The 230,686-nt window shown below is 60.5% G+C and carries 186 protein-coding genes, 3 pseudogenes and 1 riboswitch (1 of these 190 cut by a window edge); of the genes and pseudogenes, 111 read left to right on the top strand and 78 right to left on the bottom strand.

The features are described from left to right. Nucleotides 1-174: 174 nt before the first annotated feature. Nucleotides 175-1,581 (bottom strand): type I glutamate--ammonia ligase, encoded by a 1,407-nt coding sequence (glnA, locus tag F8N96_RS04995; protein ID WP_064675454.1) that lies wholly within the window; start codon nt 1,579-1,581, stop codon nt 175-177. A gap of 332 nt (nt 1,582-1,913) precedes the next feature. Here glnA and thiI point away from each other — a divergent pair, with 332 nt between their 5' ends. Together thiI and typA are read left to right on the top strand one after the other, a co-directional pair. Continuing rightward, nucleotides 1,914-3,368, top strand: a complete 1,455-nt coding sequence (gene thiI / locus F8N96_RS05005) for a tRNA uracil 4-sulfurtransferase ThiI (protein ID WP_150796877.1) — start codon at nt 1,914-1,916, stop codon at nt 3,366-3,368. Between the two features lie 140 nt (nt 3,369-3,508). Continuing rightward, on the top strand, nt 3,509-5,329 hold the full coding sequence (gene typA / locus F8N96_RS05010; RefSeq protein WP_150744900.1) for a translational GTPase TypA: 1,821 nt from the start codon (nt 3,509-3,511) through the stop codon (nt 5,327-5,329). A 92-nt stretch (nt 5,330-5,421) separates the two neighbouring features. On the opposite strand, the gene F8N96_RS05015 is transcribed toward typA, so the two are convergent. The 4 genes from F8N96_RS05015 to F8N96_RS05030 form a co-directional block, all read right to left on the bottom strand. Beyond that, nucleotides 5,422-8,508 carry an efflux RND transporter permease subunit gene (locus F8N96_RS05015; protein ID WP_150796878.1) on the bottom strand — a complete coding sequence of 1,029 codons (3,087 nt, stop codon included), beginning with the start codon at nt 8,506-8,508 and terminating at the stop codon, nt 5,422-5,424. Next, complete coding sequence (locus tag F8N96_RS05020) at nt 8,508-9,686, bottom strand: efflux RND transporter periplasmic adaptor subunit (protein ID WP_224789554.1); 1,179 nt, start codon at nt 9,684-9,686, stop codon at nt 8,508-8,510. The genes F8N96_RS05015 and F8N96_RS05020 overlap by 1 nt, the downstream gene beginning before the upstream one ends. A 392-nt stretch (nt 9,687-10,078) precedes the next feature. Further along, nucleotides 10,079-10,606 carry a hypothetical protein gene (locus tag F8N96_RS05025; RefSeq protein ID WP_150796879.1) on the bottom strand — a complete coding sequence of 176 codons (528 nt, stop codon included), beginning with the start codon at nt 10,604-10,606 and terminating at the stop codon, nt 10,079-10,081. Nucleotides 10,607-10,812: 206 nt separating this feature from the next. Further along, a complete protein-coding gene (locus tag F8N96_RS05030; protein WP_150797270.1) occupies nt 10,813-11,253 on the bottom strand; it encodes a YkgJ family cysteine cluster protein in 441 nt (146 codons plus the stop codon). Nucleotides 11,254-11,512: 259 nt separating this feature from the next. Between F8N96_RS05030 and F8N96_RS05035 the strand changes: the two genes are divergently transcribed. The 4 genes from F8N96_RS05035 to F8N96_RS05050 all read left to right on the top strand — a co-directional run bounded on the left by F8N96_RS05035 (nt 11,513) and on the right by F8N96_RS05050 (nt 19,167). Next, nucleotides 11,513-13,963, top strand: a complete 2,451-nt coding sequence (locus tag F8N96_RS05035) for a glycogen/starch/alpha-glucan phosphorylase (RefSeq protein WP_150796880.1) — start codon at nt 11,513-11,515, stop codon at nt 13,961-13,963. A gap of 185 nt (nt 13,964-14,148) precedes the next feature. Further along, the gene (locus F8N96_RS05040) at nt 14,149-17,370 is read left to right on the top strand and encodes a DUF2339 domain-containing protein (protein ID WP_150796881.1); all 3,222 of its coding nucleotides are present in this window, start codon (nt 14,149-14,151) and stop codon (nt 17,368-17,370) included. 180 nt (nt 17,371-17,550) lie between these two features. Next, nucleotides 17,551-18,561, top strand: coding sequence for a class 1 fructose-bisphosphatase (locus tag F8N96_RS05045; protein WP_150796882.1), 1,011 nt, complete (start codon nt 17,551-17,553; stop codon nt 18,559-18,561). A 3-nt stretch (nt 18,562-18,564) separates the two neighbouring features. Next, complete coding sequence (locus F8N96_RS05050) at nt 18,565-19,167, top strand: DUF924 family protein (protein WP_150796883.1); 603 nt, start codon at nt 18,565-18,567, stop codon at nt 19,165-19,167. Nucleotides 19,168-19,290: 123 nt separating this feature from the next. On the opposite strand, the gene F8N96_RS35845 is transcribed toward F8N96_RS05050, so the two are convergent. Both F8N96_RS35845 and F8N96_RS35850 read right to left on the bottom strand, forming a co-directional pair. Then, a complete protein-coding gene (locus F8N96_RS35845) occupies nt 19,291-20,055 on the bottom strand; it encodes a methyl-accepting chemotaxis protein (protein WP_412071803.1) in 765 nt (254 codons plus the stop codon). Between the two features lie 93 nt (nt 20,056-20,148). Then, nucleotides 20,149-21,519 (bottom strand): annotated as a pseudogene (locus F8N96_RS35850) (cache domain-containing protein); the annotation flags it as partial. On the opposite strand from F8N96_RS35850, the gene F8N96_RS05060 reads away from it, so the two are divergent. Both F8N96_RS05060 and F8N96_RS05065 read left to right on the top strand, forming a co-directional pair. Beyond that, nucleotides 21,518-21,772 (top strand): outer membrane protein assembly factor BamE, encoded by a 255-nt coding sequence (locus F8N96_RS05060; RefSeq protein WP_150763355.1) that lies wholly within the window; start codon nt 21,518-21,520, stop codon nt 21,770-21,772. The pseudogene F8N96_RS35850 and the gene F8N96_RS05060 overlap by 2 nt on opposite strands. Before the next feature lie 31 nt (nt 21,773-21,803). Further along, nucleotides 21,804-22,376: a lipocalin family protein gene (locus F8N96_RS05065; RefSeq protein ID WP_150796885.1), complete on the top strand. Its 573-nt coding sequence runs from the start codon at nt 21,804-21,806 to the stop codon at nt 22,374-22,376. Between the two features lie 137 nt (nt 22,377-22,513). Here F8N96_RS05065 and F8N96_RS05070 read toward each other — a convergent pair whose 3' ends face one another. Next, the gene (locus F8N96_RS05070; protein WP_150796886.1) at nt 22,514-23,878 is read right to left on the bottom strand and encodes a formimidoylglutamate deiminase; all 1,365 of its coding nucleotides are present in this window, start codon (nt 23,876-23,878) and stop codon (nt 22,514-22,516) included. A 200-nt stretch (nt 23,879-24,078) separates the two neighbouring features. Here F8N96_RS05070 and hutC point away from each other — a divergent pair, with 200 nt between their 5' ends. The 18 genes from hutC (at nt 24,079) to F8N96_RS05165 (ending at nt 46,766) form a co-directional block, all read left to right on the top strand. Next, on the top strand, nt 24,079-24,747 hold the full coding sequence (gene hutC, locus F8N96_RS05075; protein WP_263596451.1) for a histidine utilization repressor: 669 nt from the start codon (nt 24,079-24,081) through the stop codon (nt 24,745-24,747). A 9-nt stretch (nt 24,748-24,756) separates the two neighbouring features. Further along, nucleotides 24,757-25,326: a HutD family protein gene (locus F8N96_RS05080; protein WP_150796888.1), complete on the top strand. Its 570-nt coding sequence runs from the start codon at nt 24,757-24,759 to the stop codon at nt 25,324-25,326. Between the two features lie 522 nt (nt 25,327-25,848). Beyond that, the gene (hutU, locus tag F8N96_RS05090; protein WP_150796890.1) at nt 25,849-27,531 is read left to right on the top strand and encodes a urocanate hydratase; all 1,683 of its coding nucleotides are present in this window, start codon (nt 25,849-25,851) and stop codon (nt 27,529-27,531) included. Nucleotides 27,532-27,672: 141 nt separating this feature from the next. Further along, the gene (locus F8N96_RS05095; protein ID WP_150796891.1) at nt 27,673-29,145 is read left to right on the top strand and encodes a purine-cytosine permease family protein; all 1,473 of its coding nucleotides are present in this window, start codon (nt 27,673-27,675) and stop codon (nt 29,143-29,145) included. Nucleotides 29,146-29,213: 68 nt separating this feature from the next. After that, nucleotides 29,214-30,182 (top strand): ABC transporter substrate-binding protein, encoded by a 969-nt coding sequence (locus F8N96_RS05100; protein WP_150796892.1) that lies wholly within the window; start codon nt 29,214-29,216, stop codon nt 30,180-30,182. 70 nt (nt 30,183-30,252) lie between these two features. Continuing rightward, nucleotides 30,253-31,104, top strand: coding sequence for an ABC transporter permease (locus F8N96_RS05105; protein WP_150763363.1), 852 nt, complete (start codon nt 30,253-30,255; stop codon nt 31,102-31,104). Continuing rightward, nucleotides 31,101-31,931 (top strand): quaternary amine ABC transporter ATP-binding protein, encoded by an 831-nt coding sequence (locus tag F8N96_RS05110; protein ID WP_150796893.1) that lies wholly within the window; start codon nt 31,101-31,103, stop codon nt 31,929-31,931. The genes F8N96_RS05105 and F8N96_RS05110 overlap by 4 nt, the downstream gene beginning before the upstream one ends. A 155-nt stretch (nt 31,932-32,086) precedes the next feature. Beyond that, nucleotides 32,087-33,610, top strand: coding sequence for a histidine ammonia-lyase (gene hutH, locus F8N96_RS05115; RefSeq protein ID WP_150796894.1), 1,524 nt, complete (start codon nt 32,087-32,089; stop codon nt 33,608-33,610). Nucleotides 33,611-33,727: 117 nt separating this feature from the next. Further along, nucleotides 33,728-35,260, top strand: a complete 1,533-nt coding sequence (gene hutH, locus F8N96_RS05120; RefSeq protein WP_150796895.1) for a histidine ammonia-lyase — start codon at nt 33,728-33,730, stop codon at nt 35,258-35,260. Nucleotides 35,261-35,392: 132 nt separating this feature from the next. Further along, a complete protein-coding gene (hutI, locus tag F8N96_RS05125; protein WP_150796896.1) occupies nt 35,393-36,616 on the top strand; it encodes an imidazolonepropionase in 1,224 nt (407 codons plus the stop codon). After that, complete coding sequence (gene hutG / locus F8N96_RS05130) at nt 36,609-37,424, top strand: N-formylglutamate deformylase (protein WP_150796897.1); 816 nt, start codon at nt 36,609-36,611, stop codon at nt 37,422-37,424. Before hutI ends, hutG begins: the two co-directional genes overlap by 8 nt. A 255-nt stretch (nt 37,425-37,679) precedes the next feature. Then, nucleotides 37,680-38,651: a prolyl aminopeptidase gene (pip, locus tag F8N96_RS05135; RefSeq protein WP_150796898.1), complete on the top strand. Its 972-nt coding sequence runs from the start codon at nt 37,680-37,682 to the stop codon at nt 38,649-38,651. Then, nucleotides 38,648-39,085, top strand: coding sequence for a D-aminoacyl-tRNA deacylase (gene dtd / locus F8N96_RS05140; protein WP_064675477.1), 438 nt, complete (start codon nt 38,648-38,650; stop codon nt 39,083-39,085). The genes pip and dtd overlap by 4 nt, the downstream gene beginning before the upstream one ends. A gap of 321 nt (nt 39,086-39,406) precedes the next feature. Then, nucleotides 39,407-41,227, top strand: a complete 1,821-nt coding sequence (locus F8N96_RS05145) for a glucan biosynthesis protein (protein WP_150796899.1) — start codon at nt 39,407-39,409, stop codon at nt 41,225-41,227. Next, a complete protein-coding gene (mdoH, locus tag F8N96_RS05150; protein ID WP_150796900.1) occupies nt 41,220-43,790 on the top strand; it encodes a glucans biosynthesis glucosyltransferase MdoH in 2,571 nt (856 codons plus the stop codon). The genes F8N96_RS05145 and mdoH overlap by 8 nt, the downstream gene beginning before the upstream one ends. A gap of 328 nt (nt 43,791-44,118) precedes the next feature. Then, nucleotides 44,119-44,916 (top strand): transporter substrate-binding domain-containing protein, encoded by a 798-nt coding sequence (locus tag F8N96_RS05155; RefSeq protein WP_150796901.1) that lies wholly within the window; start codon nt 44,119-44,121, stop codon nt 44,914-44,916. A 163-nt stretch (nt 44,917-45,079) separates the two neighbouring features. Beyond that, on the top strand, nt 45,080-46,039 hold the full coding sequence (locus F8N96_RS05160; RefSeq protein WP_150796902.1) for an amino acid ABC transporter permease: 960 nt from the start codon (nt 45,080-45,082) through the stop codon (nt 46,037-46,039). Beyond that, nucleotides 46,032-46,766, top strand: coding sequence for an amino acid ABC transporter ATP-binding protein (locus tag F8N96_RS05165; protein WP_150796903.1), 735 nt, complete (start codon nt 46,032-46,034; stop codon nt 46,764-46,766). The genes F8N96_RS05160 and F8N96_RS05165 overlap by 8 nt, the downstream gene beginning before the upstream one ends. A gap of 110 nt (nt 46,767-46,876) precedes the next feature. On the opposite strand, the gene F8N96_RS05170 is transcribed toward F8N96_RS05165, so the two are convergent. The 11 genes from F8N96_RS05170 to ubiE form a co-directional block, all read right to left on the bottom strand. Beyond that, nucleotides 46,877-50,269 carry a fibronectin type III domain-containing protein gene (locus tag F8N96_RS05170; RefSeq protein WP_150796904.1) on the bottom strand — a complete coding sequence of 1,131 codons (3,393 nt, stop codon included), beginning with the start codon at nt 50,267-50,269 and terminating at the stop codon, nt 46,877-46,879. Nucleotides 50,270-50,501: 232 nt separating this feature from the next. Beyond that, nucleotides 50,502-52,418: a methyl-accepting chemotaxis protein gene (locus tag F8N96_RS05175; protein ID WP_150796905.1), complete on the bottom strand. Its 1,917-nt coding sequence runs from the start codon at nt 52,416-52,418 to the stop codon at nt 50,502-50,504. 192 nt (nt 52,419-52,610) lie between these two features. Beyond that, nucleotides 52,611-53,318, bottom strand: coding sequence for a 16S rRNA (uracil(1498)-N(3))-methyltransferase (locus tag F8N96_RS05180; RefSeq protein ID WP_150796906.1), 708 nt, complete (start codon nt 53,316-53,318; stop codon nt 52,611-52,613). Further along, nucleotides 53,315-54,109 (bottom strand): twin-arginine translocase subunit TatC, encoded by a 795-nt coding sequence (gene tatC, locus F8N96_RS05185; RefSeq protein WP_150796907.1) that lies wholly within the window; start codon nt 54,107-54,109, stop codon nt 53,315-53,317. The genes F8N96_RS05180 and tatC overlap by 4 nt, the downstream gene beginning before the upstream one ends. Then, a complete protein-coding gene (gene tatB, locus F8N96_RS05190; protein ID WP_150796908.1) occupies nt 54,106-54,567 on the bottom strand; it encodes a Sec-independent protein translocase protein TatB in 462 nt (153 codons plus the stop codon). The genes tatC and tatB overlap by 4 nt, the downstream gene beginning before the upstream one ends. A 10-nt stretch (nt 54,568-54,577) precedes the next feature. Then, on the bottom strand, nt 54,578-54,856 hold the full coding sequence (locus tag F8N96_RS05195; protein WP_150796909.1) for a twin-arginine translocase TatA/TatE family subunit: 279 nt from the start codon (nt 54,854-54,856) through the stop codon (nt 54,578-54,580). Between the two features lie 25 nt (nt 54,857-54,881). Then, nucleotides 54,882-55,214 (bottom strand): phosphoribosyl-ATP diphosphatase, encoded by a 333-nt coding sequence (locus tag F8N96_RS05200; protein WP_007899279.1) that lies wholly within the window; start codon nt 55,212-55,214, stop codon nt 54,882-54,884. After that, nucleotides 55,207-55,608: a phosphoribosyl-AMP cyclohydrolase gene (hisI, locus tag F8N96_RS05205; protein WP_150796910.1), complete on the bottom strand. Its 402-nt coding sequence runs from the start codon at nt 55,606-55,608 to the stop codon at nt 55,207-55,209. Before hisI ends, F8N96_RS05200 begins: the two co-directional genes overlap by 8 nt. Nucleotides 55,609-55,689: 81 nt before the next feature. Then, nucleotides 55,690-57,294 (bottom strand): ubiquinone biosynthesis regulatory protein kinase UbiB, encoded by a 1,605-nt coding sequence (ubiB, locus tag F8N96_RS05210; RefSeq protein WP_150796911.1) that lies wholly within the window; start codon nt 57,292-57,294, stop codon nt 55,690-55,692. After that, nucleotides 57,291-57,914, bottom strand: coding sequence for an SCP2 domain-containing protein (locus F8N96_RS05215; protein WP_150763382.1), 624 nt, complete (start codon nt 57,912-57,914; stop codon nt 57,291-57,293). Before F8N96_RS05215 ends, ubiB begins: the two co-directional genes overlap by 4 nt. Beyond that, nucleotides 57,914-58,684: a bifunctional demethylmenaquinone methyltransferase/2-methoxy-6-polyprenyl-1,4-benzoquinol methylase UbiE gene (ubiE, locus tag F8N96_RS05220; RefSeq protein ID WP_007989286.1), complete on the bottom strand. Its 771-nt coding sequence runs from the start codon at nt 58,682-58,684 to the stop codon at nt 57,914-57,916. The genes F8N96_RS05215 and ubiE overlap by 1 nt, the downstream gene beginning before the upstream one ends. 155 nt (nt 58,685-58,839) lie before the next feature. Here ubiE and F8N96_RS05225 point away from each other — a divergent pair, with 155 nt between their 5' ends. From F8N96_RS05225 to F8N96_RS05235, 3 genes are all read left to right on the top strand, one after another. After that, nucleotides 58,840-59,115 carry a polyhydroxyalkanoic acid system family protein gene (locus tag F8N96_RS05225; RefSeq protein ID WP_150796912.1) on the top strand — a complete coding sequence of 92 codons (276 nt, stop codon included), beginning with the start codon at nt 58,840-58,842 and terminating at the stop codon, nt 59,113-59,115. A gap of 128 nt (nt 59,116-59,243) precedes the next feature. Then, nucleotides 59,244-59,666 (top strand): phasin family protein, encoded by a 423-nt coding sequence (locus tag F8N96_RS05230; protein WP_150796913.1) that lies wholly within the window; start codon nt 59,244-59,246, stop codon nt 59,664-59,666. Between the two features lie 10 nt (nt 59,667-59,676). Further along, the gene (locus tag F8N96_RS05235) at nt 59,677-60,519 is read left to right on the top strand and encodes a phasin family protein (RefSeq protein WP_150796914.1); all 843 of its coding nucleotides are present in this window, start codon (nt 59,677-59,679) and stop codon (nt 60,517-60,519) included. A 182-nt stretch (nt 60,520-60,701) separates the two neighbouring features. On the opposite strand, the gene F8N96_RS05240 is transcribed toward F8N96_RS05235, so the two are convergent. The 10 genes from F8N96_RS05240 to F8N96_RS05290 all read right to left on the bottom strand — a co-directional run bounded on the left by F8N96_RS05240 (nt 60,702) and on the right by F8N96_RS05290 (nt 73,814). After that, a complete protein-coding gene (locus F8N96_RS05240; RefSeq protein ID WP_150796915.1) occupies nt 60,702-61,322 on the bottom strand; it encodes a TetR/AcrR family transcriptional regulator in 621 nt (206 codons plus the stop codon). 178 nt (nt 61,323-61,500) lie between these two features. Beyond that, complete coding sequence (gene phaC, locus F8N96_RS05250) at nt 61,501-63,183, bottom strand: class II poly(R)-hydroxyalkanoic acid synthase (RefSeq protein ID WP_150796917.1); 1,683 nt, start codon at nt 63,181-63,183, stop codon at nt 61,501-61,503. Nucleotides 63,184-63,297: 114 nt separating this feature from the next. Beyond that, nucleotides 63,298-64,152 carry a poly(3-hydroxyalkanoate) depolymerase gene (phaZ, locus tag F8N96_RS05255; protein ID WP_150796918.1) on the bottom strand — a complete coding sequence of 285 codons (855 nt, stop codon included), beginning with the start codon at nt 64,150-64,152 and terminating at the stop codon, nt 63,298-63,300. A gap of 148 nt (nt 64,153-64,300) precedes the next feature. Next, nucleotides 64,301-65,980, bottom strand: coding sequence for a class II poly(R)-hydroxyalkanoic acid synthase (gene phaC / locus F8N96_RS05260; protein WP_150796919.1), 1,680 nt, complete (start codon nt 65,978-65,980; stop codon nt 64,301-64,303). Between the two features lie 255 nt (nt 65,981-66,235). Then, nucleotides 66,236-66,613: a gamma-butyrobetaine hydroxylase-like domain-containing protein gene (locus tag F8N96_RS05265; protein ID WP_150796920.1), complete on the bottom strand. Its 378-nt coding sequence runs from the start codon at nt 66,611-66,613 to the stop codon at nt 66,236-66,238. A gap of 142 nt (nt 66,614-66,755) precedes the next feature. Beyond that, nucleotides 66,756-68,093, bottom strand: a complete 1,338-nt coding sequence (hslU, locus tag F8N96_RS05270; RefSeq protein ID WP_150796921.1) for an ATP-dependent protease ATPase subunit HslU — start codon at nt 68,091-68,093, stop codon at nt 66,756-66,758. A gap of 55 nt (nt 68,094-68,148) precedes the next feature. Beyond that, nucleotides 68,149-68,679: an ATP-dependent protease subunit HslV gene (gene hslV, locus F8N96_RS05275; protein WP_007948954.1), complete on the bottom strand. Its 531-nt coding sequence runs from the start codon at nt 68,677-68,679 to the stop codon at nt 68,149-68,151. Between the two features lie 232 nt (nt 68,680-68,911). Continuing rightward, the gene (locus F8N96_RS05280) at nt 68,912-69,619 is read right to left on the bottom strand and encodes an SPOR domain-containing protein (protein WP_128872197.1); all 708 of its coding nucleotides are present in this window, start codon (nt 69,617-69,619) and stop codon (nt 68,912-68,914) included. Nucleotide 69,620: 1 nt separating this feature from the next. After that, on the bottom strand, nt 69,621-71,357 hold the full coding sequence (gene argS / locus F8N96_RS05285) for an arginine--tRNA ligase (protein ID WP_150797271.1): 1,737 nt from the start codon (nt 71,355-71,357) through the stop codon (nt 69,621-69,623). 237 nt (nt 71,358-71,594) lie between these two features. Next, nucleotides 71,595-73,814 carry a primosomal protein N' gene (locus F8N96_RS05290; RefSeq protein WP_150796922.1) on the bottom strand — a complete coding sequence of 740 codons (2,220 nt, stop codon included), beginning with the start codon at nt 73,812-73,814 and terminating at the stop codon, nt 71,595-71,597. 287 nt (nt 73,815-74,101) lie between these two features. Here F8N96_RS05290 and rpmE point away from each other — a divergent pair, with 287 nt between their 5' ends. From rpmE to F8N96_RS05305, 3 genes are all read left to right on the top strand, one after another. Continuing rightward, nucleotides 74,102-74,332 carry a 50S ribosomal protein L31 gene (gene rpmE, locus F8N96_RS05295; protein WP_007899231.1) on the top strand — a complete coding sequence of 77 codons (231 nt, stop codon included), beginning with the start codon at nt 74,102-74,104 and terminating at the stop codon, nt 74,330-74,332. A 14-nt stretch (nt 74,333-74,346) separates the two neighbouring features. Further along, nucleotides 74,347-75,147: a thermonuclease family protein gene (locus F8N96_RS05300; protein ID WP_150796923.1), complete on the top strand. Its 801-nt coding sequence runs from the start codon at nt 74,347-74,349 to the stop codon at nt 75,145-75,147. Between the two features lie 182 nt (nt 75,148-75,329). Beyond that, a complete protein-coding gene (locus tag F8N96_RS05305) occupies nt 75,330-76,598 on the top strand; it encodes a malic enzyme-like NAD(P)-binding protein (RefSeq protein ID WP_150763393.1) in 1,269 nt (422 codons plus the stop codon). Between the two features lie 270 nt (nt 76,599-76,868). Here F8N96_RS05305 and F8N96_RS05310 read toward each other — a convergent pair whose 3' ends face one another. Next, nucleotides 76,869-79,313 (bottom strand): penicillin-binding protein 1A, encoded by a 2,445-nt coding sequence (locus F8N96_RS05310; RefSeq protein ID WP_412071804.1) that lies wholly within the window; start codon nt 79,311-79,313, stop codon nt 76,869-76,871. Nucleotides 79,314-79,527: 214 nt separating this feature from the next. Here F8N96_RS05310 and F8N96_RS05315 point away from each other — a divergent pair, with 214 nt between their 5' ends. The 23 genes from F8N96_RS05315 to gspM all read left to right on the top strand — a co-directional run bounded on the left by F8N96_RS05315 (nt 79,528) and on the right by gspM (nt 106,170). Beyond that, nucleotides 79,528-80,592 carry a pilus assembly protein PilM gene (locus tag F8N96_RS05315; RefSeq protein ID WP_150796925.1) on the top strand — a complete coding sequence of 355 codons (1,065 nt, stop codon included), beginning with the start codon at nt 79,528-79,530 and terminating at the stop codon, nt 80,590-80,592. Next, entirely contained in the window at nt 80,592-81,155 is a 564-nt protein-coding gene (locus tag F8N96_RS05320; RefSeq protein WP_150796926.1) for a PilN domain-containing protein, read from the top strand. The genes F8N96_RS05315 and F8N96_RS05320 overlap by 1 nt, the downstream gene beginning before the upstream one ends. Continuing rightward, entirely contained in the window at nt 81,152-81,775 is a 624-nt protein-coding gene (pilO, locus tag F8N96_RS05325; protein ID WP_150796927.1) for a type 4a pilus biogenesis protein PilO, read from the top strand. The genes F8N96_RS05320 and pilO overlap by 4 nt, the downstream gene beginning before the upstream one ends. Further along, nucleotides 81,772-82,299, top strand: a complete 528-nt coding sequence (locus tag F8N96_RS05330) for a pilus assembly protein PilP (RefSeq protein WP_150796928.1) — start codon at nt 81,772-81,774, stop codon at nt 82,297-82,299. Before pilO ends, F8N96_RS05330 begins: the two co-directional genes overlap by 4 nt. Nucleotides 82,300-82,312: 13 nt before the next feature. Continuing rightward, nucleotides 82,313-84,397 (top strand): type IV pilus secretin PilQ, encoded by a 2,085-nt coding sequence (gene pilQ, locus F8N96_RS05335; RefSeq protein WP_150797272.1) that lies wholly within the window; start codon nt 82,313-82,315, stop codon nt 84,395-84,397. A 4-nt stretch (nt 84,398-84,401) separates the two neighbouring features. Next, entirely contained in the window at nt 84,402-84,920 is a 519-nt protein-coding gene (gene aroK / locus F8N96_RS05340; RefSeq protein WP_010464421.1) for a shikimate kinase AroK, read from the top strand. A gap of 151 nt (nt 84,921-85,071) precedes the next feature. After that, on the top strand, nt 85,072-86,172 hold the full coding sequence (aroB, locus tag F8N96_RS05345) for a 3-dehydroquinate synthase (RefSeq protein ID WP_150796929.1): 1,101 nt from the start codon (nt 85,072-85,074) through the stop codon (nt 86,170-86,172). Nucleotides 86,173-86,182: 10 nt separating this feature from the next. Further along, the gene (locus F8N96_RS05350; RefSeq protein ID WP_150796930.1) at nt 86,183-87,772 is read left to right on the top strand and encodes an AAA family ATPase; all 1,590 of its coding nucleotides are present in this window, start codon (nt 86,183-86,185) and stop codon (nt 87,770-87,772) included. 350 nt (nt 87,773-88,122) lie between these two features. After that, nucleotides 88,123-92,568 carry a glutamate synthase large subunit gene (gene gltB, locus F8N96_RS05360; protein WP_150796931.1) on the top strand — a complete coding sequence of 1,482 codons (4,446 nt, stop codon included), beginning with the start codon at nt 88,123-88,125 and terminating at the stop codon, nt 92,566-92,568. 33 nt (nt 92,569-92,601) lie between these two features. Beyond that, nucleotides 92,602-94,020 carry an FAD-dependent oxidoreductase gene (locus F8N96_RS05365; RefSeq protein WP_008149580.1) on the top strand — a complete coding sequence of 473 codons (1,419 nt, stop codon included), beginning with the start codon at nt 92,602-92,604 and terminating at the stop codon, nt 94,018-94,020. 226 nt (nt 94,021-94,246) lie between these two features. Further along, nucleotides 94,247-95,314 (top strand): uroporphyrinogen decarboxylase, encoded by a 1,068-nt coding sequence (gene hemE, locus F8N96_RS05370; protein ID WP_150796932.1) that lies wholly within the window; start codon nt 94,247-94,249, stop codon nt 95,312-95,314. A gap of 295 nt (nt 95,315-95,609) precedes the next feature. After that, the gene (gene gbpA, locus F8N96_RS05375) at nt 95,610-97,079 is read left to right on the top strand and encodes an N-acetylglucosamine-binding protein GbpA (protein ID WP_150796933.1); all 1,470 of its coding nucleotides are present in this window, start codon (nt 95,610-95,612) and stop codon (nt 97,077-97,079) included. A gap of 28 nt (nt 97,080-97,107) precedes the next feature. Then, complete coding sequence (locus F8N96_RS05380; RefSeq protein ID WP_318187367.1) at nt 97,108-97,782, top strand: type II secretion system protein N; 675 nt, start codon at nt 97,108-97,110, stop codon at nt 97,780-97,782. A gap of 8 nt (nt 97,783-97,790) precedes the next feature. Beyond that, on the top strand, nt 97,791-99,719 hold the full coding sequence (gspD, locus tag F8N96_RS05385) for a type II secretion system secretin GspD (protein WP_150796934.1): 1,929 nt from the start codon (nt 97,791-97,793) through the stop codon (nt 99,717-99,719). Then, nucleotides 99,716-100,738, top strand: a complete 1,023-nt coding sequence (locus F8N96_RS05390) for a GspE/PulE family protein (RefSeq protein WP_150796935.1) — start codon at nt 99,716-99,718, stop codon at nt 100,736-100,738. Before gspD ends, F8N96_RS05390 begins: the two co-directional genes overlap by 4 nt. A gap of 3 nt (nt 100,739-100,741) precedes the next feature. Continuing rightward, the gene (gene gspF / locus F8N96_RS05395; protein WP_150796936.1) at nt 100,742-101,950 is read left to right on the top strand and encodes a type II secretion system inner membrane protein GspF; all 1,209 of its coding nucleotides are present in this window, start codon (nt 100,742-100,744) and stop codon (nt 101,948-101,950) included. A 3-nt stretch (nt 101,951-101,953) separates the two neighbouring features. Beyond that, nucleotides 101,954-102,409 (top strand): type II secretion system major pseudopilin GspG, encoded by a 456-nt coding sequence (gspG, locus tag F8N96_RS05400; protein ID WP_150796937.1) that lies wholly within the window; start codon nt 101,954-101,956, stop codon nt 102,407-102,409. Between the two features lie 3 nt (nt 102,410-102,412). Next, nucleotides 102,413-102,880 (top strand): type II secretion system minor pseudopilin GspH, encoded by a 468-nt coding sequence (gene gspH, locus F8N96_RS05405; RefSeq protein WP_150796938.1) that lies wholly within the window; start codon nt 102,413-102,415, stop codon nt 102,878-102,880. Further along, on the top strand, nt 102,873-103,256 hold the full coding sequence (gene gspI, locus F8N96_RS05410; RefSeq protein ID WP_150796939.1) for a type II secretion system minor pseudopilin GspI: 384 nt from the start codon (nt 102,873-102,875) through the stop codon (nt 103,254-103,256). The genes gspH and gspI overlap by 8 nt, the downstream gene beginning before the upstream one ends. Beyond that, the gene (locus F8N96_RS05415; protein WP_150796940.1) at nt 103,249-103,791 is read left to right on the top strand and encodes a type II secretion system protein GspJ; all 543 of its coding nucleotides are present in this window, start codon (nt 103,249-103,251) and stop codon (nt 103,789-103,791) included. The genes gspI and F8N96_RS05415 overlap by 8 nt, the downstream gene beginning before the upstream one ends. Further along, complete coding sequence (locus F8N96_RS05420) at nt 103,788-104,639, top strand: type II secretion system protein GspK (RefSeq protein ID WP_150796941.1); 852 nt, start codon at nt 103,788-103,790, stop codon at nt 104,637-104,639. Before F8N96_RS05415 ends, F8N96_RS05420 begins: the two co-directional genes overlap by 4 nt. After that, a complete protein-coding gene (gspL, locus tag F8N96_RS05425) occupies nt 104,636-105,742 on the top strand; it encodes a type II secretion system protein GspL (protein WP_150796942.1) in 1,107 nt (368 codons plus the stop codon). Before F8N96_RS05420 ends, gspL begins: the two co-directional genes overlap by 4 nt. Beyond that, on the top strand, nt 105,739-106,170 hold the full coding sequence (gene gspM / locus F8N96_RS05430) for a type II secretion system protein GspM (protein ID WP_150796943.1): 432 nt from the start codon (nt 105,739-105,741) through the stop codon (nt 106,168-106,170). Before gspL ends, gspM begins: the two co-directional genes overlap by 4 nt. A gap of 96 nt (nt 106,171-106,266) precedes the next feature. Here the strand turns inward: gspM and F8N96_RS05435 are convergent, their stop codons facing one another. From F8N96_RS05435 to F8N96_RS05445, 3 genes are all read right to left on the bottom strand, one after another. After that, nucleotides 106,267-106,911, bottom strand: a complete 645-nt coding sequence (locus F8N96_RS05435; RefSeq protein ID WP_150796944.1) for a retron system putative HNH endonuclease — start codon at nt 106,909-106,911, stop codon at nt 106,267-106,269. Continuing rightward, on the bottom strand, nt 106,908-108,179 hold the full coding sequence (locus F8N96_RS05440) for an AAA family ATPase (protein ID WP_150796945.1): 1,272 nt from the start codon (nt 108,177-108,179) through the stop codon (nt 106,908-106,910). The genes F8N96_RS05435 and F8N96_RS05440 overlap by 4 nt, the downstream gene beginning before the upstream one ends. A gap of 78 nt (nt 108,180-108,257) precedes the next feature. Beyond that, nucleotides 108,258-109,502 (bottom strand): MFS transporter, encoded by a 1,245-nt coding sequence (locus F8N96_RS05445; RefSeq protein ID WP_412071805.1) that lies wholly within the window; start codon nt 109,500-109,502, stop codon nt 108,258-108,260. A gap of 151 nt (nt 109,503-109,653) precedes the next feature. On the opposite strand from F8N96_RS05445, the gene F8N96_RS05450 reads away from it, so the two are divergent. Together F8N96_RS05450 and F8N96_RS05455 are read left to right on the top strand one after the other, a co-directional pair. Further along, entirely contained in the window at nt 109,654-110,556 is a 903-nt protein-coding gene (locus tag F8N96_RS05450; protein ID WP_150796947.1) for a LysR family transcriptional regulator, read from the top strand. A 449-nt stretch (nt 110,557-111,005) separates the two neighbouring features. Further along, nucleotides 111,006-111,341, top strand: coding sequence for a DUF6124 family protein (locus F8N96_RS05455; RefSeq protein WP_191635337.1), 336 nt, complete (start codon nt 111,006-111,008; stop codon nt 111,339-111,341). Between the two features lie 200 nt (nt 111,342-111,541). On the opposite strand, the gene F8N96_RS05460 is transcribed toward F8N96_RS05455, so the two are convergent. The 19 genes from F8N96_RS05460 to F8N96_RS05550 all read right to left on the bottom strand — a co-directional run bounded on the left by F8N96_RS05460 (nt 111,542) and on the right by F8N96_RS05550 (nt 129,041). Further along, nucleotides 111,542-112,768, bottom strand: a complete 1,227-nt coding sequence (locus F8N96_RS05460; protein WP_150796948.1) for a beta-ketoacyl-ACP synthase — start codon at nt 112,766-112,768, stop codon at nt 111,542-111,544. Beyond that, complete coding sequence (gene fabG, locus F8N96_RS05465; RefSeq protein ID WP_150796949.1) at nt 112,768-113,496, bottom strand: 3-oxoacyl-ACP reductase FabG; 729 nt, start codon at nt 113,494-113,496, stop codon at nt 112,768-112,770. The genes F8N96_RS05460 and fabG overlap by 1 nt, the downstream gene beginning before the upstream one ends. Then, on the bottom strand, nt 113,493-113,954 hold the full coding sequence (locus F8N96_RS05470; protein ID WP_150763431.1) for a hotdog family protein: 462 nt from the start codon (nt 113,952-113,954) through the stop codon (nt 113,493-113,495). The genes fabG and F8N96_RS05470 overlap by 4 nt, the downstream gene beginning before the upstream one ends. Further along, complete coding sequence (locus tag F8N96_RS05475; protein ID WP_150796950.1) at nt 113,951-115,147, bottom strand: beta-ketoacyl-[acyl-carrier-protein] synthase family protein; 1,197 nt, start codon at nt 115,145-115,147, stop codon at nt 113,951-113,953. Before F8N96_RS05475 ends, F8N96_RS05470 begins: the two co-directional genes overlap by 4 nt. After that, nucleotides 115,144-115,626, bottom strand: coding sequence for a hypothetical protein (locus F8N96_RS05480; RefSeq protein WP_150797275.1), 483 nt, complete (start codon nt 115,624-115,626; stop codon nt 115,144-115,146). Before F8N96_RS05480 ends, F8N96_RS05475 begins: the two co-directional genes overlap by 4 nt. 143 nt (nt 115,627-115,769) lie before the next feature. Then, nucleotides 115,770-117,017: an NAD(P)/FAD-dependent oxidoreductase gene (locus F8N96_RS05485; RefSeq protein ID WP_150796951.1), complete on the bottom strand. Its 1,248-nt coding sequence runs from the start codon at nt 117,015-117,017 to the stop codon at nt 115,770-115,772. Then, a complete protein-coding gene (locus F8N96_RS05490) occupies nt 117,004-118,164 on the bottom strand; it encodes a sodium:proton antiporter (RefSeq protein WP_150796952.1) in 1,161 nt (386 codons plus the stop codon). Before F8N96_RS05490 ends, F8N96_RS05485 begins: the two co-directional genes overlap by 14 nt. Next, nucleotides 118,161-120,500 (bottom strand): MMPL family transporter, encoded by a 2,340-nt coding sequence (locus F8N96_RS05495; RefSeq protein ID WP_150796953.1) that lies wholly within the window; start codon nt 120,498-120,500, stop codon nt 118,161-118,163. Before F8N96_RS05495 ends, F8N96_RS05490 begins: the two co-directional genes overlap by 4 nt. After that, nucleotides 120,484-121,203: an outer membrane lipoprotein carrier protein LolA gene (locus F8N96_RS05500; RefSeq protein ID WP_150796954.1), complete on the bottom strand. Its 720-nt coding sequence runs from the start codon at nt 121,201-121,203 to the stop codon at nt 120,484-120,486. The genes F8N96_RS05495 and F8N96_RS05500 overlap by 17 nt, the downstream gene beginning before the upstream one ends. Next, nucleotides 121,200-121,625, bottom strand: coding sequence for an acyl-CoA thioesterase (locus tag F8N96_RS05505; RefSeq protein WP_150796955.1), 426 nt, complete (start codon nt 121,623-121,625; stop codon nt 121,200-121,202). Before F8N96_RS05505 ends, F8N96_RS05500 begins: the two co-directional genes overlap by 4 nt. Continuing rightward, nucleotides 121,618-123,162 (bottom strand): HAL/PAL/TAL family ammonia-lyase, encoded by a 1,545-nt coding sequence (locus F8N96_RS05510; protein WP_150796956.1) that lies wholly within the window; start codon nt 123,160-123,162, stop codon nt 121,618-121,620. Before F8N96_RS05510 ends, F8N96_RS05505 begins: the two co-directional genes overlap by 8 nt. Continuing rightward, nucleotides 123,143-124,084 carry a glycosyl transferase gene (locus F8N96_RS05515; protein ID WP_150796957.1) on the bottom strand — a complete coding sequence of 314 codons (942 nt, stop codon included), beginning with the start codon at nt 124,082-124,084 and terminating at the stop codon, nt 123,143-123,145. Before F8N96_RS05515 ends, F8N96_RS05510 begins: the two co-directional genes overlap by 20 nt. Continuing rightward, nucleotides 124,081-124,815 carry a glycosyltransferase family 2 protein gene (locus tag F8N96_RS05520; RefSeq protein WP_150796958.1) on the bottom strand — a complete coding sequence of 245 codons (735 nt, stop codon included), beginning with the start codon at nt 124,813-124,815 and terminating at the stop codon, nt 124,081-124,083. Before F8N96_RS05520 ends, F8N96_RS05515 begins: the two co-directional genes overlap by 4 nt. Next, the gene (locus tag F8N96_RS05525; protein ID WP_150796959.1) at nt 124,808-126,487 is read right to left on the bottom strand and encodes an acyl-CoA synthetase family protein; all 1,680 of its coding nucleotides are present in this window, start codon (nt 126,485-126,487) and stop codon (nt 124,808-124,810) included. Before F8N96_RS05525 ends, F8N96_RS05520 begins: the two co-directional genes overlap by 8 nt. After that, nucleotides 126,484-127,029: a hypothetical protein gene (locus F8N96_RS05530; protein ID WP_150796960.1), complete on the bottom strand. Its 546-nt coding sequence runs from the start codon at nt 127,027-127,029 to the stop codon at nt 126,484-126,486. The genes F8N96_RS05525 and F8N96_RS05530 overlap by 4 nt, the downstream gene beginning before the upstream one ends. Further along, nucleotides 127,026-127,280: an acyl carrier protein gene (locus tag F8N96_RS05535; RefSeq protein WP_150763444.1), complete on the bottom strand. Its 255-nt coding sequence runs from the start codon at nt 127,278-127,280 to the stop codon at nt 127,026-127,028. The genes F8N96_RS05530 and F8N96_RS05535 overlap by 4 nt, the downstream gene beginning before the upstream one ends. Before the next feature lie 9 nt (nt 127,281-127,289). After that, nucleotides 127,290-127,550, bottom strand: a complete 261-nt coding sequence (locus F8N96_RS05540) for a phosphopantetheine-binding protein (RefSeq protein WP_150796961.1) — start codon at nt 127,548-127,550, stop codon at nt 127,290-127,292. Beyond that, a complete protein-coding gene (locus F8N96_RS05545; protein WP_150796962.1) occupies nt 127,531-128,340 on the bottom strand; it encodes a lysophospholipid acyltransferase family protein in 810 nt (269 codons plus the stop codon). Before F8N96_RS05545 ends, F8N96_RS05540 begins: the two co-directional genes overlap by 20 nt. After that, on the bottom strand, nt 128,316-129,041 hold the full coding sequence (locus tag F8N96_RS05550; protein WP_150796963.1) for a beta-ketoacyl synthase chain length factor: 726 nt from the start codon (nt 129,039-129,041) through the stop codon (nt 128,316-128,318). The genes F8N96_RS05545 and F8N96_RS05550 overlap by 25 nt, the downstream gene beginning before the upstream one ends. Nucleotides 129,042-129,395: 354 nt before the next feature. On the opposite strand from F8N96_RS05550, the gene F8N96_RS05555 reads away from it, so the two are divergent. After that, entirely contained in the window at nt 129,396-130,166 is a 771-nt protein-coding gene (locus tag F8N96_RS05555) for a ParA family protein (RefSeq protein WP_150796964.1), read from the top strand. Between the two features lie 127 nt (nt 130,167-130,293). Here F8N96_RS05555 and trxC read toward each other — a convergent pair whose 3' ends face one another. The 4 genes from trxC to F8N96_RS05580 form a co-directional block, all read right to left on the bottom strand. Then, nucleotides 130,294-130,728 carry a thioredoxin TrxC gene (gene trxC / locus F8N96_RS05565; RefSeq protein WP_150796966.1) on the bottom strand — a complete coding sequence of 145 codons (435 nt, stop codon included), beginning with the start codon at nt 130,726-130,728 and terminating at the stop codon, nt 130,294-130,296. Between the two features lie 99 nt (nt 130,729-130,827). Then, the gene (selO, locus tag F8N96_RS05570; RefSeq protein ID WP_150796967.1) at nt 130,828-132,291 is read right to left on the bottom strand and encodes a protein adenylyltransferase SelO; all 1,464 of its coding nucleotides are present in this window, start codon (nt 132,289-132,291) and stop codon (nt 130,828-130,830) included. Nucleotides 132,292-132,339: 48 nt separating this feature from the next. Continuing rightward, on the bottom strand, nt 132,340-135,690 hold the full coding sequence (mscK, locus tag F8N96_RS05575; RefSeq protein WP_150796968.1) for a mechanosensitive channel MscK: 3,351 nt from the start codon (nt 135,688-135,690) through the stop codon (nt 132,340-132,342). 34 nt (nt 135,691-135,724) lie between these two features. After that, on the bottom strand, nt 135,725-137,467 hold the full coding sequence (locus tag F8N96_RS05580) for a potassium/proton antiporter (protein ID WP_150796969.1): 1,743 nt from the start codon (nt 137,465-137,467) through the stop codon (nt 135,725-135,727). Between the two features lie 314 nt (nt 137,468-137,781). On the opposite strand from F8N96_RS05580, the gene F8N96_RS05585 reads away from it, so the two are divergent. Next, the gene (locus F8N96_RS05585; protein WP_150796970.1) at nt 137,782-138,012 is read left to right on the top strand and encodes a hypothetical protein; all 231 of its coding nucleotides are present in this window, start codon (nt 137,782-137,784) and stop codon (nt 138,010-138,012) included. Beyond that, nucleotides 138,009-138,311, top strand: coding sequence for a cell division protein ZapA (locus F8N96_RS05590; RefSeq protein ID WP_150796971.1), 303 nt, complete (start codon nt 138,009-138,011; stop codon nt 138,309-138,311). Before F8N96_RS05585 ends, F8N96_RS05590 begins: the two co-directional genes overlap by 4 nt. A 143-nt stretch (nt 138,312-138,454) precedes the next feature. Here F8N96_RS05590 and F8N96_RS05595 read toward each other — a convergent pair whose 3' ends face one another. Beyond that, a complete protein-coding gene (locus tag F8N96_RS05595; protein ID WP_150796972.1) occupies nt 138,455-138,652 on the bottom strand; it encodes a hypothetical protein in 198 nt (65 codons plus the stop codon). A gap of 187 nt (nt 138,653-138,839) precedes the next feature. On the opposite strand from F8N96_RS05595, the pseudogene F8N96_RS05600 reads away from it, so the two are divergent. Continuing rightward, nucleotides 138,840-139,073, top strand: a pseudogene (locus F8N96_RS05600) (chemotaxis protein); the annotation flags it as partial. 121 nt (nt 139,074-139,194) lie between these two features. On the opposite strand, the gene F8N96_RS05605 reads toward F8N96_RS05600, so the two are convergent. Together F8N96_RS05605 and putA are read right to left on the bottom strand one after the other, a co-directional pair. After that, a complete protein-coding gene (locus F8N96_RS05605; protein ID WP_150796973.1) occupies nt 139,195-140,997 on the bottom strand; it encodes an acyl-CoA dehydrogenase in 1,803 nt (600 codons plus the stop codon). 246 nt (nt 140,998-141,243) lie between these two features. Next, complete coding sequence (gene putA, locus F8N96_RS05615; RefSeq protein WP_150796974.1) at nt 141,244-145,194, bottom strand: trifunctional transcriptional regulator/proline dehydrogenase/L-glutamate gamma-semialdehyde dehydrogenase; 3,951 nt, start codon at nt 145,192-145,194, stop codon at nt 141,244-141,246. Nucleotides 145,195-145,656: 462 nt separating this feature from the next. Between putA and putP the strand changes: the two genes are divergently transcribed. From putP to F8N96_RS05635, 4 genes and pseudogenes are all read left to right on the top strand, one after another. After that, nucleotides 145,657-147,141: a sodium/proline symporter PutP gene (putP, locus tag F8N96_RS05620; RefSeq protein ID WP_150796975.1), complete on the top strand. Its 1,485-nt coding sequence runs from the start codon at nt 145,657-145,659 to the stop codon at nt 147,139-147,141. A gap of 883 nt (nt 147,142-148,024) precedes the next feature. After that, nucleotides 148,025-148,354 (top strand): hypothetical protein, encoded by a 330-nt coding sequence (locus F8N96_RS05625; protein ID WP_150796976.1) that lies wholly within the window; start codon nt 148,025-148,027, stop codon nt 148,352-148,354. A 324-nt stretch (nt 148,355-148,678) separates the two neighbouring features. After that, a pseudogene (locus F8N96_RS05630) lies at nt 148,679-150,709 on the top strand (RHS repeat-associated core domain-containing protein); the annotation flags it as partial. 48 nt (nt 150,710-150,757) lie between these two features. Next, nucleotides 150,758-151,597 carry a 23S rRNA (adenine(2030)-N(6))-methyltransferase RlmJ gene (locus tag F8N96_RS05635; RefSeq protein WP_150796978.1) on the top strand — a complete coding sequence of 280 codons (840 nt, stop codon included), beginning with the start codon at nt 150,758-150,760 and terminating at the stop codon, nt 151,595-151,597. 130 nt (nt 151,598-151,727) lie between these two features. On the opposite strand, the gene msrA is transcribed toward F8N96_RS05635, so the two are convergent. The 5 genes from msrA to aceE form a co-directional block, all read right to left on the bottom strand. Next, nucleotides 151,728-152,375, bottom strand: coding sequence for a peptide-methionine (S)-S-oxide reductase MsrA (gene msrA, locus F8N96_RS05640; RefSeq protein WP_150796979.1), 648 nt, complete (start codon nt 152,373-152,375; stop codon nt 151,728-151,730). 99 nt (nt 152,376-152,474) lie between these two features. After that, nucleotides 152,475-154,574 carry a putative bifunctional diguanylate cyclase/phosphodiesterase gene (locus F8N96_RS05645; RefSeq protein ID WP_150796980.1) on the bottom strand — a complete coding sequence of 700 codons (2,100 nt, stop codon included), beginning with the start codon at nt 154,572-154,574 and terminating at the stop codon, nt 152,475-152,477. Between the two features lie 222 nt (nt 154,575-154,796). Further along, nucleotides 154,797-156,191: an alkaline phosphatase D family protein gene (locus F8N96_RS05650; RefSeq protein ID WP_150796981.1), complete on the bottom strand. Its 1,395-nt coding sequence runs from the start codon at nt 156,189-156,191 to the stop codon at nt 154,797-154,799. 270 nt (nt 156,192-156,461) lie between these two features. Further along, nucleotides 156,462-158,426: a dihydrolipoyllysine-residue acetyltransferase gene (gene aceF, locus F8N96_RS05655; protein WP_150796982.1), complete on the bottom strand. Its 1,965-nt coding sequence runs from the start codon at nt 158,424-158,426 to the stop codon at nt 156,462-156,464. An 11-nt stretch (nt 158,427-158,437) separates the two neighbouring features. After that, on the bottom strand, nt 158,438-161,083 hold the full coding sequence (aceE, locus tag F8N96_RS05660; protein WP_150796983.1) for a pyruvate dehydrogenase (acetyl-transferring), homodimeric type: 2,646 nt from the start codon (nt 161,081-161,083) through the stop codon (nt 158,438-158,440). A gap of 383 nt (nt 161,084-161,466) precedes the next feature. On the opposite strand from aceE, the gene glnE reads away from it, so the two are divergent. The 16 genes from glnE to F8N96_RS05740 all read left to right on the top strand — a co-directional run bounded on the left by glnE (nt 161,467) and on the right by F8N96_RS05740 (nt 180,314). Next, nucleotides 161,467-164,403: a bifunctional [glutamate--ammonia ligase]-adenylyl-L-tyrosine phosphorylase/[glutamate--ammonia-ligase] adenylyltransferase gene (glnE, locus tag F8N96_RS05665; protein WP_150796984.1), complete on the top strand. Its 2,937-nt coding sequence runs from the start codon at nt 161,467-161,469 to the stop codon at nt 164,401-164,403. A 169-nt stretch (nt 164,404-164,572) separates the two neighbouring features. After that, a complete protein-coding gene (gene waaF, locus F8N96_RS05670; protein ID WP_150796985.1) occupies nt 164,573-165,607 on the top strand; it encodes a lipopolysaccharide heptosyltransferase II in 1,035 nt (344 codons plus the stop codon). Between the two features lies 1 nt (nt 165,608). Then, on the top strand, nt 165,609-166,670 hold the full coding sequence (gene waaC / locus F8N96_RS05675) for a lipopolysaccharide heptosyltransferase I (protein WP_150796986.1): 1,062 nt from the start codon (nt 165,609-165,611) through the stop codon (nt 166,668-166,670). Beyond that, entirely contained in the window at nt 166,670-167,794 is a 1,125-nt protein-coding gene (locus F8N96_RS05680; RefSeq protein WP_150796987.1) for a glycosyltransferase family 4 protein, read from the top strand. Before waaC ends, F8N96_RS05680 begins: the two co-directional genes overlap by 1 nt. After that, nucleotides 167,791-168,597, top strand: a complete 807-nt coding sequence (gene rfaP, locus F8N96_RS05685; RefSeq protein WP_150796988.1) for a lipopolysaccharide core heptose(I) kinase RfaP — start codon at nt 167,791-167,793, stop codon at nt 168,595-168,597. The genes F8N96_RS05680 and rfaP overlap by 4 nt, the downstream gene beginning before the upstream one ends. Further along, nucleotides 168,597-169,331 (top strand): lipopolysaccharide kinase InaA family protein, encoded by a 735-nt coding sequence (locus F8N96_RS05690; protein WP_150796989.1) that lies wholly within the window; start codon nt 168,597-168,599, stop codon nt 169,329-169,331. Before rfaP ends, F8N96_RS05690 begins: the two co-directional genes overlap by 1 nt. After that, nucleotides 169,328-170,080, top strand: coding sequence for a lipopolysaccharide kinase InaA family protein (locus tag F8N96_RS05695; RefSeq protein WP_150796990.1), 753 nt, complete (start codon nt 169,328-169,330; stop codon nt 170,078-170,080). The genes F8N96_RS05690 and F8N96_RS05695 overlap by 4 nt, the downstream gene beginning before the upstream one ends. Further along, on the top strand, nt 170,080-171,531 hold the full coding sequence (locus F8N96_RS05700; RefSeq protein WP_150796991.1) for a lipopolysaccharide kinase InaA family protein: 1,452 nt from the start codon (nt 170,080-170,082) through the stop codon (nt 171,529-171,531). Before F8N96_RS05695 ends, F8N96_RS05700 begins: the two co-directional genes overlap by 1 nt. A 150-nt stretch (nt 171,532-171,681) precedes the next feature. Beyond that, complete coding sequence (locus tag F8N96_RS05705) at nt 171,682-172,014, top strand: YceK/YidQ family lipoprotein (protein WP_150796992.1); 333 nt, start codon at nt 171,682-171,684, stop codon at nt 172,012-172,014. A gap of 177 nt (nt 172,015-172,191) precedes the next feature. Beyond that, complete coding sequence (locus F8N96_RS05710) at nt 172,192-173,949, top strand: carbamoyltransferase (protein WP_150763473.1); 1,758 nt, start codon at nt 172,192-172,194, stop codon at nt 173,947-173,949. Next, nucleotides 173,933-175,063 (top strand): glycosyltransferase, encoded by a 1,131-nt coding sequence (locus F8N96_RS05715; RefSeq protein WP_150796993.1) that lies wholly within the window; start codon nt 173,933-173,935, stop codon nt 175,061-175,063. The genes F8N96_RS05710 and F8N96_RS05715 overlap by 17 nt, the downstream gene beginning before the upstream one ends. After that, complete coding sequence (locus tag F8N96_RS05720) at nt 175,063-175,959, top strand: antimicrobial resistance protein Mig-14 (protein ID WP_150796994.1); 897 nt, start codon at nt 175,063-175,065, stop codon at nt 175,957-175,959. The genes F8N96_RS05715 and F8N96_RS05720 overlap by 1 nt, the downstream gene beginning before the upstream one ends. An 8-nt stretch (nt 175,960-175,967) precedes the next feature. Further along, on the top strand, nt 175,968-177,398 hold the full coding sequence (locus tag F8N96_RS05725) for a PIG-L deacetylase family protein (RefSeq protein ID WP_150796995.1): 1,431 nt from the start codon (nt 175,968-175,970) through the stop codon (nt 177,396-177,398). Further along, nucleotides 177,395-178,351 carry a glycosyltransferase gene (locus tag F8N96_RS05730; protein WP_150796996.1) on the top strand — a complete coding sequence of 319 codons (957 nt, stop codon included), beginning with the start codon at nt 177,395-177,397 and terminating at the stop codon, nt 178,349-178,351. The genes F8N96_RS05725 and F8N96_RS05730 overlap by 4 nt, the downstream gene beginning before the upstream one ends. A gap of 55 nt (nt 178,352-178,406) precedes the next feature. Then, nucleotides 178,407-179,168, top strand: coding sequence for a glycosyltransferase family 2 protein (locus tag F8N96_RS05735; RefSeq protein WP_150796997.1), 762 nt, complete (start codon nt 178,407-178,409; stop codon nt 179,166-179,168). Nucleotides 179,169-179,216: 48 nt separating this feature from the next. Continuing rightward, nucleotides 179,217-180,314, top strand: coding sequence for a glycosyltransferase (locus tag F8N96_RS05740; RefSeq protein ID WP_150796998.1), 1,098 nt, complete (start codon nt 179,217-179,219; stop codon nt 180,312-180,314). On the opposite strand, the gene F8N96_RS05745 is transcribed toward F8N96_RS05740, so the two are convergent. Further along, nucleotides 180,309-180,875, bottom strand: a complete 567-nt coding sequence (locus tag F8N96_RS05745) for a toluene tolerance protein (protein ID WP_224789551.1) — start codon at nt 180,873-180,875, stop codon at nt 180,309-180,311. The two genes, F8N96_RS05740 and F8N96_RS05745, sit on opposite strands and share 6 nt — an antisense overlap. 150 nt (nt 180,876-181,025) lie before the next feature. On the opposite strand from F8N96_RS05745, the gene F8N96_RS05750 reads away from it, so the two are divergent. From F8N96_RS05750 to hldE, 3 genes are all read left to right on the top strand, one after another. Continuing rightward, nucleotides 181,026-182,198: an O-antigen ligase family protein gene (locus F8N96_RS05750; RefSeq protein WP_150797000.1), complete on the top strand. Its 1,173-nt coding sequence runs from the start codon at nt 181,026-181,028 to the stop codon at nt 182,196-182,198. A gap of 15 nt (nt 182,199-182,213) precedes the next feature. Continuing rightward, nucleotides 182,214-184,022, top strand: coding sequence for a lipid A export permease/ATP-binding protein MsbA (gene msbA / locus F8N96_RS05755; RefSeq protein ID WP_150797001.1), 1,809 nt, complete (start codon nt 182,214-182,216; stop codon nt 184,020-184,022). A 181-nt stretch (nt 184,023-184,203) separates the two neighbouring features. Then, the gene (hldE, locus tag F8N96_RS05760; RefSeq protein WP_150797002.1) at nt 184,204-185,628 is read left to right on the top strand and encodes a bifunctional D-glycero-beta-D-manno-heptose-7-phosphate kinase/D-glycero-beta-D-manno-heptose 1-phosphate adenylyltransferase HldE; all 1,425 of its coding nucleotides are present in this window, start codon (nt 184,204-184,206) and stop codon (nt 185,626-185,628) included. Between the two features lie 132 nt (nt 185,629-185,760). On the opposite strand, the gene F8N96_RS05765 is transcribed toward hldE, so the two are convergent. From F8N96_RS05765 to F8N96_RS05780, 4 genes are all read right to left on the bottom strand, one after another. Next, on the bottom strand, nt 185,761-186,729 hold the full coding sequence (locus F8N96_RS05765; RefSeq protein ID WP_150797003.1) for a metal ABC transporter ATPase: 969 nt from the start codon (nt 186,727-186,729) through the stop codon (nt 185,761-185,763). Nucleotides 186,730-186,761: 32 nt separating this feature from the next. Then, entirely contained in the window at nt 186,762-187,574 is an 813-nt protein-coding gene (locus tag F8N96_RS05770; protein WP_150797004.1) for an aldo/keto reductase, read from the bottom strand. Further along, on the bottom strand, nt 187,571-188,746 hold the full coding sequence (locus F8N96_RS05775) for an NAD(P)/FAD-dependent oxidoreductase (RefSeq protein WP_150797005.1): 1,176 nt from the start codon (nt 188,744-188,746) through the stop codon (nt 187,571-187,573). Before F8N96_RS05775 ends, F8N96_RS05770 begins: the two co-directional genes overlap by 4 nt. Nucleotides 188,747-188,922: 176 nt before the next feature. After that, on the bottom strand, nt 188,923-189,255 hold the full coding sequence (locus tag F8N96_RS05780; protein ID WP_150797006.1) for a DMT family transporter: 333 nt from the start codon (nt 189,253-189,255) through the stop codon (nt 188,923-188,925). Nucleotides 189,256-189,358: 103 nt separating this feature from the next. Between F8N96_RS05780 and F8N96_RS05785 the strand changes: the two genes are divergently transcribed. Next, complete coding sequence (locus F8N96_RS05785) at nt 189,359-190,273, top strand: LysR family transcriptional regulator (protein ID WP_150797007.1); 915 nt, start codon at nt 189,359-189,361, stop codon at nt 190,271-190,273. Then, complete coding sequence (waaA, locus tag F8N96_RS05790) at nt 190,266-191,543, top strand: lipid IV(A) 3-deoxy-D-manno-octulosonic acid transferase (RefSeq protein ID WP_150797008.1); 1,278 nt, start codon at nt 190,266-190,268, stop codon at nt 191,541-191,543. The genes F8N96_RS05785 and waaA overlap by 8 nt, the downstream gene beginning before the upstream one ends. 177 nt (nt 191,544-191,720) lie before the next feature. Here waaA and F8N96_RS05795 read toward each other — a convergent pair whose 3' ends face one another. Beyond that, nucleotides 191,721-193,154 carry a TolC family outer membrane protein gene (locus F8N96_RS05795; protein WP_150797009.1) on the bottom strand — a complete coding sequence of 478 codons (1,434 nt, stop codon included), beginning with the start codon at nt 193,152-193,154 and terminating at the stop codon, nt 191,721-191,723. 206 nt (nt 193,155-193,360) lie between these two features. After that, a riboswitch (TPP riboswitch) is annotated at nt 193,361-193,466 on the top strand. Between the two features lie 163 nt (nt 193,467-193,629). On the opposite strand from F8N96_RS05795, the gene thiC reads away from it, so the two are divergent. Together thiC and cytX are read left to right on the top strand one after the other, a co-directional pair. Continuing rightward, nucleotides 193,630-195,519 carry a phosphomethylpyrimidine synthase ThiC gene (gene thiC, locus F8N96_RS05800; protein ID WP_150797010.1) on the top strand — a complete coding sequence of 630 codons (1,890 nt, stop codon included), beginning with the start codon at nt 193,630-193,632 and terminating at the stop codon, nt 195,517-195,519. 159 nt (nt 195,520-195,678) lie between these two features. After that, nucleotides 195,679-196,971 carry a putative hydroxymethylpyrimidine transporter CytX gene (gene cytX / locus F8N96_RS05805; RefSeq protein WP_150797011.1) on the top strand — a complete coding sequence of 431 codons (1,293 nt, stop codon included), beginning with the start codon at nt 195,679-195,681 and terminating at the stop codon, nt 196,969-196,971. Here the strand turns inward: cytX and F8N96_RS05810 are convergent. After that, nucleotides 196,940-197,686, bottom strand: coding sequence for an RsiV family protein (locus F8N96_RS05810; protein WP_150797012.1), 747 nt, complete (start codon nt 197,684-197,686; stop codon nt 196,940-196,942). The genes cytX and F8N96_RS05810 overlap by 32 nt on opposite strands. 207 nt (nt 197,687-197,893) lie before the next feature. Between F8N96_RS05810 and F8N96_RS05815 the strand changes: the two genes are divergently transcribed. From F8N96_RS05815 to F8N96_RS05855, 9 genes are all read left to right on the top strand, one after another. Continuing rightward, nucleotides 197,894-198,511, top strand: coding sequence for an NUDIX domain-containing protein (locus F8N96_RS05815; RefSeq protein WP_064675586.1), 618 nt, complete (start codon nt 197,894-197,896; stop codon nt 198,509-198,511). After that, entirely contained in the window at nt 198,502-198,954 is a 453-nt protein-coding gene (locus F8N96_RS05820) for a DUF1249 domain-containing protein (RefSeq protein WP_064675587.1), read from the top strand. The genes F8N96_RS05815 and F8N96_RS05820 overlap by 10 nt, the downstream gene beginning before the upstream one ends. Before the next feature lie 97 nt (nt 198,955-199,051). Further along, nucleotides 199,052-199,867 carry a 3',5'-cyclic-AMP phosphodiesterase gene (cpdA, locus tag F8N96_RS05825; protein WP_150797013.1) on the top strand — a complete coding sequence of 272 codons (816 nt, stop codon included), beginning with the start codon at nt 199,052-199,054 and terminating at the stop codon, nt 199,865-199,867. A 206-nt stretch (nt 199,868-200,073) separates the two neighbouring features. Continuing rightward, nucleotides 200,074-200,682, top strand: a complete 609-nt coding sequence (locus tag F8N96_RS05830) for a YqiA/YcfP family alpha/beta fold hydrolase (RefSeq protein ID WP_150763495.1) — start codon at nt 200,074-200,076, stop codon at nt 200,680-200,682. Nucleotides 200,683-200,724: 42 nt separating this feature from the next. Next, on the top strand, nt 200,725-202,629 hold the full coding sequence (gene parE / locus F8N96_RS05835) for a DNA topoisomerase IV subunit B (protein WP_150797014.1): 1,905 nt from the start codon (nt 200,725-200,727) through the stop codon (nt 202,627-202,629). Next, entirely contained in the window at nt 202,629-203,618 is a 990-nt protein-coding gene (locus F8N96_RS05840) for an esterase-like activity of phytase family protein (RefSeq protein ID WP_150797015.1), read from the top strand. The genes parE and F8N96_RS05840 overlap by 1 nt, the downstream gene beginning before the upstream one ends. Further along, nucleotides 203,615-204,139: a TIGR02281 family clan AA aspartic protease gene (locus F8N96_RS05845; protein WP_150797016.1), complete on the top strand. Its 525-nt coding sequence runs from the start codon at nt 203,615-203,617 to the stop codon at nt 204,137-204,139. Before F8N96_RS05840 ends, F8N96_RS05845 begins: the two co-directional genes overlap by 4 nt. A gap of 7 nt (nt 204,140-204,146) precedes the next feature. Next, nucleotides 204,147-206,414, top strand: a complete 2,268-nt coding sequence (gene parC, locus F8N96_RS05850) for a DNA topoisomerase IV subunit A (RefSeq protein WP_150797017.1) — start codon at nt 204,147-204,149, stop codon at nt 206,412-206,414. A 176-nt stretch (nt 206,415-206,590) separates the two neighbouring features. Next, a complete protein-coding gene (locus F8N96_RS05855) occupies nt 206,591-207,304 on the top strand; it encodes a membrane integrity-associated transporter subunit PqiC (protein ID WP_150797018.1) in 714 nt (237 codons plus the stop codon). 250 nt (nt 207,305-207,554) lie between these two features. Here the strand turns inward: F8N96_RS05855 and F8N96_RS05860 are convergent, their stop codons facing one another. After that, the gene (locus tag F8N96_RS05860) at nt 207,555-209,087 is read right to left on the bottom strand and encodes an AhpA/YtjB family protein (protein WP_150797019.1); all 1,533 of its coding nucleotides are present in this window, start codon (nt 209,085-209,087) and stop codon (nt 207,555-207,557) included. Between the two features lie 134 nt (nt 209,088-209,221). Between F8N96_RS05860 and serB the strand changes: the two genes are divergently transcribed. Then, nucleotides 209,222-210,436: a phosphoserine phosphatase SerB gene (serB, locus tag F8N96_RS05865; RefSeq protein ID WP_150797020.1), complete on the top strand. Its 1,215-nt coding sequence runs from the start codon at nt 209,222-209,224 to the stop codon at nt 210,434-210,436. Nucleotides 210,437-210,556: 120 nt separating this feature from the next. Here serB and F8N96_RS05870 read toward each other — a convergent pair whose 3' ends face one another. Further along, nucleotides 210,557-212,335: a molecular chaperone gene (locus F8N96_RS05870; protein ID WP_150797021.1), complete on the bottom strand. Its 1,779-nt coding sequence runs from the start codon at nt 212,333-212,335 to the stop codon at nt 210,557-210,559. Between the two features lie 226 nt (nt 212,336-212,561). On the opposite strand from F8N96_RS05870, the gene F8N96_RS05875 reads away from it, so the two are divergent. Then, complete coding sequence (locus F8N96_RS05875) at nt 212,562-212,963, top strand: lectin OAA (RefSeq protein WP_150797022.1); 402 nt, start codon at nt 212,562-212,564, stop codon at nt 212,961-212,963. Nucleotides 212,964-213,019: 56 nt separating this feature from the next. On the opposite strand, the gene asd is transcribed toward F8N96_RS05875, so the two are convergent. From asd to F8N96_RS05890, 3 genes are read right to left on the bottom strand one after another with little or no spacing between them, the layout of a single operon-like run. Further along, the gene (asd, locus tag F8N96_RS05880; protein ID WP_064675599.1) at nt 213,020-213,880 is read right to left on the bottom strand and encodes an archaetidylserine decarboxylase; all 861 of its coding nucleotides are present in this window, start codon (nt 213,878-213,880) and stop codon (nt 213,020-213,022) included. Nucleotides 213,881-213,898: 18 nt separating this feature from the next. Further along, on the bottom strand, nt 213,899-214,714 hold the full coding sequence (rhdA, locus tag F8N96_RS05885) for a thiosulfate sulfurtransferase (RefSeq protein ID WP_150797023.1): 816 nt from the start codon (nt 214,712-214,714) through the stop codon (nt 213,899-213,901). A gap of 43 nt (nt 214,715-214,757) precedes the next feature. Next, nucleotides 214,758-216,296: an HDOD domain-containing protein gene (locus F8N96_RS05890; protein ID WP_150797024.1), complete on the bottom strand. Its 1,539-nt coding sequence runs from the start codon at nt 216,294-216,296 to the stop codon at nt 214,758-214,760. Between the two features lie 193 nt (nt 216,297-216,489). On the opposite strand from F8N96_RS05890, the gene motA reads away from it, so the two are divergent. Then, nucleotides 216,490-217,341 (top strand): flagellar motor stator protein MotA, encoded by an 852-nt coding sequence (gene motA, locus F8N96_RS05895; protein ID WP_150797025.1) that lies wholly within the window; start codon nt 216,490-216,492, stop codon nt 217,339-217,341. Between the two features lie 3 nt (nt 217,342-217,344). Then, complete coding sequence (gene motB, locus F8N96_RS05900; RefSeq protein WP_150797026.1) at nt 217,345-218,373, top strand: flagellar motor protein MotB; 1,029 nt, start codon at nt 217,345-217,347, stop codon at nt 218,371-218,373. An 87-nt stretch (nt 218,374-218,460) separates the two neighbouring features. On the opposite strand, the gene rsgA is transcribed toward motB, so the two are convergent. Beyond that, the gene (rsgA, locus tag F8N96_RS05905; RefSeq protein WP_064675604.1) at nt 218,461-219,492 is read right to left on the bottom strand and encodes a small ribosomal subunit biogenesis GTPase RsgA; all 1,032 of its coding nucleotides are present in this window, start codon (nt 219,490-219,492) and stop codon (nt 218,461-218,463) included. A gap of 107 nt (nt 219,493-219,599) precedes the next feature. Here rsgA and orn point away from each other — a divergent pair, with 107 nt between their 5' ends. Together orn and F8N96_RS05915 are read left to right on the top strand one after the other, a co-directional pair. Beyond that, complete coding sequence (orn, locus tag F8N96_RS05910; RefSeq protein ID WP_064675605.1) at nt 219,600-220,142, top strand: oligoribonuclease; 543 nt, start codon at nt 219,600-219,602, stop codon at nt 220,140-220,142. A 200-nt stretch (nt 220,143-220,342) separates the two neighbouring features. Further along, entirely contained in the window at nt 220,343-220,954 is a 612-nt protein-coding gene (locus tag F8N96_RS05915; RefSeq protein WP_064675606.1) for a trimeric intracellular cation channel family protein, read from the top strand. A gap of 94 nt (nt 220,955-221,048) precedes the next feature. Here the strand turns inward: F8N96_RS05915 and queG are convergent, their stop codons facing one another. After that, entirely contained in the window at nt 221,049-222,113 is a 1,065-nt protein-coding gene (gene queG / locus F8N96_RS05920; protein ID WP_150797027.1) for a tRNA epoxyqueuosine(34) reductase QueG, read from the bottom strand. A gap of 63 nt (nt 222,114-222,176) precedes the next feature. Between queG and F8N96_RS05925 the strand changes: the two genes are divergently transcribed. From F8N96_RS05925 to hflK, 8 genes are all read left to right on the top strand, one after another. Next, entirely contained in the window at nt 222,177-223,676 is a 1,500-nt protein-coding gene (locus tag F8N96_RS05925; protein ID WP_150797028.1) for an NAD(P)H-hydrate dehydratase, read from the top strand. Further along, a complete protein-coding gene (gene tsaE / locus F8N96_RS05930) occupies nt 223,664-224,134 on the top strand; it encodes a tRNA (adenosine(37)-N6)-threonylcarbamoyltransferase complex ATPase subunit type 1 TsaE (RefSeq protein ID WP_150797029.1) in 471 nt (156 codons plus the stop codon). Before F8N96_RS05925 ends, tsaE begins: the two co-directional genes overlap by 13 nt. Next, nucleotides 224,135-225,562, top strand: a complete 1,428-nt coding sequence (locus F8N96_RS05935; protein ID WP_150797030.1) for an N-acetylmuramoyl-L-alanine amidase — start codon at nt 224,135-224,137, stop codon at nt 225,560-225,562. It begins immediately after the preceding gene. Beyond that, entirely contained in the window at nt 225,559-227,463 is a 1,905-nt protein-coding gene (gene mutL, locus F8N96_RS05940; protein ID WP_150797031.1) for a DNA mismatch repair endonuclease MutL, read from the top strand. The genes F8N96_RS05935 and mutL overlap by 4 nt, the downstream gene beginning before the upstream one ends. Then, nucleotides 227,463-228,434: a tRNA (adenosine(37)-N6)-dimethylallyltransferase MiaA gene (gene miaA / locus F8N96_RS05945; RefSeq protein WP_150797032.1), complete on the top strand. Its 972-nt coding sequence runs from the start codon at nt 227,463-227,465 to the stop codon at nt 228,432-228,434. Before mutL ends, miaA begins: the two co-directional genes overlap by 1 nt. Nucleotides 228,435-228,529: 95 nt before the next feature. After that, nucleotides 228,530-228,796 (top strand): RNA chaperone Hfq, encoded by a 267-nt coding sequence (gene hfq, locus F8N96_RS05950; protein WP_150797033.1) that lies wholly within the window; start codon nt 228,530-228,532, stop codon nt 228,794-228,796. 12 nt (nt 228,797-228,808) lie between these two features. Beyond that, a complete protein-coding gene (hflX, locus tag F8N96_RS05955; RefSeq protein WP_150763514.1) occupies nt 228,809-230,110 on the top strand; it encodes a ribosome rescue GTPase HflX in 1,302 nt (433 codons plus the stop codon). Nucleotides 230,111-230,206: 96 nt separating this feature from the next. Then, on the top strand, nt 230,207-230,686 hold the 5' end (the start) of the coding sequence (hflK, locus tag F8N96_RS05960) for an FtsH protease activity modulator HflK (protein WP_150797034.1). Its footprint extends 693 nt past the window's final position; the window shows 480 of its 1,173 coding nt (coding positions 1-480); the start codon lies at nt 230,207-230,209; its stop codon lies beyond the right edge, outside the window.

Below are 230,686 nucleotides of genomic sequence, written 5' to 3' on the forward strand. Positions count from 1 at the left end.
GGGAACAGGCTGGTCTGGCTGCGGGACTGTCCTTGGATGTAGGCCATGACGAAAAATGCTCCGTATCTTTCGATACGGAGCATTTTCTTTGAGTGCCGCGCAGATTGCTAGGTTTTCACACAGTCTGCGAAGGAGGCCTCTTTTTGTCACGCCGCGTGCAGCAGCGCTACCGGATCAGCAGCTGTAGTACAGCTCGTATTCCAGTGGGTGTACGAAGGTACGTACCTTGATTTCTTCTTCGCTTTTCAGGGCGATGTACGTGTCGATGAAGTCGTCGCTGAAAACGCCGCCTTTGGTCAGGAACGCACGACCTTTGTCCAGCTCTTCCAGGGCTTCTTTCAGGCTGCCGCAAACTTGTGGGATCTCTTTCGCCTCTTCAGGCGGCAGGTCGTACAGGTTTTTGTCAGCTGCGTCGCCAGGGTGGATCTTGTTCTGGATGCCGTCCAGGCCAGCCATCATCAGGGCTGCGAAAGCCAGGTAAGGGTTGGCGGCCGGGTCCGGGAAGCGCGCTTCGATACGGCGACCCTTGGGGCTGTTCACGTAAGGAATGCGGATCGAGGCGGAGCGGTTGCGTGCCGAGTAGGCCAGCATGACCGGTGCTTCGAAACCTGGGACCAGACGCTTGTAGGAGTTGGTCGACGGGTTGGTGAAGCCGTTCAGGGCTTTACCGTGCTTGATGATACCGCCGATGAAGTACAGGGCGGTGTCGGACAGGCCGGCATAACCTTCGCCGGCGAAGGTGTTCTTGCCGTCTTTGGAAATCGATACGTGAACGTGCATGCCCGAACCGTTATCGCCGTACAGCGGCTTAGGCATGAAGGTCGCGGTGCGGCCATAGGCATCGGCAACGTTGTGCACGCAGTATTTCAGGGTCTGAACTTCGTCAGCCTTGGCGACCAGGGTGTTGAACTTCACACCGATTTCGTTCTGGCCGGCAGTCGCCACTTCGTGGTGGTGAACTTCGACGGTCTGGCCCATTTCTTCCAGTGCGTTGCACATGGAGGTACGGATTTCATGGTCGAAGTCGAACGGTGGAACAGGGAAGTAGCCGCCTTTCACGCCTGGACGGTGGCCTTTGTTGCCGCCTTCCACGTCCTGGTCGGACATCCACGAGCCTTGCTCGGAGAAGATTTTGAACATGGAGCCGGAGATGTCGGATTTGAACTTCACCGAGTCGAAAATGAAGAACTCAGGCTCCGGACCGAAGAAAGCGGTGTCGCCGATACCGGTGGACTTGAGGTATTCCTCGGCACGGCGGGCGATGGCGCGTGGGTCGCGGTCATAGCCTTGCATGGTCGAAGGTTCGATGATGTCGCAGACCAGGATCAGGGTCGGTTCTTCAGTGAACGGATCGAGTACGGCAGTGCTGTCGTCCGGCAGCAGGATCATGTCGGAGGCTTCGATGCCTTTCCAGCCAGCGATGGAGGATCCGTCGAACATCTTGCCGACTTCGAAAAAGTCGTCATCCAGCGCATCGCGAGCCGGCATGGTCACGTGATGCTGAGTGCCTTTGGTATCCGTGAAGCGCAGATCAATCCACTTGACGTCATGATCTTTGATGAGTTGAACCGACTTCGACATAGTGTCCTCCGGGTGGATTCGGGCTTGGGTAGTGGATGGCCCTTGGAATGTGGGTGATGCCGGCGCGAATACTCTGCCAAGGCAACCTGCCTCACAAGGGAGCAAATTGCATGCCAGTGCCCCATCATGGTTTTTTTGCCCCAATATCACGCTTATAAAGGTGCAATCCGTCATAAAGAGCAAATTCACGCCCTGTTATGTGGCGTGCAATTCAACAAACGACCTGTTTTGGTGCGCGACAAACCTTCTGCACATTAACTGGTTAAACCTTGAGCAATTTCCGCTATAATCCGCGCCCCCCTTTTTCGGCTGGCCCAGCGCGCGCTGTTTTCATGAAACTAATCGTAAAAGTCTTTCCCGAGATCACCATCAAGAGCCGCCCGGTACGGATGCGTTTCATCCGCCAGTTGGCCAAAAACATCCGTACCGTGCTCCGCGACCTGGACCCGGCCGTGGTGGTGAACGGTGTGTGGGACAATCTCGAGCTTGAAACCCGCGTCAGCGAGCCCAAGGCCCTGAAAGAGATGACCGAGCGCCTGAGCTGCATGCCGGGTATCGCGCATTTCCTGCAGGTCGATGAATATCCGTTGGGCGACTTCGACGACATCGTCGCCAAGTGCAAGCAGCACTTCGGTGAAGCATTGGCCGGGAAGATCTTTTCGGTGCGCTGCAAGCGTGCCGGCAAGCATGAATTCAGCTCGATGGACGTCGAGAAATACGTCGGCAGCCAACTGCGTCGTCAGTGCGGCGCCGCCGGAATCTCGCTGAAAGAGCCGGAAATCGAAGTTCGCATCGAAATTCGCGACAAACGGTTGTTCGTGATCCACAACCAGCACAACAGCATCGGTGGTTATCCGCTGGGAGCCCTGGAACAGACGCTTGTACTGATGTCCGGCGGCTTCGATTCCACCGTTGCGGCCTACCAGATCATGCGCCGCGGCCTGATGAGCCATTTCTGCTTCTTCAATCTGGGCGGAAGGGCCCATGAGCTGGGCGTCATGGAAGTCGCGCATTTCATCTGGAAGAAGTACGGCAGCTCCCAACGCGTGTTATTTGTCAGTGTGCCGTTCGAGGAAGTACTGGGAGAAATTCTCGGGAAAGTCGATAACAGTCATATGGGTGTAGTTTTGAAGCGTATGATGTTGCGCGCGGCTTCCCGTATTGCCGATCGGCTGGAGATCGAAGCGCTGGTCACCGGCGAAGCGATTTCCCAGGTGTCGAGCCAGACGCTGCCGAACCTGTCCGTGATCGACTGCGTGACCGACAAGCTGGTCTTGCGTCCGCTGATCGCCAGTCACAAGCAGGACATCATCGACCTGGCCAACGAAATCGGTACCGCCGACTTCGCCAAGCACATGCCGGAATACTGCGGGGTCATCTCGGTGAACCCCAAGACCCACGCCAAGCGTCCGCGCGTGGAGCATGAAGAGAAAGAATTCGACATGGCGGTGCTCGAGCGTGCGCTCGAGAACGCCAAGCTGGTACCGATCGATCGCGTGATCGACGAATTGGGCCAGGACTTGCAGATCGAAGAAGTCAGCGAAGCACTGGCGGGCCAGATCATCATCGACATCCGTCACCCGGATACCGCTGAAGACGAGCCGCTGGAACTCCCTGGCATTGAGGTACAGACGATGCCGTTTTATGCATTGAACGCTCGTTTCAAGGAACTGGACCCTACTCGCCAGTACCTGCTGTATTGCGACAAAGGCGTGATGAGTCGCCTGCATGCCCACCATTTGCTCAGTGAGGGGCATGCCAATGTGCGCGTTTATCGACCGAGCTAAGAGCCCGGGGCTGTTTGCCTGTGGCCTGCGTCACCGGCCCCCCGACGCCGCCGTCAAGCTGTAACGGCAAGGCCTGACTCTACTGTTAAATCGCTGCCAAGACTTGTCAGCACACCGAATCCTCTGATCGAGATACACAAGTGATCGAAAATCTACGCAACATCGCCATCATTGCTCACGTTGACCATGGTAAAACCACCCTGGTAGACAAACTCTTGCGTCAATCCGGCACCCTGGAGCGCAACGAGCTCAACGACGAGCGCGTGATGGACTCCAACGACCAGGAGAAAGAGCGCGGTATTACCATTCTGGCGAAAAACACCGCCATCAACTGGAACGGCTACCACATCAACATCGTGGACACCCCGGGCCACGCCGACTTCGGCGGCGAAGTTGAACGCGTAATGTCGATGGTCGACTCCGTTCTGCTGCTGGTTGACGCTCAAGACGGCCCTATGCCGCAAACCCGTTTCGTGACCAAGAAGGCTTTCGAAGCCGGCCTGCGTCCAATCGTGGTGATCAACAAGGTCGACCGTCCAGGCGCGCGTCCGGACTGGGTTCTGGATCAGATCTTCGACCTGTTCGACAACCTGGGTGCTACCGAAGAACAGCTGGACTTCAAAGTCGTCTACGCCTCGGCCCTGAACGGCATTGCCGGTCTGGAACACACCGACATGGCTGAAGACATGACCCCGCTGTACCAGTCGATCGTCGACAACGTACCAGCACCGAAAGTTGACCGTGACGGTCCGTTCCAGATGCAAATCTCGGCACTGGACTACAACAGCTTCCTGGGCATCATCGGCGTTGGCCGTATCGCTCGTGGTCGCGTCAAGCCGAACACCCAGGTTGTTGCGATCGATGCCGACGGCAAGCGCCGTAACGGCCGTATCCTGAAGCTGATGGGTCACCACGGTCTGCACCGTGTAGACGTTGAAGAAGCAGCTGCCGGCGACATCGTCTGCATCAGCGGCTTCGACCAGCTGTTCATCTCCGACACTCTGTGCGACCCACTGAACGTCGAAGCGATGAAGCCGCTGACCGTTGACGAACCAACCGTTTCGATGACCTTCCAGGTTAACGACTCGCCGTTCTGCGGCCGTGAAGGCAAGTTCGTCACCAGCCGTAACATCAAGGAACGTCTGGACAAGGAACTGCTCTACAACGTTGCCCTGCGCGTTGAAGAAGGCGACACCGCCGACAAGTTCAAAGTCTCCGGCCGTGGTGAGCTGCACCTCTCGGTACTGATCGAAACCATGCGTCGCGAAGGCTTCGAAATGGGTGTAGGTCGTCCGGAAGTGATCATCCGCATGGTTGACGGCGTCAAGCACGAACCGTACGAAAACGTGACTATCGACCTGCCAGAAGAATCGCAAGGTTCGATCATGGAACAGATCGGTATCCGTAAAGGCGACCTGACCAACATGGTTCCGGATGGCAAGGGCCGTGTGCGCCTTGAGTACAACATCCCGGCTCGTGGCTTGATCGGTTTCCGTAACGAGTTCCTGACCCTGACCTCCGGTGCAGGCATCCTGACCTCGATCTTCGACCGTTACGACGTGATGAAGTCCGGCGACATGTCCGGCCGCCAGAACGGCGTGCTGGTTTCGGTTGCTACCGGTAAGGCTCTGACTTACTCGCTGGAAACCCTGCAAGCTCGCGGCAAACTGTTCCTGGGTCACGGCGAAGACGTGTACGAAGGTCAAATCGTCGGCATCAACAGCCGCGACAACGACCTGGGCGTCAACCCAACCAAAGGCAAGAAGCTCGACAACATGCGTGCTTCGGGTAAAGACGAAACCATCGCTCTGGTTCCGCCTATCCGCTTCACTCTGGAACAAGCGCTTGAGTTCGTGCAAGAAGACGAACTGTGCGAAGTGACTCCTAAGTCCATCCGTCTTCGCAAGAAGATCCTGGGCGAAAGCGAGCGTACCCGCGCTGCCAAGAAGTCCGGTAACTAAGTCATTTAGTTAGCTGACAAAAAACGCCCCCGGTCGAAAGACCGGGGGCTTTTTTTTGTCCGCCACTTGATGTTCGATGGCGTTACTCGACTTCAATTGACTTCGCAGACCTGCCGGTGCTTGTCTCCATGGAACAGGCGGTCAAGTGCCAGGAACACCACTGGAGTGGTCAGCATGGTCAGTATCTGGCTGAGCATCAAGCCGCCCACGATAACCACCCCTAGTGGTTCGCGCAGCTCCGCGCCAGTCCCGAACGCGAGCATCAAGGGCACGGCACCGAACAGGGCCGCCAGGGTTGTCATCAGAATAGGGCGAAAGCGCGCCAGGCACGCTTGATGGATCGCTTCCCGTGCCGACAGGTTGTGCTCGCGTTGGGCCTGCAAGGCGAAGTCGATCAGCAGGATGCCGTTTTTCTTGACCAGGCCGAGCAGCAGAATCAAGCCGATCAGGGCCATTATCGAAAAATCCAGCTGCCACATCCACAGCAGCACAATTGCGCCGATACCCGCCGAGGGCAGTGTGGAAAGGATGGTGAGCGGATGCACAAGGCTTTCATAGAGCACGCCGAGAATGATGTAGACGGCAACCAGCGCAGCGAGAATCAGAAACGGTTGACTGGCCAGCGATGACTGGAACGCCTGAGCGGTACCCTGGAACGTACCGTTCACCGATGCCGGCATGCCGATCTCCAGTTCGATGTTCTGAAGGACGGTCACTGCCTGACCCAAGGCGACCCCGGGGGCTAGATTGAACGACAGATTGGCCGCCGGCAGCATGCCGTTGTGGTTGATCACCACCGGGCCGCTCGTGGGCGGCTCTATCCGGGTAAACGCAAGCAATGGAACCATCTGACCGGTCAGTGGCGAACGTAAATGGAAATAGCTCAGGCTTTCGGTATTGCCACGTTGTGCTGTGCTTAGTTCAAGTATCACCTTGTATTGATTGGCTTCGGTTTGATACTCGCTGATTTGTCGTTGGCCGAATGCGTCATAAAGCGCGTTGTCCAGGTCGTGCGCCGTGAAGCCATAGCGAGCAGCTTCGTCCCGATCGAGGGTGATTCGCGTGATGTTGGCATCCAGTTGCAAGTCGTGAGAAACATCACTGAACAATGGATTTGCTCGCAGGCGGTCGGTCAGGTTGGTGGCCCAGGTCGCCAGTTCGTCGCTGCTTTGCGCCAGAAGGACATATTGATATTGAGCCCTTGGCTGGCCGGCGCTGAGGTTGATGTCTTGAACCGCGCGCAGGGATACCTGGATGCCGGTTACCTTCGCGAGCTGGGGACGTAGCCGGTCGATGACTTGGCTGATGGTCTCGTCACGTTCACCGGGGGCGCTCAATATCAGCCACACCCGACCATTTCCAATCGAGTCGGTCATGTTGCCACCGACGGCGTGGTTGTAGCTGATAACGGCTGGGTCCTTGCTGAATATCGCCTCCAGCTGCTTGTGTTTGGCGACCATCTCCTCATAGGAAATATCGGCAGATGCCCGGGTGAACCCCATGATGAAGGCTGTGTCCTGCAAGGGGAAAAAGCCCTTGGGGATCATGACGAAGCTGGCAACGCTGAGTAGCACGCTCGCCAGGAACACGCCCAACACGCAGCGCTGGTGTCCGAGTGCCCAGACCAGAACGCGATCATAGGCCCCGATCAGCCGGCTGAAGACGCCTTTGTCGGGTTGTACGTGTTGCGTTGGCGCCTTCATGAACAGCGAAGCCAGTGTGGGCGCAAGGGTCAGGCAGACCAGGACCGAAATGACGAGGGAAGCGACCACTGTCAGGGCGAACTCACTGAACAGGCGACCCACTACCCCCTCCATGAACAGCAAGGGAATCAAAGCGGCAATCAGCGAGACGGTGATAGACACCACGGTAAAGCCGATTTCGCTGACACCTTTGAGTGCGGCCGTGCGCTTATCTTCACCGAGCTCCAGATGGCGATGGATGTTTTCGATCACCACGATTGCATCGTCAACGATAAAACCGACAGCGATGACAATGGCCACGAGCGTCAGGTTGTTCAGGCTTAACCCGGCCAGGTACATAACCGCACACGTCGATACGATGGATAAACCCAATACCGTGGTGACGATCAGCGTCGCCGACCACTGCCGCAGAAACAGCGCCATCACGCCAATCACCAGGACAATGGCAATGACCAACGTCAGCTGGACTTCATGCAATGACGAACGGATGGTGCGGGTGCGATCGTTGAGCACGTCGACCGACACGCCCGCCGGTAAAACCGCCTCAAGGTCCGGCAGGGCTTGCTTGATACGATCGGCGGTTGCAACGATGTTAGCCCCCGGCTGACGCCGGATCTGCAGTGACACCCCCGAGTGGCCGTTGGGCCAGCTTTGCACGTAGTCGTCCTCCGACCCCAGGCTGACACTGGCCAGATCTCGAACCCGGACGGCTGAACCATTGCGATAGGTGACGATGACGTTGTCGTACTCCGTGGGTTCGAACAATTGGTCATTCACTTCCAGACTGGAAATCCGGTTCTCCCCAAACAGAGCGCCTTTGGGCAAATTGACACTGGCCTGCTGCACCGCTGTACGAATGTCCGCCAGGGTCACGCCAGCCGCAGCAAGTACCTCCGGCCGCGCCTGGATACGAATCGCCGGGCGGCGTTGGCCGATTACGTTGATCAGACCGACTCCATCAATTTGGTTCAGTCGGCGCGATAGCACGGTTTCGGCAAGATCGCTGACTTCGATCAGCGACAAGGTATCGGAGTGGACGCTGACGATCAGGACCGGGCTGTCCGCCGGATTCACCTTGCTCCACACCGGCAGGCTGGGCATATCGCTGGGCAGGCGGGCCGAGGCGGCATTGATGGCTACCTGCACCTCCTGAGCTGCCGTATCGATGTTTTTTTCCAGGCCGAACTGCAGCGTCAGCGTCAACCTTCCCAGGGAGCTGGTCGAGGTCATTTCGGTAATGCCGGCAATTGAACTGAATTGCACCTCCAGGGGAGTCGCTACAGATGAAGCCATGGTCTGGGCGCTGGCGCCCGGTAAGCTGGCCGTGATCTGGATCGTGGGGAAATCCGCCTCGGGGAGTGGCGCGATGGACAGGCGCAGGTAGGCGATGACACCTAGTAGAGCCAGGGCGAAACTCAAAAGAATGGTGCCAACCGGACGGTCCATGCACCAGGCGTAAACACTGCGGCTGATCATCAAGGCATGCTCCGGCTCGCGATGGAGGTAACCGGCGCGGCAACGGTTTCGAGAATGTTCACCGCCGTGCCGGAGCCAAGGCGCGAATAGCCATCAGTGACGACCTGATCGCCGGCCTGGACTCCTTCTATCACGACGATGTCAGCGTCGGAGTACACAACTTCCACTGGCTGCGGGAATGCTTTGCCATCGCTGATACGCCATACAAAAGTGTTGTTGGCGCCCTGTCGTATCGCCCGTTGCGGTACAACCAGGACATCGCGCAAGGTGCCGACCTGAAGATTGATTACGACCGACTGATCCGGCCATAGACGTCCTTGCGAATTGGCGACGGTTCCTTTGACTCGCACCGTCCCGGTCGTCTCGGAAACCCGGTTATCAATCAAATCCAGCTGTCCCTCGCCCAAAAGTGTTCCGCCGTCACCAGAGTAAACGCGCAAGATCACTGATTTTTTTTCAGCATTGGCCATCGACGCTTGCAGCTGTGGAAGGCGGGCCTGGGGTAAGGAAATGTCGATGCCTATAGGGTCCAGCTGGACGAGCGAGAACAGCGGCTGCGTATCGCCAGGCCTCACGTAATTGCCGGCGTGGAGGTTGTGGATCCCGATGCGGCCATCGCCAGGTGCGTGAATCCGGGTATAGGACAGTTGCACCAGAGTGGCCGCCACCGTGGCTTGCTCGCTCTGTAACGTCGCCTGTAACTGGGCTACCAGGCCGGTTTGTTGATCAAGGGTTTGTGCCGAGATGGCTTGTGTGCTGGCCAGCGCGCGATAGCGCTCAAGGTCGAGTCGTGCCGAAACCAACTGAGCCTGAGCAACGGCTTGTTGGGCTTTGGCCCGCTCCAGTGCGGCTGTAATGGCGCGATCGTCGATGCGCGCCAGCAGGTCACCTTTTTTGACGAACTGTCCCTCGCTGACAGGAAACTCCTCTAACAATCCATCCACTTGAGGACGGACATCCACGCTACGTTGCGAGCGTACGTTACCGATGGCATTGATAAGAATCGCAACGTCGTGGCGTCCGATCTCGACCGCGGTAACCGGAACGGCCGGAGCGGCCGCCGCGGTGATGGCTGATGCGCCTGGCCATAGCCAATAGGTCATGCCGCCGACGATGCCCGGAATGCAAAGCGACAAAAAAATTCCGATCAGCGTTCGACGTACTTTGTGGGGGTGCATGGTGACAAATTCCCTTTTGGTTTAAGTTTCCACCGGGTAAAGCAATCCTTATAAGTAACCAGGAGTGTTTGAAACAGGGTATGACGAACGAGTTGGTCGCTGACAGGTTTTGCATGTTCAGGGTGAGTGGCCCGATCCTGTTTACCATGCATTAAGGAATTGGGCTCTCATGCGCTGCGCGTAGAACTAATTCTTATTGTTGCGTTGCTATATAAGAGATGATGTTTCACCGGGTTAACAAGTTGTGTTGCAAGAAACATATTGAGAGAAGTGGCGGGCGTCTGAAAAACGCCCCCGATCGTAAGATTGGGTGCGTTTTTTTATGTCTGGAATTGCATGGCGGGTAGTGTCGCAGCGGAGCCGCGCTTAAGGCCCGGTACGTGATTCTGACGTTAAGCCTCGAACCATCGAAAGGCGAGAAAGCTTTGCGCAATGGCGCGCAGCAGCATTTTGTCTGCCGTGTTGGCTATACCGTCACTGTTCACGTCGCTGTTGGTGAACGAGTCCAGCCCGCCATCATTGTCACCATCATAGGCGGCGGCACCTTTAATCCGAATGGGGATGCCAGGTGTGCCGTCGTCTTCACTGAACTGAAGCGAGACGACATTGGGGGAGCCATCCTTGTGATGGTCTTTCGCACTGATCTTGAGATAACGCTCCCAGTTATCTCCTTTATTGAACCAGTTCAGCTGCAGGAAAACTTCCGCAAAGGCCGTCAACAGCAACTGGTCCTGGAAGTTTTGCTCGCCGTCGCTGTTGATGTCACCGGCGAAACCAAACTCAATCCTGCCGTCGGCGGACATATCTACGGCAAAGGCTTCGTGTACCAGGTTGTCCGGGCTGTTGTGGAAGTGCAGCAGCACGGCATCCGCTTTGCCGTTACCGCTACGATCCTGGGCTGTCGCTTTCAAATAACGCATGAGCATCTTCTCCGAATAAAAGATGCTCCACACTAGTGCTTGTGACAGGCCTTTCCTGTCGGGCGAATGCGTGGCGAGGCATGGGAAATCGCTGAATATGCATCAGGTCGAGTTACCCGGGCGTGTCGGAACAAACGAAGACGCTTCGCTGATGAGCCCGAATTGTTGATCTTCCCGCGAATGGAACGATCAACATCCAGCGACGATTAAAACTTCTCGAGCGTGCGACGGCTGTTGCTGGTCTCGCGCGCCACTTCTTTGGGCTTATAAGCGCAATATCCCGGCCGCGGCCCGATTTTCGGGTGATTGCGGCAGGTATCCGGGCGCTTTTCATAAATAGTGCACAGACGGCTCTTACGATCCAGGTACAGGCAATCGTTGTTGCTCATGCGCTGAAGGGTGAAGATCTCGGACTTCTGGTTGTAGCGCTCGACGATCCCTTCCTTCTGCAAGCGCTTGGCGATGTTTTTCGCTGGCTCGCCGCGCTCGAATTCGTCGACGATACCGATTCGGATCAGATCCTTGATCTTGACCTCGACCGGCAGCGTGCAGCAGCTGGACACGCAGGAACCGCACATCGGCGCAGAGTACTTGGCCCAGGTATCGAGGCGATCGATCTCCGCGGCGGCGATCAGGTTGGACTTCATCATCGATTGTTACCAGCGTGTGCATCAGGGCGCGCGATCATACCGGGACTGGTGGATTTTTGAACAACCTTTCGCCAGTTTTTTTCATAAACTACCCGGTAATCACTGTATTCCGGCACGGGCCCTGCATTCTTTCCGGTGCGCGGCAAGGTAATCTTGATCTATCTCGCCCTAACGGGAAAAACTGCCGAACCAGAGTTCCAACGGCCTGTCTGACCGTCTAGGCTCAACTATTCCACGCTCGCCCGAGGTCCTATTGATGACTCAAGAACCACTTGTTCGCGAAGCCGAGGTGGCCGCATTTCGCGACGCCGTCTTGACCAAGCTCACCTATGCGGTGGGCAAAGACCCGGATCACGCCTTCGACCACGACTGGTTCGAGGCCATAGCCCTGGCAGCGCGCGATCACATGGTCGAGCACTGGATGGATCACACCCGGCAGATCTACCGCAAAGGTCAGAAACGGGTTTACTACCTCTCCCTGGAATTTCTTATCGGCCGGCTGCTCTACGACAGCCTCAGCAACCTCGGCCTGCTGGATGTGGCCCGCGAGGCCATGACCGAACTCGGCGTCGACCTTGAGCGCATCCGCCTGCTGGAGCCCGATGCGGCCCTTGGTAACGGTGGCCTCGGCCGTCTGGCCGCCTGCTTCATGGAAAGCATGTCGACCCTGGGTATCGCCGGCCACGGCTACGGCATTCGTTACGAGCACGGCTTGTTCCGCCAGGCCATCGTCGATGGTTGGCAGCAGGAACAGACCGAACACTGGCTGGATTTCGGCAACCCGTGGGAGTTCGAACGGCCGGAGGTCGTGTATCCGATCGGTTTTGGCGGCAGCGTCGAAACCGTCACCGACGAAACAGGCAAATCCAAGCAAGTCTGGACCCCGGCGGAAACCGTTCGCGCGATTGCCTACGACACCCCGGTGGTCGGCTGGCGCGGGGCGAGCGTCAACACACTGCGCCTGTGGCGTGCCCGTGCCATGGAAGATTTGCACCTGGAGCGCTTCAACGCCGGCGACCACCTGGGTGCCGTGGCGGAAGTCGCCCGGGCCGAAAGTATTTCTCGCGTACTTTACCCGGCCGACAGCACCGAAGCCGGCCAGGAACTGCGCCTGCGCCAGGAATACTTCTTCGTCGCCGCGTCCTTGCAGGACTTGCTGCGGCGCCATCGCAACATGCACACCTCGGTCCTGACCCTGGGAGACCACGCGGCAATCCAGCTCAACGACACTCACCCCTCGATTGCCGTGGCCGAGCTGATGCGTCAGCTGGTCGACGTGTACGACGTGGCGTGGGACGCCGCCTGGCAGGTCACCGTCGACACGCTGTCCTACACCAACCACACGCTGTTGCCGGAAGCGCTGGAAACCTGGCCGGTCGGGTTGATGGAGCGCATGCTGCCGCGGCACATGCAGATCATTTACCTGATCAATGCCCAGCACATCGACTCGCTGAGGGCCAAGGGCGTCCATGACTTCGAAGTGCTGCGGGCGGTGTCGCTGATCGAGGAAGACAACGGCCGTCGTGTGCGCATGGGTAACCTGGCGTTCCTCGGTTCCCACAGTGTCAACGGCGTGTCCGCGCTGCACACGCAACTGATGCGCAAAACGGTGTTCTCCGAGCTGCACAAGCTCTACCCGGAGCGGATCAACAACAAGACCAACGGCATTACCTTCCGCCGCTGGCTCTACCAGGCCAACCCCGAACTGACCTCGATGATGGTCGATGCCCTCGGCCCGGACCTGCTCAATAACCCTGAAGAACGCTTGCGCGACCTGGAACCCTTTGCCGAGAAAACCGCGTTCCGCAAGGCATTTGCCGAGCAGCGCCTGCACAGCAAGAAAGCCTTGGCGTACATCATCCACGAGCGATTGGGGGTGGCGGTCAACCCGGCGGCGATGTTCGACGTACAGGTCAAGCGGATCCACGAATACAAACGTCAGTTGCTCAACCTGCTGCACACCGTCGCGCTCTATCAGGCGATTCGTGCTGAGCCGGAAATCGACTGGGTGCCGCGGGTGAAGATTTTCGCCGGCAAGGCTGCAGCCAGTTATCACCAGGCCAAGCTCATCATCAAGTTGACCAACGACATTGCCCGGGTCGTGAACAACGACCCGACCGTGCGTGGCTTGCTCAAAGTGGTGTTCCTGCCCAACTACAACGTCAGCCTGGCGGAAAGCATCATTCCGGCGGCGGATTTGTCGGAGCAGATTTCTACCGCGGGTTTCGAGGCCTCGGGCACCAGCAACATGAAGTTCGGTCTTAACGGCGCGCTGACCATCGGCACGCTGGACGGGGCCAACGTGGAAATGTGCGAGTTCATCGGCGCCGAACACATGTTCATCTTCGGCCTCAGCGCCCAGCAGGTCGAGGCGCGCAAGCAAAACCAAGAGTTCAACGCGACGCCGGATATTGCCGCGTCCCACCGCCTGAACGACGTGCTGCAAGCGATTCGCGGCGGGGTGTTCTCGCCGGATGATCCGTCCCGCTATACCGGACTGATTGATTCGCTGATCGATTACGACCGTTTCCTGGTCTGCGCCGATTTCGATTCCTACTGGGACGCGCAGATGCGCGTTGAAGCCCATTGGCACGATTCTCAGGCATGGTGGCGTTCGGCGGTATTGAACACCTCCCGGATGGGGTGGTTCTCTTCCGACCGGACCATTCGCGAGTACGCCACGGATATCTGGAAAGCGTTGGAGTAAGCCTTCGTTCGGGTCGATATAATGGCGTCCCGGAAAAGATCGCAGCCTTCGGCAGCTCCTTCAGTCAGCGTTCACCTGACATTGGGTGAATTCGGTCGATGTAGGAGCTGCCGAAGGCTGCGATCTTTGCTGTACGGGGTGTGCTAGTTTTTTTGGATCGGCCACTGCGCTTAGGGATATCGACCATGCAATGGATGTTCATGCTGATTGGCCTGGTGCTGGGCTGGATGCTCGACGAGTCGTTCAGCGACGCGCTGTTGTGTGCAATGCTCGGGTTGGGAATCGGTCAGGCCATCCGCATCGGCCGTTTGGATTTACAGGCTGCCGAGCAACGCTTGCTGCTTGAACAGGCACAGGTTGCGCTGCATGCGGTCGAGCAACGTCTGGCATTGCTGGAGGTGTCGGGTGTCAAATTGCCTGAAGCCAGCGAACCCGCTCCGTCCGCTGACATCATTGTTGATCAAGCCCCTGTCGACCCCCCCGAATTGATCTGGGAACTTCCGCCCGAAATTGAGCCGATGGCCGCCACGGCCACCGAAACCAGTCATCCGCCCTATGTCGATGCGTGGAAACCCGCACCGGTTGCCCGCGAACCGCAACAATCCGCCGTTCCCCGCGACCCCGACTTCATCGAGCGCGCGATCAGCATCGCCCGCGCCTGGCTGTTCGGCGGCAACACCGTGCTGCGGATCGGCGTGGTGCTGTTGTTCCTCGGCCTGGCATTTCTGCTGCGCTATGCCACCGAAGGCATGGTGCTGCCGATTGAGTTACGTTACGCCGGGGTCGCGGCGGCGGCATTGGGCCTTCTGGGATTGGGTTGGTGGCTCAGGGCACGCAACAGCAATTACGCATTAATGCTGCAAGGCACCGGTATCGCGGTGTTGTACCTGACCGTGTTTGCCGCGATGCGCCTGCATTCGTTGCTCGATCCAGCGGCGGCGCTGGGTCTGCTGGTCGCAGTGACGCTGTTCTCGGCGATTCTGGCCATCACCCAGGACGCTTTGGGTCTGGCTGCCGCTGCGGCACTCGGCGGTTTCGCGGCGCCGATCCTGACCTCTACCGGCGCGGGCAATCACGTCGTGCTGTTCAGTTATTTCGCCTTGCTCAACGCTGGCATTCTCACCATCGCCTGGTTCAAGGCCTGGCGTTTGCTCAACCTGATCGGTTTTGTCGGCACCTTCGGCATCGGTTTCGCCTGGGGACTGCGCGCCTATGCGCCGGACTTGTTGTGGAGTACCGAGCCGTTCCTGATTCTGTTCTTCCTGATGTACCTGGCCATCGGCCTGCTATTCGCCCGGCGCAAACTGCTGGAAATGCCCGGCGCGCCCGAGAACGACCACCGCGAGGCGCTGCTGCGAGGGTCGTCGCGCAAGGGTGACTACGTCGATGGCACCCTGCTGTTCGGCCCACCGCTGGTGGGTTTCGGCCTGCAGTTCGCGCTGGTCCAGCACCTGGAATTTGCCGCGGCATTCAGTGCATTGGTGCTGGGCATGATCTACATGGGGCTTGCCCGATTGCTGATGGGTGGCCGGACCTTGCTGCTGGCGCAAACCTGTCTGGCGCTGGGCGTGATCTTCGCCAGCCTGGCGATTCCGCTGGGGCTCGACGCCCGCTGGACGGCTGCAGCCTGGGCGGTGGAAGGCGCGGGCATCTTCTGGCTCGGCTTGCGTCAGCAGCGACCGCTGGCCCGGGCTTTTGCCTTGCTGCTGCAACTGGGTGCGGCGCTGGCGTTCCTCAGTGAACTGCGAATCGGCGCGAGCAGCCTGCTGGACGGGTCGCCGCTGGGCGCGTTGATGCTCGGCGGCGCATTGTTGTTCAGCTTCTATCAATTGCGCAACGCTGTGCCTGAACAGACTTCGCAGTGGGAGCGTAGCGGCCTGCCGGTGCTGGCCAGCCTCGGCCTGACCTTCCTCTACTTGCTGGCGCCGTCGTTCTTCTTCACCCAAGGTGCGGTAATCAGTTGGGCGCTGGCGGGGTTGGCGACGCTGTTTGTCGGTCTGCGCCTGCAATCGCGGACGTTCCTGTTCGCTGCCTTTGCCGTGCAGTTACTGGGCGGCGCAGCGTTTCTGCTGGCCGGACCTGATGGGCTCGGACTGTTGCCTGGCGAAGGTCTGCGCCCCTTCGCTCATGCTGGTTTCTGGACCCCACTGGTGCTGGGCCTGGCCGCGCTGGTCGGGGCCTGGCGTTTGCAGCTCGGCAACCACGGCACGGCATTTGACTCATTGAGCCTGCAGCGTTTGTCCGACGTGTTGCTGGTGTGGGGTGCGGGCTGGTGGACGCTGGCATGGATCAGTGAAGTGCTGCGTTTTGCCCCCGTGAATGTGCAAGCGACGTTATTGCTGTTGGTTGCGGCGATCAGTGTCGCCTTGTGGACAATGTTGGCGCTGCGCCTGAAATGGCCATCGCTGGGATTGCTTTGCACCTGGCTGATAGCCGCTGCCGGTCTGGTGTTGCTGGCGGCTTGGCATTCGCGATATCACCCGGCTGCCAATTTCGCCTGGCTAGCCTGGGCGGCGGTGTTCGTGGTGCATTTTATTTCTCTGCGGCGTCTGGCGCCGATGTTGCCGGCGCGTGCCCTGGGCACCGCCCACGTCCTCGGCTGTTGGCTGCTGATTGGTGTACTGGCGCTGGAGTTGCGTTACGGCTTGCTGTTGTTGTCCGGGCACTACAACGCCTGGCGCTGGTTGGGTTGGGCGATGCTGCCGAGCCTGTATCTGGTGCTCGCGGCGGCGCCCCGAGCCTGGCCTTGGCCTGTGTCGGCTTATCCCCGGGAATACCGTGTGTACGCAGCAGCCCCCCTGGCATTGCTGATGCTCGGCTGGTTCTGGCTGGCGAACGTCGTCAGTGACGGCGCTGCCGAGCCGCTGCCCTATGTGCCGCTGATCAACCCGCTGGAGTTGGGCCTGCTGTTTACGCTGTTCGGCGTATATGTCTGGTCCCGCAGCGCGGTGACGCAAGGGGCGATTCGCAAGGATTACGCCGCACATGCCACGCAGCTGATCGCCGGAATTTCGCTGTTTGCATTCTTTACTGCGTTGGTGATGCGCACCGCCCACCACTGGGGCGATGTGCCGTTCGAGCTGGATGCCTTGCTCGAATCCATGCGGGTGCAGGCCGGCCTTTCCATCGTCTGGACCCTGATAGCCCTGAGCCTGATGATCGGCGGTCATCTGCGCCATCGCCGCGAAGTCTGGCTGATCGGTGCGGCGCTGATCGGCGTCGTAGTGGCCAAGCTGTTCTTTGTCGAATTGAGTAACCGCGGCGGGCTGGCGCGGATCGTGTCGTTCATCGGCGTCGGCGTCTTGCTGTTGGTGGTCGGTTATTTCGCCCCGTTACCACCCAGGCGCGCTGATGCTGTGCCTGATCCTGAAAAACCGACCCCGCTAGCCGAAAGGGTGTCGTCTTGAGTCGCAGGCTGAACCTGCCCGCGAAGGCGATTTATCTGTCGGTAAAGAAGCCAGTTTCGAACTACGCTCATCCGGGGGCATGAACTCTATTGGGTGTAACACGTCTGATAGGAGGAAATGCGCCCCGACTCGCGCTAAACTGCGCGGGTTTTCAGCCCCCCCATTCCACCGGAGCCTTCCATGTCCCGCGTTACCCTGAGTCGCTATTTGATTGAGCAGACCCGTAGCAACAACACCCCTGCCGATCTGCGTTTCCTGATCGAAGTGGTGGCGCGTGCTTGCAAAGAGATCAGCCACGCCGTGTCTAAAGGCGCCCTGGGTGGTGTTCTGGGCAGCATGGGCACCGAAAACGTCCAAGGCGAAGTGCAGAAGAAACTCGACGTGATCTCCAACGAGATCCTGCTCGAAGCCAACGAATGGGGCGGTCACCTGGCCGGCATGGCGTCCGAAGAAATGGACAACGCCTACCAGATCCCGGGCAAATACCCGAAAGGCGCGTACCTGCTGGTATTCGATCCGCTGGACGGTTCGTCGAACATCGATATCAACGCGCCGGTCGGCACCATCTTTTCGGTACTGCGTTGCCCGAACGAACACCTGAGCCAGAACGAATCCCTGAGCGAAAAAGCCTTCCTGCAGCCAGGCACCCAGCAAGTTGCCGCCGGTTACGCGATCTACGGTCCACAGACCATGCTGATCCTGACCCTGGGCGACGGCGTGAAAGGCTTCACCCTGGACCGTGAAATGGGCAGCTTCGTGCTGACCCACGAAGACATCAAAATCCCGGCGTCCACTCAGGAATTCGCGATCAACGCGTCCAATCAGCGTCACTGGGAAGCTCCGGTACAACGCTACGTCAGCGAACTGCTGGCCGGTGAAGAAGGCCCGCTGAAAAAGAATTACAACATGCGCTGGGTCGCTGCGATGGTTGCCGATGTGCACCGCATCCTGACCCGTGGCGGCTTGTTCATGTACCCGCGCGACAGCCGCGAGCCGTCCAAGCCGGGCAAGCTGCGCCTGATGTACGAAGCCAACCCGATGTCGTTCCTGGTTGAACAGGCTGGCGGCGCTTCCACTGATGGCCATCAGCGTATCCTCGACATTCAGCCTGAAGGCCTGCACCAGCGCGTAGCGGTGTTCCTCGGTTCGAAAGAAGAAGTCGCACGCGTCACGGCTTACCACAAGGAATAAACCATGACAGCGCCCTGGCAGCCGTTGCTCGAGTGGTGGTTCGGTACGTTAGAATCCCCCAGCGAAATAGCGGCTGACAAGGGCAGGTTATGGTTTGGCAAACGCGACAGCCAGGACCTCGAAGCGCGAACGCGTTTCGGGGGCTGGGTCGAGCAGGCACTGGCCGGCGGATTGACCGAGTGGGCGCAACGTCCCGAAGGTTGGCTGGCCCTGGTGTTGTTACTCGATCAACTGCCGCGGATGATCTTTCGCGACTCTCCCAAATCCTTTGCCGGCGATCTCAGGGCTCAAGCGCTGGTGGCGCAAGGCATTGCTGCGGATTTTGATCGGCAATTGCGGCCTATCGAGCGGGTGTTCATCTACCTGGTGTTCGAGCACTGCGAGAATCTGGCGGTGCAGAATGAGGCGGTTTCCCGGTACATCGATCTGGTTGCGCAACAGCCGGAGTCCGATCGGACGCAGTTCAACGATTATCTGGACTATGCCGAGCAGCATCAGCAGGTAATTGCGCGGTTCGGGCGGTTTCCGCACAGGAATGCGGTGTTGGGAAGGGAATCTACGGCTGAAGAGTTGGCGTTTCTCTCCAGGCCTGGTTCAAGGTTCTAAATCTTCGTCGCGGCTGATTCCGCCTTCGCAGGCAAGCCTCGCTCCTACAGGGTTAGTGCCGTATTTGATACCGCGCATAACCTGTAGGAGCGAGGCTTGCCCGCGAAGAGGCCGGTTCAGGCACTAAATACGGAAACTGCCCACCAACTGTTTAAGCCGCGCCGCCTGCCGCTCAAGGTCAGCACACGCGCGCAAGGTCGACTGCAAGTTCTCCACCCCTTCCTGGTTCAGCGTGTTGATCTCGGTAATGTCGACGTTGATCGACTCCACCACGGCCGTCTGCTCTTCCGTCGCCGTCGCCACCGACTGGTTCATCCCGTCGATCTCGCCGATGCGCGCAGTGACGCTGCCCAGGCGCTCGCCCGCCTGATTGGCGATGCCGACGCTGCTTTCGCTCTGGCGCTGACTGTCGGTCATGATGCTGACCGCTTCCCGGGCGCCTACCTGCAGTTCCTCGATCATCTTCTGCACTTGCTGCGCCGAATCCTGGGTGCGATGGGCGAGGTTGCGCACTTCGTCGGCGACCACGGCAAACCCCCGCCCGGCTTCACCCGCACGCGCTGCTTCAATGGCGGCGTTCAGCGCCAACAGGTTGGTCTGCTGCGAGATGCTGGTGATCACTTCCAGAATCTGCCCGATGTTGACCGTGTTGCTGTTGAGCGTCTCGATGTTGCCGCACGAATCGCTGATCTTCGCCGAGAGCTGTTGCATCGCCGCGATGGTTTTATCCACCACTTGCTGGCCGTCCTCGGCCAGGCTGCGGGCATCGCTGGAGTGCTGGGAGGCGAGGGCGGCGTTCTGAGCGATTTCCTGGGCGGCGGCGCCCAGTTCGTTGATGGCTGCGGCGACGCTGCTGGTGCGCGAGGCTTGCTGGTCGGAGTTGAACATCGACGAGTTCGATGCGGCCACCACCCGCAAGGCGACTTCGTTGACCTGGCCGGTCGCCGAGGCCACTTCCCGGATCGAGCTGTGGATACGTTCGACAAAGCGGTTGAACGAGGTGCCCAGCGCGCCGAATTCGTCATGGCCGTGGATGGTCAGGCGTTTGGTCAGGTCGCCTTCGCCTTCGGCGATGTCATGCATGGCGCGGCCCATGGTCAACAGCGGCTGCATGAGGAAGCTGATCAACATACCCAGCAGCGCGATGATGATCACCACCGCGATCACCATGGCAATGATCGCCGAGGTGCGGAATTCGCTGAGCATCGCGAAGGCGGTTTCCTGGTCCAGTACCAGCGCGACATACCAGTCCGCCGACGGTACGCCGTTGACGTGGGTGAAGGAGATGAACTGGCGCTTGCCGTCGATCTCGACCTCTTTCAGGCCAGGGCTGACGGTCGGCGCGCCGGTCGGGTAGGCGTCGACCAGCCCCTTGAGCGCCAGTTCGCTGTCCGGATGAATCAGGATCTTGCCGTCGGCGCTGACGATGAACGCATGGCCGTGACCACCGAAATTCAGCGAGTTGATGATGGCGCTGATACTGGACAGATCGATGTCGGCGCCGACGACGCCAATCATCTGGTTCTGATGCTTCACCGGGGTGGCGACGGTGATCACCAGTTTGCCTGACGAGGCCGCGATGTAGGGTTCGGTGACGATAGTCTGCTGCGCACTATTGGCCGCCTTGTACCAGCCGCGGGTGCGGGGATCATAGTCGGCGGCGCGATTGCCGGCCGGAATCGAGAACATCACGCCATCTGTGCCACCGAAGTAACTCAGTTGAAAGTTGCTGGTGTAGGCCGGGAGGTCGATGGCGCGCTTGAGGCTGGCCTGGGCGCTGCCATCGATGGCGAGTTGCTGGGATAGCGATTGCAGCAGCTGGATGCGACTTTCCAACCAGGTCTGGATATTGCTGGTGGTCAGGCTGCCAAGTTCCTGCATCGAGGCTTCAGTGCTGCTGCGCAAGGCCTGGCGCTGGCGGTAGTCGTTGAACAGGATGAAACAAGCGAATGCAACGGCAACCACGAGGGCGGCAGCCAATAAAATCTTGTGGCTGAATTTCATGTTTCTGGTCATTAAATGATCTACCGCGGAGGGGGCTGGTGTAGGAGCGAGCTTGCTCGCGAAGAACCTGAGAGCGCCGCGGGGCGTCAGATTTTCCGCGATATCGTTGACGATCGTCGCGAGCAAGCTCGCTCCTACATATGTCGACTGGTCGGCGCCAAAATTTAGGCGACTTTTGTCAAAACTGACGAAATATCCAATAGCGAAGCAAAGTGGCTGGTTCTCGGAAAAAGGCGGACCAGCGACCAAACAAATAGCCGGACGGTCAGGGAACCACATGAGGCTTTTCTCTTCTAAGCTTCTGCTTGGCAGACATGCCATTCCCCTTCGCCCCAGGAGCTTCACCATGTCGCTGCGTTCTATCGCCCTGCTTTCGTTCTGCGTGTTGTTGGCTGCGTGCAGCAAGGTCAATCAGGAAAACTATTCGAAACTGTCGGCAGGCATGGCCAAGGCCGAGGTTGAAACCTTGCTGGGTAAACCTGCCGATTGCTCGGGCGCGCTCGGCATGTCCAGTTGCACCTGGGGCGACAAGAACAGCTTCATCAGCGTGCAGTACGCTGGTGACAAAGTGCTGATGTTTTCCGGCCAAGGTCTGAAGTAATCCGGGGCTATACGCCCACGGGAGAAAAACAATGAAGCGGTTACTGATTTTACTTTTTGCCGGCCTGATATTGGCCGGCTGCGCCACTACTTCTGGCGATGACCCGTTGGCGCCCAAGACCGTCGACAGTGTCAACCTCAAGCGTTACCAGGGGACCTGGTATGAGCTGGCTCGTCTGCCCATGTACTTCCAGCGCAACTGCGCGCAATCCGAAGCCCATTACACCCTTGAACCCGATGGCAACGTGTTGGTATTGAACCGCTGCCTGACGTCGGACTGGCAATGGGAAGAGGCCAAGGGCACGGCGTATCCGCAGGTGCCGGGCAAGACCGACAAGCTGTGGGTCGAATTCGACACTTGGTTCTCGCGTTTGCTGCCGGGTGTAGCGAAGGGGGAATACTGGGTGTTGTACGTCAGCGACGACTACAAGAGCGCGATTGTCGGCGACCCGAGCCGCAAGCATCTGTGGCTGTTGTCACGCACCCCGACGGTCAATGGGGTCGTGCGTGAAGAACTGCTGAGCAAGGCGCGTCAGCAGGGCTACGACACCACACGGCTGATCTGGCGCGCGTCGGATACGCAGATGGCCAAGACCTCGAACTGATCACGCATAGCCCCCTGTACTGATCGTTCCCACGCTCTGCGTGGGAATGCCTCAATGGACGCTCTGCGTCCGCTGTTGGGACGCGGAGCGTCCCGGGCTGCGTTCCCACGCTGAGCGCGGGAACGATCGGTAAAGGATTAGCCCAACAGATCGCGCAGGACCCGGGTAAACGCGCGATTGCTCTCTTCTTCGTCGGCATGACGCCCGTCACGCACAACCCACTGGCCATTGACCAGCACATCGCGCACCTGGCGATCGCCACCGGCAAACAACCACCGGTTCAAAATCCCGTCACCGCTGGCCGTTGCCAGGTAGGGGTCATTGCCATCCAGCACCAGCCAATCGGCCCGCTTGCCAACTTCCAGTGCGCCGATCGGCTGCCCCAGCGCCTGAGCCCCGCCATCCAGCGCCGCGTCGTACAGTGTGCGGCCAACCATTGGCTGATCCGCGCCATACAACCGGTTGCGCCGCTGATCTCGCAGTCGCTGGCCGTACTCCAGCCAACGCAATTCTTCCACCACGCTGAGGGACACATGGCTGTCGGAGCCGATGCCCATGCGCCCGCCCTGGGCCAGGAAATCCACCGCCGGGAAAATCCCGTCGCCAAGGTTGGCTTCGGTGGTCAGGCACAGGCCGGCAATGGCGCGACTCCTGGCCATCAGCGTGACTTCTTCCGGGTTGGCGTGGGTGGCGTGGACCAGGCACCAGCGTTGATCGACGTCGGTATTTTCGTACAGCCATTGCAGCGGACGACGGCCACTCCAGCCCAGGCAGTCATCGACTTCCTTCTGCTGTTCGGCGATATGAATGTGTACCGGGCATTGCTGGTCGCTGGCTGCCAGAACTTCGCGGATTTGCTGCGGTGTGACAGCACGCAACGAGTGGAAACACAGACCCAGCGACTGTGCCGGCTGTTGCGCCAGGATCGGCTGCAAGCGCGACTGCAGCTTGAGATAGTTTTCGGTGCTGTTGATAAAGCGCCGCTGGCCATCGTTCGGGGCCTGGCCGCCGAAACCGGAATGGCTGTACAGCACCGGCAACAGCGTCAGGCCGATGCCGACGGAACTGGCAGCCTGACTGATGCGCAGGGCCAGTTCGGCCGGGTCTGCGTAAGGCTGGCCATTGCTGTCGTGATGCACGTAATGAAATTCCGCAACCGAGGTGTAACCGGCCTTGAGCATTTCGATGTACAGCTGACGCGCGATGACGCCGAGTTGATCGGGGCTGATTTTTCCGACGAGGCGATACATCAGATCGCGCCAGGTCCAGAAACTGTCGTTCGGATTGCCCGCCACTTCCGCCAGCCCGGCCATGGCCCGCTGGAAGGCGTGGGAGTGCAGGTTGGGCATCCCGGGCAGCAGCGGACCGCTTAGCCGTTCGGCGCCATCTGCATGAGAATCGGCCTGGATATGGGTCAGGATACCCTCGGCATCGACCTCAAGACGTACATTGTTGGCCCATCCACTAGGCAGCAGCGCGCGATCGGCAAAGAAGGCGGACATGGTTCAGCACCCCATCGTGTGTTATTTGTATATACATATACAGACGTTTGCCTGCCCGGTAAACTCCGGCAAGCTAGCAATCTCTATCAGATGAACAAGGATCAACCGTGCCGACTCCGCCAGCCACATTGCCGCCAAATGCCAATCTGAGCGCCAATCTGGGCGACAGTCCGGCGCCCTTGTACGCCCGCGTCAAGCAAATGATCACCCAGCAAATCGACAGTGGAAACTGGCCGCCGCACTACCGCGTTCCGTCGGAAAGCGAGCTGGTCAATCAGCTGGGTTTCAGCCGCATGACCATCAATCGCGCCCTGCGCGAGATGACCGCCGACGGTTTGCTGGTGCGCATGCAAGGCGTCGGTACCTTTGTCGCCGAGCCGAAAAGCCAGTCCGCGCTGTTTGAAGTGCACAACATCGCCGACGAGATCGCCTCTCGTGGCCATCGCCACGCCTGCAAGGTGATCATCCTTGAAGAAGAGGCCGCCGGTTCCGAGCGGGCCCTGGCGCTGGACATGCGTGAAGGACAGAAGGTGTTCCACTCGTTGATCGTGCATTTCGAAAACGATATCCCGGTGCAAATCGAAGACCGTTTCGTCAACGCACTGGTGGCGCCGGACTACCTCAGGCAGGATTTCACCCTGCAAACGCCTTACGCGTATCTGAATCAGGTCGCGCCGCTGACCGAAGGCGAGCACGTGGTCGAGGCGATTCTGGCCGAGCCGTCCGAATGCAAATTGCTGCAGATTGAAAAAGGCGAGCCGTGCCTGCTGATTCGTCGCCGCACCTGGTCCGGCCGTCAGCCAGTGACGGCCGCCCGTTTGATCCACCCGGGTTCGCGCCATCGTCTGGAAGGGCGCTTTCATAAGTAAGGGGCAAAGATGAGTCAGTTGAAAGTCTTGCGCGCGGCCGATTACCCGCGCATGCCATGGAAAAACGGCGGCGGCAGCACTGAAGAAATTACCCGTGATGCAGGCGCCGGTCTGGATGGCTTCGGTTGGCGTCTTTCGATTGCCGATATTGGCGAATCGGGCGGCTTCTCGACGTTCGCCGGGTATGAACGTGTGATCACCGTGCTGCAGGGCGAAGGCATGACCTTGTGCGTTGACGGCCAGGACACTCGGCCATTATTACCGCTGGACCCGTTTGCGTTCAGTGGCGAGAGTCAGGTGTCCTGCGCACTGCTCGGCGGCCCGATCCGCGATTTCAACCTGATTTATGCACCGCAGCGTTACAGCGCGCGGTTGCAGTGGCTGGCGGGCGAGCAGCGGTTTTTCAGTTCGGCCAGGACTGTGCTGGTGTTCAGTGTTACCGACGTGCTGGAAGTGAAGGTGGGTGACAGCGTCGCACAGTTGGGTCGCCATGATTGCCTGCAGTTCGACGGTAACAACGGCTTGATCGAAGTCTCCAGTAATGGCCAGTGCTGTGTCATCGAACTGACTGCACACTGAACCACCCCTTCGCGGGCAAGCACGTTCCTTTGTAGGAGCGAGCTTGCTCGCGAAGAACCTGAGCGCACCACGGGGCATCTGGTTTTACGCGTTATCGTTCACGACCTTCGCGAGCAAGCTCGCTCCTACAAAGGGACGTGTTTGCCCGCGATGTCGTTTCCCTTCCCCAAATCCGTTTCTCACAGCGCACCAACTTGTTACCGAACGCCCCAACGTGGCGCAAAACCATGCTCAAGTAACAGCCTTTACCCTCCAGCAAAAAACTCCCCCGAAAAATTTCATCTTCGTCAGAGCCCTTGATCCAGGCCCCTTTCAGCCCTTTCAAAACTTTTCTTGAATCCTCATCCAACAAGTTGGCCGCTTGATTGCATATGCTTGTATGTACAAGTAAAGACGTATGCGTATGAGTCGATCGAGACTCCCCGCAACGTCCACTGATTCGCTTGTGGCGCGTTGACGCGCACAGGCTGGCTTTACCCACCGCCAGGGTTGGTTTGGATTGATCGCTGAGGAGTCTTTTTCGTGACTGAGAATAAAACTACAAAGTTTCGTGACGTTGAAATCCGCGCTGCCCGCGGTAACAAGCTGACCGCCAAGAGCTGGCTGACTGAAGCGCCGCTGCGGATGTTGATGAACAACCTCGACCCGGAAGTGGCCGAAAACCCTAAGGAATTGGTGGTTTACGGTGGTATCGGTCGTGCGGCACGTAACTGGGAATGCTACGACAAGATCGTCGAAAGCCTGACCAATCTGAACGACGACGAGACCCTGCTGGTGCAATCCGGCAAGCCGGTCGGCGTGTTCAAGACCCACAGCAACGCCCCTCGCGTACTGATCGCCAACTCCAACCTGGTGCCACACTGGGCGAGCTGGGAGCACTTCAACGAACTGGACGCCAAGGGCCTGGCCATGTACGGCCAGATGACCGCCGGCAGCTGGATCTACATCGGCAGCCAGGGCATCGTTCAAGGCACCTACGAAACCTTCGTCGAAGCCGGTCGCCAACACTACAACGATGACCTCAAAGGTCGTTGGGTCCTGACCGCAGGCCTCGGCGGCATGGGCGGCGCCCAGCCTCTGGCCGCCACCCTGGCCGGTGCGTGCTCGCTGAACATCGAGTGCCAGCAGGTCAGCATCGATTTCCGCCTGAACAGCCGTTATGTCGACGAGCAAGCCACCGACCTCGACGACGCGCTGGCCCGCATCGCCAAATACACCAAGGAAGGCAAGGCGATTTCCATCGCCCTGCTCGGTAACGCGGCTGAAATCCTACCGGAACTGGTCAAGCGCGGCGTGCGTCCGGACATGGTCACCGACCAGACCAGCGCCCACGACCCGCTCAACGGTTACCTGCCGGCCGGCTGGACCTGGGAAGAATATCGCGCCCGTGCCAAGACCGAGCCTGCTGCCGTGGTCAAAGCCGCCAAGCAGTCCATGGCCGTGCACGTCAAAGCCATGTTGGAATTCCAGAAGATGGGCATTCCAACCTTCGACTACGGCAACAACATCCGTCAGATGGCCCAGGAAGAAGGCGTGGAAAACGCATTCGACTTCCCAGGCTTCGTACCGGCTTACATCCGTCCGCTGTTCTGCCGTGGCATCGGCCCGTTCCGTTGGGCTGCACTGTCGGGCAACGCTGAAGACATCTACAAGACCGACGCCAAGGTCAAGGAACTGATCCCGGACGACGCCCACCTGCACAACTGGCTGGACATGGCCCGCGAGCGCATCAGCTTCCAGGGTCTGCCGGCTCGTATCTGCTGGGTTGGCCTGGGTCTGCGTGCCAAGTTGGGCCTGGCGTTCAACGAAATGGTGCGCAGCGGTGAATTGTCCGCGCCAATCGTGATCGGTCGTGACCACCTGGACTCCGGCTCGGTCGCCAGCCCGAACCGCGAAACCGAATCCATGCAGGACGGTTCCGATGCCGTGTCCGACTGGCCACTGCTCAACGCTCTGCTCAACACTGCGAGCGGCGCGACCTGGGTCTCCCTGCACCACGGCGGCGGCGTCGGCATGGGCTTCTCCCAGCATTCGGGCATGGTGATTGTCTGCGACGGTACTGACGAAGCGGCCGAGCGTATCGCTCGCGTGCTGCACAACGACCCGGCGACCGGTGTCATGCGTCACGCCGATGCGGGTTATCAGATCGCGATCGATTGCGCCAAGGAACAGGGGCTGAACCTGCCGATGATTACCGGTAAATAAATCAGGCCTTGGCCTGATGCAAAACCTGTAGGAGCGAGGCTTGCCCGCGAAGGCGTCTTTTCTGACACACCGCGGTTCGCGGGCAAGCCTCGCTCCTACAGGGATCACCAACACCGAATAACAATCCACAGAGGTTGAATCATGGCTGTTAACAGCGATCGTGCAGGCAGTAAACCGTTGATCGAGAAACGTTCGATCGACTACATCCCGGAAGCGGAAAGACACGGTCGTCTGTTGAGTCAGTTCACCCTGTGGATGGGTGCCAACCTGCAAATCACCGCGATTGTCACCGGGGCCCTGGCCGTGGTGCTGGGCGGTGACGTGTTCTGGTCGTTGATCGGTCTGTTGATCGGTCAACTGCTCGGCGGTGGCGTAATGGCGCTGCATGCCGCGCAAGGGCCCAAGCTCGGCCTGCCGCAGATGATCTCCAGCCGGGTGCAGTTCGGCGTGTATGGCGCGGCCATCCCGATCGTGCTGGTCTGTCTGATGTACCTCGGCTTCACCGCAACGGGCACCGTGCTTTCCGGCCAGGCGCTGGGCCAGTTGTTTGGCGTCAGTGACACCGTCGGTATCCTCGTTTTCGCCAGTGTCATCGTGCTGGTCACCGTGCTCGGTTATCGGGTTATCCATTGGATAGGCCGTGTAGCCAGTGTCATCGGCGTGATTGCCTTTGTTTATCTGTTCAGCCGTCTGATCAGTCAGGTTGACGTTGGTGCACTTCTGCAAATCCGTCATTTCAGCTGGAGCAGCTTCCTGCTCGCGGTGTCGCTCGCGGCATCCTGGCAGATCGCCTTTGGCCCTTATGTGGCTGACTATTCACGCTACCTGCCGAGCAAGGTTTCCTCGGTGAAAACCTTTTTCGCTGCAGGCGCAGGTTCGGTCATTGGCGCCCAGGTGGCGATGGTCCTTGGCGTGTTCGCTGCCGCGTCGGCCAACGGCCAATTCGCCGGCCACGAAGTCGCCTATATCGTGGGCCTGGGTGGTACCGGTGCCACCGCTGCGCTGCTGTACTTCAGCATCGCGTTCGGCAAGGTCACCATTTCCACGCTGAACTCCTACGGCAGCTTCATGTGCATTGCGACCATCATCAGCGGTTTCCGTGGTGAGCTGAAGGTCACGCGCTTGCAGCGTCTGGTCTTCGTGCTGGTCATCGTCGGTGCTGCGACCCTGATGGCGTTGCTCGGTCAGCACTCGTTCCTCGGTGCGTTCAAGTCGTTCATCCTGTTCCTGCTGGCGTTCTTCACGCCATGGAGCGCGATCAACCTGGTGGACTACTACTGCATCACCCGCGAACGCTATGACGTGCCGGCGCTGGCCGATCCGAACGGTCGCTATGGTCGTTGGAACGCCCTCGGGATCAGCGTCTATGTCTTCGGTGTACTGGTGCAGTTGCCGTTCATCGCCACCAAGTTCTATACCGGTCCGCTGGTAGACGCCCTGGGTGGTGTGGATATTTCCTGGATCATCGGTCTGGTGATTCCCGCAGTCCTGTATTACCTGTGTGCGAAACGATGGCACGGCTCGGTGCCCGATCACCTGATTCTGCCGGTCGAGCAGGGCAGCGTTGCAGAACAAAAAACAAGCGGGGCCGGTCGCGCTGCTGCGCAGGCCTGATTGGACGTGGACAGGGCTGGATGCCTCTTGACTGCCGTAAGCCAATTCATGATTAGGAGCGTCACACAATGAAATCGAACAAGACCCTGCTGACCACATTGCTTTCCCTGGGCCTGCTCGCCAGTGCCGGCGCCACTCAGGCAGCCGGTTGGTGCGAGTCGGGCAAACCGGTGAAATTCGCCGGCCTGAACTGGGAAAGCGGCATGCTGCTGACCGACGTGATGCAAATCGTGTTGGAGAAGGGCTACGACTGCAAGACGGACAGCCTGCCAGGCAACTCCATCACCATGGAAAACGCCCTGAGCAGCAACGACATTCAAGTGTTTGCCGAAGAATGGGTCGGTCGCAGCGAAGTCTGGAACAAGGCCGAGAAGGCCGGCAAGGTGGTCGGTGTCGGCGCTCCGGTCGTGGGCGCGATCGAAGGCTGGTATGTGCCGCGTTACGTGATCGAAGGCGACGCCAAGCGCAAGCTGGAGCCAAAAGCCCCGGACCTTAAGGCCATCGCCGACCTGGGCAAATACGCCACCGTGTTCAAGGACCAGGAAGAGCCATCCAAGGGCCGTTTCTATAACTGCCCGGCCGGCTGGACCTGTGAGCTGGACAACAGCGAAATGCTCAAAAGCTACGGCCTGGAAAGTACCTACACCAACTTCCGCCCAGGCACCGGCCCGGCGCTGGATGCAGCGGTGCTGTCGAGCTACAAGCGTGGCGAGCCGATCCTGTTCTACTACTGGTCGCCAACCCCGCTGATGGGCCAGGTCGACCTGGTCAAGCTTGAAGAAAAACCGGGCGTGGACAAGAGCGTGACCATCAAGGTCGGCCTGTCCAAGACCTTCCACGAGCAAGCCCCGGAACTGGTGGCCGTGCTGGAAAAGATCAACCTGCCGATCGACCTGCTGAACCAGAACCTGGGGCGCATGGCCAAGGAGCGGATCGAGTCACCAAAACTGGCGAAAATCTTCCTCAAGGAACATCCTGAAGTCTGGCACGCATGGGTGAGCGAAGACGCAGCCAAGAAAATCGACGCGGCCTTGTAGGTCGAGCTTCACCGACTGCCGTCAGCGGCAGTCGAATGCTTGATCGCAACCCCTTGATTGAGAGTCTCTTATGTTTCCCGAAAACTTTACCTTTTCCATCGCCGACTGGGTCAACGGTTGGGTCGATTCGCTGGTCACCAACTACGGCGATGTGTTCCGTAGCATTTCCGACACGCTGTTGTGGGCCATCGTCAATCTTGAAGGGCTGCTGCGTGCGGCGCCCTGGTGGCTGATGCTGGCGATCGTGGCGGGCGTTGCCTGGCACGCTACCCGCAAAGTCGTGACCACTTCCGTCATCGTCGGCCTGCTGTTCCTGGTGGGGGCGGTCGGCCTCTGGGACAAGCTGATGCAAACTCTGGCGCTGATGATGGTGGCGACGGTCATCTCGGTGCTGATCGGCATTCCGCTGGGCATTCTCTCGGCGCGCAGCAATCGCCTGCGTTCGGTGCTGATGCCGCTGCTGGACATCATGCAGACCATGCCGAGTTTCGTGTACCTGATCCCGGTGCTGATGCTGTTCGGCCTGGGCAAGGTCCCGGCGATTTTCGCGACCGTTATCTACGCTGCGCCACCGCTGATCCGCCTGACCGATCTGGGCATTCGCCAGGTCGACGGTGAAGTGATGGAAGCGATCAACGCCTTCGGTGCCAACCGCTGGCAGCAACTGTTTGGCGTGCAACTGCCGCTGGCCCTGCCGAGCATCATGGCCGGGATCAACCAGACCACCATGATGGCCCTGTCGATGGTAGTGATTGCCTCGATGATCGGTGCCCGTGGCCTGGGCGAAGACGTGTTGGTGGGGATTCAGACCCTCAACGTCGGACGAGGCCTTGAAGCCGGTCTGGCGATCGTGATTCTGGCAGTGGTCATCGACCGCATTACTCAGGCGTATGGTCGGCCACGGCATGAGGTGAGCAAATGAACAACGCAACCGTGAGCAAGATCGAAGTCAAAAACGTCTTCAAGATTTTCGGCAACCGTGCCAAGGAAGCGTTGGCCATGGTTGGCCAGGGCAAGACCAAGGATCAGGTGCTGGCCGAAACCGGCTGCGTGGTCGGCGTGAACGATTTGTCCCTGAGCATCGGCAGCGGCGAGATCTTCGTGATCATGGGCCTGTCGGGTTCCGGCAAATCCACCCTGGTGCGTCACTTCAACCGCTTGATCGACCCGACCAGCGGCGCGATCCTGGTGGACGGTGTGGACATCCTGCAATACGACATGGAAGCCCTGCGCGAATTTCGCCGACGCAAGATCAGCATGGTATTCCAGAGTTTCGGCCTGTTGCCGCACAAGAGCGTGCTGGATAACGTCGCCTACGGCCTGAAAGTGCGTGGCGAAAGCAAGCAGATGTGCACCGAGCGCGCGTTGCACTGGATCAATACCGTGGGCCTCAAGGGCTACGAACACAAATACCCGCATCAGCTTTCCGGCGGCATGCGTCAGCGTGTGGGCCTGGCCCGCGCACTGGCGGCGGACACCGACATCATCCTGATGGACGAAGCGTTCAGCGCCCTCGACCCGCTGATCCGCGCCGAGATGCAGGACCAGTTGCTGGAACTGCAAAAGACGTTGCACAAGACCATCGTCTTCATTACCCACGACCTCGACGAGGCCGTGCGGATCGGCAACCGTATTGCGATCCTCAAGGACGGCCGCCTGATTCAGGTGGGGACGCCGAGAGAGATCCTGCATTCGCCGGCGGATGAGTATGTCGACCGGTTCGTGCAGCGGCGGGCGGCGGTGGTTTGATGATCGTTCCCACGCTCTGCGTGGGAATGCATCCCGTGACGCTCCGCGTCACACAATGCGCAGGGCTTGGGCCTTGCGCTGACAACGGGACGCGGAGCGTCCCAGGCAGCATTCCCACGCAGAGCGTGGGAACGATCACGTTCAAGAGGTCAATGATGTCCCAGGCTGAAAAAATCGTTATCGCCGACGCCCCGTTGCGTTGGCAGGATGTGGTTGCCGTAGCCCGCCATGGCGCACAGTTGGAGCTGTCGCCCCAGACCTGGGCGCGGATCGACAATGCCCAGGCCATCGTCCAGCGCATCGTCGCCAGCGGCGAACGCGCCTATGGCGTCAACACCGGTCTGGGGGCGTTGTGCAACGTCTCGCTCAAAGACGAGCAACTCAGCCAGTTGTCGCGCAATACCTTGCTCAGTCACGCCTGTGGCGTTGGCGCTCCGTTGGCCGACGAACAGACTCGCGCGATCATGTGCGCCGCGATCCGCAATTACTCCCATGGCAAGTCCGGTATTCACCGTCGTGTGGTCGAGGCTCTGCTGGCGCTGCTTAACCGCGGCATCACCCCGCAAGTGCCGTCCCAGGGCTCGGTCGGTTACCTGACCCACATGGCCCACATTGGTATTGCGCTGCTGGGTGTCGGCAATGTGAGCTATCGCGGGCAGATCATTGGCGCGCAGCAGGCACTGGCCGAAGAAGGTCTGCAACCGGTTCAGCTCGGCGCCAAGGACGGTTTGTGCCTGGTCAACGGCACGCCGTGCATGACCGGCCTCAGCTGCCTGGCGATTGCCGATGCCACGCGCCTGATGCAGTGGGCCGACGTGATCGGAGCGATGAGCTTCGAAGCCCAGCGCGGTCAGATCGCAGCGTTCGATGCCGAAATCATCGCGCTTAAACCGCATCCGGGCATGCAACGGGTCGGGATCAACCTGCGCGCCTTGCTTGATGGCAGTGAAGTGATCGCCAGCAGCAAGGGCATTCGCACGCAGGATGCGTTGAGCATCCGTTCGATCCCGCAAGTCCACGGCGCTGCACGGGATCAGCTGGCGCACGGGATTCAACAGATCGAAACCGAACTCAACGCTGTCACTGACAACCCGATGTTGCTGGGCACGCCGGACAATTTCCGCATCGTGTCCCAAGCCAACCCGCACGGTCAGTCCGTGGCAATGGCTGCGGATCTGCTGGCCATCGCCATGGCAGAAATCGGCTCCATCGCCGAGCGGCGCCTGGACCGCTTGATCAACCCGCACGTCAGCGGTTTGCCGGCGTTTCTGGTGGCCAACCCGGGGGTGAACTCCGGGATGATGATCGTCCAGTACGTCGCTGCCTCGCTGTGCGCGGAAAACCGCCAGCTGGCGCAACCGGCGGTGCTCGACAACTACGTCACCTCGGGCCTGCAGGAAGATCACCTGAGCATGGGCACCAACGCGGCGCTGAAGCTGCACCGCGCCTTGGAAAACTGCACGCAGATTCTTGCCATCGAGTACTTGCTGGCGGCCCAGGCCTTTGAGTTCTTGAAAGAACAACGCTTTGGCGCCGGCACCGATGCCGCATGGCGTCTGCTGCGCGAACGGGTTCCGGCCTACGACCAGGACCGCTGGCTGGCGCCGGATATCGCCGCCGCCGCGGGCGTTTTGAAAGACCCGGTCTTGCTGCAAAAAGCTTTGCCGAACTTGAACTGATTTCCCTACAAAACCAGCGTGCCAAGGCGCCAGCCCCCTCAGAAAGGCGGGAAGCGACGGACAACGGATATCTCCGGAGCGTCTGGTAGTTAATAACACTCTCAAAAGGAGCAAAAAATGACTGCGCTTAATTTGATTCCCGGCCAACTGAGTCTTGCCCAACTGCGTGATGTCTATCAGCAGCCGGTGAAACTGACCCTCGACAACAGCGCCTCGGCGCAGATCGAGGCCAGTGTCGCGTGCGTGGAGCAGATCCTCGCCGAGAACCGCACTGCCTACGGGATCAACACCGGTTTCGGCCTGCTGGCCTCGACCCGCATCGCCAGCGAAGACCTGGAAAACCTCCAGCGCTCGCTGGTGCTGTCCCACGCCGCCGGTGTCGGCGAGCCGATCAGCGACGCCCTGGTGCGCCTGGTCATGGTGCTCAAGGTCAACAGCCTGAGCCGTGGTTTTTCCGGCATTCGCCGCGTAGTGATCGACGCCTTGATCGCGCTGATCAACGCCGAGGTCTACCCGCACATCCCGTTGAAAGGTTCGGTCGGTGCCTCCGGTGACCTGGCGCCTTTGGCCCACATGTCGCTGGTGCTGCTGGGCGAAGGCAAGGCGCGCTACAAGGGTGAATGGCTGGAAGCGCGCGAAGCACTGCAGGTCGCCGGTCTCAAGCCGCTGACACTGGCTGCCAAGGAAGGTCTGGCGTTGCTCAACGGTACTCAGGTGTCTACCGCTTACGCGTTGCGTGGTCTGTTTGAAGGTGAAGACCTGTTCGCCGGTGCCGTGGCGCTGGGTGCCCTGACCGTTGAAGCGGTATTGGGCTCGCGCTCGCCGTTCGATGCGCGCATCCACGCCGCTCGCGGCCAGAAAGGCCAGATCGACGCTGCTGCCGCTTACCGTGATCTGTTGGGCGAGCGCAGTGAAGTCTCCGATTCGCACCAGAACTGCGACAAGGTTCAGGACCCGTATTCCCTGCGCTGCCAGCCGCAAGTCATGGGCGCCTGCCTGACCCAGTTCCGTCAGGCTGCCGAAGTGCTGGCCGTCGAGGCGAACGCGGTCTCCGACAACCCGCTGGTGTTCGCCGCTGAAGGCGACGTGATCTCCGGCGGTAACTTCCACGCCGAGCCGGTGGCCATGGCTGCCGACAACATGGCCCTGGCCATCGCTGAAATCGGCTCCCTGAGCGAGCGCCGTATCTCGCTGATGATGGACAAGCACATGTCGCAACTGCCGCCGTTCCTGGTGGCCAATGGCGGGGTGAACTCCGGTTTCATGATCGCCCAGGTGACGGCGGCGGCATTGGCCAGCGAGAATAAGGCGCTGTCCCATCCGCATTCGGTGGACAGCCTGCCGACGTCGGCGAACCAGGAAGACCATGTGTCCATGGCCCCGGCGGCGGGCAAGCGTCTGTGGGAAATGGCGGAAAATACTCGCGGGGTGCTCGCCGTGGAATGGTTGGCGGCGTGCCAGGGGCTGGATTTGCGTGAAGGTCTGAAGACTTCGGCGAAGCTGGAAAAGGCCCGGGCGATTTTGCGTAAAGAAGTGCCGTTTTATGAGAAAGACCGGTTCTTTGCGCCGGACATCAATGCGGCGACCCAATTGCTGGCCACGCGCTGCCTGAATGAACTGGTGTCGGTGAAGTTGCTGCCGAGCCTCTAACCCCCACCCACCGATCGTTCCCACGCTTTGCGTGGGAATGCAGCCCGTGACGCTCCGCGTCACTGGACGCAGAGCGTCCCTAGAGGCATTCCCACGCGGAGCGTGGGAACGATCAAAGACGAGGAACTCGGGATGAAAACTCTCTGGCAACACTGCCACGTCGCAACCATGGCGCAAGGCGTCTACTCGATCATCGAGGATGCGGCCATCGTGACGTCCGGTGCGCACATTGAGTGGATCGGCCCACGCGCTGAACTGCCGCCGGGTGAATACCCGGCCGTCAACGACTTGAATGGGGCCTGGGTGACGCCGGGCCTGATCGACTGCCACACCCATACGGTGTTCGGCGGTAACCGCAGCGGTGAATTCGAACAGCGGCTGCAAGGCGTCAGCTACTCGGAAATCGCGGCGGCTGGCGGCGGTATCGCCAGCACCGTACGTGCCACTCGCACGGCGACCGAGGACGAACTGTTCGCCAGTGCCGCCAAACGTCTGAAAAGCCTGATCCGCGACGGCGTGACCACCGTCGAGATGAAGTCCGGCTACGGCCTGGACCTGGCCAGCGAACGCAAGATCCTGCGAGTGATCCGCCGCCTCGGCGCCGAACTGCCGGTCAGCGTGCGCAGCACTTGCCTGGCCGCCCACGCCTTGCCACCGGAGTACAAGGATCGCGCCGACGACTACATCGATCACATCTGCGCTGAAATGCTTCCGGCCCTGGCCGCCGAAGGGCTGGTGGATGCAGTGGATGCGTTCTGCGAATACCTGGCGTTCTCGCCGGCGCAGGTCGAGCGTGTGTTCATCACCGCACAGGCACTGGGCCTGCCGGTGAAGCTGCATGCCGAGCAACTGTCGTCCCTGCACGGTTCGAGCCTGGCAGCGCGTTACCATGCACTGTCCGCCGATCACCTGGAATTCATGACCGAAGACGACGCCATCGCCATGGCCGAGTCCGGCACCGTCGCAGTATTGCTGCCTGGCGCGTTCTACTTCCTGCGGGAAACCCAATTGCCGCCGATGGACGCCCTGCGCAAGCACGGGGTGAAAATCGCCATCGCCAGCGACCTCAACCCCGGCACTTCGCCGGCGTTGTCGTTGCGCTTGATGCTGAACATGGCGTGCACTTGTTTTCGCATGACCCCGGAAGAAGCCCTGGCGGGCGCGACGATTCATGCCGCCACCGCGTTGGGCATGGCCCAAACACACGGTTCGCTGGAAGCCGGCAAGGTCGCGGACTTCGTCGCCTGGCAAATCGATCGTCCCGCCGACTTGGCGTACTGGCTGGGCGGCGACCTGGAAAAACGCGTCGTGCGTCACGGCGTCGAAACACGCATTCAGGAGAACAGTCGTGGATAAGGTTCTGAACTTCAAACAAGGCCGCGTACCGCTGCTCATCAGCATGCCCCACGCCGGTCTGCGCCTGACCCCGGCGGTCGAAGCCGGGTTGATCCCCGACGCGAAAAGCCTGCCGGACACCGACTGGCACATCCCAAGGCTTTACGAATTTGCCGCAGAGCTGGGTGCCAGCACCCTGGCGGCCGAGTACTCGCGGTTTGTCATCGACCTGAATCGGCCATCCGATGACAAGCCTTTGTATGCCGGCGCGACCACCGGCCTGTACCCGGCGACGCTGTTCGACGGCATTCCATTGTTCCGTGAGGGCATGGCGCCGTCGGCGGCGGAACGGGCGACTTATCTTGAGCAGATCTGGACGCCGTATCACAGCACCTTGCAGAACGAGTTGGCGCGATTGAAAGCCGAATTCGGCTATGCGCTGCTGTTCGATGCGCACTCGATCCGCTCGATCATCCCGCATCTGTTCGACGGCAAACTGCCGGACTTCAACCTTGGCACCTTCAACGGCGCCAGTTGCGATCCGCAGTTGGCCACCGAGCTGGAGGCGATTTGCGCGCGTCACGGCGATTACAGCCATGTGCTGAACGGTCGCTTCAAGGGCGGCCACATCACCCGGCACTACGGCAATCCGGCCGAGAACATACATGCGGTGCAATTGGAGCTGGGCCAATGCACCTACATGGAAGAGTTCGAACCGTTCCGCTATCGCCAGGACCTGGCAGCGCCGACCCAGGTAGTGCTCAGGGAATTGTTGCAAGGGTTGTTGGCATGGGGTGAAAAGCACTATGGCTCGGCGCGCCCCCTGTAGATACCGTCTTGAGCCTCACTGAGCAAGCGCAAGTCGGTTCCTACAATCGCGCAGTCGACACAATCCCCTGTAGGAGCTGGCTTGCCAGCGAAGAGGCCATCACATCCAGCATTAATATCGGCTGACCCACCGCCTTCGCCAGCAAGCCGGCTCCTACAAGTGAATGCTCATTGACGTAATTCGGGTTTATGATGCCGGACGGCAGAATAATAGAAGTCCCCCCAGGGATGACCTCGACCCCTTACGGAGCGCGCAATGCAGACTTTGTACCCGCAGATCAAACCCCACGCCCGGCACGATCTGGCCGTCGATGCAACTCACACGCTGTATGTCGACGAAAGCGGTTCACCGGAAGGATTGCCGGTAGTGTTCATTCACGGCGGCCCAGGCGCCGGGTGTGATGCCCAAAGCCGCCGGTATTTCGATCCGAACCTGTATCGCATTGTGACTTTCGACCAGCGCGGTTGTGGTCGCTCCACCCCCCACGCCAGCCTGGAAAACAACACGACCTGGGACCTGGTCGCCGACCTCGAGCGCATCCGCAAGCACCTTGGGATCGACAAGTGGGTATTGTTCGGCGGCTCCTGGGGTTCGACCCTGGCGCTGGCTTACGCGCAAACCCACCCCGAGCGTGTACACGGCCTGATTCTGCGCGGGATTTTTCTCTGCCGTCCGCAGGAAATCGAGTGGTTCTACCAGGCGGGTGCCAGCCGACTGTTTCCCGACTACTGGCAAGACTACATCGCGCCGATCCCGCTGGATGAGCGCGACGATCTGCTCACGGCTTTCCACAAGCGCCTGGTCGGCAACGACCAGATCGCCCAGATGCACGCGGCCAAGGCCTGGTCCATGTGGGAAGGCCGGACGGCGACCCTGCGTCCGAACCCGCTGGTGGTCGACCGTTTTTCCGAGCCACAGCGGGCGTTGTCTATCGCCCGTATCGAATGTCATTATTTCACTAACAATGCGTTCCTCGAGCCGGACCAGCTGATCCGCGACATGGGCAAGATCGCTCATCTGCCCGGGGTGATAGTCCACGGTCGCTACGACGTGATCTGCCCGCTGGATAACGCCTGGGAACTGCATCAGAACTGGCCGAACAGTGAATTGCAGGTCATCCGTGATGCTGGCCATGCCGCTTCCGAGCCCGGCATTACCGATGCCCTGGTGCGTGCCGCCGATCTGATGGCCCGGCGCCTGCTCGATCTGGCGCCTGAAGAAGCATGAAGGCTCTGCTGCAACGCGTGCGAGGCGCGCGTGTCGAGGTAGCGGGGGAGGTGGTTGGTGCAGTGGACCAGGGTTTGCTGGTGCTGGTGGCCGTCGAGCCAGAGGATACTCGAGCCAGTGCCGACAAACTTCTGCATAAGCTGCTTAACTATCGAGTGTTCAGCGATGCCGAGGGCAAGATGAATCTGTCCCTGGCAGATGTCGACGGCGGGTTGCTGCTGGTCTCTCAGTTCACCCTGGCCGCCGATACCCGAAGCGGGCTGCGTCCGGGTTTTTCGACCGCGGCGCCCCCGGCCTTGGGAGAGGAGCTTTTCGGCTATCTTTTAGACAAGGCGAAACAGGTGCATGGCACTGTGGCATCAGGTAGATTCGGCGCGGATATGCAGGTGCACCTGGTCAACGATGGCCCGGTCACCTTCCTGTTACAGACCTGAAAGCGCTTGAAACATATCTTTTAAGCGCTTTTCGGCTGAAAACAAGGGATTTTCGCGAGAAATACTGGGTTGCCCCTGATGTGTTGTAACGCGGCATACTAGATAATCGCGCGTTACGGGGATCAGCGTTCGTTGGCCCATTTTGACTTAGGTAGAGACTTGTCCGGGACCTGTTGGGGAATCATTTAGCCCCAGAGGAGTCGGAACAATGCTCGCCAACTTGGCAAGAGTGTTTCGCAGGGTCGGTTTTTTACACCGCACACCGTGCTGGCACTTTAACTGGCCGTTGGTTTTTTGATCTGTTTTCGGCGAGGGTTGCTCGTGATTGTTAGTCCCTGTAATGCACCAAAATTGTCTGCCAAACGGTTACGAAGCGCTCTGGTTGCGGGCTCTGCACTGCTCTGCCTGTTCAGCGCCGGCCAGCTTTGGGCATTCAATCTGGATGATGTATCGGTCAAGGCAAAAGAGCTGGCCGGGCAAAAGTACGAAGCCCCGCGCAGTAACCTGCCGAACGAATTCCGCGAGATGAAATTCGCGGACTATCAGAAAATTCGTTTCCGCACCGAAAAAGCCGAGTGGGCCGATCAGAAAACACCGTTCAAGCTGTCGTTCTATCACCAGGGCATGCATTTCGATACTCCGGTGAAAATCAACGAAATCACGGCTAACACCGTCGAAGAGATCAAATACGACCCTGAGCGGTTTGATTTTGGCGACGTAAAGTTCGATCCTAAAGCCACCGAGCAACTGGGTTACGCCGGTTTTCGTGTGCTATACCCGATCAACAAGGCCGACAAGCAAGACGAAATCATGACCATGCTTGGCGCGAGCTACTTCCGCGTGGTCGGCAAGGGGCACACCTATGGCTTGTCCGCTCGCGGCATGGCCATCGATACCGCGTTGCCGTCCGGCGAAGAATTCCCGCGTTTCACCGAATTCTGGATTCAGCAGCCAAGACCGGGTGACAAGCACCTGGTGATCTTCGCCCTGCTGGATTCGCCGCGCGCCACCGGTGCGTATCGCCTGACCCTGCGTCCGGGCAGCGATACCGTGGTCGACGTCAAGGCCAGAATGTTCCTGCGTGACAAGGTCACCAAGCTTGGCGTTGCGCCTTTGACCAGCATGTTCCTGTTCGGCGCCAACCAGCCGTCGAAAGTGCTGAACTACCGTCGCGAGCTGCATGACTCCAGCGGCCTGTCGATCCATGCCGGCAACGGCGAGTGGATCTGGCGCCCGTTGAACAACCCGAAACACCTGGCTGTCAGCAACTTCTCCATCGAGAACCCGCGCGGTTTCGGTCTGCTGCAACGCGGCCGTGACTTCAGCCACTATGAAGACCTCGACGACCGTTACGACAAGCGCCCGAGTGCCTGGATCGAACCGAAAGGCGATTGGGGCAAGGGTTCTGTGGACCTGGTCGAAATTCCGACCGCCGACGAAACCAACGACAACATCGTAGCGTTCTGGAGCCCGGAAAAGCTGCCTGAACCTGGCCAGCCGCTCGACGTCGCCTACCGCATGCACTGGACCATCGACGAAGCCGCGCTTCACGCGCCGGACAGCGCCTGGGTACAACAGACCCTGCGTTCCACCGGTGATGTGAAACAGTCCAACCTGATTCGTCAGCCCGATGGCAGCGTTGCCTACCTGGTTGACTTCGAAGGCCCGTCCCTGATGGCATTGCCGGCAGATACGGAAGTTCGCAGTCAGGTCAGCGTTGGCGAGAATGCCGAGCTGGTCGAGAACAGCGTGCGCTACAACCCTGAAACCAAGGGCTGGCGCCTGACCCTGCGCATGAAGATCAAGGACCCGAGCAAGGCCACGGAAATGCGTGCCGCGCTGGTCAAGAACATCGTGACCGCCGACCTGGCCAAGGCCGTACCCGCCTCCAACTCTTCCGTTGCCAAGGCCGACAAGGTCGCCGCCAGGCAGCAGGAGAAGCTGGACAAGGAAGCCAAGGACGCCAAGCAAGCTGAAGCCAAACAGGCCGAAGCCAAGCCTGTCGCGGATTCCAAGGATAAGGACAACAAAGACGCCCAGCAGCCTGCAGCTGCCGACGCGGCCCCAGCCACACCGGAATCGGCGCCGACTGAAGAAGTCCTGACCGAGACCTGGAGCTACCAGTTGCCTGCCGATGAGTAATTCTCAAGTACAGCCAGAGACGCTTGCGGAGTATCTGGCGCACCTACCGATGACTGATGAGCAGCGCGCGGAGCTCGCGGGCTGCCAGTCCTTCAGCGAATTGCACGAACGCCTGTCGTCTTCGACGTTCGACGCACCGACCGAGGCTGCGCAAGCCTCGGTGGGTCGTCGCCTGACCCTGAACACCGCCGAAGAACTGGCGGACGCCGAAATGCTGGTGCTCGACGCCAGCGGCCGGGTCTGCCTGCGGGCGACCCCGCCGATTCGTCGGACCAAAGTCGTGCCGGAGCCGTGGCGCACCAACATTCTGGTGCGTGGCTGGCGTCGCCTGACCGGCCGCACCAACCCGCCGAAGCCGCCGAAAGACGAAAACGTGCTGCCGGCGGCTCGCTGGCGCACTGTCGGTTCGATCCGGCGCTACATTCTGTTGGTACTGATGCTCGGTCAGACCATCGTCGCCGGCTGGTACATGAAAGGCATCATGCCGTACCAGGGCTGGTCGTTCGTCGACCTCGATGAAGTCTTGCACCAGCCGTTCCTGCAAACGGTCACGCAAGTGCTGCCGTATGCGTTGCAAACCAGCATCCTGATACTGTTCGGGATTCTGTTCTGCTGGGTGTCGGCCGGTTTCTGGACCGCATTGATGGGCTTCCTCGAGTTGCTCACCGGCCATGACAAATACCGGATCTCCGGTAAGAGCGCCGGTAACGAGCCGATCCCCAAGGACGCGCGCACCGCACTGGTGATGCCGATCTGCAACGAGGACGTGCCGCGGGTGTTCGCCGGTTTGCGGGCGACGTTCGAGTCGGTCGCCGCCACGGGTAGCCTAGATCGCTTCGACTTCTTCGTACTCAGCGACAGTAACGAGGCCGACATCTGCGTGGCCGAGCAACAAGCCTGGCTGGACGTCTGCCGCGAAGCCAAAGGCTTCGGCAAGATCTTCTACCGCCGCCGTCGCCGCCGCGTGAAACGCAAAAGCGGCAACCTCGACGACTTCTGCCGTCGTTGGGGCGGTGACTACAAATATATGGTCGTGCTCGATGCCGACTCGGTGATGAGCGGCGAATGCCTGACCAGTCTGGTGCGCTTGATGGAAGCCACGCCGGACGCCGGGATCATCCAGACCGCGCCGCGTGCGTCGGGTATGGATACGCTGTATGCGCGCATGCAGCAGTTCGCGACCCGTGTATACGGTCCATTGTTCACCGCCGGCCTGCACTTCTGGCAGTTGGGCGAATCCCATTACTGGGGCCACAACGCGATCATCCGCATGAAGCCCTTCATCGAGCACTGCGCCCTGGCGCCATTGCCCGGTAAAGGCGCGTTCGCCGGTGCGATTCTGTCTCATGACTTCGTCGAAGCCGCGCTGATGCGCCGTGCCGGCTGGGGTGTGTGGATCGCTTATGACCTGCCGGGCAGCTACGAAGAACTGCCGCCGAACCTGCTGGACGAGCTCAAGCGTGACCGTCGCTGGTGCCACGGCAACCTGATGAACTTCCGCCTGTTCCTGGTCAAGGGCATGCACCCGGTGCACCGGGCGGTGTTCCTGACCGGCGTGATGTCATACCTGTCGGCACCGTTGTGGTTCTTCTTCCTTGTATTGTCGACAGCGCTGCTGGCGGTCAACACGTTGATGGAACCGCAGTACTTCCTGGAGCCACGCCAGCTCTATCCGCTGTGGCCTCAATGGCACCCGGACAAGGCGATTGCGCTGTTTTCGACGACCATCGTGCTGCTGTTCCTGCCGAAGTTGCTGAGCATCATCCTGATCTGGGCCAAGGGCGCGAAAGAGTTCGGTGGCAAGTTCAAGGTGACGTTGTCGATGCTGCTGGAGATGTTGTTCTCCATGCTGCTGGCGCCGGTGCGGATGATCTTCCACACCCGTTTCGTACTCGCCGCTTTCCTGGGCTGGGCCGCGACCTGGAACTCGCCGCAACGTGACGATGACTCCACACCCTGGAGCGAGGCCGTCAAACGCCATGGTCCGCAAACCTTGCTGGGCTTCTTCTGGGCGCTGTTGGTGATCTGGCTGAACCCGAGCTTCCTCTGGTGGCTGGTGCCGATCGTCGGTTCGTTGATGCTGTCGATCCCGGTGTCGGTGATCTCCAGTCGTGTCGGCCTGGGCCTCAAGTCCCGTGACGAAAGCCTGTTCCTGATCCCTGAGGAATACAATCCGCCACAGGCGTTGCTGGCAACCGACCAGTACACCCACGAGAACCGATGGCATGCGCTGAACGACGGCTTTGTCCGGGCAGTGGTCGATCCACAGCAGAACGCCTTGGCGTGCTCGCTGGCGACTTCACGCCACCGTCAGGCCGAGCCGATCGAATGGTTGCGGATCGAACGGGTTCGCCATGCAATGAAAGTCGGACCAGAGGGGCTGACCAACAAAGAGCGTGTGGAGTTGCTGAGTGACCCGGTGGCCTTGGGCCGCTTGCACGAGCAGATCTGGGACGAAAGTCACCCGCAATGGCTGCAAGCCTGGCGTCAATCGGTGAAAGCCGATCCCCATGCGCCATTGCTGCCGCTCAAGCCGCTGAGCGTGCAACCTCAGTTGGCATAATGAAAAACCCCGCGGAAGCGGGGTTTTTTTTGGTGCGCCAGGCATGGCGCGTTGATCGTTCCCACGCTCTGCGTGGGAATGCCTCAACGGACGCTCCGCGTCCGCTCTTGGGACGCAGAGCGTCACTTGCTGCATTCCCACGCAGAGCATGGGAACGATCGGCGTTAGAGCAACAAATCCTGTGTAAACCCTTGTGCAAACGCCCGAGTGCGATAGCATCCGTCCCCGAATTGGTGCGCTCGGACAACGTTCTGTCCTTATTTGCCGGTTTCCCGAAGGAAATCCCGGTTTGCGCGCCTCATAACGCAATGGTTTTGGGGACTTGATGATGAAAAAGTATCTCTCGATGCTGCTGGTCGGCGTCACGGCACTGGTTGCAGTCGGCGCGGCGCAGGCCGGTGCCATCGACGACGCGGTCAAGCGCGGCACGCTGAAAGTCGGCATGGACCCGACCTACATGCCGTTCGAAATGTCCAACAAACGCGGTGAGATCATCGGCTTCGAAGTCGACCTTCTCAAAGCCATGACCAAAGCCATGGGCGTCAAGCTGGAGCTGGTGTCCACCGGCTACGACGGCATCATCCCGGCGTTGCTCACCGACAAGTTCGACATGATCGGCAGCGGCATGACCCTGACCCAGGAGCGCAACCTGCGCCTGAACTTCAGCGACCCCTTCATCGTGGTCGGCCAGACCCTGCTGATCCGCAAGGAGCTGGAAGGCACCATCAAGTCGTACAAAGACCTGAACACCGCCGAATACCGCATCACCTCCAAGCTCGGCACCACCGGCGAGATGGTCGCCCGCAAGCTGATCTCCAAAGCCCAATACCACGGGTATGACAACGAGCAGGAAGCCGTGCTTGACGTGGTCAACGGCAAGGCCGACGCCTTCATCTACGACGCGCCCTACAACGTTGTCGCGGTCAACAAGGTCGGCAACGGCAAGCTGGTGTTCCTCGACAAGCCGTTCACCTACGAGCCGCTGGCTTTCGGCCTGAAGAAGGGTGACTACGACAGCATCAACTTCATCAACAACTTCCTGCACCAGATCCATGAAGACGGCACCTACGATCGCATTCATGACAAGTGGTTCAAAGACACCGCTTGGCTGAAGGACATGGAGTAAGGCTCGGTCAGATAGACCGAGTCGCGCCATTCGCGGGCAAGCCTCGCTCCTACAGGATTCACATTTGCCATCCGTATGTGGAACGACACAAAACCTGTAGGAGCGAGGCTTGCCCGCGAAGGCGGCCTCCCCAGCGACACAGAATTCGGAACCTGCAAATCCAATGAAACATAAAAAAGCCCAATGGCCCTGGCACGTTCTAACCGTGCTGGTGCTGATCGGCCTGGCCGGCGCCTTGTACTACGCCACCTCGCTGATGTCCTACGAATGGCGCTGGAACCGCGTACCGCAATACTTCGCCTACCACGCCGAAGAATCCCAGCGCGCCGCCGACATTTCCACTGTCAGCGAGCTTGTGCGCAAGGGCGACAAGGCTGAAGTCACCCTGCGCAACGATGCCGGCGACGAGCAACGCCTGATCGTCGACGACAACAGCCTGCAAGTCGCCCGGGGCGATGATGTGGCTGAAGGCGATGTCATTGGTGTCACCCGCCATTGGGCCGCAGGACCACTGATGTGGGGCCTGTGGACCACCTTGTGGTTGTCCGTGGTGTCCGGCGTGCTCGGTCTCCTGATCGGCCTCGCCACCGGCCTGTGCCGTCTGTCGAACAACCCGACCCTGCGCGACCTCTCGACCCTTTACGTCGAGCTGGTGCGCGGCACCCCGCTGCTGGTGCAGATCTTCATTTTCTACTTCTTCATCGGCACCGTGATGAACCTGTCCCGGGAATTCGCCGGGATCGCCGCACTGTCGTTATTCACCGGCGCCTACGTGGCGGAGATCATCCGTTCCGGCGTGCAGTCGATCGCCCGTGGCCAGAACGAAGCGGCACGCTCCCTGGGCCTGAGCGCCGGTCAGTCGATGCGTCATGTGGTGCTGCCGCAAGCCTTCAAGCGCGTATTGCCACCGCTGGCGGGGCAATTCATCAGTCTGGTCAAGGACACCTCCCTGGTGTCGGTGATCGCGATTACCGAACTGCTCAAAAGCGGTCGCGAAGTCATCACCACCTCGTTTTCGCCGTTCGAAATCCTGTTCTGCGTGGCCGGGCTATACCTGTTGATCAACCTGCCGCTGTCGAAAATGGCCAGCCGGCTTGAGCGGAGGCTCGCGCAAAGTGATTGAAGTCCGCGATCTGGTAAAAGTCTTCGACACCCGCGGCCAAGTGGTTCGCGCGGTGGATAACGTCACTACGCAAGTGGCCAAGGGTGAAGTGCTGGTGGTGATCGGCCCGTCCGGTTCCGGTAAGTCGACCTTCCTGCGCTGCCTCAATGGCCTGGAAGAATTCGACTCGGGTTGGGTCAGCATCGACGGCCTGCAACTGGCCGACCCGAAAACCGACGTCAACGCCTACCGCCGCGAAGTCGGCATGGTGTTCCAGCACTTCAACCTGTTCCCGCACATGACCGTGCTGGAAAACCTCTGCCTGGCACAGAAAGTCGTGCGCAAGCGCGGCAAGAAGGAGCGTGAGGCCAAGGCTCTGGCGTTGCTGGAAAAGGTGGGTATCGCGCAGAAGGCCAACGAGTTTCCGTCGCGCCTGTCCGGTGGTCAGCAGCAGCGGGTGGCGATCGCCCGGGCGTTGGCCATGGAACCGAAGGTCATGCTGTTCGATGAACCGACCTCGGCGCTCGACCCGGAAATGGTCGGCGAAGTGCTCGACGTGATGAAAACATTGGCGCTGGAAGGCATGACCATGGTCTGTGTCACCCACGAAATGGGCTTTGCGCGGGAAGTGGCGGATCGGGTGTTGTTCTTCGATCACGGGAAACTGCTGGAAGATGCCTCGCCAGCGGAATTCTTCGATGCGCCGAAGGATCCGCGGGCGCAGGCGTTTTTAAGGCAGGTGCTGTAAAAAACAGTCACCACACCTTTCGACACGGTTGTGTCTTCAGGGGCGGTGACTGCTATTGGAGCCATGTTTCTACTGCTCTGGGACACATGGGGGTGAATCGCCACCCCGCGCTACAAGGCGGCCGCTGTTCCATCTTTGATGTCAACAATGATGGAGGCTGGCTCGGAAAGGTTTCCTGAGAGATCCAGCGCGAGAACTTCAAAAGTGTGGGTCCCAGGCATCAATCCGATAGCGCTGTAATTCGTAAGCGGCGTTCTATCGAAGTATTCATGATTGTTGTAAATCACGTAGTTACAAATGCCAATATCGTCCGTGGATGCCTCCCAGATCAGCATGACCGAGTCTTTGGTTGAAGTTGATACGACCAAGTTACTTGGGGCGCTCGGTGGTATGACGTCCCTGAGCTCATGGGAAAGGATTGTGGGCTCCGATAACTGCCCCCATATGTCAAAGGTCGATACGCTGATGGTGTATTCGACGCTTGGAAACAGATTGGGTATCGACACTTTCTGAAGTAAAAGTACATCCCTCCATTGTTCTTCGTTGAGCGAAATTCGTACGCCTGCTGCTCCATCAAGAGGGCTCCACTCTAATGTCAGCGAAGTAGCTGTCTCGGCAGTGACACTGACACTGGGGGCTGATGGAGGAGGGGAAGGAGCCTCGCCTGTCGTTTTGAATACTGTGCGTTTACTGGGAGCAGAGACGTTTCCGTCCTTGTCTTGGGAGCGGACGACAACGTGATGATAGGCGCCACTGACAAGGTCGTTGAATGTATGACGCGTGTCTTGTGTGGTGAACGCAAACAATCCATTGAGCACTATTTGATACGCTGTTACGCCGACATTATCGCTAGCGGGCTCCCAGCTCAGCGTTACCCCTTTATCCGTGATGGCACTGGCGACAGGCGCGCCAGGTTGAGTGGGCGGGACGTCATCAACCAGGGTTTTCTCCAGAACGCTTTCTTCGGAGTTGTTGCCGTCAAGCTGAGCGCGAACCTTGAACGTGAAGCGGTGTGGCGCAGGGCCTGGTGATAGTTCGGACAATTTGAAATTGTAGCCGTAGCGTCCTGCTCCAGCGGTGAACACCTGGCCATTGATCGAGACCTCATGAGAGGCAAGCTTGCCGAAAACCGGGTTCCAGGCCAGTCTGCAGCGGCCATTAACTTGGCTAAACCTGAGATTTGCTGGCGGGCTGAGCAAGGTCTTGAATGCAACAGTCGCAGGGTCGGATTCGCCTGCATCATTGAAGGCACGAATTTCTGCAAGATAATCCGTGTGGTCTCTCAGGTGCGTAATGGTGAATTCTGTTTGATCGGTTTGCGCAACAAGAGTGCCATTAAGTGAAATCCCGTATCGAACCTGAACTCCCTCTGACGCAGGCCAGAGTAGTGTGGCGGATGTATCGGTTAATTGGCTTGCTTCTGGTGCGCCTGGTTTTTCGGGTGGGGTTGGCTCAATTGTGATCGATTCCAAAGCAGAAGGGATATCGACATCGTTAAGTGCCCATACCTCGACTATAATTGTTTGGTTGGGTGGCATTTTTTCAAATGTATAAGTATTAACTGAGCTTGGAACTGATATCGGAAAGTTTTCATTTAGCGAAATTGCATAGCTCTTCACCTCGGCGCTCGGAGACGGTGTCCAAGAGATAGAGGCGGTAGTTAGGGAGCTGGATGTAATTTTTAAGTTGCTAATGGGTTCTGGTCGCGCTAAATCAAATTGGGTTGTGAAAGTGGTAAGAACGCTTTCAAAGTTCGCCCCGCCATACTTTAATTGGATCTTCATCTCTAAATAGCCAATTTGCCGAGAAGTGAAAGGGAAGCTTATTACCTGTCTAGGTAAAATTTCATAGGTGCCAGTATAACCTGGGTTATCGACGTGGCACACCAGCAAAGCGGTTGTGGGTACCTCCGTCTCCCAAAGAATGTTGCCGTAATAGTTTCCTGAAGTCTCGTCATAACGGGAGATTGTAATTTGAGAGTTGATCAGGCTCGGGCGTGTAGGTATTGTTATTGTTGCAAATTCAGAGTACAGATCGTTTATGTCTTTGGCGCGAATTTTTACTGTGTATTCCTCTGTTGATATCAGTTTGTCGATGTTGACCGAAGGGGCAATATTCGAGTGTTCTACAAATGTAAAATATTTCTCGTCAAGGTACACTTCGTAACCGACTACCCCAGCTCTATCGATTGAAGGTTCCCATTGTATATGTGCGTATGTTGGATGCAGATTGGTGAAAAAAATCTTGTCAGGGATGGTCGGAGGTGTAGTGTCCTGAATAAGATCAAAGGTGTTGGACCATGCCGAGTAATTACCGACAGTGTCAACACCTCGGACTGCAAAGGCGTAATTTTTCAAAGGGAAATTTTGGTACTCTTGGGGGGGGGTATTTGTTGAAGTGAAAAATATTCCATTTTTTCGAATCTCATAGGACTGCACACCTAAATTGTCAGTGGAAGGGGTCCATGAAAACACTAACGTATTTTGGCCTCTACCATCGACAATAGTTTCATTCTTGGGGGTTACTACAAAATTAGTTGGCGTCGTAGGGCTGGATTTATCTGCGGCTCTCAATCGGTTCAGCGCGATGCAGGGGTCAACTACACTGGTTCTGGCGTTGCTCCCGTTAATAAAGTCAATCATCAGAATATTTACATTTTGCCGTCCCGGCGCGAATGCCTCTGTTCGTATCGGGTGGTCAGCTCGCAAATCTTTCGGAGGGCTGCCGGCAGCGGCAGATAATACCCAGTATCCGCTAGGTGGTGATCTCATTGATTCAGCCACCAGTGAAGTCACATTTGTTTCTGTGGCGTCTGAAGTCCATTTATGTGAAAGGGGCGACCATATCTGGTCCTTGCGCACGACCCCGCCAGGCCAGTTATCAGGAGATCCATGACTTAAACACAAAATTATATTGCAGCCTGGATGTGTTTGGCGTATTTCACCAATGCTTAAATCGCTGGCTGAGGGGGGGATCAGGCGATTTTTAATAGAGTTGAAATAAGGTAGGCACCGTTGAAGACTGGTATGTGAATAATGTCGTCCTTTATCGTAATGATGAAAATCAATAATTACTATTTCACCAGGGTTTTCGGTAGAGAAATTGTAAACAGCCGAGACCAAACCTGACAATCGTCGGCCTACGCTGACGATACCGTGCTTGAACTCAAAAATTTCCTTGAATTGATACGTTGGCTTCTTGCCTCCTATATCCTTCTTATAACTACTATCAACAAGACGCAAATCCAGGTAGCGCGCCCCTGCAGCTAATTGCGAGGAGAAATCGTTATATTGGCAAACCGCCCAGTTTTGACCGATATGATAGTTTCCATCCTCATCGACGCCCGAATTGTGCGCGCCAGGAATAGCCAGTTGATACAGTTTCAAGTGCGCGATGTCCGCCGCCATATCGGTCATCCATCGGCGGTAATTGTTAGTGGGGGTGTTGTTCTCAGGTGCGACATGTTCTGGGATGGCAGAGGTGCCGAGTGAATCATTGTTCATGATGATGCTCCTTAAAAAATAGAAACAAACATCATCGTGTGCCATCTTGAGAAGATGCGTAACCTAGCAGAACTGTTAGTTGCGCGGAGTGGTCGTTCTGCTAGTCTTTGAAGGTTTTGATATCAGCCTGGATGGACTGATTTATTCAGTTTAAGGCGCCGATTGAGAGTTGCCGGCATATGGTCTGCCGGCAAACGATGCTATTCCACCTTGCTCATTGCGAAGCAGTCCATCAAACCCTGAACCGCCCCACCAACATCTGCAAATGCGTCCCCAACCGCGCCAGTTCAACGCTGGAAGCCGCGGTTTCCTCACTCGCAGCCGAAGTCTGCTCAGACACATCGCGCACATTCAGCACGCTACGATTGATCTCTTCAGCCACCGCGCTTTGCTGCTCGGCGGCAGCGGCGATCTGTTGGTTCATCGACTGGATCGCCGACACGGTGCGGGTGATGTTGCTCAGCGAACCACCGGCGCGGCGGGTCAGTTCGACGCTGCTGTCGGTCAGGCTGCGGCTGTTGTCCATGATAGCTGCCACTTGCTGGGTGCCGGTTTGCAGACCGATGATCAACTCTTCGATTTCTTCAGTGGACTTCTGGGTGCGCAGCGCCAGGCTGCGGACTTCGTCGGCGACCACCGCGAAACCGCGTCCGGCCTCACCGGCGCGGGCGGCTTCGATGGCAGCGTTGAGCGCCAGCAGGTTGGTTTGCTGGGCCACGGATTTGATCACGTCGAGCACGCTGCCGATCTTGTCGCTTTCGCGCTTGAGATGACCCATGGCCTCGGTTGAGTGGCCCACTTCGAGGGCCAGGCGTTCGATCTGGGCGATGGCTTCGCCAACCACTTTGTCACCTTCGCGGGCTTGCTGGTCGGCGGCGACAGCGGCTTCCGATGCCTCTTCAGCGTTGCGGGCGACTTCCTGGACCGTGGCGGTCATTTCGTTCATGGCAGTCGCAACCTGGTCGGTCTCGACCTTCTGGCTATTGACCCCGGCACTGGTCTGCTCAGTGACGGCCGACAACTCTTCGGCGGCGCTGGCGATTTGCGTGACGCCGTCGCTGATGCCGCCGATCAGTTCGCGCAGGCCTTGGGTCATGCTCTGGATGGCGCGCTGCAGCTGGCCGAGTTCGTCCTGGCGCCGGGAAACGAGGTTGTGCGTCAGGTCACCCGCGGCGATGCGCTCGGCGACTTTGAGTGTCTGGTTCAGGGGCGTCACGATCTGACGGGTGATGGCCCAGGCCGCGAGCAAGCCAAACGCCAGGGCCAGCAGGGAGGCCAGCAGCAGCATGTTTTTGGCGTGCGCGGCATCGGTGTCGCGCACGACGGTCTGCGACGCCGTCAGTTTTTTGCTCAGGTCGATAAGGATGTTGCCTTGTGCAGCCATTTGTTTCAGGGCGGTGGCGTTCGCCACCTGCGAGTCACGGAACTGGCTGACGGCGGCGCGATAACCTTTCAGCGATTCGCTGGCCTGTTGCAGATTGGCGAGGTGCTGTTCCGGCACCTTGGATGGCAGGCTCTCCAGGCCTTCCAGGGCCTTTTCAATAGCATCCAATGCCGGTTGTTCAGCATCGGCCTTGCCGCTGTAGGTGTAGCCGCGAACCTGATAACGCGCTTGCTGGAGCAGCTTGCTCAGCTCGATCACGGCGCTGTAATCGGCGACGCTTTCGCCTTGCAGCAGGGATTTTTCCACGGCGGCGACCTGGGCCACAGCGTTGTCGGCGGTCGCTCCCAGCTTGCTGCGGGCGTCTTCGCGAGTGGCGGTGGCCTGGGTCATGTCGGCAAAGGCACGCTTGTACTCAGCGACGGCAGCCAGCTGCTGGTCGACCATGGCGGCGTCGGCGGGTTGTTCGATCATCCTACGGGCGGTCTTCAAGCCGGTATCGAGCTGGCCAAGCAGGTCATTGACCGCGGCCGGACCCTGTTCGCCGCGACGCATGTCGTAGTCCAGGCGGGCAATGCGCAGGTCTTTGGTCAGCTCATTGAGACTGGAGATGAACCCGAGTTTGTCGCCACGGTTTGTCACCTCGTTCAGGCCGGTCCAGCCGGTGAAGGTGATGAGCAAGGTCAGCAGGAGCACCAGACCGAAGCCGACACCCAGTTTGCGATTGACGCTGACGTTCCCCAGTTTCTCGGCTAGCCATTGGTACATGCTGCAACTCCATCGGACCACACGTTGTTTGATGGAAGTTGTATCGGCAGGGAGCAGGGAATCTGTAGGAGCAGCCGGTCGACGCTCGATTGCTCGCGATGGGCGTACAGGCACCGCGTTCACCCAGGCAGCCTGCGTCATCGTTAACGACCTTCGCTAGCAAGCTAGCTCCTACAGGGGATCGCGTTATGGCTAGAACAGGCGGGCGAGCAGCGCGGTGACGGCGGTTTCGACCCGCAGGATGCGTTCGCCGAGCTGCACCGGTTGCAGGCCGGACTTGCCCAGCAAGTCAATTTCGTAAGGGATCCAGCCGCCTTCGGGACCGATGGCCAGGGTCACCGGTTCATCCAGGCCACGAGGGCAGGGCGGGTAGTTGCCAGGGTGGCCGACGAGGCCGAGAGTGCCGTCGGTGATGGCCGGAAGACGATCTTCGACGAACGGCTTGAAGCGCTTCTCAATGATGACCTGCGGCAACACGCTGTCTCGCGCCTGCTCGAGGCCGAGGATCAACTGCTCGCGAATGGCTTCGGGCTCCAGGAAGGGTGTTTGCCAGAAGCTCTTCTCGACGCGGTAGCTGTTCACCAGCACGATACGCGGCACACCCATGGCCGCCACGGTCTGGAACACCCTGCGCAGCATTTTCGGGCGTGGCAGGGCCAGTATCAGGGTCAATGGCAGCTTGGCGGGTGGGGGTTGGTCGAGGGTGACGCGCAACTCCGCCTCATCGGCGTCCAGGCGCAGCAATTCGGCCGAGCCCATCTGCCCGTCGATACGTCCGACCCGCAGGCTGTCGCCCACCACCGAACGATGGACTTCCTGCATGTGAGTCAACCGGCGATCGCGCAGGATCACCCGGTCGGCCGCAATGAAATCGGCCTCTTCGAGGAGCAGCAGGTTCACGGTTGGGTCGCTGGCGGCTGGTCGTTGTGATCGTCAACCGGTTGGTCGTCCGGGTGCTCGCCGCGCTTGCTGATCAGGCCGCTGAACAGGATGCCGATCTCGAACAGCAGCCACATCGGCACGGCCAGCAGGGTCTGCGAGAAGATGTCTGGCGGTGTGAGGATCATGCCGACCACGAAGCAGCCGATGATCACGTACGGACGGATTTTCTTCAGGTAGGCGACGTTGACCACGCCGATCCACACCAGCAGCACCACGGCCACCGGGATTTCGAACGCCACGCCAAAGGCGAAGAACAGCGTCATGACGAAGTCGAGGTAGCTGCTGATGTCGGTCATCATTTCCACGCCGGCCGGGGTGGCGGCGGCGAAGAATTTGAAGATCAGCGGGAACACCAGGTAGTAGGCGAACGCCATGCCGGTGTAGAACAGCATGATGCTGGACACCAGCAATGGCACGGCGATGCGCTTCTCATGCTTGTACAGCCCCGGCGCGATGAAGCCCCAGATCTGATGCAGGATCACCGGGATTGCCAGGAACAGCGACACCATCATGGTCAGCTTCAGCGGCGTCAGGAACGGCGAGGACACATCGGTGGCGATCATCGTCGCGCCGACCGGCAGGTACTGGCGCAGCGGCGTGGAGACGAAGGTGTAGATCTGCTGGGTGAAGGCGAACAACCCGGCGAAGATGATGAAAATCGCCGCTACACAGCGCAGCAGGCGGGTACGCAACTCGGTGAGGTGCGAAACCAGCGGCATGTGCTGGTCGTTTTCGGGAAGATCGCTCATGAGACTCGCGGCGGCAAAGTGGTGTCGTGAGGAGCCGGCGTTATCGGCGCGGCGGCAGGAGCAACAGGTTCTATGGAGGCGACAACCGGCGCCGGTTCAACAGCTTTCACCGTTTCCGTCGGTGCCGGGGCAGGTGTAGCGTCTGCAGTCGGAGCATGAATCGTCTGCTCCGCCACAGGTTCAACCGGCTGAACCGGTGCGGCCTCCTGCTGAGTCGGCGTGAAAATCTTCCGCGCCTCCTGCTCCAGCGACAGAATGTGCTCGTTGTGCAGCTGCCGACGAATCTCGTCGGCACCGATTTCACGTTCAACTTCCTGTTTGATCGCGTTGAAGCTGCGCTTCAGACGGCCGACCCACAGGCCGGCGGTGCGCGCAGCGCCCGGCAGACGCTCTGGGCCCAGCACCAGCAGGGCCACGAGGCCGACGAGCAGCAGTTCAGAGAAGCTGATACCAAACATTAGTCAGTGCTCACACGTCTTTGCGAATCGGCTCTTCGACTTTTTGCGCCTGCACGTCGATGGTGTGCGGCGGGTTCACGGACTGTGCGGTCTGTGGTTGAGCAGGTGGAACCGGTTGTTGCGGGGTCACCGTCGGATCAGCCGGCTTGTCTTCATCGTTCATGGCCTTGCGAAAGCCCTTGATCGACTCGCCCACGTCGGTGCCGAGGTTTTTCAGCTTCTTGGTACCGAACACCAGCACCACGACAACCAGGATGACGACCCAGTGCTTCCAGTCAAAAATACCCATGATGCTGCTCCTCTCTAATAGTTGTTCAGGCGGACGGGCGCGAGGCTTTCTCGGCGTGTCCGGACAGACCGAAGCGACGGTCCAGTTCATCGAGCACAGCCTGTGGATGTTGCCCCAGTTGGGCGAGCATGACCATGCTGTGGAACCACAAATCGGCGGTTTCGTAGATCACATCGCTGCAGTCACCGCTGATGGCGGCGTCCTTGGCGGCAATGATGGTTTCGACCGACTCTTCGCCGACTTTTTCCAGAATCTTGTTCAAGCCCTTGTGGTACAGGCTGGCGACATACGAGCTGTCGGCGGCGGCGCCTTTGCGCTCTTCCAGTACCTGGGCCAGGCGGGTCAACGTATCACTCATGGGTGTGTCCTGCGCTGTAGATGGCGTGCGGGTCTTTCAGGACCGGGTCGACGGTTGTCCAGTCGCCGTTCTCGAAGACACGGTAGAAGCAGCTCTGGCGGCCGGTATGGCAAGCGATATCGCCGATCTGCTCGACCATCAGGATGATCACGTCGGCGTCACAGTCCAGGCGCATCTCATGCAGTGTTTGCACGTGCCCGGATTCTTCGCCCTTGCGCCACAATTTGCCACGGGAGCGCGACCAGTAAATGGCGCGGTTCTCGGCAGCGGTCAGTTCCAGCGCTTCCCGGTTCATCCAGGCCATCATCAGGACGCGTCCGGTCTTGTGATCCTGGGCAATCGCCGGCACCAGGCCATCAGCGTCCCACTTGATCTCGTCCAGCCAGTTTTTCATCATCGACTCCGACAGCGGGCCCGACACTTCATTAGTCGGGCACAGGCGTTGAAACAGTGTGCCAGCGTGCGGGGGCGCTGGCTATCGGCGAACGACCAGATACAAACCGACGGCCACCATGATGCCGGCCGGCCAATGGCCCATTTCGTTCAATGGCCCGCCCGCGGCGAGTATCGTGCCGCCGGCCAGGTGCGCGCAACCGAGCAGGCGCAGGAGCCAGTCGTCCTTGCGTCGATGCCATGGTGGTGGGGGATCGTTGGCGTGGGGCTGGGACATGCGCTCAAGCAGGTCGCGGGCCATGTTCGCCAGGTGCGGCAGTTGTTCGAACTGGCTCTGCACGTTGCCGAGCAAGACTTTGGGGCTGACCCGCTCGCGCATCCAGCGTTCGAGGAACGGCTGGGCGGTGTTCCACAGATCCAGGTCCGGGTACAGCTGGCGGCCCAGGCCTTCGATGTTCAACAGGGTTTTCTGCAGCAGCACGAGCTGCGGCTGCACTTCCATGTTGAAGCGTCGAGCCGTCTGGAACAGGCGCATCAGCACCTGGCCGAAGGAAATATCTTTTAACGGTTTTTCGAAGATCGGCTCGCACACGGTGCGGATCGCCGCTTCGAATTCGTTGAGTTTGGTTTCCGCCGGCACCCAGCCCGAATCGATGTGCAATTGCGCCACGCGACGATAATCGCGCTTGAAGAACGCGAACAGGTTGCGCGCCAGGTAGTCCTGGTCTTCCGGGGTCAGGCTGCCGACGATGCCGCAGTCGATCGCAATGTATTGCGGGCTCCACGGATTGACCGTGCTGACGAAGATGTTGCCCGGGTGCATGTCGGCGTGGAAGAAGCTGTCGCGGAAGACCTGGGTGAAGAAGATCTCCACGCCGCGCTCGGCGAGCATTTTCATGTCGGTGCGCTGGTCGGCCAGGGTGGCGAGGTCGGTGACCTGGATCCCGTAGATGCGTTCCATCACCAGCACTTTCGGCCGGCACCAGTCCCAATAGACTTGCGGCACGTAAAGCAGCTCCGAGCCATCGAAGTTGCGCTTCAGCTGGCTGGCGTTGGCCGCTTCGCGCAACAGGTCGAGTTCATCGTAGATGGTTTTTTCGTAATCCTGGACCACGTCCACCGGGTGCAGCAGGCGCGCGTCGGCCGAGAGCTTTTCGGCGGCGCGGGCGAGGATGAACAGCCACGCCAGGTCTTGGGCAATAATCGGTTTCAGGCCTGGACGGATGACCTTGACCACCACTTCTTCGCCGGTTTTCAGTTGCGCGGCATGCACCTGCGCCACCGAGGCCGAGGCCAGCGGTTCGACGTCGAAGCGGGTAAATACTTCACTGATCTTTTTGCCGAGCTGCTCTTCGATCAGCCTGATCGACACTTGCGAGTCGAACGGCGGCACCCGGTCCTGCAGTTTCATCAGCTCATCGGCGATGTCTTCCGGCAGCAGGTCGCGGCGAGTGGAGAGAATCTGCCCGAACTTGATGAAAATCGGTCCCAGGTCCTGCAACGCCAGGCGCAATCGCGCACCGCGGCTCAGGTCCAGGGTCTTGCGCGGGAACCAGCGCCACGGCAAGGCGTAGCGCAGCGCCAGCAGAAACCAGGGCAGGGGCAGGGCGAACAGCAGGTCATCGAGGCGGTAGCGAATCACAACGCGCTGGATGCGCAACAAACGGCGGACGGCAAGCAGCTTCATGCGTTATCGCTTGGGTCGAAGGATCGGGAAAGGCGCTCGAAACGCGCCTCGAGACGTTCCAGATCGAGTTTGATCTGGTCCAGTTCACTGAAACGGGCTTCGGCTTCGCGCTGACCGACGAGGGTGCGCGATTCTTCGGCCAGGTATTCGCCCAGGTTCTGGTTCAGGCTGGCGAACCCTTGCTGGTACCAGCGTGCGCGGCTGCGCAGGTGACCGCCGACCAGATGCGTGGCGACCGGTCCCAGCCAGCGTGAGAGTTCGTACTCCCAGTCCAGCTCAAGGTCTTGAAGGATCGCCGCCAGTTCCAGCAGCACACCGCTGTCGCCGTCGAGTTCGACTTCAGGACCATGCAGGACCGAGGACTTGTCCTTGCTCATCGCCAGTTTCAACAGGCTCGAGGCCGGAGCACGCAAGGTGCAGTCGGCGCCGGTTTCCCAGTGGGCGGCGAGCATCAAGCCTTCATCGCTGGGCAGGATGAACAGCTGCAGCGCCGGGCTGCGACAATCGACAGCGATCACCTTGCCACTCAAATGCGCCAGCCGCGGCAACGCGGTGCTGTCGAGCCGCAGCACCCGGTTCAGTCCGAGTTCGACGCTGGCGAGCAGGCCGGCCAGCAACATCAGGGTTTGATGCCGCGGTGCAAGGCAACGATACCTGCAGTCATGTTGTGATAGGTCACGCGGTCGAAACCGGCCTCGACCATCATCGACTTCAAGGTTTCCTGATTCGGGTGCATGCGGATCGATTCGGCCAGGTAGCGATAGCTTTCCGAGTCGTTGGTGATCAGCTTGCCCATCAGTGGCATGAAGGCGAACGAGTAGGCGTCGTAGGCTTTGGACATCAGCGCGTTGGTCGGCTTGGAGAATTCCAGCACCAGCAAACGGCCACCTGGTTTCAGCACGCGCAGCATCGAGCGCAGGGCGTCTTCTTTATGCGTAACGTTGCGCAGGCCGAAGGCGATGGTCACGCAGTCAAAATGGTTGTCCGGGAACGGCAGCTTTTCAGCGTCGGCCTGAACGAATTCGACGTTGCCGGCCACACCCAGATCCAGCAGGCGGTCACGACCGACCTTGAGCATGGATTCGTTGATGTCGGCCAGCACGACCTGGCCGGTCGGGCCAACGAGGTGCGAGAATTTCCTGGTCAGGTCGCCGGTACCGCCGGCGATATCCAGCACGCGGTTGCCGGTGCGAACGCCCGACAGCTCGATCGCAAAACGCTTCCACAAACGGTGCATGCCGCCCGACAGGAGGTCGTTCATCAAGTCGTACTTGGCCGCTACCGAGTGGAAAACCTCAGCGACTTTTTCCGCCTTCTGGCTTTCCGGAACGTTTTTGAAGCCGAAGTGAGTGGTGGGTTCGGCATCGCTGCCTTTGCGCTGATCAGTCATATCGCTGTCACCAAAAGAGAATGCGGGACATTCTAATCCCGGTGGCCTGCTTTGTCTTGGCAAGGCTGCAGGTAAGATAGGTAACCACCGGGACGTTTTGCCGCAGCAGCGGTCAAGATGCTTCAGGAAAGTATCCATAAAGCAGGAGTCATTTCATGGCCCGTATTAGTGTTGAGCGTGCCCACGGCCTGGGTAAGGAAGCGGCCCGCGAGAAGGCCGACAAGTTGGCGCAGAAGCTGTCCGAGCAATATGGCCTGGAGCCGCAGTGGTCCGGCGATACGCTGAACCTCAAGCGTTCAGGTGTGAAAGGCGAGGTCCATGTGGGTGAAGATTGGATCAGGGTCGATGTCGAGTTGGGTCTGTTGATGTCGGCCATGAGCGGCACGATCAAATCGGAAATCGAGAAGGCGCTCGATAAAGCCTTGGCCTGATCCCGAAAATATCGCCACGGATTCATGTCAGTTGTTAGGGTGCCGTTTCTAATTATTCTCACTACTTTGTGCCTGAGCCCGACGCTTTCGCGGGCAGTTCCTCAAACCTTCTGCGCGTGAGGTGCACCATGGCCAAAGTTATTTTGAAGAAAAAAATCGACGCTTCGACAACTGCTCTGAGCGACGTCAAATCCTATGCTCGCAAGATCTGGCTGGCAGGCCTGGGGGCTTACGCCAGGGTCGGCCAAGAAGGTGGCGAGTACTTTCAAGAGTTGATTGTTGCCGGTCAAGCTGTTGAAAAGAAAGGCAAAGAAGCTGTTGCCGAGAAGCTCGAAGCGGCGAATGCCGAGATCGATGAAGCCAAGACTGAAGTCAGCTCTTTCAAAGGCAAGGTCGAAGTACAACTCGACAAAGTCGAGAAGGCTTTCGACTCGCGTGTTGCAAGTACCTTGAATCGTATCGGCATTCCGTCTAAACATGACGTGGAGACACTCTCTGCCAAGCTCGATGAGCTGACGGCATTGCTCGAACGCGTCGCGCGTAAATCTTAAGGAGAACGGGATGGCTGGTAAAAAGAACACCGATAAAGAAGGCAGCTCGTGGATCGGGAAGGTCGAAGACTACTCCCGCAAAATCTGGCTGGCTGGTTTGGGCGTGTACTCGAAGATCGACACTGACGGCAGCAAGCTCTTCGATGCATTGGTTAAAGATGGCGAGAAAGCCGAGAAGCTCACCAAGAGCGCTGTCGATAAGAAAGTCGATGCCGCCAAGGATTCCGCTTCTTCTGCCAAGTCGCGTATCAGCGGCGTGAAAGATCGTGCAATGGGCAAGTGGGATGAGCTGGAAGGGGCTTTCGACAAGCGTCTGAACAGCGCCATTTCGCGCCTGGGTGTTCCAAGCCGCAATGAGGTCAAGGCACTGCACAGCAAGGTCGATACCCTGACCAAGCAAATCGAAAAACTCACCGGTGCCAAGGTTGCGCCTGTTGCGGCCAAAACCGCAGCAGCCAAGCCGGCAGCCAAGCCGCTGGCCAAGGCTGCCGCTAAACCAGCCGCCAAGACTGCTGCCGCTAAACCTGCAGCTGCCAAGACTGCCGCCGCTAAACCTGCAGCCGCCAAGGCAGCGGCCAAACCGGTCGCCGCCAAATCTGCTGCCAAGCCTGCAGCGAAAACCGCAGCAGCCAAACCGGCAACCAAGCCAGCGGCAAAACCTGCCGTTGCGAAGAAGCCGGCAGTGAAAAAACCGGCAGCGCTGAAAGCCGCTGCTCCAAAACCGGCAGTGGCTGCCGCCACCCCGGCAACCCCGGCAACCCCGGTCAGCACATCGAACTCCGCTGCTGCACCGACCCCTGCTGCAACCCAGACTGCCGCGCCAGCTCTATCGACGCCAACCAGTCAGTCCTGATTTTCCCGGGACTCAAGAAAACGCCCGGCCTGCCAAGGTCGGGCGTTTTTGTTTGTGCTCGGTTCTGTGAGTGCCGCAGATCCCCTGTAGGAGCTGGCTTGCCAGCGAAGGCGGCGGGTCAGTCGATACATTCATCGCCTGAACGGACGCTTTCGCTGGCAAGCCAGCTCCTACAGGGTGGGTTATTCGTGTTCTTCGAGGTATTGAAGCGCCATTTGCTCGGTCGCCACTTTGATCGGCGGCAGCAGATGCGGCGCCACCAGCATCATGATCTGATACACCACCAGCCTCACCTCGCCCCCACGGTCAAGAATCCGCTGATAGTCCAGCGAGAACAGCAGTGTCATGGTGATCTGCTCCACCAGCTGTCCCAGCGCCTGGGTGTCGCTGACCAACTGTCCCTGAGCCTTCAACTGCGCCAGCAATGAAGCCAGCGTGCGCTTGAGCGCGTTGAGCAGGTTGCGGATGCCCTTGGCCAGCTTCGGCAGGCGCCCGGCCAGGTTCGACAGGTCCTGGAACAAAAACCGGTAGTGCGCCAGGCGCTCGACGATCAGGTGCAGGAACAGCCAGTAATCGTCGGGGGCAAGTTCGACATCGGCAGGTGGATCGAGCAGTGGCGCAAGCTCGTTCTGGAAGCGCTCGAACAAGCCGAGTATCAGCGGTTCCTTGCCGTGGAAGTGGTAGTAAAGATTACCCGGGCTAATCCCCATTTCATTGGCAACTTCCATGGTGGAGACGTTCGGTTCGCCCTTCTCATTGAACAACTGCAGGGCACATTCGAGGATCCGGTCGCGGGTTTTCATCCAGTCTTCTTAATGATCGAGTCATGCCACGGCCAATGCCTGTCCCTGTAGGAGCGAGCTTGCTCGCGAAAAACGAAAGGAGAACGCGGTTGACCAGGCAGCACGCGTCATCGTTGACGTCCATCGCGAGCAAGCTCGCTCCTACACGGATTGAAAGCTGGCTGCAGCGTTTTAAGGTTCAGCGCACACGCACGTAGGTGCCGGGCGCTGCCTCCATCGGTGGATAATTCGGGCTGCCAAGCGTCATCCGGGTTTCTTTCAGTGCGCCCGAGCGCTCCTGAATCCAGCCCAGCCACTGAGTCCACCAGCTGCCGTCGACTTGCTTGGCGTCGTAATACCAGGCCCGTGGGTCGCTGCTCAGCTTCGTGCTTTCGACGAAATTGGCTTTCAGGTTGGAGGGTGGGTTGAGGATGCTCTGCACATGCCCGCTGTTGGAGAGTACGAAGCGCCGCTCGCCACCCAGCAGCAGGGTGTAGCGATACACCGCGTCCCATGGGGTGATGTGGTCGTTGATGCCAGCCACGCTGAAGCTGTCGACCGTGACTTTCTGCAAGTCGATCGCCGTACCGCACACTTCAAGGCCGCCCGGATGACCCAGCGGATTGTGCTTGAAGAAATCCAGCAGGTCGCCATGGAGGGCCGCTGGCAGGCGCGTGCTGTCGTTGTTCCAGTAGAGAATGTCGAACGCCGGCGGTTCCTTGCCCAACAGGTAGTTGTTGACGAAGTAACTCCAGATCAAATCGTTGGGGCGCATCCAGGCAAAGACCTTGGCCATGTCCCGACCGTCCAGCACGCCTTTCTGATAGGAACGGCGCTTGGCCGCCTCAAGGGTTTGCTCATCGGCGAACAGGGTCGCGGGCGTGTCCAGCTGGCTGTCGAGCAGGCTCACCAGGTAGGTCGCGCTGGATACCCTGCGCAGTTGGCGCTTGGCCTGCAAATGCCCTTGCAGCGCGGCGATGGTCAGGCCGCCGGCGCAGGCGCCCATCAGGTTGACCTCGCGGGCACCGGTGATCGCCCGGCATACGTTCATCGCCTCTTCGACGGCTTCAACATAGGTCGACAGGCCCCATTCACGATGGCGCACATCAGGATTGCGCCAACTGATCATGAAGGTTTGCAGGCTGTTTTTCAGTGCGTACTGGACGAAGCTGTTGTGGGGGCTCAGGTCGAAAATGTAGTACTTGTTGATCTGTGGCGGCACTACCAGCAAAGGTTTGGAATACTGCTTTTCGCTCATCGGCTTGTACTGGATCAGCTCCAGCAACTCATTGCGAAACACCACGGAGCCGGTGGTGGTGGCGACCGTTTTGCCCACTTCGAAAGCGTGTTTGGTGACTTGCCTGGGCAGGCCGTCGTTGTGCAGCAAGTCGTCGACCAGGTGGCTGATGCCGCGCACCAGGCTGTTGCCGCCGGAGTTGAAGATCTCCTTGATAGCCAGCGGATTGAGCAAGCTATTGGATGGGGCCAGGGCGTCGTTGAGCAAAGCGAATGCGAAGTGGGCGCGGACGCGATCGTCCGGGCTCATTTTGCTCTCGTCGATCCAGTTCTTGACTTGCTTCTGCCAGCTCAGATAAGCCTGCAAGCTGCGGCGATAAAAAGGGTTGAGACTCCAGGCGGGGTCGGCAAAGCGATTGTCATGCGGATTGGTCGGGTGCAGGGTTTCGCCCAGGAGCACTCGACCCAATTGGCCGCCCAGTTTCAAGGCATGTCGGGCGGTGTGCACCGGGTTGCGCAAACCATGGGCGGCCACGCTGCGCAGGGTTGAAAACAGATCCCGACCACGCAGGCCGGTAATCGCACTCTGTGCGTTGATGAACGCGGCGGGAGTGGGTAAAAAATCCCTCGCTGGTTTGTCGCGCATGACTCAACACTCCTTGGTCTTCAGGCCTAAAACAAACACGTCGAACCAGAACACCATAGACGCAGTTACGGGTTGTTGCGCGCAGCGGCGTCCTGCCGACCGACAATGGGCCGGTTAACCGCCCAATGGCGCCGGATGCGGGTGCATGACTGCGCGCTGCCTTTCTTCCTCAAGGAATTTCATGATGATCGGTGCCACTGCTTCGGCCCGGGTAATCAGGAACAGATGCCCGTCATCGATGATGTGCAGCTGAGTATTGGGAATCCGCCACGCCAGCACGCGCATGTTGATCAGCGGGATCAGCGGGTCGTCGTCGCCGGCCAGCACCAGGGTTGGCTGATGGATCTTGTGCAGCCAGTGAATGCTGGTCCAGCCCAGGCCCGCGAACAATTGCCAGTAGTAACCGAGCTTGCCCGCGGAACGCACCTTGGCGGCGTGGCTGGCGGCGAGGGTTGGATCGCGCCGGAACGCCCCGCCGTAAATCATCGGCGCAATACGGATCACATGAGACGGCTGGATATAGCGCCGCGGGCTGGCCATCAGCCATAGCACTTTTGGCTTGCCCGGCACCATCACCACGCCAGCCGCCGTGGCCGCCAGAACGAGTTTCTTGCAACGCTCGGGATAGTCATAAGCGAACTGCTGGGCGAGGGCGCCACCCCAGGACACGCCGATCACGTTGACTTGTCCATAGTCGAGATAGTCGAGCATCCGCGCCGTGAGTTTCGCAAGGCCCGGAAAACGATACGGTCGGTTGGGTGTCGACGAGCCGCCGACACCGGGTACATCGAAGGCAATGACTTCCAGGTCCGGGTCCAGCGCCGCGATGAACGGAAACACCAGCTCCAGGTTGGCGCCGATGCCGTTGAAAATCAGCAAGGGCGTCAAGTGAGGCTTGCCGGGGCGTACCGCCGTACGGAGGGTCTGGCCATCCAGGTCGATGGTACGAAAGATGAACTGTTGCGGCATGCTTCAGGCCCTGTGGGTGAGTTCGTCCCCGCGCCATCTGTAGGAGCGAGGCTTGCCCGCGAAGAACGATGATGAGGTGTATCTGTTACACCGAGTCGCTTCATTCGCGGGCAAGCCTCGCTCCTACAGATAGGGTGGGGTATGTCGGTTACCGCTCGTGTACGTAAGTGCCTGGTGCCGCTTCGCCTGCCGGATACGCCCTGTTGCCCAGTTTCGCCGGAGCCTTTTTCAGGTTGCCCGAACGCTCGGCCTGCCAGGCCTGCCAATGCAGCCACCAGGAGTCAGTGTGCTTGGTGGAGTTTTCTTGCCAGTCCTCGGCCATGACCGGCATTTCGCTGCTGGTCATGTAGCGCGACTTCGGATTGCCCGGCGGGTTCAGAATGCTCTGGATATGCCCGCTGCTGGACAGCACGAACTCGACCTTGCCGCCGAACAGTTGCGCCGATTTGTAGCAGGACTTCCACGGCGTAATGTGGTCGTTGGTCCCGGCCAGGGAAAAGATGTCGACAGTGACCTGCTTCAGATCGATCGGCGTACCGCACACTTCCAGTGCATCGGCGCGGATCAACGGGTTGCTTTTGAACAACTCGATCAGGTCGCCGTGGAAGGCTGCAGGCAACCGCGTGGTGTCGTTGTTCCAGAACAGGATGTCGAACACCGGCGGCTCATTGCCCAGCAGGTAGTTGTTGACCCAGTAGTTCCAGATCAGATCATTGGGGCGCATCCAGGCGAAGACTTTCGCCATGTCGCGGCCTTCCAGCACGCCGGCCTGATACGAGTGGCGCTTGGCGGATTCGAGGGTCTGTTCATTGACGAATAGCGCCACGTCGCTGTCCAGCGTGGTATCCAGCACGCTGACCAGCAAGGTGAGAGCGTTGACCTTGTTCTCGCCGAGCGCTGCATAGTGGCCCACCAGCGCGGTGCAGGTGATGCCGCCGGAGCAGGCGCCGAGCATGTTCACGTCTTTGCTGCCAGTGATCGCGGTGACCACGTCGACCGCTTCCTTGAGCGCCTCGATGTAGGTCGACAGCCCCCACTCGCGCTGCTCCTTGGTCGGGTTGCGCCAGCTGACGATAAAGGTCTGCACGTTATTGCGCAGGCAGAAACGCGCCAGGCTCTTGTCCGGACTCAGGTCGAACACGTAGAACTTGTTGATCTGCGGCGGTACTACCAGCAAGGGACGTTCGTGCACCTGCTCGGTGGTCGGCCGGTACTGGATCAGCTCCAGCACGTCGTTGCGGAAAACGACTGCGCCTTCGGTAACGCCCAGGCTTTTGCCGACTTCAAAGGCGCCCATGTTGACCTGGCTAGGCATGCCGCCGTTGTGCACCAGGTCCTTGGCCAGATGTGAGAGGCCATCGAGCAGGCTTTTGCCGCCGGTTTCGAAGAAGCGTTTGACCGCCGCCGGATTGGCCGCACTGTTGGTCGGCGCCATGGCTTCGGTCATGAGGTTGATCACGAAGTGCCCGCGACTGGCATCGTTGGGCGACAGATTGCTGTGGTCGATCCAGTCGTGGAGCTCCTTGCGCCACGCCAGGTAGGTCTGCAGATAACGTTTGTAGAGCGGGTTCTGGCTCCAGGCCGGATCGGCGAAGCGACGGTCATCGCTTGTCGGTTGCAGCCCGGATTTGCCGAGCAGCACGTGCGTGAGTTCACGACCGAAATGGGCGACATGCCTGGCACTGTGAATCGGTTGTTTGATGGCTTGCCTGAGCACCATCCGAGCAGAAGCCAGTAGATCCTTGCCACGCAACCCAACGACAGGATTCAGCCCCAAGGTGTTTTCCGAGGCCTGATACTTCAAGTCATCGTTATTCTTGTTACTCATCTACGACGCTCCATTGTCCCGACGAATACCTGGGGCGGCTGCGTAGTCTCACAGCCAATGCCAGGTACTACTGCTCGGGTGACCGATAATTCTGCATCGCTGCTTTTCAGTTCAGCGAGCACTGCAGGGACCTTGCCAGTTCCATTGGTTACCCGAGTTTAATTTTTTTCGCAAGCAGGCCAATCGTCGGCCTGTAAGCCGAGCATTCAAACAGATGAAATTAGAAAATGCCCTCTAAAGAGCAGGAGGCCCGATCTAGAGCATCAGTTTGACGATGGATTCGCTCGGGTCGCGGGTTTTTCCAGCCGCCTTGAGTTCGGCAAGATAATCGTTCCAGAGATCTTCCTGGCGCACGCCTAACTGGTACAGATATTCCCAGGTGAACAGGCCGCTGTCGTGGCCGTCGTCGAAGGTCAATTTCAGTGCGTACTGGCCGGCCGGTTCGACCTTGGTCAGGCCTACGCCGATCTTGCCAAATTGCAGGATGGGTTTGCCGTGGCCCTGGACCTCGGCGGAGGGGGAGTGCACGCGAAGGAATTCGGCGGGCAAGTGATGTTCCTCGCCGGACGCGTATTTCAGCGACAGGGTTTTCGAGGCTTTGTGCAGTTTGATGTCGGTGGGGAGTTGGGTCATGGCCGAATGTCCGTCTGTGCGGAACCTTGTGGGAGCGAGCCTGCTCGCGAAGGGGTTATCACATTCAACATCATCGTCGACTGTTATACCGCTTTCGCGAGCAGGCTCGCTCCCACAGGTCCGCTACCGCTGTAAGAGTTTCTTACAGGATATAACGGGACAGGTCTTCGTTCTGCGCCAATTCGCCCAGGTGGTTGTTGACGTAGTCCGCGTCGATCAGGATCGCCTTCTCATCGTGGGCGCTGGCCAGGTCGCCGGCGCTGAACGACACCTCTTCGAGCAGGCGCTCGAGCAGGGTGTGCAGGCGACGGGCGCCGATGTTCTCGGTCTTCTCGTTGACCTGCCAGGCGATCTCGGCGATACGCTTGATGCCGTCCGGCTGGAACTCGATGACCAGTCCTTCGGTTTTCAGCAGGGCGCAGTACTGCTCGGTGAGCGATGCGTGCGGCTCGCTGAGGATGCGTTCGAAGTCTTCCGGCGTCAGTGCCTTGAGCTCGACGCGAATCGGCAGGCGACCTTGCAGCTCCGGCACCAGATCGCTCGGCTTGCTCAGGTGGAACGCACCGGAGGCGATGAACAGGATGTGGTCGGTCTTGACCATGCCCAGTTTGGTGTTGACGGTGCAGCCCTCGATCAACGGCAGCAAATCACGCTGTACGCCTTCACGGGACACGTCGACGCCACCGGAATTGCCGCGCTTGGCGACCTTGTCGATTTCGTCGATGAACACGATGCCGTGCTGCTCGACCGCTTCCAGGGCCTTGGCCTTCAACTCTTCTTCGTTGACCAGGCGACCGGCTTCTTCGTCACGCACCAGTTTCAGCGCTTCCTTGACCTTGATCTTGCGGCTCTTGCGCTTGCCCTTGCCCATGTTGGCGAACAGGCTCTGCAACTGGTTGGTCATTTCTTCCATGCCCGGCGGCGCGGAGATATCGACGCCGACCACTTCGGCGACTTCGATTTCGATCTCCTTGTCGTCCAGCTGACCTTCGCGCAGGCGCTTGCGGAACAGCTGGCGGGTGTTGGAGTCTGCCGACGGCGCGGCGTCTTCGTTGAAACCCATGCGTGCCGGTGGCAGCAGGGCGTCGAGGATGCGTTCTTCGGCGGCGTCTTCGGCGCGATGGCGAACCTTGGTCATTTCCTGTTCGCGCAGCAGTTTGATGGCTGCGTCGGCCAGGTCACGAATGATCGATTCGACGTCGCGACCGACATAACCGACTTCGGTGAACTTGGTCGCTTCGACTTTGATGAATGGCGCGTTGGCCAGTTTAGCCAGGCGACGCGCGATCTCGGTTTTACCGACACCGGTCGGGCCGATCATCAGGATGTTCTTGGGGGTTACTTCAACGCGCAGCTCTTCAGGCAGCTGCATCCGACGCCAGCGGTTACGCAGCGCGATGGCGACGGCGCGCTTGGCATCGTCCTGGCCGATGATGTGGCGATTGAGTTCGTGGACGATTTCACGGGGAGTCATGGACATAGTATTTGGCGGACCTCAAGCAAGAATGAGCCGTGGCACAAAGGCCTGAACAGGCTTACTCGGCGCAGTCCTGCTCCTCAATGGTCTGGGTGTGGTTGGTGAATACACAGATGTCGCCGGCGATGCCGAGTGCGGTTTCGACGATTTCCCGGGCGGACAGGTCGGTTTTCTTCAGCAGCGCGCTGGCGGCGGCCTGGGCATAACCACCCCCTGAACCCATGGCGATCAGCCCTTCTTCGGGCTCGACCACGTCGCCGTTGCCGGTAATGATCAGGGACGCGTCTTTGTTGGCGACCGCGAGCATGGCTTCGAGGCGGCTGAGGGTGCGGTCGGTGCGCCACTCTTTGGCGAGTTCGACGGCGGCGCGAACCAGATGACCCTGGTGTTTCTCGAGCTGGCCTTCAAAACGCTCGAACAGGGTGAAGGCGTCAGCAGTGGCGCCGGCAAAGCCGGCGATCACTTGGCCGTGGTACAGGCGGCGAACTTTCTTCGCGTTGCCTTTCATCACGGTATTGCCCAGAGAAACCTGGCCGTCGCCGCCCATGACGACTTTGCCGTGGCGGCGAACTGAAACGATGGTGGTCAAGGGAGAGTCTCCACGCAGCGGGGCGAAAGTGCCTTCTGCCAACTCATATGGGGGTGGTGACGCGTATTTCAACTGCGGGGAGGGATAGAGGACGAGTGGTGTGTGGCGGGGGAGGGGTGTGTTGACAGGGCTGGCGCCTTCGCCGGCAAGCCGGCTCCTACAGGGAATCGCGTAAATCCTGTAGGAGCTGGCTTGCCAGCGAAGAACGATAACGCGGTGGCGCTGACTTAAATCAGCGGCTCTGGCGTTGTTGTAACAACAAATTGCTGAAACCGCTGCCGGCCAGTTGTTTCTGGGCGGTGGTCAGCTGTTCGCGGTTGCTGAACGGTCCGACCAATACCCGATACCAGGTTTCATCCTTCACGGTGCCGGATTCAACAGCCACCGCCTGACCGAGCAAGATGATCTGCGCCCGGACCTTGTCCGCATCAGCCTCCTTGCGGAATGAACCGGCCTGCAGGAAGAACTTGGTCACTGGCGCCGCTTTGGACACCGGCGGCGCTGGCGGGGGGGTTATCCCGGCCAGTGCGGCCTGAGCGCGTGCGGTGTCGATCTTCGCCGCTTGCTCCGGCGTCACCGGCGTGGTCGGAATGGCCGGCACTTGCGGCGTCGGCAGGGTTTTCTCCGGCACGGCATCCGGCGGCACGATCACCTCCGATTCCGGCAGCAAGGTATAGAAGTCGTACTTCGGCTTCACCGGTTGCGTCGGGCTCGGCGGGGTCTTGTTGGCCTCGGCGATCCTGGTGGCTTTCTGCTGCTCGATTTTCTCGCGCTTGACGCTTTCGCTGCCCTTGCCCGGTTCCAGCTTCATCAGGAACACGATGAACGCGCCGACCGTCAGGCCGATGGCCATCCACAGCCAACCCGGGATCGGTTGCTTTGCAGGGGCTTGGTAACGGCTGGCGCCACGTTTGGGTGCAGGTTTTTTCTTGGCAGCCAACTTACATACGCTCCAGAGTTTCCAGACCCAAGAGTTCCAGGCCTTGCTTGAGAGTGCGGCCGGTCAGCGCGGCGAGGCGCAGGCGGCTCTGCATTTGCGCCGGGGTGTCGGCACTGAGGATCGGGCAGTTCTCGTAGAAGCTGGAGAACAGGCCGGCGACATCGTACAGGTAGGTGCACAGGATGTGTGGCGTACCTTTGTCGGATACGTTGTTCAACACTTCACCGAACTGCGCCAGCTTCGCGGCCAGTTCGTGTTCGTGCGCCGCTTCGAGGACGATCTGCCCTTCGACTTCGCTGAAATCCTTGCCCAGCTTGCGGAATACACCGGCCACGCGGGTGTAGGCGTACAGCAGGTACGGCGCGGTGTTGCCTTCGAAGTTCAGCATCAGGTCGAAGTTGAAGCTGTAGTCGCTGGTGCGGTGTTTGGACAGATCGGCGTACTTCACGGCACCGATGCCCACGACCTTGGCGATGTTGCGCAACTCGGCTTCGGCAAGCGTCGGGTTTTTGTCCTTCACCAGGGTGTAGGCACGTTCCCGGGCTTCGGTCAGCAGGTCGATCAGTTTAACGGTGCCGCCGTCACGGGTCTTGAACGGACGGCCATCGGCGCCGTTCATGGTGCCAAACCCCATGTGTTCCATCTCCATCGGATGGGTCACGAAACCGGCCTTGCGGGCGACTGCGAACACCTGCTGGAAGTGCAGGGCCTGACGCTGGTCGACGAAATAGAGTGCGCGATCGGCCTTGAGCTTGCCGCTGCGGTAACGCACCGCCGCCAGGTCGGTGGTGGCATACAGGTAGCCGCCGTCAGCCTTGACGATGATCACCGGCAGCGGGTCGCCGTCGGCGTTCTTGAATTCGTCGAGGAACACGCACTGGGCGCCGTTACTCTCGACCAGCAGCCCGGCGGCCTTGAGGTCGTTGACCACGTTGATCAGGTCGTCGTTGTAGGCGCTTTCGCCCATCACGTCGGCCATGGTCAGTTTGACGTTCAGCAGTTCGTAGATTTTCTGGCAGTGGGACAGCGAGATGTCCTTGAACTTGGTCCACAGCGCCAGGCAGTCCGGGTCACCGGCTTGCAGTTTGACCACCAGGCCACGGGCGCGGTCGGCAAACTCTTCGGATTCATCGAAACGTTGCTTGGCTGCGCGGTAGAAATTTTCCAGGTCCGACAGCTCGTCGCTGGTGATCGGGTTTTCCTGAAGGTAGGCCATCAGCATGCCGAACTGGGTGCCCCAGTCGCCGACGTGGTTCTGACGGATCACTTCATCGCCGAGGAACTCCAGGACCCGCGCCACGCCGTCGCCAATGATGGTCGAGCGCAAGTGGCCGACGTGCATCTCTTTGGCCAGGTTCGGCGCCGACAGGTCGACCACGGTGCGCTGGGCGGGACCCGCCTTGCGCACGCCGATCTTGTCATCGGCCAGGGCGGCATCCAGGCGAGTGGCCAGGGCTTGGGTGTTCTGGAAGAAATTGAGGAAGCCCGGGCCGGCGATTTCGGCTTTGGAGACGTTTTCGTCAGCCGGCAGCGCGGCGATGATTTTCTCTGCCAGGTCGCGCGGCTTCATGCCGGCCGGTTTGGCCAGCATCATCGCGATGTTGCTGGCGAAATCGCCGTGGGTCTTGTCACGGGAGTTTTCCACCTGAATCGCCGGCGACAGGCCTTCAGGCAACACACCTTCGTTGACGAGTTGGGTGATGGCTTGTTGGATCAGCTGGCGAATGGTGTCTTTCATGGTCTTCTCTTTCGACCGCAAGCGCGGCGGCGCTTCGATGCGCTGGTGGAAAAACTGGGCATTATCCGTGGCGAAGGCGGGCTTGCCAACTATAGCGGGCAGGATGTGGATATGTGGTGACATATCGACCGCTTTCGCCGGCAAGCCAGCTCCTACAATGATCTCGGTTGCTCACACATTATGTGCCCGCCACAACCCCCTGTAGGAGCTGGCTTGCCAGCGAAGACGATCTTCCGGTCAATACAAATCCACCGGATCCACATCCAAAGACCACCGCACCGCTCGCCCACTCGGCATCTGCTCCAAAACCAACAACCAACTGGCAAGCAGCCGGTGCAATGGCGCCCGCGCCGTCGCCTGCAGCAACAACTGCGCACGATAACGCCCGGCCCGCCGTTCCATCGGTGCCGGCACCGGCCCCAGCAGCTCGATGCCGGTCAGGTTCTGCTCTGCCAGCAAACGCTCGGCTTCGCTGCACGCTTCATCGAGAAAACCTTCGGCCTGCCCGGGCTTGTGTGCTTCGGCCCGCAGCAATGCCAAATGCGCAAAGGGTGGCAATCCCGCCGCGCGGCGTTCGCTCAAGGCCTGTTCGGCAAACGCGAAATAACCCTGTTCGGTCAATTGCACCAGCAATGGATGGTCTGCAAGGTGGGTTTGAATGATCACTTTGCCCGGCTCTTCAGCCCGGCCCGCACGGCCTGCCACTTGGACGATCAGCTGCGCCATGCGTTCGCTGGCGCGGAAGTCGCCGGAGAACAGCCCGCCATCGGCATCGAGTATCGACACCAGGGTCACCCGTGGGAAGTGGTGCCCTTTGGCAAGCATCTGCGTGCCCACCAGAATGCAGGGATGGCCTTTCTGGATAGTGGCGAACAGCTGGTTCATCGCGTCCTTGCGTGAAGTGCTGTCGCGGTCGACCCGCAGCACCGGGACGTCGGGGAACAAAATCCCCAGGCGTTCCTCGGCGCGCTCGGTGCCGGCACCTACGGGGCGCAGGTCGACTTTGCCGCACTTGGGACAATGCCGGGGCACGCGTTCGACGTAGCCGCAATGGTGGCAGCGCAGCTCGCCGGAGCGCTGGTGCACGGTCATCCGTGCGTCACAGCGTTGGCACTCGGACATCCAGCCGCAGTCATGACACAGCAGCGTCGGCGCAAATCCGCGACGGTTGAGAAAAACCAACACCTGCTGACCCGCTGCCAGCGTCTGGCCGATGGCCTGCTGCATCGGCCCGGAAATGCCGCTGTCCAGTGGGCGACTTTTCACGTCAAGACGCAGGAAGCGCGGTTGCTTGGCGCCGCCGGCGCGTTCGTTCAGGCGCAGGAGTCCGTACCGACCGGTGTAGGCGTTGTGCAGGCTTTCCAGTGACGGGGTGGCGGAGCCGAGGACAATCGGAATGTTTTCCTGCCGTGCACGCACCAATGCCAGGTCGCGAGCGTGATAGCGCAGGCCCTCCTGCTGTTTATAGGAGCCGTCGTGCTCTTCGTCGATGATGATCAGGCCTGGGTTCTTCATCGGGGTAAACAGTGCCGAACGGGTGCCGATGATGATGTCGGCCTCGCCGTCCCGCGCGGCAAGCCAGGCCTCCAGGCGCTCACGATCATTGACCGCCGAGTGGATCAGCGCGATACGTGCATTGAAGCGCTGCTCGAAGCGCGCCAGGGTCTGGGGGCCGAGGTTGATCTCCGGGATCAGCACCAGTGCCTGCTTGCCCGCCTCGAGGGTTTCGCGAATAAGTTGCAGATACACTTCGGTCTTGCCGCTGCCGGTGACCCCGGCCAGCAGAAACGCGTGATAACTGTCGAAACCGGCGCGAATCGCTTCATAAGCCGCGCGCTGCTCGGGATTGAGCGGCAACTCCGGTTGCGCCAGCCAGTGTTCGTGGCGCGCGCCGGGAGCGTGCCGGCGGATGTCCACCTGCACCAGGTCTTTGGCCAGCAACAGGTCGAGGCTGTCCTTGCTCAGCATCAGTTTGCTCAGCAATTGATGGGCGACGCCGTGGGGATGCTGGGCGAGAGTCGCCAGGGCCTCACGCTGACGCGGGGCGCGGGCGATGCGTGGGTCATCGAGTCTGGCGCCCGGTGCAGCGGACCAGAAGCGCTCCTGGCGCGCTTCGGCCAGTTCGCCCTGACGCAACAACACCGGCAGCGCCCAGCTCAAGGTATCGCCGAGGCTGTGTTGGTAGTACTGGGAGGTCCACAGGCACAGCTTGAACAGCGCTGGCGGCAGGGGCGGCGTGGCGTCGAGCAGGGCCAGGGCGGGCTTGAGCTTTGCCGCCGGGACTTCGCTGGTATCGGTGACCTCCACCAGGATCCCGATCATCTCCCGTCGGCCGAAGGGAACCCGCAGGCGCATGCCAGGATGCAACTGGGCGCGCAGGACGCCGGCCGGGGCACGGTAATCGAACAGGCGGCGCAGCGGCGAGGGCAGGGCGAGGCGCAATATGGCGTCGGGCACGCGGGGGGATCTCTTTGGGCGGGCAATAAATGCAAGGCTGGACGCAATACCTGTAGGAGCGAGCTTGCTCGCGAAGGTATTCCAGCCGCTGAGTGGCGTCGGTTGTACCTTTTTCGCGAGCAAGCTCGCTCCTGCAGAGCAATGCGCTTTGGGTCGGGAGCCTAGCAGACGGTCGGTGTAAGCGACAGCTTGCGTGATTTCAAACCTCTGGTAGAATCCGCGGCCTAATTACGTGCGGTATTCAACAATGGTGTTGAGTGGCGGCACGCTAGCCTGAGGAATTCACCATGAAAGCCGATATCCATCCAACATACGAAATCACCGCAGTTACCTGCAGCTGTGGCAACAAGTTCGAAACTCGTTCGAACCTGGCCAAGCCTCTGGCGATCGACGTATGCAACGAGTGCCACCCGTTCTACACCGGTAAGCAGAAGACTCTGGATACTGGCGGCCGTGTACAGCGCTTCGCAGACCGCTTCGGTGCTTTCGGCAAGAAAGCTCCTGCTGCTGCAGAGTAAGGTTTCAAAGCCCCATGGGCTTTACCTTGCTGATGAAAAAGGCGTCCCTTGCGGGCGCCTTTTTTGTGTCTGCGTTTTGGCTTTCTGCTGCCCAGGCCTTCTGCCCGGTGCCGGACGGCCTGGCCGCGGTTGCGGTGCAGCGGGTGGTGGACGGCGACACGCTGCGCCTGAGCGACGGCCGCAGCGTGCGCATGATCGGTTTGAATACCCCGGAGCTGGGCAAGAAAGGCCGTGCCGACGAGCCGTTCGCCGTGACGGCACGCAAACGCCTGGAAGCGCTGGTTGCGGCCAGCGACGGACGGCTCGCTTTGCTGCCCGGCAAAGAAAGCAAGGATAGCTATGGCCGTACCCTGGCTCATCTCTACGGCGCGGATGGCGCCAATCTCGAAGCGCAAATGCTCGCTGAAGGTCTGGGGTTCCAGGTGGCCGTCGCGCCGAATGTCGATCTGGTCGCCTGTCAGCAAGCCGCGGAACGTAGTGCCCGTCAGGCCGGGATTGGCCTGTGGCGACATTCTCCTGTACTGAAAGCGGAGCAGATCAACACGTCCGGTTTTGCCCTGCTCAGCGGTCGTGTGAGCAAGGTTCAACGCAATCGCGGCGGGGTTTGGATCGAGTTGCAGGATTCAGTTGTATTACGTGTTGCACCCAATGTGCTTGGGCAGTTCGATGTCGCGGCGCTTGCGCGGCTCGAGGGCAAGCAGATCGAGGCGCGTGGTTGGGTGGTGGATCGTTCACGCCGTGGTGGACGCAAAGACGGGCATGCACGTTGGTTGTTGCCGTTGACCCATCCGGTGATGCTGTACGCGATACCCTGATAAAAAATTGTAGACATTTTTTCTGTCGATTGTGAACAGTCTATCCCTTGTGTTCCGTGGCTCTTGGCCCAAAGTCGTAGGGCAGGCCGCTTGACAGGGGTGACTGGTCAGTCTTGTGGGGACTTTGCGACACGAGTATCCTCGGCGATCCGTCTGTCCAACAGTAAAAGCGGAATGCCCACATGTCTGATCTGAAAACTGCCGCTCTCGAATATCACGCCCATCCTCGTCCAGGTAAGCTGAGTGTCGAGCTCACCAAGGCCACCGCTACCGCCCGCGACCTGTCGCTGGCCTACAGCCCCGGCGTAGCCGAACCAGTACGCGAAATCGCTCGCGATCCTGAACTGGCCTACAAATACACCGGCAAGGGCAATCTGGTTGCAGTCATTTCCGATGGCACAGCGATTCTCGGTCTGGGTAACCTCGGCCCATTGGCTTCCAAGCCAGTGATGGAAGGTAAAGGCGTGCTGTTCAAGCGCTTTGCCGGCATCGACGTATTCGACATCGAAGTCGACTCCGAAAGCCCGCAAGCCTTCATCGACACCGTCAAGCGCATCTCCATCACCTTCGGTGGCATCAACCTGGAAGACATCAAGGCACCCGAGTGCTTTGAGATCGAACGCGCCCTGATCGAACAGTGCGACATTCCGGTCTTCCACGATGACCAGCACGGCACCGCGATCGTTACCGCGGCCGGCATGATCAACGCCCTGGAAATCGCTGGCAAAACCCTGGCTGACGCCAAGATCGTCTGCCTGGGTGCCGGTGCTGCCGCCATCTCCTGCATGAAATTGCTGGTGAGCATGGGCGCCAGCATCGAAAACATCTACATGGTCGACCGCACCGGCGTGATCCATTCCGGCCGCGACGACCTGAACCAGTACAAGGCTGTGTTCGCTCACGCGACCGAGAAGCGCACCCTGGCTGACGCGCTGGAAGGCGCTGACGTGTTCGTTGGCCTGTCCGGTCCGAACCTGCTGAGCGCTGAAGGCCTGAAATCCATGGCGGCCAACCCGATCGTGTTCGCGTGCTCGAACCCGGATCCGGAAATCTCCCCGGAACTGGCGCATGCCACTCGCGACGACGTGATCATGGCCACCGGCCGTTCGGACTACCCGAACCAGGTCAATAACGTACTGGGCTTCCCGTTCATCTTCCGCGGTGCCCTGGACGTTCGCGCCAAGCGCATCAACGAAGAAATGAAAGTGGCTGCGGCCAACGCCCTGCGTGAACTGGCCAAACTGCCAGTGCCTCAGGAAGTATGCGACGCCTATGGCGGCATCAAGCTGGAATTCGGTCGTGAGTACATCATCCCGAAACCAATGGATGCCCGTCTGATCACCCTGATCTCCGATGCCGTGGCCAAGGCTGCGATCGAGACCGGTGTGGCAACCCTGCCGTATCCGAAGAACTACCCGCTCAAAAGCGTGGATGATGTGTTCAACGGCTAAGCCGTTGTAGCGCTTCAACAGAAAAAGCCCTGGCTCTTGTGAGTCGGGGCTTTTTTATGCCTGCGAGGTTTGTGCTGTTTTTGAGGGCCTCTTCGCTGGCAAGCCAGCTCCTACAGTGGATCTGAGGCGTTTGCCGGACCCCTGTAGGAGCTGGCTTGCCAGCGAAGGCGGCCTGATAGGCGACGACCATCTTCAGGTTGCAGCAATAATCCATATAAAAAAAGCCCCGCGCTTCTCTCGAAGGCGGGGCTTTTTGCCGGGGCTGCGCAATCAGAACAAATCGATCGGCGCCCCTTCATCCGCTGGCAGCGGGCTGCCCGGCGCATTGCCCTTGCCCAGCTCGTTGCCCGACGGTGGCGTGTCCTCGGCCTTGAACAGTTCGAAGTAGGCGCCTGGCGTGCCTGGGGTGGCTGCACGGCCACTGATCGGGTCGACTCGCAGGCTGAGGATACCTTCCGGCTCACGCTGCGTATGGGGCGGCTTGTCTTTGAGCGCGGCGCCCATGTAGCTCATCCAGATCGGCAGCGCGACAGTGCCGCCGAACTCCCGGCGACCCAGGCTTTCAGGCTGGTCGAAGCCGGTCCAGACGGTGGTCACGTAGTCAGCGTTGTAGCCGGAGAACCAGGCGTCCTTGGATTCGTTGGTGGTGCCGGTCTTGCCCGCAATGTCGCTGCGACCCAATGCCAGGGCGCGGCGGCCGGTGCCACGCTTGATGACGTCCTCAAGCATGCTGTTGAGGATGAACGTGGTGCGGCCATCGACAATGCGTTCGGCCACGGCCGGTGTGGGTGGCGCTGGCTGGGCAGTCGGGGTTTCGCCTGGCGTTGCGCTGACGGTGAAAGCGTCGGCAGCCGGGACCGGGGCTGCGATGCCGGCGCTGACTGCATCGCCTTTCGGCACGCTTGGCGGGTTGGCGACGAACAGCGTATCGCCATTGCGGCTTTCGATCTTCTCGATAATGTACGGGGTGATCTTGTAGCCGCCGTTGGCGAAGGTGCTCCAGCCGGTGGCGATTTCCATGGGCGTCAGGGTGGCGGTGCCCAGGGCCAGGGACAGGTTGCGCGGCAGGTCCTGTTTGTTGAAGCCGAACTTGCTGATGTAGTCGATGGTGCGGTCCACGCCCAGCGCTTGCAGCAGGCGGATCGACACCAGGTTGCGCGACTTGTAGAGCGCCTCACGCATGCGGATCGGACCGAGGAAGGTGTTTGTGTCGTTCTTTGGACGCCAAACCTTATCCAGGTATTCGTCGACAAACACGATAGGGGCGTCGTTCACCAGGCTGGAGGCGGTGTAGCCGTTATCCAGCGCGGCGCTGTAAACGAACGGCTTGAAGCTCGAGCCCGGTTGACGCTTGGCCTGCATGGCGCGGTTGTAGTTGCTCTGCTCGAACGCAAAGCCGCCGACCAGCGAGCGAATGGCGCCGTTCTGCGGGTCGAGGGACACCAGTGCGCCCTGGGCTTGCGGGATCTGGCTGAACTTCAGTGAGTTGTCCGGCTGGCGCTGGACGCGAACCAGATCGCCGACCTTGGCCACATCCGACGGCTGCTTGGGATTGGGGCCCATGCTGTTGGTGTTCAGGAACGGACGCGCCCATTTCATGGTGTCCCAGCTGACGTGTTCTTCCCCGGTGCGGGTCAACACCTGCAGGCCGGTCTTGTCGACCTGGATGACGATGGCCGGCTCAAGGCTGCTGATGGTGCGCTGCTTGGTCAGCTCGGTAGCCCAGGCCTCGCGGGTCTTGCCCGGCAGGCGTGACTCGGGGCCACGATAGCCGTGACGCTGGTCGTAGGTCATCAAGCCTTCGTGGACCGCGGTGTTGGCCATTTCCTGCAGGTTGCTCGGCACCGTGGTGGTGACGCGAAAGCCTTCGGTATACGCATCGCTGCCATAGCGCCCGACCATTTCGGCGCGGGCCATTTCAGCGATGTACGGTGCATTCACCTCTGGAGTCGGTACGTGATAACTGGCGTTGAGCGGCTCGTTGATCGCCGTGGTGTAATCGGCTTCAGTGATTTTGCCCAGTTTGTACATGCGCCCCAGGATCCAGTCGCGACGCTCCTTGCTGCGGGCCGGGTTGGCCAGCGGGTTGAAGCGCGACGGCGCCTTGGGCAGGCCGGCGATCATTGCCATTTGTGCCAGGCTGACGTCTCGGATCGACTTGCCGTAATAGACTTGCGCCGCGGCCTCGATGCCGTAGGCGCGGTTGCCCAGGTAGATTTTGTTCACGTATAACTCAAGGATTTCGTCCTTGGTCAGTTGCCGTTCGATCTGCAGGGCCAGGAGGATTTCGGTGGTCTTGCGCGAGAAACTGCGTTCGCTGGTGAGGAAAAAATTCTTCGCTACCTGCATAGTGATGGTGCTGCCGCCGGACTGGATGTGTCCGCTCTTGATCAGCTGAGTGGCGGCACGCATCAGGCTGCCGGGATCGACGCCGTAGTGGTTGGCGAAATTGTCGTCTTCGGCGCTGAGCAAGGCGTTGATGAAATTGGGGGGGATGTCGGCGAAGCGGATCGGCGTGCGGCGCATTTCGCCAAATTCAGCGATCAATTTGTCGTCGCTGCTATACACCCGCAAGGGGATCTGCAACTGAATGCTTCTCAGTGCCTCCACGGATGGCAATCCGGGGCTAAGGTATAGAAACGCGCCGCTCAGACCAAGGAGCAGTCCGCAGAAGACGGCGACGATGGACCACCCGAAAAATTTCAGCAGACGAATCAAGGCTTTTGGATATCCAGGGCAAAGAATGAATTAGGCTCAGGGTTCAGGTAAGCAGGAAAACCCGCGCTTGAGTAAATGCGGAAAAAAATCGCTGGGCATTATAAGCATTTTTCCGTCGAGGGCGTCATTTGCGCTGTTGTCAAGACGGGTGGTTTGAACGCAATGCGTATTACGGAGTCCGTAACTCACGGAAAGTCATAGGGAATTGGTAGTGCTAGGACTCTTCAATAAAAAGGCCAATACGCTGCTGGGGATCGACATCAGTTCCACGTCGGTAAAGCTTCTGGAGCTGAGCCGCCAAGGCGATCGTTACCGGGTCGAGGCCTATGCGGTAGAACCGCTGCCTTCCAGCGCGGTGGTCGAGAAAAATATCGCCGAGCTCGAAGGCGTGGGCCAGGCCCTTTCACGCGTGCTGCTCAAGGCCAAAACCAGCCTCAGGAACGTCGCCGTGGCCGTGGCCGGTTCGGCAGTGATCACCAAGACCATCGAGATGGATGCCGGTCTTTCCGATGACGAGATGGAAAACCAGCTGAAGATCGAGGCTGATCAATACATCCCTTATCCATTGGACGAAGTCGCCATCGACTTTGAAATCCAGGGCGTGTCGGCGCGCAACCCCGAGCGGGTCAATGTGCTGCTGGCGGCTTGTCGCAAGGAGAACGTCGAAGTCCGTGAAGCAGCCCTGGCGCTGGCCGGCCTGACAGCGCGGGTGGTCGACGTCGAGGCCTACGCGCTGGAGCGGTCGTATGGCCTGCTGACGCGTCATCTGGCGGCCTCTCAGGCGGGACTGACGGTGGCGGTGGTCGACATCGGCGCCACCATGACCACGCTGAGCGTGCTGCACAACGGGCGCATCATCTACACCCGCGAACAATTGTTCGGCGGTCGTCAGCTGACGGAAGAAATCCAGCGGCGTTATGGGCTGACGCTCGAGCAGGCGGGGTTGGCGAAGAAACAGGGCGGTCTGCCGGACGATTACGTCAGTGAGGTCCTGCAGCCATTTCGCGAGGCGCTGGTGCAGCAGGTGTCCCGTTCATTGCAGTTTTTCTTCGCCTCCGGCCAGTACAATGCGGTCGATCACATTCTGCTGGCCGGCGGTACCGCGTCGGTCTCGGGGCTGGACCGGTTGATCGAGCAGCGGCTGGGCACCCCCACGCAAGTGGCCAACCCCTTCTCCGATATGAGTCTGAGCAGCAAGGTCAACGCCGGTGCCCTGGCCAGTGATGCCCCGGCCTTGATGATTGCCTGCGGGCTGGCCCTCAGGAGTTTCGACTGATGGCGCAGATCAATCTTTTACCCTGGCGCGAGGAGCTGCGTGAAGCGCGTCGCAAGCGCTTTTTGCTGGCGCTGGTCGGTGTGCTGGTGGGTTCGGTGGGGGCGGTGCTGATTGCGGACCAGGTCATCAACGGTGCCATCGATCGACAAATCGCCCGTAACGACTACATCGGCAAGCAGATTGCCGTGGTCGATGAGCGGATCAACCAGATCAGCGATCTCAAGGCCCGTCGCCAGCAACTGGTCGAGCGCATGCGCATCATCCAGGACCTGCAAGGCAATCGTCCTGTCAGCGGGCGTATCTTCGATCAGTTGGCGCGTACCTTGCCGGATGGCGTTTATTTCACCGAAGTGAAGATGGCCGGCAAAACCCTGTCCATTGCCGGCGCGGCAGAATCCAACAATCGGGTTTCGGACCTGATGCGCAATCTGGATGCGTCCGACTGGTTCGATGCGCCCAACCTCACGGAAGTCAAGGCGACCACCGCCGGTCAGCTGGTTCAGGCCAATGTTTTTCAGTTGACCGTTCGTCAGACCCAGCCGGCTGTGGAGAGCGCCAAATGAGACTGTCCGAATGGTTCGAAGGCCTGCGCAAGATCGATATCAACGATCTGGATACCAACAACATGGGCTCCTGGCCGCCGGCGATCAAGGCATTGACGGGTGTCCTGCTGATGGTCATGGTGCTGGCGTTGGGGTACAGCTTTTACATCAGCGACCTGGAGGATCACCTCGACCTCAAGCGTGAGGAAGAGTCGACACTCAAGGAGCAATTCGCCACCAAAGCCCATATGGCGGCGAATCTGGAGCTGTATACCCAGCAGATGAAGGAAATGGAGAACTCTTTCGGCGTGTTGCTGCGCCAATTGCCCAGTGACACCGAAGTGCCCGGCCTGCTGGAGGACATCACGCGCACCGGCCTGGGCAGTGGCCTGGAGTTCGAAGAGATCAAGTTGTTACCGGAGGCCTCCCGGCAGTTCTACATCGAGCTGCCGATCCAGATCACCGTCACCGGTGCCTACCATGACCTGGCCACCTTCGTCAGTGGCGTAGCGGGATTGCCACGCATCGTCACCCTGCATGACTTCGATCTTGTACCGGCCAACCCCGAGGGCGGACCGCGGTTGCGCATGAGCATCCTTGCCAAGACTTACCGCTACAACGACAAGGGACTGCAAAAATGAGCCCGATTCGTTGTGTCTCGATACTGGTATTCATCGCCGGCCTGGCCGGTTGTGGCGGCGATAATGACGTCAGTGACCTCGATGCCTACATGAACGAAGTGCGCTTGCGAGCGCCGGGCAAGATTGAACCCACCCCGACATTCCGGTCCTACCCGACATTCACCTACAGCGCCGCCAACCTGAGAAGCCCGTTTTCCAGGCAGGTCAGAATCGATCTGACGGGCCAGAAACACGGCTCGCGCAACGTCAAGCCCGACCCCGGCCGGGTCAAGCAATACCTCGAAGGTTTCAACATCGAGCAGTTTGAAATGGTCGGCACCCTCTCCAACGCGACGGGTTCCTTTGCCCTGCTGCGCGGAGCGGGCGGTGTGCATCGGCTGAAAGTCGGCGATTACCTGGGGCGTAACGATGGACGGATCGTCGCCATCAGCGGCTCGCAGGTCGATGTGGTCGAAATCGTTCCGGACGGCCAGGGCGCCTGGCTGGAGCGGCCGCGGACCATTCCTTTGAAAGAGCACTCATAGTGGAACTCGAATGATGAACAGGATTTTCTCCACCCTCGGTATTTCGCTATGGATAGCGCTGCTGTCGCCGATGGTACTAGCGGCCAATCTCAAGACGCTGGATGTCGCGGCGTTACCGGGAGACCGCGTCGAGTTGAAGTTGTCCTTCGATGGCCCGCCCCCGACGCCCCGTGGTTACACGACGGAATCGCCGGCACGGATTGCGCTGGATCTGCCTGGGGTGGTCAGTCAACTGAAGAGCAAGAATCGTGAGCTGGGGGGCGGCAATGCCCGCAGCGCCACGGTGGTGGAGGCCAAGGACCGCACGCGGCTGATCATCAACCTGACCCAGTTGACCCCGTATGACGCGCGGGTCGAAGGCAACACGCTGTTCGTGGTGGTCGGGCAAGGCGCCGCGAAGGCCGCGCCCCGGCCCGCCAGCGCGCCTCGCGCTGCCACTGCAACGCCGGCCCCAGCCCCGGCCAGGACCTATGCGCCGGTGGGCAAGGCCATCCGTGGCGTGGATTTCCAGCGTGGCACCCAGGGCGAAGGCAATGTGGTCATCGATCTGTCGGACCCCTCCATTGCCCCGGATATTCAGGAGCGCGACGGCAAGATCGTCCTCGGTTTCGCCAGGACACAACTGCCCGAGCCCTTGCGAGTGCGCCTGGACGTCAAGGATTTCGCTACGCCAGTGCAATTCGTCAATGCCAGCGCCACGGGCGATCGGGCCACTATCAGCATCGAGCCCAGCGGTGCGTTTGACTATTCGACCTATCAGACCGACAACAAGCTGACGGTCAGCATCCGGCCGATGACCGTCGACGACCTGCAAAAACGCAACGCCGAGCGTTTCGCCTACACCGGTGAAAAGCTCTCGCTGAATTTCCAGGACATCGACGTGCGCTCGGTGCTGCAACTGATCGCCGATTTCACCAACCTCAACCTGGTGGCCAGCGATACGGTGCAGGGCGGCATCACCCTGCGTCTGCAGAACGTGCCGTGGGATCAGGCACTGGACCTGGTGCTGAAAACCAAAGGCCTGGATAAACGCAAGATCGGCAACGTGCTGCTGGTAGCGCCCGCCGATGAGATCGCCGCGCGCGAACGCCAGGAGCTCGAGTCGCAAAAGCAGATTGCCGAACTGGCACCTTTGCGCCGCGAGCTGCTGCAGGTCAACTACGCCAAGGCTAAGGACATCGCCGAGCTGTTCAAGTCAGTGACCAACAAACAGGCGGAAACGGACGAACGGGGCTCGATCACGGTCGATGAACGCACCAACAACATCATTGCCTACCAGACCCAGGACCGCCTTGACGAGCTTCGCCGTATCGTTGCGCAACTGGATATTCCGGTACGGCAGGTGATGATCGAGGCGCGAATCGTCGAAGCCAATGTCGACTACGACAAAAGTCTCGGCGTGCGCTGGGGTGGTTCGGTGCAGAACAAAGGCAACTGGAACACGTCCGGGGTCAGCACCGGCTCGTCGACCACCATCGGTACGCCGGGCAGCACCAGCACCAACTCGCCGTTCGTCGACCTGGGCACCGCCGGCAATACCTCGGGGCTGGGCATCGCGTTCATCACCGACAACGTGTTGCTGGACCTGGAACTGACCGCGATGGAGAAGACCGGCAACGGCGAAATCGTCTCGCAGCCCAAGGTGGTCACGTCCGACAAGGAGACCGCGAAAATCCTCAAGGGCACTGAAATTCCCTATCAGGAAGCCAGCTCCAGCGGCGCCACATCGGTGTCGTTCAAGGAGGCCTCGCTGTCGCTGGAGGTGACGCCGCAAATCACCCCGGACAACCGGATCATCATGGAGGTCAAGGTCACCAAGGATGAGCCGGACTACTTGAACAAAGTCCAGGATGTACCGCCGATCAAGAAAAACGAGGTCAATGCCAAGGTACTGGTCAATGACGGCGAGACCATCGTGATCGGCGGGGTTTTCTCAAATACTCAAAGCAAGGTTGTAGATAAAGTGCCATTTCTCGGCGATGTGCCGTATCTTGGCCGCCTTTTCCGGCGTGACGTGGTTTCGGAGAAAAAATCCGAGCTGCTGGTATTTCTCACTCCGCGTATCATGAACAACCAGGCGATTGCTGTGAGTCATTGATTCTGTGCGAAATTTGATTCTTGTTGGACCGATGGGGGCTGGAAAAAGCACCATCGGCCGTTTGCTGGCCAAAGAGCTGCGCCTGCCGTTCAAGGATTCCGATAAGGAAATTGAATTGCGCACGGGCGCCAATATCCCGTGGATTTTCGATAAGGAAGGCGAACCGGGCTTTCGTGACCGCGAGCAGGCGATGATTGCCGAGCTGTGCGGCTGCGATGGCGTGGTGCTGGCGACCGGTGGCGGTGCGGTGATGCGCGAAGCCAATCGTCGGGCGCTGCATGCCGGTGGTCGGGTGGTTTACCTGCACGCCTCCGTCGAGCAGCAAGTCGGTCGCACCTCGCGTGACCGCAATCGGCCACTGCTGCGTACTGCCGATCCGGCCAAGACCCTTCGGGACCTGCTGGCGATTCGCGATCCGCTCTATAGGGAAATCGCCGATCTGGTGGTGGAAACCGATGAGCGACCGCCGCGAATGGTGGTGCTGGATATTCTCGAGCGCTTGCAACAGCTGCCTCCCCGTTAAAGGGCAGCGCGAAATGCGCTATCCTCGGGCGCTGTCATGGCCGCTCAAGGGGTGTGGCGCATGGCTACCGAACGGCGTCACACCAGCAGACGCCGTAGACATTGGTTAACTCAAGGCAGGACGCCTGATTCCATCTTTACTGTGGGGACACATGCAGACACTCAAGGTCGATCTAGGCGAGCGCAGCTACCCGATTCATATTGGCGAAGGTTTGTTGGATCAGCCTGAGCTGCTGGCCCCGCATATCCGCGGACGGCAAGTGGCGGTTATCTCCAACGAGACCGTTGCGCCGCTCTATCTCGAGCGTCTGACCCGCAGCCTCGCACCGTTCTCGGTCATCTCCGTGGTACTGCCCGACGGCGAAGCCTTCAAGACCTGGGAAACCCTGCAGCTTATCTTCGACGGCCTGCTGACCGCACGCCACGACCGTCGCACCACGGTGATTGCCCTCGGTGGCGGCGTCATTGGTGACATGGCCGGTTTTGCTGCCGCCTGCTACCAGCGCGGCGTCGATTTCATCCAGGTCCCGACCACGTTGCTGTCGCAAGTCGACTCGTCGGTGGGCGGCAAGACCGGGATCAATCATCCGCTGGGCAAGAACATGGTCGGCGCCTTCTATCAGCCGAACGTGGTGCTGATCGATACCGCCACCCTCAATACCCTGCCAGCCCGCGAGCTGTCCGCCGGGCTGGCGGAAGTCATCAAATACGGGCTGATCTGCGACGAGCCGTTCCTGACCTGGCTCGAAGAAAACGTCGATCGCCTGCGCGCCCTGGATCAGGTCGCCCTGACCTACGCCATCGAGCGTTCCTGCGCGGCCAAGGCGGCAGTGGTCGGTGCCGACGAGAAGGAAACAGGCGTTCGTGCCACGTTGAACCTGGGCCACACCTTCGGTCACGCCATCGAAACCCATATGGGCTATGGTGTCTGGCTGCATGGTGAGGCAGTCGCTGCTGGCACCGTAATGGCTTTGCACATGTCCGCACTGTTGGGCTGGATCAGCGAGCAGGAGCGCGATCGCGGCATCCGCCTGTTCCAGCGCGCCGGCCTGCCGGTCATCCCGCCTGAAGAAATGACTGAAGCCGATTTTCTCGAACACATGGCAATTGACAAGAAAGTGATCGACGGTCGTTTGCGCCTGGTGCTGCTGCGCCACATGGGCGAAGCGGTGGTGACCGACGATTATCCGAAAGAGGTTCTACAGGCCACGCTGGGAGCGGATTACCGTGCCCTGGCTCAGCTTAAAGGTTAATAAGATCCCGATGACTAGTTTGCATGCCGACGAGGCGTTCCTCGGCCATTACCAGTTGAGCCATGACCCTTTCGCTCCACGGGTGCCTGGCTTCAAATTTTTCCCTGCCCAGCGCAAGCCGGTGCTGGGACAGCTGCATCACCTTGCACGTTATAGCCAGATGCTGCTGGTGGTCACCGGCCCGCAAGGCAGTGGCAAGACCCTGTTGCGTCAGGCCCTGGTGGCCAGTACCAACAAGCAGACGGTGCAGAGTGTGGTGGTTTCCGCCCGTGGTGCCGGTGATGCGACCGGCGTGCTGCAGCAGGTGGCTCAGGCGCTGAACGTCGCGCAGCCGGAGATCGGTGCGATTCTGGCTCAAGTGGTGCAACTGGCGCTCACGGGGCAGGAAGTCTACCTGCTGGTGGATGATGCCGAGCAGCTCGACGAGTCCGCGCTGGAGGCCTTGATGGCCCTGGCCGCGGGTGCGCCGGAAGGGCGCCCTCATGTGTTCCTGTTCGGCGAGTCCTCGCTGATTGCGCAGCTTGATGCATTGACCCTTGAGGAAGAGCGTTTCCACGTCATCGAGTTGCAGCCGTACTCCGAAGAAGAAACCCGGGAATATATGGATCAGCGGCTCGAGGGTGCTGGCCGCGGTATCGAACTTTTCACCGCAAAACAGATCTCTGATATTCACGAAAGCTCCGACGGTTGGCCTGGCACCATCAACCAGGTTGCCCGCGATGCAATGATCGAAGCCATGATTGCCAGCCGCTCAGCGGTCAAGCGTCCAACTATGGGGTTCAATATGCCGAAGAAACACGTATTGGCGATATCCGCCGTCGTCGTGGTCGCGGTGGCCGCCGCCTGGCTGATGCCGGGTCGCAGTAAAGCACCGACTACCGGCGCACCTGCCAACGAGCAGGCGCAACTGCAGCCCGGTCAGGGCGCGCCGCAAACTGATGGCAGCGCTCCGGCCATGGAGTTCAACGGTAATTCGCAACCGATGCCGTTACCACTGGTCGGCAACTCGCAACCGGTCATGCGCGGCCCCCTGGCCGAAGCGGCCGGCGGCATCACCGAAGGCGACGACGGCGTGCCGGTAGAGGGTTCCAGCGCTACGCCGCCGACCGTGACCACGACTGCACCGCCTGCGGGTTTCCAGCCAGGTCCGGCGCCGACATCGGCGGCCAAGCCAACACCTGCTCCGACTCAAGTCGCGACGGCCAAGCCTGCCCCGGCGCCTGTTGCGAAACCGGCCCCAGTGCCAGCCAAGCCAGTTGCCGCTGCACCGGCCAAGCCTGCCGAGAAGCCAGTCACCGTGGCCAAAGCCGCGGGTGGCACCTGGTACGCAGGACAAGCGCCGGGCAACTACGTAGTGCAGATCCTCGGCACCAGCTCCGAAGCGTCCGCGCAAAACTTCGTGAAAGAGCAGGGCGGCGAGTACCGTTATTTCAAGAAAGTGCTCAACGGCAAGCCGCTTTACGTCATCACCTATGGTAGCTTCGCCAACCGCGATGCAGCCCTTAGCGCCATCAAGGCCTTGCCAGCGAAGGTTCAGGCTGGTAAACCTTGGCCTCGCACTGTCGCCAGCGTCCAACAGGAACTGGCAGCAACTCGCTGAAGATTCGGCGGCCTTACCCAGGCCGCCTCTCCAGGCACCTCAAAATTTCCGCAAGTGCATGCCGCCTCTTCAGGCCGCGTGCCTTGTGGTGTCTGCGTCACAGTAGTCTTTGAGTCGTAGCGGTCAACATTAAAAATGTTTTGACTAGCACAGTAGATAGCTTTAAACCTTTCACAAATGCGACATAGATTTGCGACATTTCGTCGCCAAATTTGTGAGGCCAAGTGTCGGTGTGTACAATGACCTCCCTTTTGCCCCCGCAAAGCTGGCGTACGTCCGGCGCGGATGGCAAGTGGTTGAATTGAAAAGAAATTTGCCCTGATAAGGGGCAGCCTGGTGAGAAAGTGTCTATGAAAGCAGGTCTGTACCAACCAGATGAATTCAAGGATAACTGCGGTTTCGGCCTGATAGCCCATATGCAGGGCGAGCCCAGTCATACCCTTTTGCAAACGGCCGTCGAGGCCCTGACCTGCATGACCCACCGCGGTGGGATCAACGCCGACGGCAAGACCGGTGACGGTTGCGGTCTGCTGATTCAGAAGCCGGACGTGTTCCTGCGAGCCATCGCCCAGGAAACGTTCGGCGTCGCACTGCCCAAGCAATATGCCGTGGGTATGGTGTTCTTCAACCAGGACCCGGTCAAAGCCGAAGCCGCTCGCGAGAACATGAACCGCGAGATCCTGGCGGTCGGCTTGCAGTTAATTGGCTGGCGCAAAGTGCCGATCGACACCAGCGTCCTCGGCCGCCTGGCCCTTGAGCGCCTGCCGCAGATCGAGCAGGTGTACATTGGCGGCGAAGGCCTGAGCGACCAGGACATGGCGATCAAGCTGTTCAGCGCCCGTCGTCGTTCGTCCGTGGCCAACGCCGCCGACGTCGATCACTACATCTGCAGCTTTTCCCACAAGACCATCATTTACAAAGGCCTGATGATGCCGGCGGATTTGACCGCCTTCTATCCAGACCTCAGCGACCAGCGCCTGCAAACCTCGATTTGCGTGTTCCACCAGCGCTTCTCCACCAACACCCTGCCGAAATGGCCGCTGGCCCAGCCGTTCCGCTTTCTCGCCCACAACGGCGAGATCAACACCATCACCGGCAACCGCAACTGGGCCGTGGCCCGTCGCACCAAGTTCACCAACGATCTGATGGATCTGGAAGAACTCGGCCCGCTGGTGAACCGCGTAGGTTCCGACTCCTCCAGCATGGACAATATGCTCGAGCTGATGGTCACCGGTGGCATCGACCTGTTCCGCGGCGTGCGGATGATCATTCCGCCGGCGTGGCAGAACGTCGAAACCATGGACCCGGACCTGCGGGCGTTCTACGAATACAACTCGATGCACATGGAACCGTGGGACGGCCCGGCCGGCGTGGTAATGACCGACGGTCGCTACGCGGTGTGCCTGCTCGACCGTAACGGTCTGCGTCCGGCGCGCTGGGTCACCACCAAGAACGGCTTCATCACCCTGGCCTCGGAAATCGGTGTCTGGAACTACCAGCCTGAGGACGTGATCGCCAAGGGCCGCGTCGGCCCGGGCCAGATCTTTGCCGTGGACACCGAAACCGGTCAGATCCTCGACACCGATGCCATCGACAATCGCCTGAAGTCCCGTCACCCGTACAAGCAATGGCTGCGCAAGAACGCCCTGCGCATCCAGGCGACCATGGAAGACAACGACCACGGTTCGGCCTTCTACGACGTCGACCAGCTCAAGCAGTACATGAAGATGTACCAGGTCACGTTCGAAGAGCGTGATCAGGTGCTGCGTCCGCTCGGCGAGCAAGGCTACGAAGCGGTCGGCTCGATGGGCGACGATACGCCGATGGCCGTGCTGTCCCAGCGCGTGCGCACGCCGTACGACTATTTCCGCCAGCAGTTCGCGCAGGTGACCAACCCGCCGATCGACCCGCTGCGTGAAGCCATCGTCATGTCGCTGGAGATCTGCCTCGGTGCCGAGCGCAACATCTTCCAGGAGTCGCCGGAACACGCCTCGCGCGTGATCCTCAGCTCGCCGGTCATTTCCCCGGCCAAGTGGCGCTCGCTGATGAACCTCGATCGCCCGGGCTTCGAGCGCCAGATCATCGATCTCAACTACGACGAGAGCGTCGGCCTCGAAGCCGCGGTGCGCAATGTCGCCGATCAGGCTGAAGAAGCCGTTCGCGCCGGCCGTACCCTGATCGTGCTGAGTGACCGTCACATCGCCCCTGGCAAGTTGCCGATCCACGCTTCCCTGGCCACCGGCGCGGTGCACCATCGCCTGACTGAAAAAGGCCTGCGTTGCGACTCCAACATCCTGGTGGAAACCGCAACCGCTCGTGATCCGCACCACTTCGCGGTGTTGATCGGTTTCGGCGCCTCGGCGGTCTACCCGTTCCTGGCCTACGAAGTGCTGGGCGACCTGATCCGCACCGGCGAAGTGTTGGGCGACCTTTATGAGGTGTTCAAGAACTACCGTAAAGGCATCACCAAAGGCCTGCTGAAAATCCTGTCGAAGATGGGCATTTCCACCATCGCCTCGTACCGTGGTGCTCAGCTGTTCGAAGCGATCGGCCTGTCCGAGGAAGTCTGCGACCTGAGCTTCCGTGGTGTGCCAAGCCGCATCAAGGGCGCACGTTTCGTCGACATCGAAGCCGAGCAGAAAGCCCTGGCGGCCGAAGCCTGGAGTCCGCGCAAGCCGATCCAGCAAGGCGGCCTGCTGAAGTTCGTCCACGGTGGTGAATATCACGCCTACAACCCGGACGTGGTCAACACCCTGCAAGCCGCTGTGCAGCAGGGCGACTACGGCAAGTTCAAGGAATACACGGCGCTGGTGGATAACCGCCCGGTGTCGATGATCCGCGATCTGTTCAAGGTCAAGACCCTCGATACGCCGTTGGACATCAACGAAGTCGAGCCGCTGGAATCGGTGCTCAAGCGCTTTGACTCGGCGGGCATCTCCCTTGGCGCCCTGTCGCCGGAAGCCCACGAAGCCCTGGCTGAAGCCATGAACCGCCTTGGTGCGCGTTCCAACTCCGGTGAAGGCGGCGAAGACCCGGCGCGCTACGGCACCATCAAAAGCTCGAAAATCAAGCAAGTCGCGACCGGCCGTTTCGGGGTGACCCCGGAATACCTGGTCAACGCTGAAGTGCTGCAGATCAAGGTCGCCCAGGGTGCCAAGCCTGGCGAAGGTGGTCAGTTGCCAGGCGGCAAGGTCAACGGTCTGATCGCCAAGCTGCGTTACGCAGTGCCGGGCGTGACCCTGATTTCGCCACCGCCGCACCATGACATCTACTCGATCGAAGACTTGTCGCAGCTGATTTTCGACCTGAAACAAGTCAACCCGAAGGCGCTGGTCTCGGTGAAACTGGTGGCAGAAGCGGGCGTCGGCACCATCGCCGCCGGCGTGGCCAAGGCTTATGCGGACTTGATCACCATCTCCGGCTACGACGGCGGCACCGGTGCATCGCCGCTGACCTCGATCAAATACGCGGGCGCTCCGTGGGAACTCGGCCTGGCCGAAACCCACCAGACCCTGCGCGGCAACGACCTGCGCGGCAAAGTGCGGGTGCAGACCGACGGCGGCCTGAAAACCGGCCTCGACGTGATCAAGGCAGCGATTCTCGGCGCTGAAAGCTTCGGCTTCGGCACCGCGCCAATGATCGCGCTGGGTTGCAAATACCTGCGTATCTGCCACCTGAACAACTGCGCTACCGGCGTCGCGACTCAGAACGAGAAGCTGCGCAAGGATCACTACATCGGTACCGTCGACATGGTGGTGAATTTCTTCACCTACGTCGCCGAAGAAACCCGTGAGTGGCTGGCCAAGCTGGGCGTGCGCTCCCTCGAAGAACTGATCGGTCGTACCGACCTGCTGGAAATCCTCGAAGGCCAGACCGCCAAGCAGAATCACCTGGACCTGACCCCGCTGCTCGGCAGCGATCACATCCCGGCAGACAAGCCCCAGTTCTGCCAGGTCGACCGCAACCCGCCGTTCGACAAAGGCCTGCTGGCAGAGAAAATGGTCGACCTGGCCACGTCGGCCATCAACGACATGAGCGGCGCCGATTTCGCCCTGGATATCTGCAACTGCGACCGTTCCATCGGTGCGCGGATCTCCGGTGAAATCGCGCGCAAATACGGCAACCAGGGCATGGCCAGCGCGCCGATCACCTTCCGCTTCAACGGGACGGCCGGTCAGAGCTTTGGTGTGTGGAACGCCGGCGGCTTGAATATGTACCTGGAAGGCGATGCCAACGACTACGTCGGCAAAGGCATGACCGGCGGCAAACTGGTCATCGTTCCGCCCAAGGGTAGCGTGTACAAGACTCAGGACAGTGCCATCATCGGCAACACCTGCCTGTACGGCGCCACCGGTGGCAAGCTGTTCGCCGCCGGGACCGCGGGTGAGCGCTTCGCAGTACGCAACTCCGGTGCCCACACCGTGGTTGAAGGCACTGGCGATCACTGCTGCGAATACATGACCGGTGGTTTCGTCTGCGTCCTGGGCAAGACCGGTTACAACTTCGGCTCAGGCATGACCGGCGGATTCGCCTATGTGCTCGACCAGGACAACAGCTTCGTTGACCGGGTCAACCACGAACTGGTGGAAATCCAGCGGATCAGCGGTGAGGCGATGGAAGCCTATCGCAGCCACCTGCAACGCGTGCTGAACGAATACGTCGAGGAAACCGACAGCGAGTGGGGTCGTAACCTCGCTGAAAACCTCGATGACTATCTGCGTCGTTTCTGGCTGGTCAAGCCCAAGGCTGCCAACCTGAAATCGTTGCTTTCCAGCACCCGTGCCAACCCGCAGTGATATGCGCCTGAAGAGTTTGATGAGGTTTTAACAATGGCTGAACGTCTGAATAACGACTTCCAGTTCATCGATGTCGGGCGCAAGGATCCGAAGAAGAAACTGTTGCGTCAACGCAAGAAAGAGTTCGTGGAGATCTACGAACCCTTCAAACCCCAGCATTCGGCCGATCAGGCCCACCGCTGCCTGGGGTGCGGTAACCCGTATTGCGAATGGAAGTGCCCGGTGCACAACTTCATTCCGAACTGGCTGAAACTGGTGGCCGAGGGCAACATCCTCCAGGCTGCCGAGCTGTCGCACCAGACCAACACCCTGCCGGAAGTCTGCGGCCGGGTGTGCCCGCAGGATCGTCTGTGCGAGGGTGCCTGCACCCTCAACGACGGCTTCGGCGCGGTGACCATCGGTTCTGTGGAGAAGTACATCACTGACACCGCGTTCGCCATGGGCTGGCGCCCGGACATGTCCAAGGTCATACCGACCGGCAAGCGTGTTGCGGTGATCGGCGCCGGCCCTGCAGGCCTGGGCTGTGCCGACGTGCTGGTCCGCGGCGGCGTGACCCCGGTGGTGTTCGACAAGAACCCGGAAATCGGCGGTCTGCTGACCTTCGGCATCCCCGAGTTCAAGCTGGAAAAGACCGTGCTGAGCAATCGTCGCGAAGTCTTCACCGGCATGGGCATCGAGTTCCGCCTGAACACCGAAGTGGGCAAGGACGTGACCGTCGAGCAACTGCTCGAAGAATACGATGCCGTATTCATGGGCATGGGCACCTACACCTACATGAAGGGCGGCTTTGCCGGCGAGGACCTGCCGGGCGTGCATGACGCGCTGGACTTCCTGATCGCCAACGTCAATCGCAACCTGGGCTTTGAAAAGTCGCCGGAAGATTTCGTCGACATGAAGGGCAAGAAGGTCGTGGTGCTGGGTGGCGGCGACACGGCGATGGACTGCAACCGGACCTCGATTCGTCAGGGCGCCAAGTCGGTGACCTGTGCCTATCGTCGCGACGAAGCGAACATGCCGGGCTCGCGCAAAGAAGTGAAGAACGCCAAGGAAGAAGGCGTGAAATTCCTCTACAACCGCCAGCCAATCGCGATCGTCGGTGAAGACCGCGTCGAAGGCGTGAAGGTGGTCGAGACCCGTCTCGGCGAACCGGACGCCCGCGGCCGTCGCAGCCCCGAGCCGATCCCGGGCTCCGAAGAGATCATCCCGGCCGACGCCGTGGTCATCGCGTTCGGTTTCCGTCCGAGCCCGGCATCGTGGTTCGAACAGCACAGCATCCAGACCGACAGCCAGGGTCGCGTCGTGGCACCGGAGCAAGGTCAGTACAAGCACCAGACCAGCAACCCGAAAATCTTCGCCGGTGGCGACATGGTTCGCGGTTCTGACCTGGTGGTAACGGCGATCTTCGAAGGCCGCAACGCCGCCGAAGGGATCCTGGATTACCTGGGTGTGTAAACCCGCTTGATCAGCGTCGCTCCATTCGCGGGCAAGCCTCGCTCCTACAGGGATCACATAACCCTGTAGGAGCGAGGCTTGCCCGCGAAGAGGCCGGCCGAATCAACGCAGAATTAGCCGATGTAACCCGCGACAAATTGACCCGATAGACAAAAGGCTGACCTGCAACCGTGCCTTTTGCGTCGCGCTCTGAGAAAATGCCCGCACTTTTTTTCCGGATGCCGACATGACTGCCCTGAAGAACGACCGTTTCCTTCGCGCCCTGCTCAAGCAACCCGTAGACGTCACACCTGTGTGGATGATGCGTCAGGCCGGTCGCTACCTGCCTGAATACCGCGCCAGCCGTGCCAAGGCCGGCGACTTCATGAGCCTGTGCATGAACCCGGCGTTCGCTTGCGAAGTCACCATGCAGCCGCTCGACCGCTACCCACAACTGGACGCGGCGATCCTCTTCTCCGACATCCTCACCATCCCGGACGCCATGGGCCAAGGCCTGTACTTCGAAACCGGCGAAGGTCCGCGCTTCAGGAAAGTCGTCAGCACGATGGCCGACATCGAAGCCCTGCCGATCCCTGATCCGCACAAAGACCTCGGCTATGTCATGGACGCGGTCAGCACTATCCGCCGCGAACTGAACGGCCGCGTGCCGCTGATCGGCTTTGCCGGCAGCCCATGGACCCTGGCCACCTACATGGTCGAAGGCGGCTCGTCGAAAGACTACCGCAAGACCAAAACCATGCTCTACGACAACCCGCAAGCCTTGCACCTGCTGCTGGACAAACTCGCGCAGACGGTCACCAGCTACCTCAACGGCCAGATCATGGCCGGCGCGCAAGCGGTGCAAATCTTCGACAGCTGGGGTGGCAGCCTTTCGGCGGCGGCGTACCAGGAGTTCTCCCTGGCCTACATGCGCAAAATCGTCAGCGGCCTGATCCGCGAACACGAAGGGCGCAAGGTGCCGGTCATCCTGTTCACCAAGAACGGCGGCCTGTGGCTGGAAAGCATCGCCGACGCTGGCGCCGATGCGCTGGGGCTGGACTGGACGTGCGACATCGGCAGCGCCCGTGATCGTGTCGGCAGCAAAGTCGCCCTGCAAGGCAACATGGACCCGACCGTGCTCTACGCCAAGCCTGAAGCCATTCGTACTGAAGTCGGGCGGATTCTCGCCAGCTACGGCAAGGGCAGCGGCCACGTGTTCAACCTCGGTCATGGCATCACGCCGGAAGTCGATCCGGAACACGCCGGTGCGTTCTTGCGCGCGGTGCATGAGTTGTCGGCGCACTATCACGAATAACGGTAACTGACGTTATTTAAAAGCCTGTCCGGACCTGTGCCGGACAGGCTTTTTTGTGCGCTGTTGAAATGATTCCTACCTGGAGTGCTGCTGTCCGTAAGAATGTTTTCGCTTTGTATCAGATAGATGAATACAGAGACCTTTCCCGCGCCATGTGAAGAATTGCCCTACATAGAAATTACCTCCATCCCAGTAAGGTTCCAGCCCCGAGCCCGGTGCAGTCAGCGCTGAGCGATATCGCATCCATTGGCGTTGTACGTGCGCCTTAACATCGATAAGTAGTCTGGAATCCATCATGAAATTCAATTTCGAAAAGAGCAGTGCGTTAACCACGTGCACTTCTTCAATGATCCTGTTATCGGCAATGCTGGCCTCACAAACCGTTTCCGCTCACGGCTATCTGGAAGTGCCTCCTTCGCGGGCTCTGCTGTGCCAAAAAGGCGTGAACACCCACTGTGGTGGCGCGCAATACGAACCGCAAAGCGTCGGTGAAACCTTCAAAGGCTTCCCGGCAGGCGTTGGCGGCGCTCCTTTGCAGGGGCCGGTCGATGGCAAGATCGCCAGTGGCGGTCACTCGTTGTTCTCCGCGCTGGACGCTCAGTCCGCCACCCGTTGGCAGCTGACCGAAATCAAGGATCGCAACATCGATTTCCAATGGACCTACACCGCCGTTCACCCCGCGACCAAGCACGAATATTTCATTACCCGCGACGGCTGGAATCCGAACGAAGCGCTGAAACGCGCTACCTTCGAAAGCACGCCGTTCTGCACCGTCGAGGGTGGCAACCAAAAGCCGACTAACGGCGATAAGCACAGCTGCACCCTCCCGGACGACAAGTCCGGCCACCATGTCATCCTTGGGGTCTGGACGGTTGGTGATACCGATGCGGCGTTCTATAACCCGGCCGACGTGAACATCCTTGCCGAGCCATCGTTGCCAGGCGGCTGGTCTTCCGTTGGTGGCATCGCAGCGGCGACCCCATTGCTGGTCGATGACAAGGTCAAGGCCCGCGCATTCACGGCCAATGGTGAAAGCCCGCAGTACAGCGTCGAAATCTCCATCGACAATGCCGAGGAAGGTTCGCCAAACAACTGGGCATTCAAGCTGGCTGAAAAAATCAACGCGACCCACACCCTCGTCCGCGCCGGTGTTCGTAATGAGCACGGCAACATCGAGCCCGTGAAAGGAACAACCAACCGCCTGTACGCACAAAAAGACAGCGGTGTCACACGCTACGAAGTGCAGCTGGACATGAAGGAAGATGCCGCAGCTCGCCTGTCGGTGGCTTCGCAGCAAGCCGAATACGTGCTTGATAAAGGCCGCGCCAAAGTCGATTTCAGCATTATTTCCAATCGCAAAATGAACGTCGAAGCGACCCTGTTCGATCAGAAAAACAAGCCGGTCGGCACTGTCTCGGCGCAAGTGGATAGCGGCCCTGCGTCGCTCTCCATGGATGTGCGCAGCAACCCTGAAATTCATACCCTGACGCTGGTCGGCACCACCCTGGACGGCCGAACCACTCGCCAGGATACCCAGCCCACCCACATGACCGGTGAAGGCGCGGGCGTCGAATATGACTTCGTGTTCCCCGAAGGCCTCAGCGACTACACCGCCGGCACCAAGGTCCTGCAACCCAAGACCGATGAAGTCTTCGAATGCAAACCGTTCCCCGAGTCGGGTTACTGCAAGCAATACACCCCTACCGCCACCGGATTTGAACCAGGCGTCGGTGCTCACTGGCACTCGGCGTGGAACAAACTCTAAGCCCTGCGTGTAACACTTCAGGCGGTTTTTGACCGACCGCCTGAAGCTTTCTTCCTCTGCTGAAATCGAGTTAAAGATGACTGTTTCGGGTTACTCCAGACAACGCATTTGGCTGCACGGGTTGTCGGCGGCTGTCATCACGACTTGGCATGAGCGACTCGTGAAATTTTCGCCGGTGATGATGGCAGGGCTCGGGCTACGCCTGGGCAAAGCTTGCCTTCTGATTTTGCCAATCGGCTACGGGGCATTTCTGGCGTGGCAAGAATGGAGCTATCGGGCAAGCCTGGCTTCGCCTTTGCCCAACGTTACAACGGCACTCACGACACAACCTTCCCCTTTACCCATTGATCCGACAGCGGTCGCAACCGTGCTCGGCCTGACGGCTGAGACCACGCTGTTGCCCAGCGCTGAACCCTTGACCTTGCAAGCGAGTTTTGTCTTGGGCACTGGTTTGTCCAAGGCGCTGCTGGCCGACTCCCAAGGCTCGCGAATTTACCTGGTGGGCGAACGCTTGCCTGGCGGCAGCGTCCTGCGCCGGGTCGAGTCGAACCACGTGGTGCTGTGGAACAAGGGCCGGGAAGAACTATTGATGTTGCAGCGATCTGCCGCGCGTTTGCTGCGCAGGTTCGAATCGCCAACCGACCCGCAAAAAACCACTGTTTCCTCGCGTTATCTACGCCCGCTATCCGGCCAGTCAGAGTGATCACCTCCATGAACAGCTTCGTTGGTGCGTACGCCCTGCGCTCCATGTCTCTTCTCGTTGTTTTGGCCGTTGCGCTGTTCCATGGCGCGCTTGGGGCCGCAGAAGAAAAATGGCAGCTGGCGATGAACAACGCCGAATTGCGCGATATCGTCGAAGAATTTTCCAGCATTCTGGGGACCACCGTGGTGCTCGATCCCAGGGTGTCCGGACGTATCACCGTGATGTCCCATCAAGCCCTGGACCGCGAGGGGGTTCGCCGGTTGTTTTACTCGGTGCTCGACGCCCACAACTTTACGGTGATCGACGAGGGCGACCGGATCCTGATTACCCCGGTGACGGAAGCCAAGACCCGGGCTGGCCAAGGCACTGTGAAGAACGCTACGGCCTCGCAGTTTGTCACCCGCGTCATCGAACTCAATACCAGCAGCGCCGCCGATATCGCCGGGCTGGTGCGGCCGCTGGTGTCGGCCAATGGGTATGTCGGCCCGTCGGTGTCGGCCAATGCGTTGGTCGTCACTGACACGGCCGCCAATGTGAAACGTGTCGATCGGGTGGTCCGGGAGCTGGATTCCGGACAGAACAACCTGCATGCCGTGGTGCAACTGCGTCATGCCGAAGCCGCAGACATGGCTCCGGTCATTGAAGCGTCCCTGGGCAAGCGCAACGCCGACTCGGCGATCCAGGTCCTGACCGATGCCAGGACCAACCGCCTGATCTTCATCGGCCCCTCGGCGGTTCGCCAACGTCTGGTCGACCTGGCGGGCCGTCTCGACATCCCGGCCACGGCGGCCCTGGACACGGCGCGGGTGATCCGGCTGCGCCACAGCGATGCCAAGCAATTGGCCGAAGTACTGGAGACGATGGGGCAGGGCAGAAAACAGGCACCGGCCCTGGCCGGCGCCAAGGACACCGCATCTGGCACGACCTTTATGATCAAGGCCGACGAAAGCCAGAATGCACTGGTGGTGATCGCCGAGTCGGCGCAACTCAGGACCATCGAAAACATTGTGCGCCAACTGGACCAGCCTCGGGCGCAGGTGCTTATCCATGCCGCCATCGTCGAGATCTCCGGGGACATTGCCGAAGCCGTGGGTGTTCAGTGGAGCGTGAGTACCGGTGACGCCAAGGGTTTTATCAACTTCCCCGGAACCGACATCCCGATCGTCGGCGGGCTGAATTTCGACGAGAAAAAAGCGGCGCCGGAAGGTGCGTTTCTGCAGTTGGGCGGTGACCGGTTCGGCGCGTTGATTTCAGCCCTGGCCAGCAACACGCGCAGCAACCTGCTCTCCACGCCGAGCCTGCTGACCCTCGACAATCAGGAAGCGGAAATCATCGTCGGCCAGAACGTGCCCTTCAAGACCGGCTCCTACGCCACCAACAGCAACGGCGCAGACAACCCGTTTACCACCGTCGAACGCAAGGACGTGGGCATCAGCCTGAAGATCAAGCCCTACATCAACGACGGTTCGACGTTGCGGCTGGAGGTCGAGCAAGAGGTGTCGGACGTCGCGCCCTCGGTGTCGGGCATCGACTCCTCGGACCTGATCACCAACAAGCGTGCACTCAAGAGCACTATTCTGGCCAACGATGGCGAGATCATCGTGATCGGCGGCCTGATCCGCGACAGCGTGCGCACGCAAAGAAGCGGGGTGCCGCTGCTGCGCGACATTCCCTACCTGGGCGCGCTGTTTCGCTGGAGCCGCGACACCCAGACCAAAAGCAATCTGATGGTCTTCCTGCGGCCTACCATCGTTCGCAGCAAGGAAGACCTGGTCAATATCAGCCAGCAGCGCTACGACGCGCTGCGCGACCTGAGCCAACCGGGCGCGGGGCAGAACAACTCGCTGCTGCTGCCGGCAGAGTCTCGGCAGTTGTTCGAGCCGGTAACCGACGCGCCAGTGATCGATTTGCGCAAGTCAGCGCCGGTGGCGCCATGACCCGCCCGACTGATCCCGGCGAGCAATTGCCCTTTGGTTTCGCCCGGCGATTTGGCGTGCTGCTGGAACGCGAAGGAACTGATGTAAGCCTGGCCCTGCGTGCCGATACACCGCTCACAGCCCTGGCGGAAGCGCGCCGGGTGTGCGGCCGGGACCTGCCGGTGCGACTGCTGGAACCCAGTGTGTTTGCTGCGCGCCTGGCGGCGGCCTACCGCGAAGGCCAGAGCGCGGCCGAGCAGGTCGCCCAGGGGCTGGACGAAGAACTGGACCTGCTCAGCCTGGTGGATCAAGTGCCGCAGGCTGCCGATCTGCTGGAGCAGCAGGGCGATGCGCCGATCATTCGCCTGATCAACGCACTGCTCAGCGAAGCGGTGCGTGAACACGCGTCGGATGTGCACCTGGAAACCTTCGAGCACACGCTGTCGGTGCGCATGCGGGTCGACGGGCAACTGCGGGAAATGCTCCGGCCAAGGCGTGAACTGGCGTCGCTGCTGGTGTCGCGGATCAAGGTCATGGCGCGCCTGGATATTGCTGAAAAACGCGTCCCTCAGGACGGTCGGATGGCCCTGCGGCTGGCCGGGCATGAAGTCGACGTGCGGGTCTCGACCCTGCCCTCGGCCCACGGCGAACGCGTGGTGCTGCGTCTGCTCGACAAACAGGCCGGGCGCCTGGAGTTGGCGCGACTGGGCATGCCGCACGACACCCTCGCATCCCTGCGCCAACTGTTGGGCAAACCGCACGGCCAACGTTTGGGGCTCGATGCTGCAGCACCACCGCCACTGTTCAGCGCTGTGGGGTGCGAGCAGTGTCAGCACGGTTATCGCGGACGTATCGGGATCTACGAACTGATCAGCGTGACGCCCGCGGTGTCGGCTCTGATTCACCAGGGCGCCGGCGAGCAGGCATTGGCCGACGAGACGCGCAAAGTGTCCCGCAGCCTGTTCCAGGACGGTCGCCAACGGGTGCTGGACGGCTTGACCAGCCTCGACGAGTTATTGCGTGTGACCCAGGAGGGCTAGCCGGTGCCGACTTTCGACTATCGTGCTGACGATGCCCGGGGTCGCCCGTGCAAGGGCCGACTGGAAGCCGACAGCCCTCGTCATGCCCGGCAACTGATGCGTGAGCGAGGTTTGTGGCCACGCACCTTGCGAGCAGTGGGGGCGGGCGACGGCGCCAATCCGCAGCCTCGTGGCGGGCGACTGAAATCGGCGGAGCTGGCGCTCCTGACCTTGCAGCTGTCGACGCTTGTCCAGGCCGGCCTGCCCCTGGAAGAAGCACTCGAAGCCGTGGCGAAACAGAGTGCCCGGCGCAGGGTTGCCGGTTTGTTATCGGCGGTCAGGAGCCGGGTGATGGAAGGCCATGCCCTGGCAACGGCGCTGGGTCAGTTTCCCAAGGCATTCCCCGAATTGTTCCGCGCCACCGTCGCGGCCGGGGAACGTTCCGGTCACCTGGGCCATGTGCTGGAGCAATTGGCGGCCTACACCCAGGCCCGCCAGGCTTCGCGGCAAAAAATCCAGATGGCCTTGGTGTACCCGTTGATCCTGATGTTGGCCAGTGTGGCGATCGTCGGCTTTCTGCTGGGTTACGTAGTGCCGGACGTGGTGAAGATTTTCGTCGACAGCGGCCAGCCGCTGCCCTGGCTGACCCGGGCGCTGATCGGCCTGAGCGATGCCCTGCGCAACCATGGCCTGTTGTTGACCGGAGCGCTTGCGTCCTTGGTGGGGCTCTGGCGCTGGAGCCTGCGCCAGCCGACCTCGCGCCTGCGCTGGCACCATCTGGTATTGAACATCCCGTTGATCGGTGAAGTGTTGCGGGCGATGGAAGCGGCGCGGTTCGCCAGCACCCTGGCCATTCTCGGCAAGAGCGCGGTGCCCTTGGTGGACGCGCTGGAAATCGCCGCCGCCGTCATCGGCAACCTGACCATCCGCGCGCGGATGGTCGATGTGGCCCGCTCGGTCCGCGAAGGCGGCACCCTGACCCGCGGCCTGGAGCAGAGCGGCGACATCCCGCCGATGATGCTGCACATGATCGCCAGCGGCGAACGGGCGGGCGAGCTCGATCGCATGCTGGCCCGCGCCGCCGAACAACAGGAAAGCAGCCTGGCCGCGCGCATCGCCCTGGTGGTGAGCCTGTTCGAGCCGGCCATGCTGGTGCTGATGGGCGGCGTGGTGCTGCTGATCGTCATGGCCATCCTCCTCCCGATCCTGAGCCTCAACCAATTGGTGAACTGACCCATGCAACCTGCACGCAAAAACGCTCCTGCCGCCCAGCGCGGTTTTACCCTGATCGAAATCATGGTGGTGGTGGTCATCATCGGCATCCTGGGGGCCATCGTGGTGCCGCAGTTCATGAGCCGTCCGGATCAGGCCAAGGCCACCGCCGCCAGAGTCGACATCCAAGCGATCTCTACGGCGCTGGAAATGTATCGCCTCGACAATTTCCATTACCCCTCGACTCAGCAAGGCCTGGACGCCTTGGTCAAGCGCCCTTCAGGCACGCCGGCAGCGCGGTTCTGGAACCCGCAGGGTTACCTCAAAAGCCTGCCTGTGGACCCTTGGGGCGGGCCCTATCAATACCTCAATCCGGGCGTGCGGTCGGCCGACGGCAGTTTCGACTTGTACTCCCTGGGTTCCGACGGCATGGCGGGAGGCGAAGGGCATGCGGCAGACATCGGCAACTGGGGTGGTTGACGGATGCGACGCCATTGCCGGGGGTTTACCTTGCTCGAACTGATGATCGTGATCGTATTGATCGGCGTGCTGCTGGGCATGGTGAGCTTTGCCGCAGGGCCGAATCCGGTGCGCCAGGCCCGGCAGGAAGCGGACGCCATGGTGCAAATGATCCACCAGTTGCGTGAACGGGCGGTACTCGCAGGCCAGGAGCATGGCCTGCGGCTGAGCGTCGACGGCTATCGGGCGATGCGGCTCGATGGTCGAGGCTGGGAGCCGGTGACGTCCTTGTATCGATGGCCCGAAAACCTGCGGCCGCGGCTTGAACAGGACGGGCATCCTGTCCGCCTCGGTGCCGACGAGGGGCCGCCGCAGCTGTTGATGCTCAGCAGCGACGAGACCAGTGCCTTCACCCTGACCTTCGCCAGCCAGGACGCGACCTGGCTGAGTCTGTCCAGTGACGGCATAGGAGACCCTGCGATCGATGGCTAGTCGGCGGTTTGGCGCGGGCATGGGCGGGTTCACCTTGCTGGAAATCATGGTGGCCCTGGCAATCTTTGCGACCCTGGCGGCGGCCGTCCTGTCCGCCAGCCAGTACGTGGTGAAGCAAACCGGCGGGGTTGAAGAGCGACTTTTCGCGGCATGGCTGGCGGATAACCGCTTGAATGAACTGCGCCTGCAACCCGGGGTGGCCGTCGGACAACAGCAACAGGTCGTGCACATGGATCGTCGCGACTGGTTGCTGCGTCAGCACATCAGTGTCGCGAGCGACCCGCGCCTGCTCCAGGTCGGGATTGACGTCAGCCTTTCCGGTCGCGAGCAAACCTTGCACCGAGCCAGCGGCTGGATATCTGATCGTCATGAGTAACCAGAGCGGGTTCACCTTGCTCGAGCTGGTGATCGCCATGGCGATTTTCGCGTTGCTGGGGCTGGCCAGTTGGGGGCTGTTCGATGGCGTGGTGCGTGTGCAGCAGGGCACGCGTGCGCACGAACGTGAGTTCAGAAGCCTGCAATGGGCGATTGCGACGATCGAGCGGGATCTGCTGCACATCACCGAGCAGCCCGTGGTGCTTGCGCAAACACGGTTGCAGTGGCAACGCAGCAACTGGCGTAACACGCTGGACCAGCCCCGTAGCGAGCGCCAGGCGCTGACCTATCGTCTCGACGACGGTGCGCTGTGGCGCGACAGCCAAGGGGAGGGCTCGCCGGTCGTACAGCGACAAAAATTGCTCGACGATGTTCGCACCTTGAGCTGGCGGCTGTTCGATGGCCAGTCCGGCTGGCGCAGTGACTGGCCGACCGGGCAGGGGGTAAAAGCGCCATTGGCGGTGGAAGTGCAATTGTCGGCGGGGCGTTTCGAGTCGATCCGTCGGGTGTTGCTATTGCCGGGGGCGCTGCCATGAACGGGCGGCAACGGGGCATCGCATTGATCAGCGTATTGCTGGTCATGAGCCTGGCGCTGCTGATAACAAGTGGCTTGCTGCACAGCCACCGTTTGTTGCTGCAAAGCAGCGGACAACAATTGCAGCAGCTGCACCTGCGTCAACTCGGTGTGGCCGGGGAAACCTGGGCTTTGTTGCTGTTGCAGGACGTCGCGCGGGATCCGCAAAAAACCGTCGACCTGACCCAGGACTGGGCCCGATTGGCCCCCGGTTTCGACATTGAAGACACGCAGGTTCAGGTGGATATCGAGGACTTGGCCGGGCGCTTCAATCTCAATGCATTGTTGACCCAGGGACAGGTCGACCAGGTCACCCTCAACCGTTGGGCACGCCTGTTGGCCTTGCTCGAACTGCCACCGCTGGAGCTGAGTCAGGTGGGCGTGCTGCGGGAGCTGAGCCAGCTGCGCCTGCTACCGGGTATCGATGGGCAAGTGCTGCGACAACTGGAGCCCTGGGTGGCGTTGTTACCCAAGGACGCCGCGCTGAACATCAATACTGCACCGGCATTGGTGTTGCGCACGCTCGATGGCCTGGAAGCCCCGACCGCCGAAGCCTTGGTCCGTCAGCGCTCGACGAGCGCCTGGGCCAGTGTCCAGGCCTTTACCCAGGACCCGTTGCTGTCCGCAGCGGGTCTGAGCAGTCACGGCCTTGGCGTCAGCAGCCGCTGGTACCGCATCACGGTTCAGGTCACCCGGGGGCAAAGCAGTCTGCGGCTGGCCACTGACGTCGAGCGCGACCCCGATGCTCGCCAACTGAACATCCTGCAAAGACGTTTACTTCCTTCAATTGCCCACGAGATGCCGCGATGAACACCTGGCTATACCTGACTGCCGAAGGCCTGGCCGCACCGTCGGCCGATTGGCCCTGCTGTGTGTGGTCCTCCACGGGCCAACGCCAGCCCCTGTCATTGCATCAAGCTGCGCAGGCACTGAACGGTCAGGCGGTCGATGTGCTGCTGCCCATGGAATCCTGCAGCTGGGTACGCAGCGATCCGTGGCCCTCCAGGCGCCAGCCCGGTGCGCAGGCCGTTGCGTTTGCGGTTGAGGATCAACTGAGCGAAGCATTGGAGGTTCTGCACTTGAGTGTCGGTGCTCGCGACCGTGAAGGACGCTACCCGGTGATGGTGATCGACCGGGAGCTATTTGCCAGGGTACTCGGGCTGCTGGCCGAGTCTGGCATTGCGGTGCGTTCAGTCTTCGTCGATGCCGACGTGTTGCCCGGGGCTCGGGCGTCGGGTGTGTGGTGGTTCGGTCGATGGCTGTTGGGCGGCGGGATGCCGGCGCGGGTAGCCGTGTCGGACGACAGTTTGACCTTGCTCAGGACGGCGTTTCCTTCGGACATTCAATGGTTCGACGAGCGTCAGGACTCGGTCGATGTCGATCAATGGTTGGCAACCCGTCCCTCCCAGGCCATCGACCTGCTGCAGGGGAAATTTGCCCCGCGCGCAAAACCTCTGCCCTGGCGCCTGGGTGGATTGGCGCTGCTGATGCTGTTGATGCTGAGCTGGGGCGCTACTGAAATGCGCATCCGTTTCCTGGATAACGAAACCCGCCAGCTCTATGCCCGCAGCGAACAACGGTTCATGGCGCTTTACCCTGAGCAGAGCCGCATCGTCGACCTGGCAGCGCAGCTCAAAGCACTTCAGAGCCAAGGCACGCAGCCGCAGGACACGCAGACCGCGCGCCTGGTCAATCTGATCGAACAGGTCATCGGCGCCAGCCACGTCGACGTCCAGCGCATCGAGTTCAGCGAAGGCAGCGGCTGGAAAATCCAGCTGACTGCCAACAGCTTCGCCGAGCTTGAGCAGTTGCGCGAGCGCGGGCGACAGCAAGGCGTGCCCGTCAGGCTCGACAGTGCGAGCAAAGAAGGCAATGGGGTGCGGGCGACCCTGATAGTGGAGAAAGACGCATGAAGGCAGCCTGGCAACGCATGTCCACCCGCGAACAACGGCTGGTGTCGGCCATGGGTGTTTTCATTCTGGCCGCCCTGGCAGTCACTCTGATCTGGCAGCCGGCCCGCCAGCGGCTTGAGACAGTAGAGCGTCAGTATCAGCAGCAACTGACCCTGGCGGCGCAACTGCAACAGGCGCAGCCCCGGGGCAACATTCCCGTCGCCACGGCCCAGCCGTTGTCGCTGCGCGCCAGCGAAAGCGTTGCGGCAGCGGGGCTCGAACTGCACCAGATGGACACCGACAACGACCTGCTGCGCCTGACCCTCAGCGGCGACGCCAGGGCTTTGCTGCAATGGCTGGACCGTACCGAGCGCGACGGCGTCGCCCTGCAATCGCTGACCCTGGAAAAGCGCGACGCCGTACTCGAAGCGCGGGCAGTGCTCAGGTAGGCGAGCTGCTCCCCGGGAGCAGCGGCAGGCGCGCCAGTTTCAACGCAATCAGCAACGCCACCACCAGCAACGCGCCGATAAGCAGGTAACGTGTTTTCAGCGGCCGAGTAGTTGTTCGGCGTAACGGGCGATGACGTGGTCGAAGGCTTTTTGATCGTGGATCTCGGCAGAGCGAATTGCAGCAACAAGGCGGGTCAGCTCTTCATCGCTGGCCTGTGTGATGAAATCGTGATCGAACAATCGTCGAATTATGTTCTGACGACGATGGTTGAGGTAAGCAATGTCTAGCGCCAGCACCTCAATCATCTTCGTTGCCGGCAAATCATCAGAATTTGTCGGTTGGATTTCGCCCGTGCGTAAATAACGGAAACGTAGTTCGCATTGAGCATCCATGGGAGAAATGTAATGCGCTTCATCAAACCAGTTGCCCTTGCGATGGCCGCAGTGCAATGGATTGCCGGGCTTTGTCTCACGTAGGCAGGAGGCATGGAGGTTTTGATACTCCAGTGCCAGTTCCTCATAATGCTCTTGAGGTTTGAAATGTTCTATATGACTGCTCTCAGCATCCGTTTCCCTGCCGCAGTAGCAACAAAAAAAACCTTGCTCGAGCAACAAGCTGTTATGCAGTTCCCGTTTTTGCGGGTTTTGCAGCGTTGGATAAGTGGGGCTCCACTCGGCATTTGCCGAGTTTTTCCATTCTGTAAATGAAGCGGGTTCAGTTCCTTTGAATACTCGTTTCATCTACCGAGGATCTCCTTGCGCCTGATCAACGCCTCGGCTCCCATAAACTCCGGAAGATCAGGAGCCTTCTTCTTCAACGACTCAAGTTGCGTTTTCGCCTTTTTGAGGTCGTTGTCCTCAATGGTAGAGAAAAGCTCTGAAAGCAGTTTTTCAATCTCAGGCTCACGTTGCGCAACGTCCATGACTTCTTCAAGTACGCTGCTGGAGTCCAGGCCGTAGGTAACCCGTGGGTGGGACGCATCGCCGTCGTTCAACACAATGACTTCTTCGGGTTTCAAGCTGCCGATGATTTGTGGTGAATGGCTGGCAGCGATGAACTGGACTTTGGGAAATGCCTTCTTCAACGCCGGGACGATGCTACGCTGCCAGGCTGGATGAAGATGGATATCCAATTCATCGATGATGACCACACCTGGAGTTTTTTTCAGGACGTCCTTGCCCATGTGCGGATTGAGAATACACATGCGGCGGGCGATATCGGCAAAGAGAGCGACCATGCCACGTTGGCCGTCACTCAGTTCGTTGAACGGAATTGTCTTGTGTTCGTCGATATCGATTAACAAGCTTTGCAGTCTTAGGTCATAGCGCAAGTTTTGTGCTTTGGGTATCGCGCATTCGATAGCACCGTTGACCCAGGCGAGTTCGTCGTCGAACTCTGTCGATGTCGATTTTGTATCAAGCAAATTCTGCATTCGTTCAAGCGTTTTACCAATCAACCAGCTTTCGAATTCGCTCAGGTCTGCTACGGCATCGAACCAGTTCAGGTAGCCGTCGAAGCGCGATACTCGATGCTTTGCAGCAGACTCGGCAGACACCCCTGTGCCTTGCCAGCGCCGATTGGATCGATAGAACACTAGTACGGGTAAATCGACCTCCACGGCCAAGTTTATTTGTTTCCTTATTTTGTCTATTTGAGTGCCAAAACCCGAGTCCACGAGATGTGGAAAGCTTTCTCCATCTCGCTTCATCATCCACTCTGTGGCTTCGAACACATTCCCCATGCCATGCACGAGTAAAGGGTACTGGCGTTCGTAACGGCTACGGCCATCCAAACGGTCTATGACAAAACGGATGTCTTCATTTTTCAGGGAGATCTCGGCAGGCTTCATCGCGTTGCCGAGTTCGATGAATGAAACAGCAACCGCCTGCAGCAACGATGTCTTTCCGCTTCCATTAACCCCCACCACCAGATTGAAACCCGGCTGAAAGTCGAAAGTGGCATCTTCGTAGCAACGAAAATTCTGAATGTGAAGACGGTCCAGGCGCATTCTGGCTTCCCTTTACCAAGACTGACGGATGTCGTCAGTGTACCTTGGCTCGGGATTACCGCTAGGGCGCAGTTGTGGCTAAACCTGTGCGGCGCCTGGCAGTAGCGGCAGCTTTGAGAGTTTTAACGCGACCAGCAACGCCACCACCAGCAACGCACCGATAAACAGCCCGATCCCGTTCCACCCTCCCAGATGCCAGAACACCCCACCCGCCGTGCCGGCAATGCTCGAGCCGGCGTAATAGCTGAACAGGTACAGCGACGACGCCTGCCCCTTGGCCTTGAGTGCGCGACGGCCGATCCAGCTGCTGGCCACCGAATGGGCGCCGAAGAAGCCGAAGGTGAAAATCAGCATGCCGACGATCACCACCGGCAATGGCGTGAACAGGGTCAGGGCCAGGCCGGCAATCATCAGCACGATGGTGGCCCAGAGCATTTTGCGCCGGCCGAGTTTGTCGGCCAAGGCGCCGACCTTCGCCGAGCTGTAGATGCCCGACAGGTACACCACCGAGAGCAGCCCGACAAAGGCCTGATCCAGGTGATACGGCCCGGCCAGCAAGCGATAACCGATGTAGTTGAACAGGGTGACGAACGCGCCCATCAACACAAAGGCTTCGAGGAACAACAGCGGCAGGCCGGCATCGCGAAAGTGCATGGTGAAGCCGTCCAGCAAGCTGCGCGGGTGCAATGAGCGAGGACGGAAGTTGCGTGACTCGGGGAGAATCTTCCAGAACACCGCTGCCGCGATCAGCGCCAGGCCGCCGATCACCAGCATCGCCGCGTGCCAGCTGATGAAGTCGATCAACACCCCGGTAATCAAGCGTCCGCTCATCCCGCCAATCGCGTTGCCGGCGATGTACAGGCCCATGGCCAGGCCGATGTGCTGCGGGTGGATCTCCTCGCTCAGGTAAGTCATGGCCACCGCGGCCAGACCGCTCAATGACAGCCCGATCAGCGCGCGCATGAGCAACACGCCGTGCCAGCTCGGCATCATGGAGCTGGCGATGGTGCACAGCGCCGCCGCGAACAATGCCGCAACCATGACCGGTTTGCGTCCGATGCGGTCGGAGAGGGGCCCGGTGATCAACAAGCCGATGGCGAGCATGCCAGTGGCCACCGACAGGATCAGGCTGCTTTGGGCCGCGTTGATGGCGTACTCGTGGGACAGCAGCGGCATCATCGGTTGCACGCAGTACAGCAGGGCGAAGGTCGCGAAGCCGCCAGAGAACAGTGCCAGCACCGTGCGCATGAACAGCGGCGTGCCTTTTTCGATGTAAATGTCCTTCACCTGCGCGACGACGTCGACCTGCACGGCGGGCGGAATTTCATGGGCGAGTGGAGCGACAGCAGTTTTCACTTCAGACCTCGGAGAGCGCAGCCGGTCAGGCAATGGAAAAAGCATATAGCTGCCTAATGATTCAATCCAATATATTGTTCGACCTGTTTGAGAGGTTTTACGACCTATTGGAGTTTTCATGGAATTGCGTCACCTGCGCTACTTCATCGCCGTTGCCGAAGAACTGCATTTCGGCCGCGCTGCCCAAGTGCTAGGCATCTCCCAACCACCGTTGAGTCAGCAGATCCAGGCGCTGGAACAGGAAGTGGGCGCACGGCTGTTCGAACGTACCAATCGTCGGGTCGAGCTGAGTGAGGCCGGTCGATTGTTTCTGGAAGAGGCGCGATTGATCTTGGCGCAGGTGGATAAAGCGACGAATGTTGCTCGGCGAGCGCAGCTGGGTGAGCTGGGTGAACTGAAGATTGGCTTTACCTCGTCTGCGCCATTCAACTCGACGATCCCTCAGGCAATCTTTTCCTTTCGCCAGCAGTTTCCGGCAGTGCACTTGAACCTGCGGGAAATGAGCAGTACCCAGGTGGCCGTCGCCCTGGTGGACGAATCGATCGAAGTCGGGATCATGAGGCCCCTGAGTCTGCCGGACTCACTCAGCATGGTGGAACTGATGCGCGAGCCACTGGTGGCTGTCCTCAGCTCCAAGCATCCGTTGGTGGCCGGTAGCGAAGAAGGATTATTCCTCTCGGCCCTGGCTCACGAACCCTTCGTATTTTTCCCCCGCAGTTACGGCAGCGGTCTGTACGCACAATTGCTCAGCCTGGCCCGGGATGCCGGCTTCAGTCCGCACTTTGCGCAAGAGGCGGGAGAGGCTATGACCATCATCGGTTTGGTCGCGGCGGGGTTGGGGGTATCGGTGCTGCCGGCGTCTTATCAGCGGATGCGCATTGATGGTGTGGTCTATCGGCCGTTGCTGGATCCCGCGGCAGTGTCGGCGGTGTGGCTGGTGCAGCGCAAGGATCAGAAGTCGCCGATGGCGAAGGCGTTTATTGAGTTGCTGATGCGCAAGGTCGAACCTCTCAAGCCATGACGGCTTCGCCGTCAATCGCGGGCAAGCCCGCGAAGGCGCCCGCAAGAACACCAAAAAAGGGGCAGTTGTCCATGACGATGAAGTATTGACCCTTATAGGAAGATATATCGCGTGCTGTAGGGCATTTCCGAAGTAATTTGGAGAGGCTACAGCACCTTGCGGCATTACCTACAACTACGCCAGAATCCGCCGGCTTGTGCGCCTTGGGGGTCGTCGGTAACTTGATTCGCGTCACTGATTCCCAGTGATCGGGTTTAGTAGCCCGGTGTTTTCCAGGGCGTATAGCGCATCAGACAGTCAGGTACCCCATCCCTGCACTTTATGGTGGCTGTGCGTAGGGCGCTCTCGGGCGCGCCGGCTTCCTGGATTCCCGGTCTACTAACCTGCGTACAGCTACCACCTCTTGATTAGTAGCTCGATGGTGGTCGCCCTGACATTGGTATCCAGGAATGCTCAAATCGACTACAAGTTCACCGGACACTGATCCGTCCACCTTATCCGAATCAACCGATCCAGAAGCGCGCGCCGAAGCCGCCGACAGCGCGGCGCCCATCAACCCTGTGCAACGCGTACCCAGCGAAATTTTCGTCATCGCGCCAGGCATCGACAATCAAACCCTTCTGGAATACGCCTGCGAATCCCTGGCATCAGCGAATGTCATGGCCAGTGATTTCGCGAGATATCTGAAGGGATCGCAGTGCAACACACTGCTGGGGATTCAGCAGTCGATCATGCTGGGAGAGCTGGCCGTGAATCGGGTGCTGGATAACCTTGATCCACCCTAGTTGGCCCTGGCTCGCGTGCAATGACTCCGGTTGCGATGGATATTCCCCGAAAGGGGCTTGTGAGACTCTGAGGATCCTGGGCAACCAGCCATCGCAGAGCCAGGCAGGTTAAGGGCGATGACAAGCCGACCTGTTTGTGAAGGGGCGCCGAAAGGCGCCCTTTGTCGTTGTGGTGTTACTGGAAACGTTGAACGACCAGATTACGCCCACCGCCGAAAAACCAGCGACGTATTAACCCCGCCAAACGCAAAATTATTATTCATCACATACTGATTGCTCATCTGCCGAAACTCGCCGCGCAGGTAATCGAGCTTGCCGCAGTTCGGGTCGACCTCGTCCAGGTTGAAGGTGTGCACGTACAGGTCGCGGTTCATCATTTCGATGCTGAACCAGGACTCCAGCGCACCGCAGGCGCCCAGGGTGTGGCCGAGGAAGCTCTTTTGCGAGCTGATGGGCATGTGTTCGCCGAACAGGCTGCTGGTGGCCAGGGTTTCAGCGATGTCGCCCTGTTCGGTGGCCGTGCCATGACCGTTCACGTAGCCGATGTCCGAAGGCTGCAAGCCGGCGTCTTCCAGGGCCAGCTCCATGGCCCGGCGCATGGTGGACTGCTCTGGACGGGTGGCGTGCTGGCCATCGGCGTTGCTGCCGAAACCAACGAGTTCGGCGTGGATATGCGCGCCGCGGGCCAGGGCGTGTTCCAGTTCTTCGAGTACCAGCATGCCAGCGCCTTCACCGATCACCAGGCCATCGCGTCCGGTGTCATACGGGCGCGGGCTGGTTTGCGGGGCATCGTTTTTCAGGCTGGTGGCGTAGAGCGCATCGAACACCATGGCCTCGGTGGGGCACAGCTCTTCGGCGCCACCGGCGAGCATCAGCGGCAGGCGCCCGAATTTGACCGACTCGTAGGCATAGCCGATGCCCTGGCTGCCGCTGGTGCAGGCGCTGGAGGTCGGAATCAGGCGCCCGGTCAGGCCGAAGAAGATGCTGATGTTCGCCGCGGTGGTGTGCGGCATCATCCGTACGTAGGAGTTGGCGTTCAGGCCTTCGGCCACCGAGTTGAGCAGCATGTTGCCGAAGGCCTTGATCTCGTCGGTGCTGCCGGTGGACGAGCCACACGCCACGCCCATGCGCCCGTCCTTGATCAATGGGTTGCCCAGCAATCCGGCGTCGGCCAACGCTTGCTCGGCAGCACCCACGGCAAGCCGCGAGACGCGGCCCATGCTGCGCAGTTGCTTGCGGGTCCAGTGACTCGGCACCTTGAAGTCATCGATAGGCCCGGCCAGGCGCGTGTTGAGTTCGGTGAAGCGATCCCACTCGTCCATCCGGCGGATACCGCTGCGGTTGGCCGCGAAGTTGCCGGCGATGGTCGCCCAATCGCTGCCCAGTGACGTGATGCCGGCCATGCCGGTGACGACGACGCGCTTCATCAGCACAGGCCTCCATTGACGGCCAGGACTTGCCGGGTGATGTACGAGGCTTCCGCCGACATCAGGAAATTCACTGCGCCGGCCACTTCTTCAGGCGTGCCCATGCGTTGTGCGGGGATCATTTTCATCAGGTCTTCCACCGGCACGTTTTCGTCGAGCATTGCGGTGTCTATCAGGCCGGGTGCGACACAGTTGACGGTGATTTTGCGCTTGCCGAGCTCGATCGCCAATGCCTTCGCCGCGCCGATCAGACCGGCCTTGGAAGCGCTGTAGTTGACCTGGCCACGGTTACCGATCAATCCGGACACCGAGGTGATACAGACAATGCGCCCGGCGGCACGACGACGAATCATCGGCATCATCACCGGGTGCAGCACGTTGTAGAAACCGTCGAGGTTGGTGCGCATCACCACATCCCAATCATCCTCGCTCAGGGCCGGAAAAGCACCGTCGCGGGTCAGGCCGGCGTTCAGCACCACGCCGTAATAGGCGCCGTGGGTTTCCACGTCGGCCTCGAGAGCGGCTTTGCAACCGGCGCGATCGGACACGTCAAATTGCAGGATGCGCGCCGTGCGTCCCAGGGCCTCGACCTCGGCTTTCACCGCGCTGGCGTCGGTCAGGCCGCTGCGGCAATGCAATACGATGTCATGCCCGGCTTGAGCCAGGCGCAACGCGATGGCGCGGCCGATGCCACGGCTGGAACCGGTGACCAGTATGGATTCAGTCATGACTGGACTCCTTGGGGTTCATGAAGATAGTGGGCGGCCTGAGGCGGGCGGAACACGTTCAGACGCGCGGTGGCGTGAATGCCGGGAGCATGAATGTGGCATTCGAACACGCCCATGCCGTTGTCGTCCTCCAGCGAGCGCAGCCCGTGGATGGTCAGCTCGGTGCCGGCGGGAAAATGTTCGACGTTGCATTCGAATTTACGCGTGCCGAGCAGGAATCCCAGGGCCACCGCATCGCCGCGCTGGCGCGCATGGCAGCCGGCATAGGCGGCAACGCTCTGGGCCATCAGTTCGATACCGACCCAGGCCGGCAGGCTGCCGTCGGGACAGCTGAACAGGCCATTTGGCCTGACGGTGAGGCGAGTGTGAATCTGCTCGTCATCGAACGACAGGATCTGTTCGATCAGGATCATGTCGCCCGCATGAGGCAGCAGTTCGGCGAGCGGCCAGTCAATCATGGGGCGTCTCCGATAATCAGGCTGACGTTATTGCCACCGAAGGCAAAGGAGTTGCTCATCAGGTAGCGAGGTGCAATGGACGTCAGTCGATCGGCCGGGGTCACCCACTTCAGGGCCGGCAAGTCGGGGTCAGGCTGGCCATCCCAGATATGGGGCGGCAGGGCGTGCCCGCGGTTCTCGATGCTCAGGCTCAGCCAGCAGAACGCCGCTTCCAGGGCGCCGGCAGCGCCCAGGGTGTGGCCGGTCATCGGTTTGGTCGAGGAGCAGGGTACGCCATGGGGGAACAGCGCTGTCACCGCCAGGCTTTCCATGGCGTCGTTGTGTTGGGTGGCGGTGCCGTGCAGGTTGAGGTAATCGATCTGCCCGGGTTGCAGGTTGGCGCGGCTCAAGGCTTTGCGCATGGCTTGCAAGGCACCGCGACCGGTCGGCTCCGGCGCGGAAATGTGGTGTGCGTCGGAGCTGGCGCCGCTGCCCAGCAGGGCAATCGGCTGGTTGTCGCCTGCACGTTTAGTCATCAGAAACAGCACTGCCGCTTCGCCGATGTTGATGCCGTTCCGGTTGACCGAGAACGGATTGCAGCGTTGCCCGGATACCGCTTCCAGTGCCGAAAACCCGTTGAGGGTCAGTTTGCACAACGTGTCGACACCGCCGCACAACACGGCATCGCAAAGGCCCAGGTCCAACAGGCGCTGGGCACTCATCAGCGCCCGGGCGCTGGAGGTGCAGGCGGTGGAAATCACGTAGGCCGGGCCACTCAATTGCAGCCAGTCGGCGAGGAAGTTCGCCGGGGCGCCGAGTTCCTGCTGCTGATAGTCGTAACCGGCAGGGAACTCATGCTCACGAATGTAATGCGCCAGGCCCTGGCTGGCTTCGTCGATGCCCGAAGTACTGGTGCCCAGAACGACACCGATACGGTCGCGGCCACAGGTCTGGATCGCCTGGTCGATGTCGTCGCGAATCTGCAGCGCGGCTTGCATCAGCAATTGATTGTTGCGACTGCTTTGCTCGGCCAGCTCAGGTGGGATCGGCGGCAACTCGGCGTGTACGGCCGCCACCGGCAACGAGCGCTCCGCCACCCAGCCCGCCTCGTTGCGCATGCCGGAGCAGTCGCCGGCAAACAGGTTGCGGGCGACTTCGTGCTTGTCGCGGCCCAGGGCGCAAACCACCCCGAGGGCGTTCAGATAAGCCGTCATGGCGCCTCCCCGTTGAGGGGCGTGACTTGATAAATCGGGCCTTTGGGCAGGTTCAATTCAAAGCTCATCGGTTGTGAATAACGGACGTCCCAGCGCGAGGGCAGGGAGCGTTGCGAACCATGTTGCCAGGCCGCAGGGTAGTTGCCCGAGAGTTCTTCTTTGGGCGTCAGCGCAAACAGCAGCGCGGCGAACAGTTCCCGCGCTTGCGGATTGGGTGGCAACAGACCGTCCGACTGCCACTCGCCGTCGACCAGTTTCTGGCGTGCCTGGGGAATGCCTAACAAGTCCATCATCGACCAGCGAATGCCAGGGTCTTCACGCTGGATCACCAGCACCCAGTCCTGACGTTGGCCGGCCTCGAGTCGCTGGATGTGCAATTGCAGCGGCAGCGCCAGGTTCGGGATTTGCTCGGGCAATGGTGCCCGACTGGTGCAGGCGCTCAGCAGCAGGACTGCGCCGAGTAGCAGCAATCGCATCAACATCGCACACTTTGTGGGAGCGAGCCTGCTCGCGAATGCGTTGGCACATCCAACACTTCTATTGACTGACGCACCGCTTTCGCGAGCAGGCTCGCTCCCACAGGGTTTTGCGAGAGTAAACATCACACAGCACCTTCCAAGACTCACGTGGCATCCCTTGCACAGAGTTCCGACAGCATCCGCAGTCGGCGCCTGGGTTCGGCGACGAACGGATTGCGCTCGTCCCAGGCATACCCGGCAAGAATCGAACTGATCATGCGGCGGATGTCCGGCGAGCCGCCCTCATGATAAATCACATCCTGGAAGGTGCCGGCGTACCAGCCTTCGACATAGCAACGAAAGGTGTCGACGCCACGCTTGAGCGGTGCGGCGAACTCGGTTTGCCAGTCGACGCTTTCGCCTTGCAACTGACGGTGTAGCACCGCAGCGGCCATGCTTGCCGAACGCATGGCGATGGTCACCCCGGAGGAGAACACCGGGTCGAGGAACTCGGCGGCGTTGCCCAGCAAGGCAAAACCCGGCCCGTGGAGGGTTTTGACGTTGGCCGAATAACCGCCAATGGTTCGCGCCGGGGTATCCCACACGGCGTTGTTCAGCACGCCGGACAGGCTTGGGGTTTCATCGATGAACCCGCGCAGGCAGTCGTCGAGATTCTCGGTACGGCCTGCGAAATGTTCGGCTGCCGCCACCACGCCTACCGAGCAACGGCCATTGCTGAAAGGAATGGTCCAGAACCAGATGTCGCGATGGATCGGATGGGTGGTGATGAGGATTTTTTCCCGCTCGAAAGCCGGGTGGTCGATATGGTCTTCGACGTGGGTGAATACCGCCTGGCGCACCGGAAAATTCGACGGCGCCTCAAGATCGAGCAAGCGCGGCAGCACCCGACCGTAGCCGCTGGCATCGAGCACGAAATCGGCCTCGACGCGGTACTGGCTGCCGTCTTCGCGAAGCACATCGAGTTGCGGTTTGGCCAGGGTGAAATCGGCGCTGACGATCGCTTCGCCGTAGCGCACTTCCACGCCCTGGAGTGCCGCCTGATCGGCCAGCAGCTTGTCGAAGTCGGCGCGCTGGACCTGAAAGGTGGTCGGCTTGCCGTTGCCGAAGGTGTCACCGAAATCGAAGGCGCTGTAGTGCTCGCCCCAGGCGAATGCGGCACCGTTTTTCAGCTGGAACCCGGCGGCGTTCACCGCCTCGAGCATGCCGGCTTCCTCGACGAAATCCAGGCAGTGGGACAACAGGCTTTCACCGATGGAAAACCGCGGGAAATGCTGGCGTTCGATCATCAGCACGTCGTGGCCTTTGCGCTTGAGCAGCGCGGCGGCGATGGCCCCCGAGGGCCCCGCGCCGATCACCACAACCTGACGACGTTCCATTTCAACTGTTGGCACTGGAGCTCCTTGCCGGGACGGCGATGTTCAAGCGGGTTCGATGCATGCCGGCGAGCGCCGGCAGCAGTGTGGCGATCAGGCCCATTACCATCAGCGCAAAATACAGCGCCGGGCTGATGAGTTGTTGTTGCAGCAGCAGGTTGAGAAAGACGATCTCGCTCAAGCCACGAATATTGAGCAGGATACTTTCCCGCCAGCGGCTGGCGCCTTCAAACGAGGCGCCGGCCCAGCCGAGGCCCAGCCAGTTGCCCAGCAGCTTGCTGATGATCGGCAACAGCAGCAGTGCCGTCAGTTGCACCCAGCCGAGGCTGGTCAGGGCCGCGTGGACGTTGATCTGCACGATGCCGAACGTGAGGATCAGCGGGATCGCGATATACGTCTGTACGTGACTCAGCCAGATCACCGGCAACGGCAGCACCAGCGGCACCTTGAGCACGGCCATGCACAACAGGTAGCCAATGCCGACAATCAGTGCATTGAGCTTGAAGTGCTCTGCGGCCACCAATAGTGCGAAGAAGCAGACGCTGTGCAACAACGGTTGGCGCAGGCGCAGCAGGCGCAACAGTAAGGGCAGGCAGGCCGCGGCCAGCGGCAGCAGCAGGCTGCTCAGGTGCAGGCTGCCCTGGGCGATGGCGAACAGGGTCCAGCAGGTGAGATCGATGAGGATGGCGGTCTGTACCAGGCGCCGGGTGGCGGCAGGCGGGTATTGGATGTGCCGCAGGTACAGATACAACACCGGAATGGCGGTGATGGCGAACAACAGGCCGACCGCCAGGGAACTGATCCAGGGTTGCGGCGGTAGCAGCCAGACCGCTGTCCCGAGCCCACAGGCGAATGGAATGCAGAAGCTTGGCAGGGCGATTTTCAGGCTCTGGCGGTCGAGCCGCAGGTCGATCACGTCGCTGAGAATATGCCCCAGGAGCAAGGCAAAGCTCAGGCTGTAGAGGTTTTTCAGCCAGGCCGGCGCCACCAGGGCGGCACCGCTCAATTGCCATTGGGGTTCGATCCAAAAGAACATCAGCAACGGCAGGCCGAAGGTGGCCAGCAGCAACTGGCTGACGATCGGGATCACGCCGAAGTGCCGACCGACACGAGTGGCCACGGCGAACAGTACCAGGGCCATGAGCCAGAACAGGACGACCATCATGCTGCCGGCTCCGTGACCGCGACCGCATGGACCTGGCGTCCAGCCCAAGGTGCGAGGAGGAAACTGAAGGCCAGGCCGAGGCTCACCGACAGACCGAAGTTACTCACGGCCGGCGTACTGGACACCGCCAGCAGCCCGAACGACAGCCAGGTGGTCACCGCCGCCAGCAGGGTGCCCAGCAGGCTCACGGCGACGCCGCCGACCTGTTCGCGCATCAGGATCGCGTAGTCGACGCTGATGGCCGTGACCAGCAGCAGGCCGAACAGGCTGAACAGCGTCAACGGCTGCCCGAGCCAGCCAAGACTGGCCAAGCTGCACAGCGCCGCCAGCAGTGGCAGGGCGACGATACGCAGCGCGCCACCCAGGCCGAACGGCAGGATCAGTACCAGCACGATCAACACGCAGGAGGCGAGTTTCAGTTCCGCGGCACTGACCTGGGTATCGGCGAAGACCTCGTTCAATTCGCCGAGGCGATCCACCAGTTCCACGCCGGGCAAATCCATCGCCTGGACCCGCAACAAAGAAGGGTTGTTCAGGCCTTGCAGGCTGACCAGCGCCGCTACGCCGTCATCGATGGGGCCCAGCCACAGGGCGCGATAAGGTTCGGCCAAAGGACCGACCAGCGCCGCGTCGATGTCTTCGATCGGCAGCGCCTGCAACCTTGCCAGTTCGCCTTGCAGCGCTGCAGCCGGCACACCGAGGTCGAGCAAGGGTTGCCAGAATTGCGTCAGCTTGTTCAGCGCCTCACGCACCCGCACCTGTTCGCTGGGCGGGCTGACCAGTTGATTGAGTGACAGATAACCCTGGAGTTTTTCCAGGTTGACCAGTTGATCCAGCCGCTCGCCCAGCGCTGCCTGGCGTTCCAGCAGTTGCTGTTGATTGGCTGCGCGCACCAGGAAGAACTGGCTGGTGGGTTGATAACCGGTGATGCGCGCAATGGTCTGGGCTTCGTCGGTCAATTGCTGCGGTGCGCCGACCCACTGGCGAATATCGTTGCGGGCCTCGAGCTGCAACAGTCCGCCCACACAAAAGGCAATCAGCAGCGCCAGCAACACCGGGGTGCGCGCAATGTTCAGCAGCGCTTCACGGCGATCCAGCAAAAATTCGGCGACTCGCAGCGGCCACTGCGCCGGACGCAGCTCGACACCTTTGAGCAGCGCCGGCAACAGGCACACCGCGCACAGGTAGGCACCCACCAGACCGGCGGCGGAGAACACGGCAATCTGGGTCAGTGCCGGGAACGGCGTCCAGGCCAGGGCCAGGTAGCCGATACAGCTGGTGATCAGGCTCAGCGTCAGCCCCGGCAGGGTCAGGCGCAACGCCGGCCAGCTGTGCCAGGGTTTGAGGCTCCAGCTCTTGGACAGGTAATGCAGCGGGTAATCGACAGCGACGCCGATCAGGCTGGAGCCGAGCACCAGGGTCATCACGTGCATGTGCCCGAACATCGCCACGCAGGCCACCGCACCGAACAGCATGCCCACCAAGACCGGCACAAACGCCAGCAACACCCGCCAGCGCCGGAAGGCCAGCAACAGCAGCAACAGAATGCCCGCCGTGGCGCCGCCGCCGACCCAGGTCATTTCCCGGGTGGCTTGCCGTTGACCGCTGGCGGCGTAGAGCAAGCCACTGGCAGCCAGCAATTGCACGTCGGCCTGTGCGGCTTGTTCCCGGCCCTGCTGGAGCAGATCGGCCACTTGCAGCGGCAGGTTCATGTCGAAGGCGTTGCCGGTGGTCCGCGCCCGCAGCAGCACCCAACTCTGGCCGTCGGCATCGGCCACCAGCGCACCGCTGCCGATGTCCAGTTGCACGGAGCCGTGTTGCGGCTGGCTGTTCTGGATGCGCCCGGTCAGGCCCAGCCAGTCATCCTCACTGGGCACCAGGCTGAAGCCGGTGAAGGGGTCGAACAGTGCCTGGACCCGTTGCTGGATAAACGCATCGGGGTGCTCGATCAATTGTTGCCGATCCGTCGCCGAGAGCATCGCCAGGCGACCTTGCAGCAATTGCGTACGCAACGCCGGCAAATCCGCCTGCAGGTTCCACTGGACCTTCTCGAACAAGCCGCTGGCCTGCCACTGCTCACCCAGCGTCTGTGCCATGGCGATGGCTTGCGGACGATCCTTGTGGCCGACCAGCACCAGCATTTCGCGGTTCAGCGGTTCTTGCATGCGTTGCTCGGCGCGCAGTTCCAGCGCATCCGGCGCCGTGCCCGGCACCAGTTCCATCAGGTTGGCCGACAGCGGTGCGCCGTCACGCCATTGCCAACCGGCGAGCGCGAGCACCGCCAGCAGCAGGATCAGAAACAGCCACGGCAGCTTCCGTTCACTCGGCAAAATCATGTTGCTCCGCTTCGCTCAATGGTTGAGCGCTCGTGCTGTCCAGCATGCGCAGCAGCGTGCTGTCGCCCTGGGTTTCGAGCAGCTGGATGCTGTGCACCAGTTCACCGCCGGTGATGTTGATCTGATTGAACACCTGCTTGAGCAGCATCGAGCGCGGCACCAGGGTCAGTGTCCAGTTCTGTGCGTTGCCGCTCAGGGACAGCTCGAAGTCCCGTTGCAGTCCGCTGCTGTCACCTTGCAGCACGGCGAGGAACAAGCGATTCTGCTCGGCGCCGGCACTCTTGCCGGGCAGCATTTGCCAGCCGCTGGCGTCACGCCGGGCAATGCCCTTGGCGTTGATGCGGTAATCCTGTTGCAGCGGAGTTTTCAGCAGCCACAGCAGGCCCTGATTTTTCGCCAGGACAAAGGTGCCCTTGCTGGTCAGCGGCTGGGGCAGGGCGCGCAGGTGTTTTTCTTGGATGAAGTTGCCATGGATCACATCAGGCTTGGCCAATTGATCGCTGAGCTGTTGCAGATCGAACGCGCTGGCCAACCCCGGAATACCCAGCAACACGCAAAACACTGTAGGAGCGAGCTTGCTCGCGAAAAACCTGAGAGCGCTGCGGAATGTCAGGCGCCCAGCGTCATCGTTAACGATCATCGCGGCGGTGCGGCGATCCGACAAGCCCGCTCCCACAGGAGAGCGCGAGTGGCAGTAAATCATGGCAGAGCCCTCTCTACGGCGTCGGTGAACACCTTGGGCGAAGCCAATTGCATTTCGCGACTGCCCATGTCGACGGCCACCTGAACCGAGCTGGCACGGGTCAGGCGTGCGCCGGAGTGCAGATCGCTGATCAGGTAGCTGATCTTCAGACGGTTCTCCCACTCCACCAGGTTGGCCCGCACATTCAGCTTCTGGCCGAACACGGCGCCGCGCACATAGCGCAACTGCAAGTCGATCACCGGCCAGGCGTAACCCGAGGCAACCATGGCGTCGTAGTTGTGGCCGATCTTGTCCAGCAGCGCACAACGGGCGACTTCCAGGTATTTGACGTAGTGGCCGTGCCAGACGACGTTCATGGTGTCGACGTCAAAGAACGGCACGAGGATTTCCGTATCGGCATGAAGCACGCCCTTGCTACGCATGCAGCCTCCAGTGTTGTTCGGCGATACGTTTCAGGCACAGGCGCAATTCACCCTCCAGGGCACGGTCTTCGATGACCGGCGCAAAGTCCTTGGCCAGTTCTTCGTGCATGGCGGCCAGCGCGGGTGGCAACGGACGCGCATTTTCAGCCATGCCGCGCAGCCAGACGCCCTGGTTGGCCGCCAGCAGCGTGGCGGCGGCCACCTGTTCGGTCAGCTCCAGCACGCGGATCGCGTCCCGGGCGGCAATGGTGCCCATGCTGACCTTGTCCTGGTTGTGGCATTCGGTGGAGCGGGAGAAGACGCTGGCCGGCATGGTGTTTTTCAGCGCCTCGGCCGTCCAGGCGCTGGTGCCGATCTGCACCGCCTTGAACCCGTGGTTGAGCATCGCCCGGTCGGCGGTGGCGCCGGACAGGTTGCTCGGCAAGCCGTGGTTGTAACGCTCGTCCACCAGCAGGGCGAGTTGACGGTCGAGCAAGTCGGCGACGTTGGCCACCAGGTTTTTCAGGCTGTCCATGGCGAACGCGATGTGGCCGCCGTAGAAGTGCCCGCCGTGCAGCACGCGTTCGGCTTCGGCGTCGATGATCGGGTTGTCGTTGGCGCTGTTGAGCTCGATCTCGATGAACGAGCGCAGCCAGTTCAGGCTGTCGGCCAATACGCCGAGGACGTGGGGCGCGCAACGCAGGGAATAACGGTCCTGCAGGCGATGCAGCGGCGCGGTCGGCGCGTCGATCGCCAGGTCCTTGCGCAGCCAGGCGGCGACTTGCATCTGCCCCGGGTGCGGTTTGGTGGCAAACAGGCGCTCGTCGAAATGTTCCGGGTTGCCTTGCAGCGCGACCACGTTCAGCGCGGTGATGCGGGTCGCCAGTTGCAGCAGGTAATCGGCGCGGGCAAAGGCCAGGCACGCCAGACCGGTCATGACCGCGGTGCCGTTCATCAGCGCCAGGGCTTCTTTCGGGCGCAGTACCAGCGGTTGCCAGCCAAGTTCGCGGTGCACGTCGGCGGCTTGTCGACGTTCACCGCGGAACATCACTTCGCGCTCCCCGGACAAGGTCGCGGCCACATAGGACAGCGGCGTCAGATCACCGCTGGCGCCCACCGAGCCCTCTTCCGGGATCAGCGGCAGGATGTCGTGTTCGAGGAAGGCTTGCAGGCGTTCCAGCAGTTCCACGCGCACCCCGGAGACCCCGTGGCACAGCGACTGCAAACGCGCCGCCAGTACCGCGCGAGTGGCCTGGGCATCGAGCAGTTTGCCCAGGCCGCAGCCGTGGAAGGTGTACAGGTGACGGGGCAACGCCTCGACGTGATGCAGCGGTACCGCGACCACGCAAGAATCGCCATAACCGGTGGTCACGCCGTAGATCACCCCTTCCTTGTCCAGCAGGGAGTCGAGGAAGCGCGCGCCCTTGGCGATACGCTCGCGGTACGCGAGGTCGCTTTGCAACTGCGTCGGCACCTGACGGTTGGCCAGGGCCAGCACGTCTTCGATGCGCAGAGGAAGTTCGCCGAAGGTTACCGGCTCAAGCGTTGACGTCGTCATCGGTCTTCCAGAAAGGGTAAAAGTTGAACCATTGTTGGGGCGCTTGCAGGCAATAGTGACTCAGGCGTTCGGCGTAGCGGGTCGCCCACTGATGAATGACCTGCTCGCGGTCGCTGCGCTTCCACACCACGGCCTGGGCGAACGGTTCGAGGGTCACCCGATATTGGCCCGTCGGCTTTTTCAGGCACATCAGCAGATTGATCGGGCATTTGAGCAAACCGGCCAGCAACCACGGGCCCTGAGGGAACGCGGCTTGATGGCCGAGAAAATCCACGGTCACGCTCCGTCCGCCGTGCAGCGGCACGCGGTCGCCGGCGATCGCCAGCCATTCGCCGCGTTCCAGGCGCTCATGCAGTTGCAACATGATGACCGGGTCGAGCTCACTGACCTGGATCAGCCGCAGGTTGGTCGCGCCCGCTTCACCCAGCAGGCGATTGAATTGCTCGGCATGCTTGGTGTGCACCAGTACGTTCATGGTGACCTTCTCGCCGATTTCCGCCAGGGCGCGGCAGACCTCGAGGTTGCCCAGATGCGCACCCACCAGCATCTGCCCGCGTGTACCGCGCAATTGATTACGCAGCAGCGCCGGGTCGATGATTTCGATCTGCTCGATGCTCAGCTTGCCATTCCACACATCGAGCTTGTCGAGCATGGAATCGGCGAAGGCCATGAACTGGCCGAACACTCGCCAATGGGTCGGGCGCAGTTCAGTGCGACCGCTCCAGTCGGCGAGCCGCTGCTGATATTGCCAGGCACTGTGGCGGGCGCTGCGTCCGAACACAAAAAAGTACAGGACGATGCCGTACAGCAGCGGGCTCAACAGTCGACGGCCAAGCACCCTGGCGCCGAACGCCGTGAGCTTCATCAGCCAGAAACTGCCGCGCTCCTGGCGGTCGGCCCAGTGTTGCCGGTCTGCGTTCATGCTCGCCACCGCCGCCAGAGGATCATCGGGGCCCGCACCAACATGCCGAAGAACAGGCGGGTATGCATGCTCGTTATCAGCACGTTGTCGCGAAACAGGCGGAAATGCGAGACGCCGTCCAGCGGGTAGTGAACCCTGGTTTGCAGCCACTGCATCGGCTGGTTGCGCCAGGCCAGGCGTACCAGGATGTCCGAGTCGAAGTCCATGCGCTTGCCAATCTTGGCGGTGTCGATCAGTGCCAGGGTCGGCGGCAGCGGGTAGAGGCGAAAGCCGCACATGGAATCGCGGATCTGCAAGGACAAGGTGTTGATCCAGACCATGACGTGCGTCAGGTAGCGGGCGTACAAGCGACCTTTGGGCACGCTGGCATCGTACTTGGGATAACCACAGATCACCGCCTCGGGGTGCAGGCGCGATTGTTCGATGAAGGTCGCGACGTCCTGCAGGTCGTGCTGGCCGTCGGCATCCACCTGCAAGGCATGACTGAACCCCAGGCGCGAAGCTTCGCGAAAGCCGGTCATGACGGCGGCGCCTTTGCCCTGGTTGGAGGCCAGGCGGATCAGGAACACCTTGTCGCGCCGGGCCAGCCGATCCAATACCGCGGCACAGGCCTTGTCGCTGGCATCGTCCACCAGCAGGCACGGCAAGCCGCTGGCGAGCACGGCATCGACCACCGTGGTGATGGCGGTTTCGTGATTGTAGACCGGGATGACGGCACAGGGGTTATGCACTTGCAGCCTCCAGCAATATCCGCCCGCTGGAACAGGTAGCGGTCTCATTGCGATAGGCGAAATACAGCTTGCCCCGTGCCGGGTCAAAGCGCAGGTGCAGTTGGACTTCATCCCCCGGGCGCACCAGTTGCTGGAATTTCAGCACTTCCATGCCGGCGAATTTTGCCGGCAGGTCCATCAATTGCTGGCCCAGCATAAGCGCCCACTCCACCTGCACCACGCCGGGCAATACCGGCGCCTGGGGGAAATGGCCGCTGAAGTAGGCGAGGTCCGGTGGCACCGCCAGTTGCAGGCTCCACTCGCCATCGACTTCGACCTGTTCCAGCACCTCTGGCGCCTTTGGCCGCGGCGCCAGCAGCAGGGCTTCAACGTCGGCCTGAGGCAATTTGCCTTGGGCGTTCAGCGGCAGTTGCCGCAGCAGGCGCCAACGGCGTGGCAGGGCAAGGGCTTCGCAATGCAGGCTCAGATGCTCACGCAATACTTGCGTGAGAGTACGTCGGCCTTGATTGCGCAAGGCATGCAAGCCCTGTTCGCTGAGCACCAGCAGCACGCCTAATGAGGCACGGTTTTCCTGAACCACGCCAAGGCGCGCTTCGGCGACCCACTCGTGGTCCATCAACGCCTTTTCCAGCATCGGCAGCGAGATGCGTTTTTCTTCCAGTTTGACGATCCGGTCCAGGCGCCCGAGCAATTCGAAGCGGCCATCGCCTGCGATTCGTGCGGCATCAGCGGTGTGTTCGATATGACCGGGCGGCAAGTAGGGCGAGGCCACGAGCAGCGCACCGTCGCTGTCCTGGCTCAACTCGAGGCCGGCAAAGGGCTGCCAGAGATCCTGTCCCTGCCGCCAGGCGATGCCACCGGTTTCCGAGCTGCCGAAAATTTCCGTCGGCCACTGGCCCAGGCGGTCGTGCAGGCTTTGAGCGGCCTCGGCCGGTAATGCGCCGCCGGAGGAGAACACCCGTCGAACCGCGCTCAAGGCCGGCCAGTCGAGATTGTCGCCCATGCGTTTGAGCAGCGCCGGGCTGGCGACCCAGGCGAACGCCGAGTGTTCGCGGCTGGCGCGCTGCAAATCCTCCGGAAACGCCAGTTGCTTGCGCACGAACGGGCGCCCGGCGCACAACGGCCACAACACCCGGAACAGCAGGCCGTAGATGTGCTGGGTGGCAACGCTGCCGATGAGGCAGGCCTCACCCAGGTCGGCGCCCCACAGACGTTCCAGCGCTTCGACTTCATTGGCCAGCTGGCGCAGGCTTTTGTCGATGCGCTTGGGTTCACCGCTGGAACCGGATGTGCACAAGCTCAGCCGGCAGCGATCCAGGTCCAGCATGCCAGCGTCCAGTGGCGAATGCCGATAATCGCTCAGGCACGCGTCGTCGGCCTGATCGGTCAGCCACAGATCGACTTCCTTCAACCAGCGCTGGCGAGTCTGGGCTTGCAAGTCGGCAGGCAGCAGCACGCCGACCCCGGCACGCCAGGCGCCGAGCAGGGTAATCGCCAGGTCGGCGGCGTCTTCGAGGTGCACGGCAATGCGCTGCACACCCTGGGCTTGCAGGCCGGCGGCCAGGCTCAATGCCTGCGCGCTCAATTGCGCGTGAGTCAGCGCCGGCCCTGCCGTCACGGCACGTTCCGGTTGAGCCTTGAGCAACAGGTGCTCAAGTTTTATCCAATTCATGGGTGGCCTCGTAACCGTTGTCGCAAGAGCCATTCAATGGCAAACAGCAGGCCCATCAATCCGTAGGAAATCAGGCCGGTGTACAACATCCACCAACTCAACGGCGCCCAGAGGGTCAGGGCGGCGGCCAGCAAACCGTTACAAAGGAAGAACACACTCCAGGCGATCGTCACCTGGCGGGTATAGACAATCGCTTTCGCCGGCAGTTGCGGTTCACGCATGCGCGCCAGCCGTTCGACCATCGGCGGGCCGTATTTAAGGCTCAGCCCAAACAGCCCGAGCATGAACGCGCTGATCAGTACCGGGTACCAGCGCAGCAACAGCGGGCTGTCCGACAGCGCCAGCAGCAGACAAAAGGCGATCGCACCGATCGCCATCCACAGGCTGCCTGGCTTGCGCGCACCGAGCAGGGCCCGGGCCAGCCACAGGCCGCCCAGCAGCAGGCCGAACTGCCACGGGGCAAAATGCTCCATGCCGAAATACACCGCAAAGGGGTACAGCAGGCCCGCCAGCAGCAGGCCAAGGCCGATCAATCGACTCATGCGGCCGGATGAACCAGGCGATAGACCGCCTCGACCACGTCGCTGACGGTACGCACCGATTTGAATTCTTCGGCGGCGATTTTCTTGCCGGTCTGGCGTTTGATGTGATCGATCAGGTCGACTGCGTCGATGCTGTCGATTTCCAGGTCCTGGTACAGGTTGGATTCGAGGTTCACACGCTCGGGATCCAACTCGAACAGTTCGACCATGGCATCGCGCAGGGTGTTGAAAATTGCTTCACGAGTTTGCATGGTCCGGTCTCAAGCTGCCTGTTTTGCAGTGACGAACGCCGCGAGGCTCGCCACGTTGCTGAAGTGATTGCGCGTGTCCTTGGCGTCGGCATCGATCTTGATGCCGTACTTTTTCTGGATCGCCAGGCCCAGTTCCAGGGCGTCGACCGAATCCAGGCCCAGGCCTTCGCCAAACAGCGTCTGGTCATCGCCGATGTCATCGGCGCTAACGTCCTCGAGGCCGAGGGCGTCGATGATCAGTTCTTTGATTTCACGGTGTAGTTCGCTCATCTTCGGCGAGCTCCTTGATAAAGTAATGATGCAGATAATCGTTGAGCTTGCGTGACGCCTGAGGAGCAGGGCCCAGCGCAGCGAAGGCTTGTGGGTCTATATCGGCCCCGACACGGAAACTGAAGTGCACGCGACGTTTGGGGATCCGATACCAGGGCTCAGCCTTGGTCAATGTGGTGGGGCTGACCTTGATGATCACCGGGGTGAGGATTTTCGCACCGCGCAACGCGATCGCCGCGGCACCCCGATGAAAGGCCGGCGCGTGGCCTGGCCGGGTGCGCGTGCCTTCGGGAAAGATGATCAGGGTCTGGCCACTTTTCAGCGCATCGGCAGCGGCATCGAGCATGTCCATACTGCCATCGTTGCTGATGTATTCAGTGCGGCGCAGCGGATCGCGGGTAAAGGGGTTCTCCCAGAGGCTTTGCTTGACCACGCAATTGGCATGGCGCACCAGGCCGATCAGGAACACGACGTCGATCAGCGACGGGTGATTCGCGATGATCATTTGCCCCGGTCGACCGAGCTTTTCAGCACCCTGGATGTCGTAGGTCAGCACACCGGTGCGGGCCATGAATCGGACGAAAAACCAGAAACATCTACTGACAGTTTGCCGTGCCCGCAAGCGATGCTTCTGGGCATCGCCGGGCAGGCAGCTCAGCAGCGGGAAAACCACCAGGCGCAGGCACACCCCGCCCAACCCGAACAGGGTGAAGCTTGCAGCGGTAGCCAGCAGGCGCCAGTAATAGGCGTCGCGGTTTTTATCTGTTACAGGTTGCGTTGCCAGGTCCATACACGATTTTTCCAGGCATGTTGGCAGGTGGTCTGCTGGCCGAGCAGGGTACGCAAGAGATCCAGGGCATGGGGCCAGCGAGCTTTGGACAACTCATCCGGGTTGCTGTTCAGGGACAGCTGCCAGTCATTGCCCGGGGTAATCAGCAGGCCGACCGCGTAAGGGAACGGCACATCGTCGATCCAGGTGGAATAGGCGTCGGGTGGCTGCTCTTCGGTAACCACCAGCAGGACTGCCGACGCCCCTTCGCCAAGCAATGCCGCGGCCTCTAGCATGCCGTGTTCAAGGCCGTCGCCGGCTGCCGCGAGGGCCGTCATTTCACTGGTTTCGCCACGCATGATCGACCACAGGCCGATCACCGCGTTGTGCACCGACAGGCTGAACTGGGTAGGGGACAGCGGTTGATCGGTCGCCAGTTCGCTGAGAATTTCAAAGGTGCGCGGGGTTTCGCCGTGGCGGGAAATAAAGACCAACGGCAAGTCCTGACGCCCCTCGGCCAATGACCAGCCAACACTGAATGCCATACGCGCCAGGCGGCTGAGTCGCCGGCGCTGCATGGCCGGTAGAAAAGAGACGTCGGGGGCGGCATCGCTGCCCGGGAGCACGACCGGTTGTCGGCACCAGGCCTGCCAATCGTCCACGCTTTCGAGCCCAGGGGCCCACGCGCGCCATTGGGCGATGTTGAAGTTAATCACAGACATTCATCCCGCCCCTGCGGGGCTTCCTTGACGCGGTGAATCGCAAAAACAGCGACAGACGCTACCGTGGCGCATTACGCCGAGTGGCGCGCATTATCGCGGTGCGGCGAGCCCGTAGCAAATGCTGGTTACATTTTGCTCAACAACAGCAGCGGTGGTCACGCTTCGAGCTGACGTATGGCCATTATCCATCGTGCGGCGGGCCTGTCTGTCGGCTCAGTTGGCGATCAATGGATGATTTTTCGGCTTTTTCATCGAGAGATCGCACCTGACTCTGTAGTCCCTTTACCGGCGAGGTAGCTAAGCAGCGCCGTGGGCTACTACACTCGTCATTCTTTGATACACGGAGGTTTTGACATGCGGCGCGTGGTGTTCAATCAGAAAGGTGGCGTAGGCAAATCGAGCATTGCCTGCAATCTGGCGGCGGTCAGCGCCAGCGAGGGTTATCGCACCTTATTGGTGGATCTCGATGCCCAGGCCAACTCCACTCAGTACCTGACAGGGCTCACCGGCAATGACATCCCGATGGGCATTGCCGATTTCTTCAAGCAGACGCTGTCTTCCGGGCCGTTCTCGAAAAAAAGCCGGGTCGATATCTACGAAACCCCGTTCGACAACCTCCACGTCATCACCGCCACGGCCGAGTTGGCTGACTTGCAGCCCAAGCTTGAGGCCAAACACAAGATCAACAAGCTGCGTAAATTGCTCGAGGAACTGGACGGCGAATACGACCGCATCTATCTCGATACGCCGCCAGCATTGAATTTTTATGCGGTTTCGGCATTGATCGCCGCTGACCGCGTGCTGATCCCCTTCGATTGCGACAGTTTCTCGCGTCAGGCGCTGTATGGTCTGCTGGCGGAGATCGAAGAATTGAAGGATGACCATAACGAAGGGTTGGAAGTCGAAGGCATAGTCGTCAACCAGTTCCAGACCCGGGCCAGCCTGCCCCAGCAAATGCTCGATGAGTTGATTGCCGAAGGTTTGCCGGTGCTGCCGGTGTATCTGGGCAGTTCGGTGCGCATGCGTGAGTCGCATCAGGCCAACACGCCGCTGATCCATCTCGATCCGCGGCACAAGCTGACCCAGCAGTTCGTCGAGCTGCACAGCCTTCTCGAAAACAGCTGAGTCCTGCAAACAACACCGAACCACTGTGGGAGCGAGCCTGCTCGCGAAGGTTTCACATTCAACATATTTGTTGACTGGACTTCCGCTTTCGCGAGCAGGCTCGCTCCCACATTTGACCGCGGTGTTATCAGATCCCCTGGCTACGCAACCAGCTCATCAACTGCGGCAACGGGAAGGCCCCGCTCTGGCGCGCCACTTCCCGGCCGTTCTTGAATAGAATCAGGCTCGGGATCGAGCGAATCCCCAACTGCGCCGACAACTGCTGATTCGCCTCGCTGTCCAGTTTCGCCAACCGACACTTGCCTGCCAACTGACTGGCGGCCTGCTCGAACACTGGCGCAAACGACTTGCACGGTCCGCACCAGTCCGCCCACACATCCACCAGCAGCGGCAGATCACCCTTGATCTGACTGGCGTAATCGCTTTGCTTCAATTCGAACGGTTTGTCGAGTAGAACCTCGGTCTTGCAGCGGCCGCATTTTGGATGATCGTTGAGGCGTTCCGCGGGGATACGGTTAAGTCCGTTGCAGTGGGGGCATGGGATAAGGAGTGGGTCAGACATGGTCAGCTCTTCGAAAGTTGGCAGTCAATGCAATGGATCTGGTGGCAAAGGCCCCGTTTATCAAGGCAGACAGGTGTTCGCAGGGGGCCTTGCTGGCCTTTACGACGAGCAACTGATCTCCAGATGCTTGCCCCATTCCGGTGGCCGCTCGGCGTAACTCTGCATTCCCGGCTGTTCCTCGAAAGGATTGCTCAGCACTGCATGCAGGCGACGAACTTCTGAATAGTCACCACCTTCCGCCGCATCGATGGCTTTCTGCGCCAGGTAGTTGCGCAGGATGTAGAGTGGATTGACTGCATGCATCCGTGCGCGGCGCTGTTGTTGATCAACCTCGCCTTCACGGGCAACCCGGGCGACATAGCGTTCACCCCAGGCATCAAAGCCTTTGATGTCGACGAAGTCATCGCGCAAGCGGGCGAGCGCCTGCTCAGGTAATTCTTCCCCCAGGCGGCGAAAGAACAGGCTGTAATCGACGCCGCTGTTCTGCATCAGTTGCAACAGCTGTTCCAGCAATTTCTGGTCATCTTCCTCAGCGGTGGTGAAGCCGAGACGACGGCGCATCAGGTCCAGGTAGTGGGCCTGGTACAGCGGCAGGTACAGGCCGAGGGTTTCGCGCAGGGCCTCGACACTGATGAATGGCGTCAGGGCCTGCGCCAGGGCGCTGAGGTTCCATTGGCCGATGGGTACCTGGTTGCTGAAGGAATAACGGCCCTGGTCATCGGAGTGGTTACAGATGAAGTGGGCGTCGAAGTCGTCGAGGAAAGCGAACGGGCCATAGTCGAAGGTGATGCCCAGGATCGACATGTTGTCGGTGTTCATCACGCCATGGCAGAAGCCATAGGCTTGCCACTTGGCGATCAGCTCGGCGTTGCGTTCGACGATTTCGCGGAACATCGCCAGATACGGTTCGGGTTGTTCCAGGCACTCCGGGAAGTGCATGGCCAGCAGGTAGTCGCCGAGTTCTTTCTGCTTCTCCGGGCGTTTGGTGTAGTAGAAATACTCGAAATGGCCGAAACGCACATGGCTCGGTGACAGGCGCAGGACCATGGCCGCACGTTCCTGCTTCTCGCGCCAGACCGGGGTGTCGGAGCCGATCACGCACAGTGCGCGGGTGGTCGGGATATTCAGGGCGTGCAGCGCTTCGGAGGCGAGAAACTCGCGGATCGATGAACGCAGCACCGCGCGTCCATCGCCCATGCGTGAAAAAGGTGTCTGGCCGGCGCCCTTGAGGTGCAGGTCCCAATGCTCGCCGGCCTGGTTGTACACCTCACCCAGCAACAAGCCGCGCCCGTCGCCCAGCTGGGGGTTGTAGGAACCGAACTGATGACCGGAATAGACCATCGCCCTCGGAACCGCGTCGGCCCAGAGCTTGTGGCCGCTGAACAGCTCGGCGAACGCCGGGGTTTGCGCCTCGGCCGGGTCGAGGTCGAGCAGGGTCATGGCGGCGGGGCTGGCCACCACCAGGCGCGGATTGTCGATGGGCTCGGGCAGCACATGGACGGAGAACGTATCGCCCAGGCGGGCGAAGCGGTTATCGAAGGTCAGTTCGTCGAGGGCTTTCAAGGGCCATCTCCAGCAGAATGTCCGAGCATTCTGCTAGGGATAGGCCGGTTAGTCGAGCTTGGCGGCCGGCGGCTCTTGAGGCACTTGACCCTCGGTCTTGGGCACAATGGTTTTGGCTTCCGGCTCGATCGGCACCATTTTGTATTCCTGTCCCTGGATGTTCTTGAGGTAGACCTCCATCTGCCGGAACGAAATGTTGATGTGCTGCTTCTTGAATTCGCGGTTGATGAAGCGGTTGACCTCGTCGAGCACCGGGTTACGGTCACCGAGGTCACGCACATGCATGCGCAACTCGTGGTCGAGGGTGCTTTCGCCGAAGTTCAGGAAATACACTTGGGGTTCAGGCTCTTTGAGTACCCGCGGGTTTTCCCGGGCAGCCTTGAGCAGCAGTTCCTTGACCAGGTCGAGGTCCGAACCGTAGTCGACACCGAGCTTGAGGGTCACCCGGGTGATAGTGTCGGTCAGGGACCAGTTGATCAGTTGCCCGGTAATGAACGTCTTGTTCGGGACGATGATGTCCTTGCGGTCGAAGTCGGTGATGGTCGTGGCGCGGATGCGAATCTTGCTGACCGTGCCCGACAGGTTGCCGATGGTGATCGTGTCGCCGATTCGCACCGGGCGTTCGAACAGGATCATGATCCCGGAGATGAAGTTGGCGAAGATCTCCTGCATGCCGAAACCCAGGCCCACCGAGAGCGCCGCCACCAGCCATTGCAATTTGTCCCAACTCACGCCAAGCGTGGACAAGGTCGAGACGAAGCCGATCCCGGCGATCACGTACGACAACAACGTCGTTGTCGCATAGGCACTGCCCTGGGCCAGGTTCAGTTTCGACAGTACAAACACTTCGAGCAAGCCCGGCAGGTTACGTGCAAGCGCAAAGGTGATGCCGATGATGATCAACGCGCCGAGCATGTCGCCGATGCTGATCGGCACCATGCTCATGTTGGCGCCGGTGCCGCTGGTGTATTCGTAGAGGGTGATGTTGTCCAGGTACGAGAACACCGAGATCAGGTCGGACCAGACCCAGTACAGCGCCGCCATGAACCCGCCGAGCAGTGCCAGGCGGATCAGGCGCAGGGACTGTTCGTTGACCTTCTCGATGTCCAGGGCGGGCTCTTCGATCACGGCTTCGCCGTCGCCCGCTTCCTTGGCGGCCTGGCGTTTGGCCAGGGCACGCTGGTAGGCCAGGCGCCGCGCCGCAACACTGAGGCCGCGCACGAAAGTGGCTTCGATCACCAGCCAGAACATCAGCAGGTAAAGGGTGTTGATCAATCGGTCGCTGAGTTTCAGTGCGGTGTAGTAGTAGCCGAAGCAGACGGCCACGAACAGAGCGATTGGCAAGGCGGTGAACAGGATGGCCACGGCCTTGCGGAACAGTGACGCGTTCTGATGGGTCGGGCTGCTGGTCAACAAGCGGCTGAGCAGCCAGGCCATCAAGGCGTAGCAGGTGAGCACCACCGGCATGCCGAGCACGTCGTCGGCCAGCCCCGCCGGTTGCAGCTCGGCGACGGCCACCACCGCGACCAAGGCCATTACCACCAGCCCGAGCCGGCGAATCCAGCCCTGGAGGAATTCAACCTGGGGCTTTTCCCAACGGAAATGCAATTCGGCCACGCCGCCGGGGGCGAGGATCCGGTAGGCGGTGTAGAACACCAGCCAGGCCTGGGCCATCTGCAGCAGCGCCGCGCCCATGTTGGCGTTCTGCCCGCGAGCGTCGATCTGCAAGGCCAGGCCGCACAAGGCCAGGCCGAGGGCGACCGGCATTGCCAGCAAAATATTGATCAGGATCGCTTGAGGGGTGTGCCACTGGCTATCGCGCTTGAAGTGGCCGATGTCCTGGTGAACCTTGTTCAACTTGGCGTACAAACTCGTGCGCCGCCACAGCAGGGCGCCGATCAGCAGCGCCAGTGGCAGGAACAACAGCGGTCGCTGGGTCAGGCCGTCGGTCAATTCACTCAGGCTCGAAGACCACGGCAGTGTGGTCACTTGTCGTTGCAGGCGCTCCGGCACGGCGCGGATCCATTCAGGATCAAGCGGCTTGTTGCTGGCAATCCAGAACATCTGCTCATCCAGCGTGGCCCTGAGACTTTGCGCGGTGCTGAGCAGTTGTTTTTGATTGAGTTGCAGCGTGATGGATTCGTTGAGCACCGCGCTCAGTTCGCGGTTCAGTCGCTCCAGCAGGTCGGCGCGGGTGAGGGCCAGTTCCATCAGGCTCTTGCGCAGCTGCGGGGTGACTTGCTCGGGCGGCTGGGCCGCCAGCAGGTTATCGACGTACGTTGCCGGATTGCTCAACAGTTCCCGCTGCTGGCTGACTTCGAACTGATACAGGCGGATGTCGGCGATCTGGTCGGCCAGGTCGCGGTCGACCTTGAGGTGCGGCAGGCCCTGCTTCTGCTTGTAGAGAATCTTGGAGAGCAGCAGGCTGCCCTTGAGTACGTTGATCTGCTCGTCCAGGGCTGAATCGCTCTGGGTCACGTTGTCCAGTTGCTGTTTGGTCTGCAGGTTCTGCTGGGTGACTTCGTTGAGACGGTCGGTGCTTTTGAGCAGGTAGTCCGAGAGTTTCAGGTTGGCCGCACTTTCGGTGGCCAGCAGAACGCTGCCTCCGGACTTCTGCGCTTCGATGGACTGCTGGGTCACCGTCTCCTGGGACTGGGCCAGGCGTTTCTGGCTGATCAGGTTTTGCAGCTCCTGGATTTCCCGTTCCAGGCGGTCGGATTTCTCCGAGAGCAAATCATGCTGGCTGTTGCCCAGATCCTGCAGCTGACTGTTGCCGGCCAGTTCCTGGCGACGCAGGGGGATCAAGGCATTGAGCGCCGCGAGTTCGGCATTGAGCTGGTCGCGTTGCTCGCCGCTCAGGGTCTTGCCGTTTTCTTTGCCGGCCTTGAGGATGTTGTTGATCTGCTGGATACGTGTCTGGCTGGCGGAGATTTCCGCCTGGGCGCGCTCGGGACGGGTTTGGGCGGTAATGACCAGGCTGTTGGCGTTGGCCAGGGCTTTTTGCAGATCGCTTTGCTGGGTCGAGCGTTCGGTCAGCAATTGCTCCAGCTGCTGAATCGACTCTTTGGCGTAGCGCTGCGCCACCGGCACCACGCTGGTGGCCTTGAGGCGAGTCAGTTCGCGTTGGTTCTCGATGTTCTGCTTTGGCGCGGTGGCCAGTTGTTGCTTGAGCTCAACCAGCTTCTGTTCGTAATCACGCTTGTTGGTGAGCTGGGTCAGGATGCTTTGCAGAATGCTCTGCAGGGCTTTTTGATCGGCCTCAGGCAGTTTGCGCTCGGCGATCTTGTCCAGGTTGGCCTGCACGGCTTCGCTGGACGGTGGCTCGGCCGCTTGCAATGTACCGACAGAAAGACTCAAGCCCAGCAGGGCCGTGACGAAAAAGGAGCGCAGGGTTGACATAGAGACCGATCGAAAACAAGGCGAAGTATGGAGTTTAGAGGAAGAGTCCGGGACCCGGGCGACTTCCTTCGGGGAATCTGACGCCCACTTTGCCGATCTTGTTCCCTTCCATGACCGCGACGGTCCAGATGGTGTTGTTCCACTCCACTTGGTCACCGACTACTGGCGCACCGCCCACTTTATGGGCAATGAAACTGGCCAGGGTCATGTCTGGATCGATGCCTTCGACTTTCAACCCATACAGGGCCGCAACCGCAGCCAGCTGGGCGTCTCCTTCGAGTACGAAGTCGCCGAAAAAGCGCAAATCGAGGCCCCGTTGCGGCGCCTGACTGAAGAGTTTTCCGAGGGCCGGAAGGTTGTGCTCGTGGCCGATTACACAGAGCAAATCATCGACTTCGAGCACCGTACTACCCGACGGATGGAGCAGTTGCTGACCGCGAAACAGTGCCGCGATGCGGGTGCCTTCGGGCATTTTCAGTTCGCGAAGAGGGGAGCCGATGCACCATTTTTCGGCGCCGAGGCGATAGACGAACAGTTCCCACTCGCTGGTGACGTGGACTTCCAGGGCGGCCCGGGAGATCGGCGCTGGCTCCGGCGGAACGGTCACTTTCAGAAGCTTCGCCACCCAAGGCAGGCTCGTGCCCTGCACCAGCAACGACACCAGCACGATAAAGAAGGCGAGATTGAAGTAGAGCTGGGCGTTCGGCAGGCCCGCCATCAGCGGGAACACCGCCAGAATGATCGGGACCGCACCGCGCAAGCCTACCCAGGAGATGAACGCTTTTTCGCGGCCATGGAACGCCTTGAACGGCAACAGACCGACCACGACCGACAATGGCCGGGCAAACAGGATCATCCACAGCGCCAGGCCCAGGGCGGGCAAGGCAATCGGCAACAAGTCGTGCGGCGTCACCAGCAGGCCCAGCACCAGGAACATCCCGATCTGGGCCAGCCAGGCCATGCCGTCGAGCATATGCAGGATGCCATGGCGGCTGCGCACCGGGCGGTTGCCGATCACCAGGCCGCACAGATACACCGCCAGGAAGCCGCTGCCGTGCAGGGCGTTGGTCAGGGCAAACACCACCAGGCCGCCGGCAATCACCAGGATCGGATAGAGGCCGGCGGCCAGGTGGATGCGATTGACCAGTTGCAACATGACCCAGCCGCCGCCCAGTCCGATCACGCCGCCGATGCCGAACTCGCGCACCAGATGCCCGAGCAGGCTCCAGTGCAGCCCGGTCTCGCCGCTGGCGAGCATGTCGATCAGGGTCACGGTCAGGAACACGGCCATCGGGTCGTTGCTGCCGGACTCGATCTCGAGGCTGGCGGTCACCCGTTCGTTCAGGCCTTTGCCACCCAGCAGCGAGAACACTGCTGCAGCATCGGTAGAGCCGACGATGGCGCCGATCAGCAGGCCCTGAATCAGGTTCAGATCGAACAACCAGGCGGCGGCCATGCCGGTCAACCCCGTGGTGATCAACACCCCGACCGTGGCCAGGGACAGCGCGGGCCATAACGCCACGCGGAAACTGGAGACCCGGGTTCGCAAGCCGCCATCGAGCAGGATCACGGCGAGCGCGAGGTTGCCGACCAGATACGCCGTAGGGTAGTTGTTGAAGATAATACCGCCGCCGTCGACACCGGCGGCCATGCCCACGGCCAGGATAATCACCAGAATCGGGATGCCGAGGCGGGATGAAAGTGAGCTCACCAGAATGCTCGCACCTACCAGCAACGCGCCGATCAAGAACAGGCTGTTGATGGTCGTCGCATTCAAAGGCAGTACTCCAGAAAGCTGAAAGGCGGGCACAAACTGACCATGCAGTCTGCGTGCCAGCGATTCTAACCTGTTGAAATGTGATGCTGTCAAAAAGGTTTTGTGCCAGGAGAGGTTCAAGGCGTTCCGGCGTTTTTATGGTACAACCGTCCCGGCGACGAAGTGCAGGAACCAGATTGGCCAATCAGAGTCTCTACTGTTCGCGAGAAAGGTCATCCGCCAGCAAAATCAAGGCTTTGCGCCTGGATAACCCTGGCATCCGTGGTGACTTTTCTTTATCGTACGCGCCCTTTGAAAATGCCTGGAAAATTAAAATGTTGGAAGCATCCCTGAGTCAATTGGAACAACTGGTCAGCGATCTGGTGCAACAGAACCAGACCCTGCTTGCCACCAACCAGTCCCTGAGCGCAGAACTGGCTCAGGCCAAGGACGAAAACGAAAGCCTGCAATTGAGCCTGATGGAGCAGGAAGAGAAACAAGGTGCCACCACGGCCCGCATCCAGGCCTTGGTTGAGCGCGTCAGCGCCGGCCCTGTCAGCGCATGAATCACGGCGCCGCAGGGGTAAAAGTCGTCTCGATCCTGGGGGAGGACTATTCGATCAGGGCGCCGGCCGGGGAAGAGCAAACCCTGCTGGACGCCGCGCTGATGTTGAAGGCCGCCCTGGCCGACACTAAAAAGAAGTACCCGACACTGATCGGTGACCGCTTGTTGGTACTGGCCGCCATGAATCTGTGCTCCCAGCAGATTGAAATGAAGAAACAGCACCAGCAGGAACTCGACCGTTACCAAGAGCAAGTCAGCGCCACGGTTGAAGTGATCTCCAAGACGATCAATCAGGGTTGATTTCAATGGGTTGATTCGTGAACGTCATTGCACCTTGTATTGGGTTGGCTGATGAGTTTGAATATTGAAAGGGTGTTGAAGTAGATTTTGCTCTTGTGTTCAGAAGTGCTCCAGCTAAAGCTTGAGCACTTCTCGAGCACCGACTAAACTGCTTTCAGTTTCAAATATACCCAGAATTTACCCGGTTCACTGGATAGACGACGATACTCTTTGCCCACGAGTTCATATCTGATCGATTCTTCCTCATCAAAAAAATGATCTCCGTTTGCCATGGATGTAACCCAATCGACGTACGTTAAAGCAATATCTCCTTTGATGATTTTTATATCCTTATCAGTCATATTTTAATCCTCACTAAGACAGGTTGAGCTCGATCCAAATTTTTAAATGCTCATTGCGTAAGAATCGTGCAGTTAAATCATATTCTGATTTTTAGTCTTAGGAACCTGTCATATATGACAGGTGTTTTTTGAAAGCCTAATTGCAGTCCAGCGCTCACGTTTGAATAGGTCAGTATCCTGAACGCAGTTGACGGTGATTACCGTGCAGGTGGAGCGTATCAGTGACATGAATCATCAAGTGGCGACGGCGACTGAAGAGCAGTCGGCGGTGACGGAGGAGATCAACCGCAATGTGCAGGGGATTTCCGATCTGGCCCGGGCTACGGCCGGGGAGGTCAGGGCCTGCCGTGAGGATTGTCAGATGTTGCAGCGGCTGGCGGATGATCTGGCACGGCAGATGGGTGGGTTCAAGCTCCGCTGATGTATCGTGACTGATCGTTCCCACGCTCTGCGTGGGAATGCAGCCCGGGACGCTCCGCGTCCCATTGGAACGCGGAGCGTCCCCTGAGGCATTCCCACGCAGAGCGTGGGAACGATCGGTGTCAGAACCATTCATCCTGCATCCCCAGGCACACATCATCCCGAGCCTCTAGAATCGCCAGCTCATGGTGACACCCCGGCACTTCCCATGTCAGGAAATACCGCGCAGCCTGCAGCTTGCCTTTATAGAAGTTCACATCCGCCGCATGACCCTTGGCCAACCCTTCCTCAGCCCGAATGGCCTGTTCCAGCCAGCGCCAGCCAATCACCGTATGCCCGAACACTTTCAAGTACAGCGCCGAGTTCGCCAGGCTGCTGTTGACCTTGCCTTGCCCCAGGTCCGTCAGCAGGCCGATGGTCACGGTTTGCAGGTGCGCCACCAGTTTCTCCAAGGGCTCACGCAGTGCAGTCAATGATTCGTATGCCTGGGCGCGCTCGGCAGTGTCGGCGATCAGGCGGATCAGTTGCTTGAGCCCCGCGCCGCCGTTCTGGGCCAGTTTGCGCCCCAGCAAATCCAGCGACTGAATGCCGTGGGTGCCTTCGTGGATCGGATTCAGGCGGTTGTCGCGGTAATACTGCTCCACCGGATACTCACGGGTGTAACCGTGGCCGCCAAGAATCTGGATCGCCAGTTCGTTGGCCTTCAAGCAAAACTCCGATGGCCAGGATTTGACGATGGGTGTCAGTAAATCCAGCAGCTCATGGGCCTGCTTGCGTTCGGCTTCGGTCGCAAGCGTCGTGGTGTCATCGAACAGCCGCGCCGCGTACAGGCCAAGGTCAAACGAGCCTTCCACGTAGGCTTTCTGTGTCAGCAGCATGCGTTTGACGTCTGCATGTCGAATGATCGCCACCGGTGCAGTGTTCGGGTCCTTGCTGTCCGGCACGCGACCTTGCGGGCGTTCGCGGGCGTATTCCAGGGAGTACAGGTAACCGGCGTAGCCGAGCATCACCGCGCCCATGCCGACACCGATCCGCGCCTCGTTCATCATCTGGAACATGTAGCTCAGCCCGTGGTGCGGCTTGCCCACCAGGTAGCCGACACACTCGCCGTTGTCGCCGAAGTTCAGCGCGGTAGAGGTCGTGCCGCGCCAGCCCATCTTGTGGAACAGCCCCGCCAGTAGCACATCGTTGCGCTTGCCCAGGCTGCCGTCATCGTTGACCAGATACTTGGGTACGATAAACAGAGAGATTCCCTTCACGCCGGCCGGTGCATCCGGCAACTTGGCCAGGACCATGTGCACGATGTTTTCCGACAGCGGGTGGTCGCCGCCGGAGATGAAGATCTTGTTGCCCTTGAGTCGATAGGTCCCGTCGGCCGCCGGCTCGGCACGTGTACGAATATCCGACAACGAAGAGCCGGCATGCGGTTCGGTCAGGGCCATGGTGCCGAAGAAGCGTCCATCGATCATCGGCTGCAGAAAGCGCTGCTTCTGCTCATCGGTGCCGAAACTTTCAATCAGGTTGGCTGCGCCCATGGTCAGAAACGGGTAGGAGGTCGACGCCGCGTTGGCTGATTGAAAGTGGGCGAAACAGGCCTGGGACAGCAGGGTAGGGAGCTGCATGCCGCCCGCATCGAAACTGCGCGCCGCATTGAGGAAGCCGGCTTCGAGGAAAGCATCCACCGCGGGCTTCACTTCTGGAATCAGAATGGCCTGACCGTCTTCGTAGCGCGGCTCGTTTTCATCGCCCTTGCGGTTGTGCGGGGCGAAGAATTTCTCGGCGATGCTGCGCGCAGTGCCGATGGCGGCATCGAAGGTTTCGCGGTTGTGTTCGGCGAAACGCTCACGCTGGGTCAGGCCCTCGGCATCGAGGACTTCGTACAGCTCGAAAGCCAGATTGCGGGAACTGAGCAGCGTCTCGGACATGGCGGCCTACCTTTTTTTGGGTTGGGCCGAGTCTAGGCGTGGGGAGGGCGGGGTGAACAGGATGATTGATGAGCGTGATGGTGCAGTCCGGGCACCGCTAATCAAATGTGGGAGCGAGCCTGCTCGCGAAGAGGCCGGCACATTCAACATCTATGTTGGATGACACACCGCTTTCGCGAGCAGGCTCGCTCCCACAGGGATTTAGTGAACCAGGCATCCATTGCGGACGCCTGGTTTTGAAGCGGTTTAACCGATCGTCATCAAGCTCGCATTACCACCCGCCGCAGCCGTGTTAACGCTCAACGCCCGCTCGATCACCAGGCGCTCCAGCGCAATGCCGGTTTCCCCTTGCGACAACCCATGAACCCCAACGATGGCACCAGCACGCTTGGCCACCTGCTGGCACACCGCACGCAGCTGATCGGAATGGCCATGATGCAGAACCGCATCAAACACCACCTCATCCTTGTTCCAGTCGGCAACCAGCTTGATCCGTGCCTGAACGTCCTTCGGCAGACGGGCGAACACGGCCTTGGTCAATTCAGCTTCCGGCCACACTGCAGAACCGCCCACCGCCAATACCGCTGCGAGTTGGGTCAGCAGATCGCCTTCGACCTCAGCCAGGCACAGCACGTGTTCACGCGGCAGGATGGCATAGCTGTTGCGCTCGCCAGTCGGGCCTGCCAGGACACGAGTGATCCCGCTTTGCGATTGCGCAGCGAACTGCACGCACAGGGTGCTCAGGTCGGTGAACTTGTGTTTATCGGCCCAGGCCTTCAGGGCCGTCAACGGTTTGCTCATGGCATCGCGCAGGCGAACATCCGGCGCAGTGATGGCGTCACCACGAGCGAAGGATTGTTCGATTGCATCGGCAGGACGCGTCGACAGCAGGCGGTACAGGTACAGCGGGCCACCGGCTTTCGGGCCAGTGCCCGACAAACCTTCGCCGCCGAACGGTTGCACGCCCACCACGGCACCCACGATGTTGCGGTTCACGTAGACGTTACCGGCGTTGACGTTGTCGATCACCTTGGCGATGGTCTCGTCGATCCGGGTGTGCACGCCCAGCGTCAGGCCATAGCCGGAAGCGTTGATCTGAGCGATCAGCTGGTCGATGTCTTTGCGCTTGTAGCGAACCACGTGCAGCACCGGACCGAAGATCTCCCGTTGCAGCTCGTCGAAGCTTTCCAGTTCGATCAAAGTTGGCATCACGAAGGTGCCGCGTTTGACTTCTTCAGTATTGGCGATAGCCACCTGGTACACGCTGCGACCTTTGTCGCGCATGCCCTGGATGTGCTTGTCGATGCCCGCCTTGGCTTCGGCGTCGATCACCGGGCCGATGTCCACGGACAAGCGCTCCGGGTTGCCGAGACGGCATTCAGCCATGGCGCCCTTGAGCATTTCGATGACGCGGTCGGCGGAATCTTCCTGCAGGCACAGGACCCGCAGCGCCGAGCAACGTTGACCGGCGCTGTCGAAGGCCGACGATACGACGTCGATCACCACCTGTTCGGTCAAGGCCGAAGAGTCGACGATCATCGCGTTCTGGCCGCCGGTTTCAGCGATCAGCGGAATCGGACGACCCTGGGCGTCCAGGCGGCCTGCGACGTTGCGTTGCAGCAAGCGAGCGACCTCGGTGGAACCGGTGAACATCACGCCTTTGACCCGATCGTCACCGACCAGGCGGGCACCGACGGTTTCGCCACGGCCCGGCAGCAATTGCAGCACGCCTTCGGGAATCCCGGCTTCGAGCATCAGGCGCACGGCTTGGGCCGCCACCAGCGGCGTCTGTTCTGCAGGCTTGGCCAGCACCGGGTTACCGGCAGCCAAGGCAGCCGCGACCTGGCCGCTGAAAATCGCCAGGGGGAAGTTCCACGGGCTGATGCAGACCACCGGACCCAATGGGCGGTGGGCGTCGTTGCTGAAATCGTTGCGTGCCTGTACCGCGTAATAACGCAGGAAGTCCACGGCTTCGCGTACTTCGGCGATGGCGTTGGCGAAGGTCTTGCCGGCTTCGCGTGCCAGCAGGCCCATCAGCGGCTGGATCTCGCCTTCCATCAAATCGGCGGCACGTTCCAGGATCGCGGCGCGTTCGGCGGGCGGGGTGGCCTGCCAGATCGGTGCGGCGTTCAAGGCGCACTGGATCGCATTGTCGACGTCGTCGACGGTGGCTTCCTGGACATGGCCAACCACGTCGCGCAGATCGGACGGGTTCAAGACGGGCGCAGGGGTTTCAGTGCTGGACGCGCAACCGAGCATCGGTGCCGCTTTCCAGTTGTTGTGAGCGGTGGCCAGCAGGGCGCAGGACAGCGAAGCCAGACGATGTTCGTTGGCCATGTCGATGCCGCTGGAGTTGGCGCGTTCGGCACCATAAAGATCGCGCGGCAGCGGGATACGCGGGTGCGGCAGGCCGAAGCCGCCTTCCAGCGTCGCCATCTGCTCGATGCTGGCCACTGGATCGGCCACCAGCTCCTGAATTGAAATGGACTGGTCGGCGATGCGGTTGACGAACGAGGTGTTCGCGCCGTTTTCCAGCAGACGACGCACCAGGTACGCCAGCAGTGTTTCGTGAGTGCCGACCGGTGCGTACACACGGCACGGACGGTTCAGCTTGCCTTCGGAAACCTTGCCTACGACCTGTTCGTACAGCGGTTCACCCATGCCATGCAGGCACTGGAACTCGTACTGGCCGGGGTAATAGTTCTGACCGGCAATGTGGTAAATGGCCGACAGGGTGTGGGCGTTGTGCGTGGCGAACTGCGGGTAGATGACTTCCGGTACCGAGAGCAGTTTGCGGGCGCAGGCGATGTAGGAAACGTCGGTGTACACCTTGCGGGTGTAGACCGGATAGCCTTCCAGGCCTTCGACCTGGGCGCGCTTGATTTCGCTGTCCCAGTACGCGCCTTTCACCAGGCGGATCATCAGGCGATGACGGCTGCGACGAGCCAGGTCGATCACGTAGTCGATCACGTACGGGCAACGCTTCTGGTAAGCCTGGATCACGAAGCCGATGCCGTTCCAGCCGGTCAGTTGCGGTTCGAAGCACAGGCGCTCCAGCAGATCCAGCGACAGCTCGAGGCGGTCGGCTTCTTCGGCGTCGATGTTCAGGCCGATGTCGTATTGCTTGGCCAGCAGGGTCAGCGACAGCAGGCGCGGATACAGCTCCTCCATCACGCGCTCGTACTGTGCACGGCTGTAACGCGGGTGCAGGGCCGACAGCTTGATGGAAATCCCCGGGCCTTCATAAATCCCACGACCGTGGGAGGCTTTGCCGATCGAGTGGATGGCTTGTTCGTACGAGGCCAGGTACTTCTGGGCGTCGTGCTCGGTGAGTGCGGCTTCACCCAGCATGTCGTAGGAATAACGAAAGCCCTTGGCTTCGAACTTGCTGGCGTTGGCCAGGGCTTCGGCGATCGTTTCGCCGGTGACGAACTGCTCGCCCATCAGGCGCATGGCCATGTCGACGCCCTTGCGGATCATCGGCTCGCCGCTCTTGCCGATGATGCGGCTCAGGGACGAAGTCAGGCCGGCTTCGTTGTGGGTGGCGACCAGTTTGCCGGTCAGCAGCAAGCCCCAGGTCGCGGCGTTGACGAACAGCGACGGGCTGTTGCCCAGGTGCGGGTGCCAGTTGCCGGTGCTGATCTTGTCGCGAATCAGTGCGTCGCGGGTGCCCTTGTCAGGGATACGCAGCAGCGCTTCGGCCAGGCACATCAGTGCCACGCCTTCCTGGGACGACAGGGAAAATTCCTGCAACAGGCCCTGAACAATCCCGGCACGGCCGCCGGCGCTCTTCTGATTGCGCAATTTCTCGGCAATCGAGGCGGCGAGTTTGTTGGTGGCGTCGCACATCGCAGCCGGCAGGCGAGCCTGTTCGATCAGCATCGGCACCACTTCGGGTTCCGGGCGACGGTAGGCGGCGGTGATCGAAGCGCGCAGCACCGATTGCGGCAGGATGCTTTCGGCAAACTCAAGGAAGCACTGGTGGGCGTGATCCAGCGGCACGTCGACGGCTTCGTCGGAATCCTTGGTCAAACCGTTCAGCTCGGTCAGGGTTGCACCACCCTCGAGTTTTTCCAGGTAATTGAAAATTGCCTGCTTGATCAGCCAGTGCGGCGTGCGATCAATCGAGGTCGCAGCGGCCTTGAGGCGCTCGCGGGTCGGGTCGTCAAGTTTGACCCCCAGGGTGGTGGTAGCCATATTTTTATCCTCATGTTTGCCACGACCGCGTGGCATCAGCTGGCGCAAGATTAGCTGCGCAGCTGTCGAGGTGCAACCGGGTGCAACCCTTTTTTTGTCGAAATGTTACGCAGCTCGTCAGGAAATAATTTCCCCTGCGTTCGTATCGTTCCCGCTGGTCGCTTTTACTTCTGGTAATGACCTTTGACTTCCCTGAAAGGACGCAAAACCAGGGCATTTGCAGATAAATCCGACTAGGTGCAACTTATTCCGGAGAAACTGGTTGCACCTTATTTGCTTTGTTGAATAGCATTCGCGCCCAAGGTGCAACCTGGCATAAAAGTCAGGTGTGCCGGCTGATGGCTTTCCTGGGGAAACATCGGTCATAAATGCGCGGGATCCGGAATCGTCTGTCGAACGTCATCGTTTGCGTGCGGTTCACCAGCCGCCGCTACATAAAAACAAAGCCAGGGCGTCACTTAAATGAGCGTAAGCAATCCAACCCTGATCACGTTCGTGATCTATATCGCAGCAATGGTGCTGATCGGCTTCATGGCCTATCGCTCCACCAATAACCTTTCCGACTACATTCTGGGCGGTCGTAGCCTGGGCAGTGTCGTGACGGCATTGTCCGCCGGCGCCTCCGACATGAGCGGCTGGTTGTTGATGGGCCTGCCGGGCGCCATCTATATGTCCGGTCTGTCCGAAAGCTGGATCGCCATCGGCCTGATCGTCGGTGCTTACCTGAACTGGCTGTTCGTTGCCGGTCGTCTGCGGGTGCAGACCGAGCACAACGGCGACGCACTGACCCTGCCGGATTACTTCTCCAGCCGTTTCGAAGACAAAAGCGGCCTGTTGCGGATCATCTCCGCGGTCGTGATCCTGGTGTTCTTCACCATCTACTGCGCCTCCGGCATCGTGGCCGGTGCCCGTCTGTTCGAAAGCACCTTCGGCATGTCCTACGAAACGGCACTATGGGCCGGCGCTGCGGCGACCATCGCCTACACCTTCGTCGGTGGCTTCCTGGCCGTCAGCTGGACTGACACCGTACAAGCCACGCTGATGATTTTCGCCCTGTTGCTGACGCCAATCATCGTGCTGCTGGCCACCGGCGGCGTCGACACCACGTTCCTGGCGATCGAAGCGCAAGACGCCAGCAACTTCGACATGCTGAAAAATACCACCTTCATCGGCATCATCTCGCTGATGGGCTGGGGCCTGGGCTACTTCGGCCAGCCACACATCCTGGCGCGTTTCATGGCGGCGGATTCGGTCAAGTCGATTGCCAACGCTCGTCGCATCTCCATGACCTGGATGATCCTGTGCCTGGGCGGCACCGTGGCGGTGGGCTTCTTTGGTATCGCTTACTTCTCGGCGAACCCTGACCTGGCCGGCCCTGTGACTGAAAACCACGAACGCGTGTTCATCGAACTGGCGAAAATCCTGTTCAACCCATGGATCGCCGGTATCTTGCTGTCGGCCATTCTGGCGGCAGTAATGAGCACCCTGAGCTGCCAGCTGCTGGTGTGCTCGAGCGCCCTGACCGAAGACTTCTACAAGACCTTCCTGCGTAAAACCGCTTCCCAGGTTGAACTGGTCTGGGTCGGTCGCGCCATGGTGCTGCTGGTTGCCCTGGTCGCCATTGCGTTGGCCTCCAACCCGGAAAACCGCGTATTGGGCTTGGTCAGCTACGCCTGGGCCGGCTTCGGTGCAGCGTTCGGCCCTGTCGTCCTGATCTCCGTGATCTGGAAAGACATGACCCGCAACGGCGCACTGGCCGGTATCCTGGTCGGCGCGATCACCGTGATCGTGTGGAAACACTTCGAGTTGCTGGGGCTGTACGAGATCATCCCGGGCTTCATCTTCGCCAGCCTGGCGATCTACATCGTCAGCAAGCTGGGCGCGCCGACTGCCGGCATGCTGCATCGCTTCGCGGCTGCCGAGGCAGATTTCCGCCTGAACAAGTGATTGTGATGGGTTGAATTCTTCCTGTTTCAGGTAAAAAAAAGGCTCGCAACTTTATAGTGCGGGCCTTTTTTGCAAGCCGGGTCCGAAAAACAGGCATTGGCCCCAATGCCAGTCAGTTAAGCGAATGCGGCCCCTGTAGGAGCGAGCTTGCTCGCGATGGTCGTTAACGATAACGCGTGTTTGCTGGTTAAACGCGGCATTATTGAGTCCATCGTCGGAACGCCGCCCGGAGCAAGCTCGCTCCTACAATTTCCTTAACTGACCGGCATTAGGCATTGGCCCTCCAATATCTGTGGTCCTTTTCAGTATTGGTCGTGAGACATTCCTGATTTTCTCGGCCATCTTGAGTTCCCTCTCTATCCACGTACTTTGCGTTAAGCCTCTCATCCCGAGTCGGCTTATCCATCGTTAACAGTGATGCGCTTCCCATGACCGGGGCGTCATTTCTTGAAGCGTGCGCTAGGTATTTCAAGTCCCGATTCATTTCTGACTGAGCTGGTGCCTTACGGCAGGTTGCAGAGGGCGCTGCGGTCCAGTGGGTTGGGTCGCTGCGAATTTTCTGGGCAAGGTCCTCGGAAGTTTCCTTCAAAACGTAGCGGTTTCCATGAACTGGTGGAGTGTAGGTTTCATGGATAGTCTTTAGTGGTCACTGACAATTCAGTGGTGGGGTGTAGGAACCCGTTAAGACCAGAAGAACGCTTTGGCGTCGACAGCTGATTTGCGGCCACAAACGTGCGCCCGTAAGATCTATTGCGGCGGCTGTGCGCGGGCACGCTTCGGCGTGGTCGAGTTCTCTGGTCTCGATATTCCTACCCCGCGTATGGCTGCCACCCAAGCCTGTAGGAAGGCCGATGGTAGCCCCGCTTCTACCAGAGGTTAAAAAATGAAAACAATTCTTCCAGATCCACCCTACGAAAAACCAACACCTCATCCCGACATCCGCTTCATGGCATTGACCAGCAACTGCACTGACATGCCCACCCTGTTTGTCGACACCCACGCGCCACTCGACATCCTCACAGACGCCGCCAGCTACAGAATCCGCGCAGTGACCCAGGTGCTCGAGAATCTGTCCATGCGCGGCTCGATCGAGTGCGAGTCCTTCATCCTCAGCGACTTTGCCTTGCTCTGCGCCATTGCGTTGCGTGATGGCTGCGATGTGCTGGATGTGGTCGGGCGGCGGTTGCGGGCGCGGCCTTCAGCGGGGGCGTAGGCGCCGCCACAAGATTCAGAGGCAGATTTCCGTCTGAACAAGTGATCGGGATGAGCTGAGGCTCTGACCATTCAAAAGCAAGAAAACGGCCCGCTTCCTGTTGAAGACGGGCCGTTTTTTATTGGTGCGGGGTAATGTCTGTAGTCATTTATCCCGATTGTTGTGGGAAACAGCTCTAAAAAAGCAGGACAAATCTGAATTTCCTGGCGGCTCCTCAACACCCGTACTCGCTCATGCAGAATCGCTCGTCTTCACTCTGCAGAGACACATCGGATGTTCGTTCCTGCTAATCAATTGCCTTTCACGTCAGCGTTCGACAGCCTCGATCTCACCAATGCTACCGACCCCGATAGCCCTGGCAGCGACTATCGCCATGATGAAAATGGTCGATTGCTGTCGATCCGCTATCCGGACGACAGCCAGCATGTGTTCGTTTGGCATGGTCCGGCCCAATTGGTCGAAGAAACGCTACCGGACGGTGGTCAGCGGCGTTTTACCTACGATGCGTTGGGGCGGCAGGTAAGCCGGCAGGATGAACACGGGGCCATCACCCGTTACCGATGGGACGCCGACGGCCGTTTGATTCAGACGACGCTCGCCAACGGCGCCAGTCGTGAGTTCAGTTATGACGCCGATGGCAGGATCACCGCCGAGCGCGATGAGATCGGCCACGTCACGCGCTACGAATACACAGCCGATTGCCAGCTCATCAGTCGCCGGATCCATCCCGACGGCACGCAGTTGCGTTATCGCTACGACACAGCACAGCGGTTGCTCACGGCAATCGAAAACGAATCCGGCGAACAGTATCGGCTGGAGTACACGTCCAGCGGTCTGATCCGCCAGGAAACCGGGTTCGACAATCGTCGCACTGCGTACCGCCATGACCCCAATGGTCTCCTTCTGGAAAAAACCGAGTTCGGCGATAGTGGCGTGGATTTGATCACCCGCTATCAGCGCAACCCCGCAGGGCAGGTGCTGGTCAAGACCTTGCCCGACGGCAATACGGTCGACTATCGCTACGATGACCTTGGCCGAGTGGTCTGCATCGATGACGGTCAGGCTCATTCGCTTGAACTGGAGTATGACCGGCAGGGTTGCCTGATCAGCGAGCGCCAAGGCCGGGGCACACTGCGTTATGGCTACGACGCCTGCGGTCAGCTCAATCACCTGCGCCTGCCTGACAATAGCCAGATCGATTACCGACACGCCCAGGGCGGCGCGCTGATGGCCATCGATCTCAACGGCGCACGGCTCACCACCCACGCATTCGTCTTTGGCCGTGAGCAGCAACGCCAGCAAGGTCAGCTGAGCAGTCAGTACCACTACGATGAGCAGGGGCGGTTGCAAGCCCACGCGATCAACCAGCCAGCCCGGCCCCTGTACATGCGTCATTACTGCTACACCGTCAACGGCAACCTCGCCTCGATCGCCGACAGCCGTCATGGGCAGCGCAGCTATTACTACGACGCGCGCAATCGTCTGGTCCGGGTGCGTCACACCCGAGGCGACCCGGCGCAACACTTCGTCCATGACCCTGCCGATAACCTTCTGATGCAGGATCGACAAGGTCCGGCCACCTTCAAAGGCAACCGCCTGCTCATGCATGGCGATAGCCATTACGACTACGACGCCTTCGGTAACCTCATCCGTGAACGCCGCGGCATCGGGCAAAAAATCGTCACCGAATACCATTACGACTGCCAGCACCGGTTGATCGGTATCACGCTCCCGGATGGCCGCAGCGCCAGCTACCGCTACGATGCACTCGGCCGTCGCATCGGCAAAACCGTCGACGGCAACACCACCGAGTTCTTCTGGCAGGGCGACCACCTCGTGGCCGAATGTAGCCGGCATCATTACCGTAGCTACCTTTACGAACCCGGCAGCTTCCGCCCGCTGGCCTTGCTCGACGGCAAAGGTCCGTACCAGGCCTGCGCGTTTTACTTCCAGCTTGATCATCTGGGGACGCCGCAGGAACTGACGAGTTGCGCTGGCGAAATTATCTGGTCGGCCAGGTACGACGCCTTCGGCAAAATCACCCACCTGTCGTTGGCAGGGGTAGATCGGTTCGACCAACCCTTGCGTTTCCAGGGGCAGTACTTCGATGCCGAGAGCGGCCTGCATTACAGCCGGCATCGCTACTACAGCCCGGATACGGGGCGCTACCTGACTCCCGGCCCGCGCAACCTGGAGGGTGGTTTGAACCCGTACCGGTACGCGCCGAATCCCACGGGCTGGATTGATCCGTCAGGGGTGGCGAGCCGCCCGTGGCCCGCGGAGAAGGGGCGGCGAAATCTCCGGGTGAAGTCGACGGACGTTGGCGCAACCGCCCGCTCGGCTGCGAACCCCTGACGTCCAGCCCCGTACAAGGTAAACTTGCCGCCCTTCGCAGGAGCAGCCATGAATTATCGTCACGCCTTCCATGCCGGCAATCACGCCGATGTGTTCAAACACCTGACCTTGACCCGCCTCATCGCCTTGATGTCGCGCAAGGAGCAGCCGTTTGCCTATCTCGACACCCACGCCGGCATTGGTTTGTATGACCTGCAGGGCGATCAGGCCAGCCGTACCGGCGAGTACCTGGAAGGCATCGCGCGGTTGTGGGATCAGCCGGATCTGCCGATCCTTACGGCTGATTACATGCAGGTGCTGCACGAGATGAACCCGGATGGCCAGTTGCGCTATTACCCGGGGTCGCCGGAGTTGGCGCGGCGTCTGACGCGGCCGCAGGATCGGGTGTTGCTCAACGAGAAGCACCCCGAGGATGGTGTGTTGCTCAAGGACAACATGAAGGGCGATCGTCGGGTGAAGGTGCATCTGGGCGAAGGCTGGCATGTGCCGCGGGCAATGTTGCCGGTGCCGGAGAAACGCGCGGTGATGTTGATCGATCCGCCGTTCGAGCAGCTCGATGAGATGCAGCGCTGTGCGGCGTCGCTGAAAGAGGCGATCGGCCGGATGCGCCAGACCGTGGCGGCGATATGGTATCCGGTGAAGGACCAGCGCCTGTTGCGGCGCTTTTATCAGGACCTGGCCGGCACGGGCGCGCCGAAGTTGTTGCGGGTGGAGTTGCTGGTGCATCCGCTGGATACGCCGAACAGTCTCAATGGCTCGGGGTTGGCGATTGCCAATCCGCCGTGGGGGCTGGAAGAGGAATTGCGTGAGTTGCTGCCGTGGTTGTCCAAAAAGCTTGGGCAGACCCAGGGTGGGTGGCAGATGGATTGGTTGATTGCCGAGAGTTGATCTCTTGCTGTGATCGTTCCCACGCTCTGCGTGGGAATGCATCCCGTGACGCTCTGCGTCACCTAAAAGCGGCACGCGGAGCGTCCCTGGCGGCATTCCCACGCGGAGCGTGGGAATGATCGGTGTGCGGTTAGATCGGGCAGGTCACGCCTGTACCGCCGATCCCGCAATACCCTTCCGGGTTCTTGGCCAGATACTGCTGGTGATACGCCTCGGCGAAGTAGACCGTCGGGGCTTCTTCGATTTCGGTGGTGATGGTGCCTTTGCCAGCCTTGGTCAGTTCGGCCTGGAACACCTGCTCGCTGTGCTTGGCAGCTGCCAGCTGGTCTGGGTTGGTGGCGTAGATGACCGAGCGGTACTGGGTGCCGATGTCGTTGCCCTGACGCATGCCCTGAGTCGGGTTGTGCAGCTCCCAGAACATCTTCAGCAGCTCGTCGTAGCTGACTTTTTCCGGCTCGTAGACCACGAGCACAACTTCGCTGTGACCGGTCAGGCCCGAGCAGACTTCTTCATAGGTCGGATTCGGCGTGAAACCACCGGCATACCCCACCACGGTGCTGACTACGCCTTCACGCTGCCAGAAGCGACGTTCCGCACCCCAAAAGCAACCCAGGCCGAAGATTGCAAAGTCGACATTGTTGGCGAACGGGCCCAGTAGCGGGGCATCGTGGACGAAATGTTTTTCCGGCAGGGACATTGGCGTTTCACGGCCAGGCAGGGCTTGTTCTTTGGTAGGGAGCACGTTTTTGTTTACCAGGATTTCCGAGCGCAGAACCATTATCAGTCCTCTCAGTCAGGTTGGAATGTTGATACGCAGAACGCCAGTGTGCCCAATGCCGTCCCATTACGCACTATCTCTGTGGGAGCGAGACCGCTGTCAGGCGATCGGGCCACGCGGGTAGCGTTTGAGTTTTTCGATCAGCTCGCCGCCTGGAATCGGTCGGTCGAACAGGTAGCCCTGGCCGACATCGCAGCGGTGGCGCCTCAAAAACGCAAGCTGCTCGGCCGTCTCGATGCCTTCAGCCACGACCTTGAGCTTCAGGTTGTGGGCCATGGCGATCACCGCTGAGGTGATTTCCATGTCGTCCTGGTTGTCCGGAATTTCGTGGATGAAGCTTCGATCGATCTTGATGATGTCGATCGGGAATTTTTTCAAGTAACTGAGCGACGAGTAACCGGTCCCGAAGTCGTCCATGGCCAGGGTCAGGCCCAGACGCTTGAGTTGGTCAAGCTGCAGGTGGGTGTCTTCGGTGGCTTCCAGCAGCAGGCCCTCCGTCAACTCAAGCTCCAGCAGGTTCGCTGGCAGTGCTTCTTCCTTGAGGATGCTGGCGATCGACGCCACCAGGTCCGGGTCGGAGAACTGTTTGGGCGACAGGTTGATCGCCACCTGAAGATTGCCCAGGCCAGCGGCCGTCAGGTCTTTGCTCATGCGGCAGGCCTGGCGGGCGATCCACTTGCCGATCGGAATGATCAGGCCGGTTTCTTCGGCGACGCTGATGAACTGATCCGGACGGATCATGCCTTTTTCCGGATGGTTCCAGCGCAGCAAGGCTTCCATTCCCAGCAGGCGACCGCTGCGCAGGCAGAGCTTGGGTTGATAAAACACGTCCAGTTCATTCTGGGTCAGGGCCCGGCGCAGGTTGTTCTCGACGAACAGCTTATAGCTGGCCTCGGCGTTCAATGCTTCGGTAAACACCTGAACCTGATGTTTGCCGTTGGCCTTGGCCTTGTGCAGCGCCAGCCCGGCGTTGCGCATCAGGGTCTGCGGGTCGCGCCCGTGCAGCGGCGCGCAGGCCAGGCCCACGGAACCGGTGACGCTGATCAATTGGTTGTCGACGAACATCGGCTTGTCGAGGGTCGCCAGCAATTGGTTGGCGACTTGCTGGCCAACCGAGATGTCGGTGTTGTCCAGCAGCACAGCGAATTCGTTACTGGCGAAGCGCGCCAGGCTGCCACTCGGGCTCAGGCTGTTGCGCAGGCGCCGGGCCAGGCTGATCAGCAACTTGTCACCGGTTTGATGGCCAAGGCTGTCGTTGATCCGCTTGAAGTTGTCGATGTCCACCAGCAACAGGCTGATCGGTGTATCGCTGTCCCGGGCGAAGCGCTCATCGAGGTTGCGGATGAACGCCGGGCGGTTGCCGAGGTTGGTCAGGTTGTCGGTGTAGGCCAGGCGCTCGATGCGCTGCTGGGCAAGCTTGGCCTGGGTGATGTCTTCATAGATGCCGATGTAATGGGTCAGCTCGCGGTTGTCACCGTAGACTTTGGAAATCGACAACTGGCCCCAGTAGGGTTCGAGGTTTTTGCGCCGGCTTTTGAATTCGCCCTGCCAGCTGTTACCCATGGTCAGCGCCGAGGGCGCGTCAAACAGCAGTTCGCTGAGATTTTCCAGCGCCGGCAATTGCGACAGCCGCTGGCCGTGGACTTCATCGGTGGTGTACTGGGTGATCGCCGTGAAGCTTGGGTTGACGTACTCCACCACGCCGTCGCAATTGACCAGCAGGAAGGCGCTGGCGCTTTGTTCCACCGCACGCTGGAACAGGTGCAGAGCGCTCGGCGTCGGTAGCCGCAGTTCGTCCTCGAACACTCCGCCGACCACCATCAGGTAGCCGCGCAGCAGGTGGCGATTGTGTTGTCGGTAGGCTTCGCCCAGCTCAAGCAGGCTCAGGGCGCCTTTGGCGGTGTGCAGGGTGTAGCGGATCAGGTAATGCGGGCTGTCGCGAAGTTGCTGCTGAATCGCGTCGTGCAGTCGATAGCGCGCTTCGGGCTCCATCAGACTGGCGTAGGGTGAGTCGACCAGGGCACAAAGCTCCGTCGCCGGCTGACCGAACTGTCGTTCGCAATTGGCGTCGAGAAACAGCAGCGCCCAGCTCGGTTCATTCAGCCGTTCGAAACGCAGCATGCCCAGCCGCGATGGCACAGGCAACTGCGTCACGACCTCGGCCACCATACGGCTGATGGCATCGGGTTGGCTTTTCATGAAGGGAGACTCGCTTCGAAGGTGCTGGTCGCGCCGGGCTCGCGCCCTCTTTTCTGTTGCGTGACGCAAGGTTGCATCATTGCGACACCGACTGACAAGCGAGATGAAAGCCAAGTGCTATAAGAATAGGTCGGCAGGGGCCAGGAATGTTGCAGTGGCGGCACAAAAGCAGTGTTCCGGCCCGAAAGGATCGCAGCCCTGCAGGCTACGATCGGGGATTTTTCAGCGCAATGGAATTTCAACACTCTGCAACAGGTTGCCCGTCCTGCCGTGATAACTGATGCGAATCTTTGCAGTATCAATCACCAGATGGGCAAAGTTGTCCTGGCTGATCACCTCGCCGGCCAGTTCATGCCGATACTCGCCCGATTCGGTTTTGGCCAATGGCTGATCGAGAATGAAGCTGGAAGCCTTGGCATAGGGCAGCATTTTGCTGTTGCTCAGTGGCGATGACACCAGGGTGTGAATCTCGAATTCCGGGTCCTCGCTGTGGGTCATTCGGCTGACCAGCGAGCCATGCACGTCGCCGGAGACGATAAAGACGTTCCTGAGGCGGTGCTTGCGGATGGTCTCCAGCAGGCGCAGGCGTTGCTCGGGAAACCCTTTCCAGCCATCATCAACGTCTCTGATCAGGTCGGGGTACAACATTACGCTGGTGACCACGAACTTGACCCGGGCCGTGCTGTTGATCAGCCACTCGCACAGTGCCTGCTCCTGCGCTTGATCAATCATGCGTCGGTCATCGGCTGCGAGCGTGCGCCGGGTGCGGCAATCAATGACGAACCATTCGATATCTCCTTCGCAAAATTGATACCAATATCGGTCCGATGCCGGATTGACCTGGCCGTTATCGAGCAGTGGGTGAGTCGGGCTGTGGCTGGCTTGATATAACTCGTAAGCGAGTATTGCATTGTTGTACATATAATCGTCATCGCACTTTCTTTTGGTCGGCCAGTTATCCTCTATTTCATGATCATCAAGAATCATGTAAGTAGGAATAGTGGACATCAGCTGGCTGATATTGGGTTGGGAAAAAGCAATGCGGTATTTAACGAGCATTTGATTGAGTTCGCGGTCGGGCGCGATCGCGTTCAGGTCATCCAGATAAACCTGGTCGCCAATCATCAACATCGCGCTGACAGGTGGATCACTCTGCTCTGCAAGCGTTTTGATCGAGGCGAAAATCCGGTCGCTGAGGTGCGGCAATATCGGTACCCCGCCAGTCAACTGCAGGTATCGGCACGAGCCGAAGATATAAGCGCGTGGCTGGGTCACTGCATCGGAAGGCGTGCGAAAGCGGTAAATGTCCTGGGGCCATTGCAGTGGCAGCTCCGTGACTGTCTCCAGGGTGTGCGCCGGGCTTGCAAGACTGAACCAGCCCGCCTGGTATTCGTATTCAGTGTTGGCCACGAGATCATTGAGGACAATGACCTGGGACATGTCGCGTACGGATTCGAGTTTGGTAAAAACGCTGTCCAGCCAGGGTTGGTCCCCCCGCGGTCGATATCGGATACCGGCAAATGCCCGGGTGTTCATCTGGAACTGGCCACGCACGAAAATACGCGCGTGGTTAATTGTGGTGTGGCCAATAATCGGGCCGACCGTTGGTTTGAACATACTAGAGTCCATTCAGTATTGCGCTTGTCGATCAAGTATTGATGTCGGCGCGCATCGTTAGATTCGTATCAATAAGACTATTGATTGGACCCTAAAAAATACCGGGCAGAAATGGACTGGAGTTGTGGGCGATATCAGCCACAACTGTAGGAAGTAAAAACGTCAGGCAAAAAAAAGCCCCGCCAAATGGGCGGGGTTGAGGTACGAGCGTGTGGCGCTCGGAAAGCGTGGAACGCAACCGGCCCTCCGGTGACGGAGGGCCGATCGGTGTTACAGCAGGATGGTGCGGATGTCCGCCAGCAGGGCGCTCAATCGCTGGGTGAAGCGTGCCGCAGCGGCGCCGTTGATCACACGGTGATCGTAGGACAGAGACAGTGGCAGCATCAGTTTCGGCTGGAAGGCTTTGCCGTCCCAGACTGGCTGGATGGTTGCCTTGGAAACACCGAGGATCGCCACTTCCGGCGCGTTGACGATCGGCGTGAAGCCGGTGCCGCCAATGTGACCGAGGCTGGAAATGGTGAAGCAGGCGCCTTGCATGTCGTCAGCGGTGAGCTTCTTGTCGCGGGCTTTGGCGGCCAGCACGGCGGCTTCGGCTGCCAGTTGCAACAGGCTCTTCTGGTCGACGTTCTTGATGACCGGTACCAGCAGGCCATCAGGGGTGTCGACGGCGAAGCCGATGTTCACGTACTTCTTGCGGATGATCGCCTTGCCGCTTGGCGCCAGCGAACTGTTGAAGTCCGGCAGTTCCTTGAGCATGTGCGCGCAGGATTTGAGCAGCAGCGGCAGGATGGTCAGCTTGACGCCGGCCTTTTCTGCCACGGCTTTCTGAGCGACGCGGAACGCTTCAAGCTCGGTAATATCAGCCGAATCGAACTGGGTCACGTGCGGAATGTTCAGCCAGCTGCGGTGCAGGCTCGACGCGCCGATTTGCATCAGGCGAGTCATTGGCACTTCTTCGATTTCGCCGAAACGGCTGAAGTCGACGACCGGAATCGGCGGGATGCCCGCGCCGCCGGTTGCGCCAGGAGCAGCGGCCGGTGCTTGCTTGGCCTTCTGCATCATGGCCTTGACGTAAACCTGCACGTCTTCCTTGAGGATGCGACCGTGCGGACCGCTGGCGCCGACGGCGTCCAGTTCGACGCCGAATTCACGAGCCAGTTGGCGTACAGCCGGGCCAGCATGAACCTTGGCGCCCGGTTTGGCCGGGGCCGCAGCAGGTGCCGCCGCTGCCGGAGCAGCAGGGGCTGCGGCGGCTGGAGCAGGAGCAGCAGCGCTCGGTGCCGCAGCGGCCGGAGCCGGGGCAGCAGCAGGCGCAGCGCCTTTGACTTTCAGCTTGAGGATCAGGTCGCCGGTACCGACTTCGTCGTCCAGCTTGATGGAAACGCTTTCCACCACGCCAGCGGCAGGCGATGGAATTTCCATGCTTGCCTTGTCGGATTCCAGGGTGATCAGCGACTGGTCGGCTTCAACGGTGTCGCCGGCCTTGACCAGGACTTCGATGATCTTGGCCTTGCCTGCCGAACCGATGTCCGGGACGTGAATGTCCTGAACGCTGTCGGCTACTGGAGCAGCCGGGGCTGCCGCAGGAGCAGGCGCAGCAGCCGGAGCAGCGGCCTGGGCCGGCGCGGCAGCAGCCGGTGCCGCAGCACCTGCCACTTCCAGATCCAGAATCAGATCGCCAGTGCCGACTTCGTCGTTGAGCTTGACGCTGATGGCCTTGACCACGCCAGCAACAGGCGATGGGATTTCCATGCTGGCCTTGTCGGATTCCAGGGTGATCAGCGACTGATCAGCCTCGACGGTGTCGCCGACCTTGACCTGGATCTCGATGATCTGGGCTTTGCCCGACGAGCCGATGTCCGGCACGTGCACTTGCTGAACCGAAGCGGCAGCAGGCGCAGCGGCAGGAGCGGTAGGAGCGGCCGGCGCTGGAGCAGCAGCCGGTTTCTCTTCAGCTTTGGCCGCCGGTGCAGCGGCAGCCGCAGGGGCTGCCGCAGCGGCACCTTCGACTTCCAGCTCCAGCAGTTCGTCGCCTTCTTTCAGGCGGTCGCCGATGTTTACTTTCAGGCTTTTGACGATGCCGGCCTTGGGCGCAGGAATTTCCATGCTCGCCTTGTCCGACTCAAGCGTCAGGATGCTCTGGTCGGCTTCGATACGGTCGCCGACCTTCACAAACAGTTCAATTACTTCACCTTCACCGCTGCCGATGTCAGGTACGCGAATGAGTTCGCTCACAGAGTGTCTCCTCAGCAGTCCAGTGGGTTGCGTTTTTCCGGGTTGATCCCGAACTTGGCGATGGCTTCAGACACCACCTTGGGTTCGATATCACCACGGTCAGCCAAGGCTTCCAGGGCTGCCAACACCACGAAATGACGGTCGACTTCGAAGAAGTGACGCAGCTTCTTGCGGCTGTCACTGCGGCCGAAACCGTCGGTGCCCAGGACTTTGAATTCCTTGGACGGGACCCACTGGCGAATTTGCTCAGCGAACAGCTTCATGTAGTCGGTAGACGCGATGACCGGACCTTTACGGCCGTTCAGGCACTCTTCGACATAGCTCAGTTTAGGCTTCTGGCCCGGGTGCAGGCGGTTGCTGCGCTCGACGGCCAGGCCATCGCGACGCAACTCGTTGAAGCTGGTCACGCTCCAGACATCAGCGCCGACGTTGAACTGTTCACGCAGAATCTTCGCCGCTTCACGGACTTCACGCAGGATGGTGCCGGAGCCCATCAGCTGAACGTGGTGCGCCGCTTCGCGGGTGTCTTCTTCGAGCAGGTACATGCCCTTGATGATGCCTTCTTCGACACCGGCCGGCATGGCTGGCTGCTGGTAGGACTCGTTCATCACGGTGATGTAGTAGAAGACGTCCTGCTGCTCTTCGGTCATCTTCTTCATGCCGTCCTGGATGATCACCGCCAGCTCGTAGCCGTAGGTTGGATCAAAGGTGCGGCAGTTCGGGATGGTGGCAGCCAGGATGTGGCTGTGACCGTCTTCGTGTTGCAGGCCTTCGCCGTTCAGCGTGGTCCGGCCTGCGGTGCCGCCGATCAGGAAGCCACGGGTACGGCTGTCGCCAGCGGCCCAGGCGAGGTCGCCAATACGCTGGAAACCGAACATCGAGTAGAAGATGTAGAACGGCAGCATCGGCTGGTTGTGGCTGGAGTACGAAGTGCCGGCAGCGATGAAGGAGCTCATGGCGCCCGCTTCGTTGATGCCTTCTTCGAGGATCTGGCCCTTCTTGTCTTCTTTGTAGAACATCACCTGGTCTTTATCGACTGGCTCGTAGAGCTGGCCGACGGACGAGTAGATGCCCAACTGACGGAACATGCCTTCCATACCGAAGGTACGGGCTTCGTCCGGGATGATCGGAACGATGCGCGAACCGATTTCCTTGTCCTTGACCAGCTGCGCGAGGATCCGCACGAAGGCCATGGTGGTGGAAATTTCACGGTCGCCCGAGCCGTCCAGGATTGCCTTGAGGGTATCCAGCGGTGGCGTCGGGATGTCGAAGCTCTTGGCGCGGCGCTGTGGCACGAAACCGCCCAGTGCAGTACGGCGCTCGCTCAGGTAACGGGCTTCGGCGCTGTTTGGTTCCGGTTTGAAGAACGGCAGGTTTTCCAGCTCTTCGTCCTTGACCGGGATGTCGAAGCGATCGCGGAACAACTTCAGGCTGTCGACGTCGACTTTCTTGGTGTTGTGCGCAGTGTTTTTCGCTTCGCCGGCACCGGTGCCATAACCCTTGATGGTCTTGGCCAGGATGACGGTCGGTTGTTCTTTGTGGTTGACCGCTTCGTGGTACGCCGCGTAGACCTTGTACGGGTCGTGGCCGCCACGGTTGAGTTTCCAGATCTCGTCGTCGGACAGGTCTGCAACCATCGCCTTGAGTTCTGGCGAGTTGAAGAAGTGTTCACGCACGAACGCGCCGTCTTTGGCTTTGTAGTTCTGGTACTCGCCGTCGATGACTTCGTCCATGCGGCGTTGCAGGATGCCGTCGACGTCTTTGGCCAGCAGTGGGTCCCAGAAACGGCCCCAGATGACTTTGGTCACGTTCCACTGAGCACCGCGGAACACGCCTTCGAGTTCCTGGATGATCTTGCCGTTGCCGCGAACCGGGCCATCGAGGCGCTGCAGGTTGCAGTTGATGACGAAGATCAGGTTGTCGAGCTTCTCGCGGCCAGCCAGCGAGATCGCGCCCAGGGATTCCGGCTCGTCGCACTCGCCGTCGCCCAGGAAGCACCAGACTTTCTGCTTGCCTTCAGGGATGAAGCCACGGGCCTCCAGGTACTTCATGAAGCGTGCCTGGTAGATCGCCTGGATCGGGCCCAGACCCATGGATACGGTCGGGAACTGCCAGAAGTCCGGCATCAGCCAAGGGTGCGGGTAGGACGACAAGCCCTGACCGTCGACTTCCTGGCGGAAGTTGTTCATCTGGTCTTCGGTGATGCGGCCTTCCATGAACGCACGGGCGTAAACGCCTGGCGAGGTGTGGCCCTGGAAGTAGATCAGGTCGCCGCCGTGCTCGTCGGTCGGGGCCTGAAAGAAGTAGTTGAAGCCGATGTCATACAGGGTCGCACTGGAAGCGAAGCTGGAGATGTGACCACCCAGGTCAGAATCTTTCAGGTTCGTACGCATTACCATGGCCATCGCGTTCCAGCGTACCAACGAGCGAATGCGGCGTTCCATGAACAGGTCGCCAGGCATGCGTGCTTCGTGGGTAACGGGGATGGTGTTGCGGTACGGCGTGGTGATGGCGTAAGGCAACTGCGAACCGCTGCGGGTCGCGAGTTCACCCATACGGGTCATCAGATAGTGAGCGCGGTCTTCGCCTTCTTTGTCGAGAACCGATTCCAGGGCGTCCAGCCATTCCTGGGTTTCGACGGGATCGAGGTCTTGCATGGCTTGCTCCAGGGCGGAAAGGCTTCCAGAATCGGTTGCCTGAGTTTGCGACTGGCCTTGTGGGCAGACGATATAAATTCTTGGATTGCCGAGAGGTTGTTCCGGCGGCGTGTAGTTTTACTACAAATCATCGGGCATTTCAGCCTTTCGAATGTATAGACGAGTAGTAAAACTACAGATGAGCGGCTTGTGGCCTCCGGCTGCGTTGTGAGAATAATCGTTAAGGTTGGTCTTTTGCCAACCGAAAAAGGTGAAAGCTTGATGCTGTCTGCCAAAAAGAAAGAAATTTCAGCTATTTCTAACCTTTGTTCGACAGTCGATCAGGTAGTGTGTTTTCGCGAATCACTACATGCAGCCCTCTACACGCCGATCAAGGATAGACCATGAGCCTCCCTTCGCTTGCCGAACTGCCCGCCACCCTCCTGCCGTTTGTCACCCGCGCCGAGCAATCGCTCCGTGCCGCTGCCGCCGGGCTGGACGACGACCTGGGGCTATCCGGCTGGCCGCCGGAACGCTGGGCGCAATTCGCCCGGGTCACCGCTGCCAGCGACTTCGTGATTGAACAAGCTGCGCGCGACCCTTCCATGTTGCTGGAGCTGGTGCAGTCCGGGGAGCTGGACCGCAGTTATGCGCCCGGTGAGTTGTGCGGGCAGATTGCGGCAGGGGTGAGCGCGGTTGAAACCGACGATGAGCTCGGTCGCGCCCTGCGTCGCCAGCGTAATCGCCACCAGGTGCGGATCATCTGGCGCGACCTGACCCGTCAGGCCGATCTGGTCCAGACCTGCCGCGACCTCTCGGACATGGCCGATGCCAGCATCGATCAGGCCTATCAGTGGTTGTACTCGCGACATTGCCAGCAATTCGGCGTGCCCACCGGCCGGCGCAGTGGCGAACCGCAACAGATGGTCATCCTCGGCATGGGCAAGCTCGGCGCGGTGGAGCTCAACCTGTCGTCGGACATCGACCTGATCTTTGCCTACCCCGAGGGGGGAGAAACCGTCGGCGTGAAGCGTTCGCTGGATAACCAGGAATTTTTCATTCGTCTTGGCCAGCGTCTGATCAAGGCGCTGGACCCGATGACGGTCGATGGCTTCGTGTTCCGTGTCGACATGCGCCTGCGGCCGTACGGCTCGGCGGGCGCCTTGGTGCTGAGCTTCAACGCACTGGAGCAGTATTACCAGGACCAGGGTCGCGACTGGGAGCGTTATGCCATGATCAAGGCGCGGGTGGTGGCCGGCGATCAAGTGGCTGGCGCGCAGTTGCTCGACCTGTTGCGGCCGTTCGTTTACCGGCGTTATCTGGACTTTTCGGCCATTGAAGCGCTGCGCACCATGAAGCAGCTGATCCAGCAGGAAGTCCGGCGCAAGGGCATGGCCGACAATATCAAGCTCGGCTCCGGCGGGATCCGTGAAGTCGAGTTTATCGCCCAGGCCTTTCAGCTGATTCACGGTGGCCGCGACCTGAGCCTGCAGCAACGTCCGCTATTGAACGTATTGAGCACGCTGCAAGACCAGGGTTACCTGCCGCCGGCGGTGATCAGCGAATTGCGCGAAGGCTACGAATTCCTGCGTTACACCGAACACGCCATCCAGGCGATTGCCGACCGCCAGACCCAGATGCTGCCGGACGGCGCTCAGGACCAGGCGCGCATCGCCTTGATGTTGGGTTTCGACGATTGGGCCGCTTTCCATGAACAGCTCATGTATTGGCGCGGTCGGGTGGCGTGGCACTTCGGCCAGGTGATCGCCGACCCCGACGAAGAACAAGGCAGCGAAAGCGAAGTGGTGGTCGGTGGCGAATGGCTGCCGCTGTGGGAAGAAGCCCAGAACGAAGAAGCGGCATGCCGTCAATTGGAAGAGGGCGGTTTCACCGATGCCAGCAAGGCGCTGAAAGCCCTGGCCAGCCTGCGCGGCAGCCCGCAGTTGCGCGCCATGCAGCGCCTGGGACGCGAGCGCCTCGATGCCTTCATCCCGCGCTTGCTGGCGCAAGCCGTGGAGCACGCCAATCCCGACCTGGTGCTGGAACGGGTGCTGCCATTGGTTGAAGCCGTGGCCCGCCGTTCTGCGTACCTGGTGTTGCTGACCGAGAACCCCGGCGCGCTGCGACGCTTGCTGACCCTGTGCGCCGCGAGCCCGTGGATCGCCGAACAAATCACCCGCTTCCCGCTGCTGCTCGATGAATTGCTCAACGAAGGCCGGCTGTTCAAGCCGCCCTTGGCGCCGGAACTGGCCGCCGAGTTGCGCGAGCGCCTGACACGGATTCCCGAGGACGACCTCGAACAGCAGATGGAGGCCCTGCGGCATTTCAAACTGGCGCACCGCTTGCGGGTGGCGGCTTCGGAAATCGCCGGCAGCCTGCCGTTGATGAAAGTCAGCGATTACCTGACCTGGCTCGCCGAAGCGATTCTCGAACAGGTACTGGCCCTGGCCTGGCGCCAGACCGTGGCCAAGTACGGCACGCCCCTGCGTACCGACGGCACGGTGTGCGATCCCGGCTTTATCATTGTCGGTTACGGGAAAGTCGGTGGGCTGGAATTGGGGCATGGTTCGGACCTGGACCTGGTGTTCATCCACGACGGCGATCCGCAGGCGGAAACCGACGGGCCCAAGCCAATCGACGGCGCCCAGTTCTTCACTCGGCTCGGACAGCGGATCATTCACTTGCTGACCACCCAGACCAACTCCGGTCAGCTCTACGAAGTGGACATGCGCCTGCGTCCGTCCGGTGCCTCGGGGTTATTGGTCAGTTCCCTGGGGGCGTTTGCCCGTTATCAGGAAAACGAAGCCTGGACCTGGGAGCATCAGGCATTGGTGCGGGCGCGGGTACTGGTGGGCAGTGAGGATGTCGGCCGGGCGTTCGAACAAGTGCGTGCCGCGGTGTTGGGCAAATCACGGGACCTGGCAACCTTGCGTCAGGAGGTCAGCGAGATGCGCGCCAAGATGCGCGATAACCTCGGCAGCAAGAGCACCGCGGCAGGCACCGGGACAAACGCCTTTGAGGCCACGGCGCCATTCGATCTCAAGCAGGACGCCGGAGGTATCGTCGATATTGAATTTATGGTGCAATACGCGGCTCTGGCGTGGTCGCAAACGCACCCGTCATTGCTGCGCTGGACCGATAACATCCGCATCCTGGAGGGGTTGGAGGAGGAAGGGCTGATGCCCGCCGAAGACGCCAGCCTGTTGCGGGAGGCCTATAAAGCCTACCGCTCCGCCGCCCACCGGCAGGCCTTGCAGAAGGACCCCGGCGTAATACCCGGCGACCAGTTCGCGGACGAACGACGGCAGGTACTGCGGATCTGGCGTGAGCTAGGGTTGTAGGAGCTAGCTTGCTCGCGATGGTCGTTAACGATGACTCGGCTAACCTGATACCCCGCGGTGTGCTCAGGTTCATCGCGAGCAAGCTCGCTCCTACAGTAGATCTGCAGTGTTTTGTAGAGTTCTCGAGGCGGGGAGGCGTATGCCTCCCCGGTTCGTTTATGGAAACCACATGAAAATTCTGATCGTTGGGCCCAGTTGGGTCGGTGACATGGTGATGGCGCAGACACTGTTTCAGTGCCTCAAGCAACGCCACCCGCAATGCGAAATCGACGTGCTGGCCCCTGAGTGGAGCCGGCCGATTCTCGAGCGCATGCCCGAAGTGCGCCAGGCCTTGAGCTTTCCGCTCGGCCACGGTGTGCTGGAACTGGCGACCCGTCGACGCATCGGCAAATCCCTGGCCGGCCAGTACGACCAGGCGATCCTGCTGCCCAATTCCCTGAAGTCGGCGCTGGTGCCGTTCTTCGCCGGCATCCCGAAACGCACCGGCTGGCGTGGCGAGTTCCGTTATGGCCTGCTCAATGACGTGCGCACGCTGGACAAAGAACGCTACCCGCTGATGATCGAGCGCTTCATGGCTCTGGCATACGAGTCCGGCCTTGAGCTGCCCAAGCCCTATCCGCGGCCGAGCCTGCAAATCGATCCGGTCAGCCGGGAAGCGGCACTGGCCAAGTTCGGTCTGACCCTCGACCGTCCGGTGTTGGCGCTGTGCCCCGGTGCCGAGTTCGGCGAATCCAAGCGCTGGCCGTCCGAACACTATGCCAAGGTCGCCGAAGCGAAGATTCGTGAAGGCTGGCAAGTCTGGTTGTTCGGTTCGAAGAACGATCATGGCGTTGGCGAAGACATCCGGTCGCGGCTGATTCCCGGCTTGCGTGAAGAGTCGGTGAACCTCAGCGGCGGCACGTCGCTGGCCGAAGCCATCGACCTGATGTCCTGCGCCGACGCGGTGGTTTCCAACGACTCTGGCCTGATGCATGTCGCCGCCGCGCTGAATCGCCCGTTGGTGGCGGTCTACGGCTCGACATCACCAGGCTTCACGCCGCCATTGGCCGAACACGTCGAGATCGTGCGTCTGGGCATCGAATGCAGTCCGTGCTTCGATCGCACGTGCCGCTTTGGCCATTACAACTGCCTGCGCCAGCTGATGCCGCAAGCGGTGAACGAAGCTTTGCAGCGGTTGCAGGGCACTGTGGTCGAGGTCAAATAATTTGCGGGTTCTGTTGATCAAGACGTCTTCGCTGGGCGACGTGATTCACGCGTTGCCAGCGCTGACCGACGCGGCGCGAGCTATCCCCGGCATCCAGTTCGACTGGGTGGTGGAAGAGGGTTTTGCCGAAATTCCGACCTGGCACCCGGCCGTAGGCAAGGTGATTCCAGTGGCGATTCGCCGCTGGCGCAAGAATATCTGGCAGACCCTAAAAAGTGGCGAGTGGAAGCGCTTCAAGCAAAGTGTTCGCGCTAACAAATATGATTTGGTGATCGATGCCCAAGGCCTGCTCAAAAGTGCCTTGCTGACCCGATATGCCAAAGCCCCGGTGGCCGGGCTGGATAAAAACTCGGCCCGTGAGCCGATTGCCGCACGCTTCTATTCCCGGCGTCTGGCCGTGGCCCGGGGGCAACACGCGGTGGAGCGGGTGCGTCAGCTATTTGCCGTGGCCCTGGGTTACGACCTGCCAAAAGGCTTGGGCGATTACGGCCTGAACGTCGAGCGACTGGTGGAGTTGCCGCGCAAGAATCCTTATGTGGTGTTCCTGCACGGCACCACCTGGGACACCAAGCACTGGCCTGAAGCCTACTGGCGCGAGTTGGCTGAGCGCGTCGGCTATCTCGGTGTCGCGGTGAAGTTGCCGTGGGGCAATCCGATCGAGAAAGCCAGGGCTGAACGCATCGCCAAAGACATGAGGCATGTCGAAGTGCTGCCCAAGCTGAATCTGGCGGGTGTCGGCAAAGTACTGGCCAGCGCGCAAGCGTGCGTGGCGGTGGACACCGGTCTCGGTCACCTCGCCGCTGCGCTGGACGTGCCGACGCTGTCGCTGTTCGGCCCGACCAACCCGGGCCTCACCGGTGCCTATGGTAAATCGCAGATTCACATCGCCAGCGATTTCCCTTGTGCGCCATGTATGCAAAAGAAATGTACGTATCAACCGACAGCTGAAGATGCCCGTCAGTTTGATCTTAAGCGCGAGTGGCCCCTGTGCTTCACGCGTCTGAACCCCGAGCGTGTCGCGAGCCGATTGAGCACGTTGTTACTGGCTGAGGAGCTGCGCTGATGCAATTGGCATTTGTCTTGTACAAGTACTTTCCCTTTGGTGGCTTGCAGCGTGATTTCATGCGCATCGCCTTGGAATGCCAGCAGCGAGGCCATCAGATTCGCGTCTACACGCTGATCTGGGAGGGCGACATTCCACCGGGTTTCGAAGTGCTGGTGGCGCCGGTCAAGGCGTTGTTCAACCATCGGCGCAATGAAAAGCTCAGCGAGTGGATGCAAGCGGATCTGGCCAAGCGTCCGGTAGACCGCTTGATCGGTTTCAACAAGATGCCGGGCCTGGACGTTTACTACGCCGCCGACGGTTGCTTCGAAGACAAGGCGCAGAATCTGCGCAACTCGCTGTACCGTCGGTGGGGGCGCTACCGGCACTTCGCCGAGTACGAGCGTGCGGTGTTCGCCAAAGAGGCCAAGACCGAAGTGCTGATGATTTCCGAAGTCCAGCAGCCGCTGTTCATCAAGCATTACGACACGCCGCTGCAGCGTTTCCATCTGCTGCCACCGGGTATCTCTCAAGATCGTCGAGCGCCAGCCAATGCCGCTGACATTCGTGCTGAGTTCCGTCGTGAATTCAACCTGAAGGATAATGAACTGTTGCTGGTGCAGATCGGCTCCGGGTTCAAGACCAAGGGCGTGGATCGCAGCCTCAAGGCGCTGGCCGCCTTGCCCGCCGATCTGAAGAAACGCACCCGGCTGTTTGTAATTGGCCAGGACGACCCCAAGTTATTCCAGGTGCAGAGCGCTGCATTGGGGCTCGGCGACAACGTGACGTTCCTCAAGGGCCGTAGCGACATCCCGCGTTTCCTGCTCGGTGCCGATCTGTTGATTCACCCGGCGTATAACGAAAACACCGGAACCGTGTTGCTCGAAGCCCTGGTGGCCGGGTTGCCGGTGCTGGTGAGTGCGGTCTGCGGTTATGCCCATTACATCGCCGAGGCCGATGCCGGCCTGGTGTTGGACGAACCTTTCGATCAGGCACAGTTGACCCAATATCTGACGGGGATGTTGAACGACGATCAAGCGCGGGCGGCCTGGAGCCGCAACGGTCTGGCCTTCGCCGAGACGGCCGACCTCTATAGCATGCCGCAGCACGCGGCCGATGTGATTCTCGCGGAGCACGCGCAATGAAGTTGATGCTGGCTGAACCGTTCAAGAGCCTCTGGGCCGGACGCGACCCGTTCGCCGAAGTCGAGAAGCTCGAGGGCGAGGTATATCGCGAGCTTGAAGCGCGCCGCACCCTGCGTACCGTCGTTGATGGCAATGGCTTTTTCGTGAAGATCCACCGCGGCATTGGCTGGGGCGAGATCGTTAAGAACCTGATCACCGCCAAGCTGCCGGTGCTCGGTGCCGGCCAGGAATGGAAGGCTATTCAGCGCCTGCAGGAAGTCGGCGTGCCGACCATGACCGCCGTCGCTTACGGCGAGAAGGGCAGCAACCCGGCGGATCAACACTCGTTCATCATTACCGAAGAACTGGCGCCTACCATCAGCCTCGAAGATTTCAGCATCGATTGGGTCAAGCAGCCGCCGTTGCCCAAGCTCAAGCGTGCGCTGATCGCCGAAGTTGCGCGCATGACCGGCATGATGCACCGCGCTGGCGTCAATCACCGCGACTGCTACATCTGCCACTTCCTGCTGCACACCGACAGACCGGTGACGCCTGAAGACTTGAAGCTCTCGGTGATCGACCTGCACCGCGCCCACACCCGCCCGACGATTACCCAGCGCTGGCGCAACAAGGACCTGGCGGCGCTGTATTTTTCGGCGCTGGACATCGGTCTGACCCGTCGCGACAAACTGCGTTTCCTCAAGGGTTATTTCCAGCGGCCATTGCGCCAGATCCTCGGCGAAGAAGCCGGGTTGCTCAGCTGGCTCGAAGGCAAGGCCAACAAGCTCTATGAGCGAAAACAGCGATACGGGGACGCGCTCTGATGGCGGGTTGGAAACTGGAGCCTGCTTACAGCGATCTGGCAGAAGATTTCGGCAGCCTCGAGGCAGTGTTTGCGCTTGAGGGTGAGCGCTTGACCCATGACCCGTTGTCCGAGGTCATTCGCGTCAAACGCAATGGCGTCAACTATTACGTCAAACGCTATGTCGGTGCGGGTAAAGGTCTGCGTCGTTACCTGGGCAAACCCCGGGTCAAAGCCGAGTGGCAGAACCTCAAGCGCTTCGCCAAATGGGGTATTCCCACGGCCGAGGTGGTGGCCTGGGGCCTGGAACGGCGCGGTGCGGCTTATGATCGCGGCGCGATGATCACCCGTGAATTGCCCAATACCGAGGATCTGTCCGCCCTGGCCGAACGGCATGATCCGAAGCTGGCGGACCGCGCCTGGGTCGACACTGTCAGTCGACAGTTGGCCAGCTACACCCGGACCATGCACGATCATCGCTTCACCCATAACGATTTGAAGTGGCGCAACCTGTTGATCGACGATCAGGCCCGGTTGTTTCTGATCGACTGCCCCAACGGCGATTTCTGGCGCGGCTTCTGGCTCAAGTACCGCATCACCAAGGATCTGGCCTGCCTGGACAAGGTGGCCAAGTATCAACTGTCGGCCACCCAGCGCCTGCGCTTTTACCTGCAGTACCGTCAACGGACCCGGCTCGATGCAGCCGACAAAAAACGAATCCGGCACGTGGTGAGATTTTTCGAGGGGCGCGAATGACTGATTTTCTCGCCGCCCAAGACCGGGCGCTGCTCGAGCGTCACGGCCTCGACACCTTCGACGCACTCTGGGCCAGGCAACTGGACGCTGTGGATGAGCCAAACACCGCGCGCGGTGGCTGGAGCAGCGTGTTTCGGCTGGATCTGGAAGGTCAGGGTTACTACCTCAAGCGCCAGAGCAACTATCAAATGCGCACCTTGCATGCACCGTTTGGCGAGCCGAGTTTTGCCCGGGAATTTCGCAACATCAGTCGCTATGAGCGCTTCGGGATTCCCGCATTGAAGGCGGCGTTTTTCGGAGAGCGCAAAGTCGATGGCGAGGTTCGGGCGATTCTGTTGACCCGTGCCCTCGACGGCTGGGATGACCTGGATTCGTTGTTGCAGCGCTGGTCCGATTTGAGCCCCGCCCAGCACTCAATGATTCTGCAGGCCTGTGGGCAATTGGCCCGGCGCCTGCATGGCGCGCGTCAGGTCCACGGCTGCTTCTACCCCAAGCATATTTTTCTCCAGGCCATCGGCGAAGGTTATCAGGCCCAGCTGATCGACCTGGAAAAGACCCGGCCGTTGCTGTTCGGTTCGCGTGACCGGGCCAAAGACCTGGAGCCGTTGGTGCGCCGGGCACCAGAATGGAACGAAGCGCAGGTGCGCGAGTTGCTGGCTGCCTATCTCGATCAATCCCGGGATAGCACGCTGATCGACAGCTGGCTCGCGCGACTGACCGCGCGACGCAGCCATAAGGAGACCCGCTGATGCGCTTGTCCGAGCTGAAAAATGCTGGCCGCAGTCCTGGCCTGCCATTGAGCATTTCATTGGCCGATGCCGCCGGCCCTGCCGAATTGCAGTTATTGAGCCTGTTGCGGGTCTTGCCCGGGCAGCGTTATGTCGGCGCCGGTGTCTGGCGCGGTCGGCCGGTATTGGCCAAATTGCTGGTCGGCAGCAAGGCGGCGCGGCATTTTCAGCGTGAGCTGGATGGCGTGCGTTTGCTCGCCGCCCAGGGCCTGACCACCCCACAGCTGTTGGCCGACGGCCTGAAAGAGGGCGAGGGCGGTTGGCTGCTGTTTGATTTTCTTGAGGGCGCCGAGAGCCTGGGGGAGGCCTGGAAGAAGGTCGAGCATTTGGCCCTGTTGGCGGATGAGCAATCGGCGGTCCTGGCCGATGCGCTGGGCGCGATTGGTCAGCTGCACCGCAAAGGCCTGTGGCAGGAAGACCTGCATCTGGACAATCTGCTGCGCCAGCGCGGCCGGCTGTATTTGATCGATGGCGCGGGCATTCGTGTCGAGACGGCCGGCAACCCCCTGTCGCGGCAGAAAGTGCTGGAAAACCTCGGTGTGTTTTTTGCCCAGTTGCCCAAGTCGCTGGAGCCCTTCACCGAAGAATTGCTGGTGTATTACCTGCTGAGCAACGGTGAGCATGCCTTGCCCATGGAAGCCTTGCAAAAGCAGATCGACAAGGTTCGACGCTGGCGCCTCAAAGACTTCCTGATCAAGGTCGGCCGTGAATGCACGCTGTTCAGTGTCCAGCGCGGGGCATTCGGTTTACGGGCGATTCGCCGGGAGGAAGAAGCGGCGATGCTGCCGGTGCTGGCGCAGGCCGACGCGCTGCTCGAGCAGGGCCATCTGTACAAGACCGGCGGCGCAGCGAGCGTCGGCAAGGTCGACGTGGCTGGCCGCACGCTGGTGATCAAGCGCTACAACATCAAGGGCGTCGCCCACTGGCTCAAACGCTTCTGGCGCCCGAGCCGTGCCTGGCACTCCTGGCGCGAAGGCAATCGGCTGGCGTTTCTCGACATTGCCACGCCCAAGCCTTTGGCGTTGCTGGAAAGACGGTTTCTCTGGTTGCGCAGCCGGGCTTATCTGATTACCGAGCATCTGTCGGGGCCGGACATCATTGAGCGCTTTGCGCCGTACATTGAGAGCGGCGATGCGCCGGAGGCTGAGCTGGCTGCGCTGGATCATTTGTTTGCGCAGTTGATTCGCGAGCGGATCAGTCATGGGGATTTCAAGGGGCACAACCTGTTCTGGCAGGAAGATCGCTGGGCGCTGATCGACCTGGATTCGATGTGTCAGCATGGCTCTGTGGGCAGCTTTGCCCCGGCGTATGCGCGGGATCGGGCAAGGTTCATGCGTAATTGGCCCGAAGCCAGTGCGCTTTATCAAGTCATCGATCAGCGTCTGCCCAGGGAAATCGCCAGCGCCGTCTGAATCGCCTTCGCCGGCTTGCCGGCGAAGAGGCCGCGAGTGTCACCAGAGGACAAGTTCTTATGAAATGTCCTACATGATCTCCAGACCCCGTGAACTATGCCTCTGAATAGCCACGATGCTAACTTGCCTGACGTACTCGGAGGGCAGGTCGTGACTATAAAAAAGGCTGTTGTAATCGGAGCATTCTCCCTGGCTTTATCCGGCTGCGGGACCGCCGTGACGATGCTGCAGCATGACGCCGAAACGGCAAAGGATCTCCGGCAACGACAGACCTACTGTCAATCCATCCCTCGTGCCTACAGCGGCCTGGCCTACGACTTCTGCATACTCAACTCGCCGCCCAGTCATACGGCAGGTGCAGCGCAAACGGGGTTTGTACCACTGATCTTTTTCGACCTCGTCGCCTCCGGGTTACTGGACACGGTCGTCCTGCCTTACACCATTTATCGCCAAAGTGAAGACGGGAGCCTCTGGCTCAAGTGATGGCGCCGCAATTGCGATGGGTTCTGTCGCGACAGACCTGTGTAAACAACCGCAGGGTCATTCCCGCCATGTTTACGCTATAATCCCGCCCTTTAGCTGCTTCTCGCCCCTTGCGAGGGGCACATCAATTTTCGAGGCGCCTTGCGCCTGCATGCAGACTAAAGAGGCTAGACCCCTGTGGCATTGACGATTCTTGGCCTGTCCGGCGCCCTTAGCCATGATCCTTCCGCAGCCTTGTACATCGACGGCAAGCTGGTCGCGGCGGCTGAAGAAGAGCGCTTTGTACGCGATAAACATGCAAAGAACCGCATGCCTTACGAATCGGCGAAATTCTGTCTCGAGCAGGCCGGCATCAAGCCGTCCGATGTTGACGTGGTAGCGATTCCGTTCGCGCCGATCAGCCTGTTCGGCAAGGCCCGCTGGCAATACGCCAAGCGTTACTGGTACGCCCCGGATCGCGCCCTTGACGCGATCCTGATGGGCAACCGTCGCTACAAGCGCTATCGCAACAAGATTGTCTGGTGCCTCGAGCAACTGGGCTTCGATCCGAAGAAGATCAAGATCGAGCCGGTCGAACACCACCTGGCCCATGCCTCCAGCGCTTACCACTGCTCCGGCTTCAAAGAGAAAACCGCGATCCTGGGGATCGACGGCAAGGGTGAGTACGCCACGACCTTCTTCGGTTATGGCGAAAACGGCAAGATCCACAAGATCAAGGAATTCTTCGATCCGGACTCCCTCGGCGGCCTGTATGGCGCGATTACCGAGTTCCTCGGTTTCGAGATGCTCGACGGCGAGTTCAAGGTCATGGGCATGGCGCCTTACGGCGATGCCAGCAAATACGATTTCTCGCGCCTGGCCTCGTTCGAGAACGGCGAGCTGGTGATCAACACTGAATACGCCAACGTCATCGGCCTGCGTCGCTATAAAGAAAAGGGCAAGGGCTTCTACTTCTCGCCGAAGCTGATCGAGTGGCTGGGTCCCAAGCGCGAAGGCGACATCGCCGACGAGCCGTACATCCACTACGCCGCGAGCATGCAAGCGCTGTTCGAGAAGCTGGCGTTGCAGATGATCGACCATTACCTGGGCGATGTGCTCAAGGAAACCGGCAAGCTGGCCTACGCCGGCGGCTGTGCGTTGAACGTCAAGCTCAACCAGAAAATCATCGCTCGCGATGACGTCAAGGAACTGTTCGTCCAGCCTGCGTCCGGCGATGCCGGCACCGCGGTGGGTGCGGCAGCTTACGTGTCCCACGCCCGTGGAGTACCGGTCGAGAAGATGGAACACGTCTACCTCGGTCCGTCCTACAGCAACGAAGACGTGATCGCCGCCTGCGCCCGTCACCCGAGCAAGCCTGAATGGCGCAAGCTCGAGAACATGCCGGAAAACATTGCCAAGATCATGGTCGACGGCAACCCGGTGGCCTGGTTCCAGGGTCGCATGGAGTTCGGTCCGCGGGCCTTGGGCGGTCGCTCGATCATCGGCTGCCCGAGCGCCGTTGGCGTGGCTGACCGGATCAACCACCAGATCAAGTTCCGCGAGCGCTGGAGGCCTTTCTGCCCATCGATGCTCGACACCGTCGCGCCACAGATGATCAAGATCGACCACCCGGCGCCGTTCATGACCTTCACCTTTGAAGTGGCTGAAGAGTGGAAGACCCGCGTGCCGGAAGTCGTCCACGAAGACGGCACCTCCCGGGCCCAGGTGCTCAAGCGCGAATACAACCCGCGCTACTACGACATGATGAAGGCGCTGGAAGTGCTGACCGGTAACGGCGTCTCGCTGAACACCTCGCTCAACCGTCGTGGTGAACCGATGATCTGCTCGCCGACCGATGCCCTGAACATGTTCTACGGTTCCGATCTACAGTACTTGATCATGGAAGACATCCTGGTGGTCAAAGAGGGCGCGAACGCATATGACACGCTCGGCTGAACGCCATGTGCTGCAGTTCTGTCACGGCTATGACGGGCCGTTTCTGGACTGCGCCCGGCAGTACGCCAGCCTGTTCGCGGGGACCGGTTATCGAGTGACCACGGTGTTTCTGACCGGGGTTGCCGATGCCGAAGTCGCCGCGGGATGCGCTTGCGATGAAGTGCTGTTCATGGAATACAGCTCCAAGGCCATTCGTGGCCTGAAGCTTGGCGCCATCGGCGATCTGCGCAAGATCGCCGCCTCGCGCAATTTCAGTTTCTGTATTGCTCACCGATTCAAGCCGATTTATATCGCCTTGCTGGGTACTTCGTTGCCGGTGATTGGCGTGCATCACGCCTTTGACGATTACAAGCGTGGCACCCGTAAACTCTTCGCGAATATTTTCCGCAAGCGCCTGTGCCTGCTTGGCGTTTCCGATGCGGTACGTGACGACATGCGCAGTTGCCTGCCGAAATGGCCGGCCGCGCGTATTCAAACGCTCTATAACCGAATCGACGTACCGGCATTACAAGAGAGCCAGGTGTCGGTTCGCGAAGCACGGGAAACCCTCGGTCTGCCGATGGATGCGTGGATCGTCGGCAACGTCGGGCGGCTGCACCCGGACAAGGATCAGGACACGCTGCTGCAAGGGTTTGCCACAGCGCTGCCGGGTTTGCCGGTCAACAGCCAATTGGTGATTCTCGGTGCCGGTCGACTGGAGCAGGACCTCAAGGCCCTGGCGCGTGAGCTGGGCATCGGCGACCGCGTGCTGTTCCTCGGCCAGGTGCCCGAAGCCCGGCGGTATTTCCGTGCCTTCGATGCATTTGCCCTGAGCTCCGATCACGAACCGTTCGGCATGGTGTTGCTGGAGGCCATGGCCGCCGGTGTGCCGTTGCTCGCCACGGCGTGTGGCGGCGCCAAGGAAGTGGTCGAAGGCGTAGGCATTCTATTCCCGTTGGGCGATGCCGGGCGTTTGGCTCAAGGGCTGCAACATCTGGCCGCCATGGACGAGCAGCAACGTCATCAGTGTGCCGAGCTGATGCTCGACCGCTTGCAAGAGCGCTTCTCCGACCGCGCGGTGCGTGACGCCTTCTGGCGTTTGCCGCCGGTTACCGAACTGGCACCGAGGGGCTGATGCTCAACCGATTTCAAGGCTGGCGCGAACGTGGCTGGACGGCAGTCGACGCCTCGACCTACGCCGAGGCCTGGCAACGTTATGGCGGCAGCGTCGCCACTCATCCCATGGTGGTCGAGCGGCTGGCGCAGTTGGCCGACATCCCGGTGCGTTACCTGGCCTGGGAGCAGCATGGCGACGTCAAAGCCGCGATCCCGACCTGGGGTCGCGACCTGGCCTTGTCCAAGGATGTGCTCAAGCGCCGAGGTAAAAAGGGCTTGTTCGACCTGGGCAATGCCGAGTTCATTCTGCCGGCCGCCGCCGATGCCCAGGCCCCGCTGCGTCATCGCGGGCGTTACCTGTCGGCATTGAACGAAGGCCGCTTTACCGGCATCAGGTTGCAGGCCGAACAACTGGCCATGGCCCGCACTCCCGAAGAACTGTCGAAGAAGTTCCGCTACAACCAGCGCCGCGAACTGCGGCTGCTGGAAGAGGCGGGTGGAGTGGTACGGCCGGTCAGCGAGTTTTCCAGCGGCGAGTTGGCAGCGATCTATTGCGACCTGTTCCAGCGCCGTTGGGGGTTCCCGGCGACAGGTGCCGAACGGATGGCCGAGGTCATCGAGTTGCTGCGTGACCTGTTGATCGGCTCGGTGATCTTCCTTAACGATGCGCCGATAGCGATTCAGCTGGTCTACCGTGTGGAGACACCGAACTGGATCAGCGTCGAATACATCAACGGCGGCGTCGATCCCGAAACCCGGGAATTCAGTCCCGGCAGCGTCTTGAGTTTTCTCAACACCCAAAGCGCGTGGGAGCATGCCCGGGCGCTGGACAAACCCCTGCGCTTTTCTTTCGGTCGCGCCGACCGTGAATACAAGGATCGCTGGTGCAATCCTGTGCCGGTGTTCACCGTATGAGCCAGCCCATGAATCGTAAACAGCAACTGCTCAAGCGCCATCGGCGCAACAAACGCCTCGGCCTGTTGATTGCGCTGGTGCTATTGATTGCCTGCGGCGTGCTGGTGGTCTGGTGGCTGCCGGTGGTGCTCGCGGTTCTGGGCTGGATTGCCCACGAGGCATGGTTTGCCGACCATCTGTTTTATTCACCCGCAGACGATTATCAGTACAGCTTCCCACCGTACACCCAGCAGCCCAAGGTGCGCCTGGACGGGGACCGGTTGCGGCTGGACGAGGGGGTGATGCTGGTCGACAACGCCACCCTGATATTGGCACTGCGGATAAAAAGCACCTGGCTGGGACGTTTTATCGATCCCGTTGTCGAGCTGGCCGGTGGTGCTGATCCGGACCGCCAGACCTTCGAGCGTGGCGTCGATGGCTTGCGTTACCTCAATCTCACGGGGCAGGCCGCTGTACTGTCACAAGGTGAGTTGCGTCTGCGCGGACGTTTCTGCCGATTACTCGGCGAGCCGGTGCTCTCGGCGTTCGAACATCCGGATTACAGCCTTCAGCGGGTGATGGTGATCGCCCCCCACGCCGACGACGCCGAGCTGGCCGCATTCGGCTTGTACAGCGGTGCCGAACAAAGCTGGATCGTGACCATCACCGCCGGTGAAATCGAGGCCGGGCACTATCGACAGATGGGGCTCGATGACGTCGAAGCGTCTCGGCTGAAGGGCTCGTTGCGCGCCTGGGACAGTATCAGCGTGCCGTTATGGGGAGGCGTGCCTGCGCAACGCTGTATTCAACTGGGCTACTTTTGCCTGCAGTTGCCTGCCATGCAGAGCGCGCCGACCGAGGCCATGGCGTCCCGTGAAGCACAGCTGAGCGATACCCGATATTTCCGCCGATTCAATCCATTTGCCTTGGGCAGTGATGTTGATGGCCTGCCGTCCTGGAATAATCTGCTGGCTGATTTGCGTGAGTTGATCGAACGCATCGAGCCTCAGGTCATTGTCTTGCCGCACCCGCACCTGGATCCCCATCCGGACCACCTGTGTTCGCAGCAAGCGGTGATGCAGGCCTTGAGCGGCACGGCGTGGCAGCCCGAAACATTGCTGCATTACGCCAATCACCTGCACGACAACGATCGTTGGCCAATGGGCGACGCGGGCACGGGTGTGGCACTGCCGCCCCAGATCGGAGTGCATGAATCGTTGCGCCCCTGGACCCTGTGTCTGTCGACCGACAGCCAACGGCGCAAGGCCCTGTCGCTGGGCATGATGCACGACCTTCAGCCCCGGCCTCCCTTCAAGCGTCTGCTGCGCCGAGCGATACAACGTTGCCTGGCGGCTCGACGCTGGCGGGCGTTCGGCGAAAACGATTTTATGCGTAAAGCGGTACGACGCCACGAGTTGTTCTGGGTCCAGGAATTGTCTGGAAAGAGAGAGTCCAATTGAAAGTCCTGTTTCTGGTACAGAAAGAGCAGCGGGCGATTCTCGATCGGCTGTATGACGGCATCGCCGAGCATTGCGAGTGCGACAAGCGCGAATTGAGCAGTGAAGAGCAAGACGACTTGCGTGGGTATTTCCGCAAGCATGTCGATGTGACCCGCTATGACCGTATCGTGTTTTTTCTGCGCTTCAAAAAAGAAATCAGGCAGGTGAGGTTCATCCAGACCGTGCCCAACCTGGTCATTCTTGAGCACGATGCCTACCAGAATTACATTGCGTGCAAATACACCGGCAAGTTCAGCGCCCATTACCGCAAGTTGCCCTGGGCGCGGGTGATCAGCTCGGGTTTCATGGTGAGCGAGCGTTTGCGCGCAGAGGGCTTCGACGCGGTATTCGTGCCGAAGGGGTACGACCAGACATTGCTGCAGGACCAGGGTCGCGAGCGGGATATCGAGCTGGCGTTTGTCGGCAGCACCAACAGCGTCGCCTACAGTGGCCGCAAGGCGCTGCTCGATGAGTTGGGGCGAGTCGAATCGATGGTCGTCACGCGCACCAAATCCGGTGAAGAGTACTGCGACACACTCAACCGCATTCGCTTCTTCGTCAGCGCCGATGTCGGCATGGGCGAATTCATGATCAAGAACTTCGAGGCCATGGCATGTGGCTGTGTGTTGCTGGCCTACGATCAGGGCGCGGCGGAAAGCAGCGCACTGGGTTTGCAGGACATGCATAATGTGGTGCTCTATCAAGATATCCCGCAGCTCCAGCAGAAGCTGGCCGTATTGCGGGCCGACCCGGAGCTGGCGCAGCGCATCGCCGCCAATGGTCGCGAACTGGCGGTCAGTCAGTTCAGTTTTGCGCGGATTGGCCAGCGTATCGTCGAAGCGCTCGAGCCTGCACTGCGCCCTGGCGCGCCGCTGGGGCTGCTGGAAAAAGTGCGTCTGAAACTGGGCGTTTGACAAGGTTTGGTCAGCCGTTGAATGGCTGGCACTTTGACTTTTAATCGGGAATCAGGTGCACTTTTCTAACGAAAGTAACATCACATTAGTGGTCACCAGCTGTGGCCGCCTGGACCTGCTCAAAATGACTCTCGAGAGTTTTGACCGGTTCAATACCGCCGCCATCCGCGAAGTCTTCATCACTGAAGATGCGGGGGATGATCAGGTGCACTCGGTCATTCCCGCCCATTGGAAAGATCACTGCACGGTGTTCGTCAATCGCCCGAAACTCGGCCAGTTGGCGTCGATCGATCTGGCGTACGAACACGTCGCCACGCCCTACATCTTTCATTGCGAGGATGACTGGGAGTTCTATCGTCCGGGGTTTGTGGAAGACTCCATGGCCATCCTCGAGTTGCGCCCGGAAATTCTCCAGGTGTGGTTGCGCAACTATATCTACGATCTGTGTGTTCACAGCCCCTACATTCACCTGGGGGCCCGTGAAATTATCGGTGGGGTGCCGTGTTACCCGCTAATCTCCGATAAACCCGAGTGGCAGAGTTTTTCGCTGAATCCCGGACTGCGTCGCGTGAAGGAATATCGACTCTGCGCCCCATTTGCCGATCACGGTGGGGAGAAGGCGTTGTCGCAGCGTTACGCACAGCTCGATTTGACCGCCGTGACGCTGGAGGGGGATGCCGTTCGGCATACCGGATTTGGCCTCCATGTACAGACGTCGGTTGAGCGTCGGCGCAAGGTGCGCCGCAGTCGACGTGACCATGTGAAGTCCGGATTGATTCTATTGCTGGGAGTCTGCATTGGCTGGTTCATCAACTAAGTGCACCACCGCTTGTCACCCGGGACCCATGCATTGGCTTGTTGCTCTATGAATATCCTTAACGTCATGTGGTCCGGTGGTGCTCCGTACGCATCGATTCACAAGGTTCATCAGCAAATTCTTTCGCAGGCGGGCCCCGCTGCATCAGTGAAGACCTGGCTGCTGCAAGGCAGCGTGTCCGAGTGTGGGCTGAGCGTTGGCGATGCCCGGGAATGGAAACTGTCCTCTGCCCGTTTGAAAGGGCGGCATTTCTGGCGGCTGACGAAGCCCTGGATGCAGGCCGGCTTTCAGAAGGCGCTCATGCAGAGTGAGGCGCACCTGCTGTTGCTCGATGGTTTGGGCGTCGCGCGCACGCTTTTGCCGCTTCTTGGATCACTGCCACGGATCCGCGCGGTGGTGATTTTTCATGGTTCCACGCGTCTGCGTGCTGCGGATCGAGCGCTCTTTGCGCAGCTCAGTGCGTCTTCCCGGCTGACGTTGGTTGCAGTGTCCAATACCTTGGCCACCCAGCTGAGCGACGACCTCCAATTGCCCGTGATGACCCTGCGCAGTGCGTTCGACCCCACCTCCTACCGTTCGGCAGTGCTCTCGCGAGAGCAGGCCCGTGCCCGGTTGGGATTGCCCCTGGATCATACGCCGGTGCTCGGTGCGGTCGGACGATTCGAGGACAAGAAGGGTTTTGCGTGTCTGTTCGAGGCTTTTACTTCGGCCTTGCAGCAACGACCCGATCTGCGCCTGGTGATCATTGGCGAAGGCTCGACCCGGGCAGCGCTGCAAGCGCGCATCGACCACCTGGGATTGAGTGCCCGTGTCTCGTTGCCAGGTCATCTGAACGAGGCAGCGCAGCTTTACAGCGCCTTCGACTGGGTCGCAATCCCTTCACTCAGCGAGGGGCTGGGGCTGATCATGCAAGAGGCGGTGATGGCGGGCGTGCCGGTCATCTCCAGCGAATTGCCGGTGTTCCGCGAGCAATTGGCTCACACGGGCTGGTACGCCGCCGTCGATGATGTCAGTGCCTGGCGCGATGCCATCGTGCGTGCGTTCAGCGTCTCTGCGAAAGACGTCGCAGCGACGCAGTACCTGGAACTGGCGCCGGACCAGGCCTGGTCGGACTTCAGTCAAGTCGCCCGCCGATTGCTCTCATGACGGCAGGACGGCTTGCTCCAACGCTTGCATTGGAAAGCTGCCGTTCAGGTTCTCTCGGGCAATATAGCGGGCGAAGTGTTGCAGGTTGCGCTTGATCAGACGCCTGGGCAGCGGTGCCTGCAGGAAACGCATGTCCGCCACGTCGATCAGGCCCATGCGGTTGTCCGGCGTCACCACGATGTTTCCCAGGTGCAATGAACGAAAATAGATCCCCGACGCATGCAGACTGCGGATCAGGCCTGCCAGAGCAGGCAGGTTCTGTTGCCAGTTGAAACCTTCCTTGTCGGCAATCTGGCGCAGGGTTTCTCCCGGCAGCGGCCGATAAAGCACAGCCGTCATGCCGGGGGCTTGCAGTCGAAAGAACTGCAGGACCTCAAAGGTGGGCACACCGAGTTTTTGCAGTTCGATGGCGTTGTCGATGAAGCGCTTCGAATACGGACGAAACATTGCGGAAGAAAAAATACGTTTGCGCCGGAACAGTTTGAGGATATTCCCGTCCTGCAACAGGTAGACTTTCGGGCCGAAGCTATCGGCCTCCAGTATTCTGGCGCCTTCAATCATTCGATTTAAAGCGTCTTGCGCAAGTCGGGAGCATTGCATCGTAGAAAGCCTTGTTGGAATAGCGGGGCACCGTGGCGGGCAATGATGCCGAAAAGTTTCAGTTTTAACCATGCCGGGTTAGGCATGGCGAACCAATCAAGGAGCACATTGATGCAGGAAACACGCTGGGCGCAAGCATGGATGACGGTCGGTCTGCTGTGGTTCCTGTTGGCCATCGCCGTTGCGCCGACCAATAAGCTCTATCAGCAGGGCCTGGTCGCCATGCTCTGGCTGCCGGCCTTGATGTTCGCCTGGTCGACACGGGCAAGGCTCGCAGAACTGCTTGATAAGCAGCGCTGGGTCTACCTGCCATTGCTCGGACTGATGGTCTGGTCATTGATCAGCCTTTCATGGACCAACGTCGAGGACCCGGGTCGCGAAGCCAAGCGTTTGCTGTACATCAGTGTGTTTGTGCTGTTCTTCCCGGTCTTTGCCAATGCCCGGCCCGAGCGGGTCATACGCGTCATGCAATGGGGCGGCTTGGGGTTGGCGTTGACTGCGTTGGCGGCGATGGTCAGGTTTTACGTGATCAATGGCAACGTCTGGTATGCGCGCGTCGAGGGTTTGGGCGAGTTGGCTCATCCGATTCTGGGGGGCTACGTCATCGGGCTGGCGGCCGTATGGCTTGTGCATTGGGTCCCGCGGGATCGTTGGATGCAAGCCGTCTGGGCGTTTGCGCTGGGATTGCTTGGGGTCTTCGTCGTGCTGAGCCAGAGCCGTGGTGCTGCGTTGGCGTTGTTTCTGACGTTGCTCGCCATGCCGATCTGGTGCCGCGATCGCCGCAGCCGCATCATTGCCGTGTCGGCATTGACAGTCGCAATGCTGGCTTTCTGGTTTCTCGAGCCTCTGGTGTTGGCCCGTGGCGTTTCCTATCGTCCGCAAATCCTGATGGCAAGCCTGCAAATGATCGCCGAACATCCGTGGCAGGGGTTGGGGCTGGGTGGCGCCTATAGAGTGTTCGCCGACGGCATCTACTTTGACCATGCGCATAACCTGTTCACCCATGTCGCCATCGAGCTGGGCGTGCCGGGCCTGTTATTGTGGTGCGCGGCATGGATTGCAATCCTGTATCAAGCCTGGAAGGCCCGGGAAACACTCTATGGCCAAGGTGTCATCGGCATCTGGCTATTTTCGTCCCTGGCCATGCAATTCGACGCGGCCAGCCTGACCGGAACGCCAAGGGCGGAGTGGTTCATCAGTTGGTTGCCCGTAGGTCTGGCCAGTGTTTTGGTGTGGGCGCGGGCCGATTCCGGCGCTTGTGATAAAATTTCGCGTTCTTCCTAACCAGTGAGCTCTACGATGAGTGACGCACCGCCCGACGCGGGACAGGATTCCAGCTTGAAAATCTATTTTCGGCTGTTGGGGTATGTAAAACCCTATACCGGCCTTTTCCTGCTGAGTATCGTGGGCTTCGTGATCTTTGCCTCCACTCAGCCCATGCTGGCGGGGATTCTCAAATATTTCGTCGACGGCCTGAGCAATCCTGAAGCGGTGCTCTTCCCCAACGTCCCCTACCTGAAAGACTTGCAGTTGCTGATGGCCGTGCCGTTGCTGATCATCCTGATCGCCGCGTGGCAAGGCCTGGGATCATTCCTGGGCAACTACTTCCTGGCGAAGGTTTCCCTGGGCCTGGTCCACGACCTGCGTGTCGAGTTGTTCAACAAGCTGCTGGTACTGCCCAATCGCTATTTTGATACCCACAACTCCGGGCATCTGATCTCGCGCATCACCTTCAACGTGACCATGGTGACCGGCGCAGCGACGGACGCCATCAAGGTGGTCATCCGTGAAGGCCTGACCGTGGTATTCCTGTTTGCCTACCTGGTGTGGATGAACTGGAAACTGACGATCGTGATGCTGGCGATCCTGCCGGTCATCGCGTTCATGGTCGGCAATACCAGCAAGAAATTTCGCAAGCAGAGCAAGAAGATCCAGGTGGCGATGGGCGACGTGACACACGTGGCCTCCGAGACCATCCAAGGCTATCGCGTGGTGCGCAGCTTCGGTGGCGAGAACTATGAAAAGCGTCGTTTTGCCGAGGCCAGTCAGGGCAACACCGACAAACAGTTGCGCATGACCAAGACCGGTGCGGTGTACACGCCCATGCTGCAGTTGGTGATCTATACCGCCATGGCCGTGCTGATGTTCCTGGTGCTGTTCCTGCGCGGCGACGCCTCCGCCGGTGACCTGGTGGCCTACATCACTGCGGCGGGCCTGTTGCCCAAGCCGATTCGACAGCTGTCGGAAGTCAGTTCCACCATCCAGAAAGGCGTCGCCGGTGCCGAAAGCATTTTCGAACAGCTGGACGTCGAGCCTGAGGTCGACAGCGGCACCGTCGAACGTGAGCGCGTCAGCGGCCACCTGGAGGTGCGCAACCTGAGTTTCACTTACCCGGGGACCGAGCGTGAAGTGCTGAAAAACATCAACTTCACTGCGGCACCGGGGCAAATGATCGCCCTGGTCGGTCGGTCGGGGAGCGGCAAGTCGACCCTGGCCAGCCTGATTCCGCGTTTCTACCACCACGACGTCGGCGAAATCCTGCTCGATGACGTGGAAATCGAAGACTATCGCCTGCGCAACCTGCGTCGGCATGTGGCGCAAGTCACGCAGCATGTGACCCTGTTCAACGACACCATTGCCAACAACATCGCCTACGGTGACCTGGCTGATGCACCGCGTGCCGATATCGAGAAGGCCGCCACGGATGCCTACGCGATGGACTTCATCTCGGAAATGCCCCAGGGGCTGGACACTCAGGTCGGGGAAAACGGCGTGTTGCTGTCCGGCGGACAGCGTCAGCGTCTGGCGATTGCCCGTGCCCTGTTGAAGAATGCACCCTTGCTGATTCTTGACGAAGCGACGTCGGCGCTCGATACCGAGTCCGAGCGGCATATTCAGGCGGCCCTGGATCATGTCATGAAAGGTCGCACCACCCTGGTGATCGCGCATCGGTTGTCGACCATCGAGAAAGCCGATCTGATCCTGGTCATGGACCATGGGGAAATCGTCGAGCGTGGCACCCACGCCCAGTTGCTGGCGCAAAACGGCTACTATTCGCGCCTGCATGCGATGGGGCTGGACGAGCCGGTATCGGCCGGCATCGCCTGAGCCGGCGAGAGGGTGGGCCTGGCTCACCCTCTCGCACGCCCGACGTGCAATGCGTTCGGCGATATGCGCTCAACCATGAATAGAAAACCCTGCCGAATCATCCCGTTGCAGCCGTCACACAAGCCCATGCCAAGCCTGTGTTAATATCGCGCCCCTGTTCATTCTGTATGTGGGTTGCACCATGAAGTTGTCCATGCCGCGATTCGATCAAGCCCCTGTCTTGGTGGTCGGCGATGTCATGCTCGACCGTTACTGGCATGGTGGTACCTCACGGATTTCCCCTGAGGCGCCGGTACCGGTGGTCAAGGTCGAGCAAATCGAGGACCGCCCGGGCGGTGCCGCCAACGTTGCGTTGAACATTGCCGCCCTGGGTGCCCCGGCGTCGCTGGTCGGCGTCACCGGCGACGATGAAGCCGCCGACAGCCTGGTCAATAGCCTCAAGGGCGCGGGCGTGCGTGCCTTGTTCCAGCGCATCGCGCACCAGCCGACCATCGTCAAGCTGCGGGTCATGAGTCGTCACCAGCAACTGCTGCGTATCGACTTCGAAGAACCCTTCGCCACCGACGCCCTGGCGTTGGGCGAGCAGGTCGACGAACTGCTCGAAGGCATCAAGGTGCTGGTACTGTCGGATTACGGCAAAGGCGCACTGAAAAACCATCAGGTGCTGATCCAGGCCGCCCGTGCCCGCGGTATTCCGGTGCTGGCCGACCCCAAGGGCAAGGATTTCTCCATCTACCGTGGTGCGAGCCTGATCACGCCGAACCTGAGCGAATTCGAAGCCATCGTCGGTGGCTGCGCCGATGAGCACGAGTTGGTGAGCAAGGGTGCGCAGTTGATGCATGACCTGGACCTCGGCGCATTGCTGGTGACCCGTGGCGAACACGGCATGACCTTGCTGCGCCCGGATCATCCGGCGTTGCACCTGCCGGCCCGTGCCCGTGAAGTGTTCGACGTGACCGGTGCCGGCGACACGGTGATTTCCACCCTGGCGGCAGCGATAGCCGCCGGTGAAGAACTGCCCCACGCGGTGGCCCTGGCCAACCTGGCGGCGGGCATCGTGGTCGGCAAGCTCGGTACGGCGGCCATCAGCGCCCCGGAACTGCGGCGGGCCATCCAGCGTGAAGAAGGTTCCGAGCGCGGTGTGCTGGGTCTCGAGCAGTTGTTGCTGGCGGTCGACGATGCGCGTGCGCACAACGAGAAGATCGTCTTCACCAATGGTTGTTTCGACATTCTGCACGCCGGCCATGTGACCTACCTCGAACAGGCGCGGGCCCAGGGCGATCGTTTGATCGTGGCGGTCAACGACGATGCGTCGGTCAGCCGGCTGAAAGGGCCGGGTCGCCCGATCAACAGCGTCGACCGTCGCATGGCCGTACTGGCGGGGCTGGGCGCTGTGGACTGGGTGATCAGTTTCGCTGAAGGCACCCCGGAAAACCTGCTGCGCGAAGTCAAGCCGGACGTGCTGGTCAAGGGCGGTGATTACGGGATCGAACAGGTGGTCGGTGCGGACATCGTGGCGGCCTACGGCGGAATCGTGAAGGTGCTGGGGCTGGTTGAAAACAGCTCGACTACGGCGATTGTCGAGAAGATCCGCAAATCCGAATGACGCGTTGATCGTTTGATCGTTCCCACGTTCCGCGTGGGAACGCCTCCATGGACGCTCTGCGTCCGCTTTGAGACGCGGAGCGTCTCGGGCTGCATTCCCACGCGGAGCGTGGGAACGATCAAACGGCAGCACCTACAGGCTGACTTTTTTACGCGGCACGATCTTCTTCAGCAACTGCTTCGCTTTGCCGCGCAACCGCGCCAGGCCGGAATCCTTCCCCGGTGGGGTCAACCCCTGCTGCCGCACCCAATCCTTCCAGCGAATCCGCTCATCGCGTACCAGCCAGCCTTCCTGTCGGGCGAAACTTTCTGCCAGGTACAACCCGCGAGTGCTCGCCGGGTACAACTGGTCCTTTTTCAAGGTAAAGAGCTCGGCCATCGGCAGGCCGTCTTGCAGTGGCATCAAATAAAGGTCGGGACGCTTGCGGTCGAGCCGGGCCACCAGTTGATCGCCTTCCAGTCGCTCGTCGACGTGAAACAGGCTCAGGGATTTGGCTTCCCTGGGCACTTCCAGGCGCAGGTCATAGATCAGTTGCAACGAAGCGGTCGGCAAGTGCACGTAAGCCCGCGGACGTTCGATCAGCTGCAGGTTGGCGCAACGCACCGGTCGCGCCGCGCCGGACAACGGGGTCAGGCGAAAAGGCATGGCTTCACGGTAATGCAGGGCCGAAGCGTAGGGCGCCGGCAACCAGGTGTCGTTGAAACGCCCGCCGAGCCAGCCTTCCGGCGTTTCCAGCAGGCACTCTTCGGCAATCTCCTGGATCGCGGTGTGAAGCGGCAGGTTCAGCTCGTGGGCCGGCACGTAACCGGAGATCAGCTTGAGCACCACATCGCCACGGTCTTGCCGCCGCTGACGCACCAACACCCAGTAATCGCGATTCTGCCAATGCAGGGTCAGGCGCACCGAGACCCCCAGGTTGGCCAGTTCCAGGGCGAAGCGTTCGGTGTCGGCCACGGTTACCGGGCGGCGACGTTGCAGGGTCTGGGAAAAATTGAGCGGCATCCCGACGCTCTGATAACTCAAGCCTTCGGGAGTCGCTTCGACGAATAACGGCAGGGTCTTGAAGTTGCTCGGGTTCTTTCTTATGAGCGTACGCGGCATGTCGGCTCCTGCTTAAGGCCGCGTTGGCGGCATCAGTTTCTACGTAGGACCTGGGCAACGGTCGCGACGTTGTGGGCGAGGTGCAGCGGATTGATGGTCCCGACAATAGCACTGGCGACACCCGGATGTTCAAACAACAATTCGAAGCTGGCGCGTACCGGGTCCACACCCGGGCTCAGGCAGACGTGACCGCTGGCGAGGGCTTTTTTCACCAGGATGGCTTTGCCGTGGGCAGCAGCATAGTCAATGACCGGCTTCTCGTTCTGTTCGTTCAGATTGTAGGTGACCATGGCGCAATCACCTTGTTCCAGAGCCCTCAAACCGCCTTCGACGGTTTTGCCGGAAAAGCCGAAACCACGAATCTTGCCTTCGGCCTTGAGCTCGGCAAGAGTTGCATAGGCTTCGCTGTCATTGAGGATCGCCAGGTCGTTGCCATCGGAGTGCACCAGCACCAGGTCGATAAAATCAGTTTCCAGACGTTGCAGACTGCGTTCCACCGAGAGTCGGGTATGCGCGGCACTGAAATCGTGTCGGGACTGACCGTCGGCAAACTCTTCGCCGACCTTGCTGACGATCACCCAGTCCTGACGCTGACCACGTAATAGCGGGCCAAGGCGTTCTTCGCTGCGGCCATAGGCCGGGGCCGTGTCGATCAGGTTGATGCCCAGGTCGCGCGCGAGTTTGAGCAGCATGCGCGCTTCGTCATCGCCGGGGATCTGGAAACCGTTGGGGTACTTTACACCTTGGTCGCGGCCGAGTTTGACGGTGCCAAGTCCCAAAGGGGAAACCATCAGGCCAGTACTGCCCAATGGGCGATGCAGATCGTGCAGGGTCGGTTGGCTCATGGCAGCAGTTGCTCCCAGGCTGGAATGCCCATCGGCGGTTTTGGCAGTTCAGGCAGCGGCTGCGGATGGCCGGGCTGGATGCCGTCGCGCTGCAAAGAGGCGATGACCCGGTCGGCAAAGTCTGGCGCCAGTGCCAGTTTGGTGGGCCAGCCGACCAGCAATCGGCCTTCTTCGGCAAGAAACGCGTTGTCGGGACGGGTCAATCCCGATTGCAGCGGCTCGGCGCGGTCCACGCGCAAGGTCGCCCACTGCGCCGTGCTCAGGTCGATCCATGGCAGCAACTGGCCGAGTTCTTTGCGGGCCGTGGCGATTTGCGCGGCGGGTTCGCGGGCGACACCTTCGGCTTCGGCGATATCGCCCCCCAGGTACCAGACCCATTGTCCGTCGGCAGCCGGGTGCGTGGTCACGGTGATACGCGGTTTGGTACCACCGCCCAGGCAGTGGGCGTACAGCGGTTTGAGGCCCGGGCCTTTGGCGATGATCATGTGCAACGGCCGGCGCTGCATGGCGGGGTGGGTCAGCCCCAGTGTTTCAAGCAAGCTCGCGGTGCCGGCGCCGGCGCTCAAGACGATGCGCTGGGCGCGGATCTCGTGCGCGTCCACCTTCAGGCCGATCAGTTTCCCACCCTCCAGCAACGGTTCGATCTTCTGCCCACCGAGCAAACTGTCGCCGGCCAGATCGGCCAGACGCTGGATCAGGCTGGGTACATCGATCACCAGTTCCGCCAGCCGATAGACCTTGCCTTTGAAGCGCTTGTCTTGCAGGGCCGGTGGCAATTGCTCACCGGTGACCTGATCGACGCGACCGCGCACGGCTTTGCTGGCGAAGAAGCTGGTGAGATTGCCGGCGAGGGTGCCGGGAGACCAGAGGTAATGCGCTTCGGACAGCAGACGCACGCCGGTCAGGTCCAGCTCCCCGTCCCCGGCCAGCGCTTCACGCCAGCGGCGCGGCATGTCGGCGATGGCTTCCGAGGCGCCGGTCAGGGCGCCATGCAGCGCGTACTTGGCGCCGCCGTGGATGATGCCCTGGGATTTCACAGTCTGCCCGCCGCCGAGGCTGGCGCTTTCCACCAGCACGGTCGAAAAACCCTGGCGGCGCAGGCGCGCATTGAGCCAGAGCCCGGCGACACCAGCGCCGACAATCAGAACGTCGGTGGAAATAACGGATGGCATGCGGCGACCTCAGTGTTCTAGACGAGGGCGCAGTATACAGGCTCACCGTTCAGTCACGGCGTAGAACCTGTGGGAGCGAGCCTGCTCGCGAAAGCGGCGTGTCAGGCAACATTTCTATCGACTGACACACCGCATTCGCGAGCAGGCTCGCTCCCACAGTGGATTGTGCTACATGCTTAATGCCCGGCAGTCTTGGAGAAGAGCTGGATCACTACGACGCCCAATACGATGAGCGCCATCCCCAGCATCGCCGGCACATCCAGTCTCTGCCCATAGATAAACAGCGCCGCGACGCTGACCATCACGATGCCCATGCCGGCCCAGACGGCGTAGGCCACGCCCACTGGAACGCTGCGCACCACCAGCGTCAGCATCCAGAATGCAATGCCATAACCGACGATGACCAGAATCAATGGTAGAGGCGTGCTGAAACCCTTGACCGCTTTCATCGAGACGGTAGCGATCACTTCGGCGCAGATGGCAATGGCCAGGTAGTAGTAGGCGGTCATGGGTGCATCCTCATGTGAAGTGTTGCTTTCTGAGTTCGGCATTCTAGAGTTTCTTCAGATGCGGTAAAGTCATTACCTATCTGTTCTGAAGATGGGTTTGCCCATGCAATGGAATCTGGATCAACTGCGATTGTTCGTCAGCGTAGCGGAGCAGCGGTCGTTCTCCGCCGTGGCGCGGCATCAGCGCAAAGCGCAATCGGCCGTCAGCAGTTCGATTGCCCTACTGGAAGAGGATTTGGGCGTCAGCCTGTTCGACCGCAGCAGTGGCCGCCAGCCAAAGCTCACCGACGCCGGCAATGCCTTGCTGGAAGAGGCGCGGGAAGTGCTGCGCCAGTGTGAGCGCCTCAACGGTCGGGCACTGGCGATGATGCAGGGCCAGGAAGCGCGCCTGCGCCTGGCTCAGGATGAAGCCATGCCCTATCAACCGATCATCGAAAGCTTCGAAGCCCTGGCGGAAAAATTTCCCAGTCTTGAAGTGCAGCTGACCAGCGCAGCCCAAGGCGATGTGGCGCGCAAACTGGTGGAGCGTCGGGCCGATCTGGGCTTGCTGTTTTATCACGATCAGATCCCCGAAGCGCTCGAGCGGCGGGTGTTGGGCAGTGTTGAAATGGTCACGGTATGTGGCGTTGGGCATCCACTGGCCGAGCAATCTCGGGTCGACTGCCAGCAGCTGGCACAGCATCGGCAGTTGCTGATGTCCACCCAGTCCAGCGTCTATCCCGGCAGTGAGCCCGCCAGTCCGCAAGTCTGGCGGGCCGACAGCTTCTACGTGATGGCCGAATGGCTGGTGCGCGGCCTCGGTTGGGCCTGGCTACCGCGACACGTGGTGCAATATCCGGCTTATCAGGGGCAGATGGTTGAACTCGACAGCGAGTGGACCCCGCCGGCATTGATCGTGGAACTGGTCTGGCGCCGCGACGAGCCCCTCGGTCCGGCCGCTCGTTGGCTGGCGGAACGTTTTGCCGTGCACTTGCAGGCGATCGGCGAAAAAACCGATAAACTCCGCCGCCATGAATAGAACTCTCTACACCGCACTGTTTTACCTGGGGCTGCCATTGGTAGCGATTCGGCTGTGGCTGCGGGCGCGCAAGGCGCCGGCCTATGCCAAGCGCATTGGCGAACGTTTCTCCCTCGGATTGCCCGTGATGAAGCCGGGCGGTATCTGGGTGCACGCGGTATCCGTGGGCGAAAGCATTGCCGCCGCGCCGATGATTCGCGCCTTGCTGCAACGCTACCCTACACTGCCGATTACCGTGACCTGCATGACCCCGACCGGTTCGGAGCGCATCCAGGCACTGTTCGCCAATGAGCCGCGCATTCAGCACTGCTATCTGCCATACGACTTGCCCTGCGCGGCGGCGCGATTTCTTGAGCGGGTCCGGCCGACACTGGCAGTGATCATGGAAACCGAGCTTTGGCCCAACCATATTCATCAGTGCGCCAAGCGCGGGATTCCCGTGGCGCTGGCCAATGCGCGTCTGTCCGAGCGTTCGGCCAAGGGCTATGGTCGTTTCACGAAATTGACCCGGCCGATGCTCACCGAGATGAGCCTGTTCGCGGTGCAGACCGAGGCCGAGGCCCGGCGCTTTCGTGACTTGGGTGCGCGTCCGGAAACGGTCGAAGTGACCGGCTCGATCAAGTTCGACCTGACCATCGACCCGGCATTACTCCAGCGTGCCGCCGGGTTGCGTGCGCAATGGCAGGCGCAAGAGCGTCCGGTCTGGATCGCCGCCAGCACCCATGACGGTGAAGACGAAGTGGTATTGGCGGCTCATCGTCAGCTGCTCACCCGTCATCCCGATGCGTTGCTGATTCTGGTGCCGCGCCATCCGGAGCGTTTCAATGCGGTCTTCGAGTTGTGCCGGCAGCAGGGTTTCGCGACCGTGCGGCGTTCCACGGGCGAGCAGGTGACTGCGGGTACTTCGGTGTTGCTGGGCGACACCATGGGCGAATTGCTGTTTCTGTATGCCCTGGCCGACAGTGCCTTTGTCGGCGGCAGCCTGGTGCCAAACGGCGGGCATAACCTGCTGGAACCGGCAGCGTTGGCCAAACCGGTGCTCAGCGGGCCGCACCTGTTCAACTTTCTCGAGATCGCCGCGCAGTTGCGCAGTGCCGGGGCGTTGCAGGAAGTGGAGGATGCCGAAGGTTTGGCGGTGGCGGTGCAGCGGTTGTTCGAGTTGCCCAGGGATGCGCAGCGGATGGCAGAGGCGGGGTTGAATGTGATGCGCAGCAACCAGGGCGCGTTGCAGCGGTTGCTGGATGGGTTGGGGCGGTTGATCGAGCGTTAGGCCGCACTGTCTTCATTCGCGAGCAAGCCCGCATTGGATCGCCTGCGAACACAAAATTTGTGTCAGGCAGAGATCCCTGTAGGAGCTGGCTTGCCAGCGAAGGCGGCCTGTCTACCAACATCATTGTTGAATCTGATGGCCCCTTCGCTGGCAAGCCAGCTCCTACAGGGGGGATTTTCAAGGCCGTGCTTTGAGCTGATCCGCCGCAGCCTTGGCCAGGTCCGGTGGCAGGAAGTCCTTGTCCGGGTTGTAATCGGGTTTGAGGTAGCGCTTGAGGTCCTGCAGATCCCCCGGATTCAGCGTGCCCGCCACTTGCTTGAGGCGCAGGTTGTCGAGGATGTAGTCGTAGCGGGTGTTGTTGTAGTTGCGCACCGAGGTGTAAAGCTCACGCTGGGCATCCAGCACGTCAACGATGTTGCGCGTCCCCACCTGGTAACCGATTTCGGTCGCTTCCACCGCGCTCTGGTTGGAGATGATCGACTGCTTGCGCGCCTGCACCTGCTCGACGTCGGTGTTCACTGCGCGGTGCAGGTTGCGGGTGTTTTCCACCACTTGCCGGCGCAGGGATTCGCGCTGTTGTTCGGTCTGATCCAGGCGCGAGTAAGACTCGCGAACCTGTGAGGTGGTCAGGCCGCCGCTATAGATCGGGATACTCAATTGCAGGGCCAGCGTGCGCTGCTCGACGTTGCCTCCATAAGGCTGGCCGAAGGCGTTCGGGTTGCTGAAACCCAGGGCGTCGTTGTCGCCCTTCTCGTATTTCGCCACGGCATCCAGGGTCGGTGCATGACCGGCCTTGCGCTGCTTGAGGGTTTCTTCAGCGGCGCTGACTGCGTAGTTGCTGGCCAGCAGATTCAGGTTCTGCCTGGCGGCAGTGTCGACCCAGGCCTTGGCATCGTTCGGGGCCGGCGGCAGGATCGGCAAGGTGTGGACGATACCCTGGATCGAGTTGTACTGCCGGTTGGTCAGGGTGATCAAGGCTTCGAACGCGTCGTCCACCTGGCGTTGCGCAACGATCCGATTGGCTCGCGCGGTGTCGTAGCTGGCCTGGGATTGCAGTACATCGGTCTTGTCCGAAAGGCCGACGTCGAAACGTTCGTTGGACTGATCGAGCTGGCGCTTGAAGGCGGCTTCTTCGGCCTTGGTCGAGGCCAGGTTGTCCTGGCTGCGCAACACGTTGAAGTAGTCTTCTGCCGTTTGCAGAATCAGGTCCTGCTCGGTCGCCGACAGTTGCAGCGCCGCCTGTTCGTTGACGTCCTTGGCGGCCTGATACTGGAACCAGCGATCGGCGCGGAACAGTGGCTGGGCCAGGGTCGCCTGATAGGAGTTGGCGCTGCGGTTGGCAACGGCCGCCGGCTGATCGATATCGGTACGCACGTTGGCGACTTGGGCGCCGCCGGAGAGGTTCGGCAACAAGCCGGCGCGGGCCTGGGGCACGACTTCTTTCTGGGCGCCGTACTGGGCCCGGGCGGCGGCCAGGTCGGCGTTGTTATCCACCGCTTCCTGATAGACGCTGACCAGGTCGGTGTTGGTCGATAAGGGCGCTTCAGCTGCCCAGGCCATTCCATTGGACGCACAAGACACGGCAAGGGCCAGTGAGAGTTTGCGCAGCATGAGGCCATCCCTAAAAAATTACGCTGATAATTTGAGCGCCAAGGCTACGGCGCTGCGCCCTGCAGCGTCAAGGCAGAGCGCAAAGGTGCGGTACGGCGTAGCGAGTGTAGTTGTGCACACGCACGGCAACAATCCTGTAATTGCGCCATTCATCATGGTGTTTAAAGCGGTGTTGGCGTTCTTTGCCAGTTGTGTCTAGACTGGCAACGTTCTTGTCGGGGTGCCTTGCTATGAGGCTGAGATCGAATAATTTCGGATCCCGTTGAACCTGATCAGGTTAGCGCCTGCGTAGGGAACAAGATTTCTCGTCACCCGGCGAGTCCTCTTGTGCTTCGTCCGGGATGTTGTTCGACAATCGAACAGCCCTCGTGCACTGAGCACAGCACAGCTGGTTTTTTCAGCGCCCGTGCGTCCATTCGTTTACAGGTTCGCTCCGACAAAAATCCACTGCCTGGATGTGTTCGGAGAGCCCGTGATGACGATAAAACTAAAAGACAATACGAACCTGAGTGACTCGGCCAAGGTCGATCAACAATCGGTTCAGCCGTTTACCCGCTCGCAAAAAATCTACGTTCAAGGCTCGCGCCCGGACATACTCGTGCCGATGCGCGAAGTCAGCCTCGACGTGACCCCGACCGAATTCGGCGGCGAGATCAACGCGCCGGTGGTGGTGTATGACACCTCGGGCCCGTACACCGACCCCAACGTCATCATCGACGTACGCAAAGGCCTGGCCGATGTGCGCTCGCCGTGGATCGAAGCCCGTGGCGACACCGAGCGCCTGCCCGGCTTGAGCTCCAACTTTGGCCGCGAACGCCTCGCTGACGCGGAACTGACCAAGCTGCGCTTCGCCCACGTGAACAACCCGCGCCGCGCCAAGGCCGGGGGCAACGTCACCCAGATGCACTATGCCCGCCAAGGCATCATCACGCCCGAGATGGAATACGTCGCCATCCGCGAAAACATGAAGCTCGAAGTGGCCCGCGCCGCCGGGCTGCTGGACCAGCAACACGCCGGCTACAGCTTCGGCGCCAGCGTGCCGAAAATCATCACCCCCGAATTTGTCCGTGAAGAAATCGCCCGCGGCCGTGCGATCATTCCCGCCAACATCAACCACACCGAACTGGAACCGATGATCATCGGCCGTAACTTCCTGGTGAAGATCAACGGCAATATCGGCAACAGCGCACTGGGTTCGTCCATCGAAGAAGAAGTGGCGAAACTGACCTGGGGCATTCGCTGGGGCGCGGACAACATCATGGACTTGTCCACCGGCAAGCACATTCACGAAACCCGCGAATGGATCATCCGTAACTCGCCGGTGCCGATCGGTACCGTGCCGATCTATCAGGCCCTGGAAAAAGTCGGTGGCGCGGCCGAGGACCTGACCTGGGAGCTGTTCCGCGACACGCTGATCGAGCAGGCAGAGCAGGGCGTCGATTACTTCACCATCCACGCCGGCGTGCTGTTGCGTTATGTGCCGCTGACCGCCAAGCGCGTGACCGGTATCGTTTCCCGTGGTGGTTCGATCATGGCCAAGTGGTGCCTGGCGCACCACAAAGAGAACTTCGCCTACACGCATTTCGAAGAAATCTGCGAAATCATGAAGGCCTACGACGTCAGCTTCTCGCTGGGCGATGGCCTGCGTCCGGGCTCGATTGCCGATGCCAACGACGCGGCACAATTCGGCGAGCTGGAAACCCTCGGCGAACTGACCAAGATCGCCTGGAAGCACGACGTACAAACCATGATCGAAGGCCCGGGCCACGTGCCGATGCAGTTGATCAAGGAAAACATGGACAAGCAGCTCGAGTGCTGCGACGAAGCGCCGTTCTACACCCTAGGCCCGCTGACCACCGACATCGCGCCCGGCTACGACCACATCACTTCCGGTATCGGTGCGGCGATGATCGGCTGGTTCGGCTGCGCCATGCTCTGCTATGTGACACCGAAGGAACACTTGGGCCTGCCGAACAAGGATGACGTGAAGACCGGGATCATCACGTACAAGATCGCCGCGCATGCCGCCGATCTCGCGAAGGGCCACCCGGGCGCACAGATACGCGACAATGCCTTGAGCAAGGCGCGTTTCGAGTTCCGCTGGGAAGACCAGTTCAACCTCGGCCTTGATCCGGACACCGCTCGTTCGTATCACGATGAGACCCTGCCGAAGGATTCGGCCAAGGTCGCGCACTTCTGCTCCATGTGCGGGCCGAAATTCTGCTCGATGAAAATCACCCAGGAAGTCCGTGAATACGCGGCCAACCAGCGGATCGAAACCATCGATGCCGAAGTTGCCAAGGGACTGGCGGAACAGGCCGAGCGGTTCAAGCAGGAAGGCAGCCAGCTGTACAAGAAGGTTTGATCCCGTACTGATCGTTCCCACGCTCTGCGTGGGAATGCGGCCAGGGACGCTCTGCGTCCCAAGCGTGACGCAGAGCGTCACAAGAGGCATTCCCACGCGGAGCGTGGGGAATGATCACAAGGGAAAGATCACAACAAATGTCCCTCTGAGATAACACCCTTGAGCATTCAACCCAGCACTTATTCCCCCGACATCGCGGTGCCGACCGACAAACGCGTCTTCGGCGGTCGCGATCTGTTTTCCCTGTGGTTTTCCCTCGGTATCGGCCTGATGGTGCTGCAGACCGGTGCCCTGCTCGCGCCAGGCCTGGGCCTGTCCGGCTCGTTGCTGGCCATTTTTCTCGGTACCCTGGTCGGCGTTTTGCTGCTGGCCGCCGTCGGCGTGATCGGCAGCGACACCGGCCTGTCGTCCATGGCCGCGCTGAAACTCAGCCTCGGCAAATATGGCGCGAGCCTGCCGGCGGTGCTGAACCTGCTGCAACTGATCGGTTGGGGCTCGTTCGAAATCATCGTGATGCGCGACGCCGCCAGCCTGCTGGGCGCGCGTGCCTTCAGTGAAGGTAGCCTGCTGTCCAGTCCGCTACTGTGGACCTTGTTTTTCGGTGGACTGGCGACCTTGCTGGCCGTCAGCGGGCCACTGACGTTCGTGCGGCAGATCCTGCGCAAGTGGGGTATCTGGTTGCTGCTGGCCGCGTGCATCTGGCTGACCTGGAACCTGTTCGCCAAGGCCGACCTGGCGGCGTTGTGGGCGCAGGCCGGTGATGGTTCGATGCCGTTCGCCGTGGGTTTCGACATCGCGATTGCCATGCCGCTCTCGTGGCTGCCGCTGATTGCCGATTACTCGCGTTTCGGCAAGCGCGCGAAAAATGTGTTCGGCGGTACCGCGATAGGCTTCTTCATCGGTAACTTCTGGCTGATGAGCCTGGGCGTGGCCTACACCCTGGCGTTCGCGCCGAGCGGTGAAGTCAATGCCTTGCTGTTGGCGCTGGCCGGTGCCGGCCTGGGGATTCCGCTGCTGCTGATCCTGCTGGACGAGTCGGAAAACGCCTTTGCCGATATCCACTCGGCGGCGGTGTCCAGCGGGATTCTGTTGCGCCTGAAGGTCGAGCATCTGGCGCTGGCCATCGGCGTGATCTGCACGCTGATCGCCTGCCTGGCGCCATTGGCCCAGTACCAGAATTTCCTGCTGTTGATCGGCTCGGTGTTCGCGCCGCTGTTCGGCGTGGTGCTGGTGGATCACTTCATCTTGCGCAAGCGTTCTGCCCAAGTGGTGGCAACCGCTTTGCGCTGGCCGGCGCTGCTCGCCTGGCTGGGCGGGGTGAGCACCTATCACTTGCTGGCCAATCTGTACCCGGATGTCGGCGCCACCCTGCCGGCGCTGGTCCTGGCAGGGCTGCTGCAGCTGGTACTGGGCCGGGCCTTCAGCTACGGCCGGGAAACAGCTCGGGTTTGAGAATGCCGTTCAGGCGAGGGTAGGGGATCTTCAATTCGACGTGACCCAGTGCGTAAGGCGCGATGGTGCTCACTTCGTACTTGAGGATCACCCCGCCATACGTCAGTGCCACGTTCTGGGTTTTGACGAAGGGCCAGCTCTTCACGAACTCCGCTTCCTGATCGAGCTTGGTGCTGATCAGCCAGCTGTTGTGCGCCACTTGCGCGGCTTTCCAGAACGCTTCTTCCTGCCCCGGCACCAGCATGTCCGACAGGGTCAGCACCTTGTGCTGCTGGCGCGAGTAGTTGATGAAGCTACGGCCCGGTGTGCCATGGGCGCCGCCGGTGTCCAGGTAGCTGGAAAACTCGACGATCACCAAGCCGTCATGCTGCTCTCGTACCTTGGCTTGCAGGTAACTGCTGTGACGCGGGCCGGCACTGCTCAAGAATTGCTCGCGGTACGCGGCCAGCGTCGGCGCCACCGGGGCGTCGGGCGCGGTGCGGGTCATTTGCAGCAAGCGTTTTTCGATAATGCCATCCAGTGCCGGTTCGGCCGGGAAGCGCAGGGTGTCGATGTTCACCAGCGGGCAGTCCTGGCTGGTGCAGCCCGGTTTCAGCTGTTCGGAGGCATCGCGGGTGGTTTCCAGCGGTGCCCGGTAGCTGGGCTGGAACAGACTCTGGCAGGCGCCCAGGGTCAGGGCGATTGCAGCCACGGAGGCGATTTTAAAAAGCGACATGGGCGTCCTTCATAAAACAGGGAAAGGCGAAAAGTTACCCGCTTCGACTCTCGGCGCAGGAATCAGTTCGCCACTAAGCTAATTAGAGTTGGTTTCACCCTCACCGTCTATCCCGCTAGCTGGAAAGGGGCTGCATCAAAGGTCGCGGGCGCGTTAGGATGGCGCGAAAGTCGAGGCTGGAGCCTCGGTGTAGAAACGAGGATTGTCATGACTGATTTTGCCAACGCCATTCCGACCGCCGTTGAGATCGTTCGGCGCGAAAAGTGCTTCGAGGGTTTCTACAAGCTCGACCGCGTGCACTTGCGCCACGAATTGTTCGCGGGCGGCATGAGCCGCGAGATCAGTCGTGAAGTGTTTGTGCGCCACGATGCGGTGTGCGTGCTGCCTTACGATCCGCAGCGCGACGAAGTGGTGTTGATCGAGCAGTTTCGCGTCGGCGCCATGGGCAAGATCGACAATCCGTGGCTGGTCGAACTGGTCGCTGGTCTGATCGATAAGGATGAAGAACCGGAAGAAGTTGCTCACCGCGAAGCGCAGGAGGAAGCTGGGCTTGTATTCGGGGCGCTTTGGCCGATGACCAAATATTTTCCATCGCCGGGCGGCAGCAATGAATTCGTGCATTTGTACCTGGGGCGTTGCGACAGCACCGGGGTCGGCGGCCTGCATGGGCTGGAGGAAGAAGCAGAAGATATCCGCGTCACGGTCTGGGCGTTCGAAGATGCCCTGCAGGCCGTACGCGACGGGCAAATTGCCAACGCGGCCAGCATCATTGCCTTGCAATGGTTAGCTTTGAACCGCGCTGAAGTGAGGGGGTTATGGTCGTAAACAAGCTGCGCGATCGCTATCGGGTGGACCTCGTGGGGCTGCAAGCGTCCTGCGAGGCCAACTACGCGCGCCTCATGCGACTGTTGCCGGACATGCGCAACGAGCCCGCGGCCCGGCGCATTGCCGTGACCCATGGCGACCAGATGCTCGGCGTACTGGCCCTGGAAGTGCTGCAGGTCTGTCCGTACACCACGACCCTGCAAGTACGCCAGGAACATAGCCTGCCATGGCTGCCGGTGCCGCAACTGGAAGTTCAGGTCTATCACGACGCCTGCATGGCCGAAGTGGTCAGCGCAGAACATGCACGACGCTTCCGCGGCATCTATCCTTACCCGAATGCCGCGATGCACCAGCCTGACGAAAAGGCCCAGCTGAATATGTTTCTGGGCGAATGGCTCAGTCATTGCCTGGCCTGCGGACACGAGTATGCGGTTGTGCGCTGATGTGAACGGCGTCAGGTTTACCGTTTCCTCTTTTGGTCGTCCCTCAGCATAATTGCGGCACTCATCCATCCCCGTGATCACGCCTTGGGAGAACGCCTTGCCACGCGTATCCACATTGACCACCGCCGATCCGGCATTGCTGGTGCAACTCTCCGACAGTCATCTGTTTGCCGAGGCGGATGGCACGTTGCTGGGCATGAACACCCGTGACAGCTTGCAACACGTCATCGAGCTGGTCCGGTTGCAACAGCCACGGATCGATCTGATCGTTGCCAGTGGCGATATTTCCCAGGACGGGACGCTGGAGTCCTATCAGCAGTTCCGCGACCTGACCCGCCAGCTCGATGCCCCGGCGCGCTGGATTCCCGGCAATCACGACGAGCCTCGGATCATGGCTGAGGCTGCCGTGCAGAGCGCCTTGCTGGAACCGGTGGTGGATGTCGGTAACTGGCGGGTCACGTTGCTGGATTCGGCAGTGCCGGGCTCGGTGCCGGGGTATCTGGAAGAGGAACAGTTGCAGTTGCTGGCCCGCGCGCTGAGCGAGGCGCCGGAGCGGCATCATCTGGTGTGCTTGCACCATCATCCGGTGTCGATTGGCTGTGCGTGGATGGAGCCCATCGGATTGCGCAACCCGGATGCTTTGTTTGCAGTACTGGACCGGTTTCCGCAGGTGCGTGCGGTGCTGTGGGGGCATGTGCATCAGGAGATCGAGCAGAATCGTAATGGCGTGCGTTTGATGGCTTCGCCGTCGACCTGTATTCAGTTCGAGCCGGGCAGCGATGATTTCAAGGTGGGGGATCAGGCGCCGGGGTATCGCTGGTTGAGGCTCTTGCCGGATGGCGAGCTCGAAACCGGTGTAGAGCGTGTCACCGGATTCGATTTCCAGGTCGACTACGGCTCCAACGGCTACTGACACAACCCTCTGTAGGAGCTGGCTTGTCGGATCGCCGCACCGCAGCGAAGAGGCCATCAGATTCAACGATGATGTTGGCTGATCGACCGTCTTCGCTGGCAAGCCAGCTCCTACACGGGCCGTGTGAATTTCCATGGGTGATGGCACCCAACACCCCCCGACACCCTGTAAACTGCGCCTCTTTACCCGACGCACAGGGAGCTCAAATGTCCGGTTCGATCCTTTATATCCACGGTTTCAACAGCGCGCCGGCGTCGAACAAGGCCACTCGGTTGATCCAGGTGATGGACCAACTGGGCTTGAGCGATCAGTTGCGCGTCCCGTACTTGCATCACCATCCCCGTGAAGCCATCGGTCAGCTGGAGCAGGCGATCGAGGAGCTCGGGCGGCCATTGCTGGTCGGCAGCTCCCTCGGCGGCTACTATGCGACTCACTTGGCCGAACGCCATGGCCTCAAGGCGCTGTTGATCAACCCTGCCGTCAGTCCGCACCGGATGTTCGACGGGTATCTGGGGGCGCAGAAAAACCTGTATACCGATGAAGCCTGGGAATTGACCCACGACCACGTGACGGCCCTGGCCGAGCTGGAAGTGCCGGCGCCCCAGGATCCGCAGCGGTTTCAGGTCTGGTTGCAAACCGGCGACGAAACGCTGGACTACCGCCTCGCCCAGCAGTATTACCGGGCCTGTGCCTTGCGCATTCAGGCGGGCGGCGACCATGGTTTCCAGGGTTTTGCCGAGCAACTTCCGGCCATGCTGAGCTTTGCCGGCATCGGCGCAGATTTGTATCAGGCGATTGATTTCACAGCATTGTGATTTCTTGCCTTTTTTTCACTGACACACTGACGACGAGACCCCATGGCCACTCCCAGCGCTAGCTCCTATAACGCAGACGCCATCGAAGTCCTCTCGGGCCTCGACCCGGTGCGCAAACGCCCCGGCATGTACACCGACACCAGTCGGCCGAACCACCTCGCCCAGGAAGTCATCGACAACAGCGTCGACGAAGCCTTGGCCGGGCATGCGACCTCGGTGCAGGTCATCCTGCACGCCGATCACTCCCTGGAAGTCAGCGACGATGGCCGTGGCATGCCGGTGGACATTCACGCTGAAGAAGGCGTATCGGGTGTCGAGCTGATCCTCACCAAGCTCCATGCCGGGGGCAAGTTTTCCAACAAGAACTACCAGTTCTCCGGCGGTCTGCACGGGGTGGGTATTTCGGTGGTCAACGCCTTGTCGACCGAAGTCCGGGTGCGCGTGAAGCGTGACGGCAACGAATACCAGATGACGTTCGGCGACGGCTACAAGAAAACCGAACTGGAAGTGATCGGCACCGTCGGCAAACGCAATACCGGCACCAGCGTTTTCTTCGCGCCGGACCCGAAGTACTTCGATTCGCCGAAATTCTCCATCAGCCGTCTCAAGCACGTGCTCAAGGCCAAGGCCGTCCTGTGCCCGGGGCTGCTGGTCAGTTTTGAAGACAAGGCCTCCGGCGAGAAAGTCGAATGGCATTACGAAGACGGTCTGCGCTCCTACCTGGTGGACGCGGTCAGCGAATTCGAACGCCTGCCGGACGAGCCGTTCTGCGGCAGCCTGGCCGGTAACAAAGAAGCTGTCGACTGGGCGTTGCTGTGGTTGCCGGAAGGCGGCGACAGCGTCCAGGAAAGCTACGTCAACCTGATCCCGACGGCGCAGGGCGGTACACACGTCAACGGGCTGCGCCAGGGCTTGCTCGACGCCATGCGCGAGTTCTGTGAATTTCGCAGCCTGCTGCCGCGGGGCGTGAAGCTGGCGCCGGAAGACGTCTGGGAACGTATCGCCTTCGTCCTGTCGATGAAGATGCAGGAGCCACAATTCTCCGGCCAGACCAAGGAGCGCCTGTCGTCCCGTGAAGCGGCGGCGTTCGTTTCCGGCGTGGTCAAGGACGCCTTCAGCCTGTGGCTCAATGCCCACCCTGAAACCGGCATGCTCCTGGCAGAACTGGCGATCAACAATGCCGGCCGTCGTCTCAAGGCCAGCAAAAAAGTCGAGCGCAAGCGCATTACGGCGGGGCCGGCACTGCCGGGCAAACTCGCCGACTGCGCCGGGCAGGACCCGATGCGTTCCGAGCTGTTTCTGGTGGAGGGTGATTCCGCCGGCGGTTCCGCCAAACAAGCGCGTGACAAAGAATTTCAGGCGATCTTGCCGTTGCGCGGCAAGATTCTGAACACCTGGGAAGTCGACGGCAGTGAAGTGCTGGCCAGCCAGGAAGTGCACAACATCGCGGTGGCCATCGGTGTGGATCCAGGCTCCGTGGACATCGCCCAACTGCGTTACGGCAAAATTTGCATCCTCGCCGACGCCGACTCCGACGGTTTGCACATCGCCACCTTGCTCTGCGCGTTGTTCGTCCAGCATTTCCGTCCGTTGGTGGATGCCGGTCACGTCTACGTCGCGATGCCGCCGCTGTATCGCATCGACCTGGGCAAAGAGATCTACTACGCCCTGGACGAAGCCGAGCGCGATGGCATTCTCGATCGCCTTGTGGCAGAAAAGAAACGCGGCAAGCCCCAGGTCACCCGATTCAAGGGGCTGGGTGAAATGAACCCGCCACAGCTGCGCGAAACCACCATGGACCCGAACACTCGGCGTCTGGTGCAGCTGACGCTGGACGATTTCGAAGCGACCTCGGAAATGATGGACATGTTGCTGGCGAAGAAACGCGCCGGCGACCGTAAATCCTGGCTGGAATCCAAAGGCAACCTGGCCGAGGTTCTGGGCTGATGCGCCGAGGCTTTGCCTTGGTGTGTGCGTTGCTGCTGACCTCGATGACGGTGGCTGCGCAGTCGGCGCCGGAGTTGCGCCTGGTGTCCGCACATGCCGTCGATGGCATGCGCGGCGGCAACCTGTCCGGGCTGGCCCAGTGCGGCAAGGACTTGTGGAGCGTATCCGACCGGGATGACGAGCAGATTTACCGGCTCGATACCCGTGACCCTGTCTGGCAAGCCGAAGCCGTGCGTATCGATGTACCGGCGGTGCCGGACAGCGGCTTGCCCTGGGGGCTGCGTTCGCGGACCTGGGTGGCCTCGATGGCCCGTGGCGGCGATCTGGATTTCGAAGGCATCACCTGCGACAACGCCGGTAATCGCTACATTGTCAGCGAATCTCATGGGGCGGTGCTGCAAGTGCCGTCAACGGGACCCGCGTCCTGGTTGAAAATCTCGCCTATCCTCATTCGCGAAGCGCAGGCCAGCGGCCTGTTGCTGAAATTCAATGCGCTGTTCGAAGGCCTGGCGATCAGTCCCGAAGGTGACCAATTGTGGCTGGCCGCCGAGCGCGAAAGCCGCGGGTTACTGTTGATCAAGCGCCAGCAAACCCTCTGGGACTGCGATGGCGGCTGTGTGCTGCTGAGCGAGGCCGGGATGGAAATGCAGCCAGCACAATTCCCCGGCGCGAGGGCGGTGCCACGGGACTTTGCCGACCTGTCATTGTTCGACGGCAAGCTGTTCACCCTTGAACGCAATGTCTTCGAGATCTGCCGCCGCGACGCGCAGACGGCCAAGGTCGAGCGCTGCTGGTCGTATGCCGCCGAGGCGTTGCAGGAAAACCGGCGTTATCCACAAGCCTTTGGCCTGGAAGAAGCGTTGATCGTAGACGCCGACGGTGCCTGGATCGGCATCGACAACAACAACGGTATACGCGCCGATGGCGAGGTCCGTCCGATCGTCATGCGCTTTGCTGCGCCTGAGGGCGGCTGGAGTGCCAGGTCATGAGTCAGCAACCGCCGGGCAAGCGCATCGGCCGGGTGTTGATGGTGCTGGCCTGGTGCGCCGCGCTGTTTCTGGCCACGCGGTTTTTCGGGCAGTGGGAGCAGCGCCAGCACAATCCCAACGTCGTGGTCAGCTCGGAACAGGGCGAAGGTTTTATCGAAGTGAAGCTTGCCAGCAACAATCAGGGACATTTTGTCGCCAGCGGCCAGATCAACGGTCAGCCGGTGGACTTGATGCTCGATACCGGGGCGACCGATGTGGCAATCCCGGGCGGCATGGCCGAACGGCTGAAGCTGGAGAAGGGCTTCCCGGTGACCTTGAGTACGGCCAGCGGTCGTGCCGAGGGCTACCGGACCCGCATCGACCGCCTGCAGCTGGGCGACATTGTGCTGCGCGATGTGCGCGCCCTCGTCGTGCCAGGCCTGGAAGGCAATCAAGTGCTGCTCGGCATGAGCGCACTGAACAAACTTGAATTTACCCAGCGCGGTGGCACCATGCTGCTGCGCCAGACAACGAACCGATGAGGCCCGCATGAGCGACTCCCTTGATCTCAGCCTGGACGGTGTAGAACGCCGGTCACTGGCTGACTTCACCGAAAATGCCTACCTCAACTACTCCATGTACGTGATCATGGACCGTGCCCTGCCGCATATCGGCGACGGCCTGAAACCGGTACAGCGGCGCATCATCTACGCGATGAGCGAGTTGGGGCTGGACGCCGATTCCAAGCACAAGAAATCGGCGCGTACCGTTGGTGACGTGCTCGGTAAATTCCACCCCCACGGCGACTCGGCCTGCTACGAAGCCATGGTCCTGATGGCCCAGCCGTTCAGCTACCGCTACACGCTGGTCGACGGCCAGGGTAACTGGGGTGCGCCGGATGATCCCAAATCCTTCGCCGCCATGCGGTACACCGAAGCGCGGCTGTCGCGTTATTCCGAAGTGCTGCTCAGCGAGCTGGGCCAAGGCACGGCGGACTGGGGGCCGAACTTCGACGGTACCCTCGACGAGCCGCTGGTGTTGCCGGCGCGTTTGCCGAATATCCTGCTCAATGGCACCACCGGCATCGCCGTGGGCATGGCCACCGACGTGCCGCCGCACAACCTGCGCGAAGTCGCCACCGCCTGCGTGCGTTTGCTCGATGAGCCAAAAGCTACGGTCGAACAGCTCTGCGAACACATCCAGGGCCCGGATTACCCGACCGAAGCGGAAATCATCACGCCGCGGGCCGATTTGCTGAAAATGTACGAAACCGGCAAGGGCTCGGTACGCATGCGTGCCGTGTACCACATCGAAGACGGCGACATCATAGTCACCGCGCTGCCGCATCAGGTCTCCGGTGCCAAGGTGCTGGAACAGATCGCGGCCATGATGCAGGCCAAGCCGTCCAAGGCGCCGCAGATCGCTGACCTGCGCGACGAATCCGACCACGAAAACCCGTGCCGGATCGTGATCATTCCCGGCGCACGCAAAAACTTTGACCACGATGCCCTGATGCAACACCTGTTCGCCAGCACCGAGCTGGAGTCGAGCTACCGGGTCAACATCAACATCATCGGCCTGGACGGCAAGCCGCAGCTGAAGAACCTGCGCGCGTTGCTGGTCGAGTGGCTGCAGTTCCGGGTTCAAACCGTGCGTCGCCGCCTGCAATTCCGCCTGGACAAGGTCGAACGTCGTCTGCACCTGTTGGACGGCTTGTTGATCGCCTACCTCAACCTGGATGAAGTGATTCACATCATCCGTACCGAGGAACACCCGAAAGCGGCACTGATCGAGCGTTTTGCCCTGAGTGAAATCCAGGCCGACTACATTCTCGATACCCGCTTGCGTCAATTGGCGCGACTCGAAGAAATGAAGCTGCGTGCCGAGCAGGATGAACTGCTCAAGGAGCAGGCCAAGCTGCAAGCCCTGCTGGGCAGCGAAGCCAAGCTGAAAAAGCTGGTACGCACCGAGCTGATCAAGGACGCCGAAACCTACGGCGACGACCGTCGTTCGCCAATCGTCGAGCGCGCCGAGGCCAAGGCCTTGACCGAGCACGATCTGCTGCCGAACGAGAAAGTGACCGTCGTCCTGTCGGAAAAAGGCTGGGTGCGCTCCGCCAAGGGCCACGAAATCGATGCTACCGGGCTTTCCTACAAGGCCGGGGATGGCTTCAAGGCCTTGGCGCCCGGGCGCTCCAACCAGTTTGCGGTGTTTATCGACTCCACCGGCCGCAGTTATTCGGTGGCCGCGCATACCTTGCCATCGGCCCGTGGCCAGGGCGAGCCGTTGACCGGCCGTCTGACGCCACCGCCCGGGGCGACGTTTGAATGCGTGTTGATGCCCGAAGACGATGCGCTGTACGTCATCGCCTCCGACGCCGGGTACGGTTTCGTGGTCAAGGGTGAAGACCTGCAAGCCAAGAACAAGGCGGGCAAGGCCCTGTTGAGCCTACCGAACAACGCCAAGGTGATCCTGCCGCGCCCGGTGGCCGATCGTGAACATAACTGGCTGGCTTCGGTGACCACCGAAGGTCGCCTGCTGATCTTCAAGATCAGCGATCTGCCACAATTAGGTAAAGGTAAAGGCAATAAGATCATCGGTATTTCCGGTGAGCGTGTTGCCAGTCGCGAAGAATATGTCACGGACATCGCCGTTCTGCCGGAGGGTGCCACTTTGGTGCTGCAAGCCGGAAAACGTACCTTGTCGCTGAAAGCGGACGACCTCGAACACTACAAAGGTGAGCGTGGACGTCGTGGTAACAAATTGCCTCGTGGCTTTCAGAGGGTGGATGCGCTGCTCGTCGAAAACCTCAATTAAGCGTCCTAGAGCGCTCGATCTACGATTTAACGCGTAGATCGACGCATTGGCGCTGGAGTCGGAACGCATATTCACGGATGATATGGCCTTTCAAGCGCCGGCGTGGCTGAGCGTTCTTCATATTTTTTGAGTATTTTCACTGTGGTTAGCCTTGTGGCAACCACCTGGATGGGACGATGACTGCTCTGCGCCTTCCGTTTTTTTTGATGCTCGCCGGGGTCCTTGGCCTGGCGGGCTGCAGCGTTCACCAACCGGTGTCGCTGTATCAGCTGGACAGCGGAAGTCCGGCTCAGCCTGCGCAAAGCGCGGGCATGGCCGTATTGCTGGGTCCGGTGACCGTTGCCGATTATCTGCAACGCGAAACCTTGCTGCAGCGTCAGCCCGACGGGAGCCTTCAGGCTGCCACTGATGGTCGATGGGCGGGTAGCCTTTCGTCCGATATCGATCAGCTGTTGCTGCGCCAGGTAGCAGGGCATCTGGACAGCCAGCGCGTGGTGCTGGCGCCGGCGACGGTGGGTTTCACGCCGGATGTCCAAGTGCTGCTGACCATCACCCGGCTGGACTCGGGCGAGTCGCAACCAGCGATCCTCGATGCGCAATGGCGTCTGATCGACCGTCGTGGCCAGGTTCGCGATAACCGCATCATTCATCTGCAGGAACAGCATGCCGGCGGTACGGCGTCGCAGGTTCAGGCTCAGGGTGTGTTGCTGCAGCGTCTGGCGGAACAATTGTCGGTGGCGCTCAAGCCGCTGGCCAACCAGCCGCCGATTGCCGAAGCGCCACGCAAGCCTGCAGCCAAGGCTGCGGCCCCTGCGGCGGAGCAGGACAAGCAGCCGAAGATCCCGATGGCTTCGCCGATCCGGACCGATATGGAAGTGTTCAGGTTCTAGGGTTGGAATGATTCAATGCAAAGCCCGCCATGGATGCGGGCTTTGTTGTTTCTGCGGGGTGAGATCTTCGGTGCTGCTGATGGCCTCTTCGCTGGCAAGCCAGCTCCTACAGGGGTCGTGTTGTTCACGCGATGTGGGTACGACACGGTACCTGTAGGAGCTGGCTTGCCAGCGAAGAGGCCGGGACAGGCAACAAAAAAGCCCGCAGACGAGTGATCATCTGCGGGCTCCTTCACATCAGGGCTGTCGCTTAAGCCCGGCGCTCATGCATCCGCGCCAATTGTCGCTCGAGCATCGACGGATAAGGCTCCATCAGCCGCTCTACACAGCAAGCGCCCTCAGGGCTGGCGATCGGCCGGATCCGTGCACGCTGACGGATCAGCGCGTCGTCACTGATCTTGCGCTCCACCAGCAACAGGTTGCGGCTGTGTTGCGACAGGGCCAGGGCGTCCTGGGCCGTTTCGGTCAGCAGCAGATCAATCTGGCTCAGGCCGAACAATTCGTCGCCCAGGGTCAGGCCCAACTGCAATTGCAGGGTGATGCCGCTGTCCGCGACCTCGATCTGCAACTGATGGCCCAAGGCCCGCAGCAACTCACCGCAGCAGATGGCGTTGGTCAGGTAGTCGTCACCGCTGTCTTCGCTGTGGAACAGCATCAGCGTGCTGCCGTCGTTCAGGGTATGCAGTTCACTCTGGTAGAGCGACGCGGCCTGATCGAGGCAATCGCGATAGCGTTTGAGCAGTTCTTCCAGGCGTGCTCGGGGCAGGCGGCGCAGCTGCTCCTGTGCGCCCAGTTGCACGGCGAGCACGGCACTGTGTTGCGGCACGTTCGATAGCTTTGGTTTTACCAGCGCTTTCGGCGCACTGTCCACAGAGACATCTCGCAGGTCGGCGAACGGGTCTTCGTCATCGTCATCCTCGACGGTGCTGACACTGCGCCGCGGCGCAGGCTTCAAGGCGGCTACCGGGCGACTTTCGTCAAAGGCGGGATCGCGCAGGTTGCGCACTTCAAAGGCCGGATCGTTCTCTTCGTCGTCATCGGCATCGGCATCGTCGAACTCGGGCTCCGGTGCAGGTTCCGGTTCAGCCGGTTCCGGTGCGAAGTCCGCGTGCAACTGGCGAGCGAGGTCGCCGATTTCATCCTGACGCCCGGTGCCCGGCGTGTATTCGTCGATATTGCGCAGCCATACACGCAATTGCATCAGCGGCGTGGAAAGGTTGCGCCCCAGGCGCAGGCTCAGGGCCAACGACAAGGCCAGCAGAATGGCACTGAGAATGCCCATGCTTTGCAGGCTGATGGTCATCGGCTGCTGGAATTGATCCATGTCCAGGCTGATGCGCAGTTGCCCGGCGGTCACGTCCTGAAACGTGATCTTGCTCTGGTACATGCCCTCGGCTTCGCCCAGCAGGCTGTGCTTGGGACGCTGACCGGCTTCGGCGAGGATGCGGTTATCCACGCTGTAGATGGCGGCATGGGCCACCAGCTTGTTTTTGGTCAGGTTGTTGAGCAGCACGTTAAGACTGAGGATGTCGTTGGACACCAACAGCTCCGTAGCCGACGTGGCGGTCTGAGTGGTCAGGCTTTCGCCCAGGGCATCCGCCTGCTCATGCATGGCCTGCTTGAACTGCAAACCCATCACGCAGGCGTAGATCACCAGGGCCAGAGCGACCAGGATCACGTTATGGCTGGCGATGCGCAATGCAATCGGTACACGGCGGTGGCGCAGTGCACGGAAGATCAGCAGAAAGAAGTTATCGGTTTTTACTGGCGTGGGCCGGTTCACTTGAGCTCGGCTCTTTGTCCGTGAAGTTGACGCGCAGTATAGCGATAGGCCCTAGGCCGTCAAAGCGCTCACGGTGCCCGATGGTCACTGAATGTGGGTAGAATGCGGTTTTTTTCCACCTGCGGGGGTGCGCCTTGCGCGAAATCGTCCTGATAAACATCACGGGAGTCGACCGTCCGGGTCTGACTGCGGCCATTACCGGCGTTCTGGCCCAGGGTGGTGTGAACATTCTCGACATTGGTCAGGCGGTGATCCACGACACCCTGTCGTTCGGCATCCTGGTTGAAATTCCTGACACCGAGCAAGGCAAGTCGGTGCTCAAGGACATCCTGTTCACGGCTTACAAGCTCGATCAACAGGTGCGTTTCACGCCGGTGTCCGAAGAAGATTACCAGCAATGGGTGGGCAATCAGGGCAAGAAACGTCACATCGTGACGCTATTGACCCGCAAAGTGACTGCCGAGCAATTGCAGCGAGTCAGTTCGATCACGGCCAAGTACGGCCTGAACATCGACCACATCGACCGACTGTCCGGGCGTATGCCGCTGGATACCCCGGCCGATAAGGGCAAGGGCTGCATCGAGTTTTCCGTACGTGGCGAGGCGGCTGATCCGCAAGCGTTGCGGGCGGAATTCTTGAGCGTCGCCCAGGAGCTGAACGTCGACATCGCCTTCCAGGAAGATTCGCTGTTCCGCCGCAACCGTCGCCTGGCGGTGTTCGACATGGACTCGACGCTGATCGAAGCCGAAGTCATCGACGAACTGGCCAAGGCCGCCGGTGTGGGTGACCAGGTGTCCGCCATCACCGAGCGGGCAATGGCCGGCGAGCTGGATTTTCGCGCCAGTTTCAAAGAACGCCTGGCCTTGCTGCAAGGCCTGGACGTTAGCGTGCTGGACTCGATCGGCGCCTCTTTGCGCCTGACCGAAGGCGCGGAAACACTGTTCGCCGAACTCAAGCGTCTGGGCTACAAGACGGCGATCCTGTCGGGTGGCTTCACGTATTTTGCCAAGCAGTTGCAAGCCAAGCTGGGCATCGACTACGTGTTTGCCAACGAACTGGAAGTGGTCGATGGCAAAGTCACCGGCGTGGCGATTGAACCTATCGTCGATGCACAGCGCAAGGCGGATCTGCTGAAGGAGCTGGCGCACAAGGAAGGTTTGCGTCTGGAGCAGACCATCGCAGTCGGCGACGGCGCCAATGATTTGCCGATGCTGGCAATTGCCGGGCTGGGCGTGGCGTTCCGCGCCAAGCCGCTGGTGAAGCAGTCGGCGAAGCAGGCGATTTCCACCTTGGGGCTGGATGGTGTGCTGTATCTGCTGGGCTTTCGGGATCGTGACGGGCAGCTCTGATTCTTCAATTGTCTGAGCGGGCCCTTTCGCGGGCAAGCCTCGCTCCTACAGGGATTGCGCAAAACCTGTAGGAGCGAGGCTTGCCCGCGAAGGGCGCGTCGCGGTCTTACAGACTGTCCCTCAAAGCGTCTTCCACAACGAATCGAATTCCTGCTCGATACGAACCGCACCGCTCCCTATGGCCTCGACATTTGCAGCTGTCTCCACCAAGCGATAGGCAAACTGATTGAAACTGTGGGTGCTCGCCAACCGCCGATCCAGCCCGGCCCGGCGCTCCTCGCCGTGGGTATTGATCACCACCTTGTGCCCTTCCTGAAAGGGCAGGCGCGGAGCGAGCAACGTCGGCGGCAGGTCTATCGCACTGATGGCCGGCAATAACAAGCCGCGCAGGTATTGGCTGTGATCGTCATGGTCACGCAGCAGTTGCAGCCCGCAAGGTTCGGCGTAAGGCGCGACCTGCTCGATGCCCATTTGCGTCCCGCCGCCACGCACCTGACGGATCCAGCGTACCACTGCGATGCTCCAGCCCTGACCTGCAGAATCCTCGAGGCCAACCATTTCGCCCGCCTGGAGCTCGGCGGGCACTGCGCCTGGCCAGGCCAGGCAATAACCGCCAGGACTGTGATTGATCACCGCCAGGACATAAGTCGCAAAGTGTTGATTGCGGTCGGATGCCCCATGGCTGTCGTCGCTCTGCAGTTGTGGGTATTGGATTTCCTCATAGGGCAACAGATCGCCCACGTTGCCATGGGAGGCCACAGGGCTCCACAGGTCTTTGACTCGATCTGCAGGGGATATTGCCGAGAATTGCGCCTGTCGTGAGCCCGAGTGTTTCAGGATGTCGCTGAAAGAACGTTGCCCGCCCAGATAGAAGTGCAGCGCGCTCATGCCGATGCACAAGGTCAGGGTGCCTTGGCCGACGGTGCGCTGGAACCCGCGCTCGGCCGTCTGGCCCCAGGCGGCATGCAGGTGTTGCAACGTATCGAGGCTCAGCCCTGCAGGCACCGGCAGGGGTGTCGAACTGTCGGTTTTTTGCAAATGCGCTTCAATGGCTGCGACCAGCGGCAGCGGATCGATCCCGAGGACGCTTTGCTGCTGCTCCGGGCGAAACCGGGCGCTATAACGAGGCCCGGTGTCGCTGTCCGATGCGACGGCAAACAGTCCATCGGACCGTTTGCCGGGTTGCAGCTTGATCCATTTACTCCAGGGCTCCAGCACTTCGGCGACCCGGGCAATCTGGTTCTGCCGCAGTTGGTTGCAACGGGAGGCACCCAGCAGCAACGCGACGACGTAGGTCTGTTCGATGCTTAGCGTTTGCGTCTGGCTGGCCAGCTCGTCGCGCAGGCTCAGGTGCTGCAACTGATGCACACAGGCGATCCGGTACAGCTGATGCAACTCCAGCCACAGCCCTTCCGGTACCGGACAATAAAGTTCGGTGGCGCGGATCAACGGCCCGTTCAGGCAATGGATCGCACGTTGCAATGCCTGGGTCAGCAGCGGCGCACGGTCCTTGCTGAAACGTGGGGTGATGCGCACGACAATCTGTTTATAGCCAGTCGCCAAGTGGTTTTGCAGCGCCTGGCAGAGGTTGGCGATCTTGCGCGAACGTTCGTCGAGGACAATCGACTGATGCAGGAAATGCCGCTCCAGGTGCTTGCAGACGTAATACACCTCGGGCCTTAGCAGCTCGAGCATTTGCAGGCGGTTATCGCTGGGCGTCAGGAGTTGATTGAGTTCACTCAAGCCTTGATAGAGCTGGCGAGCGGTTTCGCCGATGTTGGCTTTAGGCAGATTGGCAATCCAGCGCTTGAGGTCGCGCGGGGTGGCCTCACAGAACGTCAGGCGCAACTGCTTGGGGATCGGCGCGCGTAGCAAGAGGTGGGAACTGGTTTCATTCATGCCGTGGACAAACTCCAACCGGGACAATGGGCAGTGAATGGCGTGACTGTACCAGCAATAGCCTGCAGGGGAATATTGGCAGGTGGGGGGATTACCGTCTGTCTGTCAGTCTGGTGACGTCCGGGTGTGCTACTAATCTGACAGTCGTGCGACTGGATACGCACAGTCGTACGGCCTGCTGCAGACGCAGGGCAGGTCTCTTCGTAACTTCAAGGAGATGAGGTTCATGTCTAGATACGTAGTGGCAAATCAATGGGGCGGTAGTTCGGCACCCTGGCATCCAGGTGGAGACTGGGTACTGGGCGCGCGGGACAACCAGAATGTCGTCGCGATCGAAATCAAATCGGGCGATGGCGGCAAGAGCTTCACCGGCACCATGACTTATGCCGGTGAAGGTCCCATTGGCTTCAAGGCTCAACGCACGGGCCAGAACCAGTACAACGTTGAAAATCAGTGGGGTGGTAACGATGCCCCATGGCATCCGGGTGGCAAATGGGTCATCGGAGGCCGGGATAATCAGAACGTTGTCGCGTTGAGCGTGACCTCCAATGACGGAGGGAAAAACCTCAGTGGCACCAACACCTACGCCAATGAAGGGCCGATCGGCTTTCGTGGCCAGATAGAGTAGCGGCACCACCGACATGTCCGGCCCCGCGAAGACGTTCGCGGGGTTCGGATCAGGCATCAGGCTGTTGGCAGGCCCATGCCCTGGCCCATCTGCACCGGCGAACCGGCCGCCAGTTCTTCGGCCCATTTCACCTGGTCCGGCCCGAATAGCACCACGGCTGTCGAACCCAGTTTGAAGCGACCCAGTTCTGCACCTTTCTCCAGATGGATCGGCGCACGGGCGGCTTCGTCGTAGCGGAAGGTTTTCAGCTCGCGCTTCGGTGGCGTGACCAGCCCGGCCCAGACAGTTTCGATCGATGCCACGATCATGGCGCCCACCAGCACCACGGCCATTGGCCCGCGCTCAGTGTCGAAAATGCACGCCACACGCTCGTTGCGGGCGAACAGCTCCGGCACGTTTTCGGCGGTGGTCTGGTTGACAGAGAAAATCCGCCCCGGAATGTAGACCATCTCGCGCAGTGTGCCCGCCAAAGGCATGTGCACACGGTGATAGTCCTTCGGCGACAGGTAAATGGTGGCGAAATCGCCGCCCATGAATGGCGCGGCATTGGCCGCGTCACCGCCGAGCAACTCCAGGACGCTGAAGCTGTGGCCCTTGGCCTGGAAAACGCGGCCGTGTTCGATCGGGCCAAGCTGGCTGACGGCGCCGTCGGCGGGGCTGAGGATCGCGCCCGGCGTCTGGTCCAGCGGACGGGCACCCTCTTTCAAGGCGCGCGTGAAGAACGCATTGAAGTGCTCGTAAGCGGTGAGGTCTTCGACCAGTGCCTGGGACATGTCCACCTGATAGCGCTTGGCGAACCACGCCGTAAAGGCGTTCTTGAACCAGCGCACGCGGCATTCGGCAATGCAGCCGGCCAGTCGCGACAGCAAATGGTGGGGCAGCAGGTATTGGCTGAGGATAAACAAACGCTTATTCATTGACGGTCCTTAAAAACCTTATATCTCTACCGGGGTGTCGGGATGGTTGCCCCATTCGCCCCATGAGCCGGCGTAACCTTTGACCCGCGGATAACCGAGGGATTTGGCTACAAGATAGGTGAAGCCAGAGCGATGGTGAGTCTGGCAGTGGGTGATCACTTCTTTGTCTTTGCTGATCCCGAGTTGCTCCAGGATCTGCGGCATGTCCGTGCGAATGCGCAGGTGACGCGCCGGATCCATGCCTGCGGTCCATTCGAAATTGACCGCGCCGGGGATGTGCCCTGCCTTGGCCGCCAGGACTTTTTCGCCGGAGTACTCCAGCGGTCCGCGGGCGTCCCAGATCGCCAGGTCGGCCGCGCCGAGACGGCTTTGCAGGTACTCGCGGGTAGCGATGGGTTCGTCGTGCAGGGTCAGGGGGACCGGGCCGCCGACTGCGGCCGGGACCTGGATCGACATGGGCGAACCTTCCGCCAGCCAGGCTTTGAGGCCGCCGTCGACATAGTGGTACCGGCTATGGCCGATAACGTCCAGCAGCCAGATAAAGCGTCCGGCCCAGCCGCCGCCTTCGTCGTCATAGACGACGTAGACCGCATCGGGGTTGTGTCCCAGTTCGCCAAACAATGCTTCAAGCGCCCCTTGAGTCGGCAGCAGGCCTGGCGCAGGCGCCTGACCCAGTTGCGTACGCTTGGGATCGACAAAGCGGGCGCCGGGAATATGCCCTTCGGCATAACGGGCGCTGCTGGTCAGGTCCACCAGGATCAGTTCGCGGGATTCGAGACGAGGGAGCAGGTCGCTCGGCTCGATCACCAGGGTCAAGCCAGAGAAGTCAGACATGTGAGGTCTCCAGAGCACAAAGGGGTGGATTGTAGCGCAGCCTTCATTGGCCGCGGTGGCTAAAGCTGTGCAGGGCTTTTTCGATGCACTGCGCGGTTTTGCCGAAGGCTTGCACGGTCATCTCCGAGAACGGCCCGCCACCCTGGTCCGCCACCACAATCATGATCACCCGGCCGTTGTTGACCAGGGAGCGCAGTAACAGGTGTTCACCCGCGAACTGCGAGCGCAGGTCGGCGGGCAGAAGGGCCGAGAGTTGCGCATGGTTGGCCGGGCCCAGGCGCAGTTGCGCCTGTTGCGAGAGCAGGCGTTGCAGCACGGTGCTTTGGCTGACAGGAAAATGCAGGCCGGCGGCTGCCTTTGGCAGCCCAAAGGCCTGGTGCACCCGCAAATTGACGTGAGTGCGGTCGGCCATCAGCAGCATCACCCGTTGCATGCCGCACGCGACCAGGGCGTCGCGAGCAGAGGTGGTCAAGTGCATGGCATTGGCGAAGCGACTGGGCTGCATCAGCAATTCGGCGCATTGCCTGTGCCATTTCGCCAGATCTTCGGCGGTCGGCGCCGGGACTGGCGGTAAGCCCGCGTGAATGCGCTTGATGCCCCATGGCCAGATCAGCGAAACGGCCGGGTGCCACACGCCTGGCCTGGCGTGATGACGGGCACTGGTGACGGCCTGTCGGTGCGACTGCTGCTGCACCTCGCCCATCGGCATTTGCAGGTAAAGGCCGGTCAAGTAGTGCCAGCGCTCAGCGTGCGGACTGTCCCAGGCCTGTTGCGCCGACAACGCCAGGCCATTGGCCAGCAACACGGTGTTGGCCGGTTGATTGAGCCAGCGGCGCAAGGTCGGATCGTCATCGAGGCGGTTTTGCTGGCGCAAGGGGTGCTCACTGTCGCGAGCGATGCGCAGGACCTTGACCAGTTCCCGTTGATGGTTGAGCAGCAGCCGATAACCTTGCTGCACCCAGATCGGCAGGTGCCAGAGGTCCGCCAGGGCCTGGCCTATTTGCAGCAGGCGTACGCCGAACAGCTGCTTCTCGACGTCGTGCGCCGATTCGCCTTTATGGATGACCCGTTGCTCCCACGCTTCAAGCAACTGCGGATGGGTCAACGCCAGCGGCCAAAACGGCGAGAGAAACAGCAGGCTGCCCCAATGAATGTCCTGCCACAGCCGCGCCAGGCGACTGGCGAAAAACCCGTTGGCCTGTTGGGTCGCGTGCTGGCTGATCAACTGCAGCTGACGCAGGGCGACGGGGATCTGTGACAGCGGCTCGGCGGGCAGTCGCTCGAGCAGTGCTTCAGTGCGCTTGACCCCGAGGCGATTGAGCGCTACTTCAAGGTTTTCAGCAGGCGTGGTCAGGTGGCCATGGGCATGCCGGTTGGTTTCGCGAATCACGCTCAAGGCCAGTACAGGGCTGTCCTGTATCATTTCGGCGATATCGCGCAGCGAACTGCGGTTGTCGCGGATGGCCCTGCAAACCCGATCATGGCTGGCTTGCGGAACGGGCAGGCGCACGCCATCGAGCAGCTTGACCCAGCCTTCGAGTGAGCTCGGCGACGGCGCTGGAACCTTTGTTTCGTTAGCCATGTCTGGACGCGATCATCGTCTGCATTTACCTATGCACGGAGCATATGCATGGAGCGTATGCCCGGAGCGGGCCAAATTGGCTTTTCGCCTGAACGGGCTATAGTCTGGCGCAGTTTTGCCGATAAGGAGAAGAAGAGATTTTTCAGCTTCCGAATATGACCTTGAACCCGACTCAGTAAGTGCTCCCCACCCTATGGCTAAAATAATCGGCATCATCGTCGTATTCGCGAGCGTGCTCGGCGGATACGTGCTCTCCCACGGTAAAATTGCCGCCCTGATCCAGCCTTTCGAGGTGATGATTATCGGTGGAGCGGCCCTGGGTGCATTCCTGCAGGCCAACCCCGGTCACATGACGATGCGCGTGTTCAAGAAATCCTTGAGCATGTTCAGCTCGCGCTTCACCCACACCTTCTATCTCGAGGTGCTGGGGCTGATCTACGAGATCCTGAACAAGAGCCGCCGCGAAGGCATGATGGCCATCGAAGGCGACATCGAAGATGCCGCCGCGAGCCCGATCTTCGCCAAGTACCCGGCGGTCCTGAAAGATGAGCGCATGACGGCGTACGTCTGTGATTACCTGCGCATCATGTCGTCCGGCAACATGGCACCCCATGAGCTGGAAGGTCTGTTCGACATGGAACTGTACAGCCTCAAGGAAGACCTGGATCACCCCTCCCACGCCGTGAACGGCATCGCCGACGCCATGCCCGGCTTCGGTATCGTCGCGGCGGTCTTGGGTATCGTGGTGACCATGGCGTCCCTGGGGGATGGCGACCAGCAGTCCATCGGCTTGCACGTCGGTGCGGCGCTGGTCGGTACCTTCTTCGGTATTCTGGCCGCCTATGGTTTCTTCGGCCCGCTGGCCCACTCCCTGGCCCACGATGCCAAGGAAGAACTGAACGTCTACGAGGCCATCAAGGCCTCGCTGGTGGCTTCCGCTTCCGGCATGCCGCCGTCGCTGGCGGTGGAATTCGGGCGCAAGGTGCTCTACCCGGCGCACCGCCCCAGCTTCGCCGAGCTGGAACAAGCGGTTCGCGGTCGCTGAGTCATGGAAAATAACCAGCCGATCATCATCAAGCGCGTCAAGCGCTATGCCGCCGGGCATCATGGGGGCGCCTGGAAAATCGCTTTCGCCGACTTCGCGACGGCGATGATGGCGTTCTTCCTGGTGCTGTGGCTGCTCTCCAACGCAACGCCTGAGCAGAAGATCGCCATCGCCGGTTACTTCAAGGACCCGATCGGCTTTACCGAAAGTGGCACGCCCTACATCATCGACCTGGGTGGTTCGCCAACCCTGGCACCGGAAGCCACGCTCAATCCCGAGGTCAAATCCCAACCTCAGCCGGACAAGGTGACCGTCGGTAACGAACAGGCCGAAGGCATGGCCGAGCAGGTCGAGAAGGAACGGCTGGAACTGCTGATGCAAGAATTGCAGAGCAAGGTCGATGAAAATCCCCAGCTGCACAAATTCAAGGACCAGATCCAATTCGAGATCATTACCAATGGTTTGCGCATCCAGATCATGGACGCGGAAAACCGGCCGATGTTCGACTCGGGCAGCGCTCGCCTGAAACCGTATTTCGAAGATATTCTGCTGGCCATGGCCGACACCATCAAGGCCGTGCCGAACAAGATCAGCATCAGCGGCCACACCGATGCCACACCCTATTCGGGTAGCGGTGATTTCGGTAACTGGGAGCTGTCAGCCAACCGTGCCAACGCGGCCCGCCGTGCGCTGGTCGCCGGTCGCTACCCGGAATCGCAAGTGGCGCGAGTCGTCGGCTACGCCTCCTCGGCACTGTTTGATCGGGAAAACCCGTTCAACCCGGTCAACCGCCGTATCGACATCGTGGTGCTGACCAAAAAAGCCCAGCGTGCCATGGAAGGCGCGCAAGGTGCGGAGCGTGCGCCGGAGCCGACGCCAGGGCAGGGCGCCCCGGGTGAAGTGCCGACCACGCCCGTCGACCCGAATGCATTGCCTGCGGATAAAGAGCCGCTACCGGCGCATGAGCTTCGCGAGCGTTTGAATCTGTTCGATGACCCGGTGCCGAAACAGGGTGAGCCGCCAAAGCCGTGACCCACAAAAAAGCCGCGATGATCGCGGCTTTTTTATCTTCGCAGGCTGCTGATCATTTTCGTGGCGCCACGAAAATGAACAGGCTACTTAGTAGCTGCTCTCCGGCAAGCTGGCAATGATCGAGCGGTAACTGTTCATCCGTTGCTGCTGCACGCGGCCTTCTTCCAGGGCCTTGAGCAAGGCGCAACCCGGTTCGCGGTCGTGTTTGCAGTCGCGGAAGCGGCAGGTGCCGATCAGGTCGTTGAACTCGATGAAGCCGGCTTCGACGTCGGCGCGGCTGACGTGACCCAGGCCGAATTCGCGGATACCCGGGGAGTCGATCAGCTCACCGCCACCGGGGAAGTGGAACAAGCGCGCGGTGGTGGTGGTGTGGGTGCCCTGGCCGGACAGCTCGGACAGCGGGCCGACGCGGGTGTCGACTTCCGGCAACAGGCTGTTGACCAGCGACGATTTGCCGACGCCGGACTGGCCGACGAACACGCTGATATGCCCGTCCAGTTGCTTCTGCAGTTGCTCCATGCCGTTGCCGTGGTGCGCCGACACTTCCAGTACCGGATAGCCCAGCGTGCGGTAGACCGCCAGCAAGGCATTCAGCGCCGGGGCGTTGTGTTCGTCGATCAGGTCGAATTTGTTGAGCAGCAGCAGTGGACGAATCCCCGCGTGCTCGGCCGCGACCAGATAACGGTCGATCAGGTTGGCGTGGGGCTCGGGCAGCGGCGCGAAGACGATGACGATCATGTCGACGTTGGCCGCCACCGGCTTGAGCTGGCCACGGCTGTCCGGACGGCAGAGTTCGGTTTTGCGCGGCAATTGCGCCACGATCACGCCGATGCCCTGGTTGCCGGCACGCCAGACCACCTGATCGCCGGTCACCAGTGCCGGGAGGTTGGCGCGCAAGTGGCAGCGGAACACCTGGCCGGCCAACTCGCCATCGAGCGCTTCGACTTCGACCTGCACACCGAAGTGCGCGATCACCAGGCCGGTCTGTTCCGGCCCCAGGTCGCCACCCTCGAGTGCCTCGACAGCCGAGGACTCGCGTTTGGCGGCGCGGGCAGCGCGTTCGCCCTGAATCTTTTCGATGCGCCAGTTTTGACGACGATTGAGTTGGCGTTTGGCCATGGGTGTTCCGTATCAAGAATGCAGCGATTAGGTAAAACGGCCGCGAGTTTAGCACGCCCGGCCACGTCCCTAGGCTAAACTGCGCAGCATTGCCTAGGAGTCGACACATGCAAAACCCGCAGAATCTGATCTGGATCGACCTGGAAATGACCGGTCTGAACCCCGATACCGACGTCATCATCGAAATGGCCACCATCGTCACCGACAGTGATCTGAACACCTTGGCCGAAGGGCCGGTGATCGCCATACACCACAGCGACGAGATCCTCGCCGGCATGGACGAGTGGAACACCCGTCAACATGGCGGCTCGGGCCTGACCCAACGGGTTCGCGACAGCCGTATCAGCATGGCCGAAGCCGAAGCCGAGACCATCGCCTTCCTGGAAAAATGGGTGCCGAAGGGCAAGTCGCCGATCTGCGGCAACAGCATCTGCCAGGACCGTCGTTTTCTATATACCCACATGAAATCCCTGGAAAGCTATTTCCACTACCGCAACCTCGACGTGTCGACCCTGAAAGAATTGGCCGCACGCTGGGCGCCGAGCGTGCGCGACAGCTTCCAGAAAGGCAGCACTCACCTGGCCCTGGACGACATCCGTGAATCCATCGCCGAGTTGCAGCATTACCGCAAGAACTTCATCAAGTTCTGATTCAGCGGTGTCCTCAAGGGCCCCTTCGCTGGCAAGCCAGCTCCTACACGGTTTGCGATACCTGTAGGAGCTGGCTTGCCAGCGAAGGGGCCCTCGAGGACACCATCGCCACCAAGCCGGCTCCTACATTTGCTAATTGCCCCCTTTTGGTGCCCGGACGATCTGGCTAGACTGCGCGCCTTCCTGCAAGGACCGCCCCCATGTTGCTGATGCTCTACCTGATCGCCATTACCGCCGAAGCCATGACCGGTGCCCTGTCTGCCGGCCGTCGCGGCATGGATTGGTTTGGTGTGGTGCTGATCGCGTGCGTGACTGCCCTGGGGGGCGGGTCGGTGCGCGACGTGTTGCTCGGCCATTACCCCCTGACCTGGGTCAAACACCCGGAATACCTGGTATTGACCTCGATCGCGGCGATGTTCACCGTGTTCGCCGCACGCTGGATGCGCCACCTGCGTTCGCTGTTTCTGGTACTCGACGCCGTAGGCTTGGTGGCCTTTACCTTGATCGGCTGCATGACCGCGCTGGAAATGGGCCATGGCATGTTGGTGGCTTCGGTCAGCGGGGTGATCACCGGGGTGTTCGGCGGCATCCTGCGGGATATCTTCTGTAACGACATCCCGCTGATCTTCCGCCGAGAACTCTACGCCAGCGTGTCGTTCGCGGCGGCGTGGTGCTACCTGCTGTGCATCTATCTCGAACTACCCGGGGAACAGGCGATCCTGATTACTCTGTTCGGCGGGTTCCTGTTGCGTCTGTTGGCGATCCGTTTTCACTGGGAAATGCCGAAGTTCGTCTACAACGACGAAGCCTGACACGGTCACTGTAGGAGCTGGCTTGCCAGCGAAGGCGGTATAACAGCCAACATGGATGTTGACCGTTATGGCCTCTTCGCTGGCAAGCCAGCTCCTACAGGGTTTCGTGTTGTTTCAGGGCCCATTCCACGTGTTCGCGGACCAGCTCCGAGGGGTAGTCGCGTCGCGCCTTCAACGCTTCCAGCACCGGAATGCTCGACGGCGCATTACCCAGGCCCACCGCGAGATTGCGCAGCCAGCGCTCGTAACCGGCGCGGCGTAGCGGCGAACCTTCGGTGCTGCTCAGGAATTTGTCTTCGTCCCACATGAACAATTCAGCCAGTTCGGCATTGTCCAGATTGTGACGCGGCTTGAAGTCGCTTTCCCCGGACGGACGGGCAAAGCGGTTCCAGGGGCAGACGATCTGGCAGTCATCGCAACCAAACACCCGATTGCCGATCAGCGGTCGCAACTCTTCGGGGATCGCGGTTTTCAGCTCGATGGTCAGGTAGGAAATGCAGCGCCGGGCATCCAGTACATAAGGGCCGACGAACGCATTGGTCGGGCAAATGTCCAGGCACGCGGTGCAGCGTCCGCAGTGTTCGCTGGCGTGGGGCGGGTCCACAGGGAGCGGCAGGTCGACGAACAGTTCACTGAGAAAGAAGTAACTGCCGGCCTTGCGATTCAACACCAGGGTATTTTTGCCGATCCAGCCCAGACCGGCTTTTTCGGCGATGGCCTTTTCCAGCACCGGGGCACTGTCGACGAACGCGCGGTAGCCGAACGGGCCGATGACCGCCTGGATTTTTTCTGCCAGTTGTTGCACGCGTTTACGGATCAATTTGTGGTAATCGCGGCCCAAGGCATAACGCGAGACGTAGGCTTTTTCCGGTTGGGCCAGGCGTTGGGCCATTTCTGTGTCGCCGGGCAGGTAGTCCATGCGCAGGGAAACGACCCGTAACGTGCCCGGCACCAGTTCTTCCGGGTGCGAGCGTTTGCTGCCGTGGGCGCCCATGTACTCCATTTCGCCGTGGTAGCCGGCTTCGAGCCAGCGCTGCAGGTGCTGCTCATGCTCGGCCAGGTCCAGGCCGCTGATGCCGACTTGCTGAAAGCCCAGCTCGCGGCCCCAATCCTTGATGGATTGGGCGAGGGCGGGCAGGTCTGTGGTAATAGCGGGCATGAGACGAGAGAAACCGGAGCTGAGGTGCGTATAATTCTGCCAGACATCGGAGCCCGAAGACGCATGCCGCACACTAAAGATGATTTACCCGACGCGCTGTACAGCGCCGAGCAAGTGCGAAGGCTCGATGCGAGCCTGATCGCAGCCGGCACACCGGGCTTCGAATTGATGCTGCGGGCGGCGCGCGCAACCTGGCGTGCGCTGGTCCGACACTGGCCGACGGCGAACGAGCTGAGTGTGGTGACCGGTCATGGCAATAACGCCGGTGATGGCTATTTAGTAGCTGTTTTGGCCAGGCGTGCAGGTTGGCACGTGCGCGTCCTGGCCGTCGGTGATCCTCGGCGTTTGCAAGGTGATGCAGCCCTGGCCCACGCCGAGGCCGTGGCCGAAGGCGTTGCCGTTCAAGCCTGGAGCTCGCAGTCCGGGTTGCGGGGCGTTGTGGTAGACGCCATGCTCGGCACCGGTTTGACGGGAGACGTGCGAGAACCCTATGCCAGCGTTATCGCTGCGATCAATGCCAGTGGCTTGCCGGTTGCGGCAGTGGATATTCCTTCGGGTCTTTGCGCTGATACGGGACGTATGCTTGGCTCGGCCGTCCGGGCTGATCTGACCGTGACCTTCATTGGCTTGAAAGTGGGGCTGTTCACCGGCGACGCGGCGGACGTGGTGGGCGAGTGGGTGTTCAATGATCTGCAGGCCTCCCCTGAGTCATTTAATGGCGTCGACATCAGTGCGCGTCTTCTGACGGCCGGTAGCGTGCCGCGACTGGCCCGCCGCGCTCCCACTGCCCATAAAGGCAAGTTCGGGCATGTGCTGTTGATCGGCGGTGATCGGGGTTTTGGCGGCGCGATCCTGCTGAGTGCGCAAACTGCGCTGCGCGGTGGCGCGGGCATGGTGTCGGTATCGACGCGAAGCGAGCATGTGCCCGCCGCACTGGCGAGAATTCCCGAAGCCATGGTATTGGGCACTTCGTCAGCCAACCAACTGATGGGATTGCTGGAAAAAGTTTCCGTGCTGGTCGTCGGTCCAGGCTTGGGGCAGGCGTCCTGGGGGCGCAGTCTTTTGTCGGCGGCGGCTAACGCACCGCTTGCGCAAGTATGGGACGCCGACGCCTTAAATCTATTGGCTGAAGGGCAGGTGAGCTTGCCCAGGGATTGTGTGATCACGCCCCATCCGGGGGAAGCGGCGCGGTTATTGGGCCTGTCGACTGCAGAGGTCCAGGCCGATCGTCCAGCCGCTGCCCATGCATTGAGCAAAAAATACACAGCGGTTGTGGTCCTCAAAGGCGCCGGCAGCCTGATCGCCAGTCCCGATGGACGTCTGGCGGTATGCGATCAGGGGCATCCGGCAATGGCTACCGCCGGATTGGGCGATGTGCTGGCCGGATTGCTGGGCGCCCTGCTGGCCCAGGGCATGAACGCCTTTGACGCCGCTTGCCTCGGTGTCTGGCTGCACGCCAGCGCCGGTGCACAAGAAGGTAAATCGGGCCGTGGGCTGGCGGCCAGTGATCTGATTCCAGTCATTCGTCAGTTGTTGGAGGAGCAATCACCGTGTCTGAAGTAACCCTGTACCTGGCTGATGAAGAGGCAATGACGGCGTTTGGCGCACGTATCGCGAAAACCACCAAAGGGCACGGTCTGATTTTTCTGGAAGGGGACCTGGGGGCGGGGAAAACCACGCTGTCCCGAGGTATCATCCGGGGTCTGGGGCATGAGGGTGCGGTAAAAAGTCCGACCTTCACCCTGGTCGAGCCGTACGAGATCGGCGACATCCGGGCCTTCCATTTCGACCTCTATCGTTTGGTCGACCCTGAAGAGTTGGAATACCTGGGTATCCGCGACTACTTCGAGGACGATGCGTTGTGTCTGATCGAGTGGCCCGAAAAAGGTGCAGGCTTTTTGCCAAAGCCCGACCTGACCATTACCATTAGCCCGCAAGACAGCGGGCGTTCGCTGAAAATTTTGTCCCAGGGCTCGCGTGGCGAGTCGTGGTGTGCCGCTTTGGCATTGGAATCCAATTAAATGATGGGGTCAGGTATGCGCTTTCGCGCGATGGTAGCTGCCGTAGGGTTGTTGTTTCTGGCGGTAACCGTCGACGCTGTGGCCGAGACAAAGGTCAACAGCGTTCGCCTGTGGCGGGCTCCGGACAACACACGACTGGTGTTCGACCTGACGGGGCCTGTCCAGCACAGCGTGTTTACCCTGTCTGCTCCGGATCGACTGGTGATCGACATCAATGGCGCGAGCCTCGGGGCGCCATTGAACGTCAATAGCTCCAATACCCCGATCACCGCCATGCGCTCGGCCCAACGCACGCCGACCGACCTGCGGGTGGTCATCGACCTGAAAAAAGCCGTGACGCCGAAAAGCTTTACCCTGGCGCCGAACGCCCAGTACGGTAACCGGCTGGTGGTCGATCTGTTCGATAACCCTGCCGACGCCGCGCCGATTCCGGCGCCGACCAACGTCGCGACAGTGGCCCCGGTACCCGTCACTCCAATCGATCCACCGGTCAAATTGCCGCCAGCCCCGGCCGGCAAGCGCGACATCGTCGTGGTCATCGATGCCGGCCACGGTGGCGAAGACCCGGGCGCTTCCGGTTCTCGCGGTCAGCGCGAGAAAGACGTGGTGCTGGCCATCGCTCGCGAACTGCAGCGCCAGGTCAACGGCATGAAAGGCTTCCGTGCCGAACTGACCCGTACCGGCGACTACTTCATTCCCTTGCGCGGGCGTACCGAAATCGCCCGCAAGAAGGGCGCCGACCTGTTCGTCTCGATCCACGCCGATGCCGCCCCCTCGGCCGCCGCCTTCGGTGCGTCGGTATTCGCCCTGTCTGATCGCGGCGCCACGTCCGAGACGGCGCGCTGGTTGGCCGACAGTGAAAACCGGTCCGACTTGATCGGCGGTGCCGGTAACGTCAGCCTCGACGACAAGGACCGCATGTTGGCGGGCGTACTGCTCGACCTGTCGATGACCGCCTCCCTGACGTCCAGCCTGAACGTCGGCCAGAAGGTCCTGAGCAATATCGGCCGGGTCACCCCGCTGCACAAACAACGGGTGGAGCAGGCCGGGTTCATGGTGCTGAAGTCGCCGGACATCCCGTCGATCCTGGTGGAAACCGGGTTCATCTCCAACGCCAACGAAGCCTCCAAGCTTGCCGCCGCGAATCACCAGCAGGCGCTGGCGCGGTCGATCAGCAGCGGCGTGCGTCAGTTCTTCCAGCAGAATCCACCGCCGGGCACCTACATTGCCTGGCTGCGCGATTCCGGCAAGATCGCCCAAGGCCCACGAGACCATCGCGTGAATCCCGGTGAAACCCTGGCGATGATCGCCGTACGCTACCAGGTGTCGCCGGCCACCCTGCGCAGCGCCAATAACCTGGCGAGTGATGAGCTCAAAATCGGTCAGCATCTGACGATTCCCGGCACTGACCTGGCGGCCAAAGAATGAGTCAGGCGCTGACCAACACCGCTCGCATCGAGCTGCTCAGCCCCCGGCTGGCGAACCAGATTGCCGCCGGCGAGGTGGTCGAGCGCCCGGCTTCGGTGATCAAGGAGTTGCTGGAAAACAGCCTCGACTCCGGTGCCCGACGCATCGATGTCGATGTCGAGCAGGGTGGTGTCAAGTTGCTGCGAGTGCGCGACGATGGCAGCGGCATTTCCGCCGACGACTTGCCGCTGGCCCTGGCCCGTCACGCCACCAGCAAGATCCGCAACCTGGAAGACCTTGAACAGGTCATGAGCCTCGGCTTTCGTGGCGAGGCCCTGGCATCGATCAGTTCCGTGGCACGGCTGACGCTGACGTCCCGAACCAAAGAGGCCGATCAGGCCTGGCAAGTCGAAACCGAAGGTCGGGACATGGCGCCGCGGGTGCAGCCGGCCGCGCATCCGGTCGGCACCTCGGTCGAAGTGCGCGACCTGTTCTTCAATACCCCGGCGCGCCGCAAGTTTCTCAAGACTGAAAAAACCGAGTTCGATCACCTGCAGGAAGTGATCAAGCGCCTGGCATTGGCGCGTTTCGATGTGGCTTTCCACCTGCGCCATAACGGCAAGACCATCCTCAGCCTGCATGAGGCCCACGATGATGCGGCCCGTGCCCGGCGTGTAGCGGCCATTTGCGGCGCGGGCTTCCTGGAACAGGCGCTGCCGATCGAAATCGAGCGCAATGGCCTGCATCTGTGGGGTTGGGTCGGCTTGCCAACGTTCAATCGCAGCCAGGCGGACTTGCAGTATTTCTTTGTGAATGGCCGTGCCGTGCGCGACAAACTGGTGGCCCACGCGGTCCGTCAGGCGTATCGCGATGTGCTGTTCAACGGCCGTCACCCGACCTTCGTGCTGTTTTTCGAAGTCGATCCGGCGGGCGTCGACGTCAACGTGCACCCGACCAAACACGAAGTGCGCTTCCGTGACGGGCGCATGGTCCACGACTTCCTCTATGGCACCTTGCACCGCGCCCTGGGCGATGTGCGTCCTGAGGATCAACTGGCTGCGCCTGTGGCGACCGCCATCGTTCGACCGAGCGGGATCGAGGCCGGCGAGTTCGGTCCCCAGGGTGAAATGCGTCTGGCGGCCAATGCGTTGCTGGAGCAGCCCCAGGCTCAGCCGGCCTTCAATGCGACGGCTGGCTCGGGCGTCGGCGCCGGTTATCAATACACGCCACGGCCGCAGTCCGGCGTTCCCGCCGCTGAAGCCCGGGCTGCCTACCGCGAGTTCTTCGCGCCGTTGCCCGAGGCCAACGCGGTTGCGCTGCCGGCCGGGCAAGACGATATTCCGCCCCTGGGTTACGCGTTGGCGCAGCTCAAGGGCATCTATATTCTGTCGGAGAACGCCCAGGGCCTGGTGTTGGTGGACATGCACGCCGCCCATGAGCGGATCATGTACGAACGCCTGAAAATCGCCATGGCCAGCGAAGGCCTCAGTGGCCAGCCGCTGTTAGTGCCCGAGTCCCTGGCGGTCAGCCAGCGTGAAGCCGATTGCGCCGAAGAGCATGTCGCCTGGTTCCAGCGCCTGGGCTTCGAATTGCAGCGCCTTGGCCCGGAATCCCTGGCCATTCGGCAGATTCCGGCCTTGCTCAAGCAGGCGGAAGCCAATCGACTGGTCAGTGACGTATTGGCGGATCTGATGGAGTACGGCACCAGCGACCGGATCCAGGCGCACCTGAACGAGCTGCTCGGGACCATGGCCTGCCACGGCGCGATTCGTGCGAATCGGCGCCTGGCCCTGCCGGAAATGAACGGTCTGCTGCGCGACATGGAAAACACCGAGCGCAGCGGTCAATGCAACCATGGCCGACCGACCTGGACCCAATTGGGACTGGACGATCTGGACAAACTGTTCTTGCGCGGTCGTTGATGAACCAGCTCCCTCCTGCGATTTTCCTGATGGGGCCGACCGCCGCCGGCAAGACCGACCTGGCCATCGAGCTCACCAAAGTCTTGCCCTGCGAGTTGATCAGCGTTGATTCGGCGCTGGTCTACCGTGGTATGGACATCGGCACCGCCAAGCCTTCCAAAGCGCTGTTGGCCGAATTCCCCCATCGTCTGATCGATATTCTCGACCCGGCAGAGAGCTATTCGGCCGCGGATTTCCGACGTGATGCCCTCGAAGCCATGGCCGACATCACCGCGCGCGGAAAAATTCCGCTGCTGGTGGGCGGCACAATGCTCTATTACAAGGCTTTGGTTGAAGGTCTGGCGGACATGCCCGCCGCCGATCCCGACGTCCGCGCACAGATCGAAGAAGAAGCTGTACGCCTTGGCTGGCCAGCCCTGCACGATCAATTGGCAGTGTTTGACCCCGAGTCTGCAGCGCGCATTCATCCGAACGATCCCCAACGACTCAGTCGAGCGCTGGAGGTTTATCGTGTCAGCGGTCAAAGCATGACTGAACTGCGCATGCGACAATCTGCGCAAAGTACTGAAGCCGCCGCTTCGGGACAGCAACAATTGCCCTATACTGTCGCGAACTTGGCCATTGCCCCGGCAAATCGCCAGGTGCTGCATGAGCGAATTAAACAAAGATTTACTTTAATGTTGGAACAGGGATTCATTGACGAGGTCGTAGCCCTGCGTAAAAGAAGTGACCTGCATGCAGGGTTGCCGTCTATACGTGCAGTAGGCTACCGACAAGTCTGGGACTACCTGGATGGCAAGCTGACGCAAGCCGAGATGCAGGAGCGTGGAATCATAGCTACGCGCCAGCTGGCGAAGCGCCAGTTCACCTGGCTGCGCAGTTGGGCTGATTTACACTGGTTGGACAGCCTGGATTGCGACAATCTGCCGCGCGCCTTGAAATACCTGGGGACCATCTCCATATTGAGCTGAGTCCTTGCAATTGCCGTCTATCCTTGGGGGTCTGACGGCCACAAGCCATCTGTTTACCTATTTTTTTATATTGAATCCTTAAAGGAGTGCGGCACATGTCAAAAGGGCATTCGCTACAAGACCCTTACTTGAATACTTTACGTAAAGAGAAAGTGGGGGTCTCCATCTACCTGGTCAACGGGATCAAGCTGCAAGGCACGATCGAGTCTTTCGACCAGTTCGTTATCCTGCTGAAAAACACCGTCAGCCAGATGGTTTACAAACACGCTATCTCTACAGTGGTGCCGGTTCGTCCAATTCGTCTGCCAAGTGCCGCCGAAAGTGAACAGGGCGACGCTGAGCCTACTCCGGGTAACGCCTGATAGGAGTCTCCTTTGTTCTTTGAGCGCCACGGTGGTGGTGAACGGGCCATTCTCGTTCACTTGGATGGTCAGGACCCTGAGGCGCGCGAAGATCCGCAGGAGTTTCAGGAATTGGCAATGTCGGCTGGCGCCGAGACCGTCGCGTTTTTCAACGTGCCGCGTCATCGGCCAACCGCCAAATACCTGATTGGCAGCGGCAAGGTCGAGGAGTTGCGCGACCTGGTCCACGCCGAACAGGTCGATCTGGTGATTTTCAATCACATCCTCACGCCCAGTCAGGAACGTAACCTCGAACGTGTTTTCGAGTGTCGCGTGATCGACCGCACGGGTCTGATTCTGGATATTTTCGCCCAACGCGCCCGCACCCATGAAGGCAAGCTCCAGGTCGAACTGGCCCAGCTTGAACACATGAGTACGCGGCTGGTTCGTGGCTGGACTCACCTTGAGCGGCAGAAGGGCGGTATCGGTCTGCGCGGCCCGGGTGAAACCCAGCTGGAAACCGACCGGCGCCTGTTGCGGGTTCGCCTGCGTCAGATCAAGGGGCGCCTGGAAAAGGTTCGCAGCCAGCGCGAGCAGTCTCGACGCGGGCGCAAACGGGCTGACATTCCGACGGTTTCACTGGTGGGTTATACCAACGCCGGCAAATCGACGCTGTTCAACTCGGTGACCGATTCCGATGTCTTCGCCGCCGACCAGCTCTTCGCCACCCTCGACCCGACCCTGCGCCGACTCGAACTCGACGACCTCGGGCCGATCGTGCTGGCCGATACCGTGGGCTTCATTCGCCACCTGCCGCACAAACTGGTCGAGGCTTTTCGGGCTACGCTCGAGGAGTCGAGCAACTCCGACCTGCTGCTGCACGTGATCGATGCCCATGAACCCGAGCGCATGGCCCAGATTGAACAGGTCATGGTGGTGCTCGGGGAGATCGGTGCTCAAGACTTGCCGATCCTCGAGGTTTACAACAAACTCGATTTGCTCGAGGGGGTGGAGCCGCAGATCCAGCGCGATGCCGATGGCAAGCCGCAGCGGGTCTGGTTGTCGGCCAAGGACGGTACGGGTCTGGATTTGCTCAAGCAGGCTGTAGCCGAACTGCTCGGCGACGATTTGTTTGTTGGCACCTTGCGCTTGCCGCAACGTTTTGCTCGACTGCGTGCGCAGTTTTTCGAAGCCGGTGCGGTACAGAAAGAAGAACACGACGAAGAGGGCATCTGCCTGCTGGCCGTTCGTTTGCCGCGAATCGAGTTGAATCGACTGGTGAGCCGCGAAGGATTGCAGCCGATGGATTTCATCGAGCAACACACTTTGCAATAAAAGCCTGAGAAAGCGGTTGTGCCGCGGTGACAGGCATTCTGTAGCATTGGTTGGCGCGCCGTGGGTGCGTCTTTGCTTTATCAGATGGAGAGCGCTATGGCTTGGAATGAGCCGGGTGGCAACTCGAATAATCAGGATCCTTGGGGTGGCAAGCGCCGCAATAACGGCGACCGCAAGGGACCACCGGATCTCGACGAGGCCTTCCGAAAGCTGCAGGAAAGCCTGAACGGGTTGTTCGGTGGTGGTAAGAAACGCGGTGATGACGGCGGTGGTCCGGGCAGGAGTAGCGGCTTCGGCGGCATTCTCGGCATCGGCCTGGTCGTGTTGGCGGCCGTGTGGCTGTACAGCGCGGTCTACGTAGTCGACGAGCAGGAGCAGGCCGTGGTGCTGCGCTTCGGCAAATACTACGAAACCGTTGGCCCGGGTCTGAACATATATTTCCCGCCGATCGATCAAAAGTACCTGGAAAACGTCACGCGTGAGCGTGCCTATACCAAGCAGGGTCAAATGCTGACTGAAGACGAAAACATCGTCGAAGTGCCGCTGACCGTGCAGTACAAGATCAGCAACCTTCAG

The organism is Pseudomonas fluorescens (assembly GCF_902497855.1).
Lineage (GTDB): Bacteria > Pseudomonadota > Gammaproteobacteria > Pseudomonadales > Pseudomonadaceae > Aquipseudomonas > Aquipseudomonas fluorescens_BI.

What these genes read in the sequence shown, in the direction of transcription:
- glnA (WP_064675454.1), bottom strand. Translation starts at nt 1,581, where the DNA reads ATGTCGAAGTCGGTTCAACTCATCAAAGATCATGACGTCAAGTGGATT.
- thiI (WP_150796877.1), top strand. Translation starts at nt 1,914, where the DNA reads ATGAAACTAATCGTAAAAGTCTTTCCCGAGATCACCATCAAGAGCCGC.
- F8N96_RS05015 (WP_150796878.1), bottom strand. Translation starts at nt 8,508, where the DNA reads ATGATCAGCCGCAGTGTTTACGCCTGGTGCATGGACCGTCCGGTTGGC.
- F8N96_RS05020 (WP_224789554.1), bottom strand. Translation starts at nt 9,686, where the DNA reads ATGCACCCCCACAAAGTACGTCGAACGCTGATCGGAATTTTTTTGTCG.
- F8N96_RS05025 (WP_150796879.1), bottom strand. Translation starts at nt 10,606, where the DNA reads ATGCGTTATTTGAAAGCGACAGCCCAGGATCGTAGCGGTAACGGCAAA.
- F8N96_RS05030 (WP_150797270.1), bottom strand. Translation starts at nt 11,253, where the DNA reads ATGAAGTCCAACCTGATCGCCGCCGCGGAGATCGATCGCCTCGATACC.
- F8N96_RS05035 (WP_150796880.1), top strand. Translation starts at nt 11,513, where the DNA reads ATGACTCAAGAACCACTTGTTCGCGAAGCCGAGGTGGCCGCATTTCGC.
- F8N96_RS05040 (WP_150796881.1), top strand. Translation starts at nt 14,149, where the DNA reads ATGCAATGGATGTTCATGCTGATTGGCCTGGTGCTGGGCTGGATGCTC.
- F8N96_RS05045 (WP_150796882.1), top strand. Translation starts at nt 17,551, where the DNA reads ATGTCCCGCGTTACCCTGAGTCGCTATTTGATTGAGCAGACCCGTAGC.
- F8N96_RS05050 (WP_150796883.1), top strand. Translation starts at nt 18,565, where the DNA reads ATGACAGCGCCCTGGCAGCCGTTGCTCGAGTGGTGGTTCGGTACGTTA.
- F8N96_RS35845 (WP_412071803.1), bottom strand. Translation starts at nt 20,055, where the DNA reads ATGTTCAACTCCGACCAGCAAGCCTCGCGCACCAGCAGCGTCGCCGCA.
- F8N96_RS05060 (WP_150763355.1), top strand. Translation starts at nt 21,518, where the DNA reads ATGTCGCTGCGTTCTATCGCCCTGCTTTCGTTCTGCGTGTTGTTGGCT.
- F8N96_RS05065 (WP_150796885.1), top strand. Translation starts at nt 21,804, where the DNA reads ATGAAGCGGTTACTGATTTTACTTTTTGCCGGCCTGATATTGGCCGGC.
- F8N96_RS05070 (WP_150796886.1), bottom strand. Translation starts at nt 23,878, where the DNA reads ATGTCCGCCTTCTTTGCCGATCGCGCGCTGCTGCCTAGTGGATGGGCC.
- hutC (WP_263596451.1), top strand. Translation starts at nt 24,079, where the DNA reads ATGATCACCCAGCAAATCGACAGTGGAAACTGGCCGCCGCACTACCGC.
- F8N96_RS05080 (WP_150796888.1), top strand. Translation starts at nt 24,757, where the DNA reads ATGAGTCAGTTGAAAGTCTTGCGCGCGGCCGATTACCCGCGCATGCCA.
- F8N96_RS05095 (WP_150796891.1), top strand. Translation starts at nt 27,673, where the DNA reads ATGGCTGTTAACAGCGATCGTGCAGGCAGTAAACCGTTGATCGAGAAA.
- F8N96_RS05100 (WP_150796892.1), top strand. Translation starts at nt 29,214, where the DNA reads ATGAAATCGAACAAGACCCTGCTGACCACATTGCTTTCCCTGGGCCTG.
- F8N96_RS05105 (WP_150763363.1), top strand. Translation starts at nt 30,253, where the DNA reads ATGTTTCCCGAAAACTTTACCTTTTCCATCGCCGACTGGGTCAACGGT.
- F8N96_RS05110 (WP_150796893.1), top strand. Translation starts at nt 31,101, where the DNA reads ATGAACAACGCAACCGTGAGCAAGATCGAAGTCAAAAACGTCTTCAAG.
- hutH (WP_150796894.1), top strand. Translation starts at nt 32,087, where the DNA reads ATGTCCCAGGCTGAAAAAATCGTTATCGCCGACGCCCCGTTGCGTTGG.
- hutH (WP_150796895.1), top strand. Translation starts at nt 33,728, where the DNA reads ATGACTGCGCTTAATTTGATTCCCGGCCAACTGAGTCTTGCCCAACTG.
- hutI (WP_150796896.1), top strand. Translation starts at nt 35,393, where the DNA reads ATGAAAACTCTCTGGCAACACTGCCACGTCGCAACCATGGCGCAAGGC.
- pip (WP_150796898.1), top strand. Translation starts at nt 37,680, where the DNA reads ATGCAGACTTTGTACCCGCAGATCAAACCCCACGCCCGGCACGATCTG.
- dtd (WP_064675477.1), top strand. Translation starts at nt 38,648, where the DNA reads ATGAAGGCTCTGCTGCAACGCGTGCGAGGCGCGCGTGTCGAGGTAGCG.
- mdoH (WP_150796900.1), top strand. Translation starts at nt 41,220, where the DNA reads ATGAGTAATTCTCAAGTACAGCCAGAGACGCTTGCGGAGTATCTGGCG.
- F8N96_RS05155 (WP_150796901.1), top strand. Translation starts at nt 44,119, where the DNA reads ATGAAAAAGTATCTCTCGATGCTGCTGGTCGGCGTCACGGCACTGGTT.
- F8N96_RS05160 (WP_150796902.1), top strand. Translation starts at nt 45,080, where the DNA reads ATGAAACATAAAAAAGCCCAATGGCCCTGGCACGTTCTAACCGTGCTG.
- F8N96_RS05170 (WP_150796904.1), bottom strand. Translation starts at nt 50,269, where the DNA reads ATGAACAATGATTCACTCGGCACCTCTGCCATCCCAGAACATGTCGCA.
- F8N96_RS05175 (WP_150796905.1), bottom strand. Translation starts at nt 52,418, where the DNA reads ATGTACCAATGGCTAGCCGAGAAACTGGGGAACGTCAGCGTCAATCGC.
- tatC (WP_150796907.1), bottom strand. Translation starts at nt 54,109, where the DNA reads ATGAGCGATCTTCCCGAAAACGACCAGCACATGCCGCTGGTTTCGCAC.
- tatB (WP_150796908.1), bottom strand. Translation starts at nt 54,567, where the DNA reads ATGTTTGGTATCAGCTTCTCTGAACTGCTGCTCGTCGGCCTCGTGGCC.
- F8N96_RS05195 (WP_150796909.1), bottom strand. Translation starts at nt 54,856, where the DNA reads ATGGGTATTTTTGACTGGAAGCACTGGGTCGTCATCCTGGTTGTCGTG.
- F8N96_RS05200 (WP_007899279.1), bottom strand. Translation starts at nt 55,214, where the DNA reads ATGAGTGATACGTTGACCCGCCTGGCCCAGGTACTGGAAGAGCGCAAA.
- hisI (WP_150796910.1), bottom strand. Translation starts at nt 55,608, where the DNA reads ATGAAAAACTGGCTGGACGAGATCAAGTGGGACGCTGATGGCCTGGTG.
- ubiB (WP_150796911.1), bottom strand. Translation starts at nt 57,294, where the DNA reads ATGAAGCTGCTTGCCGTCCGCCGTTTGTTGCGCATCCAGCGCGTTGTG.
- F8N96_RS05215 (WP_150763382.1), bottom strand. Translation starts at nt 57,914, where the DNA reads ATGTTGCTGGCCGGCCTGCTCGCCAGCGTCGAACTCGGACTGAACCGG.
- ubiE (WP_007989286.1), bottom strand. Translation starts at nt 58,684, where the DNA reads ATGACTGATCAGCGCAAAGGCAGCGATGCCGAACCCACCACTCACTTC.
- F8N96_RS05225 (WP_150796912.1), top strand. Translation starts at nt 58,840, where the DNA reads ATGGCCCGTATTAGTGTTGAGCGTGCCCACGGCCTGGGTAAGGAAGCG.
- F8N96_RS05230 (WP_150796913.1), top strand. Translation starts at nt 59,244, where the DNA reads ATGGCCAAAGTTATTTTGAAGAAAAAAATCGACGCTTCGACAACTGCT.
- F8N96_RS05235 (WP_150796914.1), top strand. Translation starts at nt 59,677, where the DNA reads ATGGCTGGTAAAAAGAACACCGATAAAGAAGGCAGCTCGTGGATCGGG.
- F8N96_RS05240 (WP_150796915.1), bottom strand. Translation starts at nt 61,322, where the DNA reads ATGAAAACCCGCGACCGGATCCTCGAATGTGCCCTGCAGTTGTTCAAT.
- phaC (WP_150796917.1), bottom strand. Translation starts at nt 63,183, where the DNA reads ATGCGCGACAAACCAGCGAGGGATTTTTTACCCACTCCCGCCGCGTTC.
- phaZ (WP_150796918.1), bottom strand. Translation starts at nt 64,152, where the DNA reads ATGCCGCAACAGTTCATCTTTCGTACCATCGACCTGGATGGCCAGACC.
- phaC (WP_150796919.1), bottom strand. Translation starts at nt 65,980, where the DNA reads ATGAGTAACAAGAATAACGATGACTTGAAGTATCAGGCCTCGGAAAAC.
- F8N96_RS05265 (WP_150796920.1), bottom strand. Translation starts at nt 66,613, where the DNA reads ATGACCCAACTCCCCACCGACATCAAACTGCACAAAGCCTCGAAAACC.
- hslU (WP_150796921.1), bottom strand. Translation starts at nt 68,093, where the DNA reads ATGTCCATGACTCCCCGTGAAATCGTCCACGAACTCAATCGCCACATC.
- argS (WP_150797271.1), bottom strand. Translation starts at nt 71,357, where the DNA reads ATGAAAGACACCATTCGCCAGCTGATCCAACAAGCCATCACCCAACTC.
- rpmE (WP_007899231.1), top strand. Translation starts at nt 74,102, where the DNA reads ATGAAAGCCGATATCCATCCAACATACGAAATCACCGCAGTTACCTGC.
- F8N96_RS05300 (WP_150796923.1), top strand. Translation starts at nt 74,347, where the DNA reads ATGGGCTTTACCTTGCTGATGAAAAAGGCGTCCCTTGCGGGCGCCTTT.
- F8N96_RS05305 (WP_150763393.1), top strand. Translation starts at nt 75,330, where the DNA reads ATGTCTGATCTGAAAACTGCCGCTCTCGAATATCACGCCCATCCTCGT.
- F8N96_RS05320 (WP_150796926.1), top strand. Translation starts at nt 80,592, where the DNA reads ATGGCGCAGATCAATCTTTTACCCTGGCGCGAGGAGCTGCGTGAAGCG.
- pilO (WP_150796927.1), top strand. Translation starts at nt 81,152, where the DNA reads ATGAGACTGTCCGAATGGTTCGAAGGCCTGCGCAAGATCGATATCAAC.
- F8N96_RS05330 (WP_150796928.1), top strand. Translation starts at nt 81,772, where the DNA reads ATGAGCCCGATTCGTTGTGTCTCGATACTGGTATTCATCGCCGGCCTG.
- pilQ (WP_150797272.1), top strand. Translation starts at nt 82,313, where the DNA reads ATGAACAGGATTTTCTCCACCCTCGGTATTTCGCTATGGATAGCGCTG.
- aroB (WP_150796929.1), top strand. Translation starts at nt 85,072, where the DNA reads ATGCAGACACTCAAGGTCGATCTAGGCGAGCGCAGCTACCCGATTCAT.
- F8N96_RS05350 (WP_150796930.1), top strand. Translation starts at nt 86,183, where the DNA reads ATGACTAGTTTGCATGCCGACGAGGCGTTCCTCGGCCATTACCAGTTG.
- gltB (WP_150796931.1), top strand. Translation starts at nt 88,123, where the DNA reads ATGAAAGCAGGTCTGTACCAACCAGATGAATTCAAGGATAACTGCGGT.
- F8N96_RS05365 (WP_008149580.1), top strand. Translation starts at nt 92,602, where the DNA reads ATGGCTGAACGTCTGAATAACGACTTCCAGTTCATCGATGTCGGGCGC.
- hemE (WP_150796932.1), top strand. Translation starts at nt 94,247, where the DNA reads ATGACTGCCCTGAAGAACGACCGTTTCCTTCGCGCCCTGCTCAAGCAA.
- gbpA (WP_150796933.1), top strand. Translation starts at nt 95,610, where the DNA reads ATGAAATTCAATTTCGAAAAGAGCAGTGCGTTAACCACGTGCACTTCT.
- gspD (WP_150796934.1), top strand. Translation starts at nt 97,791, where the DNA reads ATGAACAGCTTCGTTGGTGCGTACGCCCTGCGCTCCATGTCTCTTCTC.
- F8N96_RS05390 (WP_150796935.1), top strand. Translation starts at nt 99,716, where the DNA reads ATGACCCGCCCGACTGATCCCGGCGAGCAATTGCCCTTTGGTTTCGCC.
- gspG (WP_150796937.1), top strand. Translation starts at nt 101,954, where the DNA reads ATGCAACCTGCACGCAAAAACGCTCCTGCCGCCCAGCGCGGTTTTACC.
- gspH (WP_150796938.1), top strand. Translation starts at nt 102,413, where the DNA reads ATGCGACGCCATTGCCGGGGGTTTACCTTGCTCGAACTGATGATCGTG.
- gspI (WP_150796939.1), top strand. Translation starts at nt 102,873, where the DNA reads ATGGCTAGTCGGCGGTTTGGCGCGGGCATGGGCGGGTTCACCTTGCTG.
- F8N96_RS05415 (WP_150796940.1), top strand. Translation starts at nt 103,249, where the DNA reads ATGAGTAACCAGAGCGGGTTCACCTTGCTCGAGCTGGTGATCGCCATG.
- F8N96_RS05420 (WP_150796941.1), top strand. Translation starts at nt 103,788, where the DNA reads ATGAACGGGCGGCAACGGGGCATCGCATTGATCAGCGTATTGCTGGTC.
- gspL (WP_150796942.1), top strand. Translation starts at nt 104,636, where the DNA reads ATGAACACCTGGCTATACCTGACTGCCGAAGGCCTGGCCGCACCGTCG.
- gspM (WP_150796943.1), top strand. Translation starts at nt 105,739, where the DNA reads ATGAAGGCAGCCTGGCAACGCATGTCCACCCGCGAACAACGGCTGGTG.
- F8N96_RS05435 (WP_150796944.1), bottom strand. Translation starts at nt 106,911, where the DNA reads ATGAAACGAGTATTCAAAGGAACTGAACCCGCTTCATTTACAGAATGG.
- F8N96_RS05440 (WP_150796945.1), bottom strand. Translation starts at nt 108,179, where the DNA reads ATGCGCCTGGACCGTCTTCACATTCAGAATTTTCGTTGCTACGAAGAT.
- F8N96_RS05450 (WP_150796947.1), top strand. Translation starts at nt 109,654, where the DNA reads ATGGAATTGCGTCACCTGCGCTACTTCATCGCCGTTGCCGAAGAACTG.
- F8N96_RS05455 (WP_191635337.1), top strand. Translation starts at nt 111,006, where the DNA reads ATGCTCAAATCGACTACAAGTTCACCGGACACTGATCCGTCCACCTTA.
- F8N96_RS05460 (WP_150796948.1), bottom strand. Translation starts at nt 112,768, where the DNA reads ATGAAGCGCGTCGTCGTCACCGGCATGGCCGGCATCACGTCACTGGGC.
- fabG (WP_150796949.1), bottom strand. Translation starts at nt 113,496, where the DNA reads ATGACTGAATCCATACTGGTCACCGGTTCCAGCCGTGGCATCGGCCGC.
- F8N96_RS05470 (WP_150763431.1), bottom strand. Translation starts at nt 113,954, where the DNA reads ATGATTGACTGGCCGCTCGCCGAACTGCTGCCTCATGCGGGCGACATG.
- F8N96_RS05475 (WP_150796950.1), bottom strand. Translation starts at nt 115,147, where the DNA reads ATGACGGCTTATCTGAACGCCCTCGGGGTGGTTTGCGCCCTGGGCCGC.
- F8N96_RS05490 (WP_150796952.1), bottom strand. Translation starts at nt 118,164, where the DNA reads ATGATGGTCGTCCTGTTCTGGCTCATGGCCCTGGTACTGTTCGCCGTG.
- F8N96_RS05495 (WP_150796953.1), bottom strand. Translation starts at nt 120,500, where the DNA reads ATGATTTTGCCGAGTGAACGGAAGCTGCCGTGGCTGTTTCTGATCCTG.
- F8N96_RS05500 (WP_150796954.1), bottom strand. Translation starts at nt 121,203, where the DNA reads ATGATTTACTGCCACTCGCGCTCTCCTGTGGGAGCGGGCTTGTCGGAT.
- F8N96_RS05505 (WP_150796955.1), bottom strand. Translation starts at nt 121,625, where the DNA reads ATGCGTAGCAAGGGCGTGCTTCATGCCGATACGGAAATCCTCGTGCCG.
- F8N96_RS05510 (WP_150796956.1), bottom strand. Translation starts at nt 123,162, where the DNA reads ATGACGACGTCAACGCTTGAGCCGGTAACCTTCGGCGAACTTCCTCTG.
- F8N96_RS05515 (WP_150796957.1), bottom strand. Translation starts at nt 124,084, where the DNA reads ATGAACGCAGACCGGCAACACTGGGCCGACCGCCAGGAGCGCGGCAGT.
- F8N96_RS05525 (WP_150796959.1), bottom strand. Translation starts at nt 126,487, where the DNA reads ATGAATTGGATAAAACTTGAGCACCTGTTGCTCAAGGCTCAACCGGAA.
- F8N96_RS05530 (WP_150796960.1), bottom strand. Translation starts at nt 127,029, where the DNA reads ATGAGTCGATTGATCGGCCTTGGCCTGCTGCTGGCGGGCCTGCTGTAC.
- F8N96_RS05535 (WP_150763444.1), bottom strand. Translation starts at nt 127,280, where the DNA reads ATGCAAACTCGTGAAGCAATTTTCAACACCCTGCGCGATGCCATGGTC.
- F8N96_RS05540 (WP_150796961.1), bottom strand. Translation starts at nt 127,550, where the DNA reads ATGAGCGAACTACACCGTGAAATCAAAGAACTGATCATCGACGCCCTC.
- F8N96_RS05545 (WP_150796962.1), bottom strand. Translation starts at nt 128,340, where the DNA reads ATGGACCTGGCAACGCAACCTGTAACAGATAAAAACCGCGACGCCTAT.
- F8N96_RS05550 (WP_150796963.1), bottom strand. Translation starts at nt 129,041, where the DNA reads ATGTCTGTGATTAACTTCAACATCGCCCAATGGCGCGCGTGGGCCCCT.
- F8N96_RS05555 (WP_150796964.1), top strand. Translation starts at nt 129,396, where the DNA reads ATGCGGCGCGTGGTGTTCAATCAGAAAGGTGGCGTAGGCAAATCGAGC.
- trxC (WP_150796966.1), bottom strand. Translation starts at nt 130,728, where the DNA reads ATGTCTGACCCACTCCTTATCCCATGCCCCCACTGCAACGGACTTAAC.
- mscK (WP_150796968.1), bottom strand. Translation starts at nt 135,690, where the DNA reads ATGTCAACCCTGCGCTCCTTTTTCGTCACGGCCCTGCTGGGCTTGAGT.
- F8N96_RS05585 (WP_150796970.1), top strand. Translation starts at nt 137,782, where the DNA reads ATGTTGGAAGCATCCCTGAGTCAATTGGAACAACTGGTCAGCGATCTG.
- F8N96_RS05590 (WP_150796971.1), top strand. Translation starts at nt 138,009, where the DNA reads ATGAATCACGGCGCCGCAGGGGTAAAAGTCGTCTCGATCCTGGGGGAG.
- F8N96_RS05595 (WP_150796972.1), bottom strand. Translation starts at nt 138,652, where the DNA reads ATGACTGATAAGGATATAAAAATCATCAAAGGAGATATTGCTTTAACG.
- F8N96_RS05605 (WP_150796973.1), bottom strand. Translation starts at nt 140,997, where the DNA reads ATGTCCGAGACGCTGCTCAGTTCCCGCAATCTGGCTTTCGAGCTGTAC.
- putA (WP_150796974.1), bottom strand. Translation starts at nt 145,194, where the DNA reads ATGGCTACCACCACCCTGGGGGTCAAACTTGACGACCCGACCCGCGAG.
- putP (WP_150796975.1), top strand. Translation starts at nt 145,657, where the DNA reads ATGAGCGTAAGCAATCCAACCCTGATCACGTTCGTGATCTATATCGCA.
- F8N96_RS05625 (WP_150796976.1), top strand. Translation starts at nt 148,025, where the DNA reads ATGAAAACAATTCTTCCAGATCCACCCTACGAAAAACCAACACCTCAT.
- F8N96_RS05635 (WP_150796978.1), top strand. Translation starts at nt 150,758, where the DNA reads ATGAATTATCGTCACGCCTTCCATGCCGGCAATCACGCCGATGTGTTC.
- msrA (WP_150796979.1), bottom strand. Translation starts at nt 152,375, where the DNA reads ATGGTTCTGCGCTCGGAAATCCTGGTAAACAAAAACGTGCTCCCTACC.
- F8N96_RS05645 (WP_150796980.1), bottom strand. Translation starts at nt 154,574, where the DNA reads ATGAAAAGCCAACCCGATGCCATCAGCCGTATGGTGGCCGAGGTCGTG.
- F8N96_RS05650 (WP_150796981.1), bottom strand. Translation starts at nt 156,191, where the DNA reads ATGTTCAAACCAACGGTCGGCCCGATTATTGGCCACACCACAATTAAC.
- aceE (WP_150796983.1), bottom strand. Translation starts at nt 161,083, where the DNA reads ATGCAAGACCTCGATCCCGTCGAAACCCAGGAATGGCTGGACGCCCTG.
- glnE (WP_150796984.1), top strand. Translation starts at nt 161,467, where the DNA reads ATGAGCCTCCCTTCGCTTGCCGAACTGCCCGCCACCCTCCTGCCGTTT.
- waaF (WP_150796985.1), top strand. Translation starts at nt 164,573, where the DNA reads ATGAAAATTCTGATCGTTGGGCCCAGTTGGGTCGGTGACATGGTGATG.
- F8N96_RS05680 (WP_150796987.1), top strand. Translation starts at nt 166,670, where the DNA reads ATGCAATTGGCATTTGTCTTGTACAAGTACTTTCCCTTTGGTGGCTTG.
- rfaP (WP_150796988.1), top strand. Translation starts at nt 167,791, where the DNA reads ATGAAGTTGATGCTGGCTGAACCGTTCAAGAGCCTCTGGGCCGGACGC.
- F8N96_RS05690 (WP_150796989.1), top strand. Translation starts at nt 168,597, where the DNA reads ATGGCGGGTTGGAAACTGGAGCCTGCTTACAGCGATCTGGCAGAAGAT.
- F8N96_RS05695 (WP_150796990.1), top strand. Translation starts at nt 169,328, where the DNA reads ATGACTGATTTTCTCGCCGCCCAAGACCGGGCGCTGCTCGAGCGTCAC.
- F8N96_RS05700 (WP_150796991.1), top strand. Translation starts at nt 170,080, where the DNA reads ATGCGCTTGTCCGAGCTGAAAAATGCTGGCCGCAGTCCTGGCCTGCCA.
- F8N96_RS05715 (WP_150796993.1), top strand. Translation starts at nt 173,933, where the DNA reads ATGACACGCTCGGCTGAACGCCATGTGCTGCAGTTCTGTCACGGCTAT.
- F8N96_RS05720 (WP_150796994.1), top strand. Translation starts at nt 175,063, where the DNA reads ATGCTCAACCGATTTCAAGGCTGGCGCGAACGTGGCTGGACGGCAGTC.
- F8N96_RS05725 (WP_150796995.1), top strand. Translation starts at nt 175,968, where the DNA reads ATGAATCGTAAACAGCAACTGCTCAAGCGCCATCGGCGCAACAAACGC.
- F8N96_RS05740 (WP_150796998.1), top strand. Translation starts at nt 179,217, where the DNA reads ATGAATATCCTTAACGTCATGTGGTCCGGTGGTGCTCCGTACGCATCG.
- F8N96_RS05745 (WP_224789551.1), bottom strand. Translation starts at nt 180,875, where the DNA reads ATGATTGAAGGCGCCAGAATACTGGAGGCCGATAGCTTCGGCCCGAAA.
- F8N96_RS05750 (WP_150797000.1), top strand. Translation starts at nt 181,026, where the DNA reads ATGCAGGAAACACGCTGGGCGCAAGCATGGATGACGGTCGGTCTGCTG.
- msbA (WP_150797001.1), top strand. Translation starts at nt 182,214, where the DNA reads ATGAGTGACGCACCGCCCGACGCGGGACAGGATTCCAGCTTGAAAATC.
- hldE (WP_150797002.1), top strand. Translation starts at nt 184,204, where the DNA reads ATGAAGTTGTCCATGCCGCGATTCGATCAAGCCCCTGTCTTGGTGGTC.
- F8N96_RS05765 (WP_150797003.1), bottom strand. Translation starts at nt 186,729, where the DNA reads ATGCCGCGTACGCTCATAAGAAAGAACCCGAGCAACTTCAAGACCCTG.
- F8N96_RS05770 (WP_150797004.1), bottom strand. Translation starts at nt 187,574, where the DNA reads ATGAGCCAACCGACCCTGCACGATCTGCATCGCCCATTGGGCAGTACT.
- F8N96_RS05775 (WP_150797005.1), bottom strand. Translation starts at nt 188,746, where the DNA reads ATGCCATCCGTTATTTCCACCGACGTTCTGATTGTCGGCGCTGGTGTC.
- F8N96_RS05780 (WP_150797006.1), bottom strand. Translation starts at nt 189,255, where the DNA reads ATGACCGCCTACTACTACCTGGCCATTGCCATCTGCGCCGAAGTGATC.
- F8N96_RS05785 (WP_150797007.1), top strand. Translation starts at nt 189,359, where the DNA reads ATGCAATGGAATCTGGATCAACTGCGATTGTTCGTCAGCGTAGCGGAG.
- waaA (WP_150797008.1), top strand. Translation starts at nt 190,266, where the DNA reads ATGAATAGAACTCTCTACACCGCACTGTTTTACCTGGGGCTGCCATTG.
- F8N96_RS05795 (WP_150797009.1), bottom strand. Translation starts at nt 193,154, where the DNA reads ATGCTGCGCAAACTCTCACTGGCCCTTGCCGTGTCTTGTGCGTCCAAT.
- thiC (WP_150797010.1), top strand. Translation starts at nt 193,630, where the DNA reads ATGACGATAAAACTAAAAGACAATACGAACCTGAGTGACTCGGCCAAG.
- F8N96_RS05810 (WP_150797012.1), bottom strand. Translation starts at nt 197,686, where the DNA reads ATGTCGCTTTTTAAAATCGCCTCCGTGGCTGCAATCGCCCTGACCCTG.
- F8N96_RS05815 (WP_064675586.1), top strand. Translation starts at nt 197,894, where the DNA reads ATGACTGATTTTGCCAACGCCATTCCGACCGCCGTTGAGATCGTTCGG.
- F8N96_RS05820 (WP_064675587.1), top strand. Translation starts at nt 198,502, where the DNA reads ATGGTCGTAAACAAGCTGCGCGATCGCTATCGGGTGGACCTCGTGGGG.
- F8N96_RS05830 (WP_150763495.1), top strand. Translation starts at nt 200,074, where the DNA reads ATGTCCGGTTCGATCCTTTATATCCACGGTTTCAACAGCGCGCCGGCG.
- parE (WP_150797014.1), top strand. Translation starts at nt 200,725, where the DNA reads ATGGCCACTCCCAGCGCTAGCTCCTATAACGCAGACGCCATCGAAGTC.
- F8N96_RS05840 (WP_150797015.1), top strand. Translation starts at nt 202,629, where the DNA reads ATGCGCCGAGGCTTTGCCTTGGTGTGTGCGTTGCTGCTGACCTCGATG.
- F8N96_RS05845 (WP_150797016.1), top strand. Translation starts at nt 203,615, where the DNA reads ATGAGTCAGCAACCGCCGGGCAAGCGCATCGGCCGGGTGTTGATGGTG.
- parC (WP_150797017.1), top strand. Translation starts at nt 204,147, where the DNA reads ATGAGCGACTCCCTTGATCTCAGCCTGGACGGTGTAGAACGCCGGTCA.
- F8N96_RS05855 (WP_150797018.1), top strand. Translation starts at nt 206,591, where the DNA reads ATGACTGCTCTGCGCCTTCCGTTTTTTTTGATGCTCGCCGGGGTCCTT.
- F8N96_RS05870 (WP_150797021.1), bottom strand. Translation starts at nt 212,335, where the DNA reads ATGAATGAAACCAGTTCCCACCTCTTGCTACGCGCGCCGATCCCCAAG.
- F8N96_RS05875 (WP_150797022.1), top strand. Translation starts at nt 212,562, where the DNA reads ATGTCTAGATACGTAGTGGCAAATCAATGGGGCGGTAGTTCGGCACCC.
- asd (WP_064675599.1), bottom strand. Translation starts at nt 213,880, where the DNA reads ATGAATAAGCGTTTGTTTATCCTCAGCCAATACCTGCTGCCCCACCAT.
- rhdA (WP_150797023.1), bottom strand. Translation starts at nt 214,714, where the DNA reads ATGTCTGACTTCTCTGGCTTGACCCTGGTGATCGAGCCGAGCGACCTG.
- F8N96_RS05890 (WP_150797024.1), bottom strand. Translation starts at nt 216,296, where the DNA reads ATGGCTAACGAAACAAAGGTTCCAGCGCCGTCGCCGAGCTCACTCGAA.
- motA (WP_150797025.1), top strand. Translation starts at nt 216,490, where the DNA reads ATGGCTAAAATAATCGGCATCATCGTCGTATTCGCGAGCGTGCTCGGC.
- motB (WP_150797026.1), top strand. Translation starts at nt 217,345, where the DNA reads ATGGAAAATAACCAGCCGATCATCATCAAGCGCGTCAAGCGCTATGCC.
- rsgA (WP_064675604.1), bottom strand. Translation starts at nt 219,492, where the DNA reads ATGGCCAAACGCCAACTCAATCGTCGTCAAAACTGGCGCATCGAAAAG.
- orn (WP_064675605.1), top strand. Translation starts at nt 219,600, where the DNA reads ATGCAAAACCCGCAGAATCTGATCTGGATCGACCTGGAAATGACCGGT.
- F8N96_RS05915 (WP_064675606.1), top strand. Translation starts at nt 220,343, where the DNA reads ATGTTGCTGATGCTCTACCTGATCGCCATTACCGCCGAAGCCATGACC.
- queG (WP_150797027.1), bottom strand. Translation starts at nt 222,113, where the DNA reads ATGCCCGCTATTACCACAGACCTGCCCGCCCTCGCCCAATCCATCAAG.
- F8N96_RS05925 (WP_150797028.1), top strand. Translation starts at nt 222,177, where the DNA reads ATGCCGCACACTAAAGATGATTTACCCGACGCGCTGTACAGCGCCGAG.
- F8N96_RS05935 (WP_150797030.1), top strand. Translation starts at nt 224,135, where the DNA reads ATGATGGGGTCAGGTATGCGCTTTCGCGCGATGGTAGCTGCCGTAGGG.
- mutL (WP_150797031.1), top strand. Translation starts at nt 225,559, where the DNA reads ATGAGTCAGGCGCTGACCAACACCGCTCGCATCGAGCTGCTCAGCCCC.
- miaA (WP_150797032.1), top strand. Translation starts at nt 227,463, where the DNA reads ATGAACCAGCTCCCTCCTGCGATTTTCCTGATGGGGCCGACCGCCGCC.
- hfq (WP_150797033.1), top strand. Translation starts at nt 228,530, where the DNA reads ATGTCAAAAGGGCATTCGCTACAAGACCCTTACTTGAATACTTTACGT.